The 230,686-nt window shown below is 69.2% G+C and carries 197 protein-coding genes, 4 pseudogenes and 2 riboswitches (2 of these 203 cut by a window edge); of the genes and pseudogenes, 83 read left to right on the top strand and 118 right to left on the bottom strand.

All coding sequences use genetic code 11. From position 1 onward, the window contains the following. From ACWAT3_RS08305 to ACWAT3_RS08295, 3 genes are all read right to left on the bottom strand, one after another. Positions 1–218: the start of a thioredoxin domain-containing protein gene (locus ACWAT3_RS08305; protein WP_460797464.1), read on the bottom strand. Its footprint begins 1,585 nt before the window's first position; the window shows 218 of its 1,803 coding nt (coding positions 1–218); its start codon is at positions 216–218; the stop codon falls past the left edge of the window. Between the two features lie 90 nt (positions 219–308). Then, positions 309–878: an FMN reductase gene (gene msuE, locus ACWAT3_RS08300; protein ID WP_460797462.1), complete on the bottom strand. Its 570-nt coding sequence runs from the start codon at positions 876–878 to the stop codon at positions 309–311. Between the two features lie 74 nt (positions 879–952). After that, positions 953–1,789, bottom strand: a complete 837-nt coding sequence (locus tag ACWAT3_RS08295; RefSeq protein WP_460797460.1) for an aldo/keto reductase — start codon at positions 1,787–1,789, stop codon at positions 953–955. A gap of 102 nt (positions 1,790–1,891) precedes the next feature. Between ACWAT3_RS08295 and hrpA the strand changes: the two genes are divergently transcribed. From hrpA to ACWAT3_RS08260, 7 genes are all read left to right on the top strand, one after another. Next, positions 1,892–5,974, top strand: coding sequence for an ATP-dependent RNA helicase HrpA (gene hrpA, locus ACWAT3_RS08290; RefSeq protein ID WP_460797458.1), 4,083 nt, complete (start codon positions 1,892–1,894; stop codon positions 5,972–5,974). A gap of 9 nt (positions 5,975–5,983) precedes the next feature. Then, a complete protein-coding gene (locus ACWAT3_RS08285; protein ID WP_460797456.1) occupies positions 5,984–6,928 on the top strand; it encodes a quinone oxidoreductase family protein in 945 nt (314 codons plus the stop codon). A gap of 89 nt (positions 6,929–7,017) precedes the next feature. Then, positions 7,018–8,346 carry an O-acetylhomoserine aminocarboxypropyltransferase/cysteine synthase family protein gene (locus ACWAT3_RS08280; RefSeq protein ID WP_460797454.1) on the top strand — a complete coding sequence of 443 codons (1,329 nt, stop codon included), beginning with the start codon at positions 7,018–7,020 and terminating at the stop codon, positions 8,344–8,346. Positions 8,347–8,384: 38 nt separating this feature from the next. After that, a complete protein-coding gene (locus tag ACWAT3_RS08275; protein WP_460797452.1) occupies positions 8,385–9,368 on the top strand; it encodes a Gfo/Idh/MocA family protein in 984 nt (327 codons plus the stop codon). 4 nt (positions 9,369–9,372) lie between these two features. Beyond that, on the top strand, positions 9,373–10,347 hold the full coding sequence (locus tag ACWAT3_RS08270) for an NYN domain-containing protein (RefSeq protein ID WP_460797450.1): 975 nt from the start codon (positions 9,373–9,375) through the stop codon (positions 10,345–10,347). Between the two features lie 29 nt (positions 10,348–10,376). After that, positions 10,377–10,994 carry a DUF4166 domain-containing protein gene (locus ACWAT3_RS08265; RefSeq protein WP_460797448.1) on the top strand — a complete coding sequence of 206 codons (618 nt, stop codon included), beginning with the start codon at positions 10,377–10,379 and terminating at the stop codon, positions 10,992–10,994. Beyond that, the gene (locus tag ACWAT3_RS08260; RefSeq protein WP_460797445.1) at positions 10,991–11,962 is read left to right on the top strand and encodes an epimerase; all 972 of its coding nucleotides are present in this window, start codon (positions 10,991–10,993) and stop codon (positions 11,960–11,962) included. The genes ACWAT3_RS08265 and ACWAT3_RS08260 overlap by 4 nt, the downstream gene beginning before the upstream one ends. Before the next feature lie 6 nt (positions 11,963–11,968). On the opposite strand, the gene ACWAT3_RS08255 is transcribed toward ACWAT3_RS08260, so the two are convergent. Both ACWAT3_RS08255 and ACWAT3_RS08250 read right to left on the bottom strand, forming a co-directional pair. Then, the gene (locus tag ACWAT3_RS08255) at positions 11,969–12,343 is read right to left on the bottom strand and encodes a PLDc N-terminal domain-containing protein (protein WP_460797443.1); all 375 of its coding nucleotides are present in this window, start codon (positions 12,341–12,343) and stop codon (positions 11,969–11,971) included. Positions 12,344–12,371: 28 nt separating this feature from the next. After that, positions 12,372–13,301 carry an aldo/keto reductase gene (locus ACWAT3_RS08250; RefSeq protein WP_460797441.1) on the bottom strand — a complete coding sequence of 310 codons (930 nt, stop codon included), beginning with the start codon at positions 13,299–13,301 and terminating at the stop codon, positions 12,372–12,374. Between the two features lie 50 nt (positions 13,302–13,351). On the opposite strand from ACWAT3_RS08250, the gene ACWAT3_RS08245 reads away from it, so the two are divergent. Then, positions 13,352–13,954, top strand: a complete 603-nt coding sequence (locus tag ACWAT3_RS08245; RefSeq protein ID WP_460797439.1) for a GNAT family N-acetyltransferase — start codon at positions 13,352–13,354, stop codon at positions 13,952–13,954. A 13-nt stretch (positions 13,955–13,967) separates the two neighbouring features. Here the strand turns inward: ACWAT3_RS08245 and ACWAT3_RS08240 are convergent, their stop codons facing one another. Beyond that, entirely contained in the window at positions 13,968–14,177 is a 210-nt protein-coding gene (locus ACWAT3_RS08240) for a hypothetical protein (RefSeq protein WP_460797437.1), read from the bottom strand. A gap of 122 nt (positions 14,178–14,299) precedes the next feature. On the opposite strand from ACWAT3_RS08240, the gene pgi reads away from it, so the two are divergent. Next, entirely contained in the window at positions 14,300–15,979 is a 1,680-nt protein-coding gene (pgi, locus tag ACWAT3_RS08235) for a glucose-6-phosphate isomerase (RefSeq protein ID WP_460797435.1), read from the top strand. A gap of 61 nt (positions 15,980–16,040) precedes the next feature. Here pgi and ACWAT3_RS08230 read toward each other — a convergent pair whose 3' ends face one another. Continuing rightward, complete coding sequence (locus tag ACWAT3_RS08230) at positions 16,041–16,895, bottom strand: Rossmann-fold NAD(P)-binding domain-containing protein (RefSeq protein WP_460797433.1); 855 nt, start codon at positions 16,893–16,895, stop codon at positions 16,041–16,043. A gap of 148 nt (positions 16,896–17,043) precedes the next feature. On the opposite strand from ACWAT3_RS08230, the gene ACWAT3_RS08225 reads away from it, so the two are divergent. Next, positions 17,044–17,658 carry a flavodoxin family protein gene (locus ACWAT3_RS08225; RefSeq protein ID WP_460797431.1) on the top strand — a complete coding sequence of 205 codons (615 nt, stop codon included), beginning with the start codon at positions 17,044–17,046 and terminating at the stop codon, positions 17,656–17,658. 167 nt (positions 17,659–17,825) lie between these two features. Here ACWAT3_RS08225 and ACWAT3_RS08220 read toward each other — a convergent pair whose 3' ends face one another. Genes ACWAT3_RS08220 through ACWAT3_RS08205 form a run of 4 tightly spaced genes read right to left on the bottom strand, consistent with a single transcriptional unit; the run spans position 17,826 to position 20,192 of the window. Beyond that, entirely contained in the window at positions 17,826–18,125 is a 300-nt protein-coding gene (locus ACWAT3_RS08220) for a DUF7882 family protein (protein WP_460797429.1), read from the bottom strand. A 28-nt stretch (positions 18,126–18,153) separates the two neighbouring features. Next, the gene (locus ACWAT3_RS08215) at positions 18,154–18,528 is read right to left on the bottom strand and encodes a YciI family protein (RefSeq protein ID WP_460797427.1); all 375 of its coding nucleotides are present in this window, start codon (positions 18,526–18,528) and stop codon (positions 18,154–18,156) included. Beyond that, positions 18,525–19,841 (bottom strand): RNA polymerase sigma factor, encoded by a 1,317-nt coding sequence (locus ACWAT3_RS08210; RefSeq protein ID WP_460797425.1) that lies wholly within the window; start codon positions 19,839–19,841, stop codon positions 18,525–18,527. The genes ACWAT3_RS08215 and ACWAT3_RS08210 overlap by 4 nt, the downstream gene beginning before the upstream one ends. Further along, positions 19,842–20,192, bottom strand: coding sequence for a YciI family protein (locus tag ACWAT3_RS08205; protein WP_460797423.1), 351 nt, complete (start codon positions 20,190–20,192; stop codon positions 19,842–19,844). Positions 20,193–20,378: 186 nt separating this feature from the next. On the opposite strand from ACWAT3_RS08205, the gene ACWAT3_RS08200 reads away from it, so the two are divergent. After that, complete coding sequence (locus tag ACWAT3_RS08200) at positions 20,379–20,564, top strand: hypothetical protein (protein ID WP_460797421.1); 186 nt, start codon at positions 20,379–20,381, stop codon at positions 20,562–20,564. 58 nt (positions 20,565–20,622) lie between these two features. Here ACWAT3_RS08200 and nrdF read toward each other — a convergent pair whose 3' ends face one another. From nrdF to nrdH, 4 genes are read right to left on the bottom strand one after another with little or no spacing between them, the layout of a single operon-like run. Further along, positions 20,623–21,603: a class 1b ribonucleoside-diphosphate reductase subunit beta gene (gene nrdF / locus ACWAT3_RS08195; RefSeq protein WP_460797419.1), complete on the bottom strand. Its 981-nt coding sequence runs from the start codon at positions 21,601–21,603 to the stop codon at positions 20,623–20,625. A gap of 45 nt (positions 21,604–21,648) precedes the next feature. After that, the gene (nrdE, locus tag ACWAT3_RS08190; protein ID WP_460797417.1) at positions 21,649–23,793 is read right to left on the bottom strand and encodes a class 1b ribonucleoside-diphosphate reductase subunit alpha; all 2,145 of its coding nucleotides are present in this window, start codon (positions 23,791–23,793) and stop codon (positions 21,649–21,651) included. Next, a complete protein-coding gene (gene nrdI, locus ACWAT3_RS08185; protein WP_460797415.1) occupies positions 23,790–24,224 on the bottom strand; it encodes a class Ib ribonucleoside-diphosphate reductase assembly flavoprotein NrdI in 435 nt (144 codons plus the stop codon). The genes nrdE and nrdI overlap by 4 nt, the downstream gene beginning before the upstream one ends. Positions 24,225–24,257: 33 nt before the next feature. Beyond that, entirely contained in the window at positions 24,258–24,491 is a 234-nt protein-coding gene (gene nrdH, locus ACWAT3_RS08180; protein WP_120228032.1) for a glutaredoxin-like protein NrdH, read from the bottom strand. A 365-nt stretch (positions 24,492–24,856) separates the two neighbouring features. Between nrdH and ACWAT3_RS08175 the strand changes: the two genes are divergently transcribed. Genes ACWAT3_RS08175 through ACWAT3_RS08165 form a run of 3 tightly spaced genes read left to right on the top strand, consistent with a single transcriptional unit; the run spans position 24,857 to position 27,991 of the window. Continuing rightward, on the top strand, positions 24,857–26,068 hold the full coding sequence (locus ACWAT3_RS08175; RefSeq protein ID WP_460797413.1) for an MFS transporter: 1,212 nt from the start codon (positions 24,857–24,859) through the stop codon (positions 26,066–26,068). A 13-nt stretch (positions 26,069–26,081) separates the two neighbouring features. After that, on the top strand, positions 26,082–26,837 hold the full coding sequence (locus tag ACWAT3_RS08170; RefSeq protein WP_460797410.1) for an alpha/beta fold hydrolase: 756 nt from the start codon (positions 26,082–26,084) through the stop codon (positions 26,835–26,837). Beyond that, a complete protein-coding gene (locus tag ACWAT3_RS08165) occupies positions 26,834–27,991 on the top strand; it encodes an acyl-CoA dehydrogenase family protein (protein ID WP_460797408.1) in 1,158 nt (385 codons plus the stop codon). The genes ACWAT3_RS08170 and ACWAT3_RS08165 overlap by 4 nt, the downstream gene beginning before the upstream one ends. Before the next feature lie 5 nt (positions 27,992–27,996). On the opposite strand, the gene ACWAT3_RS08160 is transcribed toward ACWAT3_RS08165, so the two are convergent. Beyond that, complete coding sequence (locus ACWAT3_RS08160; RefSeq protein ID WP_460797406.1) at positions 27,997–28,269, bottom strand: metal-sensitive transcriptional regulator; 273 nt, start codon at positions 28,267–28,269, stop codon at positions 27,997–27,999. A 52-nt stretch (positions 28,270–28,321) separates the two neighbouring features. Between ACWAT3_RS08160 and ACWAT3_RS08155 the strand changes: the two genes are divergently transcribed. Further along, entirely contained in the window at positions 28,322–29,599 is a 1,278-nt protein-coding gene (locus tag ACWAT3_RS08155; protein ID WP_460797404.1) for a DUF445 domain-containing protein, read from the top strand. 1 nt (position 29,600) lies between these two features. Beyond that, positions 29,601–30,488, top strand: coding sequence for an agmatinase family protein (locus ACWAT3_RS08150; protein ID WP_460797402.1), 888 nt, complete (start codon positions 29,601–29,603; stop codon positions 30,486–30,488). Between the two features lie 33 nt (positions 30,489–30,521). Here the strand turns inward: ACWAT3_RS08150 and ACWAT3_RS08145 are convergent, their stop codons facing one another. Together ACWAT3_RS08145 and mfd are read right to left on the bottom strand one after the other, a co-directional pair. Beyond that, positions 30,522–31,118, bottom strand: coding sequence for a gamma carbonic anhydrase family protein (locus ACWAT3_RS08145; protein ID WP_460797400.1), 597 nt, complete (start codon positions 31,116–31,118; stop codon positions 30,522–30,524). A 51-nt stretch (positions 31,119–31,169) separates the two neighbouring features. Next, on the bottom strand, positions 31,170–34,718 hold the full coding sequence (mfd, locus tag ACWAT3_RS08140; RefSeq protein ID WP_460797398.1) for a transcription-repair coupling factor: 3,549 nt from the start codon (positions 34,716–34,718) through the stop codon (positions 31,170–31,172). Positions 34,719–34,940: 222 nt separating this feature from the next. On the opposite strand from mfd, the gene ACWAT3_RS08135 reads away from it, so the two are divergent. The 6 genes from ACWAT3_RS08135 to ACWAT3_RS08110 all read left to right on the top strand — a co-directional run bounded on the left by ACWAT3_RS08135 (position 34,941) and on the right by ACWAT3_RS08110 (position 39,940). Beyond that, the gene (locus ACWAT3_RS08135; protein ID WP_460797396.1) at positions 34,941–35,804 is read left to right on the top strand and encodes an Fpg/Nei family DNA glycosylase; all 864 of its coding nucleotides are present in this window, start codon (positions 34,941–34,943) and stop codon (positions 35,802–35,804) included. Between the two features lie 48 nt (positions 35,805–35,852). Beyond that, positions 35,853–35,998: riboswitch (FMN riboswitch) on the top strand. A 54-nt stretch (positions 35,999–36,052) separates the two neighbouring features. Further along, positions 36,053–37,090: a bifunctional diaminohydroxyphosphoribosylaminopyrimidine deaminase/5-amino-6-(5-phosphoribosylamino)uracil reductase RibD gene (ribD, locus tag ACWAT3_RS08130; protein WP_460797393.1), complete on the top strand. Its 1,038-nt coding sequence runs from the start codon at positions 36,053–36,055 to the stop codon at positions 37,088–37,090. Then, positions 37,090–37,725, top strand: coding sequence for a riboflavin synthase (locus tag ACWAT3_RS08125; protein ID WP_460797391.1), 636 nt, complete (start codon positions 37,090–37,092; stop codon positions 37,723–37,725). The genes ribD and ACWAT3_RS08125 overlap by 1 nt, the downstream gene beginning before the upstream one ends. Then, positions 37,722–38,996, top strand: a complete 1,275-nt coding sequence (gene ribA, locus ACWAT3_RS08120; protein WP_460797389.1) for a GTP cyclohydrolase II — start codon at positions 37,722–37,724, stop codon at positions 38,994–38,996. The genes ACWAT3_RS08125 and ribA overlap by 4 nt, the downstream gene beginning before the upstream one ends. Continuing rightward, entirely contained in the window at positions 38,993–39,481 is a 489-nt protein-coding gene (gene ribH / locus ACWAT3_RS08115; protein WP_460797387.1) for a 6,7-dimethyl-8-ribityllumazine synthase, read from the top strand. Before ribA ends, ribH begins: the two co-directional genes overlap by 4 nt. Before the next feature lie 99 nt (positions 39,482–39,580). Beyond that, complete coding sequence (locus tag ACWAT3_RS08110) at positions 39,581–39,940, top strand: Fe-S protein (protein ID WP_460797385.1); 360 nt, start codon at positions 39,581–39,583, stop codon at positions 39,938–39,940. A 34-nt stretch (positions 39,941–39,974) separates the two neighbouring features. Here the strand turns inward: ACWAT3_RS08110 and ACWAT3_RS08105 are convergent, their stop codons facing one another. Next, positions 39,975–40,967 carry a LacI family DNA-binding transcriptional regulator gene (locus tag ACWAT3_RS08105; protein WP_460797745.1) on the bottom strand — a complete coding sequence of 331 codons (993 nt, stop codon included), beginning with the start codon at positions 40,965–40,967 and terminating at the stop codon, positions 39,975–39,977. 160 nt (positions 40,968–41,127) lie between these two features. Between ACWAT3_RS08105 and ACWAT3_RS08100 the strand changes: the two genes are divergently transcribed. The 5 genes and pseudogenes from ACWAT3_RS08100 to ACWAT3_RS08080 all read left to right on the top strand — a co-directional run bounded on the left by ACWAT3_RS08100 (position 41,128) and on the right by ACWAT3_RS08080 (position 47,008). Further along, positions 41,128–42,045, top strand: a complete 918-nt coding sequence (locus ACWAT3_RS08100; protein WP_460797382.1) for a carbohydrate ABC transporter permease — start codon at positions 41,128–41,130, stop codon at positions 42,043–42,045. A gap of 1 nt (position 42,046) precedes the next feature. Continuing rightward, positions 42,047–42,937, top strand: a complete 891-nt coding sequence (locus ACWAT3_RS08095) for a carbohydrate ABC transporter permease (protein ID WP_460797380.1) — start codon at positions 42,047–42,049, stop codon at positions 42,935–42,937. A 44-nt stretch (positions 42,938–42,981) separates the two neighbouring features. Beyond that, the gene (locus ACWAT3_RS08090; RefSeq protein ID WP_460797378.1) at positions 42,982–44,334 is read left to right on the top strand and encodes an ABC transporter substrate-binding protein; all 1,353 of its coding nucleotides are present in this window, start codon (positions 42,982–42,984) and stop codon (positions 44,332–44,334) included. 76 nt (positions 44,335–44,410) lie between these two features. Next, complete coding sequence (locus ACWAT3_RS08085) at positions 44,411–46,147, top strand: glycoside hydrolase family 35 protein (RefSeq protein ID WP_460797376.1); 1,737 nt, start codon at positions 44,411–44,413, stop codon at positions 46,145–46,147. Between the two features lie 91 nt (positions 46,148–46,238). Then, positions 46,239–47,008: pseudogene (locus ACWAT3_RS08080) on the top strand (MFS transporter). 12 nt (positions 47,009–47,020) lie between these two features. On the opposite strand, the gene ACWAT3_RS08075 reads toward ACWAT3_RS08080, so the two are convergent. Then, positions 47,021–48,052, bottom strand: coding sequence for an LD-carboxypeptidase (locus ACWAT3_RS08075; RefSeq protein WP_460797374.1), 1,032 nt, complete (start codon positions 48,050–48,052; stop codon positions 47,021–47,023). 93 nt (positions 48,053–48,145) lie between these two features. Between ACWAT3_RS08075 and ACWAT3_RS08070 the strand changes: the two genes are divergently transcribed. Continuing rightward, complete coding sequence (locus ACWAT3_RS08070; RefSeq protein WP_460797372.1) at positions 48,146–48,352, top strand: AsnC family protein; 207 nt, start codon at positions 48,146–48,148, stop codon at positions 48,350–48,352. A gap of 78 nt (positions 48,353–48,430) precedes the next feature. Here ACWAT3_RS08070 and ACWAT3_RS08065 read toward each other — a convergent pair whose 3' ends face one another. The 5 genes from ACWAT3_RS08065 to ACWAT3_RS08045 form a co-directional block, all read right to left on the bottom strand. Then, on the bottom strand, positions 48,431–49,258 hold the full coding sequence (locus ACWAT3_RS08065; protein ID WP_460797370.1) for an HNH endonuclease family protein: 828 nt from the start codon (positions 49,256–49,258) through the stop codon (positions 48,431–48,433). Positions 49,259–49,391: 133 nt separating this feature from the next. Continuing rightward, the gene (locus tag ACWAT3_RS08060) at positions 49,392–52,823 is read right to left on the bottom strand and encodes a hypothetical protein (RefSeq protein ID WP_460797368.1); all 3,432 of its coding nucleotides are present in this window, start codon (positions 52,821–52,823) and stop codon (positions 49,392–49,394) included. A 1-nt stretch (position 52,824) separates the two neighbouring features. Then, a complete protein-coding gene (locus ACWAT3_RS08055; RefSeq protein ID WP_460797366.1) occupies positions 52,825–56,238 on the bottom strand; it encodes a tubulin-like doman-containing protein in 3,414 nt (1,137 codons plus the stop codon). 32 nt (positions 56,239–56,270) lie between these two features. Further along, positions 56,271–59,081, bottom strand: coding sequence for a hypothetical protein (locus tag ACWAT3_RS08050; protein WP_460797364.1), 2,811 nt, complete (start codon positions 59,079–59,081; stop codon positions 56,271–56,273). Beyond that, complete coding sequence (locus tag ACWAT3_RS08045; RefSeq protein WP_460797362.1) at positions 59,081–59,497, bottom strand: hypothetical protein; 417 nt, start codon at positions 59,495–59,497, stop codon at positions 59,081–59,083. Before ACWAT3_RS08045 ends, ACWAT3_RS08050 begins: the two co-directional genes overlap by 1 nt. Positions 59,498–59,702: 205 nt before the next feature. Between ACWAT3_RS08045 and ACWAT3_RS08040 the strand changes: the two genes are divergently transcribed. After that, on the top strand, positions 59,703–61,592 hold the full coding sequence (locus ACWAT3_RS08040) for an ABC transporter ATP-binding protein (protein ID WP_460797360.1): 1,890 nt from the start codon (positions 59,703–59,705) through the stop codon (positions 61,590–61,592). Between the two features lie 11 nt (positions 61,593–61,603). On the opposite strand, the gene ACWAT3_RS08035 is transcribed toward ACWAT3_RS08040, so the two are convergent. The 3 genes from ACWAT3_RS08035 to ACWAT3_RS08025 form a co-directional block, all read right to left on the bottom strand. Next, the gene (locus ACWAT3_RS08035) at positions 61,604–63,055 is read right to left on the bottom strand and encodes a diguanylate cyclase domain-containing protein (protein WP_460797358.1); all 1,452 of its coding nucleotides are present in this window, start codon (positions 63,053–63,055) and stop codon (positions 61,604–61,606) included. Continuing rightward, positions 63,052–63,888, bottom strand: a complete 837-nt coding sequence (locus tag ACWAT3_RS08030) for an alpha/beta fold hydrolase (RefSeq protein ID WP_460797356.1) — start codon at positions 63,886–63,888, stop codon at positions 63,052–63,054. Before ACWAT3_RS08030 ends, ACWAT3_RS08035 begins: the two co-directional genes overlap by 4 nt. A 145-nt stretch (positions 63,889–64,033) precedes the next feature. Then, complete coding sequence (locus ACWAT3_RS08025) at positions 64,034–65,899, bottom strand: phosphoenolpyruvate carboxykinase (GTP) (protein WP_460797353.1); 1,866 nt, start codon at positions 65,897–65,899, stop codon at positions 64,034–64,036. A 109-nt stretch (positions 65,900–66,008) separates the two neighbouring features. Here ACWAT3_RS08025 and ACWAT3_RS08020 point away from each other — a divergent pair, with 109 nt between their 5' ends. Together ACWAT3_RS08020 and ACWAT3_RS08015 are read left to right on the top strand one after the other, a co-directional pair. Further along, positions 66,009–67,451 (top strand): helix-turn-helix domain-containing protein, encoded by a 1,443-nt coding sequence (locus ACWAT3_RS08020; RefSeq protein WP_460797351.1) that lies wholly within the window; start codon positions 66,009–66,011, stop codon positions 67,449–67,451. Between the two features lie 20 nt (positions 67,452–67,471). Next, positions 67,472–68,122, top strand: a complete 651-nt coding sequence (locus ACWAT3_RS08015; protein ID WP_460797349.1) for an HAD-IA family hydrolase — start codon at positions 67,472–67,474, stop codon at positions 68,120–68,122. A gap of 8 nt (positions 68,123–68,130) precedes the next feature. Here the strand turns inward: ACWAT3_RS08015 and ACWAT3_RS08010 are convergent, their stop codons facing one another. From ACWAT3_RS08010 to ACWAT3_RS07975, 8 genes are read right to left on the bottom strand one after another with little or no spacing between them, the layout of a single operon-like run. After that, positions 68,131–69,192: a winged helix DNA-binding domain-containing protein gene (locus ACWAT3_RS08010; RefSeq protein WP_460797347.1), complete on the bottom strand. Its 1,062-nt coding sequence runs from the start codon at positions 69,190–69,192 to the stop codon at positions 68,131–68,133. Positions 69,193–69,247: 55 nt separating this feature from the next. Beyond that, positions 69,248–70,183 (bottom strand): N-acetylmuramic acid 6-phosphate etherase, encoded by a 936-nt coding sequence (murQ, locus tag ACWAT3_RS08005; RefSeq protein WP_460797345.1) that lies wholly within the window; start codon positions 70,181–70,183, stop codon positions 69,248–69,250. Continuing rightward, positions 70,173–71,063 carry a BadF/BadG/BcrA/BcrD ATPase family protein gene (locus tag ACWAT3_RS08000; RefSeq protein ID WP_460797343.1) on the bottom strand — a complete coding sequence of 297 codons (891 nt, stop codon included), beginning with the start codon at positions 71,061–71,063 and terminating at the stop codon, positions 70,173–70,175. The genes murQ and ACWAT3_RS08000 overlap by 11 nt, the downstream gene beginning before the upstream one ends. A gap of 9 nt (positions 71,064–71,072) precedes the next feature. Beyond that, positions 71,073–72,170: a DUF998 domain-containing protein gene (locus tag ACWAT3_RS07995; RefSeq protein ID WP_460797341.1), complete on the bottom strand. Its 1,098-nt coding sequence runs from the start codon at positions 72,168–72,170 to the stop codon at positions 71,073–71,075. A 35-nt stretch (positions 72,171–72,205) separates the two neighbouring features. Beyond that, positions 72,206–72,715, bottom strand: a complete 510-nt coding sequence (locus tag ACWAT3_RS07990) for a phosphoribosyltransferase (RefSeq protein WP_460797339.1) — start codon at positions 72,713–72,715, stop codon at positions 72,206–72,208. Positions 72,716–72,741: 26 nt separating this feature from the next. After that, complete coding sequence (locus tag ACWAT3_RS07985) at positions 72,742–73,587, bottom strand: transglutaminase family protein (RefSeq protein ID WP_460797337.1); 846 nt, start codon at positions 73,585–73,587, stop codon at positions 72,742–72,744. Further along, entirely contained in the window at positions 73,584–74,510 is a 927-nt protein-coding gene (locus ACWAT3_RS07980; protein WP_460797335.1) for an alpha-E domain-containing protein, read from the bottom strand. The genes ACWAT3_RS07985 and ACWAT3_RS07980 overlap by 4 nt, the downstream gene beginning before the upstream one ends. Further along, positions 74,504–76,195, bottom strand: a complete 1,692-nt coding sequence (locus ACWAT3_RS07975) for a circularly permuted type 2 ATP-grasp protein (RefSeq protein ID WP_460797333.1) — start codon at positions 76,193–76,195, stop codon at positions 74,504–74,506. The genes ACWAT3_RS07980 and ACWAT3_RS07975 overlap by 7 nt, the downstream gene beginning before the upstream one ends. Positions 76,196–76,386: 191 nt before the next feature. Between ACWAT3_RS07975 and ACWAT3_RS07970 the strand changes: the two genes are divergently transcribed. Then, positions 76,387–78,168 (top strand): thiamine pyrophosphate-binding protein, encoded by a 1,782-nt coding sequence (locus ACWAT3_RS07970; RefSeq protein ID WP_460797331.1) that lies wholly within the window; start codon positions 76,387–76,389, stop codon positions 78,166–78,168. Positions 78,169–78,678: 510 nt separating this feature from the next. Here the strand turns inward: ACWAT3_RS07970 and ACWAT3_RS07965 are convergent. The 5 genes from ACWAT3_RS07965 to ACWAT3_RS07945 form a co-directional block, all read right to left on the bottom strand. Then, a complete protein-coding gene (locus ACWAT3_RS07965) occupies positions 78,679–79,293 on the bottom strand; it encodes a response regulator (protein ID WP_460797329.1) in 615 nt (204 codons plus the stop codon). Then, positions 79,290–80,384: a sensor histidine kinase gene (locus ACWAT3_RS07960; RefSeq protein WP_460797327.1), complete on the bottom strand. Its 1,095-nt coding sequence runs from the start codon at positions 80,382–80,384 to the stop codon at positions 79,290–79,292. Before ACWAT3_RS07960 ends, ACWAT3_RS07965 begins: the two co-directional genes overlap by 4 nt. Positions 80,385–80,413: 29 nt before the next feature. Beyond that, entirely contained in the window at positions 80,414–81,169 is a 756-nt protein-coding gene (locus ACWAT3_RS07955) for an ABC transporter permease (RefSeq protein ID WP_460797325.1), read from the bottom strand. 2 nt (positions 81,170–81,171) lie between these two features. Then, positions 81,172–82,125 carry an ABC transporter ATP-binding protein gene (locus ACWAT3_RS07950; protein WP_460797323.1) on the bottom strand — a complete coding sequence of 318 codons (954 nt, stop codon included), beginning with the start codon at positions 82,123–82,125 and terminating at the stop codon, positions 81,172–81,174. Positions 82,126–82,213: 88 nt separating this feature from the next. After that, positions 82,214–83,959, bottom strand: a complete 1,746-nt coding sequence (locus tag ACWAT3_RS07945) for a Na+/H+ antiporter (protein WP_460797321.1) — start codon at positions 83,957–83,959, stop codon at positions 82,214–82,216. Between the two features lie 126 nt (positions 83,960–84,085). On the opposite strand from ACWAT3_RS07945, the gene ACWAT3_RS07940 reads away from it, so the two are divergent. Together ACWAT3_RS07940 and ACWAT3_RS07935 are read left to right on the top strand one after the other, a co-directional pair. Further along, complete coding sequence (locus ACWAT3_RS07940) at positions 84,086–84,520, top strand: NUDIX hydrolase (RefSeq protein WP_460797319.1); 435 nt, start codon at positions 84,086–84,088, stop codon at positions 84,518–84,520. Continuing rightward, positions 84,517–85,338 carry an alpha/beta fold hydrolase gene (locus ACWAT3_RS07935; RefSeq protein WP_460797317.1) on the top strand — a complete coding sequence of 274 codons (822 nt, stop codon included), beginning with the start codon at positions 84,517–84,519 and terminating at the stop codon, positions 85,336–85,338. The genes ACWAT3_RS07940 and ACWAT3_RS07935 overlap by 4 nt, the downstream gene beginning before the upstream one ends. 381 nt (positions 85,339–85,719) lie before the next feature. On the opposite strand, the gene ACWAT3_RS07930 is transcribed toward ACWAT3_RS07935, so the two are convergent. The 3 genes from ACWAT3_RS07930 to ACWAT3_RS07920 form a co-directional block, all read right to left on the bottom strand. Continuing rightward, positions 85,720–86,046: a TfoX/Sxy family protein gene (locus tag ACWAT3_RS07930; protein ID WP_460797315.1), complete on the bottom strand. Its 327-nt coding sequence runs from the start codon at positions 86,044–86,046 to the stop codon at positions 85,720–85,722. A gap of 49 nt (positions 86,047–86,095) precedes the next feature. Beyond that, positions 86,096–86,476: a VOC family protein gene (locus ACWAT3_RS07925; protein ID WP_460797313.1), complete on the bottom strand. Its 381-nt coding sequence runs from the start codon at positions 86,474–86,476 to the stop codon at positions 86,096–86,098. A 93-nt stretch (positions 86,477–86,569) separates the two neighbouring features. Continuing rightward, a complete protein-coding gene (locus ACWAT3_RS07920; protein WP_460797311.1) occupies positions 86,570–88,426 on the bottom strand; it encodes an FAD-dependent monooxygenase in 1,857 nt (618 codons plus the stop codon). 153 nt (positions 88,427–88,579) lie between these two features. Between ACWAT3_RS07920 and ACWAT3_RS07915 the strand changes: the two genes are divergently transcribed. Further along, entirely contained in the window at positions 88,580–89,287 is a 708-nt protein-coding gene (locus ACWAT3_RS07915; protein WP_460797310.1) for an IclR family transcriptional regulator, read from the top strand. Positions 89,288–89,425: 138 nt separating this feature from the next. Here the strand turns inward: ACWAT3_RS07915 and ACWAT3_RS07910 are convergent, their stop codons facing one another. Together ACWAT3_RS07910 and ACWAT3_RS07905 are read right to left on the bottom strand one after the other, a co-directional pair. Beyond that, positions 89,426–89,734, bottom strand: a complete 309-nt coding sequence (locus ACWAT3_RS07910) for a hypothetical protein (RefSeq protein WP_460797308.1) — start codon at positions 89,732–89,734, stop codon at positions 89,426–89,428. 114 nt (positions 89,735–89,848) lie between these two features. Continuing rightward, a pseudogene (locus ACWAT3_RS07905) lies at positions 89,849–90,172 on the bottom strand (MFS transporter); the annotation flags it as partial. Between the two features lie 86 nt (positions 90,173–90,258). On the opposite strand from ACWAT3_RS07905, the gene ACWAT3_RS07900 reads away from it, so the two are divergent. Genes ACWAT3_RS07900 through ACWAT3_RS07875 form a run of 6 tightly spaced genes read left to right on the top strand, consistent with a single transcriptional unit; the run spans position 90,259 to position 96,714 of the window. Further along, a complete protein-coding gene (locus tag ACWAT3_RS07900; protein ID WP_460797306.1) occupies positions 90,259–91,746 on the top strand; it encodes a fumarylacetoacetate hydrolase family protein in 1,488 nt (495 codons plus the stop codon). Next, a complete protein-coding gene (locus ACWAT3_RS07895) occupies positions 91,743–92,423 on the top strand; it encodes a GntR family transcriptional regulator (protein WP_460797304.1) in 681 nt (226 codons plus the stop codon). Before ACWAT3_RS07900 ends, ACWAT3_RS07895 begins: the two co-directional genes overlap by 4 nt. 14 nt (positions 92,424–92,437) lie before the next feature. Next, entirely contained in the window at positions 92,438–93,934 is a 1,497-nt protein-coding gene (hpaE, locus tag ACWAT3_RS07890; RefSeq protein ID WP_460797302.1) for a 5-carboxymethyl-2-hydroxymuconate semialdehyde dehydrogenase, read from the top strand. 38 nt (positions 93,935–93,972) lie between these two features. Further along, on the top strand, positions 93,973–95,133 hold the full coding sequence (hpaD, locus tag ACWAT3_RS07885) for a 3,4-dihydroxyphenylacetate 2,3-dioxygenase (protein ID WP_460797300.1): 1,161 nt from the start codon (positions 93,973–93,975) through the stop codon (positions 95,131–95,133). Between the two features lie 10 nt (positions 95,134–95,143). Continuing rightward, the gene (locus tag ACWAT3_RS07880) at positions 95,144–95,929 is read left to right on the top strand and encodes a 2-keto-4-pentenoate hydratase (RefSeq protein WP_460797298.1); all 786 of its coding nucleotides are present in this window, start codon (positions 95,144–95,146) and stop codon (positions 95,927–95,929) included. Next, positions 95,914–96,714: an HpcH/HpaI aldolase family protein gene (locus ACWAT3_RS07875; RefSeq protein WP_460797296.1), complete on the top strand. Its 801-nt coding sequence runs from the start codon at positions 95,914–95,916 to the stop codon at positions 96,712–96,714. The genes ACWAT3_RS07880 and ACWAT3_RS07875 overlap by 16 nt, the downstream gene beginning before the upstream one ends. Before the next feature lie 151 nt (positions 96,715–96,865). Here the strand turns inward: ACWAT3_RS07875 and ACWAT3_RS07870 are convergent, their stop codons facing one another. From ACWAT3_RS07870 to ACWAT3_RS07850, 5 genes are read right to left on the bottom strand one after another with little or no spacing between them, the layout of a single operon-like run. After that, on the bottom strand, positions 96,866–98,029 hold the full coding sequence (locus ACWAT3_RS07870) for an ROK family transcriptional regulator (RefSeq protein WP_460797293.1): 1,164 nt from the start codon (positions 98,027–98,029) through the stop codon (positions 96,866–96,868). A 9-nt stretch (positions 98,030–98,038) separates the two neighbouring features. Next, positions 98,039–100,456 carry a beta-xylosidase/alpha-l-arabinosidase gene (locus ACWAT3_RS07865; protein ID WP_460797292.1) on the bottom strand — a complete coding sequence of 806 codons (2,418 nt, stop codon included), beginning with the start codon at positions 100,454–100,456 and terminating at the stop codon, positions 98,039–98,041. Between the two features lie 30 nt (positions 100,457–100,486). Next, positions 100,487–101,374, bottom strand: a complete 888-nt coding sequence (locus tag ACWAT3_RS07860) for a carbohydrate ABC transporter permease (protein WP_460797290.1) — start codon at positions 101,372–101,374, stop codon at positions 100,487–100,489. Beyond that, positions 101,371–102,381: a carbohydrate ABC transporter permease gene (locus tag ACWAT3_RS07855; protein WP_460797288.1), complete on the bottom strand. Its 1,011-nt coding sequence runs from the start codon at positions 102,379–102,381 to the stop codon at positions 101,371–101,373. Before ACWAT3_RS07855 ends, ACWAT3_RS07860 begins: the two co-directional genes overlap by 4 nt. Before the next feature lie 8 nt (positions 102,382–102,389). Next, on the bottom strand, positions 102,390–103,679 hold the full coding sequence (locus ACWAT3_RS07850; RefSeq protein WP_460797286.1) for an extracellular solute-binding protein: 1,290 nt from the start codon (positions 103,677–103,679) through the stop codon (positions 102,390–102,392). A 152-nt stretch (positions 103,680–103,831) separates the two neighbouring features. Here ACWAT3_RS07850 and ACWAT3_RS07845 point away from each other — a divergent pair, with 152 nt between their 5' ends. The 7 genes from ACWAT3_RS07845 (at position 103,832) to ACWAT3_RS07815 (ending at position 111,073) form a co-directional block, all read left to right on the top strand. After that, on the top strand, positions 103,832–104,842 hold the full coding sequence (locus ACWAT3_RS07845; RefSeq protein ID WP_460797285.1) for a LacI family DNA-binding transcriptional regulator: 1,011 nt from the start codon (positions 103,832–103,834) through the stop codon (positions 104,840–104,842). A gap of 49 nt (positions 104,843–104,891) precedes the next feature. Next, a complete protein-coding gene (xylA, locus tag ACWAT3_RS07840; RefSeq protein ID WP_460797283.1) occupies positions 104,892–106,082 on the top strand; it encodes a xylose isomerase in 1,191 nt (396 codons plus the stop codon). 1 nt (position 106,083) lies between these two features. After that, on the top strand, positions 106,084–107,412 hold the full coding sequence (xylB, locus tag ACWAT3_RS07835) for a xylulokinase (protein ID WP_460797282.1): 1,329 nt from the start codon (positions 106,084–106,086) through the stop codon (positions 107,410–107,412). A 29-nt stretch (positions 107,413–107,441) separates the two neighbouring features. Beyond that, complete coding sequence (locus tag ACWAT3_RS07830; protein ID WP_460797280.1) at positions 107,442–108,719, top strand: MFS transporter; 1,278 nt, start codon at positions 107,442–107,444, stop codon at positions 108,717–108,719. A gap of 22 nt (positions 108,720–108,741) precedes the next feature. After that, positions 108,742–109,467 carry a DUF6882 domain-containing protein gene (locus ACWAT3_RS07825; RefSeq protein WP_460797279.1) on the top strand — a complete coding sequence of 242 codons (726 nt, stop codon included), beginning with the start codon at positions 108,742–108,744 and terminating at the stop codon, positions 109,465–109,467. Positions 109,468–109,538: 71 nt separating this feature from the next. Beyond that, positions 109,539–110,627 (top strand): N-formylglutamate amidohydrolase, encoded by a 1,089-nt coding sequence (locus tag ACWAT3_RS07820; protein WP_460797277.1) that lies wholly within the window; start codon positions 109,539–109,541, stop codon positions 110,625–110,627. Between the two features lie 53 nt (positions 110,628–110,680). Next, positions 110,681–111,073 carry a VOC family protein gene (locus tag ACWAT3_RS07815; RefSeq protein ID WP_460797275.1) on the top strand — a complete coding sequence of 131 codons (393 nt, stop codon included), beginning with the start codon at positions 110,681–110,683 and terminating at the stop codon, positions 111,071–111,073. Between the two features lie 3 nt (positions 111,074–111,076). Here the strand turns inward: ACWAT3_RS07815 and ACWAT3_RS07810 are convergent. Continuing rightward, positions 111,077–111,352, bottom strand: a pseudogene (locus ACWAT3_RS07810) (transposase); the annotation flags it as partial. Between the two features lie 65 nt (positions 111,353–111,417). Next, a complete protein-coding gene (locus ACWAT3_RS07805; protein ID WP_460797273.1) occupies positions 111,418–112,761 on the bottom strand; it encodes an anaerobic C4-dicarboxylate transporter in 1,344 nt (447 codons plus the stop codon). A 130-nt stretch (positions 112,762–112,891) separates the two neighbouring features. Between ACWAT3_RS07805 and ACWAT3_RS07800 the strand changes: the two genes are divergently transcribed. After that, complete coding sequence (locus ACWAT3_RS07800) at positions 112,892–113,434, top strand: phage holin family protein (RefSeq protein ID WP_460797271.1); 543 nt, start codon at positions 112,892–112,894, stop codon at positions 113,432–113,434. Positions 113,435–113,536: 102 nt separating this feature from the next. Here ACWAT3_RS07800 and ACWAT3_RS07795 read toward each other — a convergent pair whose 3' ends face one another. Both ACWAT3_RS07795 and glyA read right to left on the bottom strand, forming a co-directional pair. Further along, a complete protein-coding gene (locus tag ACWAT3_RS07795) occupies positions 113,537–114,418 on the bottom strand; it encodes a bifunctional methylenetetrahydrofolate dehydrogenase/methenyltetrahydrofolate cyclohydrolase (protein WP_460797269.1) in 882 nt (293 codons plus the stop codon). After that, a complete protein-coding gene (gene glyA / locus ACWAT3_RS07790) occupies positions 114,415–115,689 on the bottom strand; it encodes a serine hydroxymethyltransferase (RefSeq protein ID WP_460797268.1) in 1,275 nt (424 codons plus the stop codon). Before glyA ends, ACWAT3_RS07795 begins: the two co-directional genes overlap by 4 nt. 37 nt (positions 115,690–115,726) lie before the next feature. Then, positions 115,727–115,811, bottom strand: a riboswitch (ZMP/ZTP riboswitch). A 63-nt stretch (positions 115,812–115,874) separates the two neighbouring features. Here glyA and ACWAT3_RS07785 point away from each other — a divergent pair. The 6 genes from ACWAT3_RS07785 to ACWAT3_RS07760 all read left to right on the top strand — a co-directional run bounded on the left by ACWAT3_RS07785 (position 115,875) and on the right by ACWAT3_RS07760 (position 123,614). Next, a complete protein-coding gene (locus tag ACWAT3_RS07785) occupies positions 115,875–117,374 on the top strand; it encodes a beta-N-acetylhexosaminidase (protein ID WP_460797267.1) in 1,500 nt (499 codons plus the stop codon). Continuing rightward, positions 117,371–118,522, top strand: coding sequence for an N-acetylglucosamine-6-phosphate deacetylase (gene nagA, locus ACWAT3_RS07780; protein ID WP_460797265.1), 1,152 nt, complete (start codon positions 117,371–117,373; stop codon positions 118,520–118,522). The genes ACWAT3_RS07785 and nagA overlap by 4 nt, the downstream gene beginning before the upstream one ends. Positions 118,523–118,912: 390 nt before the next feature. After that, positions 118,913–121,456: a sigma-70 family RNA polymerase sigma factor gene (locus ACWAT3_RS07775; RefSeq protein ID WP_460797263.1), complete on the top strand. Its 2,544-nt coding sequence runs from the start codon at positions 118,913–118,915 to the stop codon at positions 121,454–121,456. Between the two features lie 9 nt (positions 121,457–121,465). Next, on the top strand, positions 121,466–121,837 hold the full coding sequence (locus ACWAT3_RS07770) for a YrdB family protein (protein ID WP_460797261.1): 372 nt from the start codon (positions 121,466–121,468) through the stop codon (positions 121,835–121,837). Beyond that, a complete protein-coding gene (locus ACWAT3_RS07765; RefSeq protein WP_460797260.1) occupies positions 121,834–123,192 on the top strand; it encodes an FAD-binding oxidoreductase in 1,359 nt (452 codons plus the stop codon). Before ACWAT3_RS07770 ends, ACWAT3_RS07765 begins: the two co-directional genes overlap by 4 nt. Further along, positions 123,189–123,614: an NUDIX hydrolase gene (locus ACWAT3_RS07760; protein ID WP_460797258.1), complete on the top strand. Its 426-nt coding sequence runs from the start codon at positions 123,189–123,191 to the stop codon at positions 123,612–123,614. The genes ACWAT3_RS07765 and ACWAT3_RS07760 overlap by 4 nt, the downstream gene beginning before the upstream one ends. A gap of 18 nt (positions 123,615–123,632) precedes the next feature. Here the strand turns inward: ACWAT3_RS07760 and nagB are convergent, their stop codons facing one another. The 5 genes from nagB to ACWAT3_RS07735 all read right to left on the bottom strand — a co-directional run bounded on the left by nagB (position 123,633) and on the right by ACWAT3_RS07735 (position 131,151). Further along, positions 123,633–124,412, bottom strand: coding sequence for a glucosamine-6-phosphate deaminase (gene nagB, locus ACWAT3_RS07755; RefSeq protein ID WP_460797257.1), 780 nt, complete (start codon positions 124,410–124,412; stop codon positions 123,633–123,635). Further along, on the bottom strand, positions 124,405–125,340 hold the full coding sequence (locus ACWAT3_RS07750) for an ROK family protein (RefSeq protein WP_460797743.1): 936 nt from the start codon (positions 125,338–125,340) through the stop codon (positions 124,405–124,407). Before ACWAT3_RS07750 ends, nagB begins: the two co-directional genes overlap by 8 nt. A 94-nt stretch (positions 125,341–125,434) precedes the next feature. Continuing rightward, positions 125,435–126,622 carry an ROK family transcriptional regulator gene (locus ACWAT3_RS07745; RefSeq protein WP_460797255.1) on the bottom strand — a complete coding sequence of 396 codons (1,188 nt, stop codon included), beginning with the start codon at positions 126,620–126,622 and terminating at the stop codon, positions 125,435–125,437. Between the two features lie 75 nt (positions 126,623–126,697). Then, positions 126,698–129,943 carry a family 20 glycosylhydrolase gene (locus ACWAT3_RS07740; protein WP_460797253.1) on the bottom strand — a complete coding sequence of 1,082 codons (3,246 nt, stop codon included), beginning with the start codon at positions 129,941–129,943 and terminating at the stop codon, positions 126,698–126,700. Beyond that, positions 129,934–131,151 carry an alanine racemase gene (locus tag ACWAT3_RS07735; RefSeq protein ID WP_460797252.1) on the bottom strand — a complete coding sequence of 406 codons (1,218 nt, stop codon included), beginning with the start codon at positions 131,149–131,151 and terminating at the stop codon, positions 129,934–129,936. The genes ACWAT3_RS07740 and ACWAT3_RS07735 overlap by 10 nt, the downstream gene beginning before the upstream one ends. Before the next feature lie 25 nt (positions 131,152–131,176). Here ACWAT3_RS07735 and ACWAT3_RS07730 point away from each other — a divergent pair, with 25 nt between their 5' ends. After that, positions 131,177–131,584, top strand: a complete 408-nt coding sequence (locus tag ACWAT3_RS07730) for a RidA family protein (protein WP_460797250.1) — start codon at positions 131,177–131,179, stop codon at positions 131,582–131,584. Between the two features lie 124 nt (positions 131,585–131,708). Further along, the gene (locus ACWAT3_RS07725) at positions 131,709–133,190 is read left to right on the top strand and encodes a L,D-transpeptidase family protein (protein ID WP_460797248.1); all 1,482 of its coding nucleotides are present in this window, start codon (positions 131,709–131,711) and stop codon (positions 133,188–133,190) included. 74 nt (positions 133,191–133,264) lie between these two features. On the opposite strand, the gene ACWAT3_RS07720 is transcribed toward ACWAT3_RS07725, so the two are convergent. Continuing rightward, the gene (locus ACWAT3_RS07720; RefSeq protein WP_460797741.1) at positions 133,265–135,481 is read right to left on the bottom strand and encodes an NADP-dependent isocitrate dehydrogenase; all 2,217 of its coding nucleotides are present in this window, start codon (positions 135,479–135,481) and stop codon (positions 133,265–133,267) included. A 129-nt stretch (positions 135,482–135,610) separates the two neighbouring features. Here ACWAT3_RS07720 and ACWAT3_RS07715 point away from each other — a divergent pair, with 129 nt between their 5' ends. Beyond that, on the top strand, positions 135,611–136,069 hold the full coding sequence (locus ACWAT3_RS07715; RefSeq protein WP_460797246.1) for a GNAT family N-acetyltransferase: 459 nt from the start codon (positions 135,611–135,613) through the stop codon (positions 136,067–136,069). A gap of 80 nt (positions 136,070–136,149) precedes the next feature. Here the strand turns inward: ACWAT3_RS07715 and ACWAT3_RS07710 are convergent, their stop codons facing one another. From ACWAT3_RS07710 to ACWAT3_RS07675, 8 genes are all read right to left on the bottom strand, one after another. Continuing rightward, positions 136,150–136,953, bottom strand: a complete 804-nt coding sequence (locus tag ACWAT3_RS07710; RefSeq protein ID WP_460797244.1) for a hypothetical protein — start codon at positions 136,951–136,953, stop codon at positions 136,150–136,152. Positions 136,954–137,003: 50 nt separating this feature from the next. Continuing rightward, positions 137,004–138,812 (bottom strand): ABC transporter ATP-binding protein, encoded by a 1,809-nt coding sequence (locus ACWAT3_RS07705; protein WP_460797242.1) that lies wholly within the window; start codon positions 138,810–138,812, stop codon positions 137,004–137,006. Next, complete coding sequence (locus tag ACWAT3_RS07700) at positions 138,809–140,725, bottom strand: ABC transporter ATP-binding protein (RefSeq protein WP_460797240.1); 1,917 nt, start codon at positions 140,723–140,725, stop codon at positions 138,809–138,811. Before ACWAT3_RS07700 ends, ACWAT3_RS07705 begins: the two co-directional genes overlap by 4 nt. Before the next feature lie 270 nt (positions 140,726–140,995). Next, a complete protein-coding gene (locus ACWAT3_RS07695) occupies positions 140,996–141,490 on the bottom strand; it encodes a methylated-DNA--[protein]-cysteine S-methyltransferase (protein ID WP_460797239.1) in 495 nt (164 codons plus the stop codon). Further along, positions 141,487–142,986, bottom strand: coding sequence for a DNA-3-methyladenine glycosylase 2 family protein (locus ACWAT3_RS07690; RefSeq protein ID WP_460797237.1), 1,500 nt, complete (start codon positions 142,984–142,986; stop codon positions 141,487–141,489). Before ACWAT3_RS07690 ends, ACWAT3_RS07695 begins: the two co-directional genes overlap by 4 nt. A 121-nt stretch (positions 142,987–143,107) precedes the next feature. Beyond that, positions 143,108–144,715 (bottom strand): bifunctional phosphoribosylaminoimidazolecarboxamide formyltransferase/IMP cyclohydrolase, encoded by a 1,608-nt coding sequence (purH, locus tag ACWAT3_RS07685; RefSeq protein WP_460797235.1) that lies wholly within the window; start codon positions 144,713–144,715, stop codon positions 143,108–143,110. A gap of 34 nt (positions 144,716–144,749) precedes the next feature. Beyond that, the gene (gene purN / locus ACWAT3_RS07680; protein ID WP_460797233.1) at positions 144,750–145,337 is read right to left on the bottom strand and encodes a phosphoribosylglycinamide formyltransferase; all 588 of its coding nucleotides are present in this window, start codon (positions 145,335–145,337) and stop codon (positions 144,750–144,752) included. A gap of 9 nt (positions 145,338–145,346) precedes the next feature. Next, positions 145,347–146,759: a cell division protein PerM gene (locus tag ACWAT3_RS07675; protein ID WP_460797231.1), complete on the bottom strand. Its 1,413-nt coding sequence runs from the start codon at positions 146,757–146,759 to the stop codon at positions 145,347–145,349. A 90-nt stretch (positions 146,760–146,849) separates the two neighbouring features. Between ACWAT3_RS07675 and ACWAT3_RS07670 the strand changes: the two genes are divergently transcribed. Further along, positions 146,850–148,274 carry an NCS2 family permease gene (locus ACWAT3_RS07670; RefSeq protein ID WP_460797229.1) on the top strand — a complete coding sequence of 475 codons (1,425 nt, stop codon included), beginning with the start codon at positions 146,850–146,852 and terminating at the stop codon, positions 148,272–148,274. Between the two features lie 166 nt (positions 148,275–148,440). Here ACWAT3_RS07670 and sucD read toward each other — a convergent pair whose 3' ends face one another. Beyond that, a complete protein-coding gene (sucD, locus tag ACWAT3_RS07665; RefSeq protein WP_460797228.1) occupies positions 148,441–149,343 on the bottom strand; it encodes a succinate--CoA ligase subunit alpha in 903 nt (300 codons plus the stop codon). Between the two features lie 18 nt (positions 149,344–149,361). After that, complete coding sequence (gene sucC, locus ACWAT3_RS07660; protein ID WP_460797226.1) at positions 149,362–150,528, bottom strand: ADP-forming succinate--CoA ligase subunit beta; 1,167 nt, start codon at positions 150,526–150,528, stop codon at positions 149,362–149,364. Between the two features lie 130 nt (positions 150,529–150,658). Between sucC and ACWAT3_RS07655 the strand changes: the two genes are divergently transcribed. Both ACWAT3_RS07655 and ACWAT3_RS07650 read left to right on the top strand, forming a co-directional pair. Next, positions 150,659–151,321 carry a TetR/AcrR family transcriptional regulator gene (locus ACWAT3_RS07655; RefSeq protein WP_460797224.1) on the top strand — a complete coding sequence of 221 codons (663 nt, stop codon included), beginning with the start codon at positions 150,659–150,661 and terminating at the stop codon, positions 151,319–151,321. 55 nt (positions 151,322–151,376) lie between these two features. Next, positions 151,377–152,612, top strand: coding sequence for an acyl-CoA dehydrogenase family protein (locus ACWAT3_RS07650; protein ID WP_460797222.1), 1,236 nt, complete (start codon positions 151,377–151,379; stop codon positions 152,610–152,612). Positions 152,613–152,694: 82 nt separating this feature from the next. On the opposite strand, the gene ACWAT3_RS07645 is transcribed toward ACWAT3_RS07650, so the two are convergent. Beyond that, entirely contained in the window at positions 152,695–153,207 is a 513-nt protein-coding gene (locus ACWAT3_RS07645) for a hypothetical protein (protein ID WP_460797220.1), read from the bottom strand. A 65-nt stretch (positions 153,208–153,272) separates the two neighbouring features. Here ACWAT3_RS07645 and ACWAT3_RS07640 point away from each other — a divergent pair, with 65 nt between their 5' ends. The 3 genes from ACWAT3_RS07640 to ACWAT3_RS07630 all read left to right on the top strand — a co-directional run bounded on the left by ACWAT3_RS07640 (position 153,273) and on the right by ACWAT3_RS07630 (position 156,631). Beyond that, positions 153,273–154,724 (top strand): phytoene desaturase family protein, encoded by a 1,452-nt coding sequence (locus ACWAT3_RS07640; RefSeq protein ID WP_460797218.1) that lies wholly within the window; start codon positions 153,273–153,275, stop codon positions 154,722–154,724. A gap of 62 nt (positions 154,725–154,786) precedes the next feature. Further along, a complete protein-coding gene (locus ACWAT3_RS07635; protein ID WP_460797216.1) occupies positions 154,787–155,836 on the top strand; it encodes an ATP-dependent DNA ligase in 1,050 nt (349 codons plus the stop codon). A 39-nt stretch (positions 155,837–155,875) separates the two neighbouring features. After that, complete coding sequence (locus tag ACWAT3_RS07630; RefSeq protein ID WP_460797214.1) at positions 155,876–156,631, top strand: hypothetical protein; 756 nt, start codon at positions 155,876–155,878, stop codon at positions 156,629–156,631. 3 nt (positions 156,632–156,634) lie between these two features. Here the strand turns inward: ACWAT3_RS07630 and ligD are convergent, their stop codons facing one another. From ligD to ACWAT3_RS07605, 5 genes are all read right to left on the bottom strand, one after another. Then, positions 156,635–157,702 (bottom strand): non-homologous end-joining DNA ligase, encoded by a 1,068-nt coding sequence (gene ligD / locus ACWAT3_RS07625; protein ID WP_460797213.1) that lies wholly within the window; start codon positions 157,700–157,702, stop codon positions 156,635–156,637. Positions 157,703–157,767: 65 nt separating this feature from the next. After that, positions 157,768–158,889 (bottom strand): SseB family protein, encoded by a 1,122-nt coding sequence (locus tag ACWAT3_RS07620; protein ID WP_460797212.1) that lies wholly within the window; start codon positions 158,887–158,889, stop codon positions 157,768–157,770. Positions 158,890–158,935: 46 nt separating this feature from the next. Then, positions 158,936–161,368 (bottom strand): ATP-dependent helicase, encoded by a 2,433-nt coding sequence (locus ACWAT3_RS07615; protein WP_460797210.1) that lies wholly within the window; start codon positions 161,366–161,368, stop codon positions 158,936–158,938. Positions 161,369–161,442: 74 nt separating this feature from the next. Further along, positions 161,443–162,471, bottom strand: a complete 1,029-nt coding sequence (locus ACWAT3_RS07610; protein WP_460797209.1) for an ABC transporter permease — start codon at positions 162,469–162,471, stop codon at positions 161,443–161,445. Next, positions 162,468–163,544: an ABC transporter ATP-binding protein gene (locus ACWAT3_RS07605; protein WP_460797206.1), complete on the bottom strand. Its 1,077-nt coding sequence runs from the start codon at positions 163,542–163,544 to the stop codon at positions 162,468–162,470. The genes ACWAT3_RS07610 and ACWAT3_RS07605 overlap by 4 nt, the downstream gene beginning before the upstream one ends. 114 nt (positions 163,545–163,658) lie before the next feature. On the opposite strand from ACWAT3_RS07605, the gene ACWAT3_RS07600 reads away from it, so the two are divergent. Then, positions 163,659–164,057, top strand: a complete 399-nt coding sequence (locus ACWAT3_RS07600; RefSeq protein ID WP_460797204.1) for a YccF domain-containing protein — start codon at positions 163,659–163,661, stop codon at positions 164,055–164,057. 25 nt (positions 164,058–164,082) lie between these two features. Next, positions 164,083–164,544: a hemerythrin domain-containing protein gene (locus ACWAT3_RS07595; protein ID WP_460797202.1), complete on the top strand. Its 462-nt coding sequence runs from the start codon at positions 164,083–164,085 to the stop codon at positions 164,542–164,544. 19 nt (positions 164,545–164,563) lie between these two features. Here the strand turns inward: ACWAT3_RS07595 and ACWAT3_RS07590 are convergent, their stop codons facing one another. Beyond that, the gene (locus ACWAT3_RS07590; protein WP_460797200.1) at positions 164,564–165,547 is read right to left on the bottom strand and encodes a glycerophosphodiester phosphodiesterase family protein; all 984 of its coding nucleotides are present in this window, start codon (positions 165,545–165,547) and stop codon (positions 164,564–164,566) included. 87 nt (positions 165,548–165,634) lie between these two features. Between ACWAT3_RS07590 and ACWAT3_RS07585 the strand changes: the two genes are divergently transcribed. Next, positions 165,635–166,540: a Bax inhibitor-1/YccA family protein gene (locus ACWAT3_RS07585; RefSeq protein ID WP_460797198.1), complete on the top strand. Its 906-nt coding sequence runs from the start codon at positions 165,635–165,637 to the stop codon at positions 166,538–166,540. Between the two features lie 127 nt (positions 166,541–166,667). Beyond that, complete coding sequence (locus tag ACWAT3_RS07580; RefSeq protein ID WP_460797197.1) at positions 166,668–166,940, top strand: GlsB/YeaQ/YmgE family stress response membrane protein; 273 nt, start codon at positions 166,668–166,670, stop codon at positions 166,938–166,940. A gap of 37 nt (positions 166,941–166,977) precedes the next feature. On the opposite strand, the gene ACWAT3_RS07575 is transcribed toward ACWAT3_RS07580, so the two are convergent. Further along, entirely contained in the window at positions 166,978–168,255 is a 1,278-nt protein-coding gene (locus tag ACWAT3_RS07575; protein WP_460797196.1) for an RNA polymerase sigma factor, read from the bottom strand. A 1-nt stretch (position 168,256) separates the two neighbouring features. Further along, a complete protein-coding gene (locus tag ACWAT3_RS07570; protein ID WP_460797194.1) occupies positions 168,257–168,682 on the bottom strand; it encodes a YciI family protein in 426 nt (141 codons plus the stop codon). Between the two features lie 207 nt (positions 168,683–168,889). On the opposite strand from ACWAT3_RS07570, the gene ACWAT3_RS07565 reads away from it, so the two are divergent. Further along, positions 168,890–170,920, top strand: coding sequence for a TPM domain-containing protein (locus tag ACWAT3_RS07565; RefSeq protein ID WP_460797192.1), 2,031 nt, complete (start codon positions 168,890–168,892; stop codon positions 170,918–170,920). 179 nt (positions 170,921–171,099) lie between these two features. Here the strand turns inward: ACWAT3_RS07565 and guaA are convergent, their stop codons facing one another. From guaA to ACWAT3_RS07540, 5 genes are all read right to left on the bottom strand, one after another. After that, entirely contained in the window at positions 171,100–172,677 is a 1,578-nt protein-coding gene (gene guaA / locus ACWAT3_RS07560; protein WP_460797191.1) for a glutamine-hydrolyzing GMP synthase, read from the bottom strand. Next, the gene (locus ACWAT3_RS07555) at positions 172,674–173,201 is read right to left on the bottom strand and encodes a DUF3817 domain-containing protein (RefSeq protein WP_460797189.1); all 528 of its coding nucleotides are present in this window, start codon (positions 173,199–173,201) and stop codon (positions 172,674–172,676) included. Before ACWAT3_RS07555 ends, guaA begins: the two co-directional genes overlap by 4 nt. 131 nt (positions 173,202–173,332) lie before the next feature. Then, positions 173,333–177,946 (bottom strand): ExeM/NucH family extracellular endonuclease, encoded by a 4,614-nt coding sequence (locus ACWAT3_RS07550; RefSeq protein WP_460797187.1) that lies wholly within the window; start codon positions 177,944–177,946, stop codon positions 173,333–173,335. Between the two features lie 208 nt (positions 177,947–178,154). Next, entirely contained in the window at positions 178,155–178,910 is a 756-nt protein-coding gene (locus ACWAT3_RS07545) for an SURF1 family protein (RefSeq protein WP_460797739.1), read from the bottom strand. A 55-nt stretch (positions 178,911–178,965) separates the two neighbouring features. Next, positions 178,966–180,084 carry a GuaB3 family IMP dehydrogenase-related protein gene (locus ACWAT3_RS07540; RefSeq protein ID WP_460797737.1) on the bottom strand — a complete coding sequence of 373 codons (1,119 nt, stop codon included), beginning with the start codon at positions 180,082–180,084 and terminating at the stop codon, positions 178,966–178,968. A gap of 66 nt (positions 180,085–180,150) precedes the next feature. On the opposite strand from ACWAT3_RS07540, the gene ACWAT3_RS07535 reads away from it, so the two are divergent. Beyond that, the gene (locus ACWAT3_RS07535; RefSeq protein ID WP_460797185.1) at positions 180,151–181,236 is read left to right on the top strand and encodes an FAD-dependent oxidoreductase; all 1,086 of its coding nucleotides are present in this window, start codon (positions 180,151–180,153) and stop codon (positions 181,234–181,236) included. A 47-nt stretch (positions 181,237–181,283) separates the two neighbouring features. Here ACWAT3_RS07535 and ACWAT3_RS07530 read toward each other — a convergent pair. From ACWAT3_RS07530 to ACWAT3_RS07515, 4 genes and pseudogenes are all read right to left on the bottom strand, one after another. Next, positions 181,284–181,538 (bottom strand): annotated as a pseudogene (locus ACWAT3_RS07530) (ATP-binding cassette domain-containing protein); the annotation flags it as partial. Between the two features lie 64 nt (positions 181,539–181,602). Beyond that, a complete protein-coding gene (locus tag ACWAT3_RS07525) occupies positions 181,603–183,060 on the bottom strand; it encodes a pyridoxal phosphate-dependent decarboxylase family protein (protein ID WP_460797184.1) in 1,458 nt (485 codons plus the stop codon). Continuing rightward, complete coding sequence (locus ACWAT3_RS07520; protein WP_460797182.1) at positions 183,057–184,412, bottom strand: MFS transporter; 1,356 nt, start codon at positions 184,410–184,412, stop codon at positions 183,057–183,059. The genes ACWAT3_RS07525 and ACWAT3_RS07520 overlap by 4 nt, the downstream gene beginning before the upstream one ends. 67 nt (positions 184,413–184,479) lie before the next feature. Beyond that, positions 184,480–184,755 carry a DUF2277 domain-containing protein gene (locus ACWAT3_RS07515; protein ID WP_460797180.1) on the bottom strand — a complete coding sequence of 92 codons (276 nt, stop codon included), beginning with the start codon at positions 184,753–184,755 and terminating at the stop codon, positions 184,480–184,482. Positions 184,756–184,881: 126 nt separating this feature from the next. Between ACWAT3_RS07515 and ACWAT3_RS07510 the strand changes: the two genes are divergently transcribed. Beyond that, a complete protein-coding gene (locus ACWAT3_RS07510; protein WP_460797179.1) occupies positions 184,882–185,286 on the top strand; it encodes a DUF4190 domain-containing protein in 405 nt (134 codons plus the stop codon). 140 nt (positions 185,287–185,426) lie between these two features. Here the strand turns inward: ACWAT3_RS07510 and guaB are convergent, their stop codons facing one another. After that, positions 185,427–186,929, bottom strand: coding sequence for an IMP dehydrogenase (gene guaB / locus ACWAT3_RS07505; RefSeq protein ID WP_460797177.1), 1,503 nt, complete (start codon positions 186,927–186,929; stop codon positions 185,427–185,429). Positions 186,930–187,157: 228 nt separating this feature from the next. Here guaB and ACWAT3_RS07500 point away from each other — a divergent pair, with 228 nt between their 5' ends. From ACWAT3_RS07500 to ACWAT3_RS07485, 4 genes are read left to right on the top strand one after another with little or no spacing between them, the layout of a single operon-like run. Continuing rightward, positions 187,158–188,528, top strand: coding sequence for a branched-chain amino acid ABC transporter permease (locus ACWAT3_RS07500; RefSeq protein ID WP_460797175.1), 1,371 nt, complete (start codon positions 187,158–187,160; stop codon positions 188,526–188,528). Positions 188,529–188,531: 3 nt separating this feature from the next. Beyond that, the gene (locus ACWAT3_RS07495) at positions 188,532–189,509 is read left to right on the top strand and encodes a branched-chain amino acid ABC transporter permease (protein ID WP_460797173.1); all 978 of its coding nucleotides are present in this window, start codon (positions 188,532–188,534) and stop codon (positions 189,507–189,509) included. After that, positions 189,499–190,491 (top strand): ABC transporter ATP-binding protein, encoded by a 993-nt coding sequence (locus ACWAT3_RS07490; protein ID WP_460797171.1) that lies wholly within the window; start codon positions 189,499–189,501, stop codon positions 190,489–190,491. The genes ACWAT3_RS07495 and ACWAT3_RS07490 overlap by 11 nt, the downstream gene beginning before the upstream one ends. After that, positions 190,488–191,231 (top strand): ABC transporter ATP-binding protein, encoded by a 744-nt coding sequence (locus tag ACWAT3_RS07485; RefSeq protein WP_460797170.1) that lies wholly within the window; start codon positions 190,488–190,490, stop codon positions 191,229–191,231. The genes ACWAT3_RS07490 and ACWAT3_RS07485 overlap by 4 nt, the downstream gene beginning before the upstream one ends. Positions 191,232–191,317: 86 nt before the next feature. Here the strand turns inward: ACWAT3_RS07485 and ACWAT3_RS07480 are convergent, their stop codons facing one another. The 3 genes from ACWAT3_RS07480 to groES form a co-directional block, all read right to left on the bottom strand. Next, complete coding sequence (locus ACWAT3_RS07480) at positions 191,318–192,583, bottom strand: ABC transporter substrate-binding protein (RefSeq protein WP_460797168.1); 1,266 nt, start codon at positions 192,581–192,583, stop codon at positions 191,318–191,320. Between the two features lie 134 nt (positions 192,584–192,717). Continuing rightward, a complete protein-coding gene (gene rarD, locus ACWAT3_RS07475; protein WP_460797735.1) occupies positions 192,718–193,647 on the bottom strand; it encodes an EamA family transporter RarD in 930 nt (309 codons plus the stop codon). Between the two features lie 134 nt (positions 193,648–193,781). Continuing rightward, positions 193,782–194,078 carry a co-chaperone GroES gene (gene groES / locus ACWAT3_RS07470; protein WP_017203655.1) on the bottom strand — a complete coding sequence of 99 codons (297 nt, stop codon included), beginning with the start codon at positions 194,076–194,078 and terminating at the stop codon, positions 193,782–193,784. Between the two features lie 159 nt (positions 194,079–194,237). On the opposite strand from groES, the gene ACWAT3_RS07465 reads away from it, so the two are divergent. Continuing rightward, a complete protein-coding gene (locus ACWAT3_RS07465; RefSeq protein WP_460797166.1) occupies positions 194,238–195,500 on the top strand; it encodes a THUMP-like domain-containing protein in 1,263 nt (420 codons plus the stop codon). Between the two features lie 3 nt (positions 195,501–195,503). On the opposite strand, the gene ACWAT3_RS07460 is transcribed toward ACWAT3_RS07465, so the two are convergent. The 13 genes from ACWAT3_RS07460 to ACWAT3_RS07400 all read right to left on the bottom strand — a co-directional run bounded on the left by ACWAT3_RS07460 (position 195,504) and on the right by ACWAT3_RS07400 (position 211,270). Then, positions 195,504–196,685: a hypothetical protein gene (locus ACWAT3_RS07460; protein WP_460797164.1), complete on the bottom strand. Its 1,182-nt coding sequence runs from the start codon at positions 196,683–196,685 to the stop codon at positions 195,504–195,506. A 141-nt stretch (positions 196,686–196,826) separates the two neighbouring features. Further along, positions 196,827–197,279: a hypothetical protein gene (locus ACWAT3_RS07455; RefSeq protein ID WP_460797163.1), complete on the bottom strand. Its 453-nt coding sequence runs from the start codon at positions 197,277–197,279 to the stop codon at positions 196,827–196,829. Next, entirely contained in the window at positions 197,276–198,349 is a 1,074-nt protein-coding gene (gene tsaD / locus ACWAT3_RS07450) for a tRNA (adenosine(37)-N6)-threonylcarbamoyltransferase complex transferase subunit TsaD (RefSeq protein WP_460797161.1), read from the bottom strand. The genes ACWAT3_RS07455 and tsaD overlap by 4 nt, the downstream gene beginning before the upstream one ends. Next, positions 198,346–198,801, bottom strand: a complete 456-nt coding sequence (rimI, locus tag ACWAT3_RS07445) for a ribosomal protein S18-alanine N-acetyltransferase (protein ID WP_460797733.1) — start codon at positions 198,799–198,801, stop codon at positions 198,346–198,348. The genes tsaD and rimI overlap by 4 nt, the downstream gene beginning before the upstream one ends. Before the next feature lie 35 nt (positions 198,802–198,836). Beyond that, positions 198,837–199,460 (bottom strand): tRNA (adenosine(37)-N6)-threonylcarbamoyltransferase complex dimerization subunit type 1 TsaB, encoded by a 624-nt coding sequence (tsaB, locus tag ACWAT3_RS07440; RefSeq protein ID WP_460797159.1) that lies wholly within the window; start codon positions 199,458–199,460, stop codon positions 198,837–198,839. A 28-nt stretch (positions 199,461–199,488) separates the two neighbouring features. After that, positions 199,489–199,971, bottom strand: coding sequence for a tRNA (adenosine(37)-N6)-threonylcarbamoyltransferase complex ATPase subunit type 1 TsaE (gene tsaE / locus ACWAT3_RS07435; protein ID WP_460797157.1), 483 nt, complete (start codon positions 199,969–199,971; stop codon positions 199,489–199,491). Beyond that, positions 199,968–201,074, bottom strand: coding sequence for an alanine racemase (gene alr, locus ACWAT3_RS07430; RefSeq protein ID WP_460797155.1), 1,107 nt, complete (start codon positions 201,072–201,074; stop codon positions 199,968–199,970). Before alr ends, tsaE begins: the two co-directional genes overlap by 4 nt. Then, a complete protein-coding gene (locus ACWAT3_RS07425; RefSeq protein ID WP_460797153.1) occupies positions 201,071–201,430 on the bottom strand; it encodes a holo-ACP synthase in 360 nt (119 codons plus the stop codon). Before ACWAT3_RS07425 ends, alr begins: the two co-directional genes overlap by 4 nt. Before the next feature lie 86 nt (positions 201,431–201,516). Next, entirely contained in the window at positions 201,517–203,364 is a 1,848-nt protein-coding gene (gene glmS / locus ACWAT3_RS07420; protein WP_460797151.1) for a glutamine--fructose-6-phosphate transaminase (isomerizing), read from the bottom strand. A gap of 73 nt (positions 203,365–203,437) precedes the next feature. Next, on the bottom strand, positions 203,438–204,391 hold the full coding sequence (gene coaA, locus ACWAT3_RS07415) for a type I pantothenate kinase (RefSeq protein ID WP_460797149.1): 954 nt from the start codon (positions 204,389–204,391) through the stop codon (positions 203,438–203,440). 20 nt (positions 204,392–204,411) lie between these two features. After that, complete coding sequence (locus tag ACWAT3_RS07410) at positions 204,412–206,898, bottom strand: glycoside hydrolase family 3 C-terminal domain-containing protein (protein WP_460797148.1); 2,487 nt, start codon at positions 206,896–206,898, stop codon at positions 204,412–204,414. Continuing rightward, positions 206,898–209,219 carry an alpha-xylosidase gene (gene yicI, locus ACWAT3_RS07405; protein WP_460797146.1) on the bottom strand — a complete coding sequence of 774 codons (2,322 nt, stop codon included), beginning with the start codon at positions 209,217–209,219 and terminating at the stop codon, positions 206,898–206,900. Before yicI ends, ACWAT3_RS07410 begins: the two co-directional genes overlap by 1 nt. Continuing rightward, a complete protein-coding gene (locus ACWAT3_RS07400; RefSeq protein WP_460797144.1) occupies positions 209,216–211,270 on the bottom strand; it encodes a beta-galactosidase in 2,055 nt (684 codons plus the stop codon). The genes yicI and ACWAT3_RS07400 overlap by 4 nt, the downstream gene beginning before the upstream one ends. Positions 211,271–211,338: 68 nt before the next feature. On the opposite strand from ACWAT3_RS07400, the gene ACWAT3_RS07395 reads away from it, so the two are divergent. Genes ACWAT3_RS07395 through ACWAT3_RS07385 form a run of 3 tightly spaced genes read left to right on the top strand, consistent with a single transcriptional unit; the run spans position 211,339 to position 215,347 of the window. Further along, on the top strand, positions 211,339–213,753 hold the full coding sequence (locus ACWAT3_RS07395; RefSeq protein ID WP_460797731.1) for a glycosyl hydrolase family 95 catalytic domain-containing protein: 2,415 nt from the start codon (positions 211,339–211,341) through the stop codon (positions 213,751–213,753). Beyond that, complete coding sequence (locus tag ACWAT3_RS07390; RefSeq protein WP_460797142.1) at positions 213,747–214,748, top strand: LacI family DNA-binding transcriptional regulator; 1,002 nt, start codon at positions 213,747–213,749, stop codon at positions 214,746–214,748. The genes ACWAT3_RS07395 and ACWAT3_RS07390 overlap by 7 nt, the downstream gene beginning before the upstream one ends. Next, a complete protein-coding gene (locus ACWAT3_RS07385; RefSeq protein WP_460797140.1) occupies positions 214,745–215,347 on the top strand; it encodes a DUF624 domain-containing protein in 603 nt (200 codons plus the stop codon). The genes ACWAT3_RS07390 and ACWAT3_RS07385 overlap by 4 nt, the downstream gene beginning before the upstream one ends. A 272-nt stretch (positions 215,348–215,619) precedes the next feature. Here the strand turns inward: ACWAT3_RS07385 and ACWAT3_RS07380 are convergent, their stop codons facing one another. From ACWAT3_RS07380 to ACWAT3_RS07370, 3 genes are read right to left on the bottom strand one after another with little or no spacing between them, the layout of a single operon-like run. Then, complete coding sequence (locus tag ACWAT3_RS07380) at positions 215,620–217,371, bottom strand: type 2 periplasmic-binding domain-containing protein (RefSeq protein ID WP_460797138.1); 1,752 nt, start codon at positions 217,369–217,371, stop codon at positions 215,620–215,622. 43 nt (positions 217,372–217,414) lie between these two features. Next, positions 217,415–218,380: a carbohydrate ABC transporter permease gene (locus ACWAT3_RS07375; protein ID WP_460797136.1), complete on the bottom strand. Its 966-nt coding sequence runs from the start codon at positions 218,378–218,380 to the stop codon at positions 217,415–217,417. A gap of 10 nt (positions 218,381–218,390) precedes the next feature. Then, positions 218,391–219,389 (bottom strand): ABC transporter permease, encoded by a 999-nt coding sequence (locus ACWAT3_RS07370; protein WP_460797134.1) that lies wholly within the window; start codon positions 219,387–219,389, stop codon positions 218,391–218,393. 247 nt (positions 219,390–219,636) lie between these two features. On the opposite strand from ACWAT3_RS07370, the gene ACWAT3_RS07365 reads away from it, so the two are divergent. Together ACWAT3_RS07365 and ACWAT3_RS07360 are read left to right on the top strand one after the other, a co-directional pair. Further along, on the top strand, positions 219,637–220,602 hold the full coding sequence (locus ACWAT3_RS07365) for an acetylxylan esterase (protein ID WP_460797132.1): 966 nt from the start codon (positions 219,637–219,639) through the stop codon (positions 220,600–220,602). 41 nt (positions 220,603–220,643) lie between these two features. Then, positions 220,644–221,588, top strand: a complete 945-nt coding sequence (locus tag ACWAT3_RS07360) for a Ppx/GppA phosphatase family protein (RefSeq protein ID WP_460797131.1) — start codon at positions 220,644–220,646, stop codon at positions 221,586–221,588. 19 nt (positions 221,589–221,607) lie between these two features. Here ACWAT3_RS07360 and glmM read toward each other — a convergent pair whose 3' ends face one another. The 8 genes from glmM to ACWAT3_RS07320 all read right to left on the bottom strand — a co-directional run bounded on the left by glmM (position 221,608) and on the right by ACWAT3_RS07320 (position 226,713). After that, positions 221,608–222,966, bottom strand: a complete 1,359-nt coding sequence (gene glmM / locus ACWAT3_RS07355) for a phosphoglucosamine mutase (protein WP_460797129.1) — start codon at positions 222,964–222,966, stop codon at positions 221,608–221,610. 15 nt (positions 222,967–222,981) lie between these two features. Further along, on the bottom strand, positions 222,982–223,470 hold the full coding sequence (gene rpsI, locus ACWAT3_RS07350; protein WP_460797127.1) for a 30S ribosomal protein S9: 489 nt from the start codon (positions 223,468–223,470) through the stop codon (positions 222,982–222,984). A gap of 26 nt (positions 223,471–223,496) precedes the next feature. Continuing rightward, entirely contained in the window at positions 223,497–223,943 is a 447-nt protein-coding gene (gene rplM / locus ACWAT3_RS07345) for a 50S ribosomal protein L13 (protein ID WP_460797126.1), read from the bottom strand. Between the two features lie 180 nt (positions 223,944–224,123). Then, entirely contained in the window at positions 224,124–224,792 is a 669-nt protein-coding gene (locus ACWAT3_RS07340) for an endonuclease/exonuclease/phosphatase family protein (protein WP_460797124.1), read from the bottom strand. A gap of 67 nt (positions 224,793–224,859) precedes the next feature. Then, positions 224,860–225,075, bottom strand: coding sequence for a hypothetical protein (locus ACWAT3_RS07335; protein ID WP_460797122.1), 216 nt, complete (start codon positions 225,073–225,075; stop codon positions 224,860–224,862). Between the two features lie 66 nt (positions 225,076–225,141). After that, positions 225,142–225,327, bottom strand: coding sequence for a hypothetical protein (locus ACWAT3_RS07330; RefSeq protein ID WP_460797120.1), 186 nt, complete (start codon positions 225,325–225,327; stop codon positions 225,142–225,144). A 131-nt stretch (positions 225,328–225,458) separates the two neighbouring features. Then, a complete protein-coding gene (truA, locus tag ACWAT3_RS07325) occupies positions 225,459–226,316 on the bottom strand; it encodes a tRNA pseudouridine(38-40) synthase TruA (RefSeq protein ID WP_460797119.1) in 858 nt (285 codons plus the stop codon). Between the two features lie 28 nt (positions 226,317–226,344). Further along, positions 226,345–226,713, bottom strand: coding sequence for a winged helix-turn-helix transcriptional regulator (locus ACWAT3_RS07320; RefSeq protein ID WP_460797729.1), 369 nt, complete (start codon positions 226,711–226,713; stop codon positions 226,345–226,347). A 93-nt stretch (positions 226,714–226,806) separates the two neighbouring features. Here ACWAT3_RS07320 and ACWAT3_RS07315 point away from each other — a divergent pair, with 93 nt between their 5' ends. Then, positions 226,807–227,658 carry an SDR family oxidoreductase gene (locus ACWAT3_RS07315; protein WP_460797117.1) on the top strand — a complete coding sequence of 284 codons (852 nt, stop codon included), beginning with the start codon at positions 226,807–226,809 and terminating at the stop codon, positions 227,656–227,658. A gap of 105 nt (positions 227,659–227,763) precedes the next feature. Here the strand turns inward: ACWAT3_RS07315 and ACWAT3_RS07310 are convergent, their stop codons facing one another. Beyond that, positions 227,764–230,172 carry a beta-L-arabinofuranosidase domain-containing protein gene (locus ACWAT3_RS07310; protein ID WP_460797115.1) on the bottom strand — a complete coding sequence of 803 codons (2,409 nt, stop codon included), beginning with the start codon at positions 230,170–230,172 and terminating at the stop codon, positions 227,764–227,766. A gap of 134 nt (positions 230,173–230,306) precedes the next feature. Between ACWAT3_RS07310 and ACWAT3_RS07305 the strand changes: the two genes are divergently transcribed. Further along, on the top strand, positions 230,307–230,686 hold the start of the coding sequence (locus tag ACWAT3_RS07305; protein ID WP_460797113.1) for an NAD(P)H-binding protein. It continues 439 nt past the right edge of the window; only the first 380 of its 819 coding nucleotides appear in the window; it begins with the start codon at positions 230,307–230,309; its stop codon lies beyond the right edge, outside the window.

Here is a 230,686-nt window from a genome sequence, read left to right as displayed (position 1 = left end):
TCGCGGTTCATCGTCGCCGCGACCTCCGGATCCGAGAACGACTCCCTGGCCATGACGTGACACCAATGGCATGTGGAGTAGCCGATCGAGATGAGCATCGGCACCCCGCGGCGCCGCGCTTCCTCGAAGGCCTCCGCGCCCCACGGATACCAGTCGACGGGGTTGCCGGCATGCGCCCGAAGGTACGGACTCAGGGTGTCGGCGAGCCGGTTGGTCATGGCTCCACGGTACGCCGCCCACATTTGAGACCCACGCCGCCGAGATCGAGACGCACGCCGCTGCCGGCGCCGGGGCCCGGACCCGGACCGTCAGCCGGCGAGCACCTCGACCGATCTCGTCGCGGCGTATCCCACCAGCGGCAGGGCCCGGTCGGCCGCGAGCGCGATCCTGTTGCGCAGGATCTCCGAGGTGATGACGTACCGGTCGAAGTCGGTGTCGCTGGCATAGACGCCGATCGGCAGCGTGAGCGCCTGGAAGAACGCGAACAGCGGTCGCAGCTGATGCTCGATGATGAGAGCGTGCCGCTCGCCGCCGCCCGTCGCGGCGAGCAGCACGGGTTTGCCGACCAGGTCGTACTGGCCGATGAAGTCGAAGAGATGCTTGAACAGCCCGGTGAAGGATGCCCGGTACACCGGGCTGCCGACGATGAGCAGGTCGGCCTGCTCGATCGCGACCAGTTGCGCCTCCACCTCCGGCGAGAGATGGTCGCGGCGCAGTGCGCCGGCGAGCGCCGGGCCGATGGTGGTGAGTTCGATGACCGTGATCTCGGCTGGCGCGCGCTCGGCGACCGCATCCGCGATCGCACGGACGAGAGCGGTCGTCTTGCTGGGCTCGTGGAGCGAACCGGACACGGCCACGATGCGATAGGGAGCTGTCATGTCTGAGGACGGTACTCGCGACGACGCCCCGTGGCGCACGAGGCGACACGGGGCGTCATGTGACGTGAGATGACTCAGTTGAGCTCGTTCGGGTGCGCGCCGACGCGACCCGTTCCATCCAGCGGGTCGAGGGCGTCGATCGCGTCGACCTCGGCATCCGACAGTGTGAAGTCGAAGACGTCGATGTTCTCGCGGAGCCGCTCGGCGTGCACGGACTTCGGGAACACGATGAAGTCCTTCTGCAGGTGCCAGCGCAGCACCACCTGGGCCGGAGACTTTCCGTGCGCCGTCGCCGCCTCGGCGATGGCCGGCGTGCCGAACAGGTCGTACTTGCCCTGGCCGAGCGGGCCCCACGACTCGATGCGGATGCCGTGCTCGGCCGCCCACGTCGTCACTTCGCGCTGCTGGTAGGCCGGGTGCAGTTCGATCTGGTCGACGGCCGGGATGACCTGGGTCTCGGCGACGATGCGCTCGAGATGCGGCACCAGGAAGTTCGAGACGCCGATGGAGCGGGCGAGACCCTGCTGACGGATCTCGATGAGCTTCTGCCACGCGTTGACGTAGTTGTCCTTGGCCGGCGTCGGCCAGTGCACAAGGTACAGGTCGACGCGATCGAGGCCGAGCTTCTCGAGGCTCTCGGCGATCGCGGCATGCGCTTCTTCGCCGTCGTGGCGGTCGTTCCAGAGCTTGGTCGTGATGAACAGTTCGTCGCGCGGGATGCCGCTGGATGCGATCGCCGCACCGACGCCCTCCTCGTTGCCGTAGATCGCCGCGGTGTCGATGTGGCGGTACCCGACCTCGAGTGCTTCGGAGACAGCACGCTCGGTGTCGGCCGGATCGACCTTGAAGACGCCGTAGCCGAGCTGGGGGATCGAGTGGCCATCGTTGAGAGAAAGCGTGGGAATCGTCATGCGATCCAGCCTAGAACCGGTCAGCCGGTTCCGGGCAGGTCAGTTGCGATCCGGACATGCCCGTCGACGATCAGGACGCTCCGCGTCGTACGATGGAGGGCTATGTCCTCCCCCGTGATCACGTACCCCGCCGAGCTGCCCGTCAGCGCGGCCAGGGACGAGATCGCCGACGCGATCCGCGCGAATCAGGTCGTCATCGTCGCGGGTGCCACCGGATCGGGCAAGACGACCCAGCTACCGAAGATCTGCCTCGAGCTGGGCCGCGAGCGCATCGCGCACACGCAACCTCGCCGGCTGGCCGCCCGCACGATCGCCGAGCGCGTCGCAGAGGAGCTGCAGGTCGAGCTCGGGGGCCTCGTCGGCTACAAGGTCCGATTCACCGATCAGGTCTCAGACGCCACGCAGATCGCCCTGATGACCGACGGCATCCTCCTGAACGAGATCCATCGCGACCGGCTGCTGCGCCGCTACGACACGATCATCATCGACGAGGCGCACGAGCGCTCGTTGAACGTCGACTTCCTGCTCGGCTACCTCACCCGGATCCTGCCGGAACGGCCCGATCTCAAGGTCATCATCACCTCGGCCACGATCGATCCCGAGAGCTTCGCCCGGCACTTCGCGGATGCTGATGGCGAACCGGCACCCGTGATCGAGGTGTCGGGACGAACCTTCCCTGTCGAGATCCGGTATCGCCCCCTCGTCGATGAGACCGCGGAAGGCAATCCGGCGAGCACGGCCGGTTCAGGGGCTGCGCGGGCGACGACCGGCGCCCGAGCTGCATCGGGCGCCGCAGGCGAGCCCGGTGACGAGGTCTCGGCGATCGTCACGGCGCTGCGCGAACTCGACCGCGAGGCCGCCGGCGACGTTCTCGTCTTCCTTCCCGGTGAGGCGGAGATCCGGGATGCCGCGGATGCCGTGCGCTCCGCGTACGCGAAGGACCGCTCTCCCACCGAGGTCCTGCCGTTGTACGGACGGTTGTCCGCCGCCGAGCAGCATCGCGTGTTCGAACGCAGCCGTGTCGCCGGCGTGCGCCGCCGGGTCGTCCTCGCGACGAACGTCGCCGAAACGAGCCTTACCGTCCCGGGGATCAAGTACGTCATCGACGTCGGCACCGCACGGATCTCGCGCTACAGCAACCGCTCCAAGGTGCAGCGCCTGCCGATCGAGGCGATCTCGCAGGCCTCGGCGAATCAGCGCTCTGGACGCGCAGGGCGCACCAGTGACGGCATCGCGATCCGGCTCTACTCCGAAGAGGACTTCGACAAGCGCCCGGAGTTCACCGAACCGGAGATCCTGCGCACCTCGCTCGCCTCGGTCGTGCTGCAGATGCTCTCTCTCGGTTTCGGCGACATCCAGGCGTTCCCTTTCCTCACCCCTCCGGATTCGCGCGGAATCAAGGCCGCGTTCGATCTGCTGGTCGAACTGGGCGCGATCACGCTGGCGGGCGACACCCCGAGACTCACTCGCATCGGCCGCGACATCTCCCGGATGCCGATCGACCCGCGCTTCGCCCGCATGCTCGTCGAGGCGGCGAAGACGGGCGTCGTCGCGGACGTGCTCGCCATCGTCTCCGGCCTGTCGATCCAGGACGTCCGAGAGCGCCCTTCTCAGGATGCCCCGCAGGGCATACGCGACGAAGCCGACCGCTCGCACGCGCGTTTCGCCGACCCGACCAGCGACTTCCTCTCGATCCTGAACCTCTGGAATCACCTGCGCGAGCAGCAGCGAGAGCTCGGCTCGAGCGCGTTCCGCCGCATGTGCCGCGCCGAGCACTTGAACTATGTACGCGTCCGGGAATGGTTCGACGTGCACCGCCAGCTGCGGTCGCTGGTGAAGGATCCCTCGCGCGAGCGCGGCGAGTCGAGAAGCCATGCCGGCGAGGAGCGCAGTCCGACCCAGTCGGATGCCGTGCACCGGGCGCTGCTGAGCGGGTTGCTGTCGCAGATCGGCATCCTCGATGAACGCACCGCGCCAGCCAAGGGAGCGAGCAAGACGCCCCCGAAGGACGCCAGGCGCCGAGTCACTGAGTACCGAGGCGCCCGCGGCATCCGCTTCTCGATCTTCCCCGGCTCCGCCCTGCGCAAGAAGAGCCCCAGCGCGGTCATGGCGGCCGAGATCGTCGAGACCTCGCGCATGTTCGCCCGCACGGCCGCCGCGATCGACCCGGCGTGGGCCGAGGCGCTGGCCGGCGACCTCGCCAAACGCCAGGTCTCGGAGCCGCACTGGTCGAAGGATGCCGGAGCCGCCGTCGCCTTCGAGAAGGTGATCCTGTTCGGCGTCGAGATCATCCCTCGCCGCCGCGTCCCGTTCGCCCGCATCGACCGCGCAGCGGCCAGAGAGCTCTTCCTGCGGCACGCTCTCGTCGAGGGCGAGTGGGATCCGAGCCGGATCGACAAGCGTGTGAGCGCGTTCTGGCGCAGCAACGGCGAACTGCGCAAACGCCTCGAGAAGCTGGAGGAACGCGAGCGGCGCCGCGACATCCTTGCCGGCGACGAGGCGGTCTTCCGCTTCTACGACGAGCGCATCCCGGCCGATGTCTTCGACGTGCGCTCGTTCGAACGGTGGTGGCGCGAGGCGCTCCTGAAGACGCCGAAGCTGCTCGTCATGCGCGAGAACGATCTGCTCGACGACGCCGATCGCACTGACCGGAGCGAGTTTCCGACGCGATGGACGCAGGGCGACCAGGTTCTCGGGCTCGCGTACCGCTTCGAGCCCGGCGCACCGGACGACGGCGTGAGCGTCGTGATCCCGTTGGCGCTGCTCGCTCAGATCGAGGACCGCGGCTTCGACTGGCAGGTACCAGGGCTGCGCGCGGAGCTCGTGACCGCACTGCTGCGCGCCCTGCCCAAAGTCATCCGTCGGCACGTCGTTCCCGCCGCGGACTGGGCCGAGAAGTTCGGTGCGGAGATCGCGGCCGGCGGCCCAGAGCATCACAGCGGTCTGCCGACCGCGACGCTCAAGGAGTCGCTGGCGAAGCTCATCCAGCCACTCGCGAATCAGCCGGTCGCGGCATCCGACTTCGACGAGGATCGGGTGCCCGGGCACCTGCGGATGAACTTCCGCGCCGTCGACGAACGCGGCCGCGTGGCGGGGTCGGCGAGGGATCTGTCGCAGTTGCAGGACGACCTGGCTGACCGAGCGCGGGCGAGCGTCGCGCGTTCGATCGCTCGACCGGCAGAGAGTCGGGGTCGGCGACCGGAGACGGCGATGGCGGATGCCCTTCGACAGGCTCAAGGAGCTGGAGATGCGGGTGCTCACGCTGCCTCCCCGACGACGACATCGGCGTTCGTCGCCCAGGACGGCCTCACCGGCTGGACATTCGGCGCACTCCCCGAGGTGCTCGACACCCGCGTCGCCGGCGGCGTCGTCCGGGGCTATCCCGCGATCGTGGATGCCGGCAAGACTGTGTCCGTCCGCGTGGAGGCCACGGCGGATGCCGCCGCGAAGGCGACGCGCGAGGGCATCCTGCGTCTCGTGCTCCTCAACGTGCCGTCGCCGTCGTCCTACGTCCAGGGCCATCTCACCAGCCAGGAGAAACTGGCGCTGGCGGCCTCGCCGTACCAGAACGTCGCCGCGCTCATCGAGGACGCGCGGTCCGCGGTGGTCCGCAGCATGATCGATGCGGCCACCGGCTCCGCAGCGTCGACACCGGGCAGTGGGATCGTCCGCACCGAGGCCGATTTCGCCCGTGTCCGCGATGCCGTCAGTGCCGGGCTCGTCGATCAGCTGTTCAGCTGCGTGTCGCTCGTCGCGCGAATCCTGACGAAAGCGCGCGACGTCGAGCGCGGCCTCAAGTCGCAGAACTCGCTCGCCCTGCTGGGGCCGCTGAACGACATCCGCTCCCAGCTCGCCGCCCTCGTGCGCCCCGGGTTCATCTCGGCGATGGGCGTCGCGCGCCTCGCTCATCTGCCGCGCTACCTCGACGGCATGCTCGAGCGCCTCAACATCCTCGCCAACGAGCCGGGCAAGGACCGCGCGCGCATGACCGAGTACGAGCGCATGGCGCGCGTTTTCGAGGAGGCCGGCGGCACGATCCCCCTGCCTGCGGATGCGCCGCCCGCGCTGGTCGAGGCCAGATGGCTGCTCGAGGAGTACCGGATCAGCGTCTTCGCCCAGCGGCTCGGCACGGCCCAGCCGGTCTCGCCGCAGCGCATTCAGAAGGTGCTGTCCGGCGCGCGGTAGCCTGGCCGCATGGCACGCGCGATCGTCTACACCGAAATCGGCACCCCCGACGTCCTGGACCTGATCGAGATCCCTGATCCCGTCGCCGGCCCCGGCGAGGTCGTGGTGCGGATCGAAGCAGCCGGAGTCAATCCGCTGGACGCTAAGCTGCGCCGCGGCGCTCGCCCGTCGCCGCCCATCACCGAACCTCGACGTCTCGGCTTCGACGGCGCGGGCACCATCGAGACGCTCGGAGACGGCGTCACCGGATACGCCGTCGGCGACCGCGTCGCGATCCGCGACACGGTCGGAACCTACGCGACGCACCTCGCCGTCCGGGCGGAGCGCCTGTCTCCGCTGCCGGATGCCGTCACCGCCGAAGAGGGCGCGAGTCTGGGCATCCCGATCGGCACGGCGTACCAGTGCGTGCGATCGCTGGGCGTCGACGCCGGCGACACCCTGCTGATCCATGCCGGGTCCGGTGCCGTCGGGCAGGCTGCGATCCAGTTCGCCGTCGCGAGGGGTGCCACGGTCATCGCGACAGGCAGCCCCGCCCGTCATGCGCAGTTGCGCGAGCTCGGAGCGATCCCCGTGGCATACGGCGACGGCCTCGCCGACCGCGTCCGCGAGGCGGCGCCGACGGGCGTCACCGCTGCACTGGACTGCATCGGCACGGACGAGGCGATCACGGTATCGAAGCAGCTGGTCGCCGATCAGGAGCGCATCGCGACGATCGTGCGCGGTCCCGATGCCGCCGCACTCGGCATCAAGGCCTTCAGCGGGGGTGCGCCGCAGCCGCTGACCGCCGAGGAACTGGCGTGGCGCGCCGAGGCCGTACCGCTGGCGATCGAGCTGCTCGCCGACGGCGACTTCCAGATCGAGCTCGGTCCGGAGCTTCCGCTCGCCGACGCGGCCCGCGCCCACGAGCTGATCGAAGAGCATGCCGCGCGCGGCAAGATCATCCTGACCCCCTGATGCCCGCCCTCTGACCCCGGCAGTCCGGCCTGACGCAATACTTCGACACACGCACGCAGACGCGCGCGGCTCGCCGGGACAATGGACGGATGACCGCTTCCGCCGAGCCAGGCTCGACCGCATTCGCCACCAGGCAGATCCAGGCCGGCTATGTCCCCGGCACCCCGCAGAACAGCGCCGTTCCGCCGATCTACCAGACCGCCGCGTTCCAGTTCGCCTCGCTGGCGGATGCCGCAGATCTGTTCGCGCTCCGCAAGGCGGGCAACCTGTACAGCCGCAACGCCAGCCCCACCCAGCAGGTACTCGAGGACCGCGTCGCCGCCCTCGAAGGCGGCGTCTCTGCGGTGGCCGTCGCCTCCGGTCAGGCGGCCGTCGCGGTCACCCTGCTCGCTCTCGCGGGTCGCGGCGGGCACATCGTCGCCGCAGACCAGCTCTACGGCGGTACGGTCGACCTGCTTCAGGACACGTTCGACGACTTCGGCATCCCTGTGACGTTCGTCGATCAGGACGACGCGGATGCCTGGCGCGCGGCAATCCGTCCGGACACCAGGGTGCTGTTCGCCGAGTCCGTCGCCAACCCGATCGCCCAGGTGCTCGACATCCGGCTGGTCGCCGACATCGCGCACGAAGCCGGTGTCCCGCTCGTGATCGACAACACGGTCGGGACGCCCTACCTCGTGCGCCCCGGCGAGCACGGCGCCGACTTCGTCGTGCACTCCGCGACCAAGTTCCTCTCCGGCCACGGCACCTCGCTCGGCGGCGTGGTCGTCGATCAGGGCACTTTCGATTTCGGCGCGCAGCCAGAGCGGTGGCCGCATTTCACCGCCGAGTACAAGCGCGTGCCCGGACTCGTGCTGTGGGAGCGCTTCGGCCAGGGCTTCGCGTTCGGCGCCCTCGTGAAGTCGAAGTACGTCCACGATCTCGGTCCTTCGCTGTCGCCCTTCAACGCCTGGCAGATCCTGCAGGGCATCGAGACGCTCGATCTGCGGGTGTGCCGTCAGTCGGCGACGGCGTTGACCGTCGCCCAGCACCTGGCACAGCATCCGAAGGTCGCGGCCGTCCACCACCCCGGCCTCGCGGGCAACCCGTGGAACGCGCTCGCCCAGCGGTACCTGCCCCGCGGCGTGCCGTCGGTGTTCTCGTTCGACCTCGCGGGCGATATCGCCGGCGATGAGGACCCGGCAGCGCACGCACGTGCGGCCACGGTGATCGATGGTCTCGCGGTCGTCCGCCTGATCGCGAACATCGGCGATGCGCGCAGCATGGTCGCCCACCCGGCATCCATGACGCATTCCCATCTGACCCCCGCCCAGCGGGTGGCGGCCGGCATCTCGCTGAACACGATCCGGTTCTCCGCGGGCCTCGAGGATCCGGGCGACCTCATCGCCGATCTGGATCAGGCGCTGGCCCTCCTCTGACGGGACGCCGGGTCCGAGGCGGCCGGTACGCTGGGGGCATGACCGGACTGCGCTGGGGAATCCTCGCCACTGGCGGCATCGCCGCCTCATTCGCCGCCGACCTCCGCACAGAAGGCCTCGATCTCGTCGCGGTCGGCTCGCGATCGCAGGAATCGGCCGATGCGTTCGCCGCGCGCTTCGACATCCCGCGCGCACACGGCTCGTACGAAGCGCTGGCTGCCGACCCCGACGTCGACATCATCTACGTCGCGACGCCCCACCCGATGCATCACGCGGATGCCCGTCTCGCCCTCGAACACGGCAAGCACGCGCTCGTCGAGAAGGCGTTCACGGTCACCCGCGCCGAGGCGGAGGACCTGCGGACGCTCGCCGCCGAGAAGGGTCTCCTCATCATGGAGGCCATGTGGACGCGGTACCTGCCGCACATGATCCGCATCCGCGAGCTGATCGCGGACGGCGCGCTCGGCGAGATCCGCGCGGTCACGGCCGACCACACGCAGCTGATCACCTCCGACCCGTCCCACCGTCTGAATGCGCTCGAACTCGGCGGCGGCGCCCTGCTGGATCTCGGCATCTACCCGATCTCGTTCATCTGGGACATCCTCGGCGCGCCGGAGACCATCAAGGCCGTCGCGCGGTTGGGCGACTCCGGAGCGGATGCCGAGGTCGCCACCGTCATGACCCATGCCGGCGGCGCGGTGTCGACGAGCCTGTCATCGGCCCGTGGAGCGGGGCCGAACACGGCATCCATCATCGGCACCGAGGCGCGCATCGACATCGACCGGGTCTGGTACACCCCGACGTCGTTCCGCGTGGTCGGGCCGGATGGCACGGTCCGCGAGAACTACGTCTCGGAGGTGACCGGCCGCGGCATGCAGTACCAGGCGCTCGCGGCCGAACGGCTCGTGACGAGCGGAACGATCGAGGGGGACGTCCTCCCGGTCGCCGAGAGTGCCGCGATCATGGGCACACTGGATGAGATCCGCGCCCAGATCGGCGTGCGGTACCCGAACGAGGGATGACACGATGGCCGAACCGCAGGACACCCGCGTCGCCGTCTACCTGGACTTCGACAACATCGTCATCTCCTGGTACGACCGCGTTCACGGCCGCAACGCCTACGGCAAGGACCGCCAGCGCATCACCGAGAACCCGAACGACCCGGAGGTCGCCGAACGCCTGAAGCGGGCGATGATCGAGGTCGGCGCGATCATCGACTACGCGGCGTCCTTCGGGACCCTCGTCCTCACGCGCGCCTACGCGGACTGGTCCTCGCCGGTGAATGCGGTGTACCGGTCGCAGCTGGTCGCCCGCGCCGTCGATCTCGTCCAGCTGTTCCCCGCGGCCGCGTACGCGAAGAACGGTGCGGACATCCGTCTCGCCGTGGATGCGGTCGAGGACATGTTCCGCCTCCCCGACCTCACGCATGTCGTGATCGTGGCCGGCGACAGCGACTACGTGCCGCTCGCCCAGCGCTGCAAGCGGCTGGGTCGCTACGTCATCGGCGTCGGAGTCGCCGGGTCCACCGCGAAGTCGCTGGCGGCCGCCTGCGACGAGTTCGAAGCCTACGACTCGCTTCCCGGTGTCGTCCGGCCCGCGCCCAAGGCTGCCGAACCCGCCCCGGAGCCTGTGCCCGTCGTCGAGCCGGATGCCGCGGCCGACACGGATGCCGCAGCCGGTGCCCCCGCGAAAACGAAGCCCACCCGATCGCGCTCGCGAAAGGCCCCGAAAACCGTGGAGCCGGAGGCCCCGCCCCTGACCGAGCAGGAGGAGGCGACGCGGCTGCTCGAGCGCGCGCTGCGCCTCGGGCACGACAAGGCGGATGCCGACGAGTGGCTGCACAGCTCGGCGGTGAAGACCCATATGCGCCGCATGGACCCGTCCTTCAGCGAGAAGGCGCTCGGATACCGGTCGTTCTCCGACTTCCTGAAGTCCCGTGACGCGATCACGGAGCTCGAGGAGACCGGTCACGAGCGGCTGGTCCGGCTGCGGGAGCGCTGACGCACGATCGGTCCGAGTACGCTCGAATCATGAGGCACCCCTCGACGTCCCCGTACGCACGAGCGCTGGGGTCGCGGCTGCCTCTGCTGGATCCGCCGACGCAGCGCTACTTCGCGGCGGTCCCCGAGGGGCACGTCGGCATCGGCGAAGGCGTGTTCGAGCGCGTCGGCACGCGGCACCGGTGGCTGCTGCCGCTGATGCGTCGCCTGCAGCGCCGTGGAATCGTCATCGCCGGCTGGTACACCGACGTGCCGTTCCGCATCGAGAACCGCACGATCGCGGGTCGCGCGATCTCCGAGCGCACCTTCTTGCTCCCCGAAGGCGACTGGGTGATGCGGGATGCCGTGGCCCTGAAGCCGCACGGCCGACTCGTCGATGAGCTGGGCGAACCGCCTCTGGTGGCGGCGAGCTTCGATGTCGCGACCGATGCGGGCGCGCTGCGCCTCACGAGTCGCGCGATCGGCATGCGCCTCGGCCGCCTTCGCCCCCGAGTCTCGGGTCGGCTGATCCCCCGCATCCGGCTGCGGGAGGGCCTGGATGCGGACACCGGCCTCCAGCGCATCGAGCTGACGATCGACGCACCGGTGATCGGCCGCATCTACGAGTACGTCGGCACCTTCAGCTACCGGATCGAGGAGGAAGCATGAGCGCGGGCCGTGTCGTCATCGGCGGATCGTCGGGATTCATGGGGCGCCACCTGACCGCGAAGTACCGGGCCGAGGGCCGCGACGTGGTCACCGTCTCGCGCTCGGGCGCCGACCTCGCGTGGGCGGACCAGCCAGGCATCGACGCCGCGGTCGACGGCGCCGCGCTCGTGATCGGTCTGGCGGGCAAGAGCGTCAACTGCCGGTACACGCCGGCGAACCGCGCCGAGATCTTCTCCTCCCGGCTCGAGACGACCGCCGCTCTGAGCGACGCGATCTCCCGCGCCGTGAACCCGCCGGCGCTCTGGGTGAACTCGTCGACCGCGACGATCTACCGGCACGCCGAAGACCGGCCGATGACCGAGTCGACCGGCGAGATCGGCACGGGGTTCTCCGTCGAGATCGCGAAGGCATGGGAGCGGGCGCTGTTCGCCGCCGATCTTCCCGCGACGCGGCGTGTGGCCCTGCGCAGCGCGATCGTGCTGGGGCACGGCGGCGTGCTCGGTCCGCTGCGCTCGCTGGCGCGCCTCGGCCTGGGTGGCGCTCAGTACGACGGCCGATGGCCGGTGAGTGCGCGCCGACGTGAGGCCGGCACCGCCCACGTCCTGGGCGCGCGGCGAGGCCGACAGCGGTTCAGCTGGGTGCACGTCGACGACGTCGCGGGCATCATCGACTTCCTCGAGGACCACCCGGAGCTGGACGGTCCCGTGAACGCCTCGTCCCCGAATCCGGTGGACAACACGACATTCATGGCCACCGTGCGCGAGGTGCTCGGGGTGCGGTTCGGTCCGCCCATGCCGCGGTGGATGCTGGAGCTCGGCGCCATCGGCATCCGCACCGAGACCGAGCTGATCCTCAAGAGCCGCTGGGTGATGCCCGAAAAGCTCACCGCTGCGGGGTACGCGTTCCGCTACCCGACGCTGGAGGACGCGCTGCAGGAATCGTTCGATCGGGAGCGCATCGCGAGCTGAGCGCGCTCAGGCCTCGCCGCGGTCCTGCTTGCGCTTCTCGATCTCTTCACGCAGCCGCCATTCCTCGATCTCCCGGTCGAGATCGGCGATCTGCTGCTCGGTCGTCCGGGTGTCCATCGGCACCGTCGGCGCCGCCGTCTGAGGGGACGGCGGCTGACTCGCGCGCTGTCGCCGCGGCATCCTGGGCATCGAGACCCCCTGCGAGTCGTACTCTCGGCCGAGGACGAACCACAGGACGCTGCCGATGAGCGGCAGCAGGATGACGATGATGAGCCAGACCATCTTGGGCAGGAACCGCACCCGCGAGTCGTCGCGCGTGATGATGTCGATCAGCGCGCCGATCATCAGCGCGATCGTCAGCAGCATGAAGAGGAACGGCATGAGAACAGGGTAGACGACCAGCCGCCGGTCAGGGCAGCAGATGCCCCGCCGCCCGGTAGAGCTCGTACCATTCCGCGCGGCTGAGCTGCACATCGGATCCCTGCGCTGCGGCGACGAGGCGCTCGGGCGTCGTGGTGCCCATCACGACCTGCATCGGCGCGGGGTGCCGGGTGATCCATGCGACCGCGATGCCGGTCGGCGTGCTGTCGTGCGCCGCGGCGATGCGGTCGAGCGCAGCGTTCAGCTCGGGGTAGGCGGTGTTGCCGATGAAGGGTCCGAGACCGCCACCGGCCTGCATCGGCGACCATGCCTGGACGGTGATGCCGTTCGTGCGGCAGTACTCCAGGATGCCCCCGCCGTCGCGCGTGATGCTCTGCTCTGTGGCCTCGCGATTCGCCGCGATGGGGCCGGCGATCATCGATGCGTGAGTGAGCGAGAGCTGCAGCTGGTTCGCGACGAACGGCTGGGACACGGCCGTCCGCAGGAGATCGATCTGCCGCGGCGTGTGATTGGAAACGCCGAACGCGCGGACCTTGCCCGCCGATTCGAGTTCGTCGAACGCTCTCGCGACCTCTGCCGGCTCGACGAGGGCATCCGGACGATGCAGCAGCAGGACGTCGACGCGATCCGTGCGCAACGCGGCGAGCGAACCGTCGACCTGGCGCATGATGTGCTCGTACGAGAAGTCGTAGGCGCCTTCGGCCGGGACGATGCCGCACTTGGTCTGGATCGTGATCTCGTCGCGCTCTGCGGCGGACAGCTGCAGCGCCGACGCGAAGCGCTCTTCGCACGCGTGCATGCGTCCGCCGTAGATGTCGGCGTGATCGAAGAAATCGGCGCCGGCGCCGCGGGCCGCGTCGTACAGCGCGCGGATCTCGGCATCGTCCTTGTCATTGATCCGCATCATTCCGGCGACGACGGCGGGGGCGGATGCGGTGGAGAACGGCACTGTCTTCATGCGTCCTACGCTAGCGCGGACCGTCGGCATCGGGCTGGTTGAATGACCGTATGGCCTTCCTCATCGCCCCATCCCCGCTCACACTCACCGGCCGATTCGTCGAACTGCGACCGCTCGAACGGGCACACCACGACGGCCTGGTCGAGGCCGTGGAAGAGGGCGAGCTGTGGAAGACCGCGTGGTACACGTCTGTCCCCGAGCCGAGCGAGGTGGCGGCGACGATCGAGCAGCGCCTGGGTATGGCGGAGCGCGGCGAGATGGTGCCGTTCACGGCGTTCGACGCCTCGGGGCGCATCATCGGGCTCACGTCGTTCTACGACCTCGTCGCCGACGTTCCCCGACTGCACATCGGCTACACGTGGAACCGGCCGTCTGCGCACGGCACCGGGACGAACGCGGAGTCGAAGTACCTGCTCATGCGGCACGCGTTCGAGGAGCTCGGCGTGTTCCGGGTGGGGCTGACGACCCAGTGGGTGAACTTCCAGTCGCGAACGGCGATCGAACGTCTCGGCGCCAAACAGGACGGCGTGATGCGGGCTGTCCTGCGGTACCGCAACGGAGCCCTGCGCGACAGCGTGGAGTACTCGATCATCGAACCGGAGTGGCCCGCCGTGAAGGCGAACCTGGAGATGCGGCTCGCGAAACGGCGATAAGCCGCGCGCGATGTCAGGTCGCGGAGGGTCCGCCGTCCCAGTTGTTCGAGCGACGCGTCGCACCGTTGCGGCCCTGGCGCATCATGAACGCCATGGCGATGCAGATCAGCGCCAGCCCGCTGACGAATACGAGCGCCTGCCACTCGGGCAGGCCGAACGAGATTCCCATCAGCCAGAATCCTGCGAGGAAGAGGATCATGAAGAAGATCAAGCTGAGGATCACGGGAGCTCCTGTCGTCGGTACCGTCTGACAGCCTACCGTCGCTCGCCTCCGACGAACTCCTCACACGTCGTGTTCGCGTCATGTGAGCACACCGAAACAGGCCGCAGCGCTACCGTGGAGGCGTGACTGCACCGATCGATCCCACCAAGACCACGGCCTGGGCCGAGCTCAGCGCCCTCCATTCCTCGTTCACCGCCGATCTGCGCGGCTGGTTCGCGGCGGATGCCCACCGCGCGGAGCGGCTGTCGCTGCCGCTCGCGGATCTGCACGTCGATCTGTCGAAGAACCTCGTCACCGACGACGTTCTCGCCGCTCTCCTCCGCCTCGCCGAGCAGACCGGCGTCGCCGACCGCTACGCCGCGATGCTCTCCGGCGCTCACATCAACACGACCGAGGACCGCGCGGTGCTGCACACCGCGCTGCGTCGTCCGGCCGGCGCCTCCCCCGCGCTCGTCGTGGACGGGCAGGATGTGGATGCCGATGTGCACGGCGTCCTCGACGCGCTCTCCGCTTTCGCCGACCGGGTCCGCTCCGGCGAGTGGCTCGGTGTGACCGGCAAGAAGGTCACGCACGTCGTCAACATCGGCATCGGCGGCTCGGACCTCGGCCCTGTGATGGTGTACGAGGCTCTGAAGCCGTACGCGGATGCCGGCATTCAGGCGCTCTTCGTGTCGAACATCGACCCGACCGACCTGGCGCAGAAGACCGCGGGGCTCGACCCGGAGACCACGCTGTTCATCGTCGCGTCGAAGACGTTCACCACGCTGGAGACCCTGACCAACGCCCGCCTCGCGCGCGATTGGCTCTGGGCCGGCCTCACGGCATCCGGTGCCATCGCCGACGACGACCCCTCCCGCACGGATGCCGTGGCTCACCACTTCGTGGCCGTCTCGACCGCCCTCGACAAGGTCGCCGCCTTCGGGATCGATCCGACCAACGCGTTCGGGTTCTGGGACTGGGTGGGCGGGCGCTACTCGGTCGACTCCGCGATCGGCCTGTCGCTCGCGATCGTCTTCGGCCCGCAGGCGTTCCGCGACCTGCTCGACGGGTTCCACGCCGTCGACGAGCACGTGCGCACCACGCCGCTGGCGGAGAACGTGCCCGTGCTGATGGGCCTGCTCAACGTCTGGTACGTGAACTTCTTCGGCGCGCAGTCGCACGCCGTGCTCCCCTACGCGCAGCAACTGAGCCGCTTCCCCGCCTACCTGCAGCAGCTGACGATGGAATCCAACGGCAAGTCCGTCCGCTGGGACGGCTCGCCGGTCACCACCGACACCGGAGAGGTGTTCTGGGGCGAGCCGGGCACGAACGGCCAGCACGCGTTCTACCAGCTCATCCACCAGGGCACGAGGCTCATCCCGGCGGACTTCATCGCGTTCGTCAACCCGGCGTACCCGCTCGAGGACGGCGGGCAGGACGTGCACGAGCTGTTCCTGGCGAACTTCCTCGCGCAGACCAAGGCCCTCGCGTTCGGCAAGACCGCCGACGAGGTCGAGGCGGAGGGGACGACGGGTGCGCTGGTCGCTGCGCGCACGTTCGCCGGCAACCGTCCGACGACGTCGATCTTCGCACCGGCGCTCACCCCGCAGGTGCTCGGTCAGCTCATCGCGCTCTACGAGCACATCACGTTCACGCAGGGCACGATCTGGGGCATCAACTCGTTCGACCAGTGGGGCGTCGAGCTCGGCAAGCAACTGGCCATGCAGATCGCTCCGGCGATCTCGGGCGATGCGGACGCCGTAGCAGCGCAGGATGCCTCCACGAAGGCTCTGCTGGCGTACTACGCGGAGAACCGGAAGTAGCGCACAGGACACGACGCGGGCGGCTCTTCTCCTCGAGGAGCCGCCCGTTTCGTCGTGTTCGTCAGTCGGACCCGCTGAGCATCTGCGCGTACCCCTCCCGGAACGAGGGAAAGCGGAGTGCACCGACGACGTCGAGCATCAGGTCGCCGCACAGCACGGTTCCGCCGCCGTTCTCCGGCGTGGCGCGCGGGGGCCGCTCGATCCCGAGACGGTCCGCGATGAAGGTCACGACCTCGCCCATCGGCACCGGCGCACGATCGACGGCATGGACGAGCGCCGGCGGGTTCTCGGCGCGGAGCATCGTGTGCAGCAGGTCGACGAGATCGAGCTCGTGGATGCGGTTCGTCCGCCGCGAGTAGTCCACCGGCGCGTGCGCGCGGACGCGACGGATCACCGACTCCCGGCCCGGCCCGTAGATGCCGGCCGGGCGGATGATGCAGGCGTCGAACAGCCGTGCGGCGAACCCTTCCCCTTCCAGCAGAGCGTGTGCTCGAGCACTGGCCGGAGCCGGAGCATCCGCCTCGGTGAGAGGGCGCGGCCCCGCCTTGCCCTCGAGAACCCGGGTCGAGGAGACGAACAGCACCCGTGTCGGGCGCGACGGCAGAGCCTCGGCGAGATGGGTGAGCGCCGTGGCATAGGTGCCACGATCGCCGGCGCCGTCCTGCGCGTCCGGCGGCAGAGTGATGACGACCGATTCGCACCGCGGAAGGTCGCGCGGTGCGATGGCACGGAGATCCTGGGCGATCGCGGGGAACCCGGAGGGAAGCGCCCCGACCGTGCGACGGATCGCCAGCACCTCATGGCCGTCGGCGATCAGTCGCTCGCCGACCTGGATCCCGAGCTTCCCGCAGCCGACGAGCAGGGTGCGGCCCGGGGACCTGCCACCGCTCCCCGGCGAGGTCTGATTCGATTCCACGCGCACTCCTTCTCTTCGGCCTCGCCACCGACCCTGCCACACCTGCGCCGCCGGTGCTGAGCGCCGCGGTCTTCTCATCGGCTAGCGCAGTCCTCGCGCGCGCGAAAGGCCCTGGGCCGGGGCGCGAGGACGCGGATAACGTGCGGGCATGGATACCGGACTGACCGCACTCATGATCAACTGCACGCTCAAGCCGTCGCCCTCGGATTCGAGCACCGAGGTTCTGGGCGAGCAGATCCTCACGGCCCTCGCCGAACATGATGTGGCGGGCGACCGCATCCGCGCCGTGGACCACCGCATCCATCCCGGAGTGAAGGCGGACATGGGCGAGGACGACGAATGGCCGGCGCTGCGCGAGAAGGTGCTCGCGGCCGACATCGTCGTCCTCGCCACGCCGACGTGGCTCGGACAGCACTCCAGCATCGCTCAGCGCGTGCTCGAGAGGCTGGACGCCGAGCTCGGCGAGACCGATGCCCGGGGCCGCCCGATCCTCTTCGACAAGGTGGCGGTGGCCGCCGTCGTGGGCAACGAGGACGGCGCTCATCACATCGCCGCCGTCCTGTTCCAAGCGCTCGACGATGTCGGCTTCAGCATCCCGGCGCAGGGATCGGTGTACTGGAACGGCGAAGCGATGCAGTCGACCGACTACAAGGATCTGCCGGAGACGCCCGAGAAGGTCGCGCAGGCCACGGCGACCGCGGCGGCGAACGCGGCGCATCTCGCGCGGCTGCTGCGGAGGCAGGGATATCCGGCTGGTGAGTGACCAGCGGCCCACCCATCGGTAGGAATGGATGAGCCACCGGCGTGCGGAAGTTCCGACCCGAAAGTGCTCCCGCCCCCGCGAGAGCGCCTGAACGACGCTGCGCATCACCTTACGCACGATCGACGACGAGTCGCAGGGGGTTGCTTTCCCCGGCAGGCATGCAGTAGCTAGCCGAGCTGATCGAGCACCAGTTCGCCGCGCCCGTTCAGATCCTCCATCATGCGTTCGATGCGCTTGGGGTCGATGGGCGGCATCGTCGGCCCGTCGAACGCGATGATCAGCGGAATGCTGGGGTTCATCCAGATCGTGAGCCGCCCCGCCGTCTTGTCCTGGTCATCGGGAAGCCAGGTCATCATGAAGCTCTCCTGCCTGCGCAGCTTCGTCCCGATCACGATCTTCAGATGCGCCAGGGTGTCATCATCCACGCCGATCGCCGGGCGCGCGCTGTTGTACTCGAGAGTTCCCATGAAGAGCACGCTACGCCCACATCGCGGTTCAGGGCGCGTCCGACCCGCTCGGCTGCTCCCACGGCAGCGTGACGACCGGGAGGATGTACATCCGCCCCGCCACCGCCGTCGGGTGCCCGGCCATGTAGGCGGCTGCCTCATCCATCGATTCCGCCTCGATGAGGTCGTAACCGGCGAACCACTCCGTGAACTCCGGGAATGGACCGTCCGTGAAGAGCAGTTCACCCCCGCGGATCGCCACGGACTTCGCCTGCTCGGGCCCGGCCACCGGGGCACCGGGGCCGAGCATCCCGGCGGCCTTGCCCTGTTCGGCCCACTGGCCGAGCTTCTGACGGTCCTCTGACTCGGGCAGGGCTGTTCCCTGCGAATCGGTCATATGGATGACGAGGTACGTGCGGGTCATGAGAGTGCTCCTTCATCGTCGGTGATGGTCTCCGTGGTGGTACTCGCAGCGAGCAGATCGCGCCTGCGGAGAAGATGGGCCTGTTCAGCAGTGTTGACCGCCAGCGCGATCGCGTGGTCGTATGCCGCACGTGCGGCTTCGCTCCGCCCCGTGGACTGCAGCAGTTCGGCACGTGTCGCGTGGAACGCGTGGTGGTCGTCGAGGTCGTCGGCGAGCTGGTCGACGATCGCGAGAGCGACATCCGGTGAGTCGTACTCGGAGATCGCGATCGCGCGGTTGAGGCGGACGATCGGGCTCGGGTCGATGGTTTCGAGGGCACCGTACAGCGCGACGATCCGCGCCCAGTCGGTGTCCTGTGCCCGCCTCGCCGACACATGCACGGCGTTGATCGCAGCGAGGAGCTGATAACGACCCAGCGACCGGATGTCTCGCCCGGATGCGTCCAGCGGCTCATCCAGGAGGGCGATGCCCTCCATGATGAGGGTCCGATCCCACCTCGTGCGGTCCTGCTCGTCCAACCGGACGAGTTCTCCATCGGCGGAGAGACGAGCATCGGCGCGCGCCTGGGTGAGCAACATCAGTGCCAGCAGGCCGGTCGCCTCAGCATCCTCAGGAGAGTCCGCGGGCAGAAGCGTCCTCACCAGCCGGGCAAGACGAATCGCCTCCTCGGTGAGGTCCCGTCGGATCGGGTCGACGTTCCCTCCGGATGCGAAATACCCCTCGTTGAAGATCAGATACAGCACCGCGAGCACGCCGGCCACGCGCGGCTGCACATCCTCACTGTCCGGCAGGACGAACGGAACGCGAGCCGCCTTGATCTTCGCCTTGGCCCGGCTGATCCGCTGCCCCATCGTCTTCTCCTGCACGAGGAAGGCCCGAGCGATCTCCGCGACGGTGAGTCCGCCGACCATCCGCAGGGTGAGCGCGACACGATCCTGGATCGAGAGCGCCGGGTGGCAGCAGGTGAAGATCAGTCGCAGCCGATCATCCTCGATCACGCCCATCGGCTCGGCGGGTGAGTCGTCCTGCAGCATGAACGCCTCCCTGTGCTTGTCGTCGCGCCGGGCCTCGCGGCGCAGCCGGTCGATCGCCTTGCGGTGCGCGGTGGTGGTGATCCAGGCGGCCGGGTTCGGCGGCACTCCGTCGACGGGCCACCGCTCGACCGCAGTGACGAAGGCCTCGGCGGCCGTCTCCTCGGCGAGATCCAGATCTCCGTAACGGCGGGCGAGCCCGGCCACGATCACGCTCCACTCCGCACGATGCGTGCGGGCGATCTCGGCGTTGACGTCGGGTGCGCGGCTCCGGTCGATCACTTACGCGCCGCTCGCAGGGATGACGTACATCCGGCCGATGCGCGCCGTCGAATGCTCGGCGAGAAGCCGCGTCGCCTCGTCCATGTCGGCGGCCTCGATCCATTCGACACCGAGGAACCATTCCGCGAACTCCGGGAACGGGCCATCCGTCACGACGAGGTCACCGCCGTGCGCCGTGATGCGTCGCGCCTGCTCGGGACCCGCGACCGTCTGGCCGTTGGCCTCCCAGCCGTCCGGCCCGTCGCGGAAGTCCAGCCAGCGCTGCAGCCGAGCGCCGTCGAGGCTCGGATCCCATTCCGCGCCAGCGGGGTCCGTCATGTGGATGACCAGGAACTTCTGCCGTGCACTCATCGTGCTCCTCTCGATCGCACGTGGGGCGACCCTCATCAACACCACGAACGCGTCCGGTTCGATTCGACAGGGCCGGGAAAGAAATCGCAAGGAATTCTCGACGGGCCGTGTCGAATCACGCACCGACCGTTCGTGGTGGTGACGAAGAGGTCGCCGACGGCGGCCTCGCACACGAGAGGACACCCCATGCGCAATGACACCATGAGCTCCGCCGAAGCCCGCGAGTTCAGTGACCGGATCCGGGAGATGCGCTGGGAGCGTCGGCAGGCTCTGGCAGCACGACGGCGGAACGCTGCGGAACGCCGTGCGGCGTTCGTCCGTTCGCTCCCGGCATCCTTCGCGCTGCTCCTGCAGGCGAGGGGGCGCATCTGAGACGACGGAGGGCCTGCGATCATGATCGCAGGCCCTCCGTCGTGCAGGTGGAGCGGACTCAGAAGTCCCAGTCGTCGTCCTCCGTCGCCTCGGCCTTGCCGATGACGTACGACGAACCCGACCCCGAGAAGAAGTCGTGGTTCTCGTCGGCATTGGGCGAGAGCGCCGACAGGATCGCCGGGTTCACGTTGGTGACGCTGGAGGGGAACATCGCCTCGTAGCCGAGGTTCATGAGCGCCTTGTTCGCGTTGTAGTGCAGGAACTTCTTGACGTCCTCGGTCAGACCGACGCCGTCGTAGAGGTCCTGCGTGTACTGCACCTCGTTGTCGTAGAGCTCGTACATCAGCGAGAACGTGTAGTCCTTGAGCTCGTCCCGCTTGGCCTGGTCGACCGTCTCGAGGCCGCGCTGGAACTTATAGCCGATGTAGTAGCCGTGCACGGCCTCGTCGCGGATGATCAGGCGGATGAGGTCGGCCGTATTCGTGAGCTTCGCGCGGCTGGACCAGTGCATCGGCAGGTAGAAGCCCGAGTAGAACAGGAAGCTCTCCAGCAGGGTCGAAGCGATCTTGCGCTTGAGTGGCTCATCGCCACGGTAGTAGTCCATGACGATCTGAGCCTTCTTCTGAAGGTTCGGGTTCTCCACCGACCAGCGGAACGCCTCGTCGATCTCCTTCGTCGAGCACAGCGTCGAGAAGATCGACGAGTAGCTCTTCGCGTGCACCGACTCCATGAACGCGATGTTCGTGTAGACGGCCTCCTCGTGCGGGGTGATCGCATCAGGGATCAGTGAGACGGCGCCGACCGTTCCCTGGATCGTGTCCAGCAGCGTCAGACCGGTGAAGACGCGCATCGTGAGCGTCTGCTCGTCCGGCGTCAGCGTGTTCCACGACTGGATGTCGTTGGACAGCGGCACCTTCTCGGGCAGCCAGAAGTTGTTCACCAGGCGGTTCCAGACCTCGAGGTCCTTGTCGTCCTGGATGCGGTTCCAGTTGATCGCCTGAACGCTGTCGACCAGCTTGAGCGGTTCGTGAGGGGTCATTCTTCGTCGTTCCTTGATTCCTGGGTCACTGAGCCTGGCGAAGTGTCAGAGCATGCACGAGACGCACTCGGACATGTCCGTGCCCTCGAGCGCCATCTGACGCAGACGGATGTAGTAGATCGTCTTGATCCCCTTGCGCCATGCGTAGATCTGCGCCTTGTTGATGTCGCGCGTGGTGGCGGTGTCCTTGAAGAACAGCGTCAGCGACAGTCCCTGGTCGACGTGCTGCGTGGCAGCGGCGTACGTGTCGATGACCTTCTCGTACCCGATCTCGTATGCGTCCTGGTAGTACTCCAGGTTGTCGTTCGACATGAACGCGGCCGGGTAGTAGACGCGCCCCAGCTTGCCTTCCTTGCGGATCTCGATCTTCGACGCGATCGGGTGGATCGACGACGTCGAGTTGTTGATGTACGAGATGGATCCGGTCGGCGGCACCGCCTGCAGGTTCTGGTTGTAGATGCCGTGCTTCTGGATGCTCTCGCGCAGCTCGACCCAGTCGGACTGCGTCGGGATGAACTGACCCGCGAACATCTCCTTGACCTTGTCGGTGGCCGGCTCCCACGCCTGATCGATGTACTTGTCGAAGAACGCACCCGAAGCGTACGTCGAGTCCTCGAAGCCGTCGAAGGCCACTCCGCGCTCGATCGAGAGCTTGTTCGACGCGCGCAGCGCGTGGAACAGCACGGTGTAGAAGTAGATGTTCGTGAAGTCGACGCCCTCTTCGGAGCCGTAGTAGACGTGCTCGCGAGCGAGGTAGCCGTGCAGGTTCATCTGACCGAGACCGATCGCGTGGGAGCGGTCATTGCCGTCCTCGATCGAGCGGACCGACGCGATGTGGCTCTGGTTGCTCACCGCGGTGAGACCGCGGATCGCCGTCTCGACCGTGGCACCCAGGTCGCCGCCGTCCATCGCCAGGGCGATGTTCATCGAGCCGAGGTTGCAGGAGATGTCCTTGCCGATCTGATCGTACGAAAGGTCCTCGTTGTACGTCGTCGGTGTGTTCACCTGCAGGATCTCGCTGCAGAGGTTCGACATGTTGATGCGGCCCTTGATCGGGTTGGCCTTGTTCACCGTGTCCTCGAACATGATGTACGGGTAGCCGGACTCGAACTGGATCTCGGCGATCGTCTGGAAGAACTCGCGGGCGTTGATCTTCGTCTTCTTGATCCGCGGGTCGTCGACCATCTCGCGGTACTTCTCGGAGACCGAGATGTCGCCGAACGGCACGCCGTAGACCTTCTCGACGTCGTACGGCGAGAACAGGTACATGTCCTCGTCGTTCTTGGCGAGCTCGAAGGTGATGTCCGGCACGACGACGCCGAGCGACAGCGTCTTGATGCGGATCTTTTCGTCCGCGTTCTCACGCTTGGTGTCGAGGAAGCGCATGATGTCGGGGTGGTGCGCGTTGAGGTACACCGCGCCTGCGCCCTGACGTGCACCGAGCTGGTTGGCGTAGCTGAAGCTGTCTTCGAGGAGCTTCATCACGGGGATGATGCCGCTGGACTGGTTCTCGATCTGCTTGATCGGCGCACCCGACTCGCGGATGTTCGACAGCAGCAGGGCGACGCCGCCGCCGCGCTTGGACAGCTGCAGCGCGGAGTTGATGCCGCGGGCGATCGACTCCATGTTGTCTTCGATGCGCAGCAGGAAGCAGCTGACGAGTTCGCCGCGCTGCGCCTTGCCCGCGTTGAGGAACGTGGGGGTTGCCGGTTGGAAGCGGCCGGAGATGATCTCCTCGACGAGGTCGATCGCGACCTGCTCGTCGCCATCGGCCAGCGCGAGCGCGGTCATCACGACGCGGTCCTCGAAGCGCTCGAGGTAGCGCTTGCCGTCGAAGGTCTTCAGCGTGTAGCTCGTGTAGTACTTGAACGCGCCGAGGAAGGTCTCGAAGCGGAACTTCTTCGAGTAGGCCAGATCGTTGAGGCGCTGGACGAAGTCGAACGAGTACTTCTCGATGACAGCGCCCTCGTAGTACTCCTTCTCCACGAGGTAGTCCAGGCGCTCCTTGAGCGAGTGGAAGAACACCGTGTTCTGGTTCACGTGCTGCAGGAAGTACTCCCGCGCTGCGCGCTTGTCGGCGTCGAACTGGATCTTCCCGTCCGCGTCGTAGAGGTTGAGCATCGCGTTGAGCGCGTGGTAATCGAGGCCCTCGTACGCGGGGTTCCCCTTGAAAGCCACTGTCTCGGTCACTGAAGTACCCACCGTCGTTCCAATCCGTCGGTCACGCGATCGACATCGTCCTGTGTGCCGAAGATTTCGAGCCGATACAAGTGAGGCACGTGGCACTTGCGGCTGATGATGTCACCGGCGACGCAGAAGGCGTCGCCGAAGTTGGTGTTTCCTGCGGAGATGACCCCGAGAATGTGGCGTCGGTTGCGCTCGTCGTTGAGGAACCGGATCACCTGCTTGGGCACAGCGCCCTTCTCCTCGCCACGCCCCTGCCCGCCGCCGTAGGTCGGGGTCACGAGCACGAAAGGCTCATCGACCACGAACTCATCGTCGGTGCGGTGCAGCGGAATGCGGCGAGCGGGAAGGCCGAGCTTCTCGATGAAGCGCGCCGTGTTCCCGGAGACGCTGGAGAAGTAGACCAGGAGCGGCGCTGCTGTCGCGACTGCGCTCATCGTTCACTCCGTTCCCGAGCGACGCCGAAGGGTTCAGGCCAGGCGAGCGGCGAGTTCGTCGATCTTGTCAGGACGGAAGCCAGACCAGTGCCCCTCGTCGGTCACGACGACCGGAGCCTGCATGTAGCCGAGCGCCTTGACCTGCTCGAGCGCTGCAGCGTCCTCGGAGAGGTCGTGGATCTCGTACTCGATGCCCTTGGCATCCAGCGCCCGGTAGGTGGCATTGCACTGCACGCACGAAGGCTTGGTGTAGACCGTGATCGACATATCGCTTCCCCTCAAATCCTGGTTTTCCCGGCAGGCCCCCGCCGGGACTTCAATACTACATATAGGGACGGACATTAGGACCGACCACAAGGGATAGTAGTTACATCCGTGTAGTTTTCCACCGCTCTCCACTGATACAACACAGGTTGTCCACCGATTCATCCACAGCCGACGACCTTTCTCGAGACCCCGCGAACCGCGTCAGATCGCGGCTCGCGGACCGCCCTTCAAGATCCATCCACAGGCAGGACGCTACGCCGGGCCTCCGACATCCGATTTCCTGTGGAGAGAGGTCGTCGGCGTGTCGCGGCGTGTCCGCCGACGACGCCTGCCGTCCTCCGTGCGCACCCCGGTACCGTTGTCTGGTGGCGGGATATCGGGACCTTCTTCGCACGCCTGGTGTGGCGCGCATGATCGCGGCGCAGCTGACGGCGCGATTCCCCAACGGCATGGCATCGCTCGCGATCCTGCTGCACGTTGAGCAGCAGACCGGATCGTACGGCGCCGCAGGTCTCGTGCTCGCTGCGACGTCGGTCGGACAGGCCGTCTCCGGCCCCGTCACCAGTCGATGGATGGGCGCGTGGGGAATGCGTCGCGTCCTCACCCTCACGGCCGCCGTCTGCGTCACCGCCGTGCTGTGCCTCGCGCTGCTGCCGCTGAGCCTTCCGGGGTACATGCTGTTCGGACTGCTCACCGGTCTGTCCACGCCGCCGATCCAGTCGGCCGTGCGCACGATCTACCCCAAGCTCGTCAACTCGTCCCAGCTGACGCCGCTCTTCTCTCTCGACGCATCGCTGCAGGAGATCATCTGGATCCTCGCGCCGGTGGTCATCACCCTCGTCTCCACCCAGATCGGCACCACGCAAGGGCTGCTGCTCGTCGCGGCCTTCCTCATCGGCGGCTGCGGGTGGTTCATCCTCTCCCCCGAGGTCGGTCGGGTCCGCATCCCGCGCAGCCGCCGCGCCTTCGGTCTGGTCGTCCTCAAGCCGCCAGTGCTGCTGGCGACCGTGATCGGGTTCCTCGTCATCGGCGCGTGCTCCGCCGTCGAGGTGGGAGTCGTCGCCACCTTCGAGCACGGCAGCCTCGAGGCGGGTCTCGTCCTCGCGGTCTTCGCGGTCGGCAGCCTCATCGGCGGACTTTCCTTCGGCCACATCCCGATCGGACCGTGGGCGATGGCCCGTCGGCTCGCCATCGTCACCGTCGGCCTCGCTCTGACCATGGTGATGCTCAACGCCTACTGGCTCGGCGGCACCCTGCTGATCGCCGGGCTCGGCATCGCTCCAGCCCTGGCGGTCATGTTCGCCATCACGACCGCGAGCGTGAAGTTCAGCGAGACAGCCGAGGCGTTCGGCTGGGCGGGCACCGGCCAGCTGATCGGCGCGGCCGCCGGATCAGCCATCGCCGGGTTCCTCGTCGACAGCACGGGTGGCGCGCAGGGCGCGTATCTTGCGGCCGCACTGTTCGCCGTCGTCGGCCTGATCGTGTCCATCGTGTTCGTCCGGGCGTTCCCGGATCTCCGCCATCGCGATCCGAGCCCGTTCCCCGATACCGAGCCGGTGGCGATCACGCCTTCCTGAGTAGGCTGGGCCCGTGGCTGCTGTGACTCTGCCCCGGCTCTCCTGGGGCGCACCGGATTCTGCGAAGACCGCCCTGCTCGTGCACGGCCTCGGCTCATCCGGCGCCCTCATGTGGCGCATCGGAGACGCGCTCGCGAACGCCGGCTGGCAGGCCGTCGCGGTCGACCTGCGCGGCCACGGCGACGCACCGCGCGCTCTCGACTACACCGTGGGCGCGTACGCGGACGACCTCGAGTCGACGCGCCCGCACCGCAGCGGGGCATGGGATGCCGTGATCGGCCATTCCCTCGGCGGCGCCGCGAGCACCGTGGCCGCGGCATCCGATCCGTCCTGGACGAACCGCCTCGTCCTGATCGACCCGGCGATCCTCGTCGACGGACGCGACGCGACGATCGTCCGGCGCAGCCAGGAGCGGGCCTTCGCGGACAACCGGATCGAGGTGGTCCGGGAGGAGCATCCGCATTGGCACGAGCAGGATCTCGAACTGAAGATCGACGCCGTCACCCGCGCGAGCGCGTGGGCGATCGAGCAGACCAGCGCGCAGAATCAGCCGTGGGACGTCCGTGAGGACGCCGCCCGGCTCGCGATCCCGACCCACGTGATCGGCGCGGATCCCGAGGTGTACAGCCTGTTCACCGGCCCCACGGCCGAGAGCGTGCTGGCGGCGAATCCGCGCATCACGATGTCGGTCGTCGCCGGCGCCGGCCACTCCCCGCACCGGGACAAGCCGGACGACACCGTGCAGCAGCTCCTGGAGGCGCTGTCATGAGCTTCGACCCGGCCGCCTACCTGCCCGATGACCTGCTCGAGCGCATCCGCGACCGCGCACCGATCCACGACCGCGAGAACACCTTCCCGCAGCGGGACCTGGATGAGCTGAAGGATGCCGGATATCTCGGCATCCTCGTCCCGAAGGAACGCGGCGGCGCGGGTCTCGGGCTCGAGCAGGCGGCAGTCCTGCAGCAGCGGCTGGCCTCGGCGGCTCCCGCGACCGCCTTGGCGATCAACATGCACCTGGTGTGGACCGGCGTCGCGAAGGTCTTCAGCGATCGGGGCGTACCGGGGCTCGAGTTCGTCCAGGACGGCGCGGTGGCCGGCGAGGTCTTCGCGTTCGGCATCAGCGAGGGCGGAAACGATCTGGTCCTGTTCGGCAGCGACACCGAGGCCGTGCCCCAGCCGAACGGCGGCTACGCCTTCACCGGAACGAAGATCTTCACCTCGCTCGCGCCGGTGTGGACGAAGCTCGGCCTGCACGGGCTCGACACCTCCTCCCCGGATGCCCCGATGCTGGTCTTCGCGTTCGTCGACCGGACGGATGCCGTGACCACCAGCGACGACTGGGACACCCTCGGCATGCGCGCCACGCAGAGCAGGACGACGCGTCTGGACGGCGCGCTCGCCGCACCCGAACACGTCGTGCGGCGCATTGATCCGGGCCCGAACCCCGATCCGATCGTATTCGGGATCTTCAGCGTCTTCGAGATCCTGCTCGCCTCCGTCTACACCGGGATCGCACGGCGCGCGCTGGATCTCGCGGTCGAGACGGTGCAGAAGCGCCGCTCGAAGAAGAGCGGGCTCGCGTACAGCCAGGACCCGGACATCCGGTGGCGCATCGCCGGCATGGCCCTGGACTACGACGCTCTGGCGCCGCAGATCGCGGCCGTCGCGCGGGACGTCGACACCCTCGCGGATCACGGCGGACGCTGGTTCACGCTGCTCTCCGGTGTCAAGCACCGGGCGGTGTCGATGGCCAAGCGCGTCGTCGACGAGGCGATCCTGACGGCTGGCGGCGGCGCCTACTTCGCCTCGAACGAGCTCTCGCGGCTGTACCGGGACGTCCTGGCCGGCATGTTCCACCCGTCGGATCCGGAATCCGCGCACTCCACCGCGGCGAGCGCATGGCTGGGGCCGGTGGAGAGCTGAGCCGACTACCGGCGGTCGAAGTCGAACGCCTTGAGGAGTTCGGTCACGGCCTGATCCCGCTCGTCTCCCCCGTGCTCGAACATGTGCGTGACGTGCGTGCGCAGATGGTTCTCCAGCAGCAGTCGGTTCAGCGATTCCAACGACTTCTGGATGGCACGGGACTGCGTGATGATGTCCATGCAGTACTCCTCGTTCTCGATCATCCGTGCGACGCCGCGCAGCTGACCCTCGAGGATGCTGGTGCGGTGCAGGGCGCGCTTCTTGATGTCTTCGATCACCCTTCCGAGGGTACTCGCGTGCACGTGCATGCTCGCGTGCGAGGATGACGACATGGCGCGCACACCGATGGCTCTGCTCTCTCCGGCCGATCAGGAGCGCGCACGGGCTCTGCGCCGGATGAAGACCGTCGCCCTCGGCGCACTGATCGCGATGGCGATCACGTTCGTCGTCGCGTTCTGGCTGCAGGAGCGGTACACCTGGCTGCAGTATGTCCGCGCGGCGGCGGAGGGCGGCATGGTGGGCGCTCTCGCCGACTGGTTCGCCGTCACCGCCCTGTTCCGCAGGCCCCTCGGCCTGCCGATTCCGCACACCGCGATCATCCCGAACCGCAAGGACGAGATCGGTCGCAGTCTCGGCGAGTTCGTCGAGACCAACTTCCTCGCCGCCGAGGTCGTCCGCGACAAGCTCTCGCGCACGCGCATCGCGGCACGCGCCGGCGAGTGGCTGCGCGTGCCGGCGCATGCCGAGCGCGTCGCAGCGGAGGGCGCGACGGTCGCGACCGCCGTCCTCAACGCACTCAGCGACGACGACGTGCGCGACCTCATTGGAGACCTCGCCCGCGAGCACCTGATCGACCCTGACTGGGGAACGCCGGCCGGCGTCTGGCTTCAGCGCATCGTCGAGACCGACGCCCATCACGGCGCTGTCGACCTCGCGGTGGACAGCATCGCCACGTGGCTGGACGCGAATGCCGAGGCGTTCACCGGTCTCGTCTCCCGTCGCCTGCCGTCCTGGGTGCCCAAACTCGCGCATCGGTTCGTGGACGACACCGTGCACCGCGAAGCCGTGACGTTCGTCCGCGCGGTGCAGTCCGATCCGCAGCATCCGGCCCGCCTCGCGATCGACGGCTACCTCGGCCGCCTCGCGGACGGACTGCAGCACGACACGGCGACGCGCGCGAAGCTCGAGAACGCGAAGACCGCGCTGTTCGACAGCCCCCGCGTCGCCGCCCTGGCCGCCGAGGCCTGGCACACCGCGAAGGCCGGGCTGCTGGCCTCGCTCAACGACCCGCAGAGCGGATTGCGTCAGCGCGCAGCGCAGGCGATCCGCGAGATCGGCGAGCGCCTCACGACCGAGGAGTCTCTGCAGCGCCGTGTCGATGCGTGGATCACGGACGCCGCCGTGTTCGTCGTCGACCGGTACCGTCACGACATCGCGTCGATCATCACCGACACGGTCGAGCGCTGGGACCCCGCCGAGACCACCGAGAAGATCGAGCTCATGGTCGGTCGCGACCTGCAGTACATCCGACTGAACGGCACGGTCGTCGGAGCGCTCGCGGGCCTCACCATCTTCACGATCGCCCACAACCTGATCCCCGGAGCCTGACATGGCGCTCTCGCACGATCCGCTCTGGCCTCGCGCCGGAACGTGGCAGGCGCCGGACGGCGAAGCGGATGCCGTGATCATCGGCATCCCGACCTGGCGGACGTCGCTCTCGCCGACCGGCGCGCACACGACGCCCGGCGCGATCCGCGACGCGCTGCAGCGGTACAGCACGACGCTCATGGGGCCGCCCGCTGTGGACCTGAACGAGGTGCTCAGGATCGCGGACGCCGGAGACATCGCCGATCCGGACACGGACGTCGAGGGCGTCGTCGCCCGGGTCCGTGCTCTCCATCCCTCGTTCCCGATCGCACTCGGCGGCGACAACTCCGTGACCTTCCCCGTCGCCCGCGGTGCCGGGACCACCGGGCTCATCACATTCGATGCGCATTTCGATCTGCGCGACGGGGTCTCCAACGGCTCGCCCGTGCGGCGTCTCATCGAGGACGCGCCAGCGCGTGAGCGGATCGACCCCTCGCGCATCGTGCAGATCGGCATCGCGGACTTCGCCAACTCCGCCGCCTACGCCCGGCGCGCCGCCGACTGGGGCATCCGCGTCATCACGCTGGACGAACTGCGCCGGCGCGGCATCGACGACGTCGTCGCCGAGGCGGTCGAGATCGCCGGGGCGGATGCCGGTGCCCGCATCCATCTCGACATCGACGTCGACGTGTGCGATCGCTCGGTCGCCCCCGGATGCCCTGCGAGTGTGCCCGGCGGGCTCGCCGCGTGGGAGCTGCGCGCGCTCACGCGGGCCGTCGCATCCGAATCGCGCGTCGTGAGCGCGGACATCGCGGAAGTGGACGCGACCGCGGACAGCGCAGATGGGCGAACCGTGCGACTGGCGGCGCTGTGCGTGCTCGAGCTGCTGGCCGGTCTCGCTGCGCGCTGACGCCGGGAGCGACCCGGCGTGCGGCTGAGACGCCTACGCCGGTGTGTCGTCCGCGTGCCTGGCCAGCGAACGCGCGTAGCGCTCGGTGAGCTGCACCATGACGTCCGGCGTCTCGCGGTCGACGCCGAAGACGTACCCGGGGAAGTCGAGTTCCTGCTGCGCCGCAGCGATCTCCTCATGGCGATCCGGCGGAAGCACGAGCAGCGGGTCGCCGACGGCGACCCAGCCGATCGGCACCACGGCATCCGCGGGAAGCGTCGTGCGCAGATGCACGACCGCATTGATGCGCACCTCGGCCCGATCGCCGATGTGCGCGCCGTTGAACACGCGCGTCCCGGTGGCGAGGAACACCTCGTCGCCGATGATCGCGCCAGACACGGACGCCCCTGGTCCGATCAGCACGTGGTCGCCGATGTGGACGGGGTTGGCTGAGCTCGCGCGGACGATCGCGTTCTCCATGACGATCACGTTCTCGCCGAGCGTGATCGGCCCGCCCTCGGCGGTGATCACGGCGCCGTGCAGGATCTGGCAGTCCGGTCCGATCGTCACGTCCCCCGAGATGACGGCGGTGGGCGCGATGACGGCGGTGTCGTCGATGTGGGGGCGAGCCCCGAGGTGCTCGTACAGCATGCCGTCAGCGTACTCCGGCATCCGTCCTGCGCGTCAGAGGCGCAGGACGGATCAGGGTGCCGCCGGCACCGCCTCGGGGAACAGCGCCGTGAAGAGCTGAGCGACCCACTCCAGCAGCCCGGCATCCGTCGGCGCCTCGCCGCCCGGCCGCGGAAGCGGCACGACGAGCGCCTCTCCCCCGCCGACGAGCTTGGCGTTCGGGTACAGCCGCTGCAGCCGGACCTTCATCGAATCCTCCAGTCGTGCCGGAGCGACCCGCAGGTTCGAGCCCATCGCGACGACGTCCGCGAGCCCCGCCTTGGCGGCCCTGCGGCGCAGACGCGCGATCGCGAACAGCCCCTCGACCTCGTCCGACGGCGTGCCGTACCGGTCGACGAGCTCCTCGCGCACCAGGTCGATCGCGTCGTCCTTCGCGGTCGCGGCCGACGCCGCGGAGAGCTTCTGGTAGGCCTCCAGCCGCAGCCGTTCGCTGTCGATGTAGCTCTCCGGGATGCGGGCATCCACCGGCAGCTCCATGCGCAACTCGGTGCCGGTCTCGGTCTCCTCGCCGCGGAACGTCGCCACGGCCTCGCCGATCATCCGCAGGTACAGGTCGAAGCCGACACCGGCGATGTGTCCGGCCTGCTCTGCGCCGAGCAGGTTGCCGGCGCCGCGCAGTTCGAGGTCCTTCAGCGCGACCTGCATCCCCGAGCCGAGATCGTTGTTGATCGCGATGGTCTGCAGCCGGTCGGCCGCCGTCTCGGAGAGCTCCTTGCCGTCGTCGTAGAGGAAGTAGGCGTACGCGCGCTCGCGGCCGCGGCCGACGCGACCGCGCAGCTGGTGCAGCTGGCTGAGTCCGTACTTGTCGGCGCGGTCGATGATGATCGTGTTCGCATTGGAGATGTCCAGGCCCGTCTCGATGATCGTCGTCGACACGAGCACGTCGTACTTGCGCTCCCAGAAGTCGTCGACCACCTGCTCGAGCTGGTGCTCGCCCATCTTGCCGTGAGCCACCGCGATGCGCGCCTCCGGGACGAGCTCGGCCAGCTCGCTCGCGACCCGCTGGATCGACTGCACCCGGTTGTGCACGAAGAACACCTGGCCCTCGCGGAGGATCTCGCGCCGGATCGCCGCCGTGATCTGCTTGTCGCTGCGAGCGCCGACGAACGACAGGATCGGATGCCGGTCCTCCGGCGGGGTCGCGAGAGTCGACATCTCCCGGATGCCGGTGACCGCCATCTCGAGCGTGCGCGGGATCGGGGTCGCGCTCATCGCGAGGATGTCGACGTTGGTCTTCATCTTCTTCAGCGCGTCCTTGTGCTCGACGCCGAACCGCTGCTCCTCGTCGACGATCATCAGCCCGAGGTCCTTGAACATCACCTGGTCGGTGAGGATGCGATGCGTGCCGATCACCATGTCGACCGAGCCGTCCAGCAGCCCCTGCAGCGTGAGGCGGGCCTCCTTGTCCGTCTGAAATCGCGACAGCGGCCGCACCTTCACGGGGAATCCGGCGAAGCGCTCGGTGAACGTCTCGAGGTGCTGCTTCACGAGCAACGTGGTCGGCACGAGCATCGCGACCTGCTTGCCGTCCTGGATGGCCTTGAACGCGGCGCGGACGGCGACCTCGGTCTTGCCGAATCCGACGTCGCCGGAGAGCAACCGGTCCATCGGGATGGGCCGCTCCATGTCGGCCTTGATCTCATCGATCGTCTGCAGCTGGTCGGGCGTCTCGGCGAACGGGAACGCCTCCTCCAGCTCGCGCTGCCATGGGGTGTCAGGGCCGAAGGCGTGCCCCTTCGCCGACATGCGGGCCGAGTACAGCTTCACGAGCTCGACCGCGATGTCGCGGACAGCCCTGCGCGCCTTGCCCTTGGCGGCCGACCAGTCGCTGCCGCCCATCTTGGACAGCACCGGCGCCTCGCCGCCGACGTACTTCGACAGCATGTCCAGCTGGTCGGTGGGGACGTACAGCTTGTCGCCAGGGTAGCCGCGCTTCGTGGGCGCGTACTCGAGGACGAGGTAGTCGCGGGTCGTCTTGGTGGCGTTCCGCCCACCGGTGGAGACCTCGCGCTGGGTCATCTCCACGAAGCGCGCGATGCCGTGCGTGGAGTGCACGACGTGGTCGCCCGGCTTCAGCTGCAACGGATCGACGACGTTCTTCCTGCGGGAGGCGAGCTTCTTGACGACCCGCTGATCTCCGCCGATCGTGCGGCCGTAGAACTCGTTGTCGGTGAGGACGGCGAGCTTCGCCTCCGGCACCTGGAATCCGCTCTCGACGGAGCCCGTCACGAGCGTCGCGACGCCGTTCGCCGGCACCTCCTCCACGCTCTCGACGATGCGCGCGGCGACGCCGCGGTCGCTGAGCACGTCCTGCGCCCGGTCGACGAGTCCAGCGCCCGAGGCGATGATGACGACGCGCCAGCCATCGGCGACCCTGGCCTCGACGAACGCGATCGCGCCGTCTACGTTGCCGTGGAAGGACGGGATGATCGACGCGTCGATGTTCTCGGCATCCGTGTCGTCCGTCGCGAACGGACTCAGCCGCCAGAACACCCCGTTGCGCTCGGAGACGACCTCGCGCAGCTGAGCGACCGAGAGGAAGTCGCCGGCACCGAGGTCGATCGGCGCGGACGCGCCGGAGGTCGCGGCGCTCCACGCGGCATCCAGGAACTCGCGGTTCGTGTCGCCCAGGCTCTGCGCGCGTGCGGTCGAGCGCTCGGGGTCGACGATCGCCGTCGCCGCCCCCTCTGGCAGGTACTCGACGAGCGACTGGAGGGGGCCGGCCACGGCGGGCAGCAACGACTCCATACCCTCGACCGGGATGCCCTCGGCCATCTTCTCGAGCATTCCGGCGATGGCGGGAAACGCTCCGATGAGCGCACGAGCGCGCTCGCGGACATCGGCGGTCAGAAGCAGCTCGCGACTGGCTGGAAGGTCGACCCTGTCGACATCGCCGGGGAGCGATCGCTGGTCCGCGACCGAGAACGCGCGGATCTGATCGACTTCGTCGCCGAAGAACTCGATCCTGTAGGGATGCTCGGACGTCGCCGGGAACACGTCGAGGATTCCGCCACGGACGGCGAACTCGCCGCGCCGCGAGACCATGTCGACGCGTGTGTACGCACGTTCGACCAGCTGCTCGACCGCCTGCTCGAGTTCGACGCCTCGGCCACCGAGGACGAGCTCGAGGGGGGCCGCATCGCCCAGGTTGCCGGCGATGGGCTGCAGCGCTGCGCGTACCGAGGCGACGACGACGAGTGGACGCTCTCCGGTCCACGTCGTGACGCGCCGCAGCGTGTCCAGACGTCGACCGACCGTGTCGGGACTCGGGCTGAGGCGTTCGTGCGGCAGGGTCTCCCATGCGGGGAACGAGAGGATCGCGGCATCCGGCAGGTAGGCCTGGAGCGCCTGGGCGAGAGACTCGGCACGACGACCGGTCGGTGCGATGGCGAGGAGGGCGGCCGGATGACCGCTCTGCTCGCGTCTGCGGAGCAGCCCGGCGAGCGCCGGCGCGTCGAGCCCATCGATCATGCCGAGGTCGGCGTCGGTCTGCGCCCAGGTCAAGGCGTCACGATACAGAGACGCCTCTTCCAAGGCGCGCAGAATCCCCGGAACAGTCACGCGACCAGCTTATGCCGCGCCTCCGACATCGGGACTCCGGCTGAGGCGCCGGAGCTCGGACGACCGGCACTCCGCACGGTCGGGACGACGGGTCCGGCCGCATAGGATGCCGGGAGACGACAGTCATGCCATCTGGGGCATCTACCGGGGTGAGGTGTCCTCTCGGCCCGTTGCCGCGTCGCACGCCGTGACAACGTCGGATGCCGGTGACAGGATGACCTCATGCCTGAGATGCCGGAGGTCCAGGGGCTCGTCGACTTCCTCGGCGAGCGCGCGACGGATCGCACGATCACGAAGACGAGCGTCGGGGCGATCGCGGCGCTGAAGACGTTCGACCCGCCGAACACGGCGCTGCACGGGGCGACCATCACGAGCGCCGCGCGGCACGGCAAGTTCATCGATCTCGCATGCGGCGACGACCTGCACCTCGTGTTCCATCTCGCGAAGGCGGGCTGGCTGCGGTGGTACGACGAGCTGCCGACCACCCTCATCAAGCCGGGCAAGAGCCCCATCGCGCTCCGCGTCGCCCTCGATGACGGCAGCGGGTTCGATCTGACCGAGGCCGGCACCAAGAAGTCGCTCGCCGTCTACGTCGTCCGCGACTCGCAGGACGTCCCCGGTATCGCACGCCTCGGACCCGATCCGCTCACGCCGGACTTCTCCCGCGACGTGTTCGCTGGCCTGCTCGCCGGGCGGCGCACGCAGATCAAGGGGCTCCTGCGCGACCAGGGCGTGATCGCCGGCATCGGGAACGCCTACAGCGACGAGATCCTGCACGCCGCGCGCATGTCGCCCTACGCGATCGCCGCGACCCTCGACGACGGCGAGATCGACCGGCTGTACGCCGCCACGCAGGACACGCTGCGCGATGCCGTCGCCGAGGCCTCTGGCAAGCCGCCGGCCGACCTCAAGGACGCCAAGCGCCGGGGCATGCAGGTGCACGCGCGCCGCGGTGAGACGTGCCCGGTGTGCGGCGACACCGTACGCAGCGTGTTCTTCGCCGACCGGTCGCTCGAGTACTGCCCGACCTGTCAGACCGGCGGCAAGGTGCTCGCGGACCGCCGGCTGTCCCGGCTGCTGAAGTAGTCACGGAATGAAATGCGCTCAGGCGCGTTGACTACACTCAGAGCAGCACACGTGCTCCGGGGTCGGTGAGAATCCGAACCGGCGGTGACAGTCCGCGAACGCCTCGGTTCATCCGAGGCGCCGATCCGGTGGAATTCCGGTACCGACGGTGATGCGAGAATTCTCTCGCTAGTCCGGATAGGAGGCAGCACGGGGCGCGCACGCGCGTCCTCGGCCACCCCGGGAAACCTTGAACAAGAGGATGACCGATGGCAGTGACCGAGTCAGAGCACCGGGCGATGACCCGCGCGCTCGAACTCGCCCTCCGCGGCCCCCGAGGAGCGAACCCGCAGGTCGGGGCCGTTCTCCTCTCCCCCACCGGCGACGTCATCGCCGAGGGGTGGCACCAGGGGGCCGGCACCGCGCACGCCGAGGTCGACGCCCTCTCGAAGCTCGCACCGGGTGCGGCGCGCGGAGCCACCGCCGTCGTCACGCTCGAGCCCTGCAACCACACCGGACGCACCGGGCCGTGCGCCCTCGCACTGATCGACGCCGGCGTCAGCCGCGTCGTCTACGCGCTGGATGACCCCGGAGCCGTCTCCGGGGGCGGCGCCGACCGACTGCGTGCCGCCGGCATCGAGGTCGAAGCCGGTGAGCAGGCGGATGCCGCGCGCGACGTCATCGCCGGCTGGCTGACCGCCCAGCGGCTGGGCCGCCCGCACGTCACCGTGAAGTGGGCGCAGAGCCTGGACGGCCGCGCCGCGGCGGACGATGGCACCAGCCAATGGATCACCGGCCCCGCGGCGCGTGCGGATGTGCACCGTCGCCGCGCAGCATCCGGAGCGATCGTCGTCGGAACGGGCACGCTGCTCGCCGACGACCCGTCGCTGACCGCACGCGACGGCGACGCCCTGCTTCCCGACCAGCCGGTGCCTGTCGTGATCGGCGCGCGCGGGATCCCTGCGGATGCCGCGATCCAGCACCACCCGCATGCGCCGCTGCACTTCGACACGCATGATCTGCACGTCGTCCTCGCCGACCTGCACCGCCGCGGCATCCAGCGGGTCTTCATCGAGGGCGGGCCGACCCTCGCCAGCGCCTTCCTGGCCGCAGGGCTGGCCGACGAGATCCTCGTCTACGTCGCCCCTGTCCTGCTCGGCGGTGCACGCCTCGCCCTCACCGACATCGGCGTGAACACGATCGTCGACGCACGACGACTCGCCGTCGACGAGTGGGTGCCCCTCGGGCCCGACCTGCTCGTCATCGCCCGCCCTGTCGCCCGAGACTCAACGGAAGAAGGAAGCTGATGTTCACCGGAATCATCACCGAGATCGGCGAGATCACCGCGATCGCCCCGTCCGGAGACGGCTGGCGTCTCACGGTGCGCGCACCGGGCGCCGCCGCTGATGCCGTGCACGGCGAGTCCATCGCGGTCTCCGGCGTCTGCCTGACGGTCGTCGACTCCACGCCGGAGACCTTCGACGCTGATGTCATGAAGCAGACTCTCGATGTCTCGGCGCTGGCCTCGGCATCCGTCGGCACGACCGTCAACATCGAGAAGGCGATGCCGGTCGGCGCACGGCTGGGCGGACACATCGTGCAGGGGCACGTCGACGGCATCGGGCGCATCGTCGAGGTGCGGCCCGGCGATCAGTGGAGCGTCCTGCGAGTCGCGCTCCCCGCCGACCTCGCCCCGCTCGTCGTCGACAAGGGATCGATCTCGATCGACGGCACCTCGCTCACGGTGAGCGCAGTGAGCCCCGCGACCGGCGACGCGACTGAGCACTGGCTCGAGGTGTCGCTGATCCCTGAGACGCTCGCGGCCACGACGCTCGGATCCCGCGTCGTCGGCGACGTCGTGAACCTCGAGACCGACATCCTCGCCCGTCACGTCGAGCGTCTGCTCGCGTTCCGTTCTGCTCCGGAAGGAGGCTCGCGATGAGCCTTGCCACCATTCCCGCGGCCCTGGATGCCCTGCGCGCCGGCCGTCCAGTGATCGTCGCGGACGATGAGAACCGCGAGAACGAGGGCGACGTCATCCTGTCCGCCGAGCTCGCCACTCCGGAATGGGTCGCGTGGACCGTGCGCTGGTCGTCCGGTTTCATCTGCGCGCCGATGCCCACCGACCTCGCCGACCAGCTGAACCTGCCGCCCATGGTCGAGGCCAACGAGGACGCCCGCTCGACCGCGTACACGGTCAGCGTGGATGCGGCGGAGGGCGTGACCACCGGCATCAGCGCGCACGACCGCGCGCACACCCTGAACGTCCTGGCGAACCCGGGCTCGACGCCGACGAGCATCATCCGCCCCGGTCACGTCCTGCCGCTGCGCGCCGTCGACGGCGGCGTCCGCGAGCGCAGCGGGCACACCGAGGCCGCGGTGGAGCTGATGAAGCTCGCCGGGCTCCGCCCCGTCGGCGCGATCGCCGAGATCGTCGCCGAGGACGGCAGCATGATGCGCCTGCCTGGCCTCCTCGAGCTCGGCGAGCGCGACGGCATCCCCGTCATCACGATCGAGCAGCTCATCTCCTACCTGAACGAGGTCGATCCCCGGGAGGCGTCACCGACGGCATCCGCTGCGGGAAAGCGCAGGGTGAGCCTTCGTGCGGACGCCACCGTCCCCACCGCGCACGGCACGTTCCGCTTCCTCGCGTACAAGGACCGCGTCACCGGCACCGACCACATCGCGGTCGTCTCGGGCGAACCGGGCGAGACCGCGCTGGTGCGCGTGCACTCGGAGTGCCTCACCGGCGAGGCGTTCGGGTCGCTCAAGTGCGAATGCGGTCCGCAGCTGGATGCCGCGCTGGACGCGATCGAGAAGGACGGCGGCGTCGTCATCTACATGCGCGGCCACGAGGGCCGCGGCATCGGCCTGATCAACAAGCTGCGCGCGTACAGCCTGCAGGAGGAGGGGCTCGACACCGTCGACGCCAATCTGGCTCTCGGGCTGCCGGCCGATGCCCGCGAGTACGCGGCCGCCGCCGGCATCCTCAGCGATCTCGGCATCGCCAGGGTGCGCCTGCTCACCAACAACACCGACAAGGTGAAGCAGCTGCGCGAGCTCGGACTGGATGTCGTCGAGCAGGTGCCGCTGATCGTCGGCGTCGGCCCCAACAACCACCAGTACCTCGAGACCAAACGAGACCGGATGGGTCACATCATCGGAGAGGCGGAGCTCGCCGAGGCTCTCGCCGACGGAAAGGACCACGCATGAGCGGCGCAGGAGCCCCGACGACGCAGGAGCCGATCGACGCGACAGGACTGAACGTCGTCGTCATCGCCGGAACCTGGCACGACACCATCACCGACGGCCTGATCGCCGGCGCCGAGCGCACGCTCAACGCCGCGCACGCCACGCACCGACTCGAGCGCGTTCCTGGCTCGTTCGAGCTGGCGCTGGCCGCGCAGGCGGCCTTCGCCGGAGGAGCGGATGCCGTCGTCGCCCTCGGCGTCATCATCCGCGGCGGAACGCCGCATTTCGAGTACGTCTCGGCCGCGACGACCGACGGGCTCACCCGGGTGTCGTTGGATGCGGGCAAGCCGGTCGGCTTCGGGGTGCTCACGCTGGACGACGAGCAGCAGGGACTCGATCGCGCAGGCCTCGACGGCTCCAAGGAGGACAAGGGCGCCGAGGCCGCGGATGCGGCGCTGCGCACGGCGCTGCTGGTGCGCACGCTTCGACAGGCTCAGGGAGCTTAGCGAGAGGCTCAGGGAGCTTAGCGAGAGGCCGGGGGCTCAGCGGGAGGTCAGGGGAGCCTACCTGGCGGGGGGCTGTGCCACCCGCGTACCCTGAGCGCCATGGAGACCCTGCGCCACATTGTTCTGTTCATCCACCTGATCGGATTCGCGACGCTGTTCGGCGCGTGGGCGACGCAGGCGTTCGGCGGGAAGCGCGAGCTGACCAAGCTGATGGACTACGGCCTGCTGGTCGCGGGTCTCGCGGGGCTCGCCCTGGCAGCGCCGTGGGGCCTGCCCGACGGCGTCGAGATGAACTACGCGAAGATCGGCACCAAGTTCATCGTTCTGATCGCGATCGGCGCGCTGCTCGGAATCGGCCGAGCCAAGCAGCGCAAGACGGGGTCCGTGCCGCCCGCGATCTTCTGGCTCGTCGGCATCCTGACCCTGGTCAACGCCGGCATCGCCGCGATCTGGCGTTGACGCCGCTCGACGGCTGAGGTGTTTCGACGCGCGCTCAGCGAGCGAGCGCGCGCGGAGGCGTCGTGCTCTCGCGGACGACGAGCTCTGTGCCGATGAGCGGCATCGAGGTCGTGCTCTCTCCGTCCAGCTCAGCGATCAGCAGATCGACCGCCGCCGCACCGACGCGCTCCGGATGCTGCTGCACGGTCGTCAGCGGCGGCCACAGCTGCGCGGCATCCGGCAGGCCGTCGAAGCCGACGATGCTGACGTCCCCCGGCACATCGCGGCCCACCTCGCGGAACGCCCGAAGGACGCCGATCGCCATCTGGTCGTTCGCGGCGAAGACGGCGGTCACGTCCACCTCGTCGCGCAGCCGGACCCCGGCCTGATAACCCGAATCCGCTGACCAGTCCCCCACGAGGGCGTCGGGGACGCGGCATCCGCGCTCCTCCAGCGTCTCCTGCCACGACTGCCGTCGGCGCTCGGCCGAATAGGACTTCTCCGGCCCGGCGACGTGCCACACCGTCGCGTGCCCGAGATCGAGCAGATGCTCGGTCGCGAGTCGTGCGCCCTGCGCCTGGTCGGTGTCGACGAACGGCCGTGTGGTCTCGCGACTCGAGTCGACGAAGACCACAGGGACGCCGGCGGGGATCTCCACCGCCGACTCATCCAGCTGATGCGCCTCGAGGACGATAACGATGCCGTCGACCGCGTGCTCCTCGAGCCGACGGAAGGCCCCGGCTACGGTCTCGGTCGCGCTGGACTCGATCGGAATGAGCGTGAGCGCATACCCCGTCTGCGCTGCACGGACCGCGATCGCGTCGAGCGTGCGCTGATTGCCGTACGAGCTGAACGAGAACATGACGACGCCGATCGCACGGAACCGTCCGGAGCGCAGAGCCCGCGCTGCGCTGTTGGGTCGATAACCCAGGCGCTGCATGGCCTCTTCGACCCGTGTGCGCGTCGAGGCGCCGACGTACCCTCGCGCGTTCACGACGCGGGACACGGTCTGCCCTGAGACGCCGGCCTCTCGGGCGACGTCCTCCATCGACGGTTCACGCCTGCGCTGCGGCGACTCTGCCGGGAGCTCTGGGGACACGATCACTCATCCGTTCATGTGTTGACGTTGACACACTAGCATCGAATCACGTATGTTGACGTTGACATATGGCGCAGGTCGCGCCCCACCACCGTAAGAAGGTTCGTCGATGACGACACAGCTCGCCGCAGCGCCAGCGGCCACCGGCATCCCACGCCGCGAACGACGCGACTGGAAGGGATGGGCCTTCGTCGGCCCGTTCATGGTCGTGTTCGCCCTGGTCTTCCTCACCCCGCTGCTCTATGCGCTTTACCTGAGCTTCTTCCAGGACAAGCTCATCGGCGGCACCGCATTCGTCGGCTTCGACAACTACGTGCGCGCTCTGAGCGATCCGCAGTTCTGGGAGGCGTTCGGCCGGGTCGCGATCTTCCTCGTGGTCCAGGTGCCGATCATGCTCGTGCTCGCGCTGGGCGCAGCGCTCGCGCTGGACAGCGCGCGGCTGCGCGGAGCCTCGTTCTTCCGCATCCTGATCTTCCTCCCCTATGCCGTGCCGGCCGTGGTCGCCGTGCTCATGTGGGGATACATCTACGGCGACCAGTTCGGTCTGACCGCGAACATCAACGACTTCCTCGGCATCCAGGCGCTCACGCCGTTCGCGAAGGAATGGATGCTGGTCTCGATCGGAAACATCGTCACGTGGGAGTTCGTCGGCTACAACATGCTGATCTTCTACTCCTCCCTGAAGACCATCCCGACCGACATGTACGAAGCCGCGGCGCTCGACGGCGCTGGCGCCTGGCGGACGATCTTCTCGATCAAGATCCCCTCGGTGCGCGGCGCACTCGTGATCGCCACGATCTTCTCGATCATCGGCAGCTTCCAGCTCTTCAACGAGCCGAACATCCTGCGCCCGCTCGCACCGAACGTCATCACCACCTACTTCACGCCGAACATGTACGCGTACAACCTGTCCTTCGCCGGACAGCAGTTCAACTACTCGGCCACCATCGCGATCATCATGGGCGTCATCACCGCCGTGATCGCCTACGTCGTGCAGCTGCGCGGCTCGAACCCGGAGGTGCGCTGAGATGGCTCTCCCCCTCGCACGCGACAAGCGGATCGCGAACGACCCGCTGAACCCGCGCAAGTCCAAGACGCTGCTGATCGTCATGATCGTGTACGCGCTCTACACGCTGATCCCGCTGGTGTGGCTGCTGTTCGCCTCGACCAAGACCCAGTCCGGCCTGTTCAGCTCGTTCGGCCTGTGGTTCGCGGACGACTTCGCGTTCTTCGACAACCTCGTGGAGACCTTCACGTACCGCGACGGCATCTTCCTGCGCTGGCTCGGCAACACTCTGCTGTACGTCGTCGTCGGTGCGGGCGGTGCCACGCTGCTCGCGACCCTGGCCGGCTACGGGCTCGCCAAGTACCGCTTCCCCGGTCGCCGCGCGGTCTTCGCGATCGTGCTCGGCGCCGTGGCCGTGCCCGGAACAGCTCTGGCTGTGCCGACGTTCCTGCTGTTCAGCGAGCTGGGACTCACGAACACGCCGTGGGCAGTGATCATCCCGTCGCTCATCAGCCCGTTCGGGCTCTACCTGATCTGGGTGTTCGCCTCCGAGTCCGTGCCGACCGAACTGCTGGAGGCGGCGCGCATCGACGGTGCTGGTGAGTTCCGGACGTTCTTCACGATCTCGATCCGTCTGCTCGCGCCCGGCATCGTGACGGTTGCTCTGTTCACGGTCGTCGCGACCTGGAACAACTATTTCCTGCCGCTGATCATGCTCTCGGACCCGGCCTGGTACCCCCTGACCGTCGGCCTCAACCAGTGGAGCGCGCAGGCGATCGGGGCCGGGTCCCAGCCGATCTACAACCTCGTGATCATGGGTTCGCTCATCACGATCATCCCGATCGTGATCGCCTTCCTCCTGCTGCAGCGCTTCTGGCAGTCCGGTCTGACCGCCGGCAGCGTCAAGCAGTGATCGACTTCCCCTGAATGCACCACACAGAAAGTAAGGACACAGCAATGAAGCACCTTCCCTCCCCCGCCATCCGGCGGGCGCTGACGATGGTCGCCGCTGGCACGGTCGCCGCCGTCGCCCTCGCCGGCTGCAGCACCGGCGGCGACGCCGGCGGCGGAACCGGCGACGGGTCGTTCGACTCCGTCGAGGCCGCGCTCGAAGCCGGTGGCGAGATCACGTACTGGTCGTGGACCCCGTCCGCCGAGGCGCAGGTCGAGGCGTTCGAGAAGGAGTACCCGAACGTCACCGTCAACGTCGTCAACGCCGGCACCAACAACGACGAGTACACGAAGCTGCAGAACGCGATCAAGGCCGGCTCAGGAGCCCCCGACGTCGTGCAGGTCGAGTACTACGCCCTTCCGCAGTTCTCCCTCACCGACGCCTTCGTCGACCTGTCGCAGTACGGCTTCGGCGAGTTCGAGGACGACTACACGGCTTCCACGTGGAACTCCGTGACGGACGGCGACGCGATCTACGGCCTGCCGCAGGACTCCGGGCCCATGGCGCTGTTCTACAACAAGTCCGTCTTCGACGAGCTCGGCCTCGCCGTCCCGACCACATGGGACGAGTACTACGAGGCGGCCAAGGCGATCCACGCCGCCGACCCGACGAAGTACATCACGAACGACATCGGCGACGCCGGTTTCGCGACGAGCATGATCTGGCAGGCCGGCGGCCAGCCGTTCGCCACGGACGGCACCGATGTCACCATCGATCTGGCCGACGAAGGCTCGCAGAAGTGGACGGAGAACTGGAACCGTCTGATCGCAGAGGACCTCATCGCCCCCACCGGCAGCTGGAGCGACGAGTGGTTCCGCGGTCTCGGCGACGGCAGCATCGCGACGCTCGTGATCGGCGCCTGGATGCCGGGCAACCTGATCTCCGGCGCTCCGGACGGCGCCGGCGACTGGCGTGTCGCCCCGATGCCGACCTACGACGGCCAGCCGGCCAGCGCCGAGAACGGCGGCGGCGGTCAGGCCGTGACGAAGCAGAGCGAGAACCCGGAGCTCGCCGCCGGATTCCTGTGGTGGCTGAACAACAGCGAGGACAGCATCGACATCTTCCTCGAGTCCGGCGGATTCCCATCGACCACCGCCGAGCTCGCCGACGAGGAATTCCTCGCGGACGCTCCGGAGTACTTCGGCGGCCAGAAGATCAACGAGGTGCTCGCTGCGGCAGCGGACGACGTGGTCGAGGGCTGGAACTACCTGCCCTACCAGGTCTACGCGAACAGCATCTTCGGCGACACCGTCGGCCAGTCCTACCAGAACGGGACCGACCTGAACGACGGCCTCGCGGACTGGCAAGACGCGCTCGTGCAGTACGGCAATGAGCAGGGCTTCTCCGTCAACAAGTGATATTCAGGTTCGGGGTGCGGATGCTCGGTCCTCGAGCATCCGCACCCCGATCCACCTCTCTCCGAAAGCACGGCACGTGACCACCTTCTCCATCGGCGACACCGACTTCCTCCGCGACGGCGCACCCCACCGCATCCTCTCCGGGGCACTGCACTACTTCCGCGTGCACCCCGACCAGTGGCAGGACCGCATCCGCAAGGCCCGGCTGATGGGGCTCAACACGATCGAGACGTACGTCGCGTGGAACGCGCACGAGCCGCGACGCGGCGAGTGGGATGCCACCGGATGGAACGATCTCGGTCGCTTCCTCGACCTGATCGCCGCCGAGGGCATGGACGCGATCGTCCGCCCCGGCCCGTACATCTGCGCCGAATGGCACAACGGCGGCCTGCCGACCTGGGTCGACGCCGACGAGCGCACGCTGCGCTCCTCCGACCCGGCCTACCTCGCCGACGTCACCCGATTCCTCGAGCGCGTGTACGAGATCGTGGCACCGCGGCAGATCCATCGCGCGGGCTCTGTCGTGCTCGTGCAGATCGAGAACGAGTACGGCGCCTACGGCTCTGACAAGGCTTACCTCGCCGAACTCGTCCGGGTGACGCGCGCCGCCGGCATCGAGGTGCCGTTGACGACCGTCGACCAGCCCACCGACCAGATGCTCGACGACGGCAGCCTGCCGGAGCTGCACAAGACCGGTTCGTTCGGCTCCCGCAGCACCGAGCGCCTGGAGACGCTGCGCAGGCATCAGCGCACCGGCCCGCTGATGTGCTCGGAGTTCTGGGACGGCTGGTTCGACTGGTGGGGTGGAGTGCACCACACGACGGATGTCGCCGCCGCGGCCGGCGACCTCGACGCGCTGCTCGCCGCCGGCGCATCGGTCAACATCTACATGTTCCACGGCGGGACCAACTTCGGTCTCACCAACGGCGCCAACCACAAGGGCCGCTATCTGCCGCTGGCGACCTCCTACGACTACGACGCCCCGCTGAATGAAGCGGGCGATCCGACGGCGAAGTTCTTCGCTCTGCGCGACGTCATCGCCAAGTACGCCCCCGTCCCCGCCGAGGTCCCGCCCGCAGCGCAGCCCGCCCCCGAGCTCTCCGTCGACCTGCGGCCCGCAGGCACGTGGACGGATGCTGCGGCCACCGCCCCGGCATCCGACGCCCCTGTCTCGTTCGACGACCTCGGTCACCTCAGCGCGCTCGTGCGCTACGACGCCGAGCTGCCCGCCGGCTTCACCGGCGGCCTCCTGCAAGTCGACGAGGAGATCCGCGACCTCGCCTGGGTGAGCGTCGACGGCCAGCGCGTCGGGACGCTCTCGCGGACCCGCCACGATCGCGCGATCGTACTGCCGGCGGGGCAGCGGCTCAGCATCCTCGTCGAAGACCAGGGCCGCGTGAACTACGACCATCGCCTCGGCGAGCACAAGGGCATGATCACGACGCCCCTGCTCGACGGCGCACCGCTCGTCGGCTGGACCTCCACGGCTCTGGACGTGGCGGAGATCGCGACGGCCGTCGCGGACGGCGCCGTCGCGGACGGCGATGGTCCTGTCGCGTACGTCGGAGAATTCGCCCTGGACGCCGCGTCCGATCTGTTCCTGGACACCTCGTCGTGGAGCAAGGGCTACGCGTTCGTGAACGGCTTCTTCCTGGGGCGCTACTGGCGCAACGGGCCGCAGACGACGCTCTTCGTCCCTCGGCCCGCGACCGTCCAGGGCGAGAACCGCATCGTGGTGCTCGAGCTCGAGAACGTGCTCGCGCCGGTCGCGTCCTTCGTCGCCGAGGCGTCGCTGGGCGACCTCAGCGAGTGACGCGACGACGCGAGATCCCACAGCGAATGCACAGCCGGGCGTAAATTCCGGTGTGCTCTTTTCCCGTTCGGGCACACCGGAGGAATCCCTGATGAGTTCAGTCACCAAGCCGGCGAACCCCCGCTCGCGCGTCATCACCGCGAGCCTGGTCGGCACCACCATCGAGTTCTAAGACTTCTACGCGTACGCGACGGCCGCGGTTCTCGTCTTCCCCGTCCTGTTCTTCCCCAGCGACAACGACACCGCGTCGCTGCTGGCCTCGTTCGCCGTGTTCGGCGCCGCCATGGTCGCGCGCCCCATCGGCGCCGTCGTGTTCGGCCACTTCGGCGACAGGTACGGCCGCAAGGCGACGCCGACTTCGTGCTCATGCAGATCATCGGCGTGGTGTTCTTCGGCATCTTCGCCCTGCTGTCGGGGCCGATCGCGGATGCCATCGGCCGGCGCAAGCTGCTGCTGTGGACGACGGGCGCGATCATCGTTTTCGGTCTCCTGTTCAACGTGTTCCTGCTCCCCCAGGCCGACCCGAAGTTCACCGGCGCGCTCACGCAGGCGTTCCTCATCTTCGGCTTCGTGCTGATGGGCACGACCTTCGGACCGATGGGTGCGCTGCTGCCGGAGCTCTTCCCGACCAACGTCCGGTACCCGGGCTCGGCGATCGCCTACAACGTGTCGTCGATCCTCGGTGCGGCCGTGGCGCCGTTCATCGCCGTCGCCCTGTGGGCGCTCGTGGACGGTCAGCCCTGGCTCGTCGGCGTGTACCTGTCGTCGATGGGCGTGCTGACGTTCATCGCGCTGATCTTCACGCCGGAGACCAAGGACCACGACTACGAATCCGATCTCGGAGTGGGCGCCGCGCTGTAGCGTCGATCCGCGTCAGTAGCGCGCGGAGATCCTGCGGGACCTGCCGTCGAGCACCATGGTGCCGCCGTACGGCAGGATCCACTGCGGTCTGGTGTGCCCGAAGGGCACCCCGACGCAGACGACCGCCTCCGGGTTGTAGCGCGCGATCGTCTCGATCACGGCATCCCGCTGCGCATCTCGGAGCGCACGGGCCTCGGCATCCGTCGGGTGAAACTCGAAGTCGCTGACCGGTGGACGGGCGACGACGACACCCGCCGCAGCGCTCAGGATGCCGCGTTCGCCGAGTCCGCGCAGCCAGCGCGTCACCCAGCCGACGGACGGGCGCTCCTCGCTCGTCTCGATGAGGAGGATCGCGCCCTCGAGATCGGCTGCCGTCGGCAGCCGATCGACCCAGGCGATGCCGTCGAGCACCTCGAGGCAGCCGCCCCACGTCGGACCATCGACGCGCGAGGGCGGACCGGCCCACGTCCACGGTTCCGTCGCGGTGCGATCGCCGAACTCGGTCAGTGCTCGCGGGTCCGTCCAGCGTCGGCCCACGTCCTCCGACTCGCCTGGCTCGGTGATCTCGATCTCGCCCCGGTCGATCAGCGCGGCACGCAACGATGTCGCATGGATGTCGTCCACCGCGGGGCCCGGTCCCAGATGCACGGCCGTCGAGCCGCCGTAGTACCCGGCGATGCCGAGGCCCCACAGCCAGTTCAGGATGTTCGTGTTGTCGCTGTATCCGACGAACGGCTTCGGGTCGGCCAGGGCGAGGGCAGGGTCCAGGTGCGGGATCACGAGCATCTGATCGTCTCCGCCGATCGTCGCCAGGATGCCGCGGATCGACGGGTCTGCGAACGCGGCGTCGACATCTGCCGCCCGCGCCTCGGGGCTCGCATCGAGCAGCCGGGTGGTCGGGTACTCCACCGGAGCGAGCCCGGTGAGCTCGATCAATCGGCGCATGGCCTGGTCGTGCAGCGCCGGAGCGACGGCTGGTGCGGCGAAGGCCGGCGACAGCACGGCGACGCGGTCACCGGGTGCGAGCGGAGGCGGGATGATCATGAGTCCATCCCATCACGACATCGCTCGGTCGATCGTCAATAAAAGTTGACAGCAACTCTGACGTCAATATACCTTGACGATCAGGAGGTCATCATGAGCACCCGAACCGCGAACGCCACGGATCCGGCCGGTGAGCCGATCGCCGAACTGCACCGTCTCGCCCATATGCGCCGCGAGATCGCACGCTCCGAAGAGGCCCAGGTGCGCAGGGCGCGCACCGCCGGCTACTCGTGGCAGGCCATCGCGAGCGCACTCGGCGTCAGCAAGCAGGCCGCGCATCGCCGATTCGGGCGGTCGTAGCAGCGGGTCAGCAGGTCGGCCCGTCTGTCACCAGGCCGACGGGTCGGCGGGCGGTCACCAGGTCGGCGGGTCAGCAGGTCAGCAGGTCAGCAGCACGGCGCGGGCCGCTTCGCGGTCGCGATCGTCGATGCCGAGGGCGTACGCGCCCAGCACGGCGACCCACTGCTCGACATACGCGCAGCGCAGCGTCGGCTCCGGCGGCAGCCAGTCGGCCGGTCCAGACGCGCTCTTGGACTGGTTCGTGTGCTGCGCGGCCGCGACGAGATTCGCCGGATCGTTCGCGAACGCCGTGCGCTGGTCGTCGTTCCACGCCCACGCGCCGTGCTCCCATGCCCATCCGAGCGCGACGACGTGATCGATCTGCACGAGCACCGACGTGCTCTGACCCGATACGAACGCCGTTGCTGAGCCGTCGTACGGGTCGAGCAGGTCGCCGGTGAGCACCTTGCAGTCACGGGTCCCGGCCTTGAACACCGGATCCCGCAGATCGCGTCCCAGGATGTCGTTGCGGGTGTCGCAGCCGTTGCGGTCGACATCCGCCCAGCGCTGACCGAACAGATCGCGGTCGTAGTCGTACGGCGCATACCCCGAGACCGTCGCGAGGCCCGCGAGCGTCTCGAGCGCCGGCACGCCGGGTGCATCCGTCCGCACGGGGTCGGGATCGGAGGCCGCGGGAGGCCGCGTCTCCGCCGCCGAAGGAGTCGTCGCGGCATCCGGAGTCGGCCCCGCATCCGGGCTCTTCGCGGCATCCGGAGTCTCCGCGGCCGAGGGCTGCGTCGTCGGGTGCACTGAAGCTGGCCCGCCGGCGGCGGGCGAGGAGTTCGGGTTCGCGACGCCGATGCCGATCGCGACCGCCACGACGACGATCGCGGCGGCAACGCCCCACCAGAGAGTTCGCAGACGCACGGGCCTGCCGCGACGCCGGCCGCGACCCGTCGCTCGGCCTCCGCTCGGCGCGCGGGAGGGACGTGGCGGCGCGACGCGTCCTGGCGCAGGCGGATACGCCCCCGGCTCACGCGGGGGTGGAGCGGGCGCCACGTCAGACGCCGCTGTCGTACGTGTCGGGGTCGACCTCGATCGCCACCGCGCGGTGCGGTGCGTCCCACAGTCCGATCGCGGCGATCGGAAGGGGGCCGGCGACGTCCACGCGCCAGACCAGGTCGATCCCGGCGCGTCCCGAGCCGCGGAACGGCGCTGTCACGACCCTGGCGTCGTTGTGGAAGTCCAACTGACGCTCGAGCCGGTCCGGCAGGACGAGGTAGCTCGTGACGTTCTCATGGTGCCCCTCCTGCACCTGGCGCTGAGCGAGCCAGGTCGCACTGAGCGGCGTCACCGGCTCGCGGCGTCCGGCCAGGGAATCGAGGAGGAAGTCGTCCCAGGCGATGCCGTCGTCGCCGCCGACCGGGTCGGTCATCTGCGCGAGCGCGTGCAACGGGTTGTCGTCGATCGCCATGACCCGCGGCTTGCTGCCGTGCAACGAATGCCGCTGGATCTCCCCCATCAGCTCCCGCAGCCGAGGGGCGGCGACGCGGGTCAGGACCGATTCCTGGGACATGGCGTCGCGCAGCATCCGTCTGGCGTTGTTCGACGAGTGCGGGAGATCATCATCGAGGGCGCCGACACCGAAGGACGCTCCGTCCTGGCCGAGTTCGGCACCGACTTCGCGCACGAGGTCCCGGAAGGCATCCGCTCGCCAGCCGCGCCGGAGCAGGTGCTCTGTGGTCATCCGCCGCAGCCGGGTCGCGGCCGCGTAGTCGGTCTCGACGACGGTGCCGATGTTCATCGCGAACGGCAGCGATTCGCGTGCCACCTCGTAGTCCGGCTTCGACTCCCACTCCGGACGGATCGCCCACGGGTGGTGCACCGCTCTGGCGAGCAGATCGAGCCAGTCGACAGTCTGCCGATGCAGCGAGGACAACCGTGCGAGCTCGCGTCTGGCATGCCTAGATGCGTCCGAGATGTGCTCGAGGTGCGCGTGCGTGAGGTCGACGTGCCGCTGGAAGGTCGACCAGCCCCGATGGTAGGCGGCGAGGAATCCCACGGTCAGCATCGCACCGATCACGAGCGCAGCGGTGACGGTCATCCAGGTGTCCGGATACCAGAAGCCCACACCGCGCAGAGAATCCCGCAGCTGCGGGATGAGCAGCGGGAGCAGTTCGATCAGGGCGACAGCTCCGATGATCACGAGCCAGGAGATGAGCATGCGGCGGTGGAACGCCTTTCGCAGGCGGATCAGCTCGCCGGGCATCGGGGCACGCAGTCGATCGATCTCGCGCGCGTAGCGCGACACGGCCGCCTGCGCGGCGGTGCGGTCGGTGTTCAGCGCGGACAGCAGGCGCCACGTGAACGACCGGTCGCGTGCCACCGCCCAGCTGTCGTAGGAGGCAAGAGCGCCGTCGCGTCGTCGGCGCTCGTCCTCGGCGGCTCGTGCCCGGACTCCAGCGCCGTCGCGTCGCTCCCTGGCGTCTTCCCACTGCACGCGCATCTCGCGCTGCATCTGCTCGCGGTGCTCGCGATTCGCCGCCTGCTCCGGCGTCTCCGGTGCAGCCGCGACCGGAGGCGCCGGGGGTGCGGGCACCGGAGCTGCGGGTGCGGTCTCCGCCTCGGATGCCGCGGGCGGATCGGCGTCCTCTGCCTGGCCATCTGGCTCGGACGGGTCGCCGGATTCCTCCTGTGCGACCGGCAGCTGATGCGTGTCGTCCGATTCCGCGTCGGGCGCCGGGTGCGGAGCACCGGTGTCGGCGGCATCCGCACCTGTCGGCGCCTGAGCCTGCTCCTGCGTGTCGGCCGACGGTGCGGCGACCTCGACGGATTCGGATGCCGACTCGTCGGCCAGCACAGCCGGCCCCGCCGGAGCCTCGTCCTGCGCGATGGCCGCGGCGATCGTCGTCGTCCGCGGGGCCTGAGCCGAGACCGGTTCGGGAAGCAGCCGGAACGCGTGCTCTGCCGCGGCGACCTCGTTCGCCGCCTGCTGGGCCTCGCCCACGCCAGCGCTGGCCCAGGCGGCCAGATGCGTGCGGGGTTCGCCCGTGGCGAGGACATACCAGTCGACCGGAAGCGGGAGGTTCGCGGGACCGCCCTCGACCGTCCAGATGTCATCGGGGTCGGGGAACACGTCCGAGACCCGACCGAAGACCGGGACCTTCTCCTCGATCCTCTCGAATCCGAGCTCGGTGAGATCCGAGCTGCCGTCGAGGGAGCCGAACACGAGTTCGCGCAGGCGCGCCCACAGCCGCGGCGTCGTTCGCACGCTGCTCATGCCCACCGGGGCCGCCATCGCGGCGCGCGCCGTCTTCTCGGTGTCGAAGATCGCGTCACGGCGCGCGATGAGCCGCGCATCCCGCGCATCCAGGACCGCGTCGTAGTCCTGACCGACGATGTGCGTCCCGTCATCGGACTGCAGCTGACGCGTGAGCGCCCTGCCGGTCCGCGAGGTGATCCAGCGCCACGTCCAGCGCGGCATCGATGCGAGCTTGTCGACGCTGAACGACGAGAACCGCCCCAGCTGCTCGCCGATTCCGATGCGTCGACGGTCGGGCTCTCGCTCCTCGTCGATCGGGTGGAAGCTCAGCGCCCCCTGATCGAGCGACATCGACGCCTCGACCATCCGGTCGACGTAACCGGGGACCAGGTGGTCCTCGATGAAGGCCGTGCCCGTCGGCGGGGACCCTGCGCTCGGATCGATCAGCAGCGAATCGGCCCTGCTGGCCATGTCGAGCACCTGCGCGGCCGTCCGTCGCCCGAGAGCCTCGGTGATCACCGCGTTCACGAACACGCGCGACACCCACACGCTCTGATGACTGGACGCCTCACGCTGCACCAGTTCGAAGCTGCCGATGCCAGCGCCGTTCCAGAGCCCCGCGACGCTCGCGAGATGCATCAGGGCGAAGCCGACGAAGCGGTCGTTGTCTCGGACGAACGCATCTCCCGACCACGGGGTCGACCGGTCCTCCGGCGAGGCCACGACCACGGTGCCGTACTCGGAAGCCGCCCAATCGACGCGCTGCTGGAGTTGGAACTCGGTCGGCGCGCAGATCAGCGTGAGCCGACTGAGATCGGTCGGCTGATCCGCGATGCTCACCGACGGCACCGCCATCGGCATGGATTTGACGAGGTACTCCCCCACCTGTTCCGCGATCTCGTCCTGCTCGGCGTCGACCTCGCGCGACGGCACGGCCGAGCGGAGCTTGACCAGCCGCACGAGCGCGAGGCTCTCCCTGGCCAGCGTCTCGAACAGATCGACGTCGACCTCGGTCATCCGATGATCCCGGTCGAGCACGAGGATGCTCGCGCCGATGCGCGGCGGCCCCGACCGTGCACGACGCACGCTCTCGGGGCGCACCCAGAGGGCGGGTCCGAGCAGGCCCATCCGCGTCCACTCCCCGGCGAGCGCGAGCAGCGACTCCCCCTGCTGACCGCTGGGGAGCAGGATCACGCTGACCTTGCGATCAGGCCAGGACGAACGGACCACGTCAGACTCCGGTATCGACGGCGCGCGTCGCCATCACGGCCGACGACAGGCTCTGCAGCGCTGCGGCGACCTGGTGACGGATCTCCCAGCTCACCGGGTAGTCGTACACCGACACCGAGAAGTCGTGCTCGGCGACCTGCGAGCGGAAGTTGACGTACTCGGCGCCGAAGTAGTCGCGCAGCGCCTGCTGACGCGACGCGAGCGTGCCGGTCTGCTCGCCGGCCCGCGCGGCATCCGGAGTCGGAGCATCCGGGGCGAGCCGGCCCTCCTGGACCCAGCGCACCAGGGTGTCCGACATCTCGAGGTCGTCACCGCCGAGGAACGCGAGGATCTGATACGGCCGAAGCGGCTCGAGCGACTCCTGCGTGTTGCACAGCGCGAGGGCGATCGTCAGCGACTGCATGACGACGCCGGGGTAGTCGTACGGCTGCGTGCGCCGGGTGTCCAGCAGCGGTCGGGGGAATCCGGCGTGCCGACGTGACTCGGGGTCCCACAGCGACAGTCCAGGACCGCGTTCGCCGCCGTCCGCGTCGACCTTGAGCCAGCCGAGCGCCTTGGCGACGTACCAGCCGCGGATCATGGCGTTGATCACGGTCGGATCGGCCGGGATCGCCTCGCCGAGCAGTCGCGAACGCTTGAAGCGCCAGAACGCCTCGCGGCTCTCCTGCGTGTTCGACTGCCGCAGCCAGTCGCGCGCGATGGGCTCCATCACCGAGTCCATGACGATCGGCTGGTACGGAAATCCGCTCATCGCGAAGACCTCGATGCCCTCGACCCTGGCATCCTGGAACCAGCTGTCCGAGACCGCGTCGTTCCAGAACCCCATCGCGCCGAGCACCTGCTTGGTCACCGCGTACATCTCGGTGCCCGCCTTGAACGGGATCGAGCTGAACACGAGGCTGGTCGCCTCGTTGACCGACTTGTCGTGCACGAGCCGCAGGAGCGTCGGGTTGAGCTTGACGAGCGGCTCGCTCGCTCCGAGCGCGGACTGCAGCTGCTCGCGGAACTTCTCCCGGCGACGGCCGAAGACGTCGGGAGCGAGCTCGGACTCGTCGAAGAAGCTGCGCAGATCCTCGGTGACGTACGCGTTGAAGGCTGTGCCCTCGCGTCGCATCCACTTCCGGGCGCGGTCGACGTAGGCATCCGGCGTGGTCGCCATCGTGAACCGCGGGTTCTGCGGCGACCGCGATGCCTCCGGATCGGCCGTGACCGAGGGCTTCCAGGTGCGCGACTGATCGATCATCGACCACGTGCCGGCGTCCTCCTCGTTCCGGGAGACCGGCGCGACGCCGACGATGAGCTCGCGCACCGCATCGAGGATGCCGTCGGCGAAACGCCCTGTCCCCTCCGAGAACGTGGAGCGGATCAGGCTCTCGAACTCGCGCGGGTACTCATCCTGCTCGACGAGCAGCCGCTCGTTCGGGGCCGGTGTGTACTTGCGCGGAACCGTCGAATCCTCGCGCTTGGGCCAGAAGTCGTAGTCGTTGTCGCGGTCGTCAGCGGTCTTGCGCGCCTTCACGCGCAGTGCCAGCTCCTGGTACGCGCCCTCCAAGTGCACGCGCAGCGGGCTGAGGAACTCTCGTCGCATCTCGTTCAGCAACTGCGCCGCGCTCCGCCGCAGCGGCGCCTCAGCGGCCCATTCGAACGCCTGCTGGATGCGCTCGACCGCGCCGATGACAGCATCCTGATCCGGGCGGATCGACTGCTGATTCGGGGCGCTCTGGAGCTGCTCGCTGACCAGGGACGGCAGCGACTGCACCCACTCCTCGTGCATCTGCGCTTCGGATTCGAGCCCGTCGACCGTGCTCTTGAGGGTGCGCTCCAGACGCGTGAGCAGCTCGACCACGACCGGCAGGCCATTGGTCGACGCGTGCTCGGCGATGACCCGCAGCATCTCGCCCGGCGCCTCGCGCTCCCAGGTGTCCAGCAGCACCTGACGGTGGTTCTGCTCGATGCGCAGCAGCTCCGGCTTGCGCACCGACCACTCCGCGAGCAGACGCTGACTCCACGTGGTGAGGTCGAGCCCGCCGTTCTTGTCCAGCTGGCCGGGATCGTTCAGGCGCATCTGGATGTCCTGCCCGAGCCGGGTGGCCAGCGCCGAGCGCTCGGCGGCAGGGCGCAGCCGGTCGACGACATCGTTGTGGTCGTCGGTGTCCTCGTTCAGCCGCAGCTCGCGGATGAAGAGCTGATAGTCCTGATCGGCGCGGACCGAGATCCACTCGGCCTCGGTGCGCTGGGCGAACAGCGGGTCGGCCTCGGTGTGCGCGTACAGCATCCGATCGATGACGGAGCGCGCGAGCCGCTCGGCGGAGTACTCGAAGAACTTCTCGCGGCCGAGCGTCACGCGCCCGAAGCCCATGGACGAGAAGGCAGGCGAGTGGTGGGCCGAGTTGATGAGACCCGTCGCGTCCGGAAGCACGTTCGCGCCCACGCGCGCCTGCCAGTTGCCCGAGGCATAAGCCGTGATGCTGTCCTGCACGCGGTCGTCGGTGATCCACGCCGACAGGCTGGCCGACACGGCGTTGTAGACCTCGCTCTGGTCGGCGAACGTCACCTTGGAGTTGCTGCGTCCGACGATGAACGGGTATGCCGCGCCGACGCGATCGCGCGCGCCGCCGTATGACGGGGCCACGCCCTGCGTCTGCAACAGCTCGATCGTCGAGTTCGACGGGGTGTCGGTCCAGAAGCCGTTCATCGTCTCGGCGATCGCGGCGAGCGCGTTCCCCGGCGTTCCGGCGGTGACACCCAGCTGGTCGAAGACGTCGGGGGCGTAGAGGATGCTGAAGACCTCGTTCGACCATGGGTACTGCTTCGCGGTCGACTTGACGATCTCGATGATGTCCAGGAACTGCCCTGCCCCGGAGCCGCCGGCGACGGAGGAGACGACGATCACGGTCGGGCTGCTGTTCGCCGACTCGTCCCTCGCACGCAGAGCACGGCCGAGGGTCTGGAGCTCGGCCAGCGCCGCGGCATCCCCGAGCCGGGCGATCGCGCTCCGCGCGGCGACCGCGATGTCCCGCGTGGAGGACAGCGCGACGGCGCGACCGACGGCACGGAACTGACCGGCGCCCTTGGTGACGTCGACGCGGACGCGCTGCGGGTCGGGGAGCTGGCGGCGGATGTCGGCATGAACGCTCTGGTTCGTCGCGTGCGCGCCCTCGATCGTCTTGTAGACCGTGTCGTAGTTCGCTCCGGCCGAGACGAGCCCCTTGTACTCCTGCGCAGGCAGGAAGGGGGCCGGGTAGTCGACGCCGTCCTGCACTGTGGGGGTGTCGAAGTGCAGGAACTGCCAGGCGGCGGGAAGACCACCGGACCAGCCGGCCTGCTGCAGCTTGAGTTCGAGCTGGTACTTCAGGCCGCGGAGCGTCTTACCGCCGGAGCCTCCGACGCCGATGATGAGGAAGGGACGAAGCATGATGTCTCTCTGTCTGTGGAATCAGTCGGATGTCAGGGGCGCGGTGGCGGCGGGGTGCCCGGTCGCGGAGGCGGCGGTGTCCCCGGCCCGCCGCGGCGCGGCGGTGCGGTCGTCGGGCTGCCGGGACGCGCAGGCGGCGCTGCGCTGCCCGGCGCTGCGCTGCCCGGCGCGCGGCCGGGGAGCGGCGGAGTTCCGGCGTCGCGCGCCGGCGAGGGCACGGATGCCGGAGTTGCAGCACTCTGACCCTTCGGCGTTCCCGATCCGCCGCCGGAACCGGATGTCGCCGCGCGATCGCTCTCGACGAGATCGGCGCGCGCACGGTTCACGGCCTCGGCGAGCGTGGAGTCGACCGTGATCTCGGCAAGGCGCTGCGCGTGCTGCCCCTGGTCGCTGGGCGACGCGCGGTGGTAGATGACGACCGTGCCGGTGACGGCCTCGCCGCGCCCTGTGCGGCGCAGTTCGGCCTCTGGCACGACGATGCCGAAGAAGCGGTCCAGCGGCAGCTTCGCGAACCGCAGCCGCCGACGGGAGTCCTTGGATCCCGTCACCATGCGGCCTGCTCTGGCGGTGATGAGCGCCATCCCGCTGGGCGCCGTGACCTCGTACCAGGGCGACCGCAGCGGGAACCACGGCACCCGCGCCCTCAGCGTTCCGAGCACCGGGTCGGAGATCGACCGCTCGCCGTCGGACGGCGAGCGGTACGAGAAGACGTCCGACAGCGCGCTGCCCTGCGTCGGAGCCGTGATCTGCGCACCGGTCGCACCGATCGCGATCGGGAACGCGGCGCGCTGCGTGCTCTTGGGCACATCGATGCGCGTGGTGAGCCAGTTGAGCACCCACAGCACGATCAGTGGCAGCAGGAGTCCGATCGCCAGCAGCGCCAGCGCCAGAAGCAGCACGGCCGCCGTGTTCACGGGATGCGTGGAGCGGAACTCCACCGGCACGTTCTGCTCGACGCTCTCGCCGTTCGCGGAGACGAACGTGATCGGCACGGCGGCGGCGACGTCGCTGTCCGCGGCGATCGCGTTGGTGGCGGTGACCGGGATCTGCACCTCGCCGTTCTGCGGAACAGTGAGGCAGCCGTTCTCATCCAGACCGGCGAACGTCCAGCGCCACGCGTCGGCGCGGTCGCCGGCATCGCTCGTGATTGCGACCGCGTCTGCGCCGACGCAGACCGTCCCGTCGCCGCTCTCCGTCGGCCCGGCGATCGTGACGACGCCCTCCGCCGTGCCGTCGGCGCCCTCGAGATCGCTGAGGCGAACCGGCGGATTCGTCACGGCGTGCGGGAACTCGGCGCCGAGGGTGAGCGTGATGGTCTTCTGCGTCGTCACCGGGGCGAGTGCGAGGTCGTGCTCCTGCGTACGCAGCGGATCGATCGAGGCTGCGACATCGATCGAGGCGAGCGTGACATCGGCGGGCAGCGGGATCGTGATGCGTCCGGAGTCCGGATCCACCGTCGCCTCCGGCAGGAGGGTCCTGGAGCCGTCCGCGAGGTAGGACGCGGTGAAAGCCGCTTCGCCGAACCGTCCCAGATCGACGGGCTCACCGTCGGCATCCCGCACCGTGGCGTTCAGCGCCGCAGCGAACGATCCGTCCGGCGACATCTCGATCTCGTTGACGTCGTCGAACTCGATGCGCAGGTCGCTGAACAGATAGAGCGACGCCGACGCGCGGTTGGCCGCGTCCAGCTGCCAGCGCCCTTCGGCATCATCGCCGTCGACGGCGATCTCGATCGTGGTCGCGCCGTCGCTTTCGCTGACGTCCACGCCCTCGGCATCCTCAGCGGTGTCGGCCGTCACTGCAGGCCGCCCCGACCCCTCCGGCGGGGTCAGGGTCCAGTCGCCGGAGACGATCACGCGGAAGCGCGAGACCCCCTCGTCGACCCAGAACCCGCCGTCCTCGTCGAACGGCTGCGGGAATCCGCCGGCGACCTGGGCGCTCAGCTGCAGGAACACCAGCGACAGGGCATCCGGTCCGTCGGCGTTCACGAAGGCGCCGTGTACGAACGTGTCCGGCATCGGCTGCTGCCCGCACACCGCGTCGGCGCCGGGCTCACCGCCCTCCACGAGCGTCTGCATCGTCGGGGCGGCGTCAGCGGCATCCGCTCCGACCGCGAGCAGCGCACCGACGACGACGACGCCGGACTGGCGGAACGTGTTGAAGACGCCGTAGCCGGACGGCGTCGCGCCGCGGTCGCTGAGCGCGGCACCGCACATCGCGTTGAGCGCGTCGAAGTCCTCCTGCTGCTGGCCGTCCGGAGCCTGGATGTCCAGCGCGCCGTCGGTGAGCCAGATGAGCATCTGGCACCCTGGCGCCGCGCTCTGCTGTCCGGCGAGCTGCTGCTGCGCGCCGGCGAGGGCATCCGGCCAGTTCGTGTAGCCATCAGGGCGCTTCTGCCTGATTGTCTCGGCCAGCTTCTCCGGACTCTCGTCGTCGTAGGCCTGCCAGCCGATCGCCGACGAGTAGTCGGACGCGAAGAAGCCGGCGCCCCAGTTCACGGTGATGTCCTCGCCGATGCCGCCGAGCTGCGCGAGGCTGTTGCCGAGGATCTGCGCCCGGACGATGTCTGGGTCGGAGCCGGGCCCGCCGCCGTCCGCCCGCCGCAACGACGTGGACGAGTCGATCAGGTAGTACACGTTCAGGGTGCTCTGCGATGCCAGGCAGGCGCGCAGATCGGCGATCGCGGCGCTGCCCGAGTCGGAGAGCTCGCCCCCGGAGACCGCCGTGACGACGGGAGCCATCGTCGGCGCCGGCGCGGCCGCCGCCGAGCCCGCAAGACCCAGCGACGCCAGTACCGCGACCGCGGCGCCGGCGATGGCCGCCCTGAGCCGGGCACCGCGCATCACGAGAGCCCCCATGCCTCGGACAGCGGCACGCTGAGGTTCAGGATGTGCCAGACGCCCACCACCACGGCCGGCCACAGCGTCCAGCGCAGGATCGAGGTGTAGCGCGTGCGGATCGCGAAGTTCGCGTTGCGCCGCAGACCGCCGCGCTGGCCGATCACGTCCCAGCCGTAGCAGGCGATCACGATCAAGGGCGTGAGCAGATAGCCCACGAAGCTCAGCCACCAGTACTCGGCCAGCACGAGGGGCAGCGGGACGCCGAAGAACAGTTCGACCGGGGCGCTGAATCCGGCCATCACGAGGACAGCGATGACGAGGCTCACGGCGAGCGCACCGATCCCGATGCCCATCGGAACGGGCGAGGCCGCCCCAGCGGGCGACGCCGGCCGCGCCGTCGCGTGAACCGCTGATGTCATCGCGTGCCTCCACCCCTACGCGGGCGGCGCCCGGCGTTCTTTCCCCGTACTCCACACATTAGCGACGGCCATCGACTCTGCCTACAAGACTCCTGGGAGCGCCGCGACGGGACATCCTCCTCGGCGAACCTGTGCTCGCGATCACAGTCGCGCTCGACACGAAGTACGGTTTGAGTACTCCCTTTTCTCAGAACGAGGTCCCCGCATGTCCCGCACGGCGCCCGCACGCCGCCGCGGTCGCGGCGCGCCGCAGGATGGTCCGCGCGCCACGTTCCGCCAGCTCCTCCCCTTCCTCTTCGAGCACAAGCGCACCCTGATCGTGGTGGCCGTGCTCAGTGTGTTCGGCGCCGCGACCTCGCTCGTGCAGCCGCTGCTGGTCGGGCAGGTCATCACGGCCGTGCAGATGCAGCAGGCGCTCGGCGCGTTCGTGTGGCTGCTGGTCGGCTTCGTGATCCTGTCGTCGATCATCTCCGGCTATCAGCACTACCTGCTGCAGCGCACCGGTACGGCGGTCGTCTACTCCTCGCGACGCAAGCTCATCGCGCGCATCCTGCACCTGCCGATCAGCGAGTTCGACGCGAGGCGCACCGGCGACCTCGTCTCCCGTGTCGGCACGGACACCACGCTGCTGTACGCCGTGCTCACGCAGGGACTCGCGGATGCCGTGGGCAACGCGATCCTGTTCCTCGGCGCGCTCATCGCGATGCTCGTCATCGACCCGATCCTGCTGCTGCTGATCGTGGTCGTGATCGGCGCATCCCTCGCCGTCGTCATCGCCCTCAGCGGACGCATCCGCGAGGCGTCGACCGCGCAGCAGGTGAAGGTCGGGGAACTCGCCTCCGGCGTCGAGCGCGCGGTCGGCTCTATCCGCACCGTTCGCGCATCCGGCGCCACGGAGCGCGAGACCGAGGCCGTGTCGGAGCTGGCGAGCGAGGCATACGGTCTCGGCGTCCGGATCGCGAAGGTCTCGGCGCTCGTGGTCCCGATCGCCGGCATCGCACTGCAGCTGTCGCTGCTCGTCGTGCTCGGTGTCGGCGGCTTCCGCGTGGCGTCAGGGGCGATCGAGATCGCCTCGCTCATCACGTTCGTGATGTTCCTGTTCATGCTGGTGATGCCGCTGGCATCGACGTTCGGGGCGATCACGTCGGTCAACCAGGCGCTCGGAGCGCTCGGCCGCATCCAGGAGGTGCTCGATCTTCCGCAGGAGTCGGATGCCGACGCCGAGACGGCCGCCCGTGTCGGCCGCGGAGCGGACCCCTCCGACGCCGCCGCACTGGAGTTCCGCGATGTGCGCTTCCGGTATCCGGATGCCGTGGTCGCGGCGCGGATGGCCGCGGCGACCGAGGCGCGCAGCGTCCTCGTCGACGCGCACCTGGAACGCGACGCCGGCGACGCCGCACCGATCGATACCTCAGGAGACGTCCTGCGCGGTGTGTCGTTCGCCGTCCCCCGAGGAGCGCGCGTGGCGCTGGTCGGCCCGAGCGGGGCGGGGAAGAGCACGATCCTGTCGCTCATCGAGCGCTTCTACGACCCGACCGGCGGCTCGATCCATCTCGACGGCCACGACATCCGCACGTATCCGCGTGCCGACCTGCGTGCGCACTTCGGATACGTCGAGCAGGATGCCCCGACGCTCGCAGGCACGCTCGCAGACAACCTCCGCCTGGCGTCGCCGGATGCGACGGATGCCGATTGCGCGCGCGTGCTCCGCGCGGTCAACCTGGGCGATGTGCTCGAACGCGGCGCGCTGGGACTCGCGACGCCAGTGGGAGAGGACGGCGTGATGCTGTCCGGCGGGGAACGTCAGCGCCTCGCGATCGCCAGGGCGCTGCTCACCGAGGCTCCGATCCTGCTCCTCGACGAATCGACCTCTTCACTGGACGGCGTGAACGAGCAGCGGATGCGGGCGGCGATCGACGCGGTCGCGACCGACCGCACCCTCGTGGTGATCGCGCACCGGCTGTCGACCGTCGTCGACAGCGACGTGATCGTCGTGCTGCAGGACGGCGAAGTGGTCGGTCAGGGCACGCACGCCGAGCTGATCGAGTCGACGCCGCTGTACCGGGACCTCGCCCGCCACCAGCTGCTCGCCTGAGCACGCCTGATTCAGGCGGACGTGCGGTCGGCGGCGCCCCAGGAGCGCACGTCGATCCGGTCCTTCCCCGCGTGCTTGGCCGAGTACATCGCTTCGTCCGCCGCCGCCACGAGCTCGGCCGCCGACGGTGCCGGAACGCCGGTCTCGGGACACCACGCCAGAACGCCGATGCTCGCTGAGAGCGGTGCGGATCCCGCCAGAGCATCGCGTGGCGCGCGGATCGCTTCTCGCAGCCGCTCGGCCAGATCGCTCACATCGTCCGGATGCATGTCACCGACGGCCACGAGGAACTCGTCGCCGCCGAGGCGTGCCACCGCATCTCCGATGCGCGTCGCCGACGACAGACGCGCGGCCACCACGCGAAGGACCTCGTCGCCGACCGCGTGCCCCCATTCGTCGTTGATCTGCTTGAATCCGTCCAGGTCGAGGAACAGCACGGCGCACACGCGATCTCCGGACGGCGGCGTTGCCAGCAGAGCCTCGAGCTGCTCCTCGAAGAGCCTCCGGTTCGGCAGTGCGGTGAGCGGATCGTGCAGCGCATGATGGCGCATCCGCTCCTGGAGCCGGAGGTGCTCGAGCACTCGTTCCGCCTGCGCGGCGATGGAGCGCAGCGTCTCGAGCTCATCGGAATCGAGCGTGCGCGGTCGACGGAACCAGCACCAGATCTCGCCGAGGACGGACGCCGTTTCGCCGGTGGTGCGCACGATCGGGGTCACGACGAGCGCCTCGACTCCCGCGGAGCGCAGCGCCGCGGATTCCGCGGGCAGCCGCTCGGCGATCTGTGCGGGGTCGCGCTGGACGCGCTGGCCGTCGTCCGGCAGCAGCCGCGGCCCGAGGCTCACGCCGTTCGGGGCCTGCCCCCACTCCCGGATCGTGGTGCCGCCGGAGCCCGATGTCTCGATCACGCGCACGAGCGACCAGGCCGAGGTCGTCGCCGTGGCTGCACTCGCTGCGAGTGTGATGCCGAGGTCGTCGAGGCCACGAGCGACGGCGAGCGCACTCGTGGCCTCCTGCAGGACGCTGAGACGCCGGTGCGCGACATCGGCCGCACGTCGTGCGTCGACGAGTTCACGCTCGAACGACGACCGGGCGCTCACCTCGATCGCGGCGACGTGCACCCTGCGTACCGACGACTCATCGATCACGACGGCGTTCAGCAGGATGGCACGCCGCTGACGGCGTGCGTCGAGGACCTCGAGCACGACCTCGCGGAGCCAGCCGACCTCGAGAAGCCGCGGCATCATCTGCGTCTCGTAGAGAAGTCGCGCAGAGGGCGTGAGCCACTCGACGATGTTGCGTCCCCGCAGCGCCTGTTCACCGGTCGCGCCGAACCAGTCGGCCATGGTCCTGTTGTGCGCGAGCACCGTGCCGTTCAGGTCCAGGGCGAACACGGCAGCAGGACTGCTGCCGAGCAGATCGAGTCGGTCGGGGTCGGCGGGCAGCGAGGAAGCCGCCTCGATCACAGAACGGTCCGGATATGGGCGGCGATGAGCTCCGGCTCCGTCAGGTGCACGAAATGCCCAGCGGTGTCGAGGCGGACGAGTTCCGCCGACGGCATCCGCTCCACGAGATAGTCGCCGATGTGCGGAGGGCAGATGACGTCGCCCTGAGACTGCAGCACCAGGCTCGGGGTGCTGATCTCACCGAGCCGATGACGCACGTCGCTGAAGAAGACGACACGTGCGAAATGCGTCGCCACGTCGTGCGGCGTCGCCGCGAAGAGGTCTCTGACTCGCTCGGTGACGCCAGGAAGATCATCACGCGCCGTGACAGCGGGAGCCAGCGACGCAGCCCACGCGGGCTGATTGGCTTCGATGCTCTCGAGCAGGCCGAGCACGTCCTCTCGTTGGAATCCGCCGATGTAGTCGCCGTCGTCGACATAGCGCGGTGATGGGCAGACCATGACGAGCCGGGCGAACAGATCGGGTCGCTCGATCGACGCCAGTGCGCCGATCATCCCGCTGATCGAGTGTCCGACGAAGACGACGTCTCGGGCGCCGACGGCGTCGATGACGTCGATGAGGTCTTGTGCGTAGCCGTCCAGCGAGTCGTAGCGACGGGGATCGTATGCCCCGAGGTCGGACGCGCCGGAGCCCACGTAGTCGAACAGGACCACGCGGAACCGATCGGCGAAGCGCTCGGCGATGGCATGCCAGGTGGTCTGATCCGTGCCGTATCCGTGCCCGAAGACGATGACAGCGCCCTCGGCCGGGCCGAGCACGGTGACGGCGTTGCGTCGCAGGACGGACGCGCTGGCGGGCGATGCTTCGGGATCGGCGCGGGGCGCTGAAGTCACGGCTCCTCCTGAGGGGTCGGTTCCCCGCCGAGAATACGCGAACGCGTCCGATCCCGCAGAGCATGACGCGACGGCGGGATGCCGAGGACCACTCAGCCATGGGTTCGTCCTCGTCATCCCGCCGTCGCGGGTCCGTGCGCTGCGCTCAGCTCGTGCGTGCGAGCCGGTAGCGCAGCGAGGCGAGTTCCGCGCGCAGGGCGGACGGAAGCGTCTCGCCGAACGTGTCGTAGAACTCCTCGATGCCATCGGCCTCGGTGCGCCACGCCTCGGCATCCACCCGGAAGAGCTCGTCGAGATCGGCATCCGGGATCTCCAGGCCGTCCAGATTCAGATCCGACGTCCGCGGCAGACGGCCGACCGGGTTGTCGACGGCGGGCACCTGGCCATCGATGCGGCGGATGATCCAGTCGACGACGCGCGAGTTGTCGCCGAAGCCCGGCCACAGGAAGCGTCCGTCGTCTCCGCGGCGGAACCAGTTCACTTGGAAGATGCGCGGTGCACGGTCGAAGCGGAGCTTACGGCCGACGTCGAGCCAGTGCGCGAAGTAGTCGCCCATGTTGTACCCGCAGAACGGCAGCATCGCGAACGGGTCGCGGCGCAGTTCGCCGACCGCCCCCTCGGCCGCAGCGGTCCGCTCGGACGAGATGGTCGATCCGAGGAAGACGCCGTGCGCCCAGTCGGTCGCCTCGACGACGAGCGGGACGTTGGATGCCCGCCGTCCGCCGAACAGGATGACATCCAGCGGGACCGCCTCCTCCCAGTCGTCGGAGATCTGCGGGCACTGCGCCGCGGCGACGGTGAAGCGCGAGTTGGGATGAGCGGCCGGGCGGCCGGACTCCGGCGTCCAGGGGTTGCCCTCCCAGTCGATCAGGTCGGACGGCGGCGTGTTCGTGAGTCCCTCCCACCACACGTCGCCGTCCGGGCGCAGCGCGACGTTCGTGAAGATCGTGTTGCCCCACATCGTCTCCACGGCGGTCACGTTCGTCGACTCGCCGGTGCCGGGGGCGACTCCGAAGAAGCCGGCCTCGGGGTTGATCGCCCACAGGCGCCCGTCCTCGCGGGGGCGGATCCAGGCGATGTCGTCGCCGATCGTCTCGACGCGCCAGCCGGGGATGGTCGGCCGCAGCATGGCGAGATTGGTCTTGCCACAAGCTGACGGGAAGGCGGCAGCGACGTGGTATCTGCGGCCGTTCGGGTCGATGATCCGGATGAGCAGCATGTGCTCGGCGAGCCAGCCCTCGTCGCGGGCGATGACCGATGCGATGCGGAGGGCGAAGCACTTCTTCGCGAGGATCGCGTTGCCGCCGTAGCCCGATCCGTACGAGTACACCTCGAGCGTGTCGGGGAAGTGCACGACGTACTTCTCGTCGTTGCACGGCCAGGACACGTCCTGCTCGCCTGGTGCCAGCGGGGCGCCCACGGTGTGCACTGTCCGCACCCACGGTGCCCCGCCGGCGATCTCTCGGGTCACGGCGTCGCCGACCCTGGTCATGATGCCGATGGATGCCACGGCGTACGCGCTGTCGGTGATCTGCACGCCGATGTGCGAGAGCGGGCCGCCGACCGCGCCCATCGAGAACGGGACGACGTACAGGGTGCGCCCCCGCATGGAGCCCGCGAACAGGACGTCCATCTTCGTGCGCATGGCGCCTGGTTCCGCCCAGTTGTTCGTGGGTCCGGCATCCTCCTCGCGCTCGGACGCGATGAAGGTACGGCCTTCGGTGCGCGCGACGTCGCTCGGGTGCGAACGGGCGAGGTAGGACCCAGGGCGCCACTCCGGGTTGAGCTTGATGAGCTTGCCCTCGTCGACGAGACCGCGCAGCAGCGCGTCGTTCTCGGCGCGGGAGCCGTCGACCCAGTGCACGGCATCCGGCTGGGTGAGGACGCGGATCTGCTCGACCCAGGCGCGCAGCTCCGCCATCGCCGGGGTGTCGTACGTCGGTGCCGCACCCATCGCGCGCACCGGGGCGACGGATGCTGATCGAAGGGTGAAGGTCTCGGCGAGGGCCATGTCCGCTCCTTTGAAGAGTAGGTCGATATGGCAATTCTCAGCCGAAACCGAGCTGACTTTCAGATGCCGAGACGTATAAGAATCTCATTTCTTTCGGTATGCTCAAGGAATGAGCGGCTCCGGCATCCATCTCACGACCCTTGGTCATCGCATCCGTCACCACCGCACCGCGCGCGGCTACACGCTCGACGAATTGGGAGCCATGGTCGGCGTCGCCGGGTCGCAGCTGAGCCTCATCGAGAACGGCAAGCGGGAGCCGAAGCTCTCGCTGCTGCAGTCGATCGCGCAGGCCACCGGCACCGAAGTCGCCGATCTCATCTCCGGCGAGCCGCCGAACCGCAGAGCGGCCCTCGAGATCGAACTCGAGACGGCGCAGGCGAGTCCAGTGTTCCGACAGCTCGGAATCGCACCGGTCCGGGTGACGAAGGGCACTTCGGACGAGACGATCGAGGCCGTCCTCGGCTTACATCGCGAGCTGCAGCGCCGCGAGCGCGAGGCGATCGCCACGCCGGAGGAGGCGCGCAGGGCCAACACCGAACTGCGACTGCGCATGCGCGCGCAGAACAACTACATCGGCGACATCGAGAAGCTCGCCGAGAAGCAGCTGCGGGCAGCAGGGCACGTCGCCGGCGCGCTGACGCACCGCACGGTGAGCATCATGGCCGAGAAGCTCGGATTCGAGCTCATCTACGTCGGCGATCTGCCGCACTCCACCCGCTCGGTGACCGACCTCGAGAACGGCCGCATCTATCTGCCGCCGGCATCCATCCCCGGCGGCCACGGCCTGCGATCGATGGCGCTGCAGGCGATGGCGCACCGTCTGCTCGGACACACTCCCCCGACCGACTACGCGGACTTCCTGCAGCAGCGACTAGAGATCAACTACTTCGCCGCGTGCTGCCTGGTGCCCGAGACCGCAGGCGTCGCCTTCCTGCAGCAGGCGCGCAAGGACCGCAACCTCGCGGTCGAGGACTTCCGCGATGCGTTCGGCGTGACGCACGAAGCCGCCGGCATGCGGATGACGAACCTGATGACGGAGCACCTGGGGATGCCGCTGCATTTCCTGCGCGTCGATGAGACCGGGGCGATCACCCGCGTCTACGAGAACGACGATCTGCCACTGCCGATGGATGTCACTGGATCCGTCGAGGGCCAGCGGGTGTGCCGCAAGTTCCAGGCGAGAGCGGCCTTCTCGCAGCAGAACCGCACGACGGAGCACCACCAGTACACCGATACGCCCTCCGGCACGTTCTGGTGCTCGACCCAGACCGGGTCGGCCACCGACGGCGAGTTCTCGGTCACGGTCGGGGTGCCGTTCGACGACGCGCGCTGGTGGCGCGGACGCGAGACGCCGGATCGCGCCGTGTCGACCTGCCCGGACGAGGCGTGCTGCCGCCGGGCGCCGAGCGAGATCGCCGACCGCTGGAGCGGCAAGGCCTGGCCGAGCGCGCGCGTGCACACGCACATGTTCTCGCCGCTGCCGCGCGGAGCGTTCCCCGGCGTCGACGACAGCGAGGTGTACGACTTCCTGGCGCGTCACGCGGCGGAGTGACGCCGCCGTACGCTGGAGGGATGACGATCACGCTGCATGCCCGCGCCGCCCTGCTCGACATGGACGGCACGCTCGTCGATTCGACCGCCGTCGTCGAGCGGCTGTGGCTGGAGTGGGCGCGCCCGCACGGCCTCGACGCCGAGACGGTGCTGCGCACGGTGCACGGCAGGCAGGGGCACCAGAGCATGGCGCTGCTGCTGCCGGAGCGCGATCATGCCGTGAACCTGATCGAGAACCAGGAGATGCTGCAGCGGGAGAGCGAAGACGTCGACGGCGTCGTGGAGATCCCCGGCGCTGCCGCGTTCCTGCTCGCCCTCGCCCCGTTCCCGCACGCGATCGTGACGTCGGCCGATCTGCGTCTGATGACCGCTCGGATGGGCGCGGCCGACCTCGCGGTTCCGGCTCTCGCGATCACGGCGGAGAGCGTGTCGCGCAGCAAGCCCGATCCGGAGGGGTTCCTGCGTGCCGCAACCGAGCTCGGCGTCGACCCCGGGGAGTGCATCGTCTTCGAGGACTCCGCCGCCGGCATCCGGGCGGGTCTGGATGCCGGGATGACCGTGATCGGGGTCGGCCCGCACGCGCCATCGTTCGACCCGTCCCATCACATCGGTGACCTCACCGCGGTGCGGATCACGGCAGCGGACGACGGATTCGACCTCGCGATCGGTTGAAGGACGCGTCACCCCTGAACGAACGCCGCGTAGCGAGCGAGCGCTGCGGCCACCTCGTCCTCCGGGATGTCGACCAGCAGCTCAGCCGTCGGATGCTCGGTGTGCCGCCCGACTGCCGTCGACTGCCGCCACGTGCCGATGATCTCCCCATCGGCCAGCAGGATCGGGCGGACCATACCGTTCTTGCCCGGCCCGACGGCGTCGAAGCGTTCGACGGGGCCGGCGATCGATCGGTCAGCATAGGAGATGTAGTACTCCTCGAACGATGCGAGGGCCTGGATGCCGGGCACGGCGCTGCGCCGCGGGCGGATCGGGGCCTGGAACACGCCGTCGTCGATCTCGTCCACCCGGTCGGCGGCTGCGGCTGCCGCAGCGCGCGAGGCCGTGAGCGTGAGCCCCGACCACCACGCGAAGTCCGGCACGGTCGCCGGCCCGTGTCCGTCGATGTAGCGCACGAAGAGCTCGGCCGCGGGGTCGGCAGGGGTGTGCGCGTCGGTGATGTGCTCCTCCACCAGCACGAAGTACTGCTCGCGGCTGACCCCGTCGGGACGCCGCACCACTGGTCCCTGACAGATGATGCCGCGGAGAGCGAGATTGCCGATGGAGTGGACTCCGCGCTGGCCCGCCGGATCGACCCCGATGCCGGAGAGCACGTCGAAGAGCTCGGCGCGGGTCAGCGCGTTACCGCCCCGCAGCGCCGCGCGCACCGCGTGTTCGACCGTCGCCTGCACCTCGGCGTCGAGACCGAGTTCCCGGTAGCGCGGCGCGGCGGCCTGCAGCTGGCGCGCACCGGTCACCTGCAGCATCCACCCGAAGTCGCGCGCGGGGACGATGTGCAGCGTGCCGCGCTGCGTCCAGGCCCGCACGAGCGTGCCGTCGTCGAAGAGCGCGTCCGTGCGGCTCAGTGTCGGCGCACCGCGGGTGCGCGAAGCGAGCGCCCAGCGTCCGCCCCAGAATTCCTGACTCTGCACGGCGAGCATGTGACTCGCCGTCTCCGCGAGGCTCGCTGCGGGCGCGGTCAGTCGATGAGAGCGCAATCGCTCGCGGCGCACCTGTGCGGTCGTGGTCACGATGACATCTTGGCGGATGCCGCGGACATCGCGCTCCGCTCAGCGCAGGTCCCGCTCAGCTCAGGGCGCTGATCGCGTCCCGCAGGATCCCGCTCGATTCGTCCAGCGCCCTGGCGGCAGCTGCGGCATCCGCACCGGTGGCCAGCATCAGCAGCGCGAGCTTGACCGAGCCGTCGGCCCGGCCAAGCGCCTCCGACGCTTCGTCGATGCCGACACCGGCCAGCTGCGCCACGGTGCGCACGCTGCGCACGCGCAGCTTCTCGTTCGTCGCGCGCAGATCGACCATCACGCCCCGGTAGGTCTTGCCCAGCTTGATCATCGAGAGCGTCGTGAGCATGTTCACGACGAGCTTCTGCGCGGTGCCCGACTTGAGCCTGGTCGATCCGGAGACGAACTCGGGCCCCGTGACGACCTCGATCGCGATGTCGGCTGCGGCGCCGATCGCGGAGTCCGCGTTCGCGGCGAGGGCGATCGTCGACGCGCCGGCTTCGCGCGCGTGCACGAGGCCGCCCACGACGTACGGCGTCCGTCCGGATGCCGAGATCCCGACGACCGTGTCATCTGCGGTCAGCGACAGCCGGTCGAGGTCGGCAATGGCGGCATCCACGTCGTCCTCGGCATCCTCAACGGCGGAGCGGATGGCCGTCTCGCCGCCGGCGATCACGCCGACGACCATCGACGGGTCGGTGCCGAACGTCGGCGGGCACTCGCTCGCGTCCAGCACGCCGATGCGGCCGGCGGTTCCCGCGCCGATGTAGATGAGGCGACCGCCGCGGCGGAACCGCTCGGTGATCACGTCGACGGCGAGCGCGATCTGCTCGGCACGCTCGGCGACAGCATCCGCGACGCGACGGTCCTCGGAGTTCATGGCCCGCACCAGCTCGATCGTGCCGAGCAGATCCAGATCCCCGCGGTCGGCGGTGTGCGCCTCGGTCGTCAGGCTGGACAGCTCGGCGAGCATCTCGGTGAAGCGGGAGGAGTCATCCGACACGGTGCAGGTACCTTTCGTGGGGAAGATCGGCGCGCGCCGCGAGCAGCAGCGCGCCGTCCAGGGCGTCCCCGCCGGCCGGCACGATCGTGCGGCCTGCGGCGGCGAGTGCGGTCTCGAGCGCCGTGCGGAACCAGCCGTGCTCGGTCAGTCCGCCGTGCAGGGCGACATCCGTCGTGGATCCGGAAGCCGCGACAGCGGATGCCGCGAGCAGCCGCACCGCGTCATCGGCGATCCCGCGTGCGACCGGATCCCCGGCCGCAGCGGCGTCCAGCACCGACGGCGCGAAAGTCGCGAGGCGACGTGCGGCAGGGACGGGACCGCCCAGCCAGGCGTGCACATCCGGGTCGGGGGCGATATGCGCCTGCAGGGCCTCGGACAGCACGGTGCGCTCCCCCAGCCCTGCGTGCGCCCGCAGCACCGCGCGGATGCCTGCGCGACCGAGCCAGGAGCCGCTGCCGAGGTCGCCGAGCTCAGGACCCCATCCGTCGATCAGCCGCACACCGTCGCCATCGACGCCGAGCGCGGCGGCTCCCGTGCCCGCGATCAGCAGCACACCGGTGCCGCCGCAGAGGGCTCCGGCGTGCGCGGTCACGACGTCGGAGGCGACGACCACGGATGCCGAGGTGCGCGTGGCGAGCTGCTCGGCGAGTCCGCGCGCCGCTGCGGGCGCCGCCCACGCGCCTGCGGCACCGACGCCGAGCACGTCGACGGCTCCCCCGGCAGCGTCCAGCAGCGGGAGGATGGCGTCCAGCGCCGCATCCACGCCGTCGGCGGCTGCGAGGCCGGGAGCCCCGACGCCGTCCAGACGAATCGGCTGCTCGGTGTCGGCGATGACGAGTCGGCAGCGCGTCTTGCCGAGATCGATCGCCGCTGCACGCATGGATCCAGTCTACGTTCGGCGCACCGGCATTCCGACGCTGGCGGTGCGCAGGAACACGATGATCCAGCTGAAGATGAGGATCGCGGCGATCAGCTCGACGGCCGTGAGGTTGTAGTAGCCGGTGGCGAAGAAGACGCCGAGCAGCGCGATCACCGCGACGTAGATGTAGCCCAGCACGACGAACACGCGCGACATCGTCGGCAGCAGCCACGGCAGCCCGATCACGACGGCGGCGAAGGCCACCGTCATCCCGGTGGCGACCGTGTTGTGCACGAGGAAGAACTCGTCGACGGGGAAGATGCCGACGCACGCCAGGAACACTCCGATCAGTGCGAGCGCGATCCGCACGAACCGGCGCCCGCGCTGCTGCTTCGCGGTGTCGACGGGCAGCTGGACCGTGGCGTACCGGCCGATCGTGGTGACGATGATGCCCGCGACGATGAGCGTGCCGTTGAAGATCCACGCCGACGCGTTGCTCGACATGCCGAGCGCCGACAGGTTGTCCTGCCACCAGAGCGGATCGGTCGCGGTGAGCATGCTCGCGAACGCGCCGACCACGAGGAAGATCGCCAGCACGAGCGACAGCGACATCGGGGTGAGCGCCGCGGCGCTCAGATAACAGACGTAGGCGGTCAGCGCGAAGGCCACGGCGACGAGGATCGCGCCGGGGAAGGCGAACACCGGCGCGTCGGTGAAGCTGCGCGACAGCAGCACGGCGATCCCGTCCCAGCCGAGCAGCGCCGTGGCTCCGTAGGCGAGGGCGATCGCGGCGCTCTCGTACCAGCGCACATGAGCGTACGGCAGCGAGAGTCCGTCCTGGCTCACGACCGGCCGCGCGCCGCGTGCGTGCACGCCGACGCGCGCAAGGGCGACGGCGAGGAGTGCGACGATCGCACCGCCGATCGCCACGAAGGCGCCGATCGACCCTGTCCCTGCGATCTCGAGCGTGCGGCCCCAGAAGCTGACGAACGCGACGGGGAACGCCACCAGGAAGAAGCCGGCGCCGACGAGCAGCGCGACGGCCTCCAGGGAGATCGTCGTCTCCCCCGGACGTCGGACGAAACGGCCGAGCCAATCGGTGACGGGATTCGCGTCGACAGTGTGCATGCCTTCACGATAGGGCCTGCGCGCGAACGCGCAGGTCACGCCGTCGGCGGCAGCCCCTCGTCCTCTTCGCGCACCGTGCCCTTGTACGACCACGGGAAGTCGATCCAGAGGTCGGTGTCCTTCCACGCGTAGTCCGGCTGGATGATCGTGGAGGGCTTGGTGTAGATGGTCACGGAGCGCACCTCGGCGCCGATGTCCTCGAGCAGGTGAGCGGCGAGCGCGAGCGTGCGGCCGGAGTCGGCGACGTCGTCCACGAGCAGCACGCGGCGTCCGTCGAGGTACGCCATGTCCAGTTCCGGAGGCAGCACGGCCGGCTCGTCCAGCACCGTCCCGACGCCGGTGTAGAACTCCACGTTGATGGCGCCGCAGTTCTTGGCGCCGAGGCCGTACGCGATGGCACCGGCGGGGAGCAGACCGCCGCGGGCGATCGCCACGACGACCTCGGGCACGAAGCCGCTGTCCAGGATGCTGCGGGCGAGGTCTCGCGTCGCCGCACCGAACCCGTCCCAGGTGAGCGTCTCGCGTTCGATCGCAGCGTCAGTCACTGGAGTTCCCCTCGTATCCGGAGCATTCACTCTAACCGCGTGACCTCGACCGACACGAACAGCTCGGAGCCGCTCGGACCGGCGTAGACGCCCCGCAGCGGCGCCACGTCGCCGTAGTCGCGGCCGTGTCCGACGTACACGTGCGACTCGCCGATCTCGACGAGGTTCGTCGGGTCGTAGCCGCGCCATTCGCCCGCGAACCACTCCACCCAGGCGTGCGACTCCCCCGTCACCGGCTGCCCGACGGGAGCCGTGGCATCCGGATGCAGATACCCGGACACGTACCGCGCGGGGATGCCGGCGGCGCGGAGCACCCCGAGCGCGACGTGCGCGATGTCCTGGCAGACGCCCGAGCGCGTCGGCCACGCGTCCCGCGCCGTCGAGTTCACACCGGTGACGCCGCTGCGGTACTCCATGTCCTTGCCGATCGTGCGGCAGATCTCGCGCGCCGTGATGTCGACCGATGCGCAGGCATCGCGCATCCGGTGCGCGATGGCGAGCATCTCATCATCCGGTTCGGTCGCCGGGGTCTGCTCCAGGCTCTCGGCCAGCTCGAGCGAGTTAGGGATGCGGGCGGCCAGCGCCTCCCAGTCGAAATCGACCTCGACCTGCGGGGTCGGTCGCACATCCACGATGCTCGTTGCGGTGACCGCGAGCTCCTGGTGCGGGGTGAGCACCTCGAACGTCGACACCCTCGTGTCGAAGTAGTCGACGTACGAGTGCTGGGTCGCGGCCGGAGAGATCTCCAGCGACGCCTGCAGCACGAACTGCCCCTCGCGCGAATGCGGCAGCATCCGCGCCTCGTTGTACGACGCCGTCGCCGGCGCGTCGTACGCGAAACCCGTGCGGTGCACGATGCGCAGGCGGCTCACAGCGCCTCCCCGATCCACACCGGCATCGCGATCGACGGGAAATACCGCTCCCTGATCGCGTCACTCGCCATCGAGACCCCCACCTGGACCTCCTCCATGCTCTCGGACAGCTGCCGGACGATGTCGCCGATCGGCCGGTACTCCAGTTCCGACCGCAGCCGCCCGAGCACCCGCTGCGCGCGGTCGACGCCGCCGAAGGCGACGGCGGGGTCGATGCCGCGCAGGCACTCCTCCGCCTTCAGGACGCTGGAGAGCACGGACCGGGGGAACAGCCGGTCGACCAGCAGGAACTCTACCGCCGATGCCGCCGTGGGAACCGCCCGGTGGCTGCGCAGGTGCGCCTCGTAGGCTCCGCAGCTGCGCAGCAGCGTCGTCCAGCTGGGCCCGCCTGCTTCGGTCAGCGAACGCGTCGCGAGCAGGCGCGCGGTCATGTCGGCGCGCTCGATCGCCCGTCCGAGCGAGAAGAAGTGCCACGCCTCATCGCGGCTGGTCGACGAGTCCACGACTCCGAACGCGAGGGCAGACCGATCGCGCACCCACCGGAAGAACGGGTGGGTGCGGTCGGAGGCGACCCGCCGCGGCATTCGGGCGTTGGTCTCGTTCAGCGTCTCCCACAGGTCGGTCGAGATGATCTCCCTGGCCCGTCGCGCGTTCTCGCGCGCCGAGGCAACGGAGTGCGCGATGGATGCCGCGTGCTCACGATCCAGGGCCAGCATCCGCACGACGTCGTCCCGTCCGAGCATCCGATCCGAATCGACGGTCGTGCCCATGACGGACAGCAGGGCGCGGCACGCGGTGTCCTCATCGACCCAGGGATCCTCGAGCAGCAGCTGCAGATGCACGTCGAGGATTCGGGCGGTGCCGTCACCGCGCTCGACGTAGCGGCCGATCCAGAACAGCGCTTCCGCGATGCGACTCAGCACGACGCCACCTCCTCGACCCGCTGCTGCTGCCGCCGCTGCTGCTGCTGTTGTTGCTGCTGGTGATGGCGCAGCTCGAGGTCCTCGTCCTGCGGCGACGACCGGAACGGCGTATGGGGTTCCTCGCGGGCGGCACCGAGGGTCGCCGTAGCCCCGGCCGCGAGGGAGACCTCGTCGGATGCGGCGTCCGCCGCGATCGAGATCGTGGTGGCGGCGGTGAGCACGGACGGATCCAGCACCCAGGTGTCCTTGGAGCCGCCGCCCTGACTGGAGTTCACCACCAGTTGCCCCTCCGGCAGCGCGACCCGTGTCAGGCCGCCAGGCAGCACCCACACGCCCTCGCCGTCGTTGACGGCGAACGGGCGGAGGTCCGCATGTCGAGGGCGGAAGCCGTCCTCGACGAGCGTCGGGATCGTGGAGAGCTGCACGACCGGCTGCGCGATCCAGCCGCGCGGGGCGGCCCGCAGCGCGAGGCGCAGCTCGTCGAGGGTCTGCTTCGAGGCATCCGGACCGACGACCAGCCCTTTGCCGCCTGACCCGTCTACGGGTTTCACGACGAGCTCGTCGAGGCGATCCAGCACCTCCTCCAGAGCATCCGGCTCCTCCAGCCGCCAGGTGTCCACGTTCGGGAGGACAGGCTCCTCCCCCAGGTAGTACCGGATGAGCTCAGGAACGTAGGTGTAGACGAGCTTGTCGTCGGCGACCCCGTTGCCCACGGCGTTCGAGATCGTGACGTTGCCCAGCCGGGCGGCGAGCATGAGGCCGGGGGCGCCCAGCACGGAATCGGGCCGGAAGTGCTGCGGATCCAGGTACTCGTCGTCGACCCGGCGGTAGATCACGTCCACGCGCGTCGGACCGGCGGTCGTGCGCATCCACACCCGACCGCCGGAGCAGAACAGGTCGCGCCCCTCGACGAGCTCGACGCCCATCATCCGTGCCAGCAGCGTGTGCTCGTAGTAGGCCGAGTTGTGAACGCCAGGCGTCAGCACCACGACCGTCGGGTCCTCGATGCCGTGCGGTGCCGCGGCACGCAGCGCCTGGAGCAGCCGACTCGGATAGTCCACGACCGGACGCACGCGAAGGCTCGTGAACAGCTCGGGGAGCGTCTGCGCCATCACCTGCCGGTTGGCCAGCACGTAGCTGACGCCGCTCGGCACCCTGACGTTGTCCTCGAGCACCCGCCAGGCCCCTGCCTCATCGCGGATCACGTCGATGCCGGCGACGTGGATGCGCACGCCGTTGGCGCCGACGATCCCCGCCGCCGCACGATGGAAGTGCGAGGACGAGCTGATCAGGGATGCCGGGATCACCCCGTCGCGCACCGCTGCTCGCTGCCCGTACACGTCCGCGAGGAACGCCTCGAGCGCCTTGACGCGCTGCGCGACTCCCGCTTCGACGTAGGACCAGTCGTCGGCGGCGATCACGCGGGGGACGACATCGAGCGGGAACGGACGCTCCTCCCCCGCGAAGTCGAAAGTCACGCCCTGCGCGAGATACGAACTCGCCAGCGCCTCGGTCCGCGCACGGAGCTCGGCGTCGTCCATCCGCGCCAGCGCCGGGTACATGTCGCGGTACGAGGGACGCACCTCTGCGCCACCGGGCACCGAGCCCGCCGGGAACATCTCGTCCCAGGGGGCGGCACCCCTACGGATCCGACCTGTGGCGTATCCCGTGAACAGCGACTGCATGAGGGCATGTTTCCGTGCCGGCGTTTCGCGAAGGTTTCGTCGTCGCGTCGCCCGTGCGTCAGGGATAGAATCTGCCTGTCCGGTCAGCAGACGCCGGTGCCCGAAAAAGGGGCACGAAGCCTGCGGCGATGACGCTGCAGGGCGAGACACATACGGAAACTCCTTCTCCGTCCGTGTCGAAAGGCCCTCGCATGCCCACTGTCTCCGCTCACGTCGCCCGCACTCTCGCGCAGCACATCGATGCCGTCTTCGGCGTGATGGGCAACGGCAACGCCTACTTCCTCGATGCCATCGAGAGGCAGACCTCGGCCGAGTTCACCGCCGTCCGCCACGAGCAGGGCGCCGTCGTCGCGGCCGACGCGCACTACCGGGCATCCGGCCGCATCGCCGCAGGAACCGCGACGTACGGCGCGGGCTTCACCAACACGCTGACCGCGCTCGCGGAATCGGTGCAGGCGCGCATCCCCCTCGTGTTGGTCGTCGGAGACGAGCCGACTTCAGGGCCCCGGCCGTGGGATGTCGACCAGATCGCGCTCGCCTCGGCCGTCGGCGCGCGGACCTATACGGTCGGACGAGCGGATGCCGCGGCCACGACCGTCATCGCGATCGAGCATGCGCTGAGGTATCGGGTGCCCGTGGTGCTGGCGATCCCGTACGACGTGGCGGCACTGGAGGTCGCCGAGCTCGACGACACGGCTTACGCCGACGGCGCCGGGCTGCGGCTGCCCGATCCGCTCGCGCCCGCCGGTGCCTTCGCCGCGGGGATGCTGGACGAGATCGCCGCCGCGCTGCGGGGCGCCGAGCGACCGTTCCTGCTGGCCGGTCGCGGCGCCTGGCTCGCGGATGCCGGAGCGGCGCTGGGCCGGTTGGCGGATGAGACCGGTGCGCTCACGGCATCCACGGCCCTCGGCAGAGGGATCTTCCCTCGTGGCGAGTTCGATCTCGGTGTGACGGGCGGCTTCGGGGCGGACGGCGCGATGGAGCTGGTGTCGCACGCGGACGTCGCCGTCGTGTTCGGCGCGTCGCTGAACCAGTTCACGATGCGCTTCGGAGAACTGTTCTCGCCGGGGACGCGGGTCTACCAGGTGGACGTCGCACCGGCCGCGACGCACGCGCACGTGAGCGGGTACGTGCGCGGCGATGCACGCCTCGTGGCGGAGGAGCTCGTCGCGCGGCTTCGGCTCGGGCGCCCCGGCGAGCACGAGCGTCGGAGCGGGCGCCCCGGCGAGCACGAGCGTCGGAGAGATCCGCGTGCTTCGGACGAATCCGTCGAGAACGGTCCGGATCCGCGTAGATCTCCGAGCGAAGCGTCGGGGGCATGGCGCGAGAGCGTCGACGTCGCTGCCGCCCGCGTGTATGCCCCGGGCGATGACGTGGTCGCGGATGGCCGACTCGACCCGCGTTCGGCTGCGCGGCGGATCGCGGAGCTGCTTCCGGAGGACCGTGTGGTCGTCTCGGACGGCGGCCACTTCCTCGGTTGGGCGAACATGTACTGGCCTGTCGCATCCCCCGACCGGATGATGATGATCGGCACGGCGTTCCAGGCGATCGGCCAGGGCTGGCCGAGCGTCGTCGGCGCGGCGCGTGCGCGCCCTGAGGCCACGATCGTGCTCACCTCCGGAGACGGCGGCGGGCTCATGGCGATCGCGGATCTCGAATCCGCCGTGCGCGCGGCCGATGGGCGCGGTTGCGCGGTGATCTGGAACGACGCCGCGTACGGCGCCGAGGTGAATCTGTACGGCCTGAAGGGCCTCGCCGAGGAGCCGATGCGCATTCCCGAGGTCGATTTCGCCGCCTTCGCCGGCGCGGTCGGAGCCGAGGGCGTCGTCGTGCGGTCGCTCTCGGACCTCGACCGGCTCGGCACCTGGACGGTGGAGGATGCCGAGACCCGGCGATTCCTACTGCTCGATCTGCGCATCTCCGGCGACGTGATCGCGCCGTATCAGCAGGAGATCATCCGCGTGAACTCCTGACCAGCCGTGGCTCGCCGGTCCTGGCAGTTCGCCAGGTCCCCACGGCCGTCGCGGCTCACCGGGCCCCACGACTCACCGGGCCCCGCGGCTCACCGAGTCCCACAGTTGAGCTGGCCCGGCCCCGGCCCGCACCCCGGCGTCGCCCACAGCCCAGTACAGTTGCACGACTCGGGAACGCCCGCACGACCGAGAACCGATTTCCGGCCGTGCATCCGTTCCCGCGTCGTGCACCTGTGCCCGAGCACGCGACGGCACGGCACCGCCCGCACCCCGTCGTCGCCCGCACCCCGGCGTCGCCCGCACCCCGGCCCCGGCCCGCACCCCGGCGTCGCCCACAGCCCAGTACATTTGCACGACTCGGGAACACCCGCACGACCGAGAACCGATTTCCGGCCGTGCATCCGTTCCCGCGTCGTGCATCTGTGCCCGAGCACGCGAAGACACGGCACGCGACGGCACGGCACGGGCACATGGCGGCCCCAGATGGCGGACCGGCGAGCACAGCGTCGCTCAGATCCAGCCGCGGTCCTGCGCGATGCGCACCGCCTGCGCACGGTTCGCGGCGCCGGTCTTGCCGATCGCCGACGACAGGTGGTTGCGCACGGTGCCAGCGGACAGGAACACCTCGGCGGCGATCGCGGCCGCCGCTCGACCATCCGCGGCGAGCCGGAGCACCTCGCGTTCACGCTCGCTGAGCGGGTTCGCCCCGGTGAACAGGCTCTCCTCGACGAGCGCCGGATCCAGGACCCGGTGACCCGCGTGCACGCGCCGCACGGCATCGGCGAGCTGTTCGGCCGGAGTGTCCTTCACGACAAACCCGCTCGCCCCGGCATCCAGAGCCTGCCGCAGGTAGCCGGGGCGGGCGAACGTCGTGACGACCAGCACCCGCGTGCCCTCGTTCGCCTGCCGGATCCGTCTGGTCGCGTCGATGCCGTCGGCGCCGGGCATCTGGATGTCCATCAGGCACACGTCCGGCGCGAGCTCGCTCACCAGGCGCACCGCCTCGTCGCCGTCCGCCGCGGCTCCGACGACCACGAGGTCGCCTTCGAGTTCGAGCAGCGCGGCGAGCGCGCCGCGCACGAGCGCCTGGTCGTCGGCGATCACCAATCGGATGCTGTCGCTCACCACGTCACCTCCACGACCGTGCCACCGGCCGGTTCGTCGTCGACCGTGAGCCGCGCCCCGGCGGCGGCCGCCCGCTCCCGCATCCCCCGGATGCCGTTGCCCTCGGGGCCGCCGCGCCCTCGCCCGTCGTCGACGATCGACAGCTGGCCGGTGGCCACGCGGACCTGTACACGGGATGCCGCGGCATGGCGCAGCACGTTCGTCGTGGCCTCCCGGACGATCCAGGTCGCGGTGAGCGCCTGCGCGGGCGACAGCGCCGCCGGGTCGCCGTCGACCACGACTTCCACGCCGGCAGAACGGAGGGCGTCACCGCTGGCGGCGAGCTGGTCGGCGAGCGCGACCGGACGGACTCCGGACACGGTCGCTCTGACCCCTGCGATCGCTTCGGCAGTGAGGGTTTCGATGTCCGCGAGTTCGGCCTTGGCGCGCTCGGGGTCGGAGTCGATCAGACGCCGCGCGAGCTGCGACTTCAACCGCACGACGGTCAGCGAATGCCCGATCAGATCGTGCACGTCTCTGGCGACGGCCTCTCGGCCCTCGCTCGTTGCCAGCTCGAGGCCGAGGCGCTCGGCCTGGGCCGAGCGGTTGATCAGCGTCGTCGACACCGTGTTCACCACGGCCAGCAGCGCGATGATGATGAGCAGCGAGACGTAGCCGAAGCCGCCGGGGCTGAGCAGCACGAACAGGGCGGCGATGATCAGGGCCACAGCGATCGTGATCCAGTGCCACACGACGGTGAGCCCGTACGAGGCGAACGACATGATGAACGGCAGGAAGCTCAGCACTGCACCGCCGACCGCAGGGAACGACAGCAGCGCGCAGACGATCAGCCCCGCATAGAAGAGCCAGGGTTCGGGCCCGGCCGGTGCGCCGATCCGCCGCCCGCTGCGCATGCCCCGGAGCGCGCCGACGACGTAGAGCACGATGAAGACCACGAGAGCGACCCAGCCGACGATGATCCAGCCGGTCGCCGCATCCGACCGCACCAGCGCCACCACCGGGTAGATCAGGAAGACCAGCCAGACGAGCGCCATGAACGTGGCGAACCGCTCCCACGGCTGCTTCACTCCGGCGGCGTTGTCAGGGGCCATCGTTCCCACCTTGCCAGATCCGTCGTGCGTCAGCGGCGCGAACGCGCACGCCTTACGCCGGCGGACACGAGCAGGACGAACACGATCAGCCAGGCTGTGATGTTCAGCAGCACCGCCCACAGCGGGTCGCCGCCGCCGGTGGTCAATGCCCCCTCGGTGAGCGGCCAGCGACTGAGCGCCACGTAACCGTACAGCGGCGTGAAGCGGGCGATGTCGAGCATGACACCGCTGAGCGGCATGAACACGTTGCCGAAGAACGCGAAGAACGTCAGGGAGATGGATGCCAGGGCGGCTGCGGAATCCGAGGGGAAGAACAGACCGACCCCGAGGCCGTAGAGCCCGTACATCAGGCCGAGGCCGAGGATGATCCCCGCGCAGGCGGCCCATCGCCAGAGGTCATCGGCCGCGGCGCCGGTGAGCACCCCGGCGGTGAAGACCGCGATGAGGGCGAGGGCGGCGAACGCCACGGCGGTGATGAGCTTGGTCGCGGCGTACCCGGCCGTTCGGAGCGGGGTCATCGCGAGCTGACGCCCCCAGCCCTGCTTCGCCTCGGCGGCGGCGAGAGAGGTCAGCGAGCTCATGGCGATGGCCGTGCCGTAGGCCGCCATCGAGACCATGACGTAGAACGAGACGTTCCCGTGACCGGCGGTCTGCCCGCCGTACGAAGCGCTCGCGCCGAACAGCAGGTACATCACCACGGGCATCGTCAGCGTGAACGCGAGCGTGTAGGGGTTGCGCAGCTGACGGACGCCCTCGATGCGCAGCATGGTCGGTGAGATGAGCATGATCAGTCCTCCGTGAGAGCGGTGAAGGCGGTTTCGAGGGTGGGAGCGGTGATCTCCAGATCGCTGGCACCCGATGCCAACAGGACGCGCGCCGCCGCATCCGAATCGATGGCGCGGAGGCTGACGCGATCGGCGTCGCGGCGCAGGTCGGTGACGCCGTCGTGTGCGCCCAGCGCAGCGAGCGCCTGTGCGGCATCAGCACCATCGGGCAGCGTGGCCGAGACGAGTCGCGCGCCGAGACCTGCGCGCAGCTGCGCGGTCGGCGCATCGGCGACCACCCTGCCCCGGTGCATGACGACCGTGCGGTGAGCGAACTGCTCGGCCTCTTCGAGGTAGTGCGTCGCGAAGACGATGGTGCGCCCGGCCGCGGCATCCGCGCGCATGACGTCCCAGAAGTGGCGACGGGCCGTGACGTCCATCCCGGCGGTGGGCTCGTCGAGGACGAGGATCTCGGGATCGGCCGCGAGGGCGAGCGCGAACTTGATGCGCTGCTGCTCGCCGCCGGAGCACTTCGACACGCGGCGGCGGGCGAGGCCGGCGACGTCGGCACGTTCGAGCACCTCCGGCACCCTGACGAGCGCGGCGCGGCCGTAGAGCGACGCCACCAGGCTCACGGTCTCGCGGACGGTGAGGTCGGACAGCAGCCCGCCGGTTTGCAGCACGGCGGCGATCGCGCCCCGCGCCGTCGCCTGTTCCGGGCGCTCGCCCAGCACGCGGACCGTGCCGGCGCTCGGCTCGGAGAGCCCGAGCAGGATGTCGAGCGTGGTCGTCTTCCCGGCGCCGTTCGGGCCGAGCAGCGCGACGACCTCGCCGCGCGAGATGCGGAGCGTGACGTCGTCGACCGCCCGGACCCGACGGTCGCCGTGCCCGAAGTGCCGGCGGAGCCCGGCGACGTCGATGACGGCACCGGCGTCCGTGCCGATCGACGCCGGCTGCGCCTGTGTGATGGTGTTCATGCCTCCAGCGTCGCGCCAGTGCCGAGGCGTGCGCCGGAGGGCGATGTCACGACCTGGACATGACGCGTGTCATGTCCAGGTCATCGACTCAGTCGATCTCTTCGATGCCCTGCAGGCGCACCTGCTCGAGGTCGAGACGGGCCGACAGGCGGCGCACGACGAGATCGTCGACGGTTCCCGCGCGTCTGAGTCCGAGCAGGACCTCGCGCTTGTGGTCCAGCAGGACGAGCTTCAGGCGCGAGTACTGGTCGTGGCGCACGAGCGGCGAGCGCTGCATCAGGTCGACGTCGGCCGATGTCGCCACGATCTGAAGGACGCGGCCGTCGTTCGCCGATGCGCTTCCCGCGGGCTCCGCGAGGGTGTCAGGTGCGCCTGGTGCCAGCGGATCGGGCGCCGCCAGCATGTCCTCCATCGCCCCGACCTCCGCGTCGATCAGCGCCCGCTCCCTCGCCATCGCCCGGGCGTTCGCGAGCTCGAGCGCCTCGTATCCGTCGCGGCGGATCCGATCGCGGACGTCATCGCTGATACCGTGTTCGGCGGCAAGGGCGTCCAGGGCGGACATCGCAGCGCCCGAGATCGCACGCTCGGCGAGCTCGTACTCCTCGTCCGCGGCGTGATCGACCGGGAACCCTGCCCAGCGGACGACGGCGGGCAGAAGCGGCCCCTGCACGAGCAGACTGAGCAGGATGACGCCGGCGGTGACGAAGATGACCTCGTTGCGTCCTTCCAGCGTCGACCCCGTGGCTGTCGTGAGCGGCACGGACAGTGCGATGGCCAGAGACACCGCTCCCCGCATACCGGCGACCGTGCTGACCAGCTGCGCCCGCGTGCGCAGGCCGCGCGGATGCGCGGTGCCTCCGCCGATGCGCTGGAACGGGACGGAGAGGAGCTGGAACAGGAACCGCACGATCAGCAGCGTCGCCCAGACGGCGAGGGTGACGAGCACCAGCCTGCCGACCTCGCGCAGCGACGTCTCGTGCACGACCCATTGCACCTCGAGTCCGATGAGCACGAACAGCGCGCCGTTCAGCAGGAACACCCCGAACGGCCAGACCGCCTCCGCCTGCCTGCGCGATGCCGCCGTGCTGATCTGCGGGCTGATGTACGCCGCGATCAGACCGGCCACGACCACGGCGAGCACGCCGGAGGCATGCATCATCTCGGCGATCAGGAAGGCGGTGAACGGCACGAGCAGCAGCGCCACGTTGATCGTGATGGTCGTCCGCACACGTCGCAGCAGCAGCCAGGCGGCGGCCGCCACCGCGACGCCGGTCACGACGCCGCCGGCGTACGAGACGATCACGGTCCATGTGACCGACAGCGGCGTCACCTGACCGCCGACCGCCAGGGATACGGCGATGGCGTACAGGACGAGTGCGGTGCCGTCGTTGGTGAGGCTCTCGGCCTTCAGCTTCATGAAACTGCGCTGCGGCAGCAGTCGTCCGAGAGCGGCGACGGCTGTGGCGTCCGGTGGCGCGACGGCGGCTCCGAGAATGAGGGCGATCTCCCACGGCATCCCGAACAGCACGGCGACACCGGCGACCGCGAAGGCCGAGGCGACCACGAGAAGAGTGCTCATCGGCAGGATGTACCGGAAGTCGCGGCGGATCGATCGCAGCGACGTGGTGAGGCTCTCCCAAAAGAGCATCACGGGCAGGAACAGCAGCAGCACGGTCTCGGGCGGAAGCTGCACCTCACGCAGCTCGGGCACGAACCCGAGCAGCAGGCCGAAGACGACCAGCACCAGCGGGAGCGCGAGGCGCACGCGCGGCGCGAGCATCGTCCCCACCAGGATCGTCAGTCCGAGCAGGACTGTGATCTCGAGACCTTCCATCCGACCCCACCATCTCTGCCGCCGCGTGACGGTCCGCGAACATGCTCACAACACAGCGCCCGTCGACGCCAGGGTATTCCCGGCGCCGACCGCCGTCGAGAGATCGGCACGACGTAGGCTGAGCGGATGCCGCGGATCCGGAACATCAGTGTGGGCCTGCCTGTGAAGGACGGGCATGTCCTCGTGCTCGTCGGACGGGACCAATCGATCGGCCAGGACTTCTACCGTGCGATCGGCGGCGGCATCGAGTTCGGCGAGCGCGCCGATGAGGCGCTGCGGCGCGAGTTCATGGAGGAGCTGGGGGTCGCGCTCGACGGCTCCCGTCTGCTGGCCGTGACGGAGAACATCTTCACGTACGAGGGCGAGCCGGGGCACGAGATCGCGCACGTCTTCGCTGTGGACTGCGCCGGGCTGGATGCGCTGCCTCTGGATGCCGAGCTGCGCATCCTCGACGAGGGCTCGCCCGTGAGATGGCTCCCCATCGACGACCTGCGGGAGGGCACGCGGCCGCTGTTCCCGGCCGGAGCCCCCGACGCCGTGTTCGCGCTGGTCGACGGATGACGCCCTCCGTGCAGAGACTCGCGCGCGAGCACGCCGAGATCGCGTTCGTCGATCACGGCGGGGACGGTCTTCCCGTGGTGATGTGCCACGGCGCCGGTATGGACCGGACCATGTTCGAGGCGCAGAGCGCGGCGCTCGCGGCGGCGGGGTTCCGGGTCATCTCCTGGGATCTCCCCGGGCACGGCGAATCCACGCTCACCGCGGCATCCCGCTTCACGGCCGCCGACGCGCTCGATGACCTGACTGTTCTCCTGGACGCGTGCCAGGTGGACTCAGCTGTGCTGGTGGGTCACTCGCTCGGAGGCAACCTCGCGCAGGCGTTCGTGCGCGCGCACCCGGAGCGGGCGGCGGGGCTGATCGTGATGGATTCGACGTGGAACGCGGGCCCCCTCTCCTGGTGGGAGCGCCTCGCGCTGCGGCTCGCGGCGCCGTCGCTGGCGTTGGTTCCGGCGCGCCGGCTCCCCGGCCTCATGGCGCGGGCGTCGGCCGTCTCGCCGGAGGCGATCGCTCGGACCGAGGCGGTGTTCGCCCGGATGCCGAAGTCCGTCTTCCTGGATGTCTGGCGCGCCACGGTCTCCTTCGTTGATCCTGATCCCGGGTATCGCACGCCCGTGCCGCTCGGCCTCGTGCGCGGCGCGCTCGACCGCACAGGGAACATCGCGACGGCCATGCCCCGGTGGGCGCGGACCGAGGGCGTCATCGAGCACGTCGTTCCGGATGCCGGGCACATCGTCACCTGGGATGCGGCGGAGGCGAGTTCGCGCGTGCTGCAGGACGTGCTCGAAGGGTGGGGATCGGCGGGTCGCGGCGAGGGGTAGGTGACGCGTGGGCGACGCGCAGGCACCGCGGGCCGCCGATGCGTCACGGCGTCGCGGTCGCGCCGTCCCTGCGGCTGGCCGAGCGAGCGACGCCACCGGAGTCGCTCGGCAGCGGGCTGTTGCGACCGTGTGGATAGCACTCGCGCGGCGGCGCCACCAGCACCGATAACGGTGTGCCGCTGTGCTTCTGGCATCACCGCACGATCGACCACTCCGGATGGCAGATCCGAGTGATCGAGGGCAGACCCAGATCCGCGGCCCCGCCTGGTGGGACCCCGCCCAGCAGTGGCGCAGTCCGCGGCCGCTCCTTCCGGAGTGGGTCGGCGGGTAGCTCGGGAGCCGAATGAGATGCATCGGGAGGATGCTTCGTGAGAACGGCAACTACTCCACCCGACCGGTCACAGCACGGTTGTGCACCATAGCGACGGCGAGCCAGTCTGCGAGCAGGTGATCGTCCGCGATCGCTGCAGGCGCGACCTCGATCCACCCCGGTCCCATCGCCCGCCCTGCACCCATCTCGGCCTGCGCTGCACCGGGCCTCGTGAGCAGCTCCTGATGCTGATCCGCTGCGACCCGCACGCGCAGCGCCCCATCGCGCTGCGCGGCGACGACCATCTTCTCGTTCACCATGATCGATCGTCCGCCGAACATCGAGACCTCACGTACGGTCGGCTCGGCAGCGAGCAGGCTGCGAAGGCGCTCGACCAACGCAGCCTGCTCGGGCGACTCCGCCCTCACGACGCACGCCCCCTTCGCGTCAGCTCTGCGCCGAGTAGTCGGGCAGTTCCTGCAGCGTCCACGTGTTGCCGTCCGGATCGTCGAACGTGACGAAGCGACCCCACGCCTGCTCGTCGACACCCTGGGCATCCACGCCCACGTCGCGCAGCTGCGCCATCGCGGCATCCGCATCCGGTACGACGACCTGGATCGTGTTCTGCTGACCCGGCTCGAGATCGATGCCCATCCCGGTTCCGAACGCGATCGAACACGCCGATCCGGGCGGCGTCATCTGCACGAACCGCAAGCCTTCGTACGGTGTCTGATCGTGGTCGGCGTTGAAGCCGATCTTTACGTAGAAGTCCTTCGCCCGGTCGACGTCTGTCACCGGAACGAAGATCAGCTCGATCTTCCAATCCATAACGCACACACCTCCACGGCGAGACCATCCCGCCCGACACCACGCTAGGCCCGGCCTCCGACACGCACCAGACCCGGAACCATTCCCGCCGGACTACGCAGCAGGCAGGAACACACCGCCCAAGAACTCCGCCAGCTCCGCCACAGCGCCCAGCGGCAGGATCGCCGCCACGTACTGGTCCGGGCGCACGACGACGACGACGCCATCTCGCGACAGCTTGCGTGCTGCGAAGACATCCGTCGCCGTCCACTTCGACGGCCCCGCCGCGTACACCTTCTCCCAGTCCGTCAAACCGAGCGGCCCCGTCGTCGGCTGGAACAGCGCAGGCACCGACGGGAACTCCACCTCCTCGAACGGCTGCTGGTAGATCGCTTTGACGTCGAACACGGCATCCGCATCGGCATCCGACGGCGTGAAGCGGGCGAACACCTTCGTCGCCGCCGCAGCCCACGAAACCAGCGCCGAACCGTCCCGGTCTCCGAACGCGTACACGCGCCAGCGGCCATCCGCCCTCGCGTGATGACCGAGGTGCACGACGTTGCCGTCGCAGACGCGCACGACCTCGGCCGACTTGAACCGCTTGCCGAGCGGAAACCCCGCCGCGAGCGCCTGATGCGCATCCGACGCGATGAGCATCGAGGGGCCGTACTGCGTCATGAACCCCGAAGGGAACTCCGCCGTCGCCAGGTAGTACGTGGCCAGGTCGGTGGGATCCGAGATCTCCTCCGGCTTGCGCGCCATCAGCGACGACCACTCACGATCGAAGTCGATCAGCTGCTGCGCCACCGGCCGGCGCTCCGCACCGTAGGTCGCCAGCAGCGTCGCAGGCGACCGCCCGGTGAGCACGGCACCGAGCTTCCAACCCAGATTGAAGCCGTCCTGCATCGACACGTTCATTCCCTGTCCCGCCTTCGCGCTGTGCGTGTGGCAGGCGTCCCCGGTCAGGAACACACGAGGCGTGCGCCCTGACCCGTCGATCACGTCGTCGAAGCCGTCCGTGACGCGGTGCCCCACCTCGTAGACGCTGTGCCAGGCGACCTCTTTCACGTCGATCGAGTACGGATGCAGAATGGCATTGGCCCGAGCGATGATCGTCTCGATGGGTGTCTCACGCACCCGATGCGCGTCGTTCTCCGCCACCTCTCCGAGATCGATGTACATCCGGCTGAGATAGCCGCCCTCGCGCGGGATGTGCAGGATGTTGCCCGCCGCGGCGTTGATCGCGCACTTGGTGCGCCAATCGGGGAAGTCCGTGTTCACGAGCACGTCCATGACACCCCAGGCGTGCGCTGAGATCCCGCCGACGTGCATGCGCCCGATCGCCTCGCGGACGCCGCTTCGCGCACCGTCGCAGCCCACGACGAACTTCGCCCTGATCGTCCGCTCTCCACCGGCATCCCGCACCCCGACCGCGACCGGGAACTCGCCGTCCTCGTGCGTCCTCAGACCCACGAACTCGACCCCGTAGTCGGGAGCGATCCGCCCTGGCCCGTGCGCCGCGGCCTCCGCGAAGTAGTCCAGCACGCGCGCCTGATTCACGATGAGGTGCGGGAACTCGCAGATGTCATACGCGTAATCGGCAGTCCGCGTCGTGCGGCGGATGTTCTCGGGATGCTCCGGATCGGGACCCCAGAAGTTCATCCACCCGATGTTGTAGGCCTCCGCCATGATCCGCTCCGCGAACCCGAACGCCTGGAACGTCTCCACGCTGCGGGGCTGGATGCCGTCGGCCTGGCCGAGTTCGAGCCGCCCGGCGCGCTTCTCGATGATCCGCGTGGTCACCTCGGGGAACTGTGACATCTGCGCTGCCAGCAGCATCCCAGCCGGCCCTGAGCCGACGATGAGCACATCGACCTCGTCCGGCAGCCGACTCGGACGGTCGACTCCCGTGCCGGATTCCGGCAGCACCCGCGGGTCCTGCGAGACGTAGCCGTGGTGGTGGAACTGCATCGTGTCCTCCTCGGACGACAGTGTCGAGGGTGCGTCCATCCCTTGCGGAGGACGTTCAGTGTGTTCTATATTCGAACACACTGTTCTACTATTGAACAGATCGTATACGAAGCGGATGCCGGCGGACAAGCCTGCCCGAACGACAGGACCTCCATGGCCGGCTCGCCGAATCACACCCCCGCCTCGCAGACACTCAGTCGCGGCATCCGAATCCTCGAGATCCTCGCCGACGCGCACGAGCCGCTCATGATCGACGACATCGCGACGCGCCTCGGAGTGCACCGCTCCGTGGCCTACCGACTGCTACGGACGCTCGAAGAGCACGCGCTCGTGAGCCGCGACTCCGGCGGTCGCGTGCAACTCGGCGCCGGACTCGCCGCGCTGGCCGCCGGCGTCGCCCACGACCTGCAGGCCGAGGCGCTCCCCGAACTCACTGCCGTCGCGAACGAGCTCGGCGTCACCTGCTTCCTGACGGTGCTCGACCACGACGAGTGCGTGACTCTCGTGAGCATCGAACCTCGCCACGCGGTCAATCCCGTCGCGCAGCGCCCCGGCACGCGGCATCCCGTCACGCGCGGCGCCCCGGGCAAGGCGATTCTCGCGCAGCTGGGGCCGTCAGCGCGGCGGGCTCTGCCCGCTGCCCTGACGGACGAACTGGATGCCGTCGCCGCGAACGGCTATGCCACCAGCCACGACGAGGTCATCCCGACGTTGCGGTCGGTCGCCGTCCCCCTGACGGTCCGAGGACGCGGGCCGGCAGCCATAGCGGTCGTCTTCGTGGCGAGCAGCCATGACGATGACGCCATCGCCGCCAGGCTCACGCGCTCGGCGAACGCCGTGCGCGAGGCGCTCGGCGGGTGAGCCCCCGCGCTCTGACATCCGCCTCCCGCGCGCTCGTCGCGTCGGAGAGATCCCGGGGGTCGGAGCCAAGACTGCGGAAGCATCCGACGAAGGGATAAGTCCGACCGAGCGCGTCGCCCGTCGGCGCCGTCGGTGAGATCAGTTCGCCGGCGTGTGCTCTGCGACCAGGCGGATGTTGTAGGACGCGACGCGCTGCGGCACGCCGTCGAAGGCCTCAGCACGCGATGCGGACGCCATGTAGTCGGCCTCGCGAGCCTGGAACGCCTCCGCATCACCCTCGGCACTGACCGCCCACACGAACTCGTTGGTCTCCGGCAGCCCGTACGCGAACTCGATCGTGAATCCGGCCGCGGGGCGCACCCGCGGCATCCACTTCTCCCACCAGTCGACGAACGCGTCGTACTCCCCGTCGACGAGCACGTAGCGGCGCAGTTGAGTCGTCTTCATGCGTTCATCCTGGCAGACGGCGCGCCGAGCAGCGCCCGGTGGACCGGCCAGCCAGCCAGCCGACCCGGCCTACGCCTTCGTCATCCCGCGGATCGGACGGACCGCCTGCTCGGCCAGCGCGGTGGCCGCGCCCATAAGGATGAGCGTCCACATCAGCACCGTCTTGCGTCCGAACCGGTCGCCGAAGTGCCCCGCGAGGAAGGCGCCGAGAGGCCGGAACAGGAAGCTAATCCCGACCGTGGCGATGCCGAGCAGGATGCTGTTGGCGCCGAGCGCGGAGAAGAACAGCTCGTTGAACACGAGCGCCACCGCGGTCGCGTATATGAACTGGTCGTACCACTCGACGGTGGTGCCGACGACGGTGGCGAACACGACTCGCCGCCGGTCGGCGGATGTCGCGATGGTGCCGGTCGGGGTGAAACCCGGGTGATCAGTCATTGATGCTCCTTGGTCGACGTCTTCGTCTGAAGGGCGGGTGGATCATTGCTTGCCGCCCGGCACGGCGACGATATACGATTTCGAATATGTCGCACAAGAGCAGCGACCACGACGCAAGGAGGCGCCCCGTGACGGACCCGATCGCCCGACCGGGCAAGATCATCGCGATCCACCTCAGCTACGCCTCCCGCGCCGAGCAGCGCGGCAGACGACCGGCGCATCCCTCGTACTTCTTCAAGCCCGCGAGCTCCGTCGCGGCATCCGACGGCACCGTCGAACGCCCGGCCGGTACGGAACTGCTCGCCTTCGAAGGCGAGATCGCCCTGATCATCGGCACGCCGGCCCGACGCGTGACACTGCAGGATGCCTGGTCGCACGTGGCCTGGGTCACCGCAGCCGACGACCTCGGACTGTACGACCTGCGTGCGAACGACAAGGGCGCGAACGTGCGCTCGAAAGGTGGCGACGGCTACACACCGCTGGGTCCGCGGCTCATCGACGCGCGCGACGTCGATCCGTCCGACGTGCGCATCCGCACCTGGGTGAACGGCGAACTCCGCCAGGACGACACGACCGCCGGCCTCCTCTTCCCGCTCCCCCAGCTCGTCGCGGATCTCTCGCAGCACTTCACGCTCGAAACCGGAGACGTCATCCTCACCGGCACACCGGCGGGTTCCAGCGTCATCGTCCCCGGTGACGTCGTGGAAGTCGAAGTGGATACCGCGGGCACGACGTCCGGCCGACTCAGAACGACCGTCGTGCAGGGCGAAGTCCCCTTCGACGCGGCGCTCGGCTCACTCCCGGCGGTCGATGCCCTGCAGCGCGCCGAGGCGTGGGGCGCACCGACCGACACCCCCGGCGTAGCGAGCGAGGCCGCACCACGCCTGGACCCGGCCCTGCGCGCCAAGCTCGAGGCCGCACCGACGGCCGGGCTGTCCACGCAGTTGCGCAAGCGCGGCATCACGGCGTGCTTCATCGACGGCGTCACCGCGAACATCCCCGGCGTCAAGATCGTCGGATCGGCGAGGACCCTGCGCTTCGTGCCGTTCCGCGAGGATCTGTTCGCTTCGCACGGCGGCGGCTACAACGCGCAGAAGCGCATGTTCGACAACGTCGACGAGGGCGAGATCATCGTGATCGACGCCCGCGGAGACGCCGGCACGGGAACGCTCGGCGACATCATGGCCCTGCGCGCCCTGACCCGTGGGGCCGCCGGCGTCGTCACCGACGGCGGCGTCCGCGACTTCGACGCAGTCGCCGCGAGCGGGTTCGCGGTGTTCTCGCGCGGCGCGCATCCCGCTGTCCTCGGACGCAAGCACGTCCCGTGGGAGGTCGACGTCACGATCGCGTGCGGCGGCGCCGCCGTGCAGCCGGGCGACATCATCGTGGGTGACGGCGACGGCGTGATCGTGATCCCCGTATCCCTCGCCGAAGAGGTCGCCGATGCCACCATCGCGCAGGAGGCCGAAGAGTCCTGGATCGCCGAGCAGGTCGCTGCAGGGCACCCCGTCGACGGGCTGTTCCCGATGAACGCCGAATGGCGTGCCCGCTACCACGAGCGGAGCGGATCATGACCGCCCCGACGCTCAGCAAGTCCCAGCGCGCCTACCATTGGATCAAGGAGCGCATCGCCGCGCAGACGTACACCCCGGGCTACCGCCTGGTGCTCGGCACGATCGCCAGCGAGCTCGACATGAGCGTCGTCCCCGTCCGCGAAGCCATCCGCCAGCTCGAGGCCGAGGGGCTCGTCGAGTTCGAGCACAACGTCGGCGCTCGCGTCGCCATGGTCGACGATGCCCAGTACCGGCACAGCATGCAGGCCCTCAGCATCCTGGAGGGCACGGCGACGGCGATGGCGGCCCGCGCGCTCACGCCGGACGATCTGCGAGCGGCCCGCGCGATCAACGACGAGATGGTCCAGACGCTCGATCACTTCGATCCGTCCGCGTTCACCGCCCTCAACCAGCGCTTCCACGCGACGCTCATCGCTCCGTGCCCCAATCCGCGACTGCACGAGCTCGTGACGCTCGAGTGGGCACGGCTGGGCCGGCTGCGCGATTCCACGTTCAGCTTCGTCCCCGGCCGCGCGCACGAATCCGTCCGGGAGCACGAGCAGATCGTCACCCTCATCGAGAGCGGCGCGCCGCTCGACGAGATCGAGCATGCCGCGCGCCGCCACCACGCCGCGACTCTCGACGCCTACCTCGACCAGGAGCATCCCGACGAAGCCGTCGGGATGCACATCCTCTGAACCATGGAGAAGCCATGACCGACTCCCGCATCCCCGCAGATATCCCCGACCACATCCGGCACTACATCGACGGCGCGTTCGTCGACTCGGTGGACGGCGACGCGTTCGACGTGCTGGACCCCGTGTCCAACGAGACGTACACCACGGCATCCGCCGGCAAGAAGGCCGACATCGACGTGGCCGTCGCAGCAGCCAAGCGCGCTTTCGACGAAGGGCCATGGCCCCGGATGCTGCCGCGCGAGCGGAGCCGAGTGCTGCACCGCATCGCTGACATCGTGGAGTCCCGCGATCAGCGCCTCGCCGAACTGGAGAGCTACGACTCCGGGCTTCCCATCACGCAGGCGCTCGGCCAGGCCCGGCGCGCAGCCGAGAACTTCCGCTTCTTCGCCGATCTCGTCGTCGCCCAGGCGGACGACACGTTCAAAGTCCCGGGTCGCCAGATCAACTACGTCAACCGCAAGCCGATCGGCGTCGCCGGCCTCATCACCCCGTGGAACACCCCGTTCATGCTCGAATCGTGGAAACTCGGCCCCGCGCTGGCGACCGGCAACACGGTGGTGCTCAAGCCGGCCGAGTTCACCCCGCTGTCGGCCTCGCTGTGGGCAGGCATCTTCGAAGAGGCCGGGCTCCCGCAGGGCGTCTTCAACCTCGTGAACGGTCTCGGCGAGGATGCCGGAGATGCGCTCGTGAAGCATCCGGATGTCCCGCTGATCTCCTTCACCGGCGAGAGCCGTACGGGGCAGATCATCTTCGGGAACGCCGCGCCGTTCCTCAAAGGACTCTCGATGGAGCTGGGCGGAAAGTCGCCGGCGGTCGTGTTCGCCGACGCGGATCTGGATGCCGCGATCGACGCCACGATCTTCGGAGTGTTCTCCCTCAACGGCGAGCGCTGCACCGCGGGCTCCCGCATCCTGGTCGAGCGCAGTGTCTACGACGATTTCGTCGAGCGGTACGCCGCGCAGGCGCAGCGCGTGCGCGTGGGCTATCCGCACGACCCGACGACCGAGGTGGGCGCCCTGGTGCACCCGGAGCATTACGAGAAGGTCATGTCGTACGTCGAGATCGGCAAGACCGAGGCGCGCCTGGTCGCCGGCGGAGGCCGGCCGGCCGGGTTCGACGACGGCAACTTCGTCGCACCGACCGTCTTCGCCGACGTGTCCCCGGACGCCCGGATCTTCCAGGAGGAGATCTTCGGTCCCGTCGTCGCGATCACGCCGTTCGACTCCGACGAGGAGGCGCTCGCTCTCGCGAACAACACGAAGTACGGCCTCGCGGCTTACATCTGGACCAACGATCTGAAGCGCGCGCACAACTTCGCCGGCGCCGTCGAAGCCGGCATGGTGTGGCTGAACAGCAACAACGTCCGTGATCTGCGCACCCCGTTCGGCGGCGTGAAGGCCTCGGGCCTCGGGCACGAGGGCGGCTACCGATCGATCGACTTCTACACCGACCAGCAGGCCGTGCACATCACGCTCGGCGCGGTCCACAACCCCACCTTCGGCAAGAACTGACCCTGGGCTCAGGGACCACCCCCAGCAAGGACGCTGACATGACGAACCGCGATGACATGACACTGACCTCCTCCGGTTTCTACGTGCGCCAGGAGGCCCCGATCCAGGCATCCGATCCGACGCCGACCCCGACTGCGACGCCGCCCGATGTGCTGCGCTGCGCCTACATGGAGCTCGTGGTGACCGACCTCGCGGCATCCCGCACGTTCTACGTCGACATCCTCGGCCTGTACGTGACAGAGGAGGACGACGAGGCGATCTACCTGCGCTCGACCGAGGAGTTCATCCACCACAACCTCGTACTGCGCAAGGGACCGGTCGCCGCGGTCGCGGCGTTCTCCTACCGTGTGCGGGAGCCCGCGGACCTCGACAGGGCCGTCGCGTTCTACACCGAGCTCGGCTGCGACGTCCGCCGCGACCCGGAGGGCTTCGTCAAGGGCATCGGCGACTCGGTGCGCGTGGTCGACCCGCTGGGGTTCCCTTACGAGTTCTTCCACCAGACCGACCACGTCGAGCGGATGTCGTGGCGATACGACCTGCACGTCCCCGGCGAACTCGTGCGGCTCGACCATTTCAACCAGGTCACCCCCGATGTGCCGCGAGCGGTGAAGTTCATGCAGGATCTCGGCTTCCGCGTCACGGAGGACATCCAGGACGAGGAGGGCACGGTCTACGCCGCCTGGATGCGCCGCAAGCCCACCGTGCACGACACCGCCATGACCGGCGGCGACGGACCCCGCATGCACCACGTCTGCTTCGCGACACACGAGAAGCACAACATCCTCGCCATCTGCGACAAGCTGGGGGCGCTTCGCCGCTCTGATGCGATCGAGCGCGGCCCTGGTCGGCACGGCGTGAGCAATGCGTTCTACCTGTACCTGCGCGACCCGGACGGGCACCGCGTCGAGGTGTACACGCAGGACTACTACACGGGCGACCCCGACAACCCCGTCATCACGTGGGATGTGCACGACAACCAGCGCCGCGACTGGTGGGGCAACCCCGTCGTGCCGTCCTGGTACACGGATGCCTCGCTGGTGCTCGATCTCGACGGCAACCCGCAGCCGGTCATCGCCCGCACCGACGACAGCGAGATGGCGGTGACGATCGGCGCAGACGGCTTCAGCTACACCCGGCCGGAGGACGAGGGGATGCCGGAGTGGAAACAGGGCGAGTACAAGCTCGGCCACCAGCTGTAGGGAGTTCCGGATGCTGACAGCGACGCAGATCGCAGACATCGCCGCCGAACTGGCGGAGGCCGATCGGACGCATGGCGTGATCCCGCGGATCACCGCACGCTTCCCCGAGGCGACGATCGACGACTCGTACGCGATCCAGGGCGTGTGGCGGGATGCCCAGATCGCCTCAGGGCGCCGGCTGGTCGGACGCAAGATCGGGCTGACCTCGAAGGCCATGCAGCGGGCAACCGGGATCACCGAGCCCGACTACGGAGTGATGTTCGACGACACCCTGCACGAATCGGGCGCCGACATCCCGTTCGCGTCGTTCTCGAACGTGCGCGTCGAGGTCGAGCTGGCCTTCGTGCTCCGGCATCCACTCGAGGGACCGGACTGCACCCTGGACGACGCCATCGCCGCGATCGACTACGCGGTCCCCGCCCTCGAGGTGCTGAACTCGCACATCGAGCTCGAGGGCCGCACGATCGTGGACACGATCAGCGACAACGCCGCGTACGGCGCGATGGTGCTCGGCACGGTGCGCAGGCGCCCTGATGAGATCGACCTGCGCTGGGTGCCCGGCGTGCTCAGCCGCAACGGCGAGATCGAGGAGACCGGCGTCGCCGCCGGAGTCCTCGGACACCCGGCGGCGGGCGTCGCGTGGCTGGCGAACAAGTTCCACCAGCACGGCGCGCGGCTGGAGGCCGGGGAGATCATCCTGGCAGGATCGTTCACACGTCCGATGTGGGTGTCTCAGGGCGACACCGTCCTGTGCGACTACCGCGAGATGGGAACGATCGAATGCCGCTTCATCTAGCCCGGTCCTTCCGCGAGCGTCTCGCGGAAGCAGACCGCCCGCAGATCGGCATGTGGGTCTGCTCCGGCAGCCCGATGATCGCCGAGATCGCCGCTGGCTCCGGCGTCGACTGGCTGCTGATCGACATGGAGCACTCGGCGAACTCGCTGTCGAGCGTGCTCGCCCAGCTGCAGGCGGTTGCCGCCTACCCCGTCGCACCGCTCGTGCGCGTGCCCTGGAATGACGCCGTCATCATCAAGCAGGTGCTCGACCTGGGCGCACAGAACATCATCGTGCCGATGGTGTCGTCCGCCGACGAGGCCGCCGCAGCGGTCGCGGCGACGAGGTATCCCCCGCTCGGCATCCGCGGCGTCGGCAGCGCTCTGTCGCGCAGCGCCCGCTGGAACCGCGTGGACGGCTACCTGCAGGATGCCGCAGCGCACGTCTCGCTGACCGTGCAGATCGAGACCTCCGCCGGGGTGGAGCACGCGGCCGACATTGCAGCCGTCGACGGTGTGGACGCCGTGTTCGTCGGGCCGTCCGACCTCGCGGCATCCGTCGGTCGGCTCGGCGAGCAGGCGCATCCGGAGGTTCTGGATGCCGTGGCGCGCACGTTCGCCGCGGTGAAGGCGGCGGGCAAGCCCGTGGGGGTGAACGCCTTCGGCCCGGCGGGCGCTGACGCCTACATCGCGCAGGGCGCGGACTTCGTGGCGGTCGGAGCGGATGTCGCGATGCTCGCCCGAGCGTCTGAAGCGCTCGCCGCCCGGTTCGGCGCCGACACGACCACTGAGCGCGCGCACTACTGACGCTTCGGCCCGTACGAATCACGAACCTTGTGACGAATCACGGACGGATCGGACCGTTTCGTTCGTGATTCGTCACCGTGTTCGTGATTCGTCACCGTGTCCGTGGAACGTCCGGCCACGGCTGTCCGGCCCCGGTTGTCCGGTCGGAACGTCAGCCGCGCAGCGGGTCGGCCAGCAACGGCGCGAACGCGGCCTCTGCGGCGCCGATCAGCAGTCGATCGGCGCCGAGCGCAGCCGCCTTCAGCTCGACCTGCTCGGCTGGCGCCTGCAGCGCACCGGCGCGCACGAGTGCGTCGAAGCCGTCCGCGTCGCGATCGCGGAGCATCGCGAGGAACCCGCCCAGCACGACGATCGAGGGGTTCAGCACGTTGACCGCGTTCGCCAGCGCCGCGATGAGGATGCGCCGCTGCCGGTCGATCTCGGCGACGATACCGGCGTCGCTGGTCGCGGCGAGCACGGCGGCGAGCGCCGCATCATCGACCGCACCGAGGCGGGCCTCGTGCAGCAGCCGGGCGCGATTGACCTCGTCCTCGAGCACGCCGCCGTCGGTTCGGCGGTCGTCGTCCGAAAGGATGCCCGGCCGCGTCTGCCCCCACTCACCGGCGTATCCGCCGGCGCCGGAGATCAGTCGTCCGTCCAGGATCAGTCCACCGCCGATGCCGCTCGCACCGCCGTTGAGATAGACGACGTCATGGTGCTCCCGCGCGGCACCGAACAGGCGCTCGGCACGTGCACCGAGAGACGCGTCGTTGTCGACGTGGACGGGAACCTCCAGCGCGGCGCCGAGCTGCTCCGCGATCGGCTCGTCCTGCCACCCCAGGTGCGGCGCGAGGCGCACGATGCCGTCCTCGGCACGCACGAGCGCGGGGACAGCGAGGCCGACGCCGACGATCCGCGCCTGCGGCGCACGGGTGCGCCAGTCCCGCACGAACCGCGACACCGCCGTCACGACCTCCGCGGGCGTCGGCGGCTGCGCAAACGCGACTCTGGTGCGCTCGTGCACGGCTCCGCCGAGCGAGATCACGCCGATCTCGATCGCGTCGACCTCGGGGTTCACGGCGATCGCGACGATGTCAGGGCTGGGCGCGACGATGGGCGATGGCCGCCCCACGCGGCGCGTGGCGTCCGGCTCCTGCTCGATGACGAGGCCGCGCGTCGCCAGCTCCGCAACCAGGTCCGCGACGGTCGAGCGGTTCAGTCCGGTGTCGGCCGTGATCGTCGCGCGCGAGCGTGCGCCCTGATGGTGCACCAGCCGCAGGACCTCGCCCAGGTTGGTGCGGCGCACGCCTTCCACCGTCGTCGCTCGTTCGTTCATCCGCCCAGGTTATCGATGCCGTGCCGCAACGCTGGTGTCCTCGACCACGACAGACACGATTCGCTCATCCGCCGCGGTCACCTCGTGCACCTCACCTGTCAGCATCACCATGCCCGCTTCGGTCGCCATGCCCCCGATGTCGCGGCACACGGCCGCCCGCTCGTTCGCGATGGCGCCCCCGGTCGCATCGGAGATCTCGCCCGCGGCTGAAGCCGCGGCGTGCGATCCGACCCACACGCGCACCTCCCCGGGCTCGACGACGCGCGTCAGGCTGCGGTTCGTGAAGGCGAATCGCGTCGCGGGGACCGCGAAGCGCACCGTTCGGCTCTCGCCTGCGGACAGCTCGACCCGCGCATACGCGAGCAGCTGCGCGACGGGACGCGTGAGCGAGGCCGTGACGTCCCTTCCGTACAGCTGGACGACATCCGCGCCGTCACGGGATCCGGTGTTCGTCACGACGACCGATGCGGTGAAGCCCCCGTCCGTCTCGGCTTCCTCGGACACCGCGAACGCGTCGTACGCGAACGTCGTGTACGACAGGCCGAAGCCGAACGGCCGCAGCGGCGTCGAGTCGAGCGCGGTGACCGCAGACGGTCCGCCGAGAATCGGGCGGAGATAGCTGTACGGCTGCGCACCGGATGACCGGGGCAGGCTCACCGGCATCCGACCGGACGGCGAGACGTCGCCGATCAGCACGTCCGCGATCGCCGTCCCGCCCGCCTCACCAGGAAAGAACCCCTGCAGCACCGCGGCCGGCCGTGCACCCTCGGCGTCGAGCGCCCAGTCGATCGCGTACGGGCGCCCGGTGATCAGCACGACGACGACCGGAGTGCCCGTCGCCACCAGTGCCTCCACGAGCTCGCGCTGCACGCCGGGCAGATCGAGGGAATCGACGTCGTTGCCCTCACCGACCGTGCCACGGCCGAACAGCCCGGCCTGGTCGCCGACGACGACGATCGCGACATCGGAGGATGCCGCGGCAGCAGCCGCCGAACCGAAACCGGACCGATCGTCCCCCTCGACATCCGCACCGCGCACGTGGACGATCTCGGCATCCGGCAGCGCCGCGACGAGCGCCTCGCGCACCGTCGGGATCTCGAAGCCGATCTCGTATTCGGGGTGGTGGGCGAGCACATGATTCGCGAACGAGTAACAGCCCTGCAGGGCGTCGGCACGGTCGGCGTTCGGCCCGATCAGCGCGATCCGGCGTGCTGTGCGCGCGAGCGGAAGGACGCCGTCGTTCGACAGCAGCACCAGGGACTCCGCGGCCAGACGTCGCGCGAGTGCGCGGTGCTGAGGTGTGTCGAGATCGATCACGGCCGGCGGGTCGTCCTCGAAGGCACCGGGCTCGAGCAGCCCGAGCTCCTCCTTCTGCGTCAGCAAGCGGATCACCGCGCGATCGAGGTAGCGCTCATCGAACTCGTCGACGCGCACCCGCTCGATCAGCGGCGCGAGATATGCGTCGCCCGAGGGCAGTTCGACGTCGATGCCGGCGGCGAGGGCCAGCGCGGCGGCCTGACCGCGGTCGGTCGCCACCGCGTGCATGACCTCGAGGAAGGCGACCGCGAAATAGTCCGCGACCACGACGCCGTCGAAGCCGAGCTTCTCGCGCAGCAGGCCCGTGAGCAGGTCCGGATCGGCCGCCACCGGCATCCCGTCGATCTCGGCGTAGCTGTTCATGACGCTGCGGACGCCGCCGTCGCGAATGGCCATCTCGAACGGCGGCAGGAACACGTCGGAGATCTCGCGCGGCCCCGCCGGGACCGGTGCATGGTTGCGACCGGCCCGAGAGCCGGAGTACCCGAGGAAGTGCTTGAGCGTGGCGTGGACACCGGACGACTGCAGCCCGCGCACGAACGCCGTGCCGATCGTCCCGACCAGGTACGGGTCCTCGCCGATGCACTCGTCGACGCGACCCCAGCGCGGGTCGCGCACGACGTCGAGCACCGGCGCCAGACCCTGATGGATGCCGAGGCTGCGCATCGACTCCCCGATCAGCGATGCCATCTCAGCGACCAGCTCGGGGTCGAACGACGCACCCCAGGCCAGCGGCGTCGGGAAGGTCGCCGCCTTCCAGGCGGCCAGTCCCGTCAGGCACTCCTCGTGCACGAGCGCCGGGATGCCGAGGCGCGTCTCGCGCTTCAGCCGCCGCTGCTCGGTCCAGAGCCAGGCGGCGCGCTCCGCGGCATCCACCGGCCGCGTGCCGTACACCCTGGTGTAGTGGCCGATGCCGTGCCGGGTGGTCTCGGCGAGGGTGCCGCCCGCGGCATCCCCCGCCATCTCGTTCTGCATCGGCGCGACGACGTCGCCGCCCTGGTCGAGCCAGTAGCCGACGATCTGAGCGGCCTTCTCCTCCAGTGTCATCTGCGCGACGAGGTCGGCGACGCGCGCCGACGGGGTCGGGAATGCGGGGATGTCCGGGGTCATAGAGGTCTCCCTGAATCGTGCGTGCGGGTCTCAGCCCTTGACGGCGCCGGTCAGACCGCCGACGATGCGGCGCTCGAACAGGCTGAAGAAGATCAGCGCCGGCAGCATGGACAGCGACGTGTACGCGAGCACCCGGGCGGTGTCGACCGAGTACTGCGAGGCGAAGTTCTGCACCCCGAGCGGCAGCGTGAACAAGCTGGAGTCGTTGAGGATGAACAGCGGGAGCATGTAGCCGTTCCACGCGCCGATGAACGCGAGGATGCCGACGGTGATCACGCCGGGGAGGCTCAGCGGAACGACCATGCGCCAGAAGAATCCGAGTCGCGAGGCCCCGTCGATCGACGCAGCCTCCTCGAGTTCCTTCGGGATGGCCCGAAGGAAGGGCACGAGGATGATGATCGTCGTCGGCAGGGCGAACGCGATCTGCGGAAGGATGATGCCCGCCAGGCTGTTCACGAGCCCCAGGTTGCGGATCAGCAGGTAGAGGGGCGTGATCGCGACCGTCACCGGGAACATGAGCCCGGCGGCGAACACGGAGTACATCACGGCCTTGCCCGAGAAGTCGTACCGCGCGATCACGTAGCTCGCCATGACGCCGAGGATGACGGCGCCCAGCGTGGTGCCCACCGCCGAGAGCGTCGAGTTCAGCATCGCGGTCCAGAACTCGCTGCTGGCGAGCACGTCCGTGTAGTTCGTGACCTGCCACGGATCCGGCCAGGCGGCCGGGTCGTTCGTGATCTGCGAGTTCGTGCGGAAGCCGCCGATGATGATGTACAGCAGCGGCGTGACGCACACCGTGATGAGCACCAGCGCGAGCAGGTACACCCCTGGGCTGCCCCATTTCACTCCGGATTCGGCGCGACGGCGTCGAGGGCCGACCGCCTGGATGGCCACGGACGTCTTGAGCGTGTCGGTCATCGCCTACGACCCTTTCGGCTTTCTCCGGTCAGCGCGCCCTCGGTGTCGCGCCGGAGCACGAACCGCTGATACACGAGCGCGACGACCAGCGAGATGAGGAACAGCATCACGGCGACGGCGTTTCCGAAGCCGTAGTTCCCGGCCAGATGGCCGTTCTGGTACATGTACGTGGCCATGGTCGAGGTGCCGGCGGTGGCCGCGATGTACTGCCCCCAGATGATGTTGACGAGGTCGAACAGCTGGAGCGAGCCGATGATCGACAGGAACGCCCAGATGCGGATGGTCGGCCCGAGCAGCGGCAGCGTGATGCTCCACTGCGCACGCCAGAACCCGGCGCCGTCGATGGCCGCGGCCTCGTACAGCTCCTCGGGGATCGACTGCATGCCCGCGAGCATGAGGATCACGGCGAAGCCGATGTACTTCCACGTGATGATGACCATCAGCGACCACATCGCGATGGACGGATCCGCGATCCACGAGTGCTGCCACGACTCGAGGCCGATCTTCTCGAGGAAGGAGTTCAGCGCTCCGGCATCCTGGAGCATCAGGCTCCACCCCGTGCCGACCACGACCTCCGCGATGACGTAGGGAGCGAAGATCAGCACGCGGATCACCGAGCGGCCGCGGATCTTCTGATTCAGCAGCAGGGCGAACAGGATCGCGATCGGACCCTGCATGACGAGCGACAGGATCACGATGATGAAGTTGTGCATCACGGCCTGCCGGAACGTCTCGTCCTGCAGCATGAGCACGTAGTTGTCGAGTCCGACGAACTCCGTCGGCCAGCCGAAGCCGTTCCAGCGGAAGAAGCCGTAGAAGCCCGCCATCAGCACCGGGAAGATGACGAAGCCGAGAAAGACAAGGAGCGCGGGGCCTGCCAGCAGCACGATCTCGCCGCGCTTGCGCCAGTCCGGCCGCGGGGATCGCCGTGCCGGGACCTGGTCGGTCCCGGCACGGGTGCTGCTCGCAGGCGCCGGCGTCTCCATCAGCGCCTGTGAATCGGTCATGCTGCGACTCAGCCCCTTGCCGCGGCTGCTTCGACGCCGTCGACGAGCTTCTGCGGGTCTCCCTGACCTGCCAGCATCTCGACGACACCGGTGTTCAGCGCGTTTCCGACGTTCTGCCCGAGCGAGGTGTCCAGCCACAGCGACACGTACGGCGCCTCGGTGTAGGCCGCCATGAGAGGCGCGAGAGACGGGTCGGTCACGGCGCCGGTGGCATCCTGCGATGCGGGGATCGTCTGGAACGCCACCGCGTACTTCTCCTGCCACTGCTTGGACGAGACGAAGTTGAGGAAGTCCTCGCACGCGGCGGGCGAGTCGTTCGAGCACGAGTACCCGTCGACGCCGCCCATCATCGCGCCGGGTGCGCCGTCGCCGTCGACCTCGGGGAACGGGAACCAGTCGAGATCGGCGAGCGGCTTCTGGTCCGGCGTGAGGCTCGCGATGACGCCGACGTCCCACGCGCCCATGAGCTCCATGGCGGCCTTGTGGTTCGCGACGAGACCGGCGGACGAGTTGGCGCCCTCCTGGGCCGACGTGGTCAGGAAGCCTTCGTTGAACGGCTCGATCGACGCGAACTCGTCGAGGTTCTCGGCCGCTTCCAGCCAGCATCCGTCGGAGAAGTCCGGGTCGGTGGCGAGATTCTGCACGATGTCCTGGCCGCAGGCGCGCAGTGCGAAGAAGTAGTACCAGTGCGCAGCGGGCCATGCGTCCTTCGCGCCGAGCGCGATCGGCTGGATGCCGGCTGCCTTCAGCTTCTCGACGGCATCGCCGAGTTCGTCGATCGTGGTCGGCGTCTCGTCGATGCCCGCCTCAGCGAACAGGTCCTTGCTGTAGAAGATGCCGCCGGGGAGCACGGCGCTGGGCACGCCGTAGATCTTGTCGTCGACCGTGAACGCGCTGAACGGGGCATCGCCGAACGAGGTCTTCACGTCGTCGTCGATGAGGTCGGTGAGGTCCTTGACCTTGCCGGCCGCCACGATGTCGGCGAGCTTGCCGCCTCCGCGCGCCATGAAGATGTCCGGCATGTCACCGGAGTTGACGGCGGTCTGCAGCTTGCCGTCCATGTCCTCGTTCTGGATCGAGGTCACCTTGATCGTGACGTCGGGGTTCTCCTCGTGGAAGGCGGCAGCCGCGTCCTCCCAATACTGCTTGCCGTCGCCGGTCGTCGAGTTGTGCCACATCGTGAGAGTGCCGCTGTCGCCGCCGCCGTCGCCACCGCCGCCGGCCGTGCAGCCGGTCAGGCCGAGCATTCCCAGCGCTGCGACGGCCGCACCGGCGGCCCATGCCTTGCGCATCTTCATGCTGTGTTCTCCTCTTCATCGAGTCGTGCGGCCGGTGCAACGCATTTGTTGCCAACCACACCAATGTGTTGTGTCGCCCACTCTGGCACCGCCGACGCACCCATGTCAAACGATATCGATAACGTTTTCGTGCGAGTGACTAGGCTGACCACATGAACGCTCGACCGACCATCACCGACGTCGCCCTCGCAGCCGGAGTCTCGGTGGCGACCGTCTCCAAGGCGATCAACGGCCGCGATGGCGTGTCCGCCGCGACACTCGCCCACGTCCTCGGCGTCGTCGCCGAGCTGGGATACGAGAGCTCGCTCGTCGCGACATCGATGCGCCGAGGGCGCACGAACGTGATCGGCGTCCTGGTCGCCGAGTTCGAGCCCTTCGCCCTGCAGCTGCTGCGCGGCGTCTCCACCGCACTCCAGGACACCCCATACGACGTGCTCGCCTACGCCGGCAGCGTCTCGGCCGGAGACCACCTCGGCTGGGAGCGGCGATCGCTCTCCCGCCTCGGCGGCACGCTGATCGATGCGGCGATCCTCGTCACGCCGACCGTCATGCCGACCGAGGCCTCCGTCCCCTTCGTCGCGGTCGATCCGCACACCGGCCCTGGCGGGCCGGCGACCGTGTCGGTCGAGAACGTCTCCGGCGCGCGCGCGGCCACGGAGTACCTGATCTCGCTCGGACACCGGCGCATCGCCCATCTGCGCGGTCGGACCGATCTCGAATCCGCCCATCAGCGCGAGCGCGGCTACCGAGATGCACTGGAAGCGGCCGGCATCGCGTTCGACGAGACGCTCGTCGCCGACGGCGGCTACCGAGCGGCATCCGCGACCGCCGGCGCCGACGCGCTGCTCGATCTCGACGACCGACCGACCGCGGTCTTCGCCGCGAACGACCTGTCGGCCATCGAGATGATCCGGGTCGCGACCGAGCGCGGGATCCGTGTTCCCGATGCGTTGTCGGTGGTGGGCTTCGACGACATCCCCGAGGCGTCGTCGCATACTCCTCAGCTCACGACCGTGCGCCAGCCCCTTGCCGAAATGGGAGCCGCCGCCGTCGGCATCGTGCTGGGGATGCTCCGCGGCGGCGACACCGAGCAGCTCCAGCTGCCGGCGGAGCTGATCGTGCGCGGTTCCACTGCACGCATTGCGATCCCCAATCAGTCTTGATATGTTCTAGCTCACAACAATTCACCACCGACGTTGAAAGCGATGCGCCATGGCACTCACCCCCACCCGCGAAGACAAGTTCTCGTTCGGCCTCTGGACGATCGGCTACAACGGAACCGACCCGTTCGGCGGTCCCACCCGCCCGGCACTGGACGTCGTGCACGCCGTCGAGAAGCTCGCCGAGCTCGGCGCGTACGGTCTCACCTTCCACGATGACGACCTGTTCGCCTTCGGCTCCACGGATGCGGAGCGTCAGACCCAGATCGACCGCCTCAAGGGCGCGCTGGCCGACACCGGCCTGATCGTCCCGATGGTCACCACCAACCTGTTCAGCGCACCGGTCTTCAAGGATGGCGGCTTCACCTCGAACGACCGCGATGTGCGTCGTTACGCGCTGCGCAAGGTCTTCCGCCAGCTCGACCTCGGTGCAGAGCTGGGGGCGAAGACGTTCGTGATGTGGGGTGGCCGCGAGGGTGCGGAGTACGACTCCGCCAAGGACGTGCGCGCAGCGCTCGAGCGCTACCGCGAGGCCGTCAACCTGCTCGGCGACTACGTCACCGACAAGGGCTACGACATCCGCTTCGCGATCGAGCCCAAGCCGAACGAGCCGCGCGGCGACATCCTGCTGCCGACGCTGGGTCACGCGATCGCGTTCATCGACTCCCTCGAGCGCCCGGAGCTCGTCGGCGTGAACCCCGAGGTCGGCCACGAGCAGATGGCCGGGCTCAACTTCACCGCAGGCATCGCGCAGGCGCTGTTCCACGGCAAGCTCTTCCACATCGACCTCAACGGCCAGCGCGGCATCAAGTACGACCAGGACCTCGTCTTCGGTCACGGCGACCTGCACAACGCGTTCTCGCTCGTCGACCTGCTCGAGAACGGCGGCCCCGGAGGGGTTCCCGCGTACGACGGCCCTCGCCACTTCGACTACAAGCCGAGCCGCACCGAGGACGAGACCGGCGTGTGGGACTCCGCCGCCGCGAACATGCGCACCTACCTGCTGCTCAAGGAGCGCGCTGCGGCCTTCCGCGCCGACCCCGAGGTGCAGGAGGCGCTGGCCGCCGCGAAGGTCGACGAGCTGTCGACGCCGACGCTGAACCAGGGCGAGAGCTACGACGATTTCCTGGCGGACCGCTCCGCCTACGAGGACTTCGACGCGAACGCGTACCTGGGCGGCAAGGGCTTCGGCTTCGTTCGCCTGCAGCAGCTCGCCACCGAGCACCTGCTCGGAGCCCGCTGAGATGACGCTGGTTGCCGGAGTCGATTCTTCGACGCAGAGCTGCAAGGTCGTCATCCGCGACGCTTCGACGGGAGCCGTGGTTCGCTCGGGGCGCGCGTCGCACCCCGACGGCACGTCGGTGGATCCGTCGGCCTGGTGGGACGCTCTGCAGAGCGCCCTGTCGGATGCCGGTGGGCTGGCCGACGTCGCGGCGATCGGCATCGGCGGCCAGCAGCACGGACTCGTCGCACTCGATTCCGACGGCCGCGTCATCCGTGACGCACTGCTGTGGAACGACACGCGCTCGGCGGATGCCGCCGCGGCGCTCACCGAGGAGGTGGGCGCCGCGGAGTTCGCGCGGCGCACCGGTCTGGTGCCGGTGGCGTCGTTCACCGTCACGAAACTGCGCTGGCTCGCGGATGCCGAGCCGCACAACGCCGCGCGGGTCGCCGCGGTCGCGCTGCCGCACGACTGGCTGACCTGGCGCCTTCGGGGGTACGGTCCGGCCGGCGAGTCCGAGCTCGGCCCTGTACTGTCCGAGCTCGTGACCGACCGCTCTGATGCGAGCGGCACCGGATACTTCGACCCGGCAGGCGACGAGTACGACCGCGATCTGCTGTCGCTCGCACTGCGCCGGGATGCCGGTGACGTCGTGCTCCCCCGCGTGCTGGGCCCCTCCGACCACGTCGCCGGGCCCAACGGCCTCGTCGTGTCGGCCGGAGCAGGCGACAACGCCGCGGCGGCGCTCGGACTCGGTGCGCGCCCCGGAGACGTCGGTGTGTCGATCGGCACGAGCGGCACCGTGTTCGCCGTCACGGACGCACCGGTGGTCGACCCCAGCGGCACGGTCGCCGGTTTCGCCGATGCGTCAGGAGCGCGCCTGCCCATCGTGACCACACTGAACGCCGCGCGGGTGTTCGATGTCACCGCCGCGCTGCTCGGCATCGATCACGACGAGCTCTCGCGCCTGGCCCTCGCGGCGGAGCCCGGCGCCGACGGACTGTCGCTGCAGCCGTGGTTCGAGGGCGAGCGCACCCCGAACCGGCCGGACGCCACCGCGACGCTTTCCGGCATGACGCTGGCATCGACGACGCGCGCGAACCTCGCCCGCGCGGCGATCGAGGGCGTGCTGAAGGGCCTGGCGTTCGGGCTGGACGCGATGCTCGAGCACGGCGTGACCGCCGATCGCGTGCTGCTCATCGGGGGCGCGGCGCAGAGTCCTGCGGTCTCCGCGATCGCCGCCGAGATCTTCGACGCCCCCGTCGTCGTTCCCGAACCCGGCGAGTACGTCGCTCGGGGCGCGGCCATCCAGGCGGCCTGGGCCCTCACCGGCATCCGCCCCGCCTGGTAGCCCGGTTCGAATCGACGCAGCGCGGCAGGATGCCAGGATGGAAGGATGCCGCTGACGAGAACGCTCCGATGATGCGCGGGCTCGCCGCCATGCAGGACCGCAGCTTCCGCTGGTTCTTCATCGCCAGGGCGATCACGATGACCACCGGCTCGATGTCGTCGATCGCGCTCGCGTTCGCCGTCCTCGAGATCGACAACGACGCCCGTTCGCTGTCGTACGTGCTGGCCGCATTCACCGTGAGCAACATCGTCTTCATCCTCTTCGGCGGCGTCGTGGCGGATCGGATGCCGCGGGCGCTCGTCATCCAGACCTGCTATGTCATCGACATCCTCGCCGTCGGCGCGATGGCCGCTCTGCTCTTCACGGGCACGGCGACGGTTCCCCTGCTCGTGATCCTGTCGATCGTCAGCGGCGCATCGACGGCGTTCGTGATGCCGGCGATGCAGGGCATCATCCCTCAGCTCACCGCGCCGGAGCACCTTCAGCAGGCCAACGCGATGCTGTCGTTCGTCCGGTCGACGGTCACGATCGGCGGACCCATCATCGCCGGCATCCTGGTGACCGCGGCGGGCCCCGCCTGGGCCATGGTCGTCCAGACGGCCGGGTGGCTCGTCGCGATCCCCGTGCTCGCACTCGTGAAGCTGCCCCCGCCGGCCGGCCGAGGCGGTTCGACGCTGTTCCGCGACCTCCGGCTCGGCTGGAATGAGTTCTGGGGCCGGACGTGGCTGTGGACGATCGTGCTGGCGTTCATGATCATGAACGCCATCCACGTCGGCGCCTGGAGCGTCGCGGGTCCCTACATCGCGAAGAACGACGACCGGCTCGGCATCGCGGGCTGGGGCTGGGTGCTCAGTGCGGAGGGCGCCGGTGTCCTGCTCATGACGCTCGTCCTGATGTGGGTGCCGCTGAAGCGTCCGCTGCGCCTGGGCATGATCGGCATGGCCATGTTCGCGATCCCGCTGACGATGCTCGGGATCCACCCTGCCGTGATCCTCCTCGCGATCGTCGCCTTCCTCGCCGGCGCGGGCCACGAGGTGTTCAACACCGGCTGGAACGTCGCCATGATGGAGAACGTCCCTGTGGATCGGCTGTCGCGCGTCTCGAGTTACGACATGCTGGGCAGCTGGGTCGCGATCCCGATCGGCACGCTCGTCTACGGCTGGCTCATCACGAACGCCGATGTCACGACCGTGCTCATCGCCTCCGGTGCGGTCTACGCGGTCGTTGCGCTCACGACGCTCGCGCTCCCGAGCGTCTGGCGCATGGGCCGCGTCGTCGCCGCCGAAAAGCACGTGGCGGATTCATAGTTTCCCAGGCCAGACTGGAGCCATGAGCTTCGCCGCACTCCAGCCACTGGCCGACCGGGCCGCACTGTTCACCGCCCTCCGCCAGGACGCCCTCGTCGCCGCCACGGACGCTCTCGGCGAGCACCGCTGGGATGCCGACCTGAACGCCGGAACGCTGACGTTCACGTCCAACGACGACGCCGCGAACCAGCTGATCACCACACCGCACCTCATCGCGACGCTCGCACCGGGACCGCGCTCGCTGCTCTGGGCGTGGGCGCACCCGCAGGGCGATGCGCAGGGCGTCGCCGCGCAGCTGCGCGATTACGGCCAGCAGTACGGCATCGCCGAGCTGACACAGTCCGAGCTGCCCTTCCCCGAGGATGCCCGAGACGACGCCGAGGCATGGATCGCGCAGGCGACGCACGTGATCGGCTCGGTCGCCGTCGAGATCACCGGACGCTCGCCGTACTACTCCGCCCCGGTCGGCGGCGGCACCCGCGCCGTCTTCCTGCTCGACGCGCCGATCGCACCGCTCACGGTCGCTGACGCGGTCATCGCGGCGCCACGCATGCTTTCGACGCTGACCCTGCCGGACGCCCGCTCGTCGGTGTGGGATGCCGCGCGCCTGGCCGGCTGGAACCTGGAGTGGACCGACGAGGCCTTCTCCGGCGCGATCGTCAGCGACGCGACCGGCTCGGCGACGTTCCGTTTCGACGAGCAGGCCCGCATCATCGGAATCGAAGGGGCGATGGGCAGCGCGGCCTGATCCGCACCCCCTACCCCGGCATCCGCATCTCGCCCCTGTGGCACGGCGCCGGACGTCGCTAGCATGAGCGCATGGCCGCACTGGAGCTCATCCCCGCCGGAAAGACCTTCACCGAAGCCGAGATCGTCGTCTTCGCCGACGCCGATCGGCGCACGCTCGACGACGCGATCCGGGATGCCGATGTCCTGATCAGCTGCCCGCACGCGGGCGCTGCCATTCCCGCCGAGATCGCGGAGTTCCTCTCCCCCGCGCTGACCAGGCGTCTCCAGTACGACTTCACCGACGTCGCCACCGACGCGATCGTCCGCCGCTGGGCTGCGGAGGATCCCCGCGTCGTCGCGGTGCTGAATCCGCATCCGCGCCTGGTGCGCGATCCGAACAGGGCCAAACCCGCGGACGTCGCCGCCGACCTCACCGAGGCCATCGAACGCACGCGGTCGGCGGGCGCGTGGAAGAAGGTCGATCTCACCGGCGTCGACGCGATCCGCCCTGTGACGTTCTCGTTCCTCCCGATCCTGCAGGTTCCGGACACGGATGCCGGACTCCACGCCCTCGTCGATGCCTTCGTCGATGTGGCCGAGCGCGGCCTCGGCGTGTACGAGCGCATTCGCGACGATCTCACCGAGCGCTTCATCGCCGAGAAGCTGCGCACGGGAGACCGCTTCACACGACTGTCGTTCCACGACACCATGAACACCACGACGACGAAGGACGGGGCCGTGAACGTCCCGCGTGAGGCCAAGGATCGGCTGCCGGACGTCGTGGCGCTGTCCAACCGCGGCGACGCGCACGGCGAACAACGCGATCCTGCCGACCCGCCGACCATGGATCCCGCACGGCTGCGCATCCTCGCGGAGGCCCATCGTGCCGGGTTCGCGGTCCGGACCGCCGCCGATGTCGCACTGAACAAGCCCTACCTGGGCAGCCAGGAGATCCTCGCCGCCGGCATCCGCTTCCGCGAGCTCGCCGATCAGGCGCGGTCCGCCGGAGCGCACTTCGACGCGGTGCAGGCGGAGTTCCGGCGCGAGTTCCTCCTGGGGGATGCGGCCGTCGCCGAGCTGAACGAGCCGGGAACCGAGTGGATCACCGAGGACCCGTCGCACGTCGCCGACGTCGCGGCCTCCTGCCGTGCGTCGTGGGACCTCTACCGCGAGTTCTGACCTAGGACGTGTCTCCCAAACGGTCCGTTGGCGGTGTTGGGAGACTGTAGGGCGTGGCGGGGTTTCATCATGTCGAGGTGTGGATCGCGGATCTTGCGGAGGCTCGGGCGGAGTGGGGCTGGCTGCTTCGCGAGCTCGGCTTTGAGTGCGAGGGCGAGTGGCCCGAGGGCGAGTCGTGGGCCGCTGGTGGCGCTTATCTGACGCTCACGACCTCCCCGAATCTGTCCACGGTGGCGCACGATCGGAGGGCGCCTGGTGTGAACCATCTCGCGTTCAAGGCGGGCGCGCCTTCCCGGGTCGACGCGATTGTTGCTCGGGCGGAGAAGCATGGCTGGCGACCGTTGTATCAGGACCGGTATCCGCACGCGGGAGGCCCGGATCACTACGCCGGCTGGCTGGAGAACTCCGCCGGTTTCAAAGCAGAGGTCGTCGCCAGCGAGTCGTGATGATGCTCGCAGGTGGTGGCGGATTGCGCGGGACGAGTATGCCTTGTCGCCCCGCACCTGGTCAGGACGTGAACGCGGACGGCCCGGGCCGCGGCGCACGACCCGCAGATGGTGCATCAGGACGGGGAACATCGGAGAGTCGCCCGCTTGGCCGGGGCCGATCAAGACCACCAGCGGCAGCCCACGCCCGTCGACGAGCTGATGAATCTTCGTGCTCAACCCGCCACGCGACCGACCTATCGCGTGATCAGCCGGTTCCTCGCGCAGATTCGTGTAGTTCCCGACTCACTCAAGAATCATCCTGCGAGGCGACCTCGCGAATTAGGAGACACGACCTAGGCCGCTCATCCGCCCCAGAGCGCACCGAACGCGGCGCCGGCGCCGATCGTGGTCACCGCGAGGATGAGGGTCGGCAGGAAGAACGAGTGGTCGATGAGCTTCGTGCCGAGCTTGGTCGTGCCGGAGACGTCGAAGTTCGCCGCGGCGATCTGCGATCCGTTGGTCGGCAGCAGGTAGATACCGGCGAACGCGCCGGCCCACATGCCGCTGAGCACGCCGAGCGGGATGCCGGCGGCGAGCCCGATCGGCACGATCGTCCGCGTCGCGGTCGACTGGCTGGTGGTGAGCACGCAGACGAGGAAGACACCGAGCGCGAAGATCCAGGGCGCTGCCCCCACCAGCGCTCCGATGCTCTCGGAGATGAACTCGATGTGCGCGGAGAGGAAGGTGTCGGTCAACCACGCGAGGCCGAACAACGCGATCGCCGAGACCATACCGGCCTTGAACACCGTCGCGGTCGGCACCTCGCCGACCTTCGGACGCGACACGATCAGGATGAGCGTGCCGACGAGGAACATGATGATCTCGATGATCGGTGTCATGCCGACCGGATCGCCATCGGCATCCAGCGGACGGATGCCCTTGAACAGGCCGAACACCACGATCGCCAGCACGCCGAGGAGGAAGATGATGGCCGCGTTGCGTCCCGCCGTCGTCACCGTGACGTCTGCCTTGACCTCGGCCGCACCGGAGCGGGGAGGGGCGAGCGTGCCGGCGACGATCTTCGCCTGCACCTCCGGGTCGTCAGCGAGATCCTTGCCGAGCCGGTTCACGACCAGCGAGCTGAGCACGATGCCGACGATCGCCGCGGGGATCGTCACCTTCAGGATGTCGATGAGCTCGAAATCGTAGGGCGCGACGTCGGTCAGCGTCACCATCGCCGCCATCGCCGCCGAGACGGGGCTGCACGCCAGCGCGACACCGGTCGCGACGACCGAGAGCGAGAGCGGCCGGGACGGACGGATGCCGTTGCGGTACGAGAGGTCCTGGATCACCGGCAGCAGCGGATACAGGATGTTCGAGGTGCCGGCGCCCGCCGCGAAGAGGAATGAGACGAGCGGTGCCACGAGCGTGATCTGCTTCGGGTTGCGCGCGATGAGCTTCGCCGCGACCGAGACCATCCAGTCGATGCCGCCCGCGACCTGCATCATGGAGGCCGCGAGCACCACGGACAGCACGATGAGCAGTGCGTCGACGGGTGGCGACCCGGGCGAGAGCTGGAAGACGAACACGAGGATCGCGACGCCCGCACCGCCCCAGAGACCGAGCCCGACGCCGCTCGAGCGCGTGCCCATGATGATGCACCCCAGCACGACGAGCAGTTGCAGAACGAACAGGACGGCTTCCATCGGTGGCTCCTTCGCAGGCCAGGATTCGGCGTCAGACTATCGGTGCGCTTCACGGCGCGCCAGGGCGCGCTCCCGCGGCGCAGTCCGACCAGCGGTTCAGCGCGGCGCCAGAGTATGCGAACCTGGGCATATGAGGAACGGCATCATCCGCTTCGGCGCGCTCTACGTGTTCAACGTCGCAGTCCTGCTCATCATCGGGCTGGTCCTGCCGAGCGTGAGCGTCGGGTGGCACGCGCTCTGGGCATCCGTCATCCTGACGCTGGCGGCCCTGTTCATCAAGCCGCTGCTGAAGGGCGCGTTCCAGAAGTCGGCGGCGAAGTCCGCGGCCGATCGCACGAAGACCGGCGAGAAGGTCGTGCAGTACGCGCTCGTCTACGTGGTCGAGCTCATCATCTGGGTGCTGACCGTGTGGCTGAGCCCCGTCGGCGTCCACGGCTTCTTCTGGGGCTACGCCCTGCCGCCGCTGCTGCTCCTGCTCGGCTGGGTCATCTACGACCAGGTCGACGACGTCCTGCGACGCAAGGCGGGCGAGGTCTACGACAAGGTCTCCGGCGGCATGAAGTCGAAGGATGCCGCGGCATCCGCTTCCCGGCCGGAACCGGCAGCGCGTGTCGACGTCGAGCCCGACGACGGCCTGACGCCAGAGCAGCGCCGGATGCTCGACGAGCTGTAACCCCGGCATCCCGTTCCCGTACGTCGGACATGCGGAATGTCGGGGCAGATCCTGTGATCCGCCCCGACATTCGCGAGTTCTCCGACGCTGTGGCGCGACCGTTCAGCCGGCGAGTCGCTCCGCAGCCTCGACGACGTTGGTCATGAGCAGTGCGACGGTCATCGGACCAACGCCACCGGGGTTGGGCGAGATCCATCCGGCCACCGACGCGACGTCGGGGTGCACGTCGCCATGGACCTTGTTCTTGCCGGTCTCGGGATCCGTCTCGCGCGTGACGCCCACATCGAGCACAGCTGCTCCGGGCTTGACGTCCTCGGCACGGATCAGGTGCTTGACCCCCGCGCCGGCGACGATCACGTCGGCCTCGCGCAGGTAGGGCGCCATGTCGGGCGTCCCGGTGTGCACCTGCGTGACGGTCGCGTTGATGTCGCGGCGGGTGAGCAGCAGCCCCATCGGTCGGCCGATCGTCACACCGCGCCCGACGACGACGACGTGCTTGCCGTTGAGGTCGTAATCGTTGCGCAGCAGCAGCTCGATCACGCCGCGCGGCGTGCACGGCAGCGGCGTATGGATCGGGCTGTTGACGTTCAGCACCAGCCGGCCGAGATTCGTCGGGTGCAGTCCGTCTGCATCCTTGGCCGGGTCGATGCGCTCGAGGATCGCGTCAGTGTCGATGTGCTTCGGCAGCGGGAGCTGAACGATGTAGCCGTGACAGGAGGGGTCCGCGTTGAGCTCGTCGATCAGCGCTTCGACGTCGGCCTGCGTGGCGTCGGCTGGCAGTTCGCGCTGGATCGAGTTCATCCCGATCGCCTCGGACTGCCGGTGCTTCATCCCGACGTACAGCTGGGATGCCGGGTCGGCCCCGACGAGCACCGTGGCGATGCCGGGGACGATCCCCTTCTCTGCGAGCGCGGCGACACGCTCGGCCAGCTCCGCCTTGATCTGGGCGGATGCCGCCTTGCCGTCCAGGACGACAGCGGTCACTGGGTCAGCCCCGGGTAGAGCGGAAAGGCGGCGGCAAGCGCGTCGACGCGGGCCTTGAGGGCTGCCACATCGGCGCCGGGCAGCAGCGCCAGCGCGATGATGTCGGCGACCTCGGTGAACTCGGCATCCCCGAATCCGCGGGTCGCGAGCGCCGGCGTGCCGATGCGCAGACCCGAGGTGACCATCGGCGGACGCGGGTCGTTCGGGACCGCGTTGCGGTTGACCGTGATGTGGATGTCGTGCAGCAGGTCCTCGGCCTGCTTGCCGTCGATCTCGGCGTCGCGCAGGTCGACGAGGACGAGGTGCACGTCGGTGCCGCCGGAGCGGACCTTGATGCCGGCATCCTGAACGTCCTGACGCCCCAGGCGCTCGGCGAGCAGCGCGGCACCGCGGACGGTGCGCTCCTGGCGCTCCTTGAACTCCGGCGTGCCGGCGATCTTGAACGCGGTCGCCTTGGCGGCGATCACGTGCATGAGCGGGCCGCCCTGCTGACCGGGGAACACGGCCGAGTTGATCTTCTTCGCGAGGTCGGCGTCGTTGGTGAGGATGAAGCCGGAACGGGGCCCGCCGATGGTCTTGTGCACGGTCGAGGACACGACGTGCGCGTGCGGGACGGGGCTCGGGTGGACGCCGGCGGCGACGAGACCGGCGAAGTGCGCCATGTCGACCCAGAGGTACGCGCCCACCTCGTCGGCGATCTCGCGGAACGCGGCGAAGTCGAGCTGACGCGGGTATGCGGACCAGCCGGCGATGATGACCTTCGGCTTGTGCTCGATCGCCAGTCGACGAACCTCGGCCATGTCGACCAGCGAGGTCTCCGGGTCCACGCCGTACGCGACGATGTCGTAGAGACGACCGGAGAAGTTGATCTTCATGCCGTGCGTCAGGTGTCCGCCGTGGTCGAGCGACAGGCCGAGCAACGTGTCACCCGGGCGGGCGATGGCGTGCAGCACGGCGGCGTTGGCGGTCGCACCGGAGTGCGGCTGGACGTTCGCGAACTCCGAGCCGAACAGGCTCTTGGCGCGCTCGATGGCAAGGGACTCGGCGACGTCGACCTCTTCGCACCCGCCGTAGTAGCGGCGGCCGGGGTAGCCCTCGGCGTACTTGTTCGTGAGCACGGAGCCCTGCGACTGCAGCACAGAAACGGGCACGAAGTTCTCGGATGCGATCATCTCGAGGAAGCCCCGCTGGCGGTTCAGCTCGCGCTCGAGGACCTCGGCGATCTCAGGGTCGACTTCGGAAAGCGGTGCGTTGAAGTACGGGTCGGTCATGACGTGCTCCTGATCTCACGGTGGAAAGGGGTTGTTCCTGATCGGCCCAGGCGCGCGGTCGATTCCCATGAGAAGTCGCTCCCCGGTGGTAGTCCACCCAGACGCCAGTCGCGACGGTTCGAGCATAGCGGATCGGATCAGCCGCAACGCTTGGATGTCACGGCCCCCACCGGTAGGTTTTGTTCATGGTCCTTACTCTTGTACCGCTGCCCTCGTCCGTCGCGACCGGCCCCGGCGCGTTCGCTCTCACGCCCAGCACGCGCATCGTCATCGTCGACGGTGCGGATGCCGCGGCATCCGCCCTCTCCGACCACCTGGCCGAGCGCGTCGGAGTGCGGCCGGAGACCACCCGCAGCGAACCGGCCGCCGGCGACATCGTCCTGCGGGCCACGGGGGCCGATGGCGAGGGCTACCGGCTGGAGGTGACGGATCGGGTCGAGATCGCCGGTTCAGAGGCCGGGCTGTTCTACGGCATCCAGACCCTGCGCCAGCTGCTGCACGAGGAGGCCGGTGCGTGGACGATCGCCCAGGCATCGATCGCCGACGAACCGCGCTTCGCCTACCGCGGAGTGATGCTGGACGTGGCCAGAACCTTCTTCGACGTGGCGACGGTGAAGGCGTTCATCGACCGCGCCTCGTCGCTGAAGTTCAACCACCTGCACCTGCATCTCAGTGATGACCAGGGCTGGCGCCTGCAGATCGACAGCCGGCCGCTGCTGACCGAGAAGGCATCGGCGACGTCGGTGCTCGGCCGCCCTGGCGGCTTCTATTCGAAGGGCGACTTCCGCGAGATCGTCGACTACGCGGCCGCACGCCACATGGTGATCGTTCCCGAGATCGATCTGCCGGGGCACACGCATGCGATCGGCCTCGCGTACCCCGAGCTCGTCGAGCCGCCGGTGATGAACGACATGCTCCTCGCGCAGGCCGAGGCGCTCGGCCAGCCGCTGCCGGTCGCCGGAGAGCCGTATCAGGGCTGGGGCGTCGGGCACTCCTCGGTGCGCATCCATGACGAGGCGACGTGGGAGTTCCTCTGCGACGTGCTCGGCGAGGTCGCGGCACTGACACCCGGACCGTACCTGCACGTCGGCGGCGACGAGTGCCTCGGGACCGCGCCGACAGACTTCGATGCGTTCATCGAGCGCGTCACCGCATTGACCGTCGAGCTCGGGAAGACGCCGGTGGCATGGCACGAGGCGGGTTCCGCGGTCGTGGCCGAGGGCACGATCGGCCAGTTCTGGGGCAGCGACGACCCGACCGTCGAGCATGCGGCGCATGCGCTCCGGTTCGCCGAGCGGGGCGGGGCGGTCATCCTGTCCCCGTCCACGCGCGCGTACCTCGACATGAAGCCCTCGCCCGAGGATCCGCTCGGGCTGAGCTGGGCCGCGATCATCGACCTCGAGGCCGCGTACGGCTGGGAGCCGGATGCGATCGTGCCGGGGTTGGACGAGAGCGCGATCCTCGGCATCGAGGGGCCGCTGTGGTCCGAGACCATCGCCGCGCTCGCGGACATCGACCATCTGTTCTTCCCCCGCGCGGCGGCTCTGGCCGAGATCGCATGGTCACCGGCATCCGCCAAGGACTGGACCTCGTTCCGTGCGCGCGTCGATGCGCTCGGAACGGTGTGGGATGCCGAAGGATGGGGCGGGCAGCGCCCGGCCGAGATCGAGGGAAGCAGGCCATGACCGCAACCGTGATCCATTCCGCGCGACTGATCTCGCACGGAGTCGAGACCCAAGACGCCTGGGTCCGCTTCGAGGGCGGCGGCGTCGTGGAAACGGGAACCGGCACGACATGGACCGCCGCCGACACGGTCGTCGACGCGACGGAGGTCGCCGGTGCCGGTGCGGTGCTCACGCCGGGCTTCATCGACATCCATGGCCACGGCGGGGCCGGTGCGTCCTACGACGACGGTGCGGAGGCGATCCGCACCGCGCGTGCGCTGCATCGAGCGCACGGCACGACGCGCGCCGTGATCTCCCTGGTGACCGCGTCGGTCGACGACCTCGCCGCGCGGGTCGCCGGGATCGCCGAGCTGGCCGGGACGGATGCCGAGATCCTCGGTTCGCATCTCGAAGGCCCCTTCCTCGACCCCGGCCATCAGGGCGCTCACGAGCCATCACTGCTGCGGGCTCCGGATGCGGCGGATCTCCAGCGCCTGCTCGACGCCGGACGCGGAACCGTGCGCCAGGTCACGATCGCCCCCGAGCTCCCCGGCGGGCTCGACGCGATCCGGCGGATCGTGGGCGCCGGTGCGGTCGCGGCCGTCGGCCACACGGATGCGGATGCCAGGATCGCCGCTGCCGCCTTCGATGCGGGGGCCACGGTGCTCACGCACGCATTCAACGCGATGCGCGGCATCCACCACCGGGATCCGGGCCCTGTGCTGGCTGCGGCGGCGGACCGCCGCGTGGTGCTCGAGGCGATCGCCGACAACGTGCATCTCGATCCGCACGTGATCAAGCTGATCTTCGATGCGGCGCCGGAGCGCGTCGCCCTGGTGACGGATGCGATGGCCGCGGCCGGCAGCGCAGACGGCCGCTACGACCTGGGAGCTGTCAAGGTCACGGTGACGGATGGGATCGCCCGAACGGATGCGACGGGCTCGATCGCCGGATCGACGCTCACGCAGGATGCCGCGCTGCGCAACGCGGCGCAGGCAGGCGTTCCGCTCGCGGCCGCCGTTCGCGCTCTCACCGAAACGCCGGCATCCGTCATCGGGGAGGGCGACCGGCTCGGGCGCCTGGACCGAGGGATGCTCGCGGATGCCGTCCTGCTCGATGCGCGCCTGGGCGTGCGACGCGTCTGGGTGGCGGGTCGCCCGGCGGTCTGATCGGCGCGACGCGACTTCCGCGGAGCAGAGGGGAGGCCGCCGTGCCCCAGACAACGGCGGCCTCACTCCCTCCTGGACGAGCGGGCGGCTCGGGAACTCCTCCCCCGAGGGTCCCGAGCCCGCCCTGAGCCGACGCATTGCCCCGCGTCGGCACTGTGCGATCTCCGCCCCCCGGTGGTGATCGCGCAGCGTGCTCTGATGATGAGACGGACTGGGTGGCGATTCATCACGCGAATCGATGAACTTTTTCTGACATTTTTCCGAAGGCACCGGCAGAGAGTTGGCTCCGAGTTGTCCACAGGGCTGGTCAGGCTGGGAGAACGGGGTGAGAATGGAAAAGGCGCGTGATGGGGACCCGATTCACGCGTCTCTTCCTGTGGAGCCGACCCGATGCTCCACGAGATCTGGATGCCAGTGCTGAACGAGAACAACGACAACGCGCAGATCGCGGACGCCGATCTGATCCTGCGCACCCGGTCAGGCGACCGGCACGCCTTCGGCGAACTCTGGCGACGGCACTACCCGTCCGGTGTCGCCGTGGCCCGCTCGATCACCTCCACGCTCGATCCGGACGATCTCGTCCAGGAGTCGTATACGCGCATCTACAACGCGATCCTCAAGGGCGGCGGCCCGAACGGGTCGTTCCGCGCCTACCTCTTCACCAGCATCCGGAACACCGCGGCGGGCTGGGGCAAAGCGCGTCGCGAGACCGCCATCGACGAGATGGATGCCGTCGCCGACCCGGACACGACCGAGCAGGCAGCCGATGACGCCCTCGACCGCGGCCTGACCGCGAAGGCCTTCCGCAGCCTCCCCTCCCGTTGGCAGGAGGTGCTCTGGTACACCGAGATCGAGCAGATGAAGCCGGCCGAGGTCGCTCCGCTGCTCGGGATGAAGGCCGGTGCCGTCGCCCAGCTCGCCTTCCGCGCACGCGAGGGTCTGCGCGAGGCGTGGATCCAGGCGCACCTGCGCAGCGCGGCCCCCGGTTCGGAATGTCAGTGGAGCATCGAGCACATGGGAGCCCACTCGCGGGGCAACCTCAGCACCCGCGACCAGAAACGCTTTGACGCGCACCTTTCGGACTGTGCACGGTGCATGATCGTCGTCGCCGAGGCGAAGGACGTCTCCGACCGCCTGGCGATGGTGTTGCTGCCGCTCGTGCTCGGCATCACGGGCGCGACCGGTTATCTGGCGACGCTGCAGGGCGGCGGCGCCCCGATCGTCGCACTCGCGGCGATGCCGTCCAGTGTCGTCGAAGGCGCTGTCGTGGTCTCCGGAACCGGGGGCGCCGCGATGGCCGGCGCCGCAGCCGGATCAGGTTCGACCGGAGGTACGGGCGGTGCCGGTGGAGGCGCCGGAGCTGCCGGAGGCGCTGCGAGCGGCGGAGGCGCCGCGGGAGTGACGGCGGGAGCGGTCACCGGCATCGGCGCACTGGTCGGCGTCGGGTCCGCCGCGCTGATCGTGGCCGGCGTCGTCGCGGCAGCCGCGATCATCCCCGGCTTGACGAGTTCGTCGGCGGTGACCAGCCTTCCAAGCGCCAGCCAGGTCGACGAATCGCCCTCGATCCCGGCCGAGGTCGGCCCGGATGAGAAGCTCGAGGCGCTGAGCCACGAGCCGCTGGTGATCGACGAGCCGGTCGAGGACGAGGATGCCGGTGACGAACCGGGCCCGGAGTCCGACCTGATCGTGGAGGCGCCGCTGTCGCCGCCCGTCGTGTCTGCGCCTGGAGACTCGGGTTCGGGCGGTTCCGGTTCGGGCGGCGATACGGCGCCCGAGCAGCCCGCCGCTCCCATTGATCCGCCAGAAGGCCCCGTAGCCCCGGCGCCAGAGCCTTCGGAAACGCCGGCGCCAACGCCAACGCCAAGCGCGCTTCCAGAGCCGATGCCAACGCCGACCCGGACTCCAGAGCCGACGCCCACTCCGAGCGCGCTTCCAGAGCCGACGCCAACGCCGACCCCGACGCCGACCCCTACGCCGACTCCGGAGCCAACGGCCACACCAACGCCACATCCGACTCCGACGCCGACTCCGACTCCGACTCCAACCCCGACCCCGACTCCAACCCCGACCCCGACCCCGACTCCGACCGAAAGCCCCACGCCCCCGGGACCTGGTGACGGCAACGACGGTGCTGGAGGTACGGAGGGCACGGCCGACCCTGACGCCGACGCCGACGCCGACGCCGACGCCGACGCGGGAGCAGACTCCGATACCGGAGCAGACAGCAACGCAGGCAGCGCGGCGGACACCGACGCAGGAGCAGACCCGGACGCAGGCACTGGAACAGACACCGACACCGGAGCGAGCAGCGACGCTGACAGCACCGCAGACACCGACGCAGGAGCAGACAGCGACACCGGAGCAGACTCCGACACCGGAGCAGACTCCGACACCGGAGCAGACAGCGACACCGGAGCAGACAGCGACACCGGAGCAGACTCCGACACCGGAGCAGACAGCGACACCGGAGCAGACAGCGACACCGGAGCAGACAGCGACACCGGAGCAGACAGCGACACCGGAGCAGACTCCGACACCGGAGCAGACAGCGACACCGGAGCAGACAGCGACACCGGAGCAGACAGCGACACCGACGCCACCGCGGACCCCGATGACCCGTCGATTCCGACCACACCACCCGTGATCGAAAGCGTCCACGAATGGAAAGATGGGGGCGCGCTCTACGTGACCGTTCAGATCTCCGGTGTGCCGGGCGCAACGGTCGAGCCAATGCTCGATAGCCGCTTCGATGAAGGCGATCAATTCGTGTTCGACGACGCAGGATCAGGATCAATCACGATCGAGTTCTATCGCTCGTCTGACATGAGCACGACGCTCACCCTCCGGTATCGACTCGCAGACGGGTCAGAAGGCCCCTCGATGTCGACGACCCTGCAAGAGCTGCGGGATCGTGCATCCGCACCCGCCGAATAGACTGGGAGCATGACCCAGGAGACACCGGCCGAACCGGGCGTGAACCGCCCGAACGTCACCCCGCTCGACATCATCCGGGTCGTCGTCCTGCTCGCCGCTCTCGCCTCGCTCGCGATCTGGGGCCTGGCGACGTGGGACATGCCGTGGAACATCGTCGTCGGAATCGCGGCCCCCGTGGTGGTACTGCTCGTGTGGGCGCTGTTCCTCTCCCCGCGACCCGTCGTGCGCCTGCATCCTTTCCTGCGTGCAGCCGTCGAACTCCTGCTCTACGTCGGCGTGACCATCGCGTGGTGGTCGATGGGTGAAGCCGTGATCGGTTCGATCTTCGCGGTGATCGCCATCGCCGCAGGTGTGATTGCCGGGCGGCGAACCCTGGCATGAGCGCACTCGCGGCGCTGCGCGCAGCACTCGGCGACATCGTCGACGTGACCGACGCAGCGTTGGAGGCCGCCCGCGCGGATCGCTCAGGGCACGTCGCCGCTGGGCGCCCCCTCGCCGTCGTGCACGCCGAGTCGATCGAGCACGTCCAGCAGACGATGCGCATCGCGACCGAGACGCGCACACCCGTCGTCGTCCGCGGCGCCGGCACCGGACTCGCCGGAGCCGCGAACGCGGGCGACGGCGAGATCGTGCTGTCCATGCGCCGCATGACCCGGATCCATGAGATCCGACCCGATGACCTTCTCGCGGTCGTCGAACCCGGCATCCTGAACGCCGAGCTGAACGCCGCCCTCGCCGCGCACGGAGTCTGGTGGGCACCGGATCCGGCCAGCCGCGACATCTCGACCGTCGGCGGCAACATCGCCACGGGTGCCGGCGGGCTGCTCTGCGCGAAGTACGGCGTCGTCCGTGACGCCGTACTCGGCATCGACCTGGTGCTCGCCGACGGACGCCTCCTGCGCCTCGGGCACCGCACCGTCAAGGGCGTCACCGGTCTCGATCTCACCTCCCTCGTGATCGGCTCGGAGGGCATCCTCGGCGTCGTCGTCGGCGCGACGCTCAAGCTGCGCCGCCTCGTCCCGGGCACCACATGCACGATCGCCGCGGTCTTCCCGGATGTGCGGGCGGCGGCCACGGCATCCGCTGCCGTCACGGCCGCCGGCCTCCAGCCCGCGATCATGGAGCTGATGGATGCCGCGGCCCTCGCCGCCGTGCACCGGCTGCTCGCGCTCCCGGCGCCCCAGCCGAATGCTGCGCAGCTGACCATCCAGACCGACGGACCCGCCGCGCAGGAGGAAGCGACGCTGATCGCCGAGATCCTCACCCGGCACGGCGGGGCGACAGTCGTATCCGACGACCCGGCAGAGGGCGAGCGGCTGCTGGCGATCCGCCGCTCCATGCACGCCGCCATGGCCGCGCTCGGCACGACGCTCATCGAAGACGTCTCTGTGCCCCGCAGCGCACTGCCGGCGATGTTCGACGAGATCGCCCGGATCGAAGCCGCCTACGGCCTGACGATCCCGACCGTCGCGCACGCCGGTGACGGCAACCTGCACCCGAACTTCATCTTCGACGGTCCCGAAGTCCCCGAGCCCGTGTGGCGGGCAGCCGATGAGCTGTTCCGCGCCGCGATCGGGCTCGGCGGCACGCTCACCGGAGAGCACGGCATCGGCAGCCTGAAGAGCCGTTGGCTCGCCGAGGAGCTCGGCGACGATCAGTGGCGGCTGCAGCGCGAGATCGTCCGCGTGTTCGACCCGGCCGGCATCCTCAACCCAGGGAAGGTGTTCACCCCATGAACGACATCCACGTGAGCGCTGCGATCATCCGGGATTCCGACGATCGTGTGCTCGTGGTGCGCAAGCACGGCACGGTGCGGTTCATGCAGCCCGGCGGCAAGCCGGAGGCCGGCGAGAACCCCGCGCAGACGCTCACCCGCGAGCTCGAGGAGGAGCTCGGCCTCGTCGTCGCGGAAGCCGACCTCACTCCTCTGGGCCGGTTCATCTCGGATGCCGCGAACGAGCCGGGTCACCGCGTCGTCGCGACCGCCTTCGCGATGCGCGCCGAACCTGACGACGTCGCGGTCCGGGCAGAGCTCGCCGAACTGCGCTGGATCACCCCGGCCGATGTCGACACTCTGCCTCTGGCTCCGCTGAGCGTCGAGCATCTGCTCCCGCTCGCGTGGCCGGATGCTGAAGCGCCCGCCTCGGCATCCGCCTGATCGAGGCGGAGCCTTCGCTCAGATCCCCTGCCAGGCCGGCTTGTTCGCGAACGTGTACCGGTAGTAGTCCGCGAGCTTCAGCTTCGACGCCGCTGCCTCGTCGACGACCACCGTCGCGTGCGCGTGCAGCTGGATCGCCGAGCCGGGCAGGAACGCCGAGAGCGGCCCCTCCACGGCATCCGCGACGGCCTGCGCCTTGCTCTCGCCGAACGCGAGCAGCACGAGGTGACGTGCCTGCAGGATCGTGCCGAGCCCCTGCGTGATGCAGTGCATCGGGACGTCGTCGATCGAATCGAAAAAGCGCGCGTTGTCGGCACGCGTCTGCTGCGTGAGCGTCTTGACCCGCGTGCGCGACGCGAACGACGACCCCGGCTCGTTGAAGCCGATGTGCCCGTCCGTCCCGATCCCGAGGATCTGCAGATCCACCCCGCCAGCTTCCGCGATCGCCGCCTCGTAGTCGGCACCCGCGCGCTCGATCCCGGCGGCAGCCCCGTTGGGGACGTGGATGCGGCGCGGATCCAGTCCGAGCGGCTCGACGACTTCGCGGGTGATGACCGAACGGTAGCTCTCCGGATGCACCGGGTCCAGACCGACGTACTCGTCGAGCGCGAAGCCGCGCACCTGTGAGAGGTCGACGCCGCCGACCCTGCTCTGCAGCGCCTCGTACACCGGCAACGGGGTCGACCCGGTGGCGAGCCCCAGCACCGCGGACGGGCGCGCTGCGATGAGCGCGACGATCTCGTCCGCGACGAGCGCTCCCGCTGCCGCGCTGTTCTCGACGATGACGACTTCAGCCATGGGTCACGATCTCCTTGTCGACAGGTGCGGAATCGGATGCCGCGACCAGCGCGGCACCGAGGGCTGCGGCCGGTGAGCCGCTCGGCAGCAGCTCGATCCGCTTATCCAGACGGAGCGAGCGCATGAACGCCGACCCGTCGGCTTCGCGACGCAGCGCCGCGATGATGTCGGCGTGCAGCCGCTCGCCGAGGGCGGTGAGCCCGCCGCCGATGACGACGGTCTCGACATCCACCGAGAGCACGAGGATGCGCACCGCGGCGGCGGCTCCCCGCGCGAGATCCGCGCGCAACGAGAGCGCAAGGGGGTCGCCGGCGTCCGCTGCGTCGAAGATGTCGCGGACTGGAAGGGCCCCCGGCCTCCCCCACGCCTTCGCCAGCGCACCGCCGCCGCACAGCGTCTCGACGCAGCCGCGCTGACCGCAGCCGCACATCCGTCCGCCTGGGTCGACGCTGATGTGCCCGACCTCGCCGGCCGTGCCGTGCGCTCCGCGCCAGATCTTCCCGTCCGCGACGATACCGGCGGCGACGCCCGTTCCGAGATTGAGATAGGCCATCGATGCGCCATCGCCGCGAAGCGCTGCCGCCCCGAGCGCGGCCGCCTTGACATCGTTCTCGACCGCGATCGGCACGTTCAGCATCCGGCCGGCGCGTGCCGCGATGTCGAGCGACTCGACCCCGAGGTTCACCGCATGCAGGACGCGGCCTGTACCGGCTTCGACCAGGCCGGGGATGCCGACGCCGACGGACTCGAGCTCGGTCGCTGCGAGTCCCGCCTCCTGCACGACGGACTCGACGCTGGCCAGGATGCTGGTGATGACGGCGTCATCGCCCCACCCGGTGGGGCGGCGCACGCGCGCGACGATCTCGCCGTCGGCCGTCACCGCCACGGCATCCGTCTTCGTCCCGCCGACGTCCAGGCCCACTCGGATCGACCGACCGGTCCGGTCGGTGCTCACGCGCGCGCCCATCAGCGGACGCTGTCCAGTTCGACGACCGGGAGGGACGAAGCGCGCGAAACGCGCATCACGAGACGCCCAGCTGACCGGACAGCACCATGACGGCCGTCCCGCGCAGCACGATGTCGTCCTGCGTCGTGAGGCGGATCACGACGTCATCGAAGACGCCGTCCAGGGTACGCGCGCGCAGCGTCGCGGTGGCCGCGTCGAAGAAGGTCTCATCCAGCAGCTCCGCGGGTCCGGACAGGACGATCTCGGAGAGGTCGAGCGCGCTGACGATCGGCGCGATCGCCACCGCCATCCGCGTCCCGGCATCGCGCAGCAGTTCTTCGCGGGACTCGGGCGCCTCGGCGATCGCCGCGGCGAGACGGCTGCCGCTGAGCCAGGCCTCCAGGCATCCGTCCTTGCCGCACACGCACCGAGGCCCACCGTCCGTGCCGACCACGACGTGCCCGATCTCGCCGGCCGCGAAGCGGCTGCCGAGCAGCGGCTGACTGCCGGTGATCAGTCCGGCACCGACACCGCGGCCGATCTTGATCAGCATGACGTCGGACTGCGCTTCGCCGAACGTGTACTCGGCGAGAACGGCGGCATTGGCGTCATTGCGCGCCGTCACCGGCAAGTCGAGATCCAGCCCGAGACGCGCCTCCAGCGGGAAGTTCGTCCAGCCGAGGTTCGGCGACTCGATCACGACGCCGTCGGGGCGCACGATGCCCGGCGTTCCGACGCCGACGCCCAGCAGCGTGGTCGTGGCTGCGGCCTTCAGCTGCCGCGCGAGATCGAGCAGCGCCTCGTAGGTCGCCGTCCCATCCGGCTGGGCAGGGCGCGGTACTTCACGACGCTCGATCACTTCGCCGTCGAGACTGAGCACGGCACCGAGGAAGGCCTCGGGCCCTGACAGGTCGAGTCCGATGATCTGGTGGCCGTCGCGGTCGATGTCGATGAGGATCGGCGGCTTGCCAGGGCCAGCAGTCTCGCGGATGCCCTTCTCCACGACGATGCCGTCGGCGATGAACTCCGAGACCAGGTCGGAGATCGTGACGCGGGTGAGGCCCGTCCCCCTGGACAGGTCAGCGCGGCTCATGGCGCCCGCGTGATAGAGCGTCTGCAGGACGAGGGCACGGTTGTGTCCGCGTGCGTGCTCGGGGAGCACCTTGGAGCGCGAGCGGAGGTGCCGGGCGCCGGCGAATCCGTGCGCGCTCGCACCGGTGTACTCGGCCGTGGCCGGCACACGTGTCTCATCCGATTCGGACATGTTTGTTAGTAGACCTTACGAACACGGTGTTGCGCAACCTCTGCGCAGGCGGCTGGATGGAGGGTTACCGAAACGTTACCCACGGCTGGGAGCCCCCGCTCCCCCGTGAGATCCCAGCCCGGCGACGAGATCGGCGACGATCCGCCGACGATCGTCAACGCTCATCGGCTTGCCCGGGACGCCGGGGCGGCGCTGATCCGGAGCAGGTCCGTCGAGGGGACGATACCGCACCCCCATCGCCGCGAGACGCCGCAGCTGCACGGGCAGGCGATGCGCGAAATCATCCCACGCTCCTGGCTCGCCGCCCGACCACAGCCGCTCCGCGATCGCCGACAGGCGGGGGAACATCGCGTAGTCGACGCGATCGCTGCTCGGCAGGTGCTCGGTCCACGTGTTCGCCTGACCGCCGAGCGCTCTGTCATCGATGCGCAGCGTGTAGGCGTGCTCGATGGTCAGCGGCGGGCCGACCGGTACCGGTTCGTCCGCGGATTCGGACTGGCGGTAGTCCAGGTAGACCTCCAGATCAGGGCAGGCGATGACCGGGATGCCGCGGTCCAGCGCCTCCCGCATGGCCACGGGACCGCGCCAGGCGAGGATCTCGACGCCCTCGGGGACGTCGCCCTCGAGCACCTCGTCCCAGGCGAGCGCGGCGCGCCCTCGCGAGCGCACGTGGGCCGCGAGCTGCGCGGTGAACCAGGGCTGGATCTCCGCCGGGGAGGCGAGGCCCAGCTCCTGCATCCGCGCGCCAGCGGCGGCGCTGTGCGCCCATTCGGTGACCGGTACCTCGTCACCGCCGATGCCGATCCAGGGCGAATCGAACACGTCGCACAGCGCGTCGATCGCCGCGCGCCCGAACGAGAGCGACGGCTCGGTCGGCGCGAGCGTCCTGGCATTGACGCCGAATCGCTCCCAGGGCCCGTCGACGGCATCCGACGCATCCGTGTTGCCGAGTTCGGGATACGCGGCGAGCGCAGCCTGCACGTGACCGGGGAGTTCGACCTCGGGGACGAGCGTGATGAACCGCTCGGCGGCGTACCGCACCAGGTCGCGCAGCTCGGCGGTCGTGTAATGCCCCTCGTGCACGCCGGGTTCGACGGTCGCGAGCGGACCGTGCCCGCGCTGGGTCGCCGCGCGCCGCGCCCCCACCTCGGTGAGCCGCGGGAAGCCGGGCACCTCGAATCGCCAGCCCTGGTCGTCGGTCAGATGCAGGTGCAGGATGTTCAGCTGATGCGCGGCGAGCACATCGATGAGGCGGCGGATGTCGCTGGCCGGACGGAAGTGCCGTGCGACGTCGAGCATCGCTCCTCGCCAGCCGAACGCGGGTGCGCTGCGCCACCGCCCGGAGGGCAGCCGCGCGCCGGCAGTGCCTTCCGGCGGCAGGAGCTGCCGCAGCGCCATGACGCCACGGAACGCGCCGACGGCATCGGCCGCGTGCACCGCGATGCGCGCCGCGTCGACCTCGATGCGGAACGACTCGGGGGCGCGCTCCTCGGGGTCGCGGACGAGCGCGATGATCCCGGCATCCGGATCCGCGCTCTCGCGCAGCCACAGAACCTCGCGGAGCCGATCGGCGACAGCGGAGAACTCTGCGGGGGCGTCGATGCGAGCGCCGGAATCGACGACGAACGGCGGCTTCTGCGCGTCGATGTCGGCGTCGAGCAGCGGGACCGTCGCACGATGCGCCGGGGGCGTCGCGCGCAGGGCCGCACCGGGTGTCCGGCCGGTCGGCTCGCCTCCTTCGAGGACGGGCACGCCGCTGACGAGCACCTCGATGATGCCGACCGGCTCGGCCCGGGGGTCATCGAACGTCGCGCCGGCCGCGACCCGCTGCGGGTCGAAGAGCACCAGGTCGGCCGTCGCTCCGGGGCGGATGACGCCGCGCGGCGCATCGCCCCGGTCGAGCCCAAGGCGTCGGGCCGGCGTCGCCGACAGGTGCTGCACGGCATCCTCGAGACCGAGCACTCCGAGCTCGCGGACGTAGCGACCGAGGTAGTGCGCGAACGTCCCGTATCCGCGCGGGTGCGGCTTGTCGCCGATGAGGATGCCGTCGCTGCCGCCGCTGTGCCGCGGATGCCGCATGATCTCCCGGACGTTCTGCTCGTCGCCGATGTGCATCAGGATGCCGGTGGCCGCGGCATCCCGCACGACGACGTCGAGCACGATGTCGACCGGCCGACGCCCGAGGGACTGCGCGATCTCGTCGACGCGACGTCCGACGAGCCCGGCCAGGGCGGGGTCGCCGACGCCGGAGATCTCGATCGTCGACCAGTCGGCGCGTTCGCCGTGGAAGCCGTCGCAGCCGAGGTCCTCCAGTTCGACGCGCACCTGTTCGCGGCCGGATGCGTCCAGTGCCGCGACGGCGGCGACGAGGTCGCCACCGGAGGCGAGCCTGCTGGGCAGCAGCGCGGCGAGCGTCGTCGCGCCGGGGAGGTAGGGGTACGTGTCGAGGGTCACGTCCACGCCGTCCGCGATCGCGTCGTCGATCAGGGCGATCAGCTCCGCGGCGCGCCCGCGGTTCGGTGCGAAGTTCATGGTCGCGTGGGTGAGGTGGATCGGGCACCCGGTCCGCCGTCCGATGTCGAGCACCTCCTGGTATGCGTCCAGCGCGGCGGCGCCGTAGCTGCGAGTGTGCGGAGCCCAGTAGCCGCCGCGCTCGGCGACGACCCGGCACAGCGCCTCGAGCTCGGCGGTCGACGCGTGCATGCCCGGCGTGTACGTCAGCCCGCTGGACATGCCGAAGGCACCGGCGTCCAGTGCCGCATCCAGCAGCTCCGCCATGCGCGCGAGCTCGTGCGGTTCGGCTGCACGGGCCTCATGCCCGATGACCATCATGCGCAGATTGCCCTGCGGGACCAGGACCGCGACGTTCGCCGCGGTGGCGGCGTCGATCGCGGTCAGGAACTCGGCTATGGACCGCCACGGGATCTCGGCCGGTCCGTTCCAGCCGGCGATCTGGGCGGGGATCAGCGCGGCGGATCGCTCGTCCAGCGGCGCGTACCCGAGCCCGTCCTGACCCACGACCTCGCAGGTCACGCCCTGCCGGATCTTGGCCGTGTGCTCCGCTCCGCGGAGCACGGCGAGGTCGCTGTGGGCATGCATGTCGATGAAACCAGGGGCGAGCACGAGCCCGGCGGCATCGATGTCGACGGCCCCCTCCGGCAGCAGGAAGTCCGCGTCGTCCGCGGTCCGGATGCCGACGACGCGCGCGCCTTCGACGGCGACGTCCGCGGTGTACCGCGGAGACCCGGTGCCGTCGATGACGCTCGCACCGCGGTACAGCCGCACCCGACCGGCCGCCGCGTGCTCAGCGCTCAGAAGCACGTCGCCACGGCCCCGATCACGCGCGGATCGTCCGCGTCAGGATCATCGATCACCGGAATCACCCGCCACTTGTCGAACGCCGTGCACGGGTGCGACAGCCCGAGACGCACGACGTCCCCGACACTCACCTCGTCCGCCTCGTCGAGCGCGAGGAACGCGTGCTGGTCGTTCAGCGCGGTGACCCTCCCCGCGACCGACTGCGGCACGGGCAGGTCGATGTCGAACGGGACGTCGCGGCGTCCGGCATCCAGCAGCGCGAGCCGTGGTTCCGGGTGCGAGACGACGCGCGCCCAGGCGTGCATCGCAGATCGCAGCGGCACTGTCGGCAGCGCAGCGCCGAACGGGGACATCCGCGTGTAGAAGCCGTCGTCGTGGATCTGGAATGCGCCGGAGCGGAGCACGACGTCTGCGTCTGCACGATGCGGAGCGAGCACGGCCGCTGCACGGTCGGGGAACGAGCTGCCGCCGGCGGACAGCACGGGCCGCATGCCTTCCGGGTACGTCAGCCGCTCGTGCAGGTCGACGAGAGTCTGCAGATAGGCATCGACGGCGGCGACGGATGCCGGGGTCCGATCGGGCCCGAACGGACCCTCGTATCCGGCGACGCCCGCGAGCCGCAGCCCGGGCGCGTGCGACACGGCCGCGGCGATGCGCTCGCCCTCGGCGACCGTGCGGGCGCCCGTGCGGCCGCCCCCGCCGCCCATCTCCACCAGCACGTCGAGCGGATGCGCGGGATCGGTGGCCGCGTCGGCGAGGATCGCGACGGTCGCCTCCGCATCCGCCCAGCAGAGGATGCGCAGGTCGTCGTGCTGAGCGAGCAGGTCCGCCAGGCGGGCGGCGGCCGCGGCATCCGTCAGCCCGTTGGCGATCAGCACCGTGCGCACGCCGGCTTCCACAGCGACGCCCGCCTGCCACGGCGTCGCGACCGAGATGCCCCACGCGCCGGCATCCAGCAGGCGCTGCCACAGGGCGGGCGCCATGGTCGTCTTGCCGTGCGGCGCGAGTCGGATGCCGAGATCTTCGGCCCAGTCGAACACGGTCTTCTCGTTGTGCGACAGTGCATCCTCATGGAGCGTCATCACGGGCGTCGAGAACTCGGACAGCCGGAATCCGGCATCCGGAACCTCCGACAGACGAAGCCCGTGGGCGCGAGCGGGAAAGGCCTTGGCCCAGGGGCCGAGCACGGGGTCCGGAATTTGTAGAGGCACCTAACAAGGCTACTAGGCTTGACGCATGAACTCGAAGATCCGTGTCACGACCGACGCCGCACCTGCACCGGCGCACACCTTCTCGCAGGGCATCCGCAAGGGCCCGTTCGTGCAGGTCTCGGGCCAGGGCCCCGTCGACCCGGCCACGAACGAGTACCTCTTCCCCGGTGACGTCGCAGCGCAGACCACGCGCACGCTCGAGAACGTCAAGGCGATCGTCGAAGCATCCGGCGCGACGTTCGACGACGTCGTGATGCTGCGCGTCTACCTCACCAAGCGCGAGGACTTCGCGATCATGAACGAGGCCTACGGCGCGTTCGTCGAGGCCCACACGCCCAGCGGCGTGCTGCCGTCCCGCACGACGGTGTTCACGGGTCTCCCCCGTGAGGAGATGCTCGTCGAGATCGACGGCATCGCGATCGTCGAGGCCTGAGCGGCGCGAACAAGACCCCCATCCGGCGCACAGCGGTGAAGTTGCCGACCGTTGCCATTCCGTGATAAGTGATCCCGTACGATAGACAGATACATGTGTCATGCCGATCACGGGGGGTGAGATCGTGACCGATCTTGTTGCAGCATCCGGCTCCGACACCGCGAAGACCGCGGTCGTCGACGAAGCCGTGGATGTGAGCGCTTCGGGCACGGGCGAGCAGCCTCCCGCCGACCAGCACGCCGAGTGGGCGCCGCTCGAGCCGGCCCCCAAGAAGAAGCGCGTGGGCCTCTGGGTCGGCATCGGCGCTGGTGTCGTCGTGCTCGGCGCCGCCGCGGCATCCCTGGTCCTCATCGCCCCCGGCACAAGCGTCGCCGGTGTCCAGGTCGGCGGGCTCACCCCCGGCATGGCGGCGGAGACCATCAGCAACCGACTCGCCGAGACCGAGATCACGCTGACCGGCATGGGCGGCGACGTCGTCGTCACCGGTGCTGACCTCGGCGCCTCCGTCGACGCCGAAGCGCTGGCCGAGCAGGCCTTCGCCGAGCGCCCCCTGTGGAACATCAGCCAGTGGGGCGCCGAGACGATCCCGGCGACGATCTCGCTCGATTCGGCCGCGGCCGAGAGCGCACTGCGCGCGGCGTCGCCCGCTTCGTACACCGACGCCACGGACGCCACCGTCGTCTTCGACAGCGCGACGGGCACCTACGTCACCACGCCCGCCGAGCCGGGCACCGGAATAAGCGTCGACGCCCTCTCGACCGCCTACGTCGACGCGATCGGCGACGGCAAGTCCGAGCTGGACTTCACCGGCGACCCGACCGAAGCGCTGCCCGAGATCTCCACCGAAGCGGCACAGGAGACGGCGACCCAGCTGAACACCATGCTCTCGACCATCGGCTTCTACGTCGGCGAGGAGCGCACGGTTCCCGTCGCGCCGGAGGTCGCCGCCACATGGCTGACCGTCGAGAACGTCGACGGCGCGCTCACCATCACTGCGGACGCCGCCGCGATTCAGCCCACGGTCGACGCACTGGCAGCCGCGGTCGATCGCGCTCCGGTCAACGCGACGAACATCACCGACTCGAACGGCAACGTGCTGCGCGAGGTCCAGGCCGGCCAGACCGGTCGCGCCCTCGGCGACACCTCGACGGCCGCGGATGACTTCGCCGCCCAGCTGGCGGACGGCAATGCCAACTTCGCACTGGCCGTCACCGAGACTCCGTTCGAGACGACCGGGCTCGTCCGTCGCGCCGAAGTCGACCTCGGCGCGCAGCGCGCCTACTTCTACGAGAACGACAAGCTCGTCAACTCGTGGGCCATCTCCTCCGGCAAGGCCGGTCACGAGACCGAGACCGGCAACTTCAAGATCCGCGCGCACGTGCGCATCCAGGACATGGTCGGCAACAACGGCGACGGCACCAAGTACCGCACGCCCGACGTCCCCTGGGTCACGTACTTCAACGGCGACCAGGCCTTCCACGGTGCGTACTGGCACAACAACTTCGGCAACGTGATGAGCCACGGCTGCGTGAACATGCCGGTCTCGGCCGCGCAGTGGGTCTTCGAATGGGCGCCGGACGGCCTCGAGGTCAACGTCCACAACTGACGCTCGCCCGGCCCGCACGGGCGCGGGTACGCAAAAGGCGGATGCCGAAGCATCCGCCTTTTGCGTACCCGGGGTCAGAGGGCGTCGATCACCGCGTTCAGCGTCGCGGACGGGCGCATGATCGTCGCGACCTTCGCGGCATCAGGACGGTAGTACCCGCCGATGTCGGCAGGGGTTCCCTGCACGGCATTCAGCTCGGCGACGATGTCCTGCTCCTTCGCGGCGAGTGCCTCGGCCACCGGGGCGAAGGCGGCGGCGAGCTCGGCATCCTTCGTCTGCGCGGCCAGCTCCTTCGCCCAGTAGAGCGCGAGGTAGAAGTGGCTGCCGCGGTTGTCGATCGTGCCGAGGGCGCGTCCGGGCGAACGGTCCTCTTCGAGGAACGTTCCGGTCGCGGCATCCAGCGTCTCGGCCAGCACACGCGCCTTCTCGTTGCCTGCGAAGTCCGCGAAGTGCTCGAGCGACGCGGCCAGAGCGAAGAACTCGCCCAGCGAGTCCCAGCGCAGGTAGTTCTGCTCGACGAGCTGCTGCACGTGCTTGGGGGCCGAACCGCCGGCTCCCGTCTCGAAGAGCCCGCCCCCGGCGAGCAGCGGGACGATCGACAGCATCTTCGCGCTGGTGCCGACCTCGAGGATCGGGAACAGGTCGGTGAGGTAGTCGCGCAGCACGTTGCCGGTGACCGAGATGGTGTCCTCGCCGCGGCGCAGACGCTCGAGCGAGTAGCGCGTGGCGTCCTCGGGCGTGAGGATCTCGATCGTGAGGCCCGCGGTGTCGTGATCTTTGAGGTACTCGTTCACCTTCGCGATGAGCGCGGCGTCGTGCGAGCGCTCGGCGTTCAGCCAGAACACCGCAGGCGACCCAGTGGCACGGGCGCGCGAAACGGCCAGCTTCACCCAGTCGCGGATCGCGACGTCCTTGGTCTGCGTGGCGCGCCAGATGTCGCCGGGCTGCACGGCGTGCTCGATGACGACGTCTCCGCTGGAGGCGACCACCTGGATGCGACCGGCCTCAGCGACCTCGAAGGTCTTGTCGTGGCTGCCGTACTCCTCGGCGGCTTGCGCCATGAGACCCACGTTCGGCACGGTTCCGATCGTGGCCGGGTCCAGCGGACCGTTCGCGATCACGTCGTCGATCGTGGCCTGGTAGACGCCGGCGTAGGAGGAGTCGGGGATGACGGCGAGCGTGTCGCTCTCGCCGCCGTCTGCGCCCCACAGCTTGCCGCCGTTGCGGATGAGCGCGGGCATCGACGCATCCACGATGACGTCGCTCGGAACGTGCAGGTTCGTGATGCCCTTGTCGGAGTTCACATACGACAGACGCGGACCGTCCTGGATCGCCCGGAAGAAGTCCTCGGCGATCGCCTCTCCGCCCTCGAGGTCGGCGAGACCGGACAGGATCGAGCCGAGCCCGTCATTCGCGCTCAGACCGGCGGCCGCGAGCGCGTCGCCGTGCTGCGCGAACACGTCGGCGAAGTACGCCTTCACGACGTGCCCGAAGATGATCGGGTCCGAGACCTTCATCATGGTCGCCTTGAGGTGCACGGAGTACAGCACGTCGTCGGCCTTGGCCGCGGCGAGCGTCTCGGCGAGGAACGCGTCCAGCGCTGCGGCGGAGAGGAACGTGGCGTCCACGATCTCGCCGGGGAGCACCTTGAGGTTCTCCTTCAGGGCGGTGGTCGTGCCGTCCTCCGCGACATGCTGGATCGTCAGCACGTCGTCGCCGGGCGCGACCCAGCTCTTCTCGTTCGACTTGAAGTCGTCGTGTCCGAGCGTCGCGACGCGGGTCTGGGACCCCTCGGCGAACGGCTTGTTGCGGTGCGGGTGCTTCTTGGCGTAGTTCTTCACAGCCAGCGGAGCGCGTCGGTCGCTGTTGCCCTCGCGCAGCACGGGGTTCACAGCCGAGCCCTTGATGCGGTCGTAGCGCGCGCGGACATCCTTCTCGTCGAGCGTCGAGGGCTCGTCCGGGAAGTCAGGCACGTCGAAGCCCTGCGACTGCAGTTCCGCGATCGCGGCCTTCAGCTGCGGGATGGATGCCGAGATGTTCGGCAGCTTGATGATGTTCGCCTCGGGCGTCGTGGCGAGACCGCCCAGCTCGGCGAGGGCGTCGGAGACCTGCTGGTCGGCGGTCAGCCGCTGCGGGAATGCGGACAGGATGCGCCCCGCCAGCGAGATGTCACGGGTCTCGAGCGCGATGGCCGCCTTCCCGGCGTACGCCTTGACGATCGGCAGGAGCGAAGCGGTGGCCAGAGCCGGCGCCTCGTCCGTGTAGGTGTAGATGATGGCGTCGTCGGTCACCGGGAGATCTCCGTTCACGAGGGCATTTGTCTCGATACCAAGATACCTGAGGGCCTGGTGCGCCGCTGTTCGCCGTATTCACCCCTCGGGTCTGGTGTCAGAACGACCGGGACCGGTTACCCTGGGCTTATGTCGGAACTGCGTGTGGTCGAACTGTCCGCTGCGACGATCGTCGCCGTCAACAACCTGTCCCTGAAGCCAGGGCAGGAGCAGTTCCTCGCGCCGGTCTCGTACGGGATCGCCGCCACGGTGATCAACCCCAAGACCTCGTGGCAGCGCGTCATCCTCGACCGCAACGAGGTCGTCGGGTTCGTGAGCGCGAACTTCGATCCAGAGGCCCCGGAAGACCACTTCCGCTCCGTGCTGTGGCGGATCAACGTCGATGCCGACGACCAGGGCCGCGGTGTCGGCCGCTTCGCGGTCGAAGCGCTCATCGATGAGGCGCGCACGCGCGAATTCGATCACGTCGATGTGATCTACGAAGCCGGTGATGGCGGCCCTGAGGCCTTCTTCAATCGCGTCGGCTTCTCGCCGGTCGGCGAGACCGAGTACGGCGAGATCATCGCCGAGATCCGCATCGACTCCTAGACGGGCGGCGGGGCCTCGGATCCCCTCCCCCACCGAGACCCCGTCGCCTCCTCCTCCGCGCGTCTCCGTGCGGAGGACCTTCAGCGCGCGTTCCCGCCCGTCCCTGAGCCAGGACGCTCGCGCCAGGCGGCGATGGCGGATGCCGCGGCGGCCGCCGCTCGATCGAGCACGTCGGCCGAGAGCGTGATCACCTGCTGAGCGGCATCCTGCCACCCCGGTCCCGGTGCCGCGCGCTCCCCCGCGGCGACGTGCGCGGCCTGCTCGGCCTCGTCGAACGCGCGCTCCAGCCGCACGACCGAGAGCCGGTAGACGGTGAACTCGGCCGGGGCCACCTTCCCCGGCGCCGGGCGGCTCTGCTGCGCGTGCTCGAGCGCGGAGAGGAACGCCGCGGTGGCGGGCACATGCGCGTCGCTCATGCTCGGATACGCGATGAGTCGTGCCGGATCCGTCTCGTACTGCATCCACCGCACGAGCACGGTGTCGTGCTGAGCGCGCAGGCGCTCCAGCGGTGTCGGCTCCGATCGCGCCGGGATCTCCGTGCGCGCGGCTTCCGCGCGCACGCGCAGCGCCTTGACGGCAGCCGCTGCCGCCTTCGCATCGCGCTGCGCCGTCTGCAGATGCCGCCGGGCGCGATTGACGTCCTCCAGGCTCGCCCGCGATGCGGCACGATCCGCGGACGTCCGCGAGAGGTCGGCTCTGGCGACGCGTGCCGCGTTCTGCGCCGCGGTCGCCGCGGCGACCGCGGCCCGCAGTTCGATCCTCGCCGCGTCGTAGGCGATCCGTCGTTCGGCGTTCATCCGATGCACTCCCCACGCCCCGATCCCCGCAGTGCCGGCAGCCGCAGGCACCGCCCACCAGAACTCGGCCAGCAGCAGGGGATCCATGCCCTTCATGCTAACCGGGGCGGATGCCGAAGCATCCGCCCCGGTCGGCATCAGACCAGCGTCTCCTGCCAGGCCGCGTGCAGCTGGGCGAACTTGCCCGTGCCGCCGATCAGCGCGGCCGGGGTGTCGTCCTCGATGATCCTGCCGTGCTCCATCACGAGCACCCGGTCGGCGATTGCGACGGTCGACAGCCGGTGCGCGATGATGATCGCCGTGCGGTCGGCGAGGAGCGTCTGCAGAGCGTCCTGGATGAGCCGCTCCGACGGGATGTCCAGCGACGCGGTCGCCTCATCGAGGATGAGCACGGCCGGGTCGGCGAGGAACGCCCGCGCGAACGAGATCAGCTGACGCTGACCGGCGGACACGCGACCACCGCGCTTGTTGACGTCGGTGCTGTACCCGTCGGGCAGCGACTCGATGAAGGCATCGGCTCCGACCGCCTTCGCGGCGGCACGGATCTCGTCCAGCGTCGCATCCGGCTTGCCGAGCGCGATGTTGTCCGCGACCGTTCCGCTGAACAGGTACGCCTCCTGGGTCACCATGACGATGGCGCGACGCAGGTCCTTCGGATGCAGCGAGCGCAGATCCACATCGTCCAGCGTCACGCGCCCCCGGGACGGATCGTAGAAGCGCGAGATCAGCTTCGCCAGCGTCGACTTGCCCGCACCGGTGGTGCCGACGAGCGCGATCGTCTGCCCGGCGGGGATGTCGAGCGAGAAGTTCGGCAGGATCGTCTTCTCGCCGTTGTACCCGAAGGTGACCTCGTCGAACGAGACGTGACCGCGCGACTCCCACAGGTCGACGGGCTTCGCAGGGTCCGGAACGGTGGGCACCTCTTCGAGGACGCCGGAGACCTTCTCCAGCGCAGCCGTCGCCGACTGGTAGGAGTTCAGGAACATCGCGATCTCCTGCATCGGCGCGAAGAAGTTGCGCACGTACAGGACGGCACTCAGCAGCACGCCGACGCCGAGCACATCGATCGACACCCGGTACCCGCCCCACAGCACCACGAACGCGGTGGTGAGGGCGGCGACCGCCATGAGGCCGGGCTCGAACGTGCCGAACAGCACCATCGAGCGCCGGTTGACGTCGCGGTAGTCGCCGGCGAGCCTGCGGAACGTCTCGTCGTTGCGCGGCTCCTTGCGGAACGACTTCACGGCGCGGATGCCGGTCATCGTCTCGACGAACTGCACGATCACGCGCGCGCTGATGACGCGCGATTCGCGGTACACCCGCTGCGAGCGCGAGTAGAACCAGCGCATCAGGAACGCCAGCGGGATGCCGGCGAGCAGCAGGATGAGACCCGACTGCCAGTCCCAGATCATGAGCGCGATGAACGTGAACGCACCGAACAGCACGCCAGAGACGAGGTTGTTGAGGCCCCCGTCGAGCAGCTCGCGGATCGAGTCCAGGTCGCTCGTCTGACGCGAGATGATGCGCCCTGACGTGTACGACTCATGGAACTCGAGGCTCAGCCGCTGAGTGTGCAGGAAGATGCGCTTGCGCAGATCCAGCAGCACGGCCTGGGTGATCCTTGCCGCGATGACCACGTACCACCCGATGAGCGCGGCCGCCGTGGCACCCGCGAGCAGGTAGGCGCCGGTCACCATGATCGCCGGCATCCAATCGGCCTGGTTCAGCAGCATCGGCAGGGCGTTGTCCAGACCGATGCCGATGAGGATCGGGCCGGACACCTGCAGCGCCGTCGAGATGACGAGCACGATCGCGGCGAGCGTGATCCGACCGCGCAACGGCGCGATGAGCGAGCCGAGCAGACGCAGCGAACGCTGACGGATCGCGCGGCTCTCTTCGCGGGTGTAGTTGGAGCGGTCCTCGTCCTGGGTTCCGGTGAGAGTCATGCCTGCACCTCCTCGTCCGCGGTGGCCGCGGCTTCCGTGACGGGTGCCTCCGCCGCGAGCATGTCTTCCGTGATGACCGGGATCGCCCCTGTCCTGGCGGCTTCCTCGGCCTCGAGGCTCGAGATCACGTGCCGGTAGTGCGCACTCGTCTTCAACAGGTCGGAGTGCGTGCCGACCGCGGTGACCCTGCCGGATTCCAGCAGCGCGACGCGGTCCGCGAGCGCGACCGTCGACGGACGGTGCGCGACGATGAGCGCCGTGGTCTCGGCGAGCACGTGTCGCAGCGCCTCCTCGACGAGCGCCTCGGTGTCGACGTCGAGCGCCGACAGCGGGTCGTCCAGCACGAGCACCTTCGGCGCAGCGGCGACAGCGCGTGCCAGCGCCAGGCGCTGACGCTGACCTCCGGAGAGGCTGAGGCCCTCCTCGCCGATGACGGTCTCGGTGCCCTCGGGCAGCGTGTCGACGAACGCGGCCTGCGCGACATCGAGCGCCTCGCGCATTACGCGCTCGCCCTCCTCGCTGTGCGGGTCGAGATCGGCGCGCCCCAGCAGCACGTTCTCGCGGACGGTGGCCGAGAACAGGGTGGCGTCCTCGAAGGCCATCGCGATGTGCGTGCGCAGCTCGGCCAGAGTGAGGTCCCTGACGTCGACGCCGTCGAGCGTCACGCGACCTCCGGTCACGTCGTACAGGCGCGCGGGGAGCGTGGTGAGCGTCGTCTTGCCCGAACCGGTGAGGCCGACGAGCGCCATCGTCTCGCCCGGCCGCAGCACGAGATCGATCCCGTCCAGCAGGTCACGCTCGGAGTCCCCGGCATCCTGGTATCGGAAGTGCGCGTTCTCGAAGGCGAGCTCACCGCGGGGCTCCGCGATGTGCACCGGCTTCTCGGGATCCGTGATCGTGTTCGTCTCGTTGAAGATGTCGAACACGCGATCCGTCGCTGTCCTGGCATCCAGCATGAAGGAGAAGAGGAATCCGATCGACTCGATCGGCCACCGCAGCACGGTCGCCATCGCGAAGAACGCGAACAGCTGGGGCAGGTCGATCCCGCCCTGCCAGACCAGCCAGATGCCGGTGATCAGGCTGAGGCCGAAGGCGATCTGCGGCATGAGGTCGAGCCAGAACCAGATCTTGCCGACCGCACGGGCCTTGTTCAGCTCGGTCTCCCTGAGCGTCTCGGCCTGCGAGCTGAAGCGGCGCAGCGCGTGCTGGCCGCGGCCGAAGGCCTTCAGCACGCGGATGCCGTGCACGCTCTCCTCGACGCTGGTGGCGAGGTCGCCGGCCTGGTCCTGGCTCTGGCGAGCGAGCGCGCCGTAGCGCTTCTCGAACAGGAACCCCTGGATCCACATCGGGATGCCGGTGATGAGGAAGATGACGCCCAGCATCCAGTGCCACTGGAACAGCAGCACGGAGCCGATGATGATCGTCAGGACGTTCACGATGAGCAGGATGAGACCGAAGGCGAGCCAGCGGCGGATGAGGCCGATGTCCTGCATCATGCGGCTGAGCAACTGGCCGGACTGCCAGCGATCGTGGAACGCGACCGGCAGCGTCTGCAGGCGCGCGTAGATCTCGCTGCGCATGCGGAACTCGACCTCGGTGGCGGGGGTGAGCACGAACCAGCGGCGCAGCCACACCATGGCGGCTTCGCCGAATCCGAGCAGCAGCACCACGGCGGCGCCGCCGACGATCAGGCCCATGCTGACGGCATCGGTACCGGTGTCGAGACCGCGCACGACCTGTTCGAGCACGATCGGCACCATCAGTGCCAGGATCGCGGCGGCGAGCGCGCTGCCGGCACCGCCGACGAGACGCCAGACGATGGGGCGGACGAACGGCTTCAGGCGCCAGAGGGCGGCGGGAGTGGAGAGAGAGGCGGACGAAGGAGGGGTGCGCGTAGCAGGCGTGGCAGACATGACTCTCAGAAGTGACGAGGCGAGAAGAGGTGACGAAGAAGAGCGCCGACGGTGATCACCGCGGCGACGGAGAAGCGGAAGCGGGTGCGGAACTACCCGCGGAAGGTCACGGCACGGATACCCGGAGCGAAGACCTGTGCGACGGCGATCGAGATCATGATGTCCTCCTCGGGTTCAGTGGTGCCGCCCGGTCGGCGCGACAGCCCTCCAGCCTATGCCTGTGAACCGGCTGAGTGCAACACTTTCGCGGAGACGAGTGAATCGTGTCAGTCAGGCAGCGGCCTCGCGCGCCAGCAGCGACTCCTTAACGTCGAGACCCCAGGCGAAGCCGCCCAGCGACCCGTCGGTGCGCAGCACGCGATGGCAGGGGACGAACAGCGCCGGTGCGTTGCGGGCGCAGATGGATGCCGCGGCGCGCACAGCACTGGGCTGCCCGAGTGCCGCGGCGAAGCCGGTGTACGTGAGCGGCGCGCCGACATCGATGCGCCGCAGCGCAGCCCAGCCGCGCAGCTGCATCTCCGTGCCGAACTGAGCGACGGGGACGTCGTCGATCGCCGTCGTGTCGCCGCGGTAATAGGCCAGCGCGGCGTCCGCGGCATCCGTCTGTCCTTCCCGCACTTCGGCCGGCCGATTCCGAGCGGCGAGACGCGCGATGATCTCCGCTGGTTCCGTCGTCCAGCCCGATGCCAGCACGCGCTGCTGTTCGTCGGCCAGGATCGTGAAGGGCCCGTCGGTGGTCTCGATGGTCTGGATGATCGCGGTCATGAGGTCTCCTCGGTTCGGATCGGACGGGTTCGGGTCTGGCGCACGGGCGCCGCACGCCACAGATGCGCGGTGAGATAGCTGCGCCACGGCGCGGTGCGCACCGCCCAAGCGGTGAGGCCGGCCGGGTCGGCGGGGATGCCGAGGGCTGCGGCGCCCGCACGGACGGCGACGTCGCCCGGCAGGAAGATGTCGGGGGCGCCGAGCACGCGCATGCCGACGTAGTCAGCGGTCCACGGTCCGATGCCCGGCATCGCGATGAGCGCCGCCCGCTGCTCTGCGGCGTCGTCTCCGACGGTCAGGCGCAGGCTGCCGTCTGCGAGGGATGCCGCCGCCTGCGTGATCGCGCGGATGCGCGCCGCGGGCCCCCGCAGCACCTCGGCGCCGCGTTCGGCAATCGCCGTCATGGTGGGGAACAGCAAGCCGTTGTCACCGCCCGCTGAGTCTGTCGAAGGCTCCCCCAGGGCGTCGGCGAGCGCCGTGAGCGCGGTCCGCGCCGCGACGACCGTGATCTGCTGGCCGACCATGGCGCGGATGAGCATCTCGTGCGGGTCGGCCGCCCCGGGGACGCGGATGCCAGGGGTGCGAGCCACACCACCCGCGAGCTCGGGATGCGCCGACAACGCGGCATCCACCGCCACCGGATCGGCATCGAGGTCGAACAGCCGTCGCGCGGTCGCGACCAGCGGGGTGAGGTCGCCCAGCCTGGTCACGCGCGCCCGCAGGCGCAGCCAGCCGTCCTGCTCGCGGATCTCGAACCAGGCCGGCCCTCCAGGCATCCGCAGGTGGCGCGCGAAGGAGGTCGACGTCGCGTGCTCGATCCCAGGCAGCGCCCGCGCGGACATCCATGCGAAGATCCCCGCGGCGTCGAGCGGCCCGCGATGCGGCAGCAGCAGATCGATCTCGCCCGGTGCGTGGACATCGGTGCGGTGGCGCCTGGCGCGCAGCTCGGTCGGCGTCATGCCGAACACTTCACGGATCGTGTCCCCCGCCTGGCGGATGCTCGCGAAACCGGCCGACAGCACGACGTCCGAGATGGGCAGATCGGTGCCGACGAGCAGCATCCGCGCCGTGTGCGCCCGGTGCGCCCTGGCGAGAGCGAGCGGGCCGGCGCCGAGCTCGGCGGCGAGCAGCCGCGTGAGATGGCGGCTCGAGTAGCCCAGCCGCGCGGCCAGCCCTGGCACACCCTCGCGCTCCACCACGCCGTCGGCGATCAGCCGCATGGCACGCGCGGCGACGTCGCCGCGCAGATTCCATTCCGGCGAGCCGGGTGCGGCCTCGGGGAGGCACCGCTTGCAGGCCCGATAGCCGGCCTCGTGGGCTGCCGCGCTGGTAGGGAAGAACGAGACGTTCTCGGGCTTGGGCGTGCGCGCAGGACAACTCGGACGGCAGTAGATCCGCGTCGAGCGCACCGCAGTGACGAACTGACCGTCGAACCGGACGTCGCGCGCATCAATCGCGCGGTACCGCTCGTCGAAGGTCATCGCGGGGATGCTCATGCCTCAACTCTGACATGTCCGGATGCCGCGTGCGCGCGGAAATCGGACATCGCAGTTGGACCCCGAACGCCGACACCCCCGGCGAATCATCGCCGGGGGTGTCGCTGACCGCGTGAACGGATCAGTGGAAGAAGTGACGCTCTCCCGTGAAGAACATCGTGACACCTGCGGCCTTCGCCGCGGCGATGACCTCGTCGTCGCGCACCGATCCGCCGGGCTGAACGATGGTGGTGATCCCGGCATCCAGGAGCACCTGGGGGCCGTCCGCGAACGGGAAGAAGGCGTCGGATGCCGCGACCGAACCGGCTGCACGGTCACCGGCGCGCTCGACCGCGAGACGGCACGAGTCGACGCGGTTGACCTGGCCCATGCCGATGCCGACCGTCGCGTTGCCCTTGGCCAGGACGATGGCGTTCGACTTCACAGCGCGGCACGCCTTCCAGGCGAAGATGAGGTTCTCCATCTCCTCCTCGGCCGGACGCTCGCCGGAGACGAGCTCCCAGTTCTTCGCGACGGATTCGATGTCGTCGGGGAACCTGTCGGCATCCTGAAGGAGCAGGCCGCCGGAGACGAGACGGACATCCATCTGCTCCTGACGCCAGTCGGCAGGCAGCTGCAGCAGACGCAGGTTCTTCTTCGCCTTGAAGACCTCGAGCGCCGCCGGCTCGAACGCCGGGGCGACGATGACCTCGGTGAAGATGTCCTTGAGGTTCTCCGCCATCTTCAGCGTCACGGTGCCGTTGGTCGCGATCACCCCGCCGTAGGCCGAAACCGGGTCGCACTCGTGCGCGCGGAGGTGAGCGCTCGCGATCGGGTCGAGCGCGTTGGGCGCCGTCGTCGCGATACCGCAGGGGTTCGCGTGCTTGACGATCGCCACGGCCGGCAGCACCATGTCGAACGCGGCGCGCAGCGCGGCATCCGCGTCGACGTAGTTGTTGTAGGACATCTCCTTGCCCTGCAGCTGCACCGCCTGGGCGATGCCGTGTCCGCCGACGCGCGAGTAGATCGCGCCGCGCTGGTGCGAGTTCTCGCCGTAGCGCAGGGTGGCCAGGCGCTCGGCCTTGATGGTGAGGTGAGCGGGCAGCTCGCCGCCGTCCGAGAGCGTGCCCTCGGCGAACCACGCGGCGACCGCGGTGTCGTAGGCGGCCGTGTGCGCGAAGGCACGGGCGGCCAGTTCACGGCGCTGCGAGAACGTGGTGCCGCCCTCGGCGACGGCCTCGATGATCGCCGGGTACGACTCGGGCGAGACGACGATCGCGACGTTGGCGTGGTTCTTCGCCGACGCGCGCACCATGGCAGGTCCGCCGATGTCGATCTGCTCGACGACCTCGTCGCCCATAGCGCCCGAGGCGACCGTCTCGACGAATGGATACAGGTTGGCGACGACGAGCTCGAACGGCGCGATCGACAGGTCGGCGAGCTGCTGCTCGTGGTCGGCCAGACGCAGGTCGGCCAGCAGACCGCCGTGGATGCTGGGGTGCAGGGTCTTGACGCGACCGTCGAGCATCTCGTCGACTCCGGTCACCGAGGCGACGTCGGTGACGTCGAATCCGGCGTCGCGGATGGTCGCCGCGGTGGAACCGGTCGAGACGATCTCGACGCCGGCGCCGGCGAGCGCCTCGGCGAGCACGAGCAGGTCGGTCTTGTCGCTCACCGATACCAGCGCGCGCCGGATCGGGACGACGTCGCGGTCACGGTAGAGAGAGGGATCGTGGCGGGGGCCGGCCATGGAAGGCTCCTTCGTGCGTCGGGGGCGTCAGGTGTCAGGATGCGGTGGTCAGATCGATCTCGCCCGTCGCGATGCCTCGGACGACCTCGATCAGGAGGCGCCGTTCGACGGGCTTGATGCGTTCGTGCAGGGCGTGCTCGGTGTCGCCGGGGTGGACCCTGATGCGCTCCTGCGCCAGGATCGGGCCGGAGTCGACGCCGTCATCGACGACGATGACGCTCGCTCCGGTCTCGGTGACACCGGCGGCGAGGGCATCGCGGACGCCGTGCGCGCCGGGGAACTCCGGCAGGTACGCCGGGTGGGTGTTGATGATGTGCGGCGCGTAGCGCGCCACCAGGGATGCCGGCAGCAGCCGCATGAGTCCGGAAAGCACGATGAGATCCGGCGACCAGACCTCGAGCTGACGTCCGAGCTCTTCGCCCCATTCGTCGCGCGAAGCGAACGAGCGGAACGGCACGGCGAAGCTCGGGATCCCGAACTCCTCGGCGTGCGCGAGACCTTCCGCGTCGCGATCGGCGCCGACGACGACGACGCGGGCGGGGAAATCGGGGTGGCGGGCGGCTTCGAGGAGGGCCCGAAGATTGGAGCCCGCGCCTGAGATGAGGACGGCGACCGTGAGCACCCGGTCAGTCTACCGGCGGCCGGGCGTGCCCGAGTCGCCGCGGTGCCCGCGGAAGAACTCCGACTCCTCGATGGGGGCGGTCTCGTCGTCCGGCGAGGCATCCGGCGAGGCATCCGCCGTCGGGGATGCTGCGGAGCGCGGTGCTGTGACCGGCTCGTCGACCGCGAACGGCGAGATCCCCATCCTGGCGGTCCAGCGATCGGTGCGCTCCTCGGCCAGCTCGTCCCGGTTGCGCGGCGACAGCAGCAGGATGCCGGCGCCGATGAGCACCTCAACGCCGATGGCAAGGGCGACCCAGCCGGGGTGGGGCCCTACCTCGGCCAACCGGCCGGGCCCCATCGACCCCGAGGCCACCAGCGCGGCGAGTGCTGCGACGCCGGCGGACAGCAGCGCCATGCCGGATGCGATCGCGGCCCGCGGCATCCATCCGGTCGCCGACTGCTCCCAGACCAGGCGCGAGCGCACCATCCAGCCGGCCACAGCCCCGGCGGCGACGGGAATCAGGATGACGATCAGCATCCAGACCGAGCTGGCCTCGGGGATCAGCCCGAAGATCGGGATACCTGGCACGACGCCGAGCTGCGTGCTCGCCGGCGACACCGCTGTGCCGACGCCGACCGCGAAGCCGGGGCCGGCGAGCCAGGACACCGCCCAGACGACGGCCGTAGGCAGATAGACGAGGTGGCCGAGCGTGATGACGGTCGCACCCAGCGCATCGACCCTGGCCGCTTCGAACAGCGTCACGACCTCGCTGCCGCGCAGCAGGACCGACAGTGCGAGCGACAGCGCTCCGACGCCGGTGAGGATCACGGTGACGATCGCGGTGCCTCTGATCGCCTCCGCCACGACGGGCCCGTTGTCGCCCCATCCGTCGACCGCGTCATGGACGCGATCGACGATTCCCTCATCGCCCTCGCGCCACGCCTCGACCACGGCTCCGCCCAGGGCACCGGCCAGGTAGAACGCGGCGGGCAGCAGGATGCCGAGCACCGGCGACGTGCTGACTCCGGCGACGTGCGAGGTGAGGGCGACGACGGCCGCGATGGCGGTGAACGCCGCGGTGCCGGAAAGCACGCCGATCCCCCACGCGCCGGATCGAGCGGCCCTTCGACCGGATCGGGCGGCGGCGAAGTGCGTGAACAGCAGGAACGCCATCGGCGCGACGGAGAGCGCGAAGGCCGCGGCATCCGATCCGATCCCGACCGCGACGAGCATCTCGTCCGACAGGGCGACCTGCAGCGGCACAGCGTGCCCGAACTGCCAGAGGATGCCGGTCGCCGGCCAGAGCGCCCCCCAGTCGGCGCCGGCGCCGAAGGCGAACGTCCACAGCAGCGTCAGCGGTGCGAGCAGCACGACCAGCCCCACGGCGGCCGCGATGGCGGCATCGACGGCGGCGAGGAGCGCGACGAGGAGGCGTTGCATGACTCAACGAGACTACGACGAGTTGCCGACAGTCCACCGGGGGCGCGCGCGACGCCCGCGACACGATAGCGTTTCTGCGGAGGTCCCCCGATGACAACAGCCCCTGCTCCCGCTCAGACACAGCCCGCGGAGCCGAAGAACGCCCTCGACAGGTTCTTCGAGATCACCCAGCGCGGATCGACGATCGGCACCGAGGTCAGAGGGGGTCTCGTCACCTTCGTGACGATGGCCTACATCGTGATCCTCAACCCGATCATCCTGTCGACGCCCGATATCGCCGGCGACGTGCTCCCCGGCCCGGCCGTGGCAGCCGCGACCGCGCTAACCGCCGGTGTCATGACGGTGCTGTTCGGTGTCATCACGCGCCTCCCGTTCGCGTTCGCGGCCGGTCTCGGCATCAACGCGTTCGTGGCGTTCACCGTCGTCGGGTCCGTGACCTGGGCCGAGGCGATGGCGCTCGTGATGATCAACGGCATCGTGATCGTCCTGCTCGCCGCCACCGGCCTGCGCAAGATGATCTTCGACGCAGTCCCCGTGCAGCTCAAGCTCGCCATCACGGTCGGCATCGGCCTGTTCATCGCCTTCATCGGCTTCGTCAACGCCGGATTCGTCACCGCGACGGGCAACGCGTCCCCGCCGGTCGATCTGGGCATCGGCGGATCTGTGGCGAGCGTCCCGACGCTGCTGTTCGTGATCACTCTGCTGCTGGGCGGCGTCCTCATCGCCCTGCGCATCAAGGGCGCGATCCTCATCGCCCTCGTCGGCGGCACCGTGATCGGTGCGCTCATCAACCTCATCTGGAAGGTCGAGGGCCTCGGCTTCGACTTCTCCGGCGGCATCGTCGGTCTGCCCGATCTCAGCCTCATCGGCGCCGTCGACTTCGGCTTCGATCTCGGCAAGGTCAGCTTCGTCGCCCTGGTCATGTTCGTGTTCACGCTCGTGTTCTCGAACTTCTTCGACGCCATGGGAACCATGACGGGTCTCGCCAAGGAGGCCGACCTCGCCGATGAGAAGGGCGACTTCCCGCGCATCAAGTCGGCGCTGGTCGTCGAGGGCGTCGGAGCGATCGTCGGCGGTGGCACGTCATCGTCGTCCGCGACCGTGTTCGTCGAGTCCGGTGCCGGCATCGGCGAGGGCGCACGCACCGGCTTCGCCACCGTCATCACCGGCGCGATGTTCCTGCTCGCGATGTTCTTCACCCCGCTCACCGCGCTGGTCCCCGGAGCGATCGCCGGCGCAGCCCTGGTGCTCGTGGGCGCCATGATGCTCTCCCAGATCAAGCACATCGACTTCAGCGACTTCCGGGTGCTGCTGCCGGTGTTCCTGACCATCACCGTCATGCCCATGACGTACTCGATCGCCAACGGCATCGGCGCGGGCTTCGTCAGCTGGATCGTCGTGAACGCGTTGTCCGGCCGCGCGAAGACGATCCACCCGCTGCTGTGGGTCGTCGGCATCGGCTTCGTGCTGTTCTTCGCCCGCGGTCCGATCGAGGCCGCGTTCGGCGTCGCCTGATCGTCACCAGCGCGCCGGAATCCGCAAGACCGCCTGGGATCAGGACGAATCGCACCGATTCGTCCTGATCCCAGGCGGTTCTTCTGTTCTCGGGAAAGACAACTGCCCCGGACATGACGAAGGCCCCGGGGTGGAGCCCAGGGCCTTCGTCGTACAGTCTACCGCGTCAGAGCGCCTCGACGATGGCGCGCATCAGGTCGGCCGTCTCGGACGGCGTCTTGCCGACCTTCACGCCGGCAGCCTCGAGGGCTTCCTTCTTGGCCTGTGCGGTTCCGGCCGAGCCGGAGACGATCGCGCCTGCGTGGCCCATCGTCTTGCCCTCGGGGGCGGTGAAGCCCGCGACGTAGCCGACGACCGGCTTGGTCACGTGCGCCTTGATGTAGTCCGCGGCGCGCTCCTCGGCGTCTCCGCCGATCTCGCCGATCATGACGATCGCCTTGGTCTCGGGGTCGGCCTCGAACGCGGCGAGCGCGTCGATGTGCGTCGTTCCGATGACCGGGTCGCCGCCGATGCCGATGGCGGTCGAGAAGCCGAGGTCGCGCAGCTCGAACATCATCTGGTACGTCAGCGTGCCCGACTTCGACACGAGACCGATCGGGCCCTTGCCCGTGATGTTCGCCGGTGTGATGCCGACGAGCGCCTCACCGGGGGTGATGATGCCGGGGCAGTTCGGTCCGATGATGCGGGTCGTGTTGCCCTTGGACTGCGCGTATGCCCAGGCCTCGGCCGAGTCGCCGACCGGAACGCCTTCGGTGATCACGACGAGCAGCGGGATCTCGGCATCGATGGCCTCGATCATCGCGCTCTTCGTGAAGGCGCCGGGGACGAACGCGATCGACACGTCGGCGCCGGTCTCCGCCATCGCCTCGGCGACCGAGGCGAAGACGGGCAGCTCGACGGCGTTGCCGTCCTTGTCGGTGTGCGACACCGTGGTGCCGGCCTTGCGGGCGTTCACGCCGCCGACGACCTGGGTGCCGGCCTTGAGCATGAGAGCTGTGTGCTTGGTGCCCTCACCGCCGGTGATGCCCTGGACGATGACCTTGGAGTCCTTGTTGAGGTAGATCGACATTTCTCTGGTCCTTCTCTCTCAGGCGTTGGCCAGCTCGGCGGCCTTGTCGGCGCCCTCGTCCATCGTGGCGGCGAGCGTCACGAGCGGGTGGGCGTACTCGGCGAGGATGGCACGGCCTTCTTCGACCTTGTTGCCGTCGAGGCGGACCACGAGCGGCTTCGTCGCAGCGGATCCGAGCGTCTCGAGCGCACCCTTGATGCCGTTCGCGACGGCGTCGCAGGCGGTGATGCCGCCGAAGACGTTGACGAACACGCTCTTGACCTGCGGGTCGCCGAGGATGACATCGAGGCCCGCGGCCATGACCTCAGCCGATGCCCCGCCACCGATGTCGAGGAAGTTGGCGGGCTTCACGCCGGCGTGGTTCTCGCCCGCGTAGGCGACGACGTCGAGCGTCGACATGACCAGACCTGCACCGTTGCCGATGATTCCGACCTCGCCGTCGAGCTTGACGTAGTTGAGGCCGCTCTTCTTTGCCTTCGCCTCGAGCGGGTCAGCGGCATCCTTGTCCTCGAGCTCTTCGTGCTCGGGGTGGCGGATCTCGGACGCGTTCTCGTCCAGCGTGACCTTGCCGTCCAGCGCGATGATGTCGCCCGACTCGGTGCGCACCAGCGGGTTCACCTCGACCAGCGTGGCATCCTCGCCCTTGTAGACCTCGAACAGCTTCACGAAGACGTCGGCGACCTTCTCGACGAGGTCCTCGGGGAACTTCGCGGCGCGGGCGATCTCGACGGCCTTGTCCTTGTCGATGCCGGTCAGCGGGTTCACCTCGACGCGGGCGAGCGCTTCGGGCTTCTCGACCGCGAGCTGCTCGATCTCCATGCCTCCTTCGACGGAGCACAGCGACAGGTAGGACCGGTTGGCGCGGTCCAGCAGCACCGAGAAGTAGAACTCCTCGGCGATCGCCGCTCCCTGCGCGACCATGACGCGCTTGACGACGTGGCCCTTGATGTCCAGACCGAGGATGGCCTTGGCCGCCTCGTACGCCTCGTCGGGAGTCTTGGCGACCTTCACGCCGCCGGCCTTGCCGCGACCACCGGTCTTGACCTGAGCCTTGACGACGACCACACCGCCGATCTTCTCGGCTGCCGCTTTCACCTCCTCAGGAGTGTCCGCGACGATGCCGGCGAGAACCGGCACCCCGTACTTCTCGAAAAGGTCTCGTGCCTGGTACTCGTAGAGATCCACGTGCAGTCCTTCGCTGGTTGCGGCGGGTGGGACGCGACAAGAATGTCGGTTGCCGATAGATGAATCGACCCGAGAAAACAGCCTACTACCGTCTGTCATCAGCCTTTCGCGCCGGTCTAGGCTTCTCGCTATGCACGAATCCGCAGAACCGCGCTCCGTCGTCGTCGCCGCCGCGCTCGAACTGTTCCAGGCGCAGGGCTACGACCAGACCTCCGTCGAGCAGATCGCCAGGGCTGCCGGCGTCAGCCGCTCGACGTTCTTCCGCCAGTTCGGCGGCAAGGAGGACGTCGTCTTCGCCGATCATGAGGTGCTGCTGACCGAGTTGCGCGGATTCCTCGCCGAGGGTCACGACGACCCGTGGGCCGCGGTGTGCGAAGCATCCGAGCGAGTGTATTCGCACTTCGCGCACGATCCGGAGATGGCCCGTCAGCGCTACCAGATCGTCCGGCAGGTGCCCGCGCTGCGCGAGCGCGAGATCATCACGGTGTTCCGCTACGAGCGGCTGTTCGACGAATATCTGCGCTCCGCTCTGCCCGGAGTCGACCCGTTGGATGCCGTGGGCTTCGCCGCCCTGGTGACGGCGGTCCACAACCACGTGCTGCGCCGGCTGCTGCGCGAGACCAAGAAGGTGCCGGTGTCGACCCTGCAGGCCGCGCTGGTCGATGTGCGCCGCCGGTACGGCGTCGGGGCGGATGCCGTCGAATCCGCCTCCGATGACGTCGTCGTCGCCGTCTTCCCCCGTTCGATGCCCGTCGCCGAGATCACCCGTCGCCTGGGGGCCGAGCTGAGCTGAGACTCGGTGCCCTCTGGCGTGAAACCGAGTGCCGTCAGCGGGTAGAGTGGCGCGCATGAGCGATGAAGCCACCTCCTTCCCCGGCGAGCGCGTCCCCGGCTACGACACGACCAGTCGCCGCGACAGTGACTACTACGCGGTGTTCGCCGACATCCCCGCCGCCGACCGCGCCGCATGGGATCGCGCGAAGGCGTACGTGGACGAGGTCGGCCCCCGCATGGCCGAGGCCTGGGATCGCGGCGAGTACCCGCTCGACGTCACCCGGCGGATGGGCGAGATGGATCTCGTCGTCGACGGCATCGACCATCCGAAGCTCACCCGGTTCTCGCCGCTGGCGGCGGGGCTGGTCAACATGGAGATCTCCCGCGGCGACGGATCGCTCGGCACGGTGCTCGCCGTTCAGGGCGGGCTCGCCTTGCGCACGGTCGCCCTCTTCGGCAGCGATGAGCAGCAGGAGCGGTGGCTGACGGCACTGGCCGACGGATCCGTGCTCGGATCGTTCGCCCTCACAGAGCCGGACCACGGCTCCGATTCGGTGTCGCTCGAAACGGTCGCCCGCCGGGACGGCGACGTCTGGGTCATCCGGGGAACCAAGAAGTGGATCGGCAACGGCGCGTCCGGCGGCATCACCTTCGTCTGGGCCAGGGTCGACGACGCGGATGCCGCGGAGCACGGCGCCGTGCGGTGCTTCCTGGTCGAGCAGTCGACGCCCGGATACGTCGGCACTGTGATCACGGGCAAGGGGTCGCTGCGCGGCATCCACCAGGCGCACATCGTGCTCGACGACGTGCGCGTTCCGCTGGATGCCGTCCTCCCAGGCACGCACAGCTTCAAGGATGCGTCGACCGTGCTCTACGCGACCCGATCCGGCGTCGCGTGGTCCGCGCTCGGCCATGCGACCGCCTGCTACGAGGCGGCGCTGTCCTACGCGCTGCAGCGCGAGCAGTTCGGCAAGCCGCTGGCGAAGTTCCAGATGGTGCAGGAGCGTCTGACCCACATGCTCGAGGACGTCACCGCGATGCAGCTGTACTGCCGCCGCCTCGCCGATCTCGAGACGGCGGGCGAACTGCGCCCCACGCAGGCGTCGCTCGCGAAGTTCCACAACACCCGCGCTGCCCGGCGCATCGCATCGACGGCGCGCGATCTGCTCGGGGGCAATGGCATTCTGCTCGAGTACGGCGTCATCCAGCACATGGCCGACATCGAGGCGATCCACACCTACGAGGGCACCGAGAGCGTGCAGGCGCTGCTGCTGGGCCGCGACATCACGGGTCACTCGGCGTTCGCCTGAGCATCCTGAAACGTACTCTGCGAGGTGAGACAGGCCCTGGTGGGGGCCGTCTCACCTCGCAGAGGAAGTGTCGCGAAGGGCGTCAGCCGTTGCAGCCGCAGGCGCCGGACGGGCCCTTGACCATGAAGCAGACATCGCACACGCCGTAGTCGCGCTCTTCGAGCTTCGTCGCACGGACGGGCTTCGCTGCCGCAGCCGACCGCGGCGCCGCCGCGGTGCGGGAACCGGGCGTGCGCTTGGTGGAGGCCTTCAGCGGCGTCGTCTCGGCGTACGCGCTCGGATGCGTGACGAAGAAGTACGGCGCGCGTCCCTCGCTCGGCTGCAGCCGGAGCGTCGTGGAGCCCACGACGATCTGCTCCCAGGACTCGAAGCCGTTCGTGTAGGTCTTGCCGATGTGCAGCGGTGCCCCTTCGCCGACGCGGACGGCCTCGATGTAGCGGCCGCGGTCGATGAAGGACGAGATGCCGACGGCATCCGCGATCGACGTGATGAATGCGTGATTGATCGGGTCGATCCGGTGCGCACGCAACGCCTCGGGAAGGTTGCGGTACGGACGGGAGGTGCCTGCGGGGGTCGGCCCCTGTACTTCGTTCATTACGTCAAGGATCTCACGGACTCCGCGTCCGCACGGACCGTTCTCGGGCGTGCAAGACTGGCCCCATGGTGCGCGCGACGATCATCGGCAGCGGTCCGAATGGGCTGGCTGCGGCCGTGGCGATGGCACGTGCCGGCTACGAGGTGCGCGTCCTCGAAGCGGCAGCCACGATCGGCGGCGGCGTGAGGACGCTGCCGTCGACGATCGCGGGGTTCCAGCACGACGTGTGCTCTGCCGTGCATCCCGTGGCGCCGACCACGCCGTTCTTCCACGCCTTCGGTCTCGGCGAGCGCATCGAGTGGATCCGACCCGCGATCTCGTACGCGCACCCGCTGGATGACGGCCGCGCCGGAATCGCCTGGCGCGACATCGAACGCACGGCTGCCGGGCTCGGCGCCGACGAGCGCGCCTGGCTGAGCAGGCTGCGTCCGCTCAGCTCGCACATCGCCGGCGTCATCGACTTCACCGGCAACCAGATGATGCGGGTTCCGCACGACCCGATCACCTCAGCGCGCTTCGCCCTGCGGATGCTGGAACAGGGCACGCCGCTCGCCGCGCGCGCCTTCCGCACTGAGGAGGCGGCCGCGCTGCTCTCCGGAGTCCTCGCGCACGCGAACACCCCGCTCCCCTCGCTCGCCGGGTCGGCGGCGGGTCTCATGCTCGCCGCTCACGCCCATGCGGGCGGCTGGATGTACCCCCGAGGTGGCGCGCAGCGCATCGCCGACGTCCTGGCCGAGGACATCAGGACCCACGGCGGGACGATCGAGACGGACGTCCACGTCACCGATCTCGAGGCTCTCGACTGGGGCGACCCGACGCGCGGCGATGTGCTGCTGCTGAACACATCGCCGCGACTGTTGCTGACGCATCCGGACGTCCCGTCGCGCTACGCGCGCGCGATCGACGCGTACCGGTACGGGCCGGCCGCGGCCAAGGTCGACTTCGCACTCGACGGGCCGGTGCCGTGGGCGAACGCCGACGTCGCGAAGTCTTCGACCGTGCACCTCGGCGGCACCCGCGCCGAGGTCTGGGCCAGCGAAAACGCGGTCGCCAACGGCCAGGTCAGCGAGCGCCCGTACGTGCTCGCCGTGCAGCCATCCGTGCTCGACGACACCCGTGCCCCCGAGGGCAAGGCTGTGCTGTGGGCGTACATCCACGTGCCGCAGGGCTCGCAGCTGGATGCCACCGAGCTCATCACCCGCCAGGTCGAGCGCTTCGCGCCCGGCTTCCGCGACCGCATCCTCGCGCACCATGCGGTTCCGGCATCCGCGCGGGAGGCGATCAACCCGGCCGAGATCGGCGGCGATATCCTCGGCGGCGCGTTCACGCTCGCCCAGGCATTCCGGCGCCCCACGCTGTCGATGGTGCCATGGCGGACGCCGATGCCCGGGGTGTACCTGGCCTCGGCCTCCACTCCCCCCGGCCCCGGCGTGAACGGAATGGCCGGCTGGCACGCGGCCCGCACGGCCCTGGCCGATGCCGGCACACCGGTGTCGCTGCCCGACCTGTTCGGCTGACGTGCATCGGCGGTTCGGTCGCACGGCTTCCCTCGCGGTCCACCCGCGTCCATGATGGCTCCATGGCCTACGACATCCCTGCTCCGATGCTCGCCAAGGCGGCATCCGCCGTCCCGGACCCCGCGAAGACGCCGGGCGGGCTGCTGTACGAGCCCAAGTGGGACGGCTTCCGCGGCCTGCTCTCCTGGGACGGCGAGTCGCTCGAGATCGGCTCCCGCGGCGCGAAACCGCTGACGCGCTACTTCCCCGAACTCGCGGATGCCGCAGCGGATGCGCTCCCCGGCCCCTGCCTGCTCGATGGCGAGATCGTGGTCGCCACCGGCGAACAGGGCACGCAGCGGCTGGATTGGGAGGCGCTCAGCCAGCGCATCCATCCGGCGGCGTCGCGCATCGCCAGGCTCGCGGCCGAGACGCCGGCGATGTTCATCGCGTTCGATCTGCTCGCGGACGGCGATGAGCAACTCCTCGATCGGCCGTTCCGCGAGCGCCGGGAGCGGCTGGAGCGACTGTTCGCCGGCATCCCGCACCCCTTCCACCTGACCAGGACCACACGCGAGCGCGACATCGCCCAGCGCTGGCTGGCCGAGTTCGAGGGTGCGGGTCTCGACGGCGTGGTGGCGAAGCCACTGGATCAGCCGTATGCGCCTGGCAAGCGCACGCTCATCAAGATCAAGCACGCCAGGACTGCCGACGTGGTGGCTCTGGGATACCGGATCCACAAGTCGGGATCCGGCGTCGGCTCGCTGCTGGTCGGGCTCCACGATGCCGACGGCGTGCTCCGCCAGGTCGGCGGAGTCGCTGCGTTCAGCGATGCGCGGCGGCAGGAGCTCATCGACGAGCTCGCTCCGCTCGTCGAGCGGGATGCCGAGGGGTCCGCCGTCACGGGCGAGGGCGAGCGCAGCCGGTTCGCCGGCAGCAAGGATGTGTCGTTCGTGCGGTTGCGCCCCGAGAGGGTGCTCGAGGTGCGGTACGACCAGATGGAGGGCGCGCGCTTCCGCCACACGGTGCAGTTCGAGCGCTGGCGTCCAGAGCGGGATGCCCGATCGTGCACGTACGCGCAGCTCGAGACGGTCGCCGGCTACGACCTGGACGATGTGCTGGAGCGCGTCTGACCGCCGGGTCCCCTACGCTCGGAACCTGAGGGGGCGCGCATGAGCGGAGAATGGCGGGTCGGCGTGGCGGCGGCGGCGGTGCTGCTGGGCATCGGCGGGGCGGTCTGGGCGGCGTTGACGGCCGCGCCGGACATCATCGGCGCGCACTCCTGGTCTGACGCCCCGTCCGTGGTGTGGTGCGCACCCCTGGCCGTGGTCTGCGTCGTGATCGCAGCGCTCGGGTCGCGGACGCTCGCCCGCGCGGATGAGTGGCTGGACGACGTCCCAGCGAAGTCGTATCTTCCTGCGGTCGCTCGATTCGCCGGTGTCGCCCTCGGCGCGCTCGGGGCGGCGGTGACGACCGACCGACTCGGATGGCGGATCGCGGCCGGTGCGCTCGCCCTGGCTGCGATCGTCTTCACGGTGCTCCGCGCGCGGATGCTCAGGTCCGAGATCCTCGATACGCGCGTCGAGCGCGCGAGGATCGACGCGCTTCTGACTCACGGGCGCCGCGTGCGCGCCGAGGTGGTCGAGGCCGAGTTCACCCAGGTGTGGGTGGGCGCGATGATGCTGTTCGAGGTGATAGCCGAGTACACGAGCCGCTCCGGCTCCCACCAGGTCCGCGAGCGGCTTCTCACCGGGATCGACGACGCGCCCGCTGCAGGCGGCACCGTGCTGCTGTGGGTCGCCGCCGACGGATCCGCCCCGACCGACGTGGTCATGCAGACAGATCCGGACAGCATCCGCCATCCGGACCCGTCCGCCCTGCTGCCCGTGGTGGAGCCGCCGTTGGCCCGCCGACGGTGGCTGGCCTGACGATCAGTCGCCCACGCGATCGCCGTTCTCATCCCAATTCTCGGCGACCTTCTTGCTCGGCTGCACTCGGGGCGGCTCCCCCGGCATCTTGGGGAACTCCGGCGGGAACGAGAGCTCGCCGAGACCGTTGTCGACGTCCCGCTGCCACCACTCCAGCAGCGTGTCGATACGACCGGGCGCTGCCTGCAGATCGGCCCAGGGGTCGCCGACGTCGGCAAGGCGCTGGGGAATGCTGCGCACCGTGAAGCGCTTCGGGTCGACCTCGTCGAGCTCGTCCCAGTGCACCGGCGTGGACACCGTGGCGCCCGGCAGCGTGCGCGGGCTGTAGGCGCCGGCCATCGTGCGGTCGCGGTTGGCCTGATTGAAGTCGACGAAGATGCGCTCGCCCCGCTCCTCCTTCCACCAGCTCATCGTCACCCGGTCGGGCATGCGTCGCTCGAGTTCACGACCGGCGGCGATGACGGCGTGCCGGACGTCGAGGAACTCGTGCTCGGGGACGATCGGGCAGAACACGTGCAATCCGCGGTTGCCGCTCGTCTTGATGAAGGGCTCGAGCCCGCCCTCGCGCAGGACCTCTCGCAGCCCGTGGGCGGCGACGACGGCATCGGCGAAGTCCGTGCCCGGTTGCGGGTCGAGATCGATGCGCAGCTCGACCGGGTTGTCCGGGTCGTCGGCGAGCGATGCCCAGGGGTGGAACACGATCGTGTTCATCTGCACCGCCCAGACGATCGCACTCGGCCGGTTGATGACGATCTGCGGGTGACGGCGCCCGCTGTTGTACGCCACGGTCACGGCGTCCACGAAGTCGGGCGTCCCCTTGGGCGGATTCTTCGAGAAGAATCCCTCGCCGCCGATGCCGTCACGGAAGCGTTCGAGCGACACCGGGCGGTGGCCGTTGGCGTTCAGGAACGGCGTCGCGACCTGCTGAGCGTATTCGGCGAGCTCGGCCTTCGTGATGCCCCCTTCGCCCGCCGACGGCTCCGGCCACACCACTCGGTTCGGACTCGAGAGGGCGATCTCACGGTCCCCCTCGGGGTCGGAGACGGTCAGCGTGACGCGTTCGGAGGCCATGCGTCGACCCTATTGCGAACCGCGATCATCGACCAGAGGGCCACGGCCTCGGGCCCGAGTTCGGCTCAGTCGCCGAGATCGACCGCGAGCACCAGCACCGGGGCAAGGGCATCGCGCTCGACGATGATCGACGGGCCGGCGGAATCGACGAGGATCCCGGCCATCTCGGGGTGCGTTGACAGCACCTTCGCGAGCTGCTCGGGGCTGAACGGCATCGGCCGGTCGCCGCGTCCGAGCGCGACCACCTCGAGGGGGTGCGAGAACAGCTGCAGGAATCGCTTGCCATCGGGGGTCTGCGCTTCCGCGATGCCCACCTGGCCGTTCGAGGTGCCGTCGTTGACGGCGACCCATGCCTTGGTCGTCGCGAGCGCCTCGCCGACCTTCGCGGCGGTGTCCGCTGCGCGCGGAGCCGCGAGCAGCGTCTTGATCGTGAGGTCGCCGTCGGTCTGATCGAGGGCGCGCTGCAGCACCTCGGTCGGGAAGACCGCACGGTGGACCCCCGACGCGTTGTCGAGGATCAAACCTGTGAAGCCGCCGTCGATCACCTGCTGGAGGACCGACGTCACGGGTTGGGCGACGGCGGACGTCGCCGTCGGGTCCGTCTCGCGCTGCACGGAATCGCGCACGGATGCGGCGTTGCTGAACGCGAGCATGAAGGAGCGGTCCTCGTCGCGGACGACCGCGATCGACAGCGCTGTGCCCTCGGCGATCTGCGCGCGCGCGTCTCCGTTGACGCGGAGATACAGGTGCCCCTGCATGGCCTGACGGAGCACGCCGAGCAGCTGTTCGTTGGTCGCGCCGGCTTCGACTTCGGCGAGCGCCTCACGCAGCAGGACGTTGTCCTTCATGCCGGGCACGGTCTCGGTCTGCTCGGGCGGAAGAGCCGGCGCCAGCGGCAGCTTGCGCGCGACGGGTGCTGCGGGCGCGGACGCCGCGGGTGCCGAAGGCGCGGCTGCCTGGACCTGCGGGCGCGGCTCGGCCGGTTCGTCGCCGGAGAGCGTCACCTCAGGTCCTGCCTGGGCTCCGACGCCGCGGAACGCCTGCACGGAGATGCCGACCGCGGGGGCGACCGTCTCGGCTTCGGGCTCGTCGACGGGGTGCTCCGCCTCGTCGGCCTCGACCGCGGTCGGCTCGGCGACCGGGACGACGTCGTCGGCGGACTTCTTGCGGCGGGAGAACAGGGCCATGTCAGCCAGCCTAATCGCCGCGGGGACGCCGATCGCGCCGTCGCCGCTACAGCTTCTCGATCGGCGCGATCTTGATGAGCAGCTTCTTCTGGCCCGCGGCGTCGAACCGCACGTGCGCGATGCGCTTTGCGCCCTCACCGGTCACGGCATCCACGCGTCCCTCGCCGAAGTCGTCGTGCCGGATGCGGTCGCCCGGAGCGAGCTCGAGATCGCCGTTGTCGCGCACCTTCGAGGTGACCTTGTTCGGGAACCGATCCATCGACGTGGACAGCGGCTTGAGCGAACCACCGAGCGGTTTCACGCCGAAGCGGTCGCCGCCGCCACCGGGTCGGCGGGCGTTGAGCGCACGCGACTGGGTCCCCCCGCGCGAATTCACATCGCCCGGCGACTGCCGCCAGTCGATCAGACCGGCCGGGATCTCCTGCAGGAACCGGCTCGGCATCGCCACGGTCACTTCGCCGAACTGCGCCCGTGTCATCGCGAGCGACAGATGCAGGCGCTTGCGCGCACGGGTGATGCCGACGTAGAACAGCCGCCGCTCCTCCTGCGGGCCGCCGGGCTCCCCCGCCGAGATGCGGTGCGGGATGAGGTCCTCCTCGACGCCGGTGACGAACACCGCGTCGTATTCGAGGCCCTTGGCGGTGTGCATCGTCATCATCGACACCGAACCGGACTCGTCGTCCAGGTCGTCGGCATCCGACACCAGCGCGACATCGGTGAGGAAGTCGACGATCGTCCCGTCCGGGTTGTTGCGGGCGAAGTCGCGTGTCACGGCCACGAACTCGTCGAGGTTCTCGACCCTGGCCTCATCCTGAGGGTCGCGACTGGCGCGCAGCGCGTCGAGGTAGCCGCTCTTGGCGAGCAGCACGGTCAAGCCGTCTGCGACCGATGTGGCCGGCGGCACCTCGCCGGACGACGGCAGCACGATCTCGGATGCCTCGGCGAGTACGGCGTCCAGGTGACCGATCGCGGCCTGCAGCTTGGGGCCGACGCCGAGCTCGCCCGGTCGCGACAGCGCCTCGCGGAAGGTGATGCCGTGATCCTCGGCGAAGCGGGCGATCGCTGTCTCCGTCACGTCGCCGATGCCGCGGCGCGGCTTGTTCAGGATGCGCCGCAGCGACATCTCGTCCGCGGGGTTCGCGACCGCGACGAGATACGCGAGCGCGTCCTTGATCTCGGCGCGCTCGTAGAACTTCGTGCCGCCCATGATCTTGTACGGGACGGCCGAACGGATGAAGATCTCTTCCAGCGCTCTGGACTGCGAGTTCGTCCGGTAGAACACCGCCATCTCGGAGTAGGGAATCCCCTTGCGGCGCAGGGACTCGACCTCGTCGGCGACGAACTGCGCCTCATCGTGCTGCGAATAGCCGGTGAAGCCGATGATCTGATCGCCATCACCGCGATCCGTCCACAGCTTCTTGTCCTTGCGGTCGAAGTTGTTGCCGATGACGGCGTTCGCCGCGGACAGGATGTTCTGCGTCGAACGGTAGTTCTGCTCGAGGAGAACGACCTTCGCGCCCGGGAAGTCACGCTCGAATTCGCTGATGTTGCGGATGTCCGCGCCGCGGAACGCGTAGATCGACTGATCGCTGTCGCCGACGACGGTGAGCGACGCGCCGGCGAGCTCATCGGCCCCCGAATCCGCTGAAGGCTCGGGCTCGAAGATCATCATGCCGTTGGAGGCATACGGGTCAGGTGCACTCGTCGTCACCGGGCGCGTCAGCTCGTGGATCAGCGCGTACTGGGCATGGTTGGTGTCCTGGTACTCGTCGACGAGGATGTGCCGGAACCGGCGGCGGTACGTGTTGGCGACCTCGGGGAAAGCGCGGAACAGGAACACCGTCTGACCGATGAGGTCGTCGAAGTCGAACGCGTTCGCCTTCTGCAGCTGGCGCTGATAGTCGCCGAAGATCTCGACGAAGAGGCGCTCGGCGGGGTCGGACATGTTCGCCTGACGGGCGTAGGCCTCGGCATCCGACAGCTCGTTCTTGAGCTTCGAGATGCGGGACTGGACGGATGCCGGGGTGAGTCCGTACGCGTCGGCCTCGTGCTCTTTCACGAGCCGCTTGATGAGGGCGCGCGAGTCGCCGGAGTCGTAGATGGTGAAGGTCTTGGTGAAGCCGAACTGCTCGGCCTCGCGCCGCAGGATGCGCACGCATGCGGAGTGGAACGTCGAGATCCACATGCCGCGTGACGCGTCGCCGACCAGGTCTGCCACGCGCTCGCGCATCTCGCCGGCGGCCTTGTTCGTGAACGTGATCGCGAGGATCTGACTGGGCCACGCCTCGCGCCCGCGCAGCAGCGAGGCGATGCGGCGCGTCAGCACGCTCGTCTTGCCCGACCCAGCCCCCGCCACGATGAGCAGCGCGGGGCCGCGATAGGTGACGGCGTCGAGCTGCTGCGGATTGAGGCCGGCGAGGAGGTCGTCCTGCGCCTGGGGTCCTGCTGTTCCGGGAACGATGAGGGGTGCGTCTGTCATGTCGTTTCGAGTCTAGGCGGCGTCGCCGACACCGTGCGGCCGACCGACGACCGCGCTCGGACGCGCGCCAGCGCTCAGGCGATGCGCGTGCCAGGGGGCAGCGTCCGAGCTGGTGTCCTGGTCCGCGCCCAGGCGCCGGCGAAGAGCCCGCCGGCGATGAGGATCTGCACGCCGAGACCGACGAACCAGCTCGGCACGGTTCCCTCCATCGACTCCTCCGGTGTGGGATAGGACACGTCGTGGGAGCTCGAATCGCACTCGTCCCAGCGCTCCTGCTCGACCGGAGACTTCTGCGCCATTCGCACGCCGTACTTGATCTGGCCGAACAGGTCGATCGGGTAGCCGTCAGCGTTGAACTCCGTCGGTGTCGCGTCGGCGAGGACCACGAACGGGTTCGCCGCCAGCACCCACCACACGCGATCGAAGCGCGGGACCTCGTACGTGTAGGTGTCCCACTCGTCGCAGATCGGGTCGCCGCTCGCGTCGTACGGGCGGCTGTAGCTCGTCACTTCGCTGCGGAGCGCCGAACCGGCGAGCCCGAAGACGATGAGCGTCCCGATCGTGAGGGCAGCGACGACGAGATACGTCGCGGCCACCGAGAACAGCGGTCGGGCGATGAGCCCGCTCAGACCGACGCCGATCGCCGCGACGATGACGATCTCGACGGCCAGGACGAGGATCGAGACGAGCAGCACGAGCGGGTCGGCGCCGCCGCCGAGCAGCGCGATCGCCAGGAAGGGCAGCGCCACGAGCAGGAACGCCCCGCCCGTGGCGACCGCCGCGAGCAGCTTTCCCAGCATGATGTCGCCGGTCGAGGCCGCCGTCGCCTGGATCGCCGCGAGCGTCGCCGCCTCGCGATCGCCGTTGATCGCATTGCCGCTGAGCGTCGGCGAGACGAGCACGACGAGCAGCAGCACGACGTTCACGACGATCGAGTAGACACCGGCGCCGATCGCGTCGCCCCAGGAGTAGACCATGAACGCCAGCGCCGTGATGCCGACGAGCAGCACCGCGAACACGCCGAGCAGGATGTACCAGCCGACGCTGCGCAGCCGCTGCGTCAGTTCGAGTCGTGCGATCGTTGCGATGTGCGCGGTGCTCATGCGTCGGCTTCCGTTCCGGACGAGGGCTGCGAGGACGGATGCGGTGGCGACGCGGAATGCGGCGAAGCGGCCGCGGGCGGAGCGGGAGCCTGCGCAACAGGCGCCTGCGGACCCGCACCCCGCGGAACCGCGCTCTGCGGAGCAGCGCCCTGCGGCGCACGGCGCAGGTTGAGGAACGTGTGCTCCAGCTCGCTCTGCGCTGGCGCGAACTCCACGACGGCGAGCCGCGCCTCGACCAGACGCCGCAGCGCATCGGCCGCGGCATCCTCACCGGAGAAGCCGATCAGGACCGCCCCGCGGTCCGCAGCGAGCGACTCCACGGGGATGCCGAGCGCCGACGCCACCTGCCAGGCGTCCGCGGCGAAGCGCTCAGGAGCGGCTCCGGCGAACCGTGCGCGCCACACCCGCGCGGAGGCCTGCGCCGGCGCCGCATCGACGACCTCCCCCGCGACCAGGAACACCGCATCGTCGACGACCTCTTCGAGTTCGGACAGGATGTGGCTGGAGATCAGGATCGTGCGTCCTTCGCCGGCGAGACGGCGAAGGAGGGCGCGCAGCTGCACTCGCGCCTCCGGGTCGAGCCCCGATGCAGGCTCGTCGAGCAGCAGCACCTGCGGGTCGTGCACGAGGGCCCGCGCGAGGCCGAGCTTCTGCTTCTGCCCGCGCGAGAGCACCTTCGCCGGTGCGTCGGCGAGTTCCTGCAGGCCGACCAGTGCGAGCAGTTCGGCGGCACGGGCCGCGGCATCCGGCTTGGGCAGGTCGTACAGCCGCGCGGTCGTCACGAGGGTCTCTCTGGCGGTCAGCGATGGCCAGGCGCCGAGCGCGTCCGGCATCCAGCCCAGCATCCGCCTGGCTGCGAGGGGATCGGTCAGCGGGTCGACGTCGCCGATGCGGATGCTGCCCGCATCCGGCGCGAGCAGCGATGCGAGCATCAGCAGAAGTGTCGTCTTTCCCGCGCCGTTCGGCCCGACGAGGCCTGTCACGCGCCCCGGCGGGGCGTGGAAGCTGGCGCTGCGGACGGCGCGCACATCGCCGAATGATCTGCTGACACCATCGGCGACGATTCCGCTCATGCGGTCATCATGGCATCCGATCGATCTGTGTCGGCGCGACTCGCAGGCGACCCTCAGCCGCGTACCGAAACGCGCACGGGCGGACGATCAGGGACGCACTGGCAGAATCAGAGCATGCGCACCATCCTCAACATCATCTGGGTGATCCTGGCCGGATGGGCCCTGTTCCTCGGGTACGTGCTGGCAGGCATCCTGCTGTGCATCCCCATCATCACGATCCCCTGGGCGATCGCTTCGTTCCGCATCGCCGGCTACGCGATCTGGCCCTTCGGACGCGAGGTCGTCAGCAAGCCGACGGCCGGTGTCGGATCGTTCCTCGGCAACGTCATCTGGGTGATCCTCGCCGGGTGGTGGCTCGCGATCGGGCACATCGTCTCGGGTGTCGCGCTGTGCATCACGATCATCGGCATCCCGATGGGCATCGCCGACTTCAAGCTCGTCCCTGTTTCACTGATGCCGCTGGGCAAGGAGATCGTGCGGTCAGGCACCGGGGGCTTCGACCGCACGCTCTGAGTTCAGCCGCGTCTAGACTGACGCGATGGATGCCGCCCGCCTGGTCGCCTGGGATCAGGAACTCCGCTCGGCGCACAGCCGATTGCGCTCCGCACTGAGCGCGACCCGCGAAGCGCTGGAGGGCCAGGATTCCGTGCCGGATGCCGCATCGGACCTGGTGATGTTCTGCATCGGATTCTGCTCCGCGCTCGACGGTCATCACCTCAGTGAGGATCGGATGCTGCTCCCCGCGCTGCGCGAAGAGCATCCGGAACTGGGCGGCGTCATCGACAAGCTCATGCAGGACCATTCGATGCTGGCGCATCTGCTCGGCGCCCTGCGCGCGGCGGTCGAGCGCGGTGAGGATCGGGCATCGATCGAGCGGCATCTCGACGGCATCGGCGCGATCATGGAGTCGCACTTCCGCTTCGAGGAGCGCGAGATCCTCACGCCCCTGCGCGCGCTCGCTCTCGATGCGGAGGTCCGGGACGTGCTCGGCCCGTTCTGAACTGAGCGGGCAGAGGTGTTCAGCCGCGGAAGAAGGCGACGCCCAGGTCGGGGTGATCGACGAACACCCCGTCGACGCCGGTGCGCGCGATCGCACGCCACTCCCCCTCGTAGTCGCCGTAGTCGCTCCGACCGCCCGTGCTGCGGAACTCCGGCGCGAGGAACGCGTTCTCCGGGCGGCACGTCCAGGTGAAGACGGTGAGACCTCTGGCATGCGCGTCGGCGACGATCGAGTTCGGCTCCAGCAGCATCCGCTTGCTCACGCTGATGCCGTCGACCTGACCGACCAGCCCGTCGAGGCCCGCCGGCGTGACCGTCGCGGGGTACGTCAGCGCCTGCTTCCCGTGCGCGACGAGCAAGTCGTACGGCCGCCCCTTGGCCTCGATCAGATACACGAAGGATGCCGCGACGCCGGCCGACCGCAGCTTCGCGAGCACGGTCGACTCGAACGACTCGACGATCAGCGGCAGCTCTCCCTCCGCCCAGCCAGCTGCGCGCAGGTCGCGCACGATCAGCGGCGCGAGGTCGAGGCCGATGCTCTCGAAGTAGGTCGCGTGCTTGACCTCGAGCACGACGCCGATCTCGCGCCCGTGCCCCGCCGATCCCTCGCGGACGATGTCGAGCACATCGATCAGACGCAGGATCGGCTGCCCCCGATCGAAGCTGGCGCTCGAATGACGCAGCTCAGGCACGCGTTCGCGCACACGGAGGGTGGAGAGCTCGTCCCAGGTGAAGTCCTCCGTGAACCAGCCGGTCTGCGCCTGGCCGTCGATCCGCTTGGTCGTCCGGCGGTCGGCGAACTCCGGGTGGTCCGCGACATCCGTCGTCCCCGAGATCTCGTTCTCGTGGCGGACGACGAGCACGCCGTCGCCTGTCGCGACGATGTCGGGCTCGACCGCGTCGACGCCCATCGCCAGGGCGAGCTCGTAGGCGGACCTGCTGTGCTCGGGCCGATACCCCGATGCGCCGCGATGACCGATGACGAGGGGCGCATTCCTGGGCATGCTCTCAGCGTAGAACAGCGCACGCGGCCGGCAGCCCGGGTACTGTGGATACAAGCGATATCAAGACCCCCTTGGAGTGAGGCCACGATGAGCAACTTCGCATTCAACAACCCTGCTTTCCAGCAGCAGGACCCGCGCAATGTCGCGACGTATCCGGGCGGACCGCAGGCGGCTCAGGGTGCGCAGGCGGCGTCGTTCCAGCACGCCAGTGTGGATGCCGCAACGAACGCACAGCTGGAGGGCATGTACGCAGCCCCCGCCGCCGGTGCGGTCGAGACCGACCGGATGAGCGTCGAGGACACCGTCTGGAAGACCGTCGGACTGTTCGTCGTGCTGCTCGCCGCGGCCGCCGTCGGCTGGGTCTGGACCGCCACGAGCTTCTACAACACGGGCGAGGCGAACCTCGTGCCGTGGATGGTCGGCGCCCTGGGCGGCTTCGTGCTCGCCATGGTCGTGACCTTCACGTCGCGCAAGAAGGTCCGCCCCGCGCTGATCTTCGGCTACGCGGCCTTCGAGGGGCTGTTCGTCGGCGCGATCTCGGCGTTCTTCGAGATCATCTGGCCCGGCATCGTCATGCAGGCGACGCTCGCGACGTTCTCCGTGGTGGGTGTGACGCTCGCGCTCTTCGCCAGCGGCAAGATCCGCGCCTCCAAGAAGATGACCAAGATCGTGATGATCGCGATGGTCGGCTACCTCGTCTTCTCGGTGCTGAACCTCATCCTGATGTGGACGGGCCTCCTCCCGGCCGGTCAGGCCTTCGGCCTCTACAGCGCCACGATCGCCGGCATCCCGCTCGGCCTGATCATCGGTGTCCTGGTCGTCTTCATGGCCGCCTACTCGCTGGTGCTCGACTTCGACCAGATCCAGCAGGGCGTCCGCAACGGCGCCCCCCGCAAGTACGGCTGGCTCGGTGCCTTCGGCATCATGGTCACGGTCGTCTGGCTGTACGTCGAGATCCTGCGCATCATCGCCATCGTTCGCGGCAGCAACTGACGCCGCGAATCCGCATCACGCAAGGCCCGTCTCTTCGGAGGCGGGCCTTCCGCGTTGTCAACGGGTTGCCGTGCGGTCGCGCCCCCGCGAGTCTGGGTACACCGATCATAGAAAAGGAGCACACATCATGAGCTTCCTCGGATTCCTCCTGCTCGGACTCATCGCCGGCGCACTCGCGAAGCTGATCCTTCCGGGCAAGCAGGGCGGCGGCTGGTTCGTCACCCTTCTGCTGGGCGTCGTCGGCGCGCTGCTCGGCGGCTGGCTGGGCAGCCTGCTGCTGAACCGCCCGCTCACCGAGTTCTGGGACCTCGGCACCTGGTTGCTCGCCATCGGCGGTGCGATCATCGTGCTCGTGATATACGGGCTCATCGTCGGTCGCGGCCAGAAGGTCAACGACTGACCCCGCGCTCGCACCGTTTTGGTACCGCGCCGACGGCTCAGCCGCGCGCCTTCGCCTCCAGAAGGGCGCGTTCGCGGTCGTTTCCCGCCAGCCGGGCGGCGACCGCGAACGCGGCGCGTGCCTCGGCATCCCGTCCCATCCGCAGGAGCAGCTCGCCTCTCGTCGCCGGCAGCAGGTGGTAACCCCTCAGCGCACCGGATGCCGCGAGTCGATCGATCTCGCGCAGGGCGGATTCCGGGCCGGTCGCCATCGCGATCGCAGCTGCGCGATTGAGATCGACGACCGGTGACGGGGCGATCCGCCCGAGCGCCTCGTACAGCACGACGATGCGGTCCCAATCCGTCTCGTCGACGGACGCCGCAATCGCATGGCACTCGGCAATCGCGGCCTGCAGCCCGTACGCGGTGCGGGCGCCGAGAGCATCCGCGCGGGCGAGGGAGGAACGACCGGCGGCGATGCGCCGTCGGTCCCAGCGGCGGCGATCCTGATCGGCGAGCAGCACGGGGTCGCCGTTCGCGTCGACCCGCGCCGGAAAGCGCGCCGCTGTCAGCTCCATGAGCGCCAGGATGCTGTGCGCGTCACGCTGCTCGGGCAGCAGGGCCACGAGCACACGGGCGAGGCGGATCGCCTCGATGCTGAGCTCGGGGCGCATCCACTCCGCACCGCTCGACGCCGCATGCCCCTCGTTGAAGATGAGGTAGAGCACGCCGAGCACGGCACCCAGGCGCGCGGGCTGCTCTTCGCGGGCCGGCACCTCGAACGGCACGTTCGCGGCGGCCAGGGTCTTCTTGGCCCGCACGATGCGCTGCTGGACGGTCGCGGTCGGGATCATGAACGCCCGCGCGATCTCCTCGCTGGAGAGACCGGCGACCACGCGCAGCGTCAACGCCACCTGCGCCTCACGGGAGAGCACGGGGTGGCACGAGATGAACACGAGACGCAGCACGTCGTCGTCGATCTCGTCCGGGTCCCACGGGTCGGCGTCCGCGGCATCCGCCTGTTCGCGCTCGAGATCGTGCGCGAGCGCGGCCACGCGATCGTCGAACCGTTCCTGACGACGCCAGGCGTCGATCGCCCTCCGCTTCGCCACGGCGATGAGCCAGGCCGCCGGGTTGCGTGGAACGCCCTCGGACGGCCACTGCTTCAGCGCCTCGACGAGTGCCTCCTGAGCGAGGTCCTCGGCGAGTGAGAAGTCGCCGACCATTCGGGTGAGCGTCGCGGTGATCTTGGCGGACTCGATCCGCCACACGGCGGCGAGGTCGCGCTCCACGTTCTCCGCGGAGCGCGCCCTCGGCGCGATCGTGCTGTCGGACATGTCAGCTCTGGGCGCGCTGCGCCTGCTCCTCGCGCCAGCCCTCTTCCTTCTGGATCCATTCGTTGTCCTCGGGGAAGTCGCTCATGTCGGTGACGCGACGCACCTCGAGGAACGACCCCGGGCCGAGCGGGGCGCGCTTGGCCCACTCCGCCGCCTCTTCGCGGGAAGAGACCTCGACGATCCAGAAGCCGTTGAACAGCTCCTTCGTCTCTCCGTAGGGGCCGTCCGTGACGAGCGGAGCCTCAGCGGAGAAGTCGACGACGAAGCCCTCAGCGGCATCCGTCAGGCCCTCGCCTGCAGCGAGCACGCCCGCCTTGATCATCGACTCGTTGTACTTCCCCATCGCCTCGATGACCTGCTCGAAGGGGATGTCCTTGAACGCCTCGACGCCGGAGTCGTCTGCACGCATGATCAGCATGTACTTCATGATGGTTCTCCTTGATCCTGGGGCCGTGTCTCGACCCTCTCACTGAAGACGTCGAACGGGAAGACGCCGGATCGACACGGCATCCGAAATTCTTTCGACATTCGTCGCGGCCGTCTTCCGCACTCTTCGTGGGCGCCGGGCCGTGTCGCGTCGCCGTGGCATGATTGCCCGGAGCAGATTCTCCGGGGGGAAGCGATGAAGAATCGGATGCGCCGCGCGACTGTCATCGTGGCCGCGGTGCTGAGCGCGTTGATCGTCGGCGGCGCGGCCTCCGCGCACGCCGAGCCGCCGCTCGATCTCGATGCCGGTCACATCACGGACGTCTCCGATGTGCTCAGTGAGGCCGACGAGGCCCGGTTGGAAGTGCAGCTCGACGAGTTGGCGGCCGCCGACGATCGCCCCGAGCTGTTCGTCGTGCTCGTGCCCGAATTCGACGACCCGAGCAACGCGCTCGCCTGGGCGGACGACACCGCCGAGCGCAACAACCTCGCGCCGGATCAGTACCTGCTGGCGATCGCTACCGACGGCCGCAGTCTCGCGATCTCGGCGGAGTACGGGGGTGGCGACGTCGCCGCTGGTCCTCTCTCCGAGTCCCGCGTGCTCGACATCGAGGAAGCCCTCGGGTCGGAGTATCTGGCCGACGACGACTGGGCGAGCGGAATCGCATACGTCGCCGACGAGTTCGACAAGGTCCCGTGGCCGTGGTGGGTCTGGTTGCTCGGGCTCGCCGGACTCGCGCTGATCATCTTCCTCGTGACGCAGCTCGTGCTGTTCCTCCGACGTCGCACCGCGCTGGCGGCGGAGCTGCGGACCTTGGAAGGGCAGAAGAAGCGCGCCGCCCGTCAGCTGGTGCAGACCGATGAGGCGGTGCGCACCAGCGAGCAGGAGCTCGGCTTCGTGACGGCCGAGTTCGGCGACGAGACGACCGCCGAGTTCGCGTCGGTGCTGACCGACTGCCGCGCGCGGCTGCAGGAGGCCTTCCAGCTTCTCGAGACGCTTCAGGATGCTGAGGAGGACAGCACCTCAGAGACACGCACCTGGACGGACACGATCATCCGGCTGTGCGGCGAGGTGGACGGCGCCCTGGAGGGGCGCAAGCGCGAGCTGGCGTCGTTGCGCGCTCTCGCGGACGGGGCCGCGGAGACCCTGACCAGGCTGAGAGCCGAGCGAGAGTCCGCGGTAGCATTCGTTGGCGAAGCGGCGGACCGGGTCGCCTCTCTCGCCGCGACGTTCTCCGCCGCTGCGTTGGCCGGGGTATCCGACAACCCCGAAGAGATCCGCGGCAGGCTGAGCGCCGCCGACCTGCAGCTCGACGCCCTGCAGAAGGCCGTCGACGCGCGCCGACCCCGGGCGATCACCGAGGCCGTGCACGAGATCGAGCGACTGCTCGCCGAGGCCAGGGACCTGCGCGACGCTGTCGGGGCCGAGGCAGACGCTATCGCCGCGCGAGCGGGGGCGGGAGGCATGGGGACGCGGGCGGGAGGCGCGAGAGGGGTGCTGCCGGGAGGTCCGGCGGTCGCATCGCCGGAGACGGAAGGGGCTGCAGCACCGGAGACGGCTGCCGAAGCACCGATCGCCGCGTCCGGGTCGACCCTCGATCGCGCGAAGGCGACCGTGCGGGCCGCCGAGCTCTCAGTGCAGGGGAGGACCGGCGAGGTGAGCTCGTTCCCGTTGACCCGCCTCTACTTCGCCCAGCGTCAGCTCGCCGCGGCGACCGATGCCGCGGGCACCGCGGATGCCGAGATCCACGCGGCATCCGCCCTCGCAGCGGCCGAGCAGGTGCAGAGCCTCGTCGGCGCTCCCGTCGCGTCCGAGAGCCGCCGGTTCGTCCGGTCCTCGCCGTCGAACGGGAGGACCGCCGTGATGTACGACTCGCCGTCGTCCGGCACGAGCGGAACCTCGGATGGGAAGCGCTCCTACGCCTACGAGGAGGACGAGGGCCGCGGCGGGAAGGCCGTCTGGGGCGGCGTCGGCGGCGGGGTCGTCGGACTGATCAGCAGCGTGAGCATCGCCGGAGACGAGCCTGGGCTCGTCATCATGTTCGTGATCGGCGGCGTCGTGCTCGGCGCGCTCTCCGGTGCGTTCGGCCGCGAGGGCGGCGGGGGCGGCAGCAGCTCATCCGGGTGGGGTGGTTCGTCACGATCGCGTTCCTCCTGGGGCGGCTCCTCGCGCTCGTCGTCCAGCCGGTCCTCCGGCGGAAGCCGCTCCTCCGGGCGCTCCGGCGGCCGCCGCTTCTGAGCACGCGGATCTTGGCGGCGTTTGCCTGACCGGCGTCCCTTGCGTCGGAGAACTACGCGATGTCGGGGGCATCCCCGCCATTCCGTCCGACGCACGAGAGTTCTCCGACGCACGGCACGCACGCGTGCGTCGGAGACAACACAGGAGCGGATGCCGAGGCATCCGCTCCTGTGTTCACATCACTCCCACTCGATGGTTCCCGGGGGCTTCGACGTGACGTCGAGCACGACCCGGTTGACTTCGCGCACCTCGTTCGTGATGCGGTTGGAGATCTTGGAGAGCACGTCGTAGGGCAGACGCGTCCAGTCGGCCGTCATGGCGTCCTCGCTCGACACCGGACGCAGCACGATCGGGTGACCGTACGTGCGGCCGTCACCCTGGACGCCCACCGAACGGACATCGGCGAGCAGCACCACAGGGCACTGCCAGATCTGCTGGTCCAGCCCCGCCTTGGTCAGCTCCTCGCGCGCGATGGCGTCGGCCTCACGCAGAAGCTCGAGGCGGTCAGCGGTGACCTCACCCACGATGCGGATGCCGAGGCCGGGGCCCGGAAACGGCTGACGTCCGACGATCGCCTCCGGCAGGCCGAGGTCGCGTCCGATCTGACGCACCTCGTCCTTGAACAGGGTGCGCAGCGGCTCGATGAGCTCGAAATCGAGGTCATCGGGGAGCCCGCCGACGTTGTGGTGCGACTTGATGTTCGCCGTGCCGGTGCCGCCGCCGGACTCGACGACATCCGGGTAGAGGGTGCCCTGCACCAGGAACTTGACCGGCTCGCCGGATGCCTTGGCCTCGTCGACGAGGTCGCGCTGCACCTTCTCGAACGCGCGGATGAACTCGCGGCCGATGATCTTGCGCTTCTCCTCGGGGTCGGTGACCCCGGCGAGGAATCCGAGGAACGTGTCCGCAGCATCCACCGTGATCAGACGCACACCGGTCGAGGCGACGTAATCCTGCTCGACCTGCTCGCGCTCGCCCTTGCGCAGCAGACCGTGGTCGACGAAGACCGCCGTCAGCTGGTCGCCGATCGCGCGGTGCACGAGCGCCGTCGAAACGGCGGAGTCGACGCCGCCGGAGAGCGCCGAGATGACGCGCGCAGAACCGACCTGCTCGCGGATGCGGGCGACCTGCTCCTCGATGACGTTGCCGCTGTTCCAGTCGGCGGCGAGACCGGCCGCCTTGTGCAGGAAGTTCTCGATGACCGCCTGGCCGTGGTCGGAGTGTTTGACCTCTGGATGCCACTGCACGCCGTAGAAGCACTTCTCGGCGCTCCCGAAGGCGGCGACGGGCGTCGCGTCCGTGGAGGCCAGCACTTCGAAGCCCTCCGGCGCCTTGGCGACCTGGTCGCCGTGGCTCATCCAGACGTTCTGGTTGCTCGGCTGTCCACCGAGCAGAACTCCACCGTCTCCGGTGAGCGCGGCATCCGTGGCGCCATACTCGCGCAGGCCGGTGTTCGCGACCTCGCCGCCGAGCGCGCGCGCCATGACCTGGAAGCCGTAGCAGATGCCCAGCGTCGGGATGCCGAGGTCGAAGATGCCCCCGTCCAGCGACGGCGCGCCCTCTTCGTACACCGACGACGGGCCGCCGGACAGGATCAGCGCGACCGGGCTCTGCGCCGCGATCTCGGCGGCCGTGACCGTGTGCGGGACGATCTCGCTGTAGACGCCCGCTTCGCGGACGCGGCGGGCGATCAGCTGTGCGTACTGGGCGCCGAAGTCGACGACGAGTACCGGACGCTGGGCGGTGTCAGCGCTCATCGCGCGGCCTCCTGGGTTTCTGAGGACGAGGCGGCGACGGCCGCCTCACGGGAAGCAAGATAGGTCTTCACCTCACGGGAGACCTTGGCCTCCATGAAGAACGACAGCAGCGGCACGATGCCGCCGAGGGCGAGCATGATGAACCGCGGGAAGGTCCAGCGCATCAGGCTCCACACCCGGAAGCACGCGAACAGGTACACGACGTAGAACCAGCCGTGCGCGACGAGGATCGTCAGGGAGAGGTTCACCCCACCGGCGGTCTGACCGGTGGATTCGAGGTCGCATCCCATGCCCCCGGGGACGAACAGCGAGTACCACTGGCATCCGTCGCCGACGATCACCGGTGCGAACCAGAGGAGACCACCCGATCCGCCGGCGAAGAGCTCGACGTGGATGGGGCTGTACTTGAGGATCATCTCGGCCAGCAGCAGGAGCAGCATGACGCCCGTGATGATCGAGGCGATCTGGTAGAACTTCAGCGCCCCGCGGATCTTCGGGAAGGAGGCGGCTTTCGGTTCGGGCATGGGGTCCAGTCTACCCGCGCACCGGCACTGCTTCTGGCGCGCTGGCGGCGCCCGACGACCGTTCGGATGCCGCAGCAGACGACGGAGGCCGCCGGGAGCGATTCCGGCGGCCTCCGTTGCGGTTCAGCGGATCAGAACCATCCGGTGATCAGATCCCAGATCCAGTCCAGGACGTCGCGCACCACACCGCCGGCACGGTTGACCGTGACCGTCGCCGTGGCGCTGTCGCCGTCGGCCTGCGAGACCTCGACCGTGTACTTGCCCGGCTGCGCGTTCTTCGGGACGGTGACGGATGCCTGGAACGACCCGTCCTCGCCCACGACGACGTCGCCGAGATCGATCGCCGCGCCCTTCTTGGGCTGCAGCTCGATCGAGACCGTCTCGCCCGGCTCGAAGTCGGCGCCTGCGACGCTGAGCTTCTTGCCCGCCGAGATCTTCTTCGGCACCTCGATGGTCCCGGCGAACTCGACCGGCTCTGAGCCGGCGATCGTGAACGGCACCTGCACGCTCGTGCCGGTGTCGGCGACGGAGACGGTGAGCTGCTGCTCACCGAACACGCCGTCCGGAACCGTGAACGCCAGGCTCGCGCGCCCCGCCTCGTCGGTCGTGTCGACGATCGTCGGATCGATCTGCCCCGAGACGAGCGCCGTGTCGCCGAGCGACACCGCCGCCTCGGCACCGTTCGCCTCACCCGCGCTGAAGTTCAGCGAGGAGAGCGCGATCGTCACCTGGTCGCCGGCGCTGTAGCCATCGGCATCCGCGGGGCTCAGCGTCACACCGACAGCGCGCTGCGCGAGATCGGGCGTGGCCGTTCCGTTCGCGTCGAACCAGTCGACCATCGAGGCGAGATCGACCTTGCCCGTGTCTGCCTTGTTCGTCCCGTCGGCGAATGCGGAGAAGTTGTCTCCCCCGGCTGCGAGGAACGAATTCGCCGCCACCGAGTACGTCGCCGCCGGGTCGATCGGCGTTCCATCGAGCGAGATCGACGTGATCCGCTCCCCCGCCGCCGCGGCCGGGTCGTAGGTGTACACCAGACCCTCCGAGACGCCGAGCTTCAGGAAGGGACGGCTCGCGCCAGCGGGCTGCCACTGCTGCTCGAGCACGTTCTTCAGCTGGACTCCGGTGAGATCCAGCGTGACGAGCGTGTTGGCGAACGGCTGCACCGTCGCCGCCTCGCGGAAGGTGACGTTGCCGTCCGGGTCGGCCGCACCGGCGCTCGCGTATGCGAGATTGGCGCGGATTCCGCCCGGGTTCATCAGGGCGATGTCGGCCCCTGTGGACCACTTCTGCACATCGGCGACGAAGTTGCCGATCGTCGACTCGCCACCGCGGTTCTCAGCACCGGTCGACTGCCGCGCACGGTTGAAGTCCGCCGTGATCTCGCCGACCTTCTCGGCGCCGAGCACGTCGGCCTCGGCCTTGGCCGCGTCGACGATGGCCTGCACGTCGACGAGCGCCGGGTACAGCGGCTTCCCCGCCTCGGTGAGGGGCTTGATCTCGTTCGTGATCGAGATGAGCTCCTTCGACTCGGCATCCACCTGCAGGTTCATCAGACCGAAGTTCTCGCCGTACTGACCGGCCGAGACGACGGGGCGTCCGTCGATCACGTGGTTGTACGCGAGGTGAGTGTGCGCCGAGACGATCGCGCTCACACTGTCATCCACACCGGCGACGATCTCGCCGAGCGCGGATTCCGGAGTGATGCTCGCGACATCGGTGCTCGTCGCCCCCTCGTGGACGAGGAGGATCAGCACGTCGGCTTCGCCGTTCGCCGCGTCACCATCGGTGAGGTCCGCCGCGACCGCGTTCACCGAGTCGGTGATGCTGCGCACCTCGAGCTCGGCGATGCCGTCCGGCGACACCAGGGAGTCGAGCTCCTCGGTGACCGCGCCGATGAAGCCCACCGTGACGCCGTCGAGCTCGGTCACCCAGGCCGGAGCGAGCGCAGGCTCGCCCGTCTCGGTCACGAACACGTTGGCGCTGATGTACTCCCAGTCCGCGCGGTCCTGGATGCGGCCCTCGAGGTCCTCCCAGCCCTGATCGAACTCGTGGTTGCCGGCGGCGCTGACATCCAGCCCTGCCGCGTTGAGCGCGTCGATGGTGGGGTTGTCGTCCTGGATGAACGACGTGAACGTCGACGCGCCGACCAGGTCGCCCGCGGCAGCGAACACGGTGTTCGGGTTCGCCTCGCGCTGCTGCTGCACAGCACCGGCGAGCACGGCGGCGCCTGCCGCTGCGCCGTCGGCCTCGATCCGACCGTGGAAGTCGTTGATCGTGACGATGTCGATTGACACCGGCGGGATCTCGCTCGAGATGCCGACGATGACGGGGTCGTGGTCGCTGGAGCGGAACGGCGTGCCTGCCTCGGTGGCGCCGAACGCGTAACCGCGGTCGCTCCACTCCGGCGAGTTGATCGCCCACACGTCGGTGCCGGTCACGGATGACGTCAAGGACGGCGACGCGATCGCGTGGTCGAGCGAACCGAGCTCGCCGTCGAACGTGTAGGTGTACTGCCCGGCAGCGTTCGCCGGAACCAGGTCGGTCCAGCCGGCCTGCGCGAACACGTCGATCGGGTCTTCCTGGCCGTAGGCGTTGAAGTCGCCGAGCAGCAGGATGTCGGAGCTACCGCTTGTCTCGGCGATCGTCTGGGTGAAGCCGAGCAGCGACTGCGCCTGAGCGACGCGGTCCGCGTTGAAGAAGCCCTGCCCATCGGCCGGCTCCGTCCCGCCGCCGGAGGGCGGGGACTTCGACTTGAAGTGGTTCGCGACGACGGAGACGATCTTGCCGTCGACGTCGAACGTCTGCGCGATGGGCTCGCGGGCGTTGTCCCACACGGTCTCATCGACGACGGTGGCGCTGTCGCCCACCGGCGTCACGGCATCCGTCTTGTAGATGATCGCGTTCGTGATCACGTCGGTGTCCGTGTCGAGCAGCGCCGCCGGTGTCGGCACGTACGCCCACACCGCGGAGCCGGCGTCCGCGTTCAGCCCGTCGACGAGATCGGCCAGCGCGGTGTCTGCCGGCTTGCCGAAGTGGATCGAGTTCTCGATCTCCATGAGCGACACGACATCCGCACCCAGAGCGTTGATCGCGGTGACGATCTTCGACTTCTGGATCGCGAACTCCTCGGCCGTCTCGGCGCCACGGGCGTTCGAGTTCTCGCTGGTGAGGGTCGTGAAGTAGTTGTAGACGTTGAAGGCGCCGACCTGCACGTCTCCACCGACCTCGGGCGCGGCATCCGTGCGCGGGTTCTGCGCCGTGAAGGTCGCCTTGTAGGAGGCGTCGCTCGTGTCATCGATCGGGACGACGGGCTGCAGTCTCCAGTCGTCGAACCCGTACTGCAGGACGTAGCCGGATTCAGCGAAGTCCACAGAGTCGCCGCCCCGGACGACGGTGTCTGTCGTGAAGTACGGCTGCTCCCCCGGGTGCGCGTTGCTGGTCACCTGGGAGGACCAACCGTCGTCGAGGAGGATGCGCTCGGCGCGGTTCTCGGCGGCGATCGCGTTCGCGGCGTCACCGGGGCGCGTGGTCTCGGTGCTCTTCACATTCAGCTCGCCAGGGTTCAGCCACAGCGTGCCGTAGTTGTACAGCTGATGACTGGAGGCGAGGAGATACGAGCCGGTCGGAGCCACGAGCATGTTCTCGTAGGCCTCGCGGTCGGCGCCGATGGCGGTGTCGGCGAGCGGCGTCGGCGCCGGAAGGCCGGCATCGGCGGTGACGACGGCGACATCCGAGACGGATGCCGGGTTGATCTGCGTCTGCCCGTAGTACTCGCTGACCGTGCCGGTGACCGACACGAGGTCGCCGATCTCGAGCGTCGGCGCCAGGGCGTTCAGGTACACGAAGACGCCGTCCGAGATGCCGGGTGTCGCGTCGGTCTCGCCGCCGGAGCCCTGGGTCTGGATCGAGATGCCCTTGTAGCCGCCGGTGCGGTAGTCGCCCGTGACGATGCCCTCGACCGTGACGTTCTGGCCGTTCAGCGGCGAGACGTCGCCCTGGCCCTGCACCTCGGCGATCGAGACGGCGGTGGGCTCTTCCGGCTCCTCGGGCTCTTCCGTTCCCCCGCCGGAGCTCTGCGGCGTGATCGTCGCGGAGAGCGTGAAGTCGGCGCTGTTGTCGTCGGTGTCCGCGCCATCGGTGCGGTTCAGGGACTTGACGTCGGTGTTGCCCGCCGGCGCCGTGGCCCTGGCAGTCTCGAACGTGTTGGAGGTGCCGTAGCCGAGCAGGTCGATGACCCCGTCGACGTCCGCGATCGAGCCGGGGGTGAGGTTCACGGCCGCGGTGCCCTCGACGAGCGCGATGGTTCCGGTCGTTCCGCTCGGGTTCAGCGAGCTCACGACATCCGCCGCCGGCAGCGCCTGTCCGTTCGATCCGTTGCTGCCGCCCTGCACGAGGAAGTGCCCCCCGGAGGGGATGACGCCCGTGAGCGCCGCGACACCGGAGAAGTTCCCGGTACCGGTCGCCGAGCGGTACTGCAGCGACAGACCGTCCAGGGTGACGGGCTCGCTCGTCGGGTTGTACAGCTCGACGAACTTGTTCGTGAACTGCGCACCGGCGCTGCCGCCGGAGAGGTACGCCTCATTGATGACGACCCCTGTTCCGGTCGTGTTCGCAAAGGCGGGAGTCGCGATCAGCGCGCCGGCGCCCAGAGCGGCGACGCAGGTCACGGCGAGGACGCGGATGCGCCCCCGACTGCGGAAGGACGCCGGAACCGTACGGTTCCCGGCATCGGGGGCTGGCATCATCGTTGCTGTCTCCTCGGTCGGGTGGTGTGGCGGCTCTCGTGAATCCGCCGCCCGTGGGCGCGCACAGCGCGCACACATAATCGGGAGCATAGGGAGGGCCGAGGACAGGAGCAACGGTGTTCGCCGAATCGTCATCGTCTGCTCATGCAATCGCCTCAGAAGCGCTCAGATGCGCACGGGCGCACGCGCAGATGCGCGCGCAGACGGGTCAGGATGCCGCGGCGGCCGCGTCCTCGAGATCCTCGACCTCGCGCTCCCAGGCATCCTTCGCCAGGCGGTACCAGATGTAGAACGCGAAGCCGGCGAAGATCGCCCATTCGGCCGCGTAGAACACGTTCAGCCAGTTGACCGGGGACTGCGCGTCCGGCGCAGGAGACGAGATGCCGACGAGTCCGTCCGGTGCCTCGACGCTCGCGAGATAGGGCCGGTAGACCGCGAGACGATCAGCGTCGTGCCAGTGGTTGAGCAACGCGGCCGGCGACATCCGGTCCATCCGCTGCGGGTCATCGGACGGGGGCACCTGCACGCCTTCGTCTGAGATGAGACGGCCGGCGATCGTGGCGTCCGTGCCGGTGGCGGTCTGTTCGAGAGCGGCCGCCGCGGCATCCGCCTCGTCCCGGTCCTGCACCCAGCCCAGCGCGACCGCGATCGACACGCCGTCGGCGACGCGAAGCTGGCCGGTGACCCAGTAGCCCTCGACGTCGTCGTTGTACCGCGACGAGACCACGAGGAAGTCGCCGCCCACCCAGGTACCCGTGACCTCGGTGCGCTGGCCGACATACGGCTCAGGCAGGTACTCGCCCGGTACGACGATGTCATCCAGCTGGCGGACCTCCTCGGTCACGCCGGCGGGAACCGGGTCGGTGTCGATCGCGCGACCGAGCTGCCATTGGCCGAGGAACGCGAAGACGCCGGCGACGACCAGGCACAGCGCGAGCACGCCGATCCAGCGTGGACGCAGCATCACCTCGCGCAGCGTCGGCGGAAAGACCTCTGGTGTCGTCACGGCAGCCGGATGCTCAGCCCTGCTCGTACGGTGCGAGCACGACCTCGACGCGCTGGAACTCCTTGAGATCGGAGTAGCCGGTCGTCGCCATGGACTTGCGCAGCGCACCGATGAGGTTCGCCGTGCCGTCGGCGACGGGCGCAGGGCCGAAGAGGATCTCCTCGAGCGGCGCGATGGCATCGACGGCCACGCGGCGACCGCGCGGAAGCTTGGCGTGGTGCGCCTCAGGACCCCAGTGGAAGCCACGTCCAGGGGCATCGGTCGCGCGGGCCAGGGCGACGCCGAGCATGACGGCATCCGCGCCCATCGCGAGCGCCTTGACGACGTCGCCGGAGGTGCCGACGCCGCCGTCGGCGATCACGTGCACATAGCGTCCGCCGGACTCGTCGAGGTAGTCGCGGCGCGCGGCGGCGACGTCCGAGACGGCGGTGGCCATCGGCGCGTGGATGCCGAGGGTCGCGCGCGTCGTCGACGCCGCTCCCCCGCCGAAGCCGACGAGGACACCGGCGGCGCCCGTGCGCATGAGGTGGAGAGCCGCGGTGTAGGTAGCGGCGCCGCCGACGATCACCGGGACGTCGAGGTCGTAGATGAACTTCTTCAGGTTCAGCGGCTCCGCGGCGCTGGACACGTGTTCGGCCGACACCGTCGTGCCGCGGATCACGAACAGGTCGACGCCTGCGGCGACGACCGTCTCGTACAGTTCCTGGGTGCGCTGCGGGGTGAGCGAACCGGCGACCGTGACGCCACCGGCGCGGATCTCGGCCAGACGCGCCTTGATGAGCTCCGGCTTGATCGGCTCGCTGTACAGCTGCTGCATGCGCTGCGTCGCCTGCTCGGGCGCGAGACCCGCGATCTCCTCGAGCAGCGGCTCCGGGTTCTCGTACCGCGTCCACAGACCCTCGAGGTCGAGAACGCCCAGGCCGCCGAGCTGGCCGAGCGTGATCGCCGTCGCCGGGCTCACGACCGAGTCCATCGGCGCACCCAGCACCGGGATGTCGAAGCCGTAGGCGTCGATGGTCCAGGCCGTCGAGACGTCCTCCGGGTTGCGCGTGCGCCGCGACGGCACCACCGCGATGTCGTCGAACGTGTACGCGCGACGTGCGCGCTTGCCTCGGCCGAGTTCGATGTCCATGGTCACCCGTCCAGCCTACCCGGGGCGGCCGCGGCTGAGAGACTGGGAGCGAGCAGGAGGTTCGGTATGGCACAGGATGCCGTGGAGATCGCCGTGGTCGGCGCCGGGGTCATGGGGCTCGCGACGGCGTGGGAGCTGGTGCGGCGCGGGCATCGGCCCGTCGTGCTGGAGCAGTTCGGCCGCGGCCACACGCAGGGCGCTTCGCACGGCGCGACACGCAACTTCAACAACGCCTACGCCGAGGAGCACTATCTCGATCTGCTCGTGCGCTCCCGCGCCGGATGGGACGCCCTCGGCCCCGTCGACGGCGCTCCGCTGCTGCGCCTGCACGGTCTCGTGACGCACGGCGATGTGGATGTCGCCGCGGTGCAGGAAGGCCTCCAGGGGCGCGGCATCGCTGCCGAGCTGCTGACGCCGGACGAAGCGAGTCGCCGGTGGCCGGGCATGCGGTTCGCGTCCGATGTGCTGTGGTCTGCGGAAGCCGGGGTCGTGCGGGCGGCCGACGCCCTGCCGGAGCTGGAGCGGCGCATCGTCGCCGGCGGCGGCTCCGTGCGCTGGGACACTCCGGTCGAGCGCATCGGCCAGGATCCGGCGCACGCCGTGCTCGCTCTGGCCGACGGAACGACGCTGACCGCCGACACGGTGGTCGTCACGGCCGGCGCATGGACCGCGAAGATGCTCGGCAGCATCGGTCTGCCCCGACTGCGCGTGACCGAGGAGACGCCGGCGCACTTCTCACCATGGTCGGATGCGCCGTGGCCGTCGTTCAACCACTACGTCTCCCCGCCCTCCTACCCCGCCACGGTGTACGGCATGCCGACGCCCGGCGAAGGCGTGAAGGTCGGATTCCATCAGGTCGGCGACGAGGTCGATCCGGACGCGCGCCCGCACCGCACCACTCACGCGGAGGCGCTGCGCACCTACGTGCGGGAGTGGATGCCGGGGCTGGATCCCGACTCCGGAGTGCACGTGAGCTGCACGTACACCTCCACAGACGACAGCGACTTCGTGCTGGATCGGCGAGGACGGGTCGTGCTCGGTGCGGGCTTCTCCGGGCATGGATTCAAGTTCGCGACCGGGGTCGGCGCCGTGCTCGCCGATCTCGCCCTCGACACGGATGCACGCGCGGCCGAGCCGTTCCGTCTGCCCTGATCCGTTCAGCGGGCGCGCACGACGCGACGCTCGTCCCACGCCGGCTCGTCGGCCGCGGTCTGCCCCCGCTGGCCGTGTCCGACGAACTGGTCCATGACGCCGACCCCGCCATCGATCGTCACGGCGCCGGAATCCGCCGCCGCATCGCCGCGGATGATGCGCAGCAGCGTGGTCTTGCCCGCACCGTTCGGGCCGATCAGCGCACTCGTGGTGCCGGCGCCGACGCGGAACGTCACCTCATCGGGGAGCGGTCTGCCGTCCGGCAGCGTCAGCGAGATCGCCGAGATGTCGATGTAGCCCACGATGGGTCGTCCTTCCGCCCACCGCAGCCGTCCTGAAGCAAGCCGACCAGGCCATCAGCATCGGTCAGCGGGGCTCCGACGTCCGTGCCAGCAGCTCGATGAGCAGCGCCTCCGCAACCGGCGCCGGCAGTTCCTCGATCAGCGCCATCAGCGTCGCCATCGGCTGGTTCTGCCGCACGCGGCCGGCGCTGGCGAGCCGCAGCAGGCGCCAGGATGCCGCGGGCCCCGGCACCCGATCGGCGCGGTACCCAAGCGCACGGACGGCTCCCGCGAGCGCTCGCCCGTCGGCGGCCGGGCGTCCCCGCACGGCGTCGGAGGCTCCGCTCAACGCGCCCCGGAAGTCCGTGAGCGAGCGTTCCAGCACCGGCGTGAGCGTGAGATGGGCGCTGCGGGGAAGACGGGTCCCGTCGGACTGCACGAACCCCGGCTGGTGCTGGATGCGCCAGCCGTGGCGCGCCAGTTCGTCGGCGAGCCGGTGCGGATCGACGCGCTGCTGGGGCGGCAGAGCGGGATCCGCGACGAGCGCGATCGCCGGGCCGATCGGATCCCCCATCACCGCGAGGCCGGGGATGCTTTCGACCTCGACCCTGACTCCCGCGGCGGCCCGCGCGATCGACGCCGTCAGGTCGGCGAAACCGGCATCCCCCAGGTACTGGGTGATCGCCCAAGCCGCGGCCAGCGGCGACGCGGATCGGGAACCCAGCAGCGTTGGATTCACGACGGGGTAACCGGGCCAGCGGGTCGTCGCGAAGAACTGCGCCCGATGCTGCCGCCGGCCTCGATGCAACAGAACCGAGACGCCTTTGGGCGCGTAGCCGAACTTGTGCAGATCGGCCGACAGACTCGTCACGCCAGGCACCCGGAAATCCCAGACGGGCACGCCAGGCCACCACGGCAGCACGAGCCCGCCGAAACAGGCATCGACGTGGCACCGGATGCCGCGGGCACCGGCCGCAGCCGCGACGTCGCGGATCGGATCGAGCACGCCACTGGGATACGCCGGAGCCGACACCACCACCAGCGCGACGTCGCCCGCCATGCGGGAGATGAGCGCGTCGGCCGCGACGGCGCCGTCCGGCCCGCACTGGACCGGATCGAAGTCCAGGTCGAACAGTCGCGCCGCCTTCTGGAACGCGGCGTGCGCGGTCGCCGGGGCGAGCAGTCGCGGTCGCACGCCGGCGTCCGCCTTCTGCGCATGCTCGGCGCGCCACAGATCGCGCGCGGTCTTCACTGCGAGCAGGCAGCTCTCGGTCCCGCCGCTCGTCACCGACCCGACCACATCGCGCCGCCCGTGCACGGCGCGCCGCACGAATCCGATGACGTCGCGCTCCATAGCCGCGACAGAAGGGAAGACGGTGGGGTCCAGTCCGTTGACCGGACGGGCGAGGGATGCCGCGGCATCCGCCAGTTCGTCCAGCTCCGGCATCCCCGAGTCGTACACGTAGGCGAGCACATGTCCGCCGTGCGTCGGGGCGTCGGCCGCACGCAGGTCGCGCAGTCGGTCGAGGATGCCGCTGCTCACGCCGTCTTCCCCGCGATGTCGCGCTCGCGGAGCCGGTAGCGCGTGAGCGTCACGAGGCTCAGCATCATGAGCACGGCCGGCAGGATGCTGAATGCCACGGCGATGCCGGCGATGGCCGTCGGCGGCTGATCGACCGCGACGCCCGCGGTGGATTCGACGTAGCCGGTGGCGGCGAGGACGACGGACAGGACGGTCGCGCCGAGCGCCATGCCGGTGGTCTCCCCCGCGGTCCAGACTCCGCTGAAGACACCGGCGCGGTTCGCGCCGTGCTCGGATCGATCGTGAGCCATCACGTCGGGGAGCATCGCCATCGGCAGCGTCTGCATGCCCGCGTACGCCGCACCCGCGAGCGCGACGGGGGCGAGGATCCACCACCCTGGGACCCAGATCATGGCGACGAGAACGAGCGATGCGAGCAGGAAGACGAGGCTCGCGAGTCGGAATGCGCGTTCCTTGCCGACGCGATCGGCGACGAGCTTCCAGACCGGAGCCATCAGCAGCGCCGGGGCGATGAGCGACGCGAACAGCGGCGTGACGGCGCCCTCGTCGTGGAGGATCCAGCGCGCGATGAACTGCGCGCCGGCCAGCATGAGGCCGGTCGCGAGGCCCTGCAGCATGAAGGTGGCCAGCAGCGCCCGGAACGGCGCGCTCTCGCGCAGGACGCGGATGCCGGCGCGGTAGTGGGCGCCGATCGACATTCCCGCGACGACAGGCAGTGGGGGTCTCTGGGGTGCGACCGACGCGGACACCAGCATCCCCGCAGCCAGCACGACGCCGGCGACCAGCGCCATCACGAGGTAGCCGCGCAGCGGGTCGTCGGGGAACAGGCCGCGCAGCTCCGGGCCGCCGGCGCCGAACAGGAGGATCGCGAGGGTCAGCACCACGACGCGCCAGCTGAGCAGCCTGGTGCGTTCGCGGTAGCTGTTCGTCAGCTCGGCGGGCAGCGCGATGTAGGGCACCTGGAACAGGCTGAAGCAGGTCGCGGCGAGCATGAAGGCGATGAGCACCCACAGCGCGGAGGCGAGCGGCCCGAGCCCTCCTGGCACCGCGAAGGTCAGCACGAACGCGATCGGAAGGCCGATGCCGCCGAGGACCATGAACCGTCGTCGCGACCCGGCCTGCGCATAGGAGCGGTCGCTGAGACCGCCGATGACGGGGTCGATGAGCACGTCCCAGATCTTCGCCGCCGTCACGATCGCACCGGCGGCGAGCGCGGCGACACCGAGCGAGTCCGTCAGGTAATAGACGAGCACGAGCCCTGGGAGCGTGGCGAAACCGCCGGTTCCGAGCGAGCCGATCGCGTAGCGGGCGACCTGGCTCCTGGTCAGCGCCGAACTCCCCGGTGAATCCATGCGCTCACTCTAGTGGCGCCCGACGGCGGCTGATGCGGCGCCGAGTCGGCGGCGTCCGGTGGCGTGGTCAGGCGGCGTAGCGCCCGGATGCGATCGCGCGGGCGCGCTTCTTCTCGGCCTCCTCCTCTCGGTTCTTCGGCGGGGTCGTGGCGACGAGGTCATCGAGCAGATGCTGCGTGAGGTGCGCGATCTCGGCGACGGCCCGGTCGAACGCCTCTTGGTTCGCCTTGGACGGCTTGGTGGTCCCGGCGATCTTGCGCACGTACTGCAGCGCAGCCGCATGCACTTCGTCCGAGCTGGCAGCCGGTTCGAAATTGTGGAGGGTGTGGATGTTTCGGCACATACCCGCACGCTACGCCGCGGCACGGACACGAGGGAAGAGGTACCCATATCGCGCTGTAGCGCGGCACGCACCGGCTCACTACCCTCGAGAGGGTCACCGCCGTCGTCCTCGAACAGGAGAGCAACAATGACTGATCCCACGCAGCCCGACTACACCCCTCCTGCTGCGCCGGCCGCTCAGCAGCCGTCCGGCGGCTACGCACCTCCCGCGTACTCCGCGCCCGCGTACCCCGGCGCCGCCCCGGCGCCAGTTCCCGGCCGCGGCCTGGCCATCACCGGGTTCGTCCTCGCGTTCCTGCTGCCGCTCATCGGCATGATCATCAGCATCGTCGCGACCGTGAAGCTCGGCAAGATCGGCGCACCGCGCGGATTGTCGATCGCCGGCATCATCATCGGCGCGATCCTCACGGTCCTCTGGGTCGTCATCGCGATCTCGGTGGCCGCCGCCGTGTTCAGCGGGCTCGCCGTCATCTGCTCGGAGCTCGGCACCGGCGTCTGGGAAGTCGACGGGGTCACGTACACCTGCGGCTGAGTCCGCAGCGCCCACAGCAGCGTCGGAGAAATCCGCAGCGTCTGAGGGATCCGCCCGGATCCGTCTGACGGTGAGGATTTCTCCGACGATACGACGAGGGGGACGGATGCCACGGCATCCGTCCCCCTCGTCGTGACGACCTACTTCTTGTAGTTCGGCGCCTCGACGACGATCTGCACATCGTGCGGGTGCGACTCCTTGAGCCCTGCCGCTGTGATGCGGACGAACCTGCCGCGCGTCTTGAGCTCTTCGATCGTGCGCGCGCCGACGTAGAACATCGACTGACGGAGTCCGCCGATCAGCTGGTAGGCGACCGCGGACACCGGGCCGCGGTACGGGACCTGACCCTCGATGCCCTCGGGGATGAGCTTGTCGTCGCTGGGGACATCGGCCTGGAAGTAGCGGTCCTTCGAGTACGAGGTCTGCTTGCCGCGGGTCTGCATCGCGCCGAGCGATCCCATGCCGCGGTACTGCTTGAACTGCTTGCCGCTCTGGAAGACGATCTCACCCGGGGACTCGTCCGTTCCGGCGAGGAGCGAGCCGAGCATCACGGCGTCCGCGCCGGCGACGAGCGCCTTCGCGATGTCGCCCGAGTACTGCAGACCGCCGTCGGCGATGACCGGGATGCCGGCCGGGCGCGCGGCGAGCGACGCCTCGTAGACGGCCGTGACCTGCGGAACGCCGACGCCGGCGACCACGCGGGTCGTGCAGATGGATCCGGGTCCGACGCCGACCTTGACCGCGTCCGCACCGGCATCCACGAGCGCCTGCGCACCCTCGCGGGTCGCGACGTTGCCGCCGATGACGTCGATGTGCTCGAACGTCGGGTCCGACTTCAGGCGACGGATCAGATCGATGACGCCCTGCGACTGCCCATTGGCGGTGTCGACCACGAGGACATCGACCCCGGCATCCCGCAGCGCCTCTGCCCGCTCCCACGCGTCTCCGAAGAAGCCCATCGCGGCGCCGACACGGAGGCGTCCCTGCTCGTCCTTGGTGGCGAGCGGGTACTTCTCGCTCTTGTCGAAGTCCTTGATCGTGATGAGCCCGGCGAGCTTGCCGTTCTCATCGATGAGCGGCAGCTTCTCGACGCGGTGCTTCGCGAACAGTGCGATGACCTCACCTGCGGCCACGCCGACCGGAGCGGTGACGAGACCCTCGCTGGTCATGACGTCCTTCACGAACGTCGTCTGGCGCTCGAAGCCGGAGACGAAGCGCATGTCGCGGTTCGTGATGATGCCGACGAGCGTGCCGGTCGGGTCGACCACCGGGAGCCCCGAGATGCGGTACTTCGCGCACAGCGCGTCGACCTCTTCGACCGTCGCGTCCGGCGTCGTGGTGATCGGGTCAGTGATCATGCCGGACTCGCTGCGCTTGACCCGGTCGACGTGCGCAGCCTGGTCGGCGATCGAAAGATTGCGGTGCAGGATGCCGATGCCGCCCTCGCGCGCCATCGCGATCGCCATGCGCGACTCGGTGACGGTGTCCATCGCGCTGGACAGCAGCGGCGTCGCTACGGAGATGCGGCGCGAGATCCGCGAGGAGGTGTCCGCCTCGCTCGGGATGACGTCGGTGTGCCCCGGCAGGAGCAGCACGTCGTCGTAGGTGAGTCCGACGAATCCGAACGGGTCGTGCTGGTCCATGGATGATCCTCCTGGTGTGGCGGGGCGCGGCGCGGGGTGTATCAATCCTAAGCGCCGCGGACGCCCGTGCTATTCCCGCGCGCGAGACGGACAGGCGACGCGTTCGCGGCCAGAACGTGAGCAGATCGTGCATTGGCCGAAACAGAATCGACACACTACGCTCATACCGTCGTACATCAGGGCCGATGCACAACTCCGTCTTGGCCTGTGTACTGGACGGGAGGTTCTGTGAGTCCGACGATCTCGGCGAAGCGGAGCGGAATCCGATGGGCGATCGCCCTGATCGGGACGCTCATCGCTTTCGCCTTCCTGGCCCTCCAAGCGCCGTCGCCGGCCGCAGCCGTCGCATCGGCATCCGCTGAGGAGACCGACGACGGCCAAGAGGTCACCGACTTCTATCTCGCCGGTGTCATCACCTTCGACGACTCCCCCGTCGCCGACGTCACCATGTCGGTGGAGGGCGACGGCTTCGAGGCGGAGACCGAGACGGATGCCGAAGGCCGGTGGCGTCTCTACGTCCCAGAGGCCGCGACCTACGTGCTCACCGTCGATGAGGACACCCTCCCCGACGGCGTGATCGTCGACGCGACCCAGCTGCCGGAGGGCATGCAGCCCCTCTCGGGGACGACGGCATCGTTCGAGGTCGAGTTCGGACTCACCGGGACCAAGATCGTCAACCTGTTCCTCGGCGAAGGCGTCCGCGAGACGACCTCGTTCATCGACCAGCTGCTGTCGCGCATGGTGGGCGGTCTGAACTTCGGCCTGCTGCTGGGCCTGGCGTCGATGGGCGCTGCGCTCATCTACGGCACCACCAAGCTGTCGAACTTCGCGCACGGCGAGATGGTCACGTGGGGCGCGGTCGTCGCCCTGCTGGTCACGTCGTTCTGGCACCTGCCGATGTGGCTCGGGATCATCGCCGCGATCATCGCCGGCGGCCTGCTCGGATGGGCTCTGGATGCCGGGCTCTGGCGTCCCCTCCGCCGTCGCGGCCTCGGGGTCGTCCAGCTCATGATCGTCAGCATCGGGCTGTCGCTCGCCCTGCGCTACGCCCTGCAGTTCATGATCGGCGGCGGCACGTATCAGCTGCCCGGCGCCAGCCCCACGCCGATCAAGCTCGGCCCGATCTCGCTCTCGTACATCGACATGATCGCGATGGGCGTCAGCCTGATCGCGATCCTCGGTGTGGCGTTCTTCCTCACGCGCACCAGGGTCGGAAAGGCCACCCGGGCGATCTCGGACAATCCGCAGCTGGCCGCGGCATCCGGCATCGACGTCGACAAGGTGATCCGGATCGTCTGGATCGTCGCCGGCATCCTGGCCGCGATCTCGGGCATCCTGTGGGCGTACTTCCGCCCCGGCGTGAAGTGGGACATGGGCATGCAGATGCTGCTCCTGATCTTCTGCGCGATCACGCTCGGCGGCCTCGGGTCGGCGATCGGCGCCCTGATCGGATCGATCATCGTCGGGCTCGCCGTCGAGGTGTCGACGCTGCTCGGGGTACCGAGCGACCTCAAGTACGCCAGCGCCCTCGTCGCGCTGATCGTGATCCTGCTGGTACGACCCCAGGGTCTGCTCGGCCGCAAGGAAAGGTTGGGCTGACGCATGGACTTCGGCAACATCTTCGGCAACACCGCCGCGTATCTCTTCAGCCCGACCACCATGGCCTACGCCCTGGCGGCGACCGGACTCGCCGTGCACTTCGGGTACACCGGCCTGCTGAACTTCGGCATGGCCGCATTCATGGCGGTCGGCGGCTACGGCTACGCGATCTCGATCCTCAGCTTCGGCCTGCCGTGGTGGATCGGCATGCTGATCGGCCTGATCGGCGGCGCGCTGTTCGCGCTGATCCTCGGCATCCCGACCCTCCGACTGCGGGCCGACTACCTCGCCATCGCGACCATCGCGGCTGCCGAGGTCGTGCGTCTGCTGTTCCTCACCGAGCTGTTCAAGAAGTGGACGAACTCGGCGGGCGGACTGTCCGGGTATCACCAGAGCTTCCGCGACATCAATCCGTTCCCCCCGGGCACCTACGGCTTCGGCCCGTGGACGTACAACGCCAACGACCTCTGGGTGCGCGTGTTCGGACTGATCATGCTGGCGATCGCCGTCCTGCTGGTGTGGGCGCTCATGCGCAGCCCGTGGGGGCGCGTGCTCAAGGGCATCCGCGAGGACGAGGACGCCGTCCGCTCGCTCGGCAAGAACGTGTTCGCGTACAAGATGCAGGCGCTCGTCGTCGGCGGTGTGCTCGGGGCGCTCGGCGGCATCGTGTTCGTGCTGCCGTCCGCTGTGATCCCCGGCAGCTACTCGACGTCATTGACGTTCTTCCTGTGGACGATCCTGCTTCTGGGCGGCGCGGCGACCGTCCTCGGACCGACGCTCGGCGCCGTGCTGTTCTGGGTCGTCTTCGCCTTCCTCGGCAGCCTCCTGCCGGCCATGGCGGACGCCGGACTGCTGCCGATGACCGCAGCCCAGGCCGACATGGTGCGGTACGTCCTGATCGGCGTCGTCCTGATGCTGATCGTGATCTTCCGGCCGCAGGGCATCCTCGGAAACAAGAGGGAGATGACCTTTGTCAAGTGAATCGAATGCCGCGCAGCCGGCCGCATCGGCACCGCGCGCGAAGACCACGGGGCTCACGAAGGGTCCTGCGGCTCCCGGCGTCGCGAAGGTCGACCCGATCCTCGTCGCCGATCATGTGACCCGCCGCTTCGGCGGTCTGACGGCCGTCGATGTCGACCACCTCGAGATCCCCCGCGGCGCGATCACCGCGCTGATCGGTCCGAACGGCGCCGGAAAGACGACGCTGTTCAACCTGCTCTGCGGTTTCGACAAGCCGAACTCCGGCACGTGGTCGTTCGATGGGAAGAACCTCTCGGGAGTCCCCTCGTTCAAGGTCGCGCAGATGGGACAGGTGCGCACGTTCCAGCTCACCAAGTCCCTGTCCCTGCTGACGGTGCTCGAGAACATGAAACTCGGAGCCCCGCACCAGCGCGGCGAGGGATTCTGGGCGAGCCTGTTCCCCTTCCTCTGGCGCGACCAGGAGGCGGAGATCGAGCAGCGCGCCCGCGAACTGCTCGCACGCTTCAAGCTGGATGCCAAGGAGAAGGACTTCGCGGCATCGCTGTCCGGCGGTCAGCGCAAACTGCTCGAAATGGCGCGTGCGCTCATGAGCGACCCGACGCTGGTGATGCTCGACGAGCCGATGGCCGGCGTCAACCCGGCGCTGACGCAGTCGCTGCTCGAGCACATCCTCAGCCTCAAGGATCTCGGCATGACCGTGCTGTTCGTCGAGCACGACATGCACATGGTGCGCCACATCGCGGACTGGGTGGTCGTGATGGCCGAGGGTCGCGTCGTCGCCGAGGGCCCGCCGGACGAGGTGATGGCGGACCCAGCAGTGGTGGATGCCTATCTCGGCGCCCACCAGGACGTCGATCTCGGTGCGGTCACCGGCCGCGTCTCCGTGGTGTCTGACGCCGCGGCCGAACGGATGCGCGAGCAGATCGAGACCGAGGCCGAAGCCGAGATCGCGTCCGACGACGCACAGGAGGGCAAGCCATGACCGAGGACACCCGCGACGTCGTCGTCGAGCTCACCGACGTGCATGCCGGATACCTGCCAGGAGTCAACATCCTCAACGGAGCGAACCTCATCGCTCGCCAGGGCGAGCTCATCGGCATCATCGGCCCGAACGGTGCCGGCAAGTCGACGTTGCTGAAGTCGATCTTCGGCATGGTGCAGGTGCGCCAGGGCGACATCACAGTGAACGGCGAGAGCATCGTCGGGCTCAAGGCCGACAAGCTCGTCGCCAGAGGCGTGGGTTTCGTGCCGCAGACGAACAACGTGTTCCCCTCGCTCACGATCGAGGAGAACCTGCAAATGGGTCTCTACCAGAACCCGAAGGCGTTCACGGAGCGGCTGGAGTTCGTCACCGGGATCTTCGCCGAGCTCGGCAAGCGGCTCAAGCAGCGGGCAGGATCGCTGTCCGGCGGCGAGCGCCAGATGGTCGCGATGTCGCGCGCGCTCATGATGAACCCGTCGGTGCTGCTGCTGGACGAGCCGTCGGCCGGTCTGTCTCCGGTGCGCCAGGATGACGCGTTCATCCGGGTGTCCGACATCAACAAGGCGGGCGTGACGACGATCATGGTCGAGCAGAACGCCCGACGCTGCCTGCAGATCTGCGACCGGGGCTACGTGCTCGATCAGGGACGCGATGCGTATGAGGGCTCGGGTCGCGACCTGCTGAACGATCCCAAGGTCATCGGCCTGTACCTCGGCACCCTCGGCACCGACGCCGCTTAGGCGCGAACGGTTCGAATCTCGACCGCGGCCGCAACACCCGAAAGGGCTCCGGATGCCGAGGCATCCGGAGCCCTTTCGTGTGCGAGTTACTTGATGCGGGCGTGCATGTTCTCCGCGTCGAACTCGTAGACACCGATGGCCGCACCCTTCGGGTCGTTGTTCTCGTCGAACGTGACCTCTCCGGAGTAGCCGTCGTAGTCGGGCGTGCCGCCGTCGTTGATGATGTCGGCGCAGTCGGCGAAGCTCGTGCACTTCTCGCCGTCGCCCTCGCCACCCGAGACCGTGCGCATGGCACCGGCGATGTCCGCGCCCTCGACCGAGACCGCGTACAGGGCCGACAGCGCGATGAGCGTCGCGGCGTCGTACGCCTCAGCCGAGTAGGTCAGCGCGTCGATGGGCTCGTTGCCCTCGGCGGTCCAGACCTCGTTGAGCTGGTCGATGAAGTCGTCCGGCAGCTCGGCCCCCGCGCGCGTGCCCTTCGATCCCTCGAGGTTCACGGGGAGGTCCGGCCAGTCCTTCAGGTTGCCGTCGACGAGGTACAGAGCGCCCGTGTCGATGCCCGCGTTGCCGAGCAGCGGCGCGATGGTCGCGAACTGGTCGTACGACACCACAGCGACGGCATCCGGTGCCGCAGCCGAGATGGTCTGCACCTGGGCGTTGAACTGACCGTCGCCCTGGTTGTAGGAGGCGTCGGCGACGACCTCGCCGCCGGTGCTCTCGAACGTGGCCTTGATGGCCTCGAACAGGCCGGTGCCGTACGGGTCGTTCTGGTAGATGATGCCGAGGGTCTTGTGCCCGTCTTCGGCGATCTGGTTGCCCAGGACCTCGCCCTGCAGCAGGTCGCTCGGAGCCGTGCGGAAGTAGAGGTCGTTGATCCCGGAGAAGTCCGGCGACGTGTTCGACGGCGAAACGGTGAGGATGCCCGCACCGGCGTTGCCATCGAGGATCAGCTTGGTGACGCTCGACGAGGCCGCACCGACCATGGCCGTGATTCCGGCGCTCTGGAGGTTGGTGATCGAGGTCTCGTACGCCTTGTTGTCCAGGTCGCCCTCGTCCTCGCTGGTCAGCTCGACCTGGATGCCGGCATCCGCCTCGTTGATCTGCGCGACCGCGAGCTGGACGCCCGCCTCCATCGGTGCGCCGAGGAAGGCGAGGGTACCGGTAGCGGGAAGAAGCGAACCCAGATTCAGCGTCAGGTCGACGTTCTCGGGGCGCTCATTGGTCGACTCCGATCCCTCGGAGGACTCGGGGGCTGGCGGGGTGCTGCTGCATCCCGCGATGACCAGCGCCGATGCACCGAGCAGGGCGATTCCTGCCAGAAGCTTGGGGCGCGAACCCTGCAAACCGTTCATATTGCTCCTTCGACAACAGCGAACATGGCGACGCCACGCTCGGGTGGTCTAACCCTATGACCGGGCCACATACCCGCGGGTATCGGTGCGCTAACGATCTTGTTTCGCGTTGATGACGGTGGCGCGGAAACTGCTCAGACGGGCTCGGGAGCCGGCGTGCGGCGGTGCCGTCGCGCCGCGAGCAGCAGGTCGACGACGAAGACCCCGACGGCCACCCAGACCAGGATGAAGCCGATCCAGCGCTCGGTCGGCATCGGCTCGTGCAGGATCATCACGCCGATGATGAACTGCATGATCGGAGTGATGAACTGGATCATCCCGATCACGGTGAGGTTGATGCGCCGCGCCCCCGAGGCGAACAGCAGCAGGGGCACCGCGGTCGCGACTCCGGCGAAGCACAGCAGCACCGTGTGCCAGACCCCGCTGTTCCCGATCGTGATGCCGGTCGTCATCCCGACCGCGATGAGCTGGATGACGGCGATCGGAATGAGCCAGAAGGATTCGAGGGTCAGCCCGCTGACGGCATCCACCGACGGCCCGATCTTCTTCTTGATGAGGCCGTAGAAGCCGAAGGAGAGCGTGAGGGTGAGCGCGATCCACGGAACCGTGCCGTAGGCGACGATGATCACGACGACGGCGAGCGCTGCGATGGCCACGGCGACCCACTGGAGCCGCCGCATCCGCTCGTGCAGGATGAACACGCCGAGCAGCACCGTGGTGATCGGGTTGATGAAATAGCCCAGCGCCGTCTCTACGACCTTGTCGTCGAGCGTGCCGATGAGGAACGCCTGCCAGTTGACGTAGATGAGGAGTCCGGCGAGCGCGGTGAGGCCGAGCAGCCGCGGCTGCCGGACGATGGCCCAGAGGCGCTGCCAGCCGCGCGTGATCGCGAGCAGGATCACGCAGAACAGCAGCGAGAACAGCACCCGCCAGGCGACGACCTCCCACGGCCCCGTCGGCACGAGAAGCAGGAAGTACAGCGGAAGGACGCCCCACAGCAGGTAGGCACCGGTGGCGTAGAGGACTCCGGTGGTCTGCTCGGTGCGTGGGGCGGACGTCGTGATCACTGATCAACCCTACGACCGGCATCCGGCCCTGGATGCCGCTGCGGGCGACGATGGCAGGAAACGCACGAAGCATGACGCACGAAGGCCCGGATGCCTGAGCATCCGGGCCTTCGAAGCGAAGGTCGCTGAGATCAGCGAACGACGACCGCGAGGACGTCGCGGGCCGACAGGACGAGGAACTCGTCCGCGCCGAACTTCACCTCGGTGCCGCCGTACTTGCTGTAGAGCACGCGGTCGCCGACGGCGACGTCGAGCGGAACACGGTTGCCGTTGTCATCGATGCGGCCGGGGCCGACCGCCACGACCTCGCCTTCCTGGGGCTTCTCCTTGGCGGTGTCGGGGATGACCAGTCCACTCGCGGTGGTCTGCTCGGCCTCGACCTGCTTGATGACGATGCGGTCCTCGAGCGGCTTGATGGAAACCGACACGGTCTACCTCTTCTTTCTTGACGCTGACACGAAAGACTCGTTCGCACTCTCAACCCGAGAGTGCTAATGCCAGTGTAGGACGTCGGCTGGCACTCACGCAATGCGAGTGCCAGTGAGGCGTAACGCGCTGGGCGAACACCCGCCGCGTAGGCTGAACCGGTGGAGATGACCGAGCTCGCCGCCCTGCTCACCCCGGACGGACTGCGCCTGCTCGACGACGTCGGAGGCATCGAGTCCACGACGGACGTCGCGAGGGTCGTCTCTCGACTGCGGGCGGCCGGGCACTCCCCCGAGCTCGTGTCGGCCGTCGTCGGCCAGGCACGGCTGCGCACCAAGGCGGCTGCGAAGTTCGGTCCGTTCGCCGAGCGGATGCTGTTCACCCAGGCGGGCCTCGAGCAGGCCACCAGGCTCGGCGTCGCGGCACGGCACGCCGGGCGCATGCGCGCGGCCGGCATCCGGCACGTGGCGGACCTCGGTTGCGGCATCGGCGGCGATTCCCTCGCGTTCGCGGGTGCCGGCCTCGGCGTGACCGCTGTCGACGCCGATGAGGTCACCGCCGCGATCTCCGCGTACAACCTCGCGACGTTCGGCGAGGATGCGTCAGTGTCGCACGGGACCGCCGAGGAGGCGGTGCGCACCATCTTCGGAGATTCAGACGTTGTCGGGCGGGATTCGGCGGATCCCTCCGACGATCGCGCAGATCTTCGAGGCGATGGCAGCACCGCGATCTGGCTGGACCCCGCCCGCCGCACCTCCGGTCACGGCGAGACGCGGCGCGTCACGGCATCCGACTACTCCCCCTCGCTGGACTGGGCCTTCGACGTCGCGGCCCGCATCCCGACCGGCATCAAGCTCGGCCCCGGCCACGATCGCGATGCGCTCCCCGAGGATGCCGAGGCGCAATGGGTCAGCGCAGACGGCAGCGTCGTCGAGCTCGTCGTCTGGACCGGAGCGCTTGCGCGGGACGGCGTGCGCCGTGCGGCGCTCGTGATCCGCGGCGACGAATCGCATGAGCTCACGGCCGGAGCGGATGCCGAGGACGCCGAGGTCCGTCCGCTCGGCTCCTTCGTGCACGAACCGGACGGCGCGGTGATCCGCGCCCGGCTGATCGGCGACGTCGCCCGGAGCCTGGATGCCGGGATGCTCGACGAGCACATCGCCTATCTGACCGGGGATGCCGCAGTGACGAGTCCGTTCGTGCAGTCGTTCCGCGTACGGGAGTCGATGCCGGCGAACGTCAAGGCCATCAACGCGGCGCTTCGGAAGGCCGACATCGGGACGCTGGAGATCAAGAAGCGCGGCATGGACATCGACCCCGCCGCCTTCCGCAAGAAGCTCAAGCTGAGCGGGTCGCAGAGCGCAACGCTCATCCTCGTGCGGGTCGGCGCTCAGCGGATCGCCGTGCTCGCCGACCGGGTGTGAGGCTCACGGCTCGACGTCGCCGGTCTTGTCGTCGATCGCGGCATCCGTCCCGGCTGACGACTCGCGCTCGATCGTGAGCATCGGTCCCCGCCGATCCGACATCGTCACGCGATACCCGGTCACGGTGCCGTCGGGGTTCGCGATCTCCAGCACGACCGTGGCATTGGCGTCATCGGCGCATGCGCGCTCGACCGAGCCGACCACGGCGACGATGACGCACGCGCTCGATCCGCTGTAGTCCTGCCAGACCGGTCGATCGCCGTCATAGCCGACGAGCTGCAGGGACTCGCCGCTGATGCCGGTCTCGCTCTCGATCCGATCGACGATCGCGAGCTCTTCCTCGGTGTACTGCGACCGCCAGTCCCATGACTCGTTCGGATCGTAGACCTGGGCCACGACGACGAGATCGCCGTGGATGTCGCGGACCACGCTGACGCTGAGCTCGCTCGCATCATCCCCCTCCCCCGCGGACATGTTCAGCGAGGCATAGAGTCCGCCGTTCTGCTGGCCGAACTGCTCACTTGGCACGCAGTTCGACTCGCTCTGCTCATCGAGGGTGAGAAGCAGGCACTGCTCCTCCCCCTCGTCCCGCGTCGCGCGCCAGATCGTCGCCCCGTGCGACTGCCCGAGCGGTGTGATCGACCCGGGGTCGTAGTCGCCGTCGGCCTCCAACGCCACCTGTTCCGCTCCGACCGCGAGCGAGAGCGCGACCGACCGCAGGACGCTCTGCCCGAAGACGACGAAGCCGATGCCGAACCCGATCAGCAGCACCAGTCCGACCGCTGCGTACGGGAACCACCGACGCGTACGGATGCCACGGCGCGCGCCGTCCTCAGCAGGAGCGGTCGCGTCGGCTTCCGCGGCCTCCGCGGCGGCGGCTCTGTCGTCGCTGCCTGCATCTCCTGCGGAATCGGCGGTCCATGCAATGCCCTCCGCTCGCGCTCCCGCCGGCACTGGTGCCCCGCCCGATGGCAGAGAGTCGGGAGCATCCCCGCCTGCGGGTCGCCCGTCCGGCAGCGGTACGGCATTCGCGTCGGCCCCTCCGGGCCGCTCCGCGCCGGTGCCCCGCACGAGCGCCTCCAGCTCCTGGAGCCGCCGAGCCTCGGCATCCGTCAGCCGACCGCCGGGGCCGTACGCCTTCGCGCGCAGATCGCGGAGTTCGTCGTCGTCAACGCCGTCCGTCACCGTCGGTCTCCCCTCACTCGGCGTCGCCGGACGCCCCGTCGATGGGCCGGCCGTCTGTCACGCCGAGGCGAGACAGGATCAGGGCATCCGCCCTCCGCGGCCGCTCCCGCAGTGCCCGCCTCCCCCGAGGACAGCATCCGACTACCCGAAGATCCCGGGTTGCATCGCCGCCCAGATCAGCCACCCGGCGCTGTACACCGTCGCGATGCTCCCGAGCACCAGAGCCCAGATCGCGACCGCTCTGCTCTCCAACGGTCGGCGCAGCGACATGATCGCGGCGACGACGGCGACGATCGCCACCGGGATCCCCCAGCCGACGAAGAACGAGGCGATGAGTGCGACGATCGCGGCCAGCAGGGCCCAGGGCGCGAGGCGCGAGGGATCCTGCGCGATCGGCTCCGTGGTGCCGGGCTCCCAGGAACCCAGGGCATCCGGGTCGGGGCCGCTCGCCACGACAGGCTCGACTCCCACCGGCCCTGTCGGGAGCTTCGAATACCCCTCCCGACGTGCGCCGGGCAGGCGCGTGGTGCCCGCTGGCCTCTCGACCTCGGGGCTTGCACCCTCGACGCGCGGCTCGCGCGGCAGATCGCTCATACCGCGGCCCCGGCCTGCGGCGCCACCTGGATCTCGGTCACCGGCAGCGTCGAATCCGCACCGAAGGCGAGCGTCGAAGCCGGACGCCCTGACGCGATCAGCTCGGCGGCGAGAGCCGCGATCATCGCGCCGTTGTCGGTGCACAGCGACAGCGGCGGGATCCGCACGGTAACGCCGGCGGCCTCGGCGCGTGCGAGGGCGACTTCGCGCAGCCGACGGTTCGCGATCACGCCACCGCCGAGCAGCAGGCGGGGGACGCCGAGGTCGTTGCAGGCGGCGAGCGCCTTCGTGACGAGAACATCGACGACGGCCTCGCGGAAGCTCGCCGCGACGTCGCCGACCGGCACCGGGCTCCCCTCGGCCTCGCAGCGCTCGACCCAGCGGGCGACCGCGGTCTTCAGTCCGGAGAACGAGAAGTCGTACCGGTGCTTCTCCATGTCCGATGCCCGCGACAGCCCGCGGGGGAAGCGGATCGCGCGAGGGTCGCCCTCGACGGCCGCCCTGTCGATCTCCGGTCCGCCGGGATACGGCAGCGACAGCAGCCGCGCCACCTTGTCGAAGGCCTCGCCGGCCGCGTCATCCATGGTCTCGCCGAGAAGCTCGACATCGGTAGTCAAGTCGCGCACGTGCAGCAGCGATGTGTGGCCGCCGGACACGAGCAGCGCGATCGTCGGATACTCCAGCGGCTCGGCATCCGGCGTCAGGATGTCGGCGGCGATGTGCCCGACGAGGTGGTTGACGGCGTACAGCGGCTTGTCGAGCGAGACCGCGAGGCCCTTCGCCGCCCCCACGCCGACCATGAGCGCGCCGGCCAGTCCGGGTCCCGATGTGACTGCGACGGCATCCAGGTCCTCCAGGCGCACCTGCGCTTCGGCGAGCGCCGCCTCGATCGAGGGCTGCAGCGCCTCCAGGTGCGCGCGCGCCGCGACCTCGGGCACGACGCCGCCGTAGCGGGCGTGCGCGTCCATGCTCGAGGCGATCGTGTTCGACAGCAGCGTCCGCCCGCGGACGATGCCGATCCCGGTCTCGTCGCAGCTGGTCTCGATGCCGAGCACCAGGGGTTCGCTCATGCCGTCGTCTCCTTCGGTGTCCGGTCCGTCGGATGCCGCGCATCCCACGCCCGCAGATCCAGCCGCATGACGATCGCGTCGACGCCGTCCGGCTGGTAGTACCGGGGGCGCCGACCCAGCTCGGCGAATCCCTCGGACGCGTAGAGGCCCTCAGCCCCCGGGTTGTCCGCACGGACCTCGAGGAACACCTCGCGGGCTCCTCGAAGGGATGCTTCGGCCAGCAGCGCGGTCAGCAGCGCGCGCCCGCGTCCCGCACCGCGGTGCGCCTCGAGCAGAGCGATCGTCTGGATGTCGGCATCCGACGATCCGCGCATCGAGCGCAGCCCGGCATAGCCGACGACACCGTCGTCCTCCTCGTCGACGAGGTAGTGGCTGTGCTCCCCCGCGAGCTCGGCAGCCATCGTCTCCGCGCTCCATGCATCGGTCGGGAAGGACGCATGCTCGATCGCCATGATGCCGTCGAGGTCCTCAGGCGTCGCGCGGCGGATCACGAGCCCACCTTCTTCGGCGCGCCGGGAAGCGTCACATCCGGCTGGCGGAGGTACAGCGGCTCGTCGCCGGCGAGGGCGCGTCCGGCTGCGACCGCACGGAGCCCGACCCTGGCGAGGGCGGCCGCATCCAGCTCGGCGATCTCGACCGCACGGATGCCGGCGAGGTGCGCCTCGGCATCGACGCGCGGCACGAGGATCGTGTCGGCCGCGATGCTCGGGATGCCGTCGGCATCGAGTCCGTCGAAGACCGTGATCGCGACCTCTCGACGTCGGGCATCCGTCACGATCGCGAAAGGGCCGGCCGCGGGATCCTGCTCGAGCTCGGTGAGCGCGGGCGCGAAGTGGCTCGGCACGGGGATGACGTCGACGCCGCGGCCGAGTGCGAACGCGCGCGCGGTGGCGATGCCGATGCGCAGCCCGGTGAAGGGACCAGGCCCCATGCCGGCGACGACGTGCGTGATCGATTCCGCCTCCGCATCGGCGAGTGCGCTGGTCAGCAGATCGCCGATCACCTCGGCGTGGCCGAGCGGGTCGGGACTGGCGGCGTCCGAGAGTCGTGCTCCGTCACCGTCGACGATGGCGACGGCCGAGCCCAGCGAGGTGTCGACAGCGAGGATCACCCTTCCAGGGTAGTCGGCCCCGACTCCGTCACCGCTCGACGCGGGCGATCTCCACGACGCGCGGTGCGTCGGCATCCAGATCCTCGTCCGCAACGCCCTCCGCGCCGCCGATGGGCCGCGAGAGCTCGATGTCCCACCAGGCGTCGGCCACGGCATCCGCCATGCCCCGCCCCCACTCGATCACGACCACGGAGCGCGCGAAGTCGATGTCGAGGTCGTCGAGTTCGGCGGCGGAGCCGAGCCGATACGCGTCCACGTGCACGAGCGGCGCGCGCCCGACGAGCGACGGATGGGTCCTCGCGATCACGAACGTCGGGCTCTGCACCGGTCCACGGACGCCGAGGCCCTCGGCGAGGCCGCGCGTGAACGTCGTCTTCCCTGCCCCGAGAGGTCCGGTGAGGACGAGCAGGTCTCCGGCCACGAGCTGTTCGCCGATGCGGAGGCCGAGCTGCTCCATCTCCTCGGCCGTGGCGACCTCACGGCGACCGAGGAACGCCGGATCGACGCTCATACCCCGCGCCTCGGAACGCGGGGACCGATGCGGGTGACGATCTCGTAGTTGATCGTGCTCGCCGCGTTCGCCCATTCCGTGGCCGACGGCACCCCGAGCGTCGGATCTCCGAACAGCACGACCTCGTCGCCGACCGCGACGTGCGTATCGCCGACGTCCACCACGAACTGGTCCATCGCGATGCGGCCGGCCACGGTGAAGCGCCGTCCGCCGATCGTCACCGGCCCTCGGCCGGACGCCTGCCGCGGCACGCCGTCGGCATACCCGAGTGGGACGAGCGCGAGCGACGTCTCCCGATCGGTGCGGTGCACGTAGCCGTACGAGACGCCGGTGCCGGCCGGCACGCGGCGCACGGCGGCGACGGCGGCGCGCAGGGTCATGGCGGGGCGGAGCCCGAGCTCGCCGGCCGAGCGGTCCTCGAACGGAGACAGCCCGTAGATTCCGATGCCGATGCGGACGGCATCCAGACGCGTCTCCGGCAGGTCGATCGCGGCGGCCGTCGCGGCGATGTGGCGGATCTCGGGATGGATGCCGAAGGCCGCTGCCGCCTCGACGCCCTGCTCGAAGCGGGCGAGCGCCGTGCGATCGTCCTGCGGCGACGTATTGGAGAGATGGCTGAACAGGCCGATGATCCGGACCCGCCCGATGCGTTCGAGCCTGGCGGCCTCGGCGAAGACGCGCTGCCAGTCACCGGGGGCGATCCCGTTGCGGCTGAGGCCGGTCTCGATCTTGAGGTGGATGCCGACCGGACGATCCACGGACGCCGCATTGCCTGCCGCCTCCAGCTGATCGAACGACGAGATGCCGACCTCGATATCGGCGGCCGCCGCCTCGACGAACCGCTCGCCCGGCTGGTGCAGCCAGGCCATGATCGGCGCGTGGATGCCCTGCCGACGCAGATTCAGGCCCTCGGCGATCTCGGCGACGCCGAGCCTGGTCGCTCCCCCGGAGAGCGCGGCGACGGCCGCGGTCGCTGCGCCGTGCCCGTAGGCATCCGCCTTGACGACGGCGATCACGTCGACCCCGGTGAGGGCACGCAGGTGCCGCACGTTGTCGGCGATCGCATCGAGGTCGATCGAGGCCTCGCGGAACGGAGTGGTCACAGCGGCTCTCCTTCCGCCACGACGAACGCGGCCGCGAGGCCGGCGTCGTGGCTCAGGGACAGGTGGAGGGTGAGAATGCCGCGGTCGGCGACCACGTCCGCCGTGCTGCCGCTCAGGTCGAAGCGGGGGCGACCGGATTCCTCCGACGCGACCTCGATGTCGATCCATCGGACGCCGTCGGACCCGCCGAGCGCCTTGATGAGCGCCTCCTTGGCGGCGTAGCGCGCGGCGAGGGACGGCAGGCGCAGCGACCGCTCGGCCGGGGCGAACAGGCGCTCCATGAGACGCGGAGTGCGCTGCATCGTCCGCTCGAAGCGTGCGATGTCGACGATGTCGATGCCCGTCCCGATGATCACCGATTCAGCCTACCCGCGCAGGTGCCGTCGACGCCGATCGCCCCGACCAGAGCCCCCGGAGCTGCGCGGCGAACGAGCCGCCCGGCTCACTCCACCGTGACGGACTTGGCCAGGTTGCGCGGCTGGTCGACGTCGAGGCCCTTGGCCGTGGCCAGCGCCATCGCGAAGATCTGCAGCGGGACGACCGACAGCAGCGGCTCGAACAGCGCGCCGGCGAGCGGGATGCGGATGACCTCGTCGGCGAACGGCAGCACGGCGGCGTCGCCCTCTTCGGCCACCACGATCACCCTGGCGCCGCGGGCGCGGATCTCCTGGATGTTCGAGACGACCTTGGCGTGCACGAGCGCCGAGTGCCGCGGCGACGGCACCAGCACGAACACGGGCTGCCCGGCCTCGATCAGGGCGATCGGACCGTGCTTGAGCTCACCGGCGGCGAAGCCCTCCGCGTGGATGTAGGAGATCTCCTTGAGCTTGAGCGCGCCCTCGAGTGCGATTGGGAAGCCGACATGACGCCCCAGGAACAGCACGGAGCGGGTGTCCGCCATCCAGCCGGCGAGCTGCGAGACGTGCTCCTGCTCGCTCTCGAGCACCTTGGCGACCTTCTCCGGCAGCGCCTGCAGCTCGGCGACCTCCACCGAGGCATCCGCGACGGCGCCGCGGACGCGGCCCATGTGCAGACCGAGCAGCAGCAGGGCGGTGATCTGCGCGGAGAACGCCTTGGTCGAGGCGACGGCGACCTCGGGGCCGGCGTGCGTGTAGACGACGGCATCCGACTCGCGCGGGATCGTCGCCCCCTGCGTGTTGCAGATCGACAGCGTGCGCGCGCCGCGCTCACGGGCGTACTTGACAGCCATGAGCGTGTCCATGGTCTCGCCGGACTGGCTGATCGACACGACGAGCGTGTCGGCGCCGATCACCGGGTCGCGGTATCGGAACTCGTGCGCGAGCTCGACGTCGACGGCGACGCGGGCCCACTGCTCGATCGCGTACTTGCCGACGAGGGCTGCGTAGGATGCCGTGCCGCACGCCGTGATGATCACACGCGTGATGCCGGTGAACAGCTCGTCGAGACCGTCGAGCTCCGGGATGACGACCTGTCCGTCCTGGATGCGTCCGCGGATCGTGTTGGCGACGGCCTCCGGCTGCTCGGCGACCTCCTTGGCCATGAACGACGACCAGCCGCCCTTCTCGGCGGCGGCGGCGTCCCAGGACACCTCGAACGGCTCGGCCTCGACCGGAGTGCCCGCGAAGTCGGTGACGGTCACCTCGGAGGGCGTGATCGAGACGATCTGGTCCTGACCGATCGCGAGCGCCTTGCGGGTGTGCTCGACGAAGGCTGCGACGTCGGAGCCGAGGAAGTTCTCGCCCTCGCCGAGGCCGATCACGAGCGGGGAGTTGCGGCGGGCACCGACGACGAGACCCGGGTGGTCCTGGTGCAGCGCGAGCAGCGTGAACGCGCCCTCCAGGCGGTTGACGACGCTGCGGAACGCGAGCTGCAGGTCGCCGCCGTTGTCATGGTAGGCGCGGCCGAGCAGCGCAGCCGCGACTTCGGTGTCGGTCTCGCTGCGGAAGCTCACGCCGGAGGCGGTCAGCTCATCGCGCAGCGCCGAGAAGTTCTCGATGATGCCGTTGTGGATGACGGCGAGCTTGTCGTCGTCCGCCAGGTGCGGGTGCGCGTTGACGTCCGTCGGGCCGCCGTGCGTCGCCCAGCGGGTGTGCCCGATGCCCGTGGCGCCCTCCGCGAGGGGGCTGTCGGCGAGCGAGTCGCGCAGGACGGCCAGCTTGCCGGCCTTCTTGCGCATGCCGAGCCCGCCGTCCTCATCGATGACGGCGATGCCGGCGGAGTCGTAGCCGCGGTACTCGAGGCGGGCGAGGCCGGCGAGAAGGATGTCCTGGCTGGGCCGCGGGCCCACGTATCCGACGATTCCACACATGCTCATAAGGGTAAGCGCGGATTTTTGCGAGGGTCCCGAACAATACCGGACGCCCCGTATCGGCCATGGCGGGTCAGAGCTTGCGCAGCAGCACGCTCTCGACCGCGTGATCGGCGCCCTTGTTCAGCACCAGTCGCGCCCGGTGCCTGGTCGGCATGACGTTCTCGACGAGGTTGGGCATGTTGATCTCGTTCCAGTACCCCATCGCGGTCTGCACCGCCTCGTCATCCGTGAGGTGCGCGAACACGTTGAAGTAGGACGACGGGTTGCTGAACGCCCCCTGGCGCAACGCGAGGAACCGCTCGACGTACCAGCTCGCGATGTGCGACGTGTCGGCATCGACGAAGATCGAGAAGTCGAACAGGTCGCTGACGGCCACGTCGTTCGGCGCCGGCGGCGGCTGCAGCACGTTGAGCCCCTCGACGATGACCACGTCGGGGCGACGAACGACGACGTGCGCATCGGGAACGATGTCGTACCGCATGTGCGAGTAGAACGGCGCCCGCACTTCGGCGGCCCCCGACTTCACCTCGGTGAGGAAGGAGATCAGCGCGCGGCGGTCGTACGACTCCGGGAATCCCTTGCGCTCCATGAGACCGCGACGCTCGAGCTCGGCGTTCGGGTAGAGGAACCCGTCCGTCGTCACGAGCTCCACCCGCGGTGTGCCGGGCCAGCGGCTCATCAGCTCGCGCAGCAGACGAGCGATGGTCGATTTGCCGACGGCGACGGACCCGGCGACGCCGACGACGAACGGCGTCGTGGTGTCGTCTTCCTGAAGGAACGCGCTCGTGGCCGCCCCGAGCCGCTTCGTCGACGTGGCGTAGAGGCTCAGCAGCCGGCTGAGCGGCAAATACACCTCACGGACCTCGGTGAGGTCGAGTCGGTCGCCGATGCCGCGGATCTCGACGACCTCGGTCTCGCTCAGCGGCTGATCGAGATCCGCCGCGAGCCGCGCCCACTCCGCGCGATCGATCTGCCGGTACGGGGACAGCGGGAGCAGAGGGTCGGCGGCGGTCACGGCATCCATCGTATCCGCGCGCCGACCCGTCAGCCGATGAAGAGGGTCGCCTGGACCGGCAGGTCGTCCGCTGACGCCCCCGCCGCGATCCGGTACGCCCCCGGCTGCACGCGCAGCGCACCCTGGTGCAGCCAGTCGTCGACCGCTCCGGCGACCCTGGCATCGGGATCCCACACGGCGAAGCGGGCGAGCTGGAACGAGATCTCCACGTCGCGGGTCTCCCCCGCTTCCAGCCGCACGCGCCGGTACCCGAGCAGCAGTCGCCGTGCGGGTCGGATCGGCAAGCCCTCCGGCGCGAGCCCGTAGACCTGGACGAGCTCCTCCGCCGCCCGCTCGCCGCGGTTCGCGACGCGCACGGTCGCGGTCGCCTCGCCGGCTTCACCGAAGGCGGGATGCCGGTGCGAGGGCGCCGGGGCCGTCGCGTCCTGCGCGGACACCGACACACCCTCGTACGCGACGTCGGCGTACGTCAGGCCGTGGCCGAACGCGAACGCGTACGGGGCCGGCTGATGCCGGTACGTCGCCTGCTGCCGCTGCGTGTCGTAGTCGAACAGGTCGCCCGCCTGAGCAGGGTCAGCCGGCCAGGACTGCGCCAGCCGCCCTGCCGGCTCGCGGTCGCCGCTGAGGACATCGGCGAGGCCCCGACCGAGCTCCTGGCCGGCATGACTCGACCACACCACGGTCGCGGCGGTCGCCGCGTCGCCCAGCACGTACGGGTAGCTCGACACGATCGTCAGGATGGTCGGCGTGCCCGTCTCGTGCGCCGTGCGCCAGATCCCGCTCGCCGCCTCGGGCAGGTACAGGTGCGGGCGGTCCTCGGTCTCGCGGCCGGCGAGATGGGGATCGTTGCCGACGACCACGACGGCGAGATCCGCGGATGCCGCGGCCTCCGCCACCGCCTGGGTGCCGGAGCGCACGGTCCGCACCGCGAACCGCTCGGCGCGGTCGAGCGTCACGCCCTCGGCCAGCACGATGCCGACTTCGCGCGAGATGCGCACCCACCGGCCGGAGCCGAGGTGCAGCAGCGACCACGTCCCGTCCGGATGCACGTGCCTGCGGAAGCTCTCCTGCACGACCCACCCGCCTACCCGCTCCGCGTCGGCCCGCATCGGCCAGGCACCGCCGGTCAGGAGGCGTCCCGAGGCGTGCGAGCGGAGCGTCAGGATGCCGTCGCCCCAGTCGGTGAGATCCCACAGCGCGTCCTCCGTCGCCGACGGGGCGACCGCCGCGACGTGCGCGCCGGCGTCGTCGGAGCGCACGTAGGCTCCGGTGCTCGTGGAGCGGAGCGCGATGGTGTCCGCACCCGTCTCGACGCGGACCTCGGCATCCGGGTAGCGCTCGGCGAGCCCACGGGCCGCACCGACCGCGTACGGGGGCGTGCCGGAGTACCAGTCGGTGAGGACGAGATCCGCCAGGGGGCCGACCACCGCGATCGATCGCGGGGCCGCGAGCGGCAGCACGCCGTCGTCGTTGCGCAGCACCACGACACCCGCGCCGGCGGCCTCGCGGGCGAGCTCTCTCGCCGCCGGTGCGTCGATCGCGTCGACGCCGATCCCCGCGAACGGGTCGGCGTCGCCATCGAACTCGCCGCTGCGGACGCGCATCTCGAGCAGGCGGAGCGCCGCACGATCGATGTCGGCCTCGTCGAGCAGCCCCGCCTCGAGCGCTGCGCGCAGGTGGGTGAGGGTCGGCGTCGCATCGGCGTCGTTGTCGGTGAACGAGTCCATTCCGCCGCGCACCAGAGCCGCAGCGGCATGCGCCATGTCCGGCTGCGCGCCCTGCACGGACACGACGAACGTGGGTGCTCCGGCATCCGATACGATCGCCAGCGACCCTGGCGCCCAGCTGCGCGCTTCGTCGGTGAGCTCGGGCTGGGTGTGCGCCGGCGAGCCGTTGACCTGGTTGTACGCGAGCATGATGCTGCCGGCGGCTTCGCGCTCGATCGGCCCGCGGAAGGCGGGGAGCTCCTCCTCGTGCAGCGTCCGCAGCGACATCTCCGACGAGGTCGCCGAACGGTCGGTCTCATTGCTGTAGGCGAGGAAGTGCTTGAGCGCCGGAACCGTCTTCCAGACGCGCTCGTGGCGTCCGCGCAGGCCCCGCGCGTACGCGGTGCCGAACGCCGCCGTCAGGTGCGGATCCTCGGAGTACCCCTCCTCGTTGCGCCCCCACGCGGGGTGGCGCAGCGTGTTCACGACCGGTGCCCACACGTTCAGGCTCACGAGCGGATTCTCGGCCCGCTTCGCGCGCACCTCGGTCGAGGCGACGTCGCCGACGCGCTCGATCAGGTCGGTGTCCCAGGTCGCGGCCAGCCCCACCGGCTGCGGGAAGACGGTCGCCGTGCCCAGCCAGGCGGCGCCGTGCAGCGCCTCGCAGCCGGTGCGGTACTCGGGGACTCCGAGTCGCTCGATGGGCGGAGCCGCCTGGTGCAGCATCGCGAGACGCTCATCGGACGTCAACCGGGACAGGAGGTCGGCGGCGCGGTCGGCCACCGAGGCCGTGGTGTCGCGGAACAGCATCAGCGGGTCTCCTCGATCGTGATCTGCAGCTCGCCCGCGCCGTCGGCGGTCGCCGAGACGTTCCCGCTCGCCAGGGACCAGGATGCCGCGGCATCCGTGCTCGAGGCGATGATGCGGTCGCCCTCACGGCGCACCCGGAACGTCGTCGCCGGGGTGCCGTCGTGGCCGGGAATCGTGGTGATGCGGTCGTATCCGTCCGGCAGCGCGAAGCAGCGGAGCACGACGCCGTCCGCCCAGGCGTAGTCGGGGCGGTCATCCGTGCTGCCCCAGGGCAGCACGGTCCCCGGGCGGACGCGCAGCGGCACCGAAAGATAGTCGTGCGTCTCCTGCAGCCACCGGCTGCCATCGACCTCCGTGCCGTCCAGGAGCGATGTCCACACCCCGGACGGCACGTAGTACTCGCTGTGACCGTCGGCATCGAACACCGGCGCGACCAGCAGCGCGTCGCCGAGCATGTACTGGGTGTCGGCGTCGAAGCCGCTGCGGTCGTCGGGGAACTCGAGCACCATCGGCCGCATCATCGGGATGCCGGACGCCGCCGCCTGCTCGGCCGCGCCCGCCAGATACGGCATGAGACGCATCTTCAGCTTCGTGAACAGGCGCGTGACCTCCACCGCCTCCTCGTCGAACTGCCACGGCACCCGGAACGAGCTCGAACCGTGCAGGCGCGAGTGCGAGGACAGCAGGCCGAAGGCGAGCCAGCGCTTGAAGAGTCCGGCATCCGGCGTGCCCTCGAACCCGCCGATGTCGTGACTCCAGTAGCCGAAGCCGCTCATCGAGAGCGAGAGACCGCCGCGCAGCGATTCGGCCATCGACAGAAAGGTCGAGTCGCTGTCGCCGCCCCAGTGCACGGGGAACTGCTGGGTCCCGGCGGTCGCCGAGCGAGCGAACAGCACGGCCTCGCCCTTTCCGCGACGCCGCTCGAGCGCGCGGAACACGACCTCGTTGTACAGGCGCGGGTAATGGTTGTGCATGCGGACGGGGTCGGATCCGTCGTGCCAGACGACGCCCTCGGAGGGGATCCGCTCGCCGAAGTCGGTCTTGAAGGTGTCGATGCCCTGGTCCATCAGGCGTTCGATGTGCCCGACGTACCAGTCGGCCGCCTCCGGGTTCGTGAAGTCCACGATGCCCATGCCCGCCTGCCAGAGGTCCCACTGCCAGACGCCGCCGTCGGTGCGCCGGAGGAGGTACCCCTTCTCTGCCGCTTCGGCGAACAGCGCGGAACGCTGAGCGATGTAGGGATTGATCCACGCCGAGATCTTCAGCCCTCGCTCGTGCAGACGCGCGAGCTGGCCTTCGGGGTCCGGGAACATCCGGGGATCCCATTCGAAGTCGGTCCACTGGAACTCCCGCATCCAGAAGCAGTCGTAGTGGAACACGCTCAGCGGCAGGTCGCGCTCGGCGAAGCCGTCGATGAAGCCGTTCACGGTGGCCTCGTCGTACTCCGCGGTGAACGATGTCGTCAGCCAGAGGCCGAACGACCACGCCGGGACGCGCGCCGGGCGGCCGGTGAATGCGGTGTACCTGGTCAGCACGTCCTTGGGCGTGGGGCCGGCGAACAGGTAGTAGTCCAGGGTCTCCCCCGGCACCGAGAACTGTACGCGCGAGTTGACCTCGCTGCCGACCTCGAACGACACCCGGTCAGGGCTGTCGACCAGCACGCCGTACCCCCGGCTGGTGACGTAGAACGGCACCGACTTGTACGACTGCTCGCTCGATGTGCCGCCATCGGCATTCCACGAGTCGACGACCTGGCCGTTCTTCGCGAACGCACCGAAGCGCTCGCCGAAGCCGAACACGCGCTCGCCCGGTTCGATCGAGAGCTGCTGGTGCACCCAGGTGTCGCCGGCGCGCGTCTGCGGTCCGCCGTCCGCGCGGAACGAGTCGTCAGCGGTGAAGTGTCCGATCGATCGAGGCAGCGAGCGGGTGAGCACGCGCCCGTCCTGCTCGAAGCGCACATCCCACGCGCCCTCGCGGGACACGACGACGCGCAGGTCGCCGGTCTCCAGAACCCCTTGCGCGTCGTCGAGCGACACGGTGGGCACGAAGCCGGCCTCGGGGAACGTCTCGAAGTCCGGCCCTGCGGCGATGCGTCCGGCGTGGCGCTGCACGCGGGCCTTCACGACACCGGATGCCGGGGACGAGAACGTGATCGTCAGCATCGGCCGGTTCAGGGTGTCGCCGCGATGACGGATCGTCGCGGTCGGGGCGTAGACCGTCATGGTCCCGGCCTCCGCATCGATGCGGATGTCGTCGACCTCGGCCGCGTAGAGCGGGGCCAGACCCGGTCGGGTGAGCCAGTAGCCATCGGTGAACTTCACCAGGTGCGCCTTTCTGTCAGTGCTCGCACTTCGCCGGGCGCGATGCCGACGGAGCCGTTCGTCTCTTCTCCGGTGAGCAGGTCTACGCGCGACCCGTCCACCGCGATGTCCATGGGGGTGTCGGTGTGGTTCAGCAGGAACAGCACGTCTCCGCGACGCACCGCCTCGAGCCCCTCGGGGAGGAGCCCAGCGGGGCCGCCGAACGCGTCGACGATGCGCGCCGCGGTGAGCACGTCCCCGATCAGCGCGGAGAGCGTCGCGTCGTCGACCACGGCACCCAGGTACCAGGCCGTCCCCTCCCCGACGTCATGCCTGGCGATGGCGGGGACACCGGCGAGCTCTCCGCCGGCATGGCGGGCGAGCACATCGGCACCCTCGGCGCGCAACCGCTCGGCGATGATGCACGCGGACGGCTCGGAGAGTGCGCGACCGGCATCCCATCGCTCGTCCATCGCCAGCGGGCTGCCGGAGTCAGGGACACCGCCCCATTCCTCGCCGCTCACGCCGATCAGTTCCCGCAGCAGCACGGGCGATCGCCCGGTGAGCACCTGCGCGTTCTCATCGGCCACGCCGCTGAACGGGCCGATGACGACGTGCGCCCCGGCCTCGACAGCGCGGCGCAGAGCCGCCGCGGTCGCCGGTTCGACGATGTACGCGTGCGGTACGAGGATCGTCCGGTAGCCCGTCAGATCGGACCCCGCTGGGACGACGTCAGCGGCGACGCCGCGGCGCCACAGTTCGCGATACCAGCGCGCGATCTCGGTCATGGTGCGGAGCCGCGCGGTCGGCCTGGCCGGCTCCTCGCCGGCCCACCACGACGACCAGTCGAACAGGATCGCGACAGCGGTGTCCACCCGAGCGCCCGCGACCGCGGACAGCTTCTTCAGATCGTCGCCCTGGCGGCGCACCCCGCGGAACACGTCGGTGTCGGCCCCGGCGTGCGGAAGCATCGCCGAGTGGAAGCGCTCCGCGCCGGCCCTGGCCTGGCGCCACTGGAAGTAGCACACCGCATCCGCGCCGCGGGCGACCGCCTGCAGCGAATCGCGTCGCGCGCGCAGCGGCGATTTCGGCAGATTGTGCTCGCGCCACGAGGTCGCGCTGATCGCCTGCTCCATGAGCACCCACGAGCGCCCGCCGCCGAGCGAGCGCATGAGATCCTGCACGAGCGCGATGTCGACTGGCGCCTGCGGCGCCGCGGGGTCGGGGTACTGATCATCCGAGACGACGTCGACGTCGTCGGCCCACGCCCAGTAGTCGGTGAGCGCGTGGAAGCCCATGAAGTTCGTCGTGACGGGCTGGGTCGCCCCCGTGTTCCGGATGACATCGCGCAGCTCGCGGTAGCACTCGAGAAGCTGATCCGAGCTGTAGCGGCGGAAGTCCAGCGACTGGGTCGGATTCACCAGGTACGGCATGCGTCGAGGAGGCAGGATCTCGTCGAAGTCGGCGTAGTGCTGCGACCAGAAGGTCGTGCCCCAGGCGTCGTTGAGCGCCTCGATCGTGCCGTAGCGGCGGCGCAGCCAGAGCCGGAACTCCCGCGCGGCCTCGTCGCCGTGATCGATCTGGCCGTACTCGTTGCCGACGTGCCACATCCGCACGGCCGGATGCTCGGCGTACCGCTCGGCGAGGTCTCGCGTGATGGCCGCCGCGTGCTGCCGGTACACCCGGGATGCCGGCGAGAACTGGTTGCGCGATCCGGGGATCAGGCGGACGCCGTCGCGGTCGACCGGCAGCGTCTCCGGGTGTCGGATGCCGAGCCACGGCGGCGGTGAGGCGACGGGCGAGGCGAGGTCGACCGCGATGCCGCCGTCGTGCAGCAGATCGAGCACCTCGTCCAGCCATGCCCACTCGCGCGCACCGGGTGTCGGCTCGATCGCGGCCCAGCTGAACACGCCGACCGTGACGAGGTTCACGCCGGCCTGCTGCATGAGCTCGACGTCTTCGCGCCAGATCTCGGGGCTCCACTGCTCCGGGTTGTAGTCGCCGCCGAACGCGAGTCCCCGCTCGGCGATGAGCGCGTCGAAGGCACGGCGCGGTGCGGTCGTCGTTGACATGGTTTTCCGGTTCTGGATCGAGTTGTCGAAGCGTTTCAACAACGAGACCATATACTAGCCACGTGCCGATGTCCATCGAGGCCGCAGATGCCCTCCACGCTCCCGTTCACGACCGCCGCGTCGAGGCCGCAGACACCCCCTCCACCCCCCTGCCCGACGACCTCCACGTCCTGCGCCACCATCGTCCCGCCGAGCGCTGGACAGCGGCGTTCCCCGTCGGAGACAGCATTCGCGGGGCCATGTGCGAGGGCCGCGTCGGCGGCGAGCGCCTGCATCTCAACGACATCACTGCGTGGTCCGGCGTCGCGATCGAAGACCCGCTGGCGGGTGTCGAGGATCGCGATCCGGCGGTGCAGGACGCCGCACGCGCAGCCATCGCCCGCGGCGACGGCGACGAGGCGGAACGCCTGGTGCAGCGGCAGCAGACCCCCTGGTCGCAGGCCTTCATGCCGCTGGGTCAGGTGGACATCGACCTGATCGGTGTGACGGGCGACAGAGCGACGCTCGTCCGTACCCTCGACCTGCGCACCGCGATCGCCGCGCACGAGTACACCTCGGATGCCGGCCGCGTCAGGCACGAGACCTGGGCGGATGCCGAAGCCGGCGCCATCGTGCACCGCATCGCGGCCGAGCAGCCGGTCCGCGTGCGCGTCTCGGCCGACAGCCTGCTCCGCCTGAACCGCGTCGCGCAGGACGACACCCTCGGCGTCGAGTGGCTTCTGCCCATCGACGTCGCACCGGGGCACGCGGATGCCGCCGAGCCCATCCGCTACGACGAGGCTCTCGGCCGCACAGCGGCGATCTCGATCGTTTCGACGGTCGAGGCGACGGCGGAGGACGGCATCCTCACCACGGAGCCGGCACGCGAGCACGTGCTGCTGATCGGGACCGCGACCGCCCCTCCGCTTCCCGGCGAGCCCGCCGACACGCGCGACGCGATCGCTCGGGCCGCAGTCGCGACGGCATCCGACGCCGCTGACCTGCGTCAGGAGCACATCCGTGCGCACCGGGAGCGGTACGCGCGATGCGCGCTCGCGCTGCCGTCCGCGCCGGGTGCGGAGGAACTGCCGCTGTCCGAGCGGATCGCCCTGGCGCAGGAGCACCCAGACGAGGGACTGGCGGCCCTCGCCTTCCACTACGGCCGGTATCTGCTCCTCTCGTCGTCGCATCGCGCATCCGTCCCGCTGACGCTGCAGGGCATCTGGAATGCCGAGCTGCCCGCGCCGTGGTCGAGCAACTACACGACGAACATCAACCTCGAGATGGCGTACTGGCCGGCCGCGGTGACCGGCCTGCCGGAGTGCCTCGACCCGTTGCGCGCCTTCGTCAGCCGGGTGGCCTCGACCACCGGCCGAGCGGTCGCCCGCGAGCTGCACGACGCCGACGGCTGGGCGCTGCACCACAACTCGGATGCCTGGGGACACGCCGCCCCCGTCGGCGACGGCTCCGGCGACCCGTCGTGGGCGTTCTGGCCGATGGGCGGGGTCTGGCTCAGCCTGCAGGTGTGGGACGCGTTCGCGTTCGACGGCGATGCCGACCGTCTGCGCTCCGAGATCTGGCCGGTGCTGGAGGGGTCGGCGCGCTTCGCGCTGAGCTGGGTCCGCACGGACGGCTCACGCGCGTGGACGAGTCCGTCGACATCACCCGAGAACCGCTTCCTCGACGACGCCGGGGTGCCGAGAGCGCTCGGCGAGTCCACCACGATGGATGTCACGCTGCTGCGCGAGCTGTCAGCGGCGTGCGCGAGCGCGGCGTCGGTGCTCGGTATCGCGCCGGCGTGGCTCGCCGAGCTCGACCGCGTGACGGCGCTGCTGCCCGATCCGCGGGTTCTCCCGGACGGGCGCCTCGCCGAATGGGATCGCGACGTCGCGGATGCCGAACCCTTGCACCGGCATCTGTCGCACCTGGTCGGCCTGTACCCGCTGGCCGCGATCACGCCGGATGGCACCCCCGAGCTGGCGACGGCGGCCGCGAACGCCATTCTCGCCCGCGGACCCGAATCCACCGGCTGGGCGCTCGCCTGGCGCACCTGCATGTGGGCGCGACTGGGCGACGGCGGGCGCGTGCACGACCAGCTCCGGCTGTCGCTGCGCCCGGCGCAGCACGACAAGGGTCAGCGCGGCGGCGTCTACGAGAACCTGTTCAGCGCGCATCCGCCGTTCCAGATCGACGGCAACCTCGGCCTGACCGCCGGCGTCGCCGAGGCCCTGCTGCACTCGCACGGCACCGACGAGGCGCAGACCCGCATCCGCGTGCTGCCCGCTCTGCCGCCGGCGTGGGCGGACGGCGCCGTCGACGGGCTGTACGCGCGCGGCGGCGTCCGCGTCGATCTCGTCTGGCGGGCCGGCGTCATCATCCGGGTACGATTGCGCTCTGATACCGCACGTGCGGTCGTGATCTCGGGCCCAGGTCTGGACGAGACCACGCGGGGACTGCAGCCGGGAGAAGACATGATCATCGAGCCGAAGGAGTCGCGATGGTGACGATCGCCGAAGTCGCACGCGCCGCCGGTGTGTCGATCTCGACCGTGTCCTACGTCATGAGCGGCAAGCGGACGATCTCGCAGGACACGCGGGACCGTGTCGAGCAGGCCATCGCGGACCTGAAGTACAGTCCGCACGCGAGTGCGCGATCACTGGCATCCCGTTCGACCAACGTCATCGGGCTGCAGGCTCCGCTGCGCGCCGGCGTCGATGTGCACGTCGTGATGGAGATCGTCGCCGGTGTCGTGCGCGAAGCGCGCGCGCATCAGTACGACATCCTGCTGCTGACGAGCGACGATGCCGCCGGCCTCAGCAGGGCTGCCCGCGCCTCCATGGTGGATGCGCTGCTCGTGATGGACATCGAGTCCGATGACCCGCGCATCGCGACCCTCGAGGACCTGCCGACGCCCGCACTGCTGATCGGCCTTCCGTCCGGCGCGGACGGCATCGCCTGCGTGGACTTCGACTTCGAGGCGGCCGGCCGGTTGGCCGCGACGCGTCTCGCCGAGCTCGGCCACACCCACGTCGCGCTCATCGGCGCTCCGGAGGAGGTCATGGCGCGGCACACGTCGTACGCCGACCGCCTGGGTCGCGGCTTCCTCGCCGCCGCCGGCGAGCTCGGTCTGGATGCCGAGGTCCACGCGTGCCCGAGCAGTCAGGAAGCCGTGGCCGCGGTGGATGCGATCCTGTCCAAGCGCGCCGATGTCACCGGCATACTGTTCCACAACGAGGGCGCGCTGCCGTATGTCGCCGGGCGCCTCGACTCCGGCCCCGACGGGCGGGAGCTGGACGTGATAGCGCTGTGTCCCGCGAACATTGCGCGGACCGTGCCGACTCTCACCGACAGCATCGACGTCCCGGCCGAGGAGCTCGGCGCCAGCGCGACGCGCGCGATCCTGCAGCTGCTGGAAGGGCACGATCTGCCGCCTGTGCAGCTGCTGGCTCCCCTTCTCGAGTCCGCCTCGGATGCTCCGGCATCCGCCTCCGCGTCATGAAGATCGACCCGGAGAGCCGGTCTCTCCAGGGAATGTCCTCGTTCCTCGGATTCATCGCACTGAACGTGATGTACCTCGCGATGTGCATCCCTGTCGTGACGATCCCAGCGGCGACGAGCGCGCTGTACGAGGTCATGATCCGCTACTCGGACGACGAGAGCGGACGCCCCGTGAAGGACTTCTTCCCCGCTTTCGGTCGTAACGCCGTGCGCGCCAGCCTGCTCGGACTGTGCCTCGCCGTTCCGATGCTGCTGCTGGCCGCGAGCGCGGTGTTCTGGGCGTCGCACCCGAGCCTGCTGGCCGGAGCCGCGACCATCGTGGCGACCATCGCCGCGATCTACCTGTTCGCCGCCTTCCTGTTCGCGATGGCGCTCACCGCCGTGTTCACCACGCCGTTCCGCCAGACGCTCAAGAACGCACTGCTGCTCCCCGCCGCAGAGCCGGTGCGCACGTTCGGCATCCTGCTCATCCCGATCGCCCTGGTGTGCATCACCGTGGTGTTCCCGATGTTCGGGGTCGTCCTCGTCACGATCGGGTTCTCGATCGGTGCGTATGCGACGGCGTTCCTGTTCCGCAGCGTCTTCGCCCGCCGCGGCTGATCTCGCGCTGTCGGCCCGCCTGCCACGGCCGCGCGGCATCGCAAGGCGTCCCTAATGGTCGCCTCCACCGCACTGACACGACCCGCGGAGATCCCGGCACGGCCGACCCTCCCCCGCCACAGGCCCCAAAGGGCCTCCACCACCGCCCCGAAGCGACCACACGCGGCCCCCACCAGCACCCCACCCCGACGCGAGCCACGGCATCCGCCCCGGCGCACGCGAAAGGGGCCCGGCACGAGCCGGGCCCCTTGTGCGTGCGGGAGGGAGAGCCCTTACTCCGCGAACTCCTCCGCGACCGCGACGCGGGCGTCGTTCTGCTCCTTGGCGCGGTCGAGGTCGACCTCGAGCACGTCCTCGTAGCCGAGACCCTTCGCGGTGTCCTGCAGGTCGGCCCACAGCTTCTCGAAGTCGGCCTCGCTCTCGGCGAACGTCGCCTGCCACGAGTACTGCACGACGACGGCCTTCACCTGGTTGCGCAGCGCCTCGGTCTGCGAGTCATCCGCGGGGATCGTGTAGCTCGCGCCCGGCCCGACGAGGAGCTGGTCGTTTCCGCGCAGGTACTCCATGGTGCTCGTCGCGTCATCCATGTGCGATGACCAGTCCGCCTTGAGCTCATTGGTCGTCAGCTCCTGGTAGTGCGGCCAGAACTGGTAGTTGTACGGCAGGCCCGTGGCCTCGTCGACGTCGTTCGGAAGGACGACGTTGACATTCAGCGTCGACGCACCGTCGATGTAGCTGCCACCGCCGAACTCCTCGGGCACGGTCGCGTCACCGGTCAGAAAGACCTCCTGACCGAACTCGGTCAGCTCCGGTCCGGTGTCGCCGAGCTCCCACGTGAGACCCTCGAGACCGGCGGCGCCCTGCGTCTGGCTGCTGTTCGTGTAGCTGCCCTCGGCCGAGTACAGCCAGTTGATGAACGCGGCGATGCGCTCAGGGTCCTCGGCCTGCGATCCGATCGCGAGGACCTGCTTGCCGCCGTATGCCTCTGCACCGTAGGAGTAGATCGTCTGATCCTCGATCGGCACCAGCATGAAGCCGCTGCCGGCGTTCATGTTGTCCTCGGTGTTGTAGGCGGCCTGTCCCAGCCAGGGCCACCAGGAGTACAGCACCTGACCGTTCTGGAACTTCGACCACAGCGTGTCGTAGTTCTGCGTCGTCGACTCGGGGTCGACCAGACCCATGCGGTACGCCTCGTTGTAGAACTTCAGGACGCGGTGGTACTCGCCCTCGTCATCCAGGATGCCCTGGTAGTCGGATCCGTCGCCCTTGGCGAGCGCGAAGCCCAGCTCGTCGTAGCCGTAGTACGTGATCGGCTGCTTGGCGTTGTTCATCATGTTGCCGTCCCAGTCCTTGAACAGGGAGAGCGCGTAGACCTTCTTGCCGTTCGGAGCCGTCGGCTGCAGATCCTGCATGTCCTTCAGGACGGGCAGCAGGTCCTCGAGCGTGCTGATCTCCGGGTAGCCGAGCTGCGAGTACAGGTCCCAGCGCAGGTAGGCGCCGAACGTCGGCTCGAGCCCCTCGCTGGGCTCGGTGGGCAGGATGCTGGACACGGACGTCGGGAACGCGTAAACGCCGTCCTTGCCGTCGTTGAGCTTGTCGACCGCCTTCTCGAAGCGATCGAGGTTCTCCATCGCCGGATAGTACTTCGACGTGTCGAGGACCAGACCGCCCTCGATCAGTTCGTCGAGCTTCTGGCCTTTGTCCGTGACGATGAGGTCGCCGAGATCCCCGGCCGAGACGCGGGTGTTGTAGAGCGTGTCGCCGCCACCGGCGACGTTCGGCGCGATGATGTTCAGCTTCATGTTGAACTTCTCGTGGACCAGTTCGCCGAACCAGCCCTCCTGCATGCCCATGTAGTTGGCGAGGCCGTCGAATACGTCGATCGTGATCTCGTCCTCCCACTCGGACGGGAACGCGTCGACCTGGCTCTCGTCGGTCTCGGGCGTGTCGCCGGTGCACGCGGCGAGCGAGCCGACCGCGAGGAGTGCGATGACTCCCGCCGCGACTTTCCTCTTCAGCTTCATTGCTTTCCTTTCTTGGGTGTGCGCGACTCTCGGGGCGTTGCCGTCAGCCCTTGACGGCGCCCAGCATGATGCCCTTCACGAAGAAGCGCTGGAACAGGGGGTAGATGAAGATGATCGGCAGCACGACGATCACCGATACGGTCATGCGGATCGAGGTCGGCGTCTGCGACGTCGCCGCCGACACGATGCCGCTCAGGTCGCCGCCGGCGTTCTGCGCGGCCTGCGCGAGACTCGAGGCCTGGTTGATGAACATGTAGAGCAGGTACTGCAGCGTGTACAGGCTCTGGTCCGTGACGTAGATCAGGGTGTCCTGGAAGCTGTTCCACTGCGCCACCGCGGAGAAGATCGCGACCGTCGCGAGGATCGGTGTCATGTTGGGCAGGTAGACACGGAAGAAGATCTGGACGATGTTCGCGCCGTCCAGTTCAGCCGCCTCCTGCAGCGACTCCGGCATCGACTCGACGAAAGTCTTGACGAGAATGATGAAGAACGGCTGCACGATGAACGGCAGCACGTACACCCAGAAGTTGTTGGTCAGGCCGAGGTTCTTCATGATGATGAAGACCGGGATGAGGCCGGCGCTGAAGTACATCGTGATGATGATGAACCGGTACCAGAACTGCCGGGCCCACATCTTCTTCTGCGTGAACATGAATCCGAGGAAGGCCGAGGCGAGGACGGTGAAGACCGTGCCGATCACGGTGCGCGCGATGCTGACGACCGCCGCGAGCGGCAGCCCGTTGAGCTTGAACACCTCTTTGTAGTTGTCGAGGTGCACATCGATCGGCCATAGACGGACGTCGCCGAGCGCCGAGACGTCGTTGGCGCTGATCGAGTTGATGATGAGGTAGTAGAACGGGTACGCGCACAGCACGACCAGGAGTGCGAACACCGTGTAGTTGACGATCGCGAACATCACGTCGCCGCCGTGGCGTTCGGCCTCGACCTTGCGCTTCTTCGGACGGACGGGCCGGACGGGGCGCGTGGGGGGTGCGGTCAGAGCGGTCATGGTGCGCCTCTCAGACGATCGATTCGCCGCGCACACGCTTGGCGATCGCGTTGACGGTGAACAGGAGGATGACCGACACGATGCTCTTCAGCATCCCGATCGCGGTCGCCATCGACAGGCTGTTGCCGGTCATGCCGATGTTGTAGACGTACAGATCGAGGACCTGGATCCACTCCTTGTTGAACGCGTTCTGGAACACGTAGTACTGCTCCATCCCGTTGTTCAGGAGGTTGGCGATCGACAGCAGAAGGAGGACGAGGTAGGTGGGCATCAGCTGCGGCACCGTGATGTACCACATCTTCTGGAAGCGCCCAGCGCCGTCGATCTCGGCCGACTCGTACAGCGACTGGTCGATGCCCGCGATCGCCGCGAGGTAGATGATCGCGCCCCAGCCGAGTCCCTTCCAGATGCTCCACAGCGTCATGGTGAGCCAGACGTTCTGGTCGGTGTCGAGGAACTTGATCGGTGCGGTGATGAGGCCCCAGTCGCCCAGCACGTTGTTGACGAGCCCGGAACTGGAGAAGAGCGAGAACGCGATCATGTAGACGAGCACCCAGGAGATGAAGTTGGGGAGCGTCGTCAGGGTCTGAACGGCGTTGCGGAACCAGGGGGCGCGGATCTCGTTGAGGAAGATCGCGAACCCGAGCGGCAGGATGCTGGTGGCGATGCCGAGGAAGCTGATCGCGAGGGTGTTCATCATCACCTGCGCGATCTGGGCGACCTGCGTCGGCGAGCTGACCAGCATTTCGAACCACTGCAGGCCGACGAACTCGCTGCCGGAGAGGCCGAGCGCCGGCTTGTAGTCGTACAGCGAGTAGATCCAGCCGTACAGCGGGAAGTAGGAGAACAGGAACGCCAGGATGATGAAGGGCAGGATCACGAGGAACATGCCGTAGGACTTGCGCCCGCCCGCCTGCTGCTTGTCCCGCGGTCGGCGCCGCCCGCGCGACGGGCGCTCCTCGTCGTCGAGCTGCGTGACCATGGTCTCGGTCAGGGTCGTGGTCGTCATCGTGCCATGCCTTGCGCGTCGGGGGCGTCCTCGCCCGCAGGTTGTCGAATCGCTTCGATTGAATAAACCACGTCGGCGACGGTTCGTCAATCTTCGCGGCGTCACACCCGGGTAACGATCGGAGAGCGCTCCCATGTGCGAAACAGCATCGAAACGCTTCGACACAAAGATAGGCGCTTCTACGACCCCGCGCAACCTCGCGTCTTGCGTTTCGCGAAACCGCGAGTCCACCCGCTACCGTGATGCCGTGGCTTTGACTGATCTCCCCCTCGACGAGCTCGAGACCTACCGTCCTGCCGTCGCCGAACCCGCCGACTTCGATGCGTTCTGGCAGCGCACGCTGAGCGAGGCGCGCACCGCAGCGACGCCGCTCGCGCTGACCCCCGCCGACACCCCGGTTACCCAGCTGATCGTGGAGGACCTCACGTTCAGCGGCTTCGGCGGCGATCCGATCCGCGCCTGGGTCACTCGCCCGCGGACCGACGAACCGCTGCCGACGGTTGTGGAGTACATCGGCTACGGCGGCGGCCGAGGCATCCCCGGCGAGCGGCTGCAATGGGCGTCAGCCGGCTACGTCCACGTGCTCATGGACACCCGCGGCCAGGGCGCGAACTGGGGCTCCGGCGGCGACACCCCCGATCCGCACGGGTCCGGATCCGCCTCGACCGGATACATGACGCGCGGCATCGAGCACCCGGACACGTACTACTACCGCCGACTCTTCACGGATGCCGTGCGCGCCGTCGACACCGCGCGCGAGCTCCCCTTCGTGCGCGCGGATCGCGTCAGCGTGACGGGCGCCAGCCAGGGCGGTGGCATCTCGATCGCCGCCGCTGCCCTGCACCCCGACGTCTTCGCCGCGATGCCCGATGTGCCGTTCCTGTGCCACTTCCGCCGGTCGGTGGAGCGGACTCCCGACCACCCATACGCCGAGATCGAGCGCTATCTCGCCGTGCACCGCGGCCGGATCGATCAGGTCTTCGAGACGCTGTCGTACTTCGACGGAGTGAACTTCGCGCGCCGCATCCAGCAGCCCGCACTGTTCTCCGCCGCCCTGATGGACGGTATCGTCCTGCCCTCGAGCGTCTACGCCGCGTACAACCACCTCGCCTCAGCGGATCTCGAGATCGCCGCGTACCCGTTCAACGGTCACGAAGGCGGACAGATCGCGCAGTGGGTGCGCCAGGCGGACTGGCTCGCCGCGCGGGTGTAATCGCGCCGCGGTCGGGCACCGCGCGCCGGTACGCTTTCTCCGTGCGCTTGGGAGTCATCGACATCGGTTCGAACACCGTCCATCTGCTCGCTGCAGACGTCCGCCCCGGCGGCAGGCCGCTGGCGACGACGAGCGATCGGACCGTCCTGCGCCTCATGCGCTACCTCACGGATGACGGTTCGATCTCGGAGGACGGCGTGCGCGCTCTCGTGGCGGCCGTCACGCGTGCACGCACCGTCGCCGACTCCGAGAACGTCGGCGCCCTGCTCGCCACCGCCACCAGCGCCGTCCGAGAGGCCACGAACGGACCGGACGTCATCGCGCGCATCGAGGCTGCCCTCGGCCAGCCGCTGCAGGTGCTCGACGGCGAGACCGAGGCTGAGCTGACGTTCCTCGCCGTCCGCCGCTGGTTCGGCTGGTCGGCCGGCCAGCTGCTGCTGCTCGACATCGGCGGCGGGTCTCTCGAGATCGCGGCGGGGTCGAACGAGATCCCGGATGCCGCAGCATCCGTCCCGCTCGGCGCCGGCCGCACGACCGTCGAGTTCCTGCCGGAGGACCCACCGGGTGAAGAGGCCGTCGAACGGCTCCGCGCCCACGCCGTCTCGGTGCTGTCGCACGTGACGCCGACGTTCGACGCTCTCCCCCGACCCGATCACGTGGTCGGCTCGTCGAAGGCCATCCGCTCGCTCGCGCGACTGGTCGGCTACCCCGTACCCGGTTGGTCGGGCATCGACCGGATGCTCCTGCCCCGCGAAGAGCTCGGCTCCTGGATCCCCCGCCTCGCGCGCCTGCCCGCATCCGCCAGGCAGGAGCTGCCCGGCATCACCCCCGACCGCACATTCCAGATCGTCGCAGCCGCAGTCGCGCTGCACACCGCGATGCGCATGCTGAATGTGAAGGAACTCGAGGTGTCGCCGTGGGCGCTGCGCGAGGGCGTGCTGCTGCGCTACATCGAATCGATGAGCTGGAGCGGCACCGGCATCTGAGCCGGCGCCGCTCTGCGGCTCAGAGCGCCAGACGCTCCTTGACCACGTCGGCGAGCTGCTGGGCGTAGCCCTGCGCCGACTCGGCATCCGCTGCTTCGACCATGACGCGCACGAGCGGCTCGGTGCCGGACTTGCGCAGCAGGACGCGGCCGGTGTCGCCGAGCGCCTGCTCGACGGCGCGGACGGCATCCTGCACGCCAGCATCCTCTGCGACACGGTCCTTGTCGACGCCGCGCACGTTGGTGAGCACCTGCGGGTACACCGTCATGACGTTCGCCAGCTCAGCGAGGGTCTTCTTCTGTCGCGCCATCTCGGCGACGATGTGCAGACCCGTCAGCAGGCCGTCGCCGGTGGTCGCGAACTCGCTCATGATGACGTGTCCGGACTGCTCGCCGCCGAGGGCGTAGCCGTTCGCGTTCATGTCCTCGAGGACGTAGCGGTCGCCGACAGCGGTCTGACGGACCGTGATGCCGTGCTCGCGCATGGCGACGTGCAGACCGAGGTTGCTCATGACGGTCGCGACGAGCGTGTCGTCGGTGAGGTGTCCTCGCTCCTTCATCGCGATCGCGAGGATCGCCATGATCTGGTCGCCGTCGATCGACCGGCCGTCGGCGTCGACCGCGAGGCAGCGGTCCGCGTCGCCGTCGTGGGCGATGCCGACGTCGGCGCCGAGGCGGATGACCGCTTCCGCGAGCTGGTCGAGGTGCGTGGAGCCGACGCCGTCGTTGATGTTCATGCCATCGGGGTCGGCGCCGATCACGGTCACCTCTGCCCCGGCATCCCTGAACGTCTCCGGAGAGACGCCTGAAGCGGCGCCGTTCGCGCAGTCGAGTACGACGTGCAGGCCGTCGAGACGGTGCGGAAGCGAGCCGAGCAGGTGCACGACGTAGCGGTCCTCGGCATCCGAGAAGCGCTGGATGCGACCGACGGACGCGCCGGTGGGCAGCAGCTTCTCCCCGGACATCGCGGCCTCGATGCGCTCCTCGACGACGTCGGGAAGCTTCACGCCGCCGCGGGCGAAGATCTTGATGCCGTTGTCCGGCGCAGGGTTGTGCGACGCCGAGACCATGACCCCGAAGTCGGCATCGCGATCGGCGACGAGGAACGCCAGGGCCGGGGTCGGGATCACTCCGGCATCGAGGACGTCGACACCGGAGGAGGCAAGGCCGGCCGAGACGGCGGCGGCCAAGAATTCACCGGAGACGCGCGGGTCGCGGGCGACGACGGCGGTGAGCCGCTTGCCCTGCGCCTTGCGCGCCTCGGCAGTACGGCCCTGGCCCAGGACGACCGCAGTCGCCTGGGCCAGGGAGAGCGCCAGGTCGGCGGTGAGGATGCCGTTGGCAAGACCTCGCACGCCGTCCGTGCCGAACAGTGCCATGGAGGACTGTCGGGCTTAACGCTTCGAGTACTGAGGCGCCTTGCGGGCCTTCTTGAGACCAGCCTTCTTGCGCTCCTTGACGCGAGCGTCACGGGAGAGGAAGCCGGCCTTCTTCAGGGTGGCGCGGTTGTTCTCGACGTCGATGCCGTTCAGCGCGCGGGCGATGCCCAGGCGCAGCGCACCGGCCTGGCCCGAGGGGCCGCCACCGGAGATGCGGGCGATCACGTCGTACGAACCGGCGAGGTTCAGCACCGTGAACGGGTCGTTGATCAGCTGCTGGTGCAGCTTGTTCGGGAAGTAGTCCTCGATCGTGCGGCCGTTGACCGTGATCGTGCCGGAGCCGGGGACGAGACGCACGCGGGCGATGGCCTGCTTGCGACGACCGACAGCGGCGCCCGGGACGCTCAGCACGGGACGGGGAGCCGTCTCCGCTGCCGCGTCGGCCTCGGGGGTCGCAGTGGTGTAGTTCTGCGGGAATTCGTTGGTGTCCTGGATGTCAGCCACGAGTATGTCCTTAGTCGTTGCGGCGCTTACTGGGCGACCTGGTCGAGGGTGTACGTCTGGGGCTGCTGTGCGGCGTGCGGGTGCTCAGCGCCCACGTAGACCTTGAGCTTGCCCAGCTGCTGGCGGCCGAGGCTGTTCTTCGGGAGCATGCCCCGGATGGCCTTCTCGACGGCGCGGACGGGGTTCTTCTCCAGCAGTTCTTCGTAGGAGACCTTCTTCAGGCCGCCCGGGTAGCCGGAGTGGCGGTAGGCCATCTTCTTCTGGAGCTTCTGACCCGTGAGCGCGACCTTGTCAGCGTTCACGATGATGACGAAGTCACCCGAGTCGATGTGGTTGGCGAAGGTCGGCTTGTGCTTGCCGCGCAGGAGCGCTGCGGCGTGCGAGGCGAGGCGACCGAGAACGACGTCAGTGGCGTCGATGACGACCCAGTCACGCTGGACCTGCCCGGCCTTCGGGGTGTAAGTGCGCGTCACGATAGTGCTGCTTTCTTGTTCGAACGGAGGAGTTCGTGAATCCCACTCCGGGGTGGTTCGCTTCTGCTCGCTGAGCTTGTCGAAGCGAACACGCCAGTGGAGGGCTCACGTTCGCGGTGCCGCAGTATGGCACCAAAGGGTTAGCTTACGGCACTGCGGCCGGAATCGCGAATCACGCGCCTACTCGAGGCGGGCGGTGATGAGGATCGGGCGATGATCGCTCGCGCGCTGCGGCAGCGTGCGGATGCTGTCGATGTCGAACCCCTCGGATGTGGCGAAGTCGTAGTGGCCTTTGAACACGCGGTAGCGCGTGTACGTGCGCTCATCCGACAGCGTCAGCGTGTACCCGTGATCGCGAACGGTCTGTCCGAGGTTCTCCTTGAACACCGGGTAGTTGTAGTCGCCGACCATCAGGATCGGAACCCCTGGCCCGAGCTTCTCGAGTTCGGTGAGCGCGCTGCGGATCTGATTGCGTCGCAGCGAGTTGAGCGCCGTGAGGGGAGCCGCGTGGAACGACGCCACGATCATCTCGCGCCCGTCGTCGATGTCGAACAGCCGCACGCCGAGGACCCGCTCATGCGCAGGGCGCAGCACCCGGTCGTGCAATGACTTCTTCAACTCGATCGCGCGGATCGAGTGCAGGCGGAACGTGTTCTCGCGGTAGAAGACGGCGAGCCCCAGGCGGTTCCCCTGCGTCGCCTGGGCGAGCACGAGATCGCCCACGCGCTCCGGCAGGGCCGCCACATCGCACTCCTGAAGGCACAGCACATCCGCGCTGTGCTCGTCGATGAGCGCATCGAGTTCACCGGCCGCCCGGTGCTTTCGCAGGTTGTAGGAGATGACCTTCATCGTCTCTCACGCTAGACCCTGCGGCTGTGTGCGGGGTAGCGCTGTGGAGTACGGCATCCGAACGGCGTCAGTCGTCCTCGTCGAACCCCCAGCGGATGCCGAGCACACCCGGTCCGAACCCGAACCGTGCCACGTGAACGGAGCGCGGGCCGATCGTCAGCGGCTTCACGGCGTGGTCGGTTCCGGCGTCGGTGTACTCCTCGCACCAGTCCGGCACCGCGCCGTCCGGGAATCGCACCCAGATCACGACCTGCCTGTTCTGCCGATCGAGCCCGTGCCACACGTTGCGCCGCTCCGGGTAATTGCGCGACGGTGCCCAGCGCGATGGCCGTCTCCTCGACCTGACGGTTCACCTCATCAGCCGGGACGCGGGCTTCGGCTCCGATCGCCGGCTCACGCGCGACGCCGGGCGGATCAGGCGCGACAGCTGACCGCGGTCGAGACCGAGGATGTCCTCGATGTCGTCGATCGCCGCAAGCGACTGCGCTCCTTCCGGCTGGCGTGCGCCCGAGCGCCAGTGGCTGAGCGCCGCCATCGAGACGGGGTTGCCGCGAGGCGCCGGTGCAGTTCCGCGAGGCTCTTCCCGCGGGCGTCGAGGTGCACGCGCAACTCCTGCGCGAACGTCGTCGTCCGCTCATCTGCCGGCTCCATGGTGTCCCTCCCCCGCTATCCGGACGTCGAGGCGTCCCTGTCGCGCCGCGCCCTGGTCTGCTCAGCACGGGTGGCGAGCAGACCATCCGCCGGGTACCCGACCTCGGTGAGCGTGAGCCCCCGAGCGGCGAGCACCTTGAACTCGCTCGTGCGCACCAGCGCGTCGCGCAGCGTCACGAGGTCCTCGACATCGAGCCGCCCTTCGCCGACGGCGGCGCATGCCCCGACGAGCGCGCGCACCATGCTGTGGCAGAAGGCATCAGCCTTGACCTCGGCCACGAGGATGCCGTCGTCGTCCCGGTGCCACCGGTAGTCCAGCAGCGTACGGATCGTCGTCGCCTCCTCGCGCGCCTTGCAGTACGCGGCGAAGTCGTGCAGTCCGATGAGCGTCTGCGCCGCGGCATCCATCGCGTCGGCATCCAGCCGGGACCGGATGCTGGTCGTGTCGTTCCTGCGCATCGGATCGAAGCCGGAGACCTCGTCAGCCAGCCGATAGCGGTAGCGGCGCCAGACGGCGGAGAATCGGGCGTCGAATCCCTCGGGCGCGAGCGACGATCGCGTCACCGTGGCGTCCGGGTACGCGCCGAGCACGCCGCGCATACGGCCGGCGACGGATCCTGCGGGGTCATGCGCCGCCCTGCCGTGGCGTGCTTCGATGCGCGCCCACTGCTGCTCGTCCAGGTCGACGTGCGCGACCTGTCCGCTGGCGTGCACCCCGGCATCCGTGCGTCCAGCGACGATGAACTGCACCTCGGAGCCGACGATGCGCGCGAGTGCCGCCTCGAGCGTCCCCTGGACGGTCCGCAACCCCGGCTGCTTCGCCCAGCCCCGGAAATGGGAGCCGTCGTAGGCGATGTCGAGGCGGATTCTCACCCGCCCAGCCTAGGACAGGCGGCCGATGTCAGTCCGCGCGACCGATCATCGCGTCGGCGTGCGCGGCGATCCACTCCATCAGCGGCAGCATCCGGTCCATGAGGTCGCGACCGAGCGGAGTGAGGCTGTACTCGACGTGCGGCGGCACGGTCGGGAAGGACTCGCGGTGCACGAGGCCGTCGTCGGCCAGCGTGCGCAGCGTCGAGGCGAGCATCTTCTCGCTGATGCCGTCGACCTCGCGGCGCAGCTCGCCCCACCGGCGGGTGCCGTCAGACAGCGCGGAGAGCACGAGCACTCCCCACTTGCTCATCACGTGGTCGAGGACGACACGCGTGCTGCACCCCTGTTCGAAGACGAGAGGCGTCGTCTCCTTCATCTGCGCAAAACTCACCATGATGTAGGTACCTTACCTGAAAGTGGGTACCCTCTCGATGGAATGTTCCGATCGGTCGCTGCGGTTGTGTCAGGTGTCACCACGAAAGGACACTTCATGACCATCCTCGTCACCGGAGCCACCGGCCAGCTCGGCCGCCTCGTCATCGACAGCCTGCTGGAGCGCGGCGCCTCCGCCGAATCGATCGTCGCCGGCGTGCGCGATGAAGCGAAGGCCGCCGACATCGCGGCCCGCGGCATCCGCCTCGCCGTCATCGACTACAGCACCCCGTCGACGCTCGACGTGGCCATGGCCGGCGTCGACTCCGTGCTGCTCATCTCGTCCAGCGAGGTCGGCCGACGGGCAGAGCAGCACCAGGCCGTGATCGACGCCGCCGTGAAGGCGGACGTCACGAAGTTCGTCTACACGAGCGCACCGAAGGCGACCACCTCCGACCTGGTCCTGGCGCCGGAGCACAAGGCGACGGAAGAGGCCATCGCGGCCTCCGGCCTGCCCGCGGTGATCCTGCGCAACAACTGGTACACCGAGAACTACGCGCGCGACCTCGCGACCGCTGCCGAGACCGGCACGCTGGCCGCCGGTGTCGGCGAAGGACGCGTCGCATCGGCGAGCCGCAAGGACTTCGCGGATGCCGCAGCGGTGGTGCTGCTCGAGGACGGCCACATCGGCGAGATCTACGAGCTCGGGGGCGACGTGGCGTGGACGTACGCCGACCTCGCGGCAGCGTTCTCGGAGGTCACCGGCCGCGAGGTCGTCTACCAGCGGATCTCGTTCGACGAGCAGCTCGCTGCGCTGACGGGTGCAGGGCTCGATGAGGGCACGGCAGGTTTCGTCGCGGCGTTGGATGCCGGCATCCGCGACGGCGCACTGGCAGAGACCGATGGGACGCTCGCCCGTCTGATCGGCCGCCCCACCACTCCGCTGCTCGAGGGACTGCGCGCCGTCTGAGCCCGCGCTCGTCGAGCGACCGAACCAGGGTCGGAACGCGGTCACCGCGTTCCGACCCTGGTGGCTCCGCCGAGCTCGCTCAACGAGCAGGACAGGGCTTCCCGCTCACCGCACGAGCGGGCCCCGCAGCGTCCGCACGCCGTAGACGCCGCCGACGGGCGTCCCGCCGACGCTCTGGAACCGGACGGTGACGATCGGGATCCGCTGGCCAGCGGCATCCTGCGCGAAGCCGCCGTGCTGATCGCGCTTGATCCCATGGGCCGCGAGCACGTCGCGGGGGATCTCGTCGACGCGCTCGTAGAGCGAGCCGTCGCCGTGCGGGTCCTCGACGCTCTCGCGCCGGAACAGCTCGCCGTTCAGCAGCACATCGAACGTGCGCCCGGCATCCTGCCCGCTGTATCGGATGCCCAGCAGGTTGACGTCCGCTTCGGGATCGACGATCAGCTCGTACTCGAAGAAAGCGTCCGCATCGGCCGCGGCCTCACGGTACTGCGCACCGCTGCGCACCCCGACGGCCGACGCGTGGAAGCGGTGGTTCTTGTCCGCCTCGGAATTGTTGTTGTCGAACGAGGTCAGCGCGTCGATGATGTCGGAGCCGGCTGTCGCGGCATCCGATTCCGCACCGCGCGCCACGAGCGTCACGTAGGTGGCGTAGCGGACCCCGTACTGGCTGAAGTACGGCTCCCAGACGAGCGCGGCCGACGCGTCGTCGACGTTCCGCATCCCGAAGCGCAGCCCGCCGTCCTTGCCGTCCGGGATGCGGACGAGGTGGTCCGCGATCGACTGCTTCCACGACGCGGGGTCATCGACGACGACTTCGCCGGTGAGCGAGCGGTCGGCGACGCCCATCTCCACGAGCACGCCGGCGGTGTACGTCGCGTCGATGTTCTCCCGGCTGAGCTCTGCCGCGAGCAGCACGGGGCCGTAGGTGAACGCGACCCAGTTCTCGTTCTCGGTGCCGTCCGAGATCCGGATCTCCGCAGGCAGCGTGTACGTCACGTCATCGCCGGCGGACACGTCGACGGCGAGGTATCCGCCGTTCGCTTCGGCCACGACCGGACGTCCGTTCACCGCGAGCGTCGGCGCCTCGGCGACCCAGGACGGCACGCGCAGCCGGAGCGTGACCGACGCCGGCCCGCCGTCCAGGCTCTCGACGCGGAAGCGCACGATCTCCTCCCGCGGAACGTCGGCGTCCTGCGTCAGGCGCAGATTCCGCTCCGTCATCCGGATCTCGCTCGAGACGAACCTGTTCACGACGACCGTGTCGGCGTCGAGCACGTAGATGCCGTCGGCGAGCTTGGTGAAGCTTTCGATCCCGGTGCCGTGATCGCACCAGAACTGGTCGTACGGCTGGCCGAACACCTTCGCGTAGCCGGCCCGCTGCGGCTGGAAGTAGGTCACCATGCCCGTCTCCGGGTTCTGGGACGCGAGGATGCTGTTGAGGAACGCCTGCTCGTCGTAATCGGCGTAGCGGACGTCGCCCGTCAGCGCGAACAGCGCCCGGCTGAGCTTGAGCATGTTGTACTCGTTGCAGCCCTCGGCCGTCGAGTTCTCGCCGTAGCCGGTCACGGCGCCGTTGTTCGCCCGCGCGTACAGCGTTCCCGGCGCGTGGAAGTGCTCGGATTGACTGTTCGCGCCGTTCGCGTAGGTGTGATCGTCGATGACGATGCGCCAGAAGTTCTCGGCCGCGGCGCGGTGCATCTCGAGGTCCGCGTCGTCATCGGCACGTGCCGACAGCACCGTGTACCGCTTCAGTGCGCCGACGAGCTTCGGGATCGTGGTGTTGGCATGCCGTCCGGCCAAGATGTCGTCGCCGGCCGCCAGGCTCCGGAAAAGGTCGGTCTCATCGAACCGCTCGGCCGCGCGGCGGTGCACCGGGTCCCTGGTGATCGCGTAGAGCCGGTAGAGCGCCTCGTTCATACCGCCGTATTCGGTGTCGAGGATGATCGCCGGCTCCTCCAGCGCGGCGGCGTACGTCTCGATCCAGCCGCCGAATCCGCTCGCCACGCGCAGGGCGGTCGCACCGATCGCCGCTGGCGCGTACCGATGCGCATCGAGGAGACCGGCGAGCACCTTGTGCAGGTTGTAGAACGGCACGAGCAGGCCGTCGCCGCCGCTGGGCAGCAGGTCGGGTGAGAACGGGGACACGTAGCCCGCAGAGTCAGGATGCGCCGCCGCGTACGCCTGCTGGCAGCGCTCCAGCCCCTGGACGGCGGCGCACAGGCGCTCGAGGATGCGCTCGCGCGTCGCGGCATCCTCACTGGCCGCGTACGCCTGGGACAGCGCGGAGATCACGTGCCCGAAGAAGTGCCCCTGGAACCGGGTGCCCTCTTCCCGCTCCCAGCCGCCGTAGCCCTCCGGCGTCGTCGGCGGAAGGCCGGCGAGCCGGTAGAAGGAGAACAGCAGCCGTTCGGGATCAAGATCGAGCACGTAGTCGAGTGTCTTTTCGGCGGCGTTGCGGAGGTACGGATCCCGGATGGTCACGTCTTCGAGACGGGCAGGTGCAAGAGGCATGGCTCCGATCCTGCCATGCCTGTGACCGGTCACGGTGCTCATGACCGGTTCTGGAGAGAGCGTTCGCTTTGCGGACAGTTTCTGTCCTGGATGCCGAGCAGACTGAAGCCCTCAACCGATGAAGGGAACTCCTCATGACGATTCTGGTGACCGGAGCGACAGGCAACGTGGGACGGCACGTCGTGGCGCAGCTCGCCGAGCGAGGCGAGAGCGTCCGCGCGCTCACCCGCACCCCCGAACGGGCGCAGTTCCCGGACGGCGTGGTCGCTGTGCAGGGCGACCTGACCGATCTCGACAGCATGCGCGCCGCCATGGCGGGATGCGAAGCGGTGCACTTCATCACCTTCGACGGGGCGACGGGCGCACCGCTGCAGAACGGCGCAGACCTCGTGGCGCTGGCCGCGGCATCCGGCGTCCGTCGCATCAGCGTGCTCGGCGGCTGGGTCGAGAGCACGCTCGAACCGGCGCTGCGCACCGGCACCGTCGCCTGGGCGCAGCTCGCCCCGGTCGAGTA

Source organism: Microbacterium sp. GXF0217 (assembly GCF_054798195.1).
This window is presented reverse-complemented; position numbering and strand designations above follow the sequence as displayed.

What these genes read in the sequence shown, in the direction of transcription:
- msuE (WP_460797462.1), bottom strand. Translation starts at nt 878, where the DNA reads ATGACAGCTCCCTATCGCATCGTGGCCGTGTCCGGTTCGCTCCACGAG.
- ACWAT3_RS08295 (WP_460797460.1), bottom strand. Translation starts at nt 1,789, where the DNA reads ATGACGATTCCCACGCTTTCTCTCAACGATGGCCACTCGATCCCCCAG.
- hrpA (WP_460797458.1), top strand. Translation starts at nt 1,892, where the DNA reads ATGTCCTCCCCCGTGATCACGTACCCCGCCGAGCTGCCCGTCAGCGCG.
- ACWAT3_RS08285 (WP_460797456.1), top strand. Translation starts at nt 5,984, where the DNA reads ATGGCACGCGCGATCGTCTACACCGAAATCGGCACCCCCGACGTCCTG.
- ACWAT3_RS08280 (WP_460797454.1), top strand. Translation starts at nt 7,018, where the DNA reads ATGACCGCTTCCGCCGAGCCAGGCTCGACCGCATTCGCCACCAGGCAG.
- ACWAT3_RS08275 (WP_460797452.1), top strand. Translation starts at nt 8,385, where the DNA reads ATGACCGGACTGCGCTGGGGAATCCTCGCCACTGGCGGCATCGCCGCC.
- ACWAT3_RS08270 (WP_460797450.1), top strand. Translation starts at nt 9,373, where the DNA reads ATGGCCGAACCGCAGGACACCCGCGTCGCCGTCTACCTGGACTTCGAC.
- ACWAT3_RS08265 (WP_460797448.1), top strand. Translation starts at nt 10,377, where the DNA reads ATGAGGCACCCCTCGACGTCCCCGTACGCACGAGCGCTGGGGTCGCGG.
- ACWAT3_RS08260 (WP_460797445.1), top strand. Translation starts at nt 10,991, where the DNA reads ATGAGCGCGGGCCGTGTCGTCATCGGCGGATCGTCGGGATTCATGGGG.
- ACWAT3_RS08255 (WP_460797443.1), bottom strand. Translation starts at nt 12,343, where the DNA reads ATGCCGTTCCTCTTCATGCTGCTGACGATCGCGCTGATGATCGGCGCG.
- ACWAT3_RS08250 (WP_460797441.1), bottom strand. Translation starts at nt 13,301, where the DNA reads ATGAAGACAGTGCCGTTCTCCACCGCATCCGCCCCCGCCGTCGTCGCC.
- ACWAT3_RS08245 (WP_460797439.1), top strand. Translation starts at nt 13,352, where the DNA reads ATGGCCTTCCTCATCGCCCCATCCCCGCTCACACTCACCGGCCGATTC.
- ACWAT3_RS08225 (WP_460797431.1), top strand. Translation starts at nt 17,044, where the DNA reads ATGGATACCGGACTGACCGCACTCATGATCAACTGCACGCTCAAGCCG.
- ACWAT3_RS08220 (WP_460797429.1), bottom strand. Translation starts at nt 18,125, where the DNA reads ATGGGAACTCTCGAGTACAACAGCGCGCGCCCGGCGATCGGCGTGGAT.
- ACWAT3_RS08215 (WP_460797427.1), bottom strand. Translation starts at nt 18,528, where the DNA reads ATGACCCGCACGTACCTCGTCATCCATATGACCGATTCGCAGGGAACA.
- ACWAT3_RS08205 (WP_460797423.1), bottom strand. Translation starts at nt 20,192, where the DNA reads ATGAGTGCACGGCAGAAGTTCCTGGTCATCCACATGACGGACCCCGCT.
- ACWAT3_RS08200 (WP_460797421.1), top strand. Translation starts at nt 20,379, where the DNA reads ATGCGCAATGACACCATGAGCTCCGCCGAAGCCCGCGAGTTCAGTGAC.
- nrdF (WP_460797419.1), bottom strand. Translation starts at nt 21,603, where the DNA reads ATGACCCCTCACGAACCGCTCAAGCTGGTCGACAGCGTTCAGGCGATC.
- nrdI (WP_460797415.1), bottom strand. Translation starts at nt 24,224, where the DNA reads ATGAGCGCAGTCGCGACAGCAGCGCCGCTCCTGGTCTACTTCTCCAGC.
- nrdH (WP_120228032.1), bottom strand. Translation starts at nt 24,491, where the DNA reads ATGTCGATCACGGTCTACACCAAGCCTTCGTGCGTGCAGTGCAATGCC.
- ACWAT3_RS08165 (WP_460797408.1), top strand. Translation starts at nt 26,834, where the DNA reads ATGAGCTTCGACCCGGCCGCCTACCTGCCCGATGACCTGCTCGAGCGC.
- ACWAT3_RS08155 (WP_460797404.1), top strand. Translation starts at nt 28,322, where the DNA reads ATGGCGCGCACACCGATGGCTCTGCTCTCTCCGGCCGATCAGGAGCGC.
- ACWAT3_RS08150 (WP_460797402.1), top strand. Translation starts at nt 29,601, where the DNA reads ATGGCGCTCTCGCACGATCCGCTCTGGCCTCGCGCCGGAACGTGGCAG.
- ACWAT3_RS08145 (WP_460797400.1), bottom strand. Translation starts at nt 31,118, where the DNA reads ATGCTGTACGAGCACCTCGGGGCTCGCCCCCACATCGACGACACCGCC.
- ACWAT3_RS08135 (WP_460797396.1), top strand. Translation starts at nt 34,941, where the DNA reads ATGCCTGAGATGCCGGAGGTCCAGGGGCTCGTCGACTTCCTCGGCGAG.
- ribD (WP_460797393.1), top strand. Translation starts at nt 36,053, where the DNA reads ATGGCAGTGACCGAGTCAGAGCACCGGGCGATGACCCGCGCGCTCGAA.
- ACWAT3_RS08125 (WP_460797391.1), top strand. Translation starts at nt 37,090, where the DNA reads ATGTTCACCGGAATCATCACCGAGATCGGCGAGATCACCGCGATCGCC.
- ribA (WP_460797389.1), top strand. Translation starts at nt 37,722, where the DNA reads ATGAGCCTTGCCACCATTCCCGCGGCCCTGGATGCCCTGCGCGCCGGC.
- ribH (WP_460797387.1), top strand. Translation starts at nt 38,993, where the DNA reads ATGAGCGGCGCAGGAGCCCCGACGACGCAGGAGCCGATCGACGCGACA.
- ACWAT3_RS08110 (WP_460797385.1), top strand. Translation starts at nt 39,581, where the DNA reads ATGGAGACCCTGCGCCACATTGTTCTGTTCATCCACCTGATCGGATTC.
- ACWAT3_RS08105 (WP_460797745.1), bottom strand. Translation starts at nt 40,967, where the DNA reads ATGGAGGACGTCGCCCGAGAGGCCGGCGTCTCAGGGCAGACCGTGTCC.
- ACWAT3_RS08100 (WP_460797382.1), top strand. Translation starts at nt 41,128, where the DNA reads ATGACGACACAGCTCGCCGCAGCGCCAGCGGCCACCGGCATCCCACGC.
- ACWAT3_RS08095 (WP_460797380.1), top strand. Translation starts at nt 42,047, where the DNA reads ATGGCTCTCCCCCTCGCACGCGACAAGCGGATCGCGAACGACCCGCTG.
- ACWAT3_RS08090 (WP_460797378.1), top strand. Translation starts at nt 42,982, where the DNA reads ATGAAGCACCTTCCCTCCCCCGCCATCCGGCGGGCGCTGACGATGGTC.
- ACWAT3_RS08075 (WP_460797374.1), bottom strand. Translation starts at nt 48,052, where the DNA reads ATGATCATCCCGCCTCCGCTCGCACCCGGTGACCGCGTCGCCGTGCTG.
- ACWAT3_RS08070 (WP_460797372.1), top strand. Translation starts at nt 48,146, where the DNA reads ATGAGCACCCGAACCGCGAACGCCACGGATCCGGCCGGTGAGCCGATC.
- ACWAT3_RS08055 (WP_460797366.1), bottom strand. Translation starts at nt 56,238, where the DNA reads ATGCTTCGTCCCTTCCTCATCATCGGCGTCGGAGGCTCCGGCGGTAAG.
- ACWAT3_RS08050 (WP_460797364.1), bottom strand. Translation starts at nt 59,081, where the DNA reads ATGCGCGGTGCCCGGCTCAGGGCGGCCATCGCCGGCGCCGCGGTCGCG.
- ACWAT3_RS08045 (WP_460797362.1), bottom strand. Translation starts at nt 59,497, where the DNA reads ATGACATCAGCGGTTCACGCGACGGCGCGGCCGGCGTCGCCCGCTGGG.
- ACWAT3_RS08040 (WP_460797360.1), top strand. Translation starts at nt 59,703, where the DNA reads ATGTCCCGCACGGCGCCCGCACGCCGCCGCGGTCGCGGCGCGCCGCAG.
- ACWAT3_RS08025 (WP_460797353.1), bottom strand. Translation starts at nt 65,899, where the DNA reads ATGGCCCTCGCCGAGACCTTCACCCTTCGATCAGCATCCGTCGCCCCG.
- ACWAT3_RS08020 (WP_460797351.1), top strand. Translation starts at nt 66,009, where the DNA reads ATGAGCGGCTCCGGCATCCATCTCACGACCCTTGGTCATCGCATCCGT.
- ACWAT3_RS08015 (WP_460797349.1), top strand. Translation starts at nt 67,472, where the DNA reads ATGACGATCACGCTGCATGCCCGCGCCGCCCTGCTCGACATGGACGGC.
- ACWAT3_RS08000 (WP_460797343.1), bottom strand. Translation starts at nt 71,063, where the DNA reads ATGCGTGCAGCGGCGATCGATCTCGGCAAGACGCGCTGCCGACTCGTC.
- ACWAT3_RS07995 (WP_460797341.1), bottom strand. Translation starts at nt 72,170, where the DNA reads ATGCACACTGTCGACGCGAATCCCGTCACCGATTGGCTCGGCCGTTTC.
- ACWAT3_RS07975 (WP_460797333.1), bottom strand. Translation starts at nt 76,195, where the DNA reads ATGCAGTCGCTGTTCACGGGATACGCCACAGGTCGGATCCGTAGGGGT.
- ACWAT3_RS07970 (WP_460797331.1), top strand. Translation starts at nt 76,387, where the DNA reads ATGCCCACTGTCTCCGCTCACGTCGCCCGCACTCTCGCGCAGCACATC.
- ACWAT3_RS07960 (WP_460797327.1), bottom strand. Translation starts at nt 80,384, where the DNA reads ATGGCCCCTGACAACGCCGCCGGAGTGAAGCAGCCGTGGGAGCGGTTC.
- ACWAT3_RS07955 (WP_460797325.1), bottom strand. Translation starts at nt 81,169, where the DNA reads ATGCTCATCTCACCGACCATGCTGCGCATCGAGGGCGTCCGTCAGCTG.
- ACWAT3_RS07950 (WP_460797323.1), bottom strand. Translation starts at nt 82,125, where the DNA reads ATGAACACCATCACACAGGCGCAGCCGGCGTCGATCGGCACGGACGCC.
- ACWAT3_RS07945 (WP_460797321.1), bottom strand. Translation starts at nt 83,959, where the DNA reads ATGGAAGGTCTCGAGATCACAGTCCTGCTCGGACTGACGATCCTGGTG.
- ACWAT3_RS07940 (WP_460797319.1), top strand. Translation starts at nt 84,086, where the DNA reads ATGCCGCGGATCCGGAACATCAGTGTGGGCCTGCCTGTGAAGGACGGG.
- ACWAT3_RS07935 (WP_460797317.1), top strand. Translation starts at nt 84,517, where the DNA reads ATGACGCCCTCCGTGCAGAGACTCGCGCGCGAGCACGCCGAGATCGCG.
- ACWAT3_RS07925 (WP_460797313.1), bottom strand. Translation starts at nt 86,476, where the DNA reads ATGGATTGGAAGATCGAGCTGATCTTCGTTCCGGTGACAGACGTCGAC.
- ACWAT3_RS07920 (WP_460797311.1), bottom strand. Translation starts at nt 88,426, where the DNA reads ATGCAGTTCCACCACCACGGCTACGTCTCGCAGGACCCGCGGGTGCTG.
- ACWAT3_RS07915 (WP_460797310.1), top strand. Translation starts at nt 88,580, where the DNA reads ATGGCCGGCTCGCCGAATCACACCCCCGCCTCGCAGACACTCAGTCGC.
- ACWAT3_RS07910 (WP_460797308.1), bottom strand. Translation starts at nt 89,734, where the DNA reads ATGAAGACGACTCAACTGCGCCGCTACGTGCTCGTCGACGGGGAGTAC.
- ACWAT3_RS07900 (WP_460797306.1), top strand. Translation starts at nt 90,259, where the DNA reads ATGTCGCACAAGAGCAGCGACCACGACGCAAGGAGGCGCCCCGTGACG.
- ACWAT3_RS07895 (WP_460797304.1), top strand. Translation starts at nt 91,743, where the DNA reads ATGACCGCCCCGACGCTCAGCAAGTCCCAGCGCGCCTACCATTGGATC.
- hpaE (WP_460797302.1), top strand. Translation starts at nt 92,438, where the DNA reads ATGACCGACTCCCGCATCCCCGCAGATATCCCCGACCACATCCGGCAC.
- hpaD (WP_460797300.1), top strand. Translation starts at nt 93,973, where the DNA reads ATGACGAACCGCGATGACATGACACTGACCTCCTCCGGTTTCTACGTG.
- ACWAT3_RS07880 (WP_460797298.1), top strand. Translation starts at nt 95,144, where the DNA reads ATGCTGACAGCGACGCAGATCGCAGACATCGCCGCCGAACTGGCGGAG.
- ACWAT3_RS07875 (WP_460797296.1), top strand. Translation starts at nt 95,914, where the DNA reads ATGCCGCTTCATCTAGCCCGGTCCTTCCGCGAGCGTCTCGCGGAAGCA.
- ACWAT3_RS07870 (WP_460797293.1), bottom strand. Translation starts at nt 98,029, where the DNA reads ATGAACGAACGAGCGACGACGGTGGAAGGCGTGCGCCGCACCAACCTG.
- ACWAT3_RS07865 (WP_460797292.1), bottom strand. Translation starts at nt 100,456, where the DNA reads ATGACCCCGGACATCCCCGCATTCCCGACCCCGTCGGCGCGCGTCGCC.
- ACWAT3_RS07860 (WP_460797290.1), bottom strand. Translation starts at nt 101,374, where the DNA reads ATGACCGACACGCTCAAGACGTCCGTGGCCATCCAGGCGGTCGGCCCT.
- ACWAT3_RS07855 (WP_460797288.1), bottom strand. Translation starts at nt 102,381, where the DNA reads ATGACCGATTCACAGGCGCTGATGGAGACGCCGGCGCCTGCGAGCAGC.
- ACWAT3_RS07850 (WP_460797286.1), bottom strand. Translation starts at nt 103,679, where the DNA reads ATGAAGATGCGCAAGGCATGGGCCGCCGGTGCGGCCGTCGCAGCGCTG.
- ACWAT3_RS07845 (WP_460797285.1), top strand. Translation starts at nt 103,832, where the DNA reads ATGAACGCTCGACCGACCATCACCGACGTCGCCCTCGCAGCCGGAGTC.
- xylA (WP_460797283.1), top strand. Translation starts at nt 104,892, where the DNA reads ATGGCACTCACCCCCACCCGCGAAGACAAGTTCTCGTTCGGCCTCTGG.
- xylB (WP_460797282.1), top strand. Translation starts at nt 106,084, where the DNA reads ATGACGCTGGTTGCCGGAGTCGATTCTTCGACGCAGAGCTGCAAGGTC.
- ACWAT3_RS07830 (WP_460797280.1), top strand. Translation starts at nt 107,442, where the DNA reads ATGCCAGGATGGAAGGATGCCGCTGACGAGAACGCTCCGATGATGCGC.
- ACWAT3_RS07825 (WP_460797279.1), top strand. Translation starts at nt 108,742, where the DNA reads ATGAGCTTCGCCGCACTCCAGCCACTGGCCGACCGGGCCGCACTGTTC.
- ACWAT3_RS07820 (WP_460797277.1), top strand. Translation starts at nt 109,539, where the DNA reads ATGGCCGCACTGGAGCTCATCCCCGCCGGAAAGACCTTCACCGAAGCC.
- ACWAT3_RS07805 (WP_460797273.1), bottom strand. Translation starts at nt 112,761, where the DNA reads ATGGAAGCCGTCCTGTTCGTTCTGCAACTGCTCGTCGTGCTGGGGTGC.
- ACWAT3_RS07800 (WP_460797271.1), top strand. Translation starts at nt 112,892, where the DNA reads ATGAGGAACGGCATCATCCGCTTCGGCGCGCTCTACGTGTTCAACGTC.
- glyA (WP_460797268.1), bottom strand. Translation starts at nt 115,689, where the DNA reads ATGACCGACCCGTACTTCAACGCACCGCTTTCCGAAGTCGACCCTGAG.
- ACWAT3_RS07785 (WP_460797267.1), top strand. Translation starts at nt 115,875, where the DNA reads ATGGTCCTTACTCTTGTACCGCTGCCCTCGTCCGTCGCGACCGGCCCC.
- nagA (WP_460797265.1), top strand. Translation starts at nt 117,371, where the DNA reads ATGACCGCAACCGTGATCCATTCCGCGCGACTGATCTCGCACGGAGTC.
- ACWAT3_RS07775 (WP_460797263.1), top strand. Translation starts at nt 118,913, where the DNA reads ATGCTCCACGAGATCTGGATGCCAGTGCTGAACGAGAACAACGACAAC.
- ACWAT3_RS07770 (WP_460797261.1), top strand. Translation starts at nt 121,466, where the DNA reads ATGACCCAGGAGACACCGGCCGAACCGGGCGTGAACCGCCCGAACGTC.
- ACWAT3_RS07765 (WP_460797260.1), top strand. Translation starts at nt 121,834, where the DNA reads ATGAGCGCACTCGCGGCGCTGCGCGCAGCACTCGGCGACATCGTCGAC.
- ACWAT3_RS07760 (WP_460797258.1), top strand. Translation starts at nt 123,189, where the DNA reads ATGAACGACATCCACGTGAGCGCTGCGATCATCCGGGATTCCGACGAT.
- nagB (WP_460797257.1), bottom strand. Translation starts at nt 124,412, where the DNA reads ATGGCTGAAGTCGTCATCGTCGAGAACAGCGCGGCAGCGGGAGCGCTC.
- ACWAT3_RS07745 (WP_460797255.1), bottom strand. Translation starts at nt 126,622, where the DNA reads ATGTCCGAATCGGATGAGACACGTGTGCCGGCCACGGCCGAGTACACC.
- ACWAT3_RS07730 (WP_460797250.1), top strand. Translation starts at nt 131,177, where the DNA reads ATGAACTCGAAGATCCGTGTCACGACCGACGCCGCACCTGCACCGGCG.
- ACWAT3_RS07715 (WP_460797246.1), top strand. Translation starts at nt 135,611, where the DNA reads ATGTCGGAACTGCGTGTGGTCGAACTGTCCGCTGCGACGATCGTCGCC.
- ACWAT3_RS07710 (WP_460797244.1), bottom strand. Translation starts at nt 136,953, where the DNA reads ATGGATCCCCTGCTGCTGGCCGAGTTCTGGTGGGCGGTGCCTGCGGCT.
- ACWAT3_RS07705 (WP_460797242.1), bottom strand. Translation starts at nt 138,812, where the DNA reads ATGACTCTCACCGGAACCCAGGACGAGGACCGCTCCAACTACACCCGC.
- ACWAT3_RS07700 (WP_460797240.1), bottom strand. Translation starts at nt 140,725, where the DNA reads ATGTCTGCCACGCCTGCTACGCGCACCCCTCCTTCGTCCGCCTCTCTC.
- ACWAT3_RS07695 (WP_460797239.1), bottom strand. Translation starts at nt 141,490, where the DNA reads ATGACCGCGATCATCCAGACCATCGAGACCACCGACGGGCCCTTCACG.
- ACWAT3_RS07690 (WP_460797237.1), bottom strand. Translation starts at nt 142,986, where the DNA reads ATGAGCATCCCCGCGATGACCTTCGACGAGCGGTACCGCGCGATTGAT.
- purH (WP_460797235.1), bottom strand. Translation starts at nt 144,715, where the DNA reads ATGGCCGGCCCCCGCCACGATCCCTCTCTCTACCGTGACCGCGACGTC.
- ACWAT3_RS07675 (WP_460797231.1), bottom strand. Translation starts at nt 146,759, where the DNA reads ATGCAACGCCTCCTCGTCGCGCTCCTCGCCGCCGTCGATGCCGCCATC.
- ACWAT3_RS07670 (WP_460797229.1), top strand. Translation starts at nt 146,850, where the DNA reads ATGACAACAGCCCCTGCTCCCGCTCAGACACAGCCCGCGGAGCCGAAG.
- sucD (WP_460797228.1), bottom strand. Translation starts at nt 149,343, where the DNA reads ATGTCGATCTACCTCAACAAGGACTCCAAGGTCATCGTCCAGGGCATC.
- ACWAT3_RS07655 (WP_460797224.1), top strand. Translation starts at nt 150,659, where the DNA reads ATGCACGAATCCGCAGAACCGCGCTCCGTCGTCGTCGCCGCCGCGCTC.
- ACWAT3_RS07650 (WP_460797222.1), top strand. Translation starts at nt 151,377, where the DNA reads ATGAGCGATGAAGCCACCTCCTTCCCCGGCGAGCGCGTCCCCGGCTAC.
- ACWAT3_RS07645 (WP_460797220.1), bottom strand. Translation starts at nt 153,207, where the DNA reads ATGAACGAAGTACAGGGGCCGACCCCCGCAGGCACCTCCCGTCCGTAC.
- ACWAT3_RS07640 (WP_460797218.1), top strand. Translation starts at nt 153,273, where the DNA reads ATGGTGCGCGCGACGATCATCGGCAGCGGTCCGAATGGGCTGGCTGCG.
- ACWAT3_RS07635 (WP_460797216.1), top strand. Translation starts at nt 154,787, where the DNA reads ATGGCCTACGACATCCCTGCTCCGATGCTCGCCAAGGCGGCATCCGCC.
- ACWAT3_RS07630 (WP_460797214.1), top strand. Translation starts at nt 155,876, where the DNA reads ATGAGCGGAGAATGGCGGGTCGGCGTGGCGGCGGCGGCGGTGCTGCTG.
- ligD (WP_460797213.1), bottom strand. Translation starts at nt 157,702, where the DNA reads ATGGCCTCCGAACGCGTCACGCTGACCGTCTCCGACCCCGAGGGGGAC.
- ACWAT3_RS07620 (WP_460797212.1), bottom strand. Translation starts at nt 158,889, where the DNA reads ATGGCCCTGTTCTCCCGCCGCAAGAAGTCCGCCGACGACGTCGTCCCG.
- ACWAT3_RS07615 (WP_460797210.1), bottom strand. Translation starts at nt 161,368, where the DNA reads ATGACAGACGCACCCCTCATCGTTCCCGGAACAGCAGGACCCCAGGCG.
- ACWAT3_RS07610 (WP_460797209.1), bottom strand. Translation starts at nt 162,471, where the DNA reads ATGAGCACCGCGCACATCGCAACGATCGCACGACTCGAACTGACGCAG.
- ACWAT3_RS07605 (WP_460797206.1), bottom strand. Translation starts at nt 163,544, where the DNA reads ATGAGCGGAATCGTCGCCGATGGTGTCAGCAGATCATTCGGCGATGTG.
- ACWAT3_RS07600 (WP_460797204.1), top strand. Translation starts at nt 163,659, where the DNA reads ATGCGCACCATCCTCAACATCATCTGGGTGATCCTGGCCGGATGGGCC.
- ACWAT3_RS07595 (WP_460797202.1), top strand. Translation starts at nt 164,083, where the DNA reads ATGGATGCCGCCCGCCTGGTCGCCTGGGATCAGGAACTCCGCTCGGCG.
- ACWAT3_RS07590 (WP_460797200.1), bottom strand. Translation starts at nt 165,547, where the DNA reads ATGCCCAGGAATGCGCCCCTCGTCATCGGTCATCGCGGCGCATCGGGG.
- ACWAT3_RS07585 (WP_460797198.1), top strand. Translation starts at nt 165,635, where the DNA reads ATGAGCAACTTCGCATTCAACAACCCTGCTTTCCAGCAGCAGGACCCG.
- ACWAT3_RS07580 (WP_460797197.1), top strand. Translation starts at nt 166,668, where the DNA reads ATGAGCTTCCTCGGATTCCTCCTGCTCGGACTCATCGCCGGCGCACTC.
- ACWAT3_RS07575 (WP_460797196.1), bottom strand. Translation starts at nt 168,255, where the DNA reads ATGTCCGACAGCACGATCGCGCCGAGGGCGCGCTCCGCGGAGAACGTG.
- ACWAT3_RS07570 (WP_460797194.1), bottom strand. Translation starts at nt 168,682, where the DNA reads ATGAAGTACATGCTGATCATGCGTGCAGACGACTCCGGCGTCGAGGCG.
- ACWAT3_RS07565 (WP_460797192.1), top strand. Translation starts at nt 168,890, where the DNA reads ATGCGCCGCGCGACTGTCATCGTGGCCGCGGTGCTGAGCGCGTTGATC.
- guaA (WP_460797191.1), bottom strand. Translation starts at nt 172,677, where the DNA reads ATGAGCGCTGACACCGCCCAGCGTCCGGTACTCGTCGTCGACTTCGGC.
- ACWAT3_RS07555 (WP_460797189.1), bottom strand. Translation starts at nt 173,201, where the DNA reads ATGCCCGAACCGAAAGCCGCCTCCTTCCCGAAGATCCGCGGGGCGCTG.
- ACWAT3_RS07550 (WP_460797187.1), bottom strand. Translation starts at nt 177,946, where the DNA reads ATGATGCCAGCCCCCGATGCCGGGAACCGTACGGTTCCGGCGTCCTTC.
- ACWAT3_RS07545 (WP_460797739.1), bottom strand. Translation starts at nt 178,910, where the DNA reads ATGCTGCGTCCACGCTGGATCGGCGTGCTCGCGCTGTGCCTGGTCGTC.
- ACWAT3_RS07540 (WP_460797737.1), bottom strand. Translation starts at nt 180,084, where the DNA reads ATGGACATCGAACTCGGCCGAGGCAAGCGCGCACGTCGCGCGTACACG.
- ACWAT3_RS07535 (WP_460797185.1), top strand. Translation starts at nt 180,151, where the DNA reads ATGGCACAGGATGCCGTGGAGATCGCCGTGGTCGGCGCCGGGGTCATG.
- ACWAT3_RS07520 (WP_460797182.1), bottom strand. Translation starts at nt 184,412, where the DNA reads ATGGATTCACCGGGGAGTTCGGCGCTGACCAGGAGCCAGGTCGCCCGC.
- ACWAT3_RS07515 (WP_460797180.1), bottom strand. Translation starts at nt 184,755, where the DNA reads ATGTGCCGAAACATCCACACCCTCCACAATTTCGAACCGGCTGCCAGC.
- ACWAT3_RS07510 (WP_460797179.1), top strand. Translation starts at nt 184,882, where the DNA reads ATGACTGATCCCACGCAGCCCGACTACACCCCTCCTGCTGCGCCGGCC.
- guaB (WP_460797177.1), bottom strand. Translation starts at nt 186,929, where the DNA reads ATGGACCAGCACGACCCGTTCGGATTCGTCGGACTCACCTACGACGAC.
- ACWAT3_RS07495 (WP_460797173.1), top strand. Translation starts at nt 188,532, where the DNA reads ATGGACTTCGGCAACATCTTCGGCAACACCGCCGCGTATCTCTTCAGC.
- ACWAT3_RS07485 (WP_460797170.1), top strand. Translation starts at nt 190,488, where the DNA reads ATGACCGAGGACACCCGCGACGTCGTCGTCGAGCTCACCGACGTGCAT.
- ACWAT3_RS07480 (WP_460797168.1), bottom strand. Translation starts at nt 192,583, where the DNA reads ATGAACGGTTTGCAGGGTTCGCGCCCCAAGCTTCTGGCAGGAATCGCC.
- ACWAT3_RS07455 (WP_460797163.1), bottom strand. Translation starts at nt 197,279, where the DNA reads ATGAGCGATCTGCCGCGCGAGCCGCGCGTCGAGGGTGCAAGCCCCGAG.
- tsaD (WP_460797161.1), bottom strand. Translation starts at nt 198,349, where the DNA reads ATGAGCGAACCCCTGGTGCTCGGCATCGAGACCAGCTGCGACGAGACC.
- rimI (WP_460797733.1), bottom strand. Translation starts at nt 198,801, where the DNA reads ATGGCGATCGAGCATGCGTCCTTCCCGACCGATGCATGGAGCGCGGAG.
- tsaE (WP_460797157.1), bottom strand. Translation starts at nt 199,971, where the DNA reads ATGAGCGTCGATCCGGCGTTCCTCGGTCGCCGTGAGGTCGCCACGGCC.
- glmS (WP_460797151.1), bottom strand. Translation starts at nt 203,364, where the DNA reads ATGTGTGGAATCGTCGGATACGTGGGCCCGCGGCCCAGCCAGGACATC.
- coaA (WP_460797149.1), bottom strand. Translation starts at nt 204,391, where the DNA reads ATGGATGCCGTGACCGCCGCCGACCCTCTGCTCCCGCTGTCCCCGTAC.
- ACWAT3_RS07410 (WP_460797148.1), bottom strand. Translation starts at nt 206,898, where the DNA reads ATGCTGTTCCGCGACACCACGGCCTCGGTGGCCGACCGCGCCGCCGAC.
- ACWAT3_RS07400 (WP_460797144.1), bottom strand. Translation starts at nt 211,270, where the DNA reads ATGTCAACGACGACCGCACCGCGCCGTGCCTTCGACGCGCTCATCGCC.
- ACWAT3_RS07395 (WP_460797731.1), top strand. Translation starts at nt 211,339, where the DNA reads ATGTCCATCGAGGCCGCAGATGCCCTCCACGCTCCCGTTCACGACCGC.
- ACWAT3_RS07390 (WP_460797142.1), top strand. Translation starts at nt 213,747, where the DNA reads ATGGTGACGATCGCCGAAGTCGCACGCGCCGCCGGTGTGTCGATCTCG.
- ACWAT3_RS07385 (WP_460797140.1), top strand. Translation starts at nt 214,745, where the DNA reads ATGAAGATCGACCCGGAGAGCCGGTCTCTCCAGGGAATGTCCTCGTTC.
- ACWAT3_RS07380 (WP_460797138.1), bottom strand. Translation starts at nt 217,371, where the DNA reads ATGAAGCTGAAGAGGAAAGTCGCGGCGGGAGTCATCGCACTCCTCGCG.
- ACWAT3_RS07375 (WP_460797136.1), bottom strand. Translation starts at nt 218,380, where the DNA reads ATGACCGCTCTGACCGCACCCCCCACGCGCCCCGTCCGGCCCGTCCGT.
- ACWAT3_RS07370 (WP_460797134.1), bottom strand. Translation starts at nt 219,389, where the DNA reads ATGACGACCACGACCCTGACCGAGACCATGGTCACGCAGCTCGACGAC.
- glmM (WP_460797129.1), bottom strand. Translation starts at nt 222,966, where the DNA reads ATGGCACTGTTCGGCACGGACGGCGTGCGAGGTCTTGCCAACGGCATC.
- ACWAT3_RS07340 (WP_460797124.1), bottom strand. Translation starts at nt 224,792, where the DNA reads ATGAAGGTCATCTCCTACAACCTGCGAAAGCACCGGGCGGCCGGTGAA.
- ACWAT3_RS07330 (WP_460797120.1), bottom strand. Translation starts at nt 225,327, where the DNA reads ATGGCGGCGCTCAGCCACTGGCGCTCGGGCGCACGCCAGCCGGAAGGA.
- ACWAT3_RS07315 (WP_460797117.1), top strand. Translation starts at nt 226,807, where the DNA reads ATGACCATCCTCGTCACCGGAGCCACCGGCCAGCTCGGCCGCCTCGTC.
- ACWAT3_RS07310 (WP_460797115.1), bottom strand. Translation starts at nt 230,172, where the DNA reads ATGCCTCTTGCACCTGCCCGTCTCGAAGACGTGACCATCCGGGATCCG.